217 protein-coding genes, 4 tRNA genes, 5 pseudogenes and 1 riboswitch (2 of these 227 cut by a window edge) are annotated in these 227348 nt (G+C 56.6%); of the genes and pseudogenes, 128 read left to right on the forward strand and 98 right to left on the reverse strand.

Annotated features, from left to right (window positions below; genetic code table 11):
* The 4 genes and pseudogenes from ACR0JB_RS02290 to ACR0JB_RS02305 form a co-directional block, all read left to right on the forward strand.
* Positions 1–787 carry the 3' portion of an ABC transporter ATP-binding protein gene (locus ACR0JB_RS02290; RefSeq protein ID WP_170350239.1) on the forward strand. It extends 254 nt beyond the left edge of the window, so only the last 787 of its 1041 coding nucleotides appear in the window; its start codon lies beyond the left edge, outside the window; the stop codon is at positions 785–787.
* Positions 788–799: 12 nt separating this feature from the next.
* The gene (locus ACR0JB_RS02295; RefSeq protein WP_170504821.1) at positions 800–2077 is read left to right on the forward strand and encodes an MGH1-like glycoside hydrolase domain-containing protein; all 1278 of its coding nucleotides are present in this window, start codon (positions 800–802) and stop codon (positions 2075–2077) included.
* A complete protein-coding gene (locus tag ACR0JB_RS02300; protein ID WP_170504824.1) occupies positions 2074–2760 on the forward strand; it encodes a D-lyxose/D-mannose family sugar isomerase in 687 nt (228 codons plus the stop codon). Before ACR0JB_RS02295 ends, ACR0JB_RS02300 begins: the two co-directional genes overlap by 4 nt.
* A gap of 87 nt (positions 2761–2847) precedes the next feature.
* Positions 2848–3162: pseudogene (locus tag ACR0JB_RS02305) on the forward strand (IS6 family transposase); the annotation flags it as partial.
* 7 nt (positions 3163–3169) lie between these two features.
* Here the strand turns inward: ACR0JB_RS02305 and ACR0JB_RS02310 are convergent.
* From ACR0JB_RS02310 to ACR0JB_RS02320, 3 genes are all read right to left on the reverse strand, one after another.
* Positions 3170–4048, reverse strand: a complete 879-nt coding sequence (locus tag ACR0JB_RS02310; protein ID WP_170577397.1) for an MBL fold metallo-hydrolase — start codon at positions 4046–4048, stop codon at positions 3170–3172.
* 18 nt (positions 4049–4066) lie between these two features.
* Positions 4067–4528 (reverse strand): cupin domain-containing protein, encoded by a 462-nt coding sequence (locus ACR0JB_RS02315; protein WP_480644984.1) that lies wholly within the window; start codon positions 4526–4528, stop codon positions 4067–4069.
* A 66-nt stretch (positions 4529–4594) separates the two neighbouring features.
* The gene (locus ACR0JB_RS02320) at positions 4595–5446 is read right to left on the reverse strand and encodes an MBL fold metallo-hydrolase (protein WP_170577401.1); all 852 of its coding nucleotides are present in this window, start codon (positions 5444–5446) and stop codon (positions 4595–4597) included.
* A 95-nt stretch (positions 5447–5541) separates the two neighbouring features.
* Between ACR0JB_RS02320 and ACR0JB_RS02325 the strand changes: the two genes are divergently transcribed.
* The 9 genes and pseudogenes from ACR0JB_RS02325 to ACR0JB_RS02365 all read left to right on the forward strand — a co-directional run bounded on the left by ACR0JB_RS02325 (position 5542) and on the right by ACR0JB_RS02365 (position 15074).
* Positions 5542–6441: a LysR family transcriptional regulator gene (locus tag ACR0JB_RS02325; protein WP_170504836.1), complete on the forward strand. Its 900-nt coding sequence runs from the start codon at positions 5542–5544 to the stop codon at positions 6439–6441.
* 297 nt (positions 6442–6738) lie between these two features.
* Positions 6739–7446: pseudogene (locus ACR0JB_RS02330) on the forward strand (IS6 family transposase).
* Between the two features lie 156 nt (positions 7447–7602).
* Positions 7603–8724, forward strand: coding sequence for an aromatic ring-hydroxylating oxygenase subunit alpha (locus tag ACR0JB_RS02335; protein WP_480789650.1), 1122 nt, complete (start codon positions 7603–7605; stop codon positions 8722–8724).
* Positions 8721–10256, forward strand: coding sequence for a choline-sulfatase (gene betC, locus ACR0JB_RS02340; RefSeq protein ID WP_170577407.1), 1536 nt, complete (start codon positions 8721–8723; stop codon positions 10254–10256). Before ACR0JB_RS02335 ends, betC begins: the two co-directional genes overlap by 4 nt.
* The gene (locus ACR0JB_RS02345; RefSeq protein WP_170352072.1) at positions 10253–11047 is read left to right on the forward strand and encodes an SDR family NAD(P)-dependent oxidoreductase; all 795 of its coding nucleotides are present in this window, start codon (positions 10253–10255) and stop codon (positions 11045–11047) included. Before betC ends, ACR0JB_RS02345 begins: the two co-directional genes overlap by 4 nt.
* Positions 11047–11979 carry a 3,5-dioxohexanoate:acetyl-CoA acetone transferase gene (gene kce, locus ACR0JB_RS02350; RefSeq protein WP_170504841.1) on the forward strand — a complete coding sequence of 311 codons (933 nt, stop codon included), beginning with the start codon at positions 11047–11049 and terminating at the stop codon, positions 11977–11979. The genes ACR0JB_RS02345 and kce overlap by 1 nt, the downstream gene beginning before the upstream one ends.
* A gap of 10 nt (positions 11980–11989) precedes the next feature.
* On the forward strand, positions 11990–13408 hold the full coding sequence (locus ACR0JB_RS02355; protein ID WP_480789651.1) for an aminobutyraldehyde dehydrogenase: 1419 nt from the start codon (positions 11990–11992) through the stop codon (positions 13406–13408).
* Positions 13408–14142 carry an SDR family NAD(P)-dependent oxidoreductase gene (locus ACR0JB_RS02360; protein WP_480644976.1) on the forward strand — a complete coding sequence of 245 codons (735 nt, stop codon included), beginning with the start codon at positions 13408–13410 and terminating at the stop codon, positions 14140–14142. Before ACR0JB_RS02355 ends, ACR0JB_RS02360 begins: the two co-directional genes overlap by 1 nt.
* A complete protein-coding gene (locus ACR0JB_RS02365; RefSeq protein WP_480644974.1) occupies positions 14142–15074 on the forward strand; it encodes a 3-hydroxyacyl-CoA dehydrogenase NAD-binding domain-containing protein in 933 nt (310 codons plus the stop codon). The genes ACR0JB_RS02360 and ACR0JB_RS02365 overlap by 1 nt, the downstream gene beginning before the upstream one ends.
* On the opposite strand, the gene ACR0JB_RS02370 is transcribed toward ACR0JB_RS02365, so the two are convergent.
* A complete protein-coding gene (locus ACR0JB_RS02370) occupies positions 15052–15900 on the reverse strand; it encodes a GlxA family transcriptional regulator (protein WP_480789652.1) in 849 nt (282 codons plus the stop codon). The genes ACR0JB_RS02365 and ACR0JB_RS02370 overlap by 23 nt on opposite strands.
* A 773-nt stretch (positions 15901–16673) precedes the next feature.
* Here ACR0JB_RS02370 and ACR0JB_RS02375 point away from each other — a divergent pair.
* Together ACR0JB_RS02375 and ACR0JB_RS02380 are read left to right on the forward strand one after the other, a co-directional pair.
* On the forward strand, positions 16674–17402 hold the full coding sequence (locus ACR0JB_RS02375; protein ID WP_170393435.1) for an IS6 family transposase: 729 nt from the start codon (positions 16674–16676) through the stop codon (positions 17400–17402).
* A 187-nt stretch (positions 17403–17589) separates the two neighbouring features.
* Positions 17590–20334 carry an AsmA family protein gene (locus ACR0JB_RS02380; RefSeq protein ID WP_170393437.1) on the forward strand — a complete coding sequence of 915 codons (2745 nt, stop codon included), beginning with the start codon at positions 17590–17592 and terminating at the stop codon, positions 20332–20334.
* Between the two features lie 11 nt (positions 20335–20345).
* Here ACR0JB_RS02380 and ACR0JB_RS02385 read toward each other — a convergent pair whose 3' ends face one another.
* The 3 genes from ACR0JB_RS02385 to ACR0JB_RS02395 form a co-directional block, all read right to left on the reverse strand.
* Entirely contained in the window at positions 20346–20846 is a 501-nt protein-coding gene (locus ACR0JB_RS02385) for a hypothetical protein (protein WP_170393439.1), read from the reverse strand.
* Between the two features lie 124 nt (positions 20847–20970).
* Complete coding sequence (locus ACR0JB_RS02390; protein ID WP_170393440.1) at positions 20971–22584, reverse strand: mechanosensitive ion channel family protein; 1614 nt, start codon at positions 22582–22584, stop codon at positions 20971–20973.
* Complete coding sequence (locus ACR0JB_RS02395; RefSeq protein ID WP_170393442.1) at positions 22584–23903, reverse strand: mechanosensitive ion channel family protein; 1320 nt, start codon at positions 23901–23903, stop codon at positions 22584–22586. The genes ACR0JB_RS02390 and ACR0JB_RS02395 overlap by 1 nt, the downstream gene beginning before the upstream one ends.
* Before the next feature lie 147 nt (positions 23904–24050).
* Between ACR0JB_RS02395 and ACR0JB_RS02400 the strand changes: the two are divergent.
* Positions 24051–24758: pseudogene (locus ACR0JB_RS02400) on the forward strand (IS6 family transposase).
* 166 nt (positions 24759–24924) lie between these two features.
* On the opposite strand, the gene ACR0JB_RS02405 reads toward ACR0JB_RS02400, so the two are convergent.
* The gene (locus ACR0JB_RS02405; RefSeq protein WP_170393444.1) at positions 24925–25530 is read right to left on the reverse strand and encodes a helix-turn-helix domain-containing protein; all 606 of its coding nucleotides are present in this window, start codon (positions 25528–25530) and stop codon (positions 24925–24927) included.
* Between the two features lie 114 nt (positions 25531–25644).
* Between ACR0JB_RS02405 and ACR0JB_RS02410 the strand changes: the two genes are divergently transcribed.
* The 10 genes from ACR0JB_RS02410 (at position 25645) to ACR0JB_RS02455 (ending at position 34995) form a co-directional block, all read left to right on the forward strand.
* Positions 25645–26835, forward strand: coding sequence for an LLM class flavin-dependent oxidoreductase (locus ACR0JB_RS02410; protein WP_170393446.1), 1191 nt, complete (start codon positions 25645–25647; stop codon positions 26833–26835).
* Positions 26828–27505, forward strand: a complete 678-nt coding sequence (locus ACR0JB_RS02415) for a glutathione S-transferase family protein (protein ID WP_170348206.1) — start codon at positions 26828–26830, stop codon at positions 27503–27505. The genes ACR0JB_RS02410 and ACR0JB_RS02415 overlap by 8 nt, the downstream gene beginning before the upstream one ends.
* A complete protein-coding gene (locus ACR0JB_RS02420) occupies positions 27502–27987 on the forward strand; it encodes a flavin reductase family protein (protein ID WP_480789653.1) in 486 nt (161 codons plus the stop codon). The genes ACR0JB_RS02415 and ACR0JB_RS02420 overlap by 4 nt, the downstream gene beginning before the upstream one ends.
* Positions 27984–28880 carry an alpha/beta hydrolase gene (locus ACR0JB_RS02425; RefSeq protein WP_170393450.1) on the forward strand — a complete coding sequence of 299 codons (897 nt, stop codon included), beginning with the start codon at positions 27984–27986 and terminating at the stop codon, positions 28878–28880. Before ACR0JB_RS02420 ends, ACR0JB_RS02425 begins: the two co-directional genes overlap by 4 nt.
* Positions 28877–29251: a nuclear transport factor 2 family protein gene (locus ACR0JB_RS02430; RefSeq protein WP_170393452.1), complete on the forward strand. Its 375-nt coding sequence runs from the start codon at positions 28877–28879 to the stop codon at positions 29249–29251. The genes ACR0JB_RS02425 and ACR0JB_RS02430 overlap by 4 nt, the downstream gene beginning before the upstream one ends.
* 512 nt (positions 29252–29763) lie before the next feature.
* Positions 29764–31110, forward strand: a complete 1347-nt coding sequence (locus ACR0JB_RS02435; RefSeq protein WP_170348210.1) for a substrate-binding protein — start codon at positions 29764–29766, stop codon at positions 31108–31110.
* Positions 31111–31222: 112 nt separating this feature from the next.
* Positions 31223–32254: a branched-chain amino acid ABC transporter permease gene (locus ACR0JB_RS02440; protein ID WP_170348211.1), complete on the forward strand. Its 1032-nt coding sequence runs from the start codon at positions 31223–31225 to the stop codon at positions 32252–32254.
* Between the two features lie 4 nt (positions 32255–32258).
* Positions 32259–33464: a branched-chain amino acid ABC transporter permease gene (locus tag ACR0JB_RS02445; RefSeq protein WP_170393454.1), complete on the forward strand. Its 1206-nt coding sequence runs from the start codon at positions 32259–32261 to the stop codon at positions 33462–33464.
* 10 nt (positions 33465–33474) lie between these two features.
* A complete protein-coding gene (locus tag ACR0JB_RS02450; protein WP_480789654.1) occupies positions 33475–34230 on the forward strand; it encodes an ABC transporter ATP-binding protein in 756 nt (251 codons plus the stop codon).
* 9 nt (positions 34231–34239) lie between these two features.
* Positions 34240–34995 (forward strand): ABC transporter ATP-binding protein, encoded by a 756-nt coding sequence (locus ACR0JB_RS02455; RefSeq protein WP_480789655.1) that lies wholly within the window; start codon positions 34240–34242, stop codon positions 34993–34995.
* A 110-nt stretch (positions 34996–35105) separates the two neighbouring features.
* Here the strand turns inward: ACR0JB_RS02455 and ACR0JB_RS02460 are convergent, their stop codons facing one another.
* Positions 35106–36074, reverse strand: coding sequence for a LysR family transcriptional regulator (locus ACR0JB_RS02460; RefSeq protein ID WP_170548132.1), 969 nt, complete (start codon positions 36072–36074; stop codon positions 35106–35108).
* A 127-nt stretch (positions 36075–36201) separates the two neighbouring features.
* On the opposite strand from ACR0JB_RS02460, the gene ACR0JB_RS02465 reads away from it, so the two are divergent.
* From ACR0JB_RS02465 to ACR0JB_RS02490, 6 genes are all read left to right on the forward strand, one after another.
* Positions 36202–37209: a TAXI family TRAP transporter solute-binding subunit gene (locus ACR0JB_RS02465; protein WP_170348216.1), complete on the forward strand. Its 1008-nt coding sequence runs from the start codon at positions 36202–36204 to the stop codon at positions 37207–37209.
* A gap of 81 nt (positions 37210–37290) precedes the next feature.
* Positions 37291–39504, forward strand: coding sequence for a TRAP transporter permease (locus ACR0JB_RS02470; protein WP_480644967.1), 2214 nt, complete (start codon positions 37291–37293; stop codon positions 39502–39504).
* Between the two features lie 4 nt (positions 39505–39508).
* On the forward strand, positions 39509–40747 hold the full coding sequence (locus ACR0JB_RS02475; RefSeq protein ID WP_480789656.1) for an NAD(P)/FAD-dependent oxidoreductase: 1239 nt from the start codon (positions 39509–39511) through the stop codon (positions 40745–40747).
* A 37-nt stretch (positions 40748–40784) separates the two neighbouring features.
* Positions 40785–41525, forward strand: a complete 741-nt coding sequence (locus ACR0JB_RS02480) for an aspartate/glutamate racemase family protein (RefSeq protein WP_170393459.1) — start codon at positions 40785–40787, stop codon at positions 41523–41525.
* Positions 41526–41636: 111 nt separating this feature from the next.
* Complete coding sequence (locus ACR0JB_RS02485) at positions 41637–42371, forward strand: TSUP family transporter (RefSeq protein WP_170374685.1); 735 nt, start codon at positions 41637–41639, stop codon at positions 42369–42371.
* Between the two features lie 7 nt (positions 42372–42378).
* The gene (locus ACR0JB_RS02490) at positions 42379–43398 is read left to right on the forward strand and encodes a D-cysteine desulfhydrase family protein (protein ID WP_480789657.1); all 1020 of its coding nucleotides are present in this window, start codon (positions 42379–42381) and stop codon (positions 43396–43398) included.
* A gap of 13 nt (positions 43399–43411) precedes the next feature.
* Here ACR0JB_RS02490 and ACR0JB_RS02495 read toward each other — a convergent pair whose 3' ends face one another.
* Positions 43412–44290 (reverse strand): LysR substrate-binding domain-containing protein, encoded by an 879-nt coding sequence (locus ACR0JB_RS02495; protein ID WP_170393461.1) that lies wholly within the window; start codon positions 44288–44290, stop codon positions 43412–43414.
* A gap of 247 nt (positions 44291–44537) precedes the next feature.
* On the opposite strand from ACR0JB_RS02495, the gene ACR0JB_RS02500 reads away from it, so the two are divergent.
* Together ACR0JB_RS02500 and ACR0JB_RS02505 are read left to right on the forward strand one after the other, a co-directional pair.
* A complete protein-coding gene (locus ACR0JB_RS02500; RefSeq protein WP_170393462.1) occupies positions 44538–45890 on the forward strand; it encodes an MmgE/PrpD family protein in 1353 nt (450 codons plus the stop codon).
* Complete coding sequence (locus ACR0JB_RS02505) at positions 45887–47422, forward strand: trimethylamine methyltransferase family protein (protein WP_170393464.1); 1536 nt, start codon at positions 45887–45889, stop codon at positions 47420–47422. The genes ACR0JB_RS02500 and ACR0JB_RS02505 overlap by 4 nt, the downstream gene beginning before the upstream one ends.
* Before the next feature lie 29 nt (positions 47423–47451).
* Here ACR0JB_RS02505 and ACR0JB_RS02510 read toward each other — a convergent pair whose 3' ends face one another.
* On the reverse strand, positions 47452–47916 hold the full coding sequence (locus tag ACR0JB_RS02510; RefSeq protein ID WP_170348224.1) for a putative molybdenum carrier protein: 465 nt from the start codon (positions 47914–47916) through the stop codon (positions 47452–47454).
* A gap of 311 nt (positions 47917–48227) precedes the next feature.
* Between ACR0JB_RS02510 and ACR0JB_RS02515 the strand changes: the two genes are divergently transcribed.
* Entirely contained in the window at positions 48228–49631 is a 1404-nt protein-coding gene (locus tag ACR0JB_RS02515; protein WP_254440474.1) for an MATE family efflux transporter, read from the forward strand.
* A gap of 5 nt (positions 49632–49636) precedes the next feature.
* Here the strand turns inward: ACR0JB_RS02515 and ACR0JB_RS02520 are convergent, their stop codons facing one another.
* From ACR0JB_RS02520 to ACR0JB_RS02555, 8 genes are all read right to left on the reverse strand, one after another.
* Positions 49637–50734, reverse strand: a complete 1098-nt coding sequence (locus ACR0JB_RS02520) for a M56 family metallopeptidase (RefSeq protein ID WP_170504869.1) — start codon at positions 50732–50734, stop codon at positions 49637–49639.
* Positions 50721–51116, reverse strand: a complete 396-nt coding sequence (locus ACR0JB_RS02525; protein ID WP_170348226.1) for a BlaI/MecI/CopY family transcriptional regulator — start codon at positions 51114–51116, stop codon at positions 50721–50723. The genes ACR0JB_RS02520 and ACR0JB_RS02525 overlap by 14 nt, the downstream gene beginning before the upstream one ends.
* Positions 51117–51182: 66 nt before the next feature.
* A complete protein-coding gene (locus ACR0JB_RS02530) occupies positions 51183–51587 on the reverse strand; it encodes a DUF2160 domain-containing protein (RefSeq protein WP_170348227.1) in 405 nt (134 codons plus the stop codon).
* Positions 51588–51595: 8 nt separating this feature from the next.
* Positions 51596–52393, reverse strand: coding sequence for a carbohydrate ABC transporter permease (locus ACR0JB_RS02535; protein ID WP_155139158.1), 798 nt, complete (start codon positions 52391–52393; stop codon positions 51596–51598).
* Positions 52390–53253, reverse strand: coding sequence for a carbohydrate ABC transporter permease (locus ACR0JB_RS02540; protein WP_170348228.1), 864 nt, complete (start codon positions 53251–53253; stop codon positions 52390–52392). Before ACR0JB_RS02540 ends, ACR0JB_RS02535 begins: the two co-directional genes overlap by 4 nt.
* Positions 53250–54326, reverse strand: coding sequence for an ABC transporter ATP-binding protein (locus ACR0JB_RS02545; RefSeq protein WP_170393468.1), 1077 nt, complete (start codon positions 54324–54326; stop codon positions 53250–53252). Before ACR0JB_RS02545 ends, ACR0JB_RS02540 begins: the two co-directional genes overlap by 4 nt.
* A gap of 1 nt (position 54327) precedes the next feature.
* Positions 54328–55377 (reverse strand): ABC transporter ATP-binding protein, encoded by a 1050-nt coding sequence (locus ACR0JB_RS02550; RefSeq protein WP_170357763.1) that lies wholly within the window; start codon positions 55375–55377, stop codon positions 54328–54330.
* Between the two features lie 83 nt (positions 55378–55460).
* Entirely contained in the window at positions 55461–57200 is a 1740-nt protein-coding gene (locus ACR0JB_RS02555) for an ABC transporter substrate-binding protein (protein WP_170348231.1), read from the reverse strand.
* A gap of 244 nt (positions 57201–57444) precedes the next feature.
* Between ACR0JB_RS02555 and ACR0JB_RS02560 the strand changes: the two genes are divergently transcribed.
* From ACR0JB_RS02560 to ACR0JB_RS02590, 7 genes are read left to right on the forward strand one after another with little or no spacing between them, the layout of a single operon-like run.
* Positions 57445–58806, forward strand: a complete 1362-nt coding sequence (locus ACR0JB_RS02560; protein ID WP_170357764.1) for a V-type ATP synthase subunit B — start codon at positions 57445–57447, stop codon at positions 58804–58806.
* A complete protein-coding gene (locus ACR0JB_RS02565) occupies positions 58784–59389 on the forward strand; it encodes a V-type ATP synthase subunit D (RefSeq protein WP_170393470.1) in 606 nt (201 codons plus the stop codon). The genes ACR0JB_RS02560 and ACR0JB_RS02565 overlap by 23 nt, the downstream gene beginning before the upstream one ends.
* Positions 59386–61182 carry a V-type ATP synthase subunit I gene (locus tag ACR0JB_RS02570; protein ID WP_170393472.1) on the forward strand — a complete coding sequence of 599 codons (1797 nt, stop codon included), beginning with the start codon at positions 59386–59388 and terminating at the stop codon, positions 61180–61182. The genes ACR0JB_RS02565 and ACR0JB_RS02570 overlap by 4 nt, the downstream gene beginning before the upstream one ends.
* Positions 61179–61622 carry an ATP synthase subunit C gene (locus ACR0JB_RS02575; protein WP_170348235.1) on the forward strand — a complete coding sequence of 148 codons (444 nt, stop codon included), beginning with the start codon at positions 61179–61181 and terminating at the stop codon, positions 61620–61622. Before ACR0JB_RS02570 ends, ACR0JB_RS02575 begins: the two co-directional genes overlap by 4 nt.
* The gene (locus ACR0JB_RS02580) at positions 61622–62299 is read left to right on the forward strand and encodes a hypothetical protein (RefSeq protein WP_170357769.1); all 678 of its coding nucleotides are present in this window, start codon (positions 61622–61624) and stop codon (positions 62297–62299) included. The genes ACR0JB_RS02575 and ACR0JB_RS02580 overlap by 1 nt, the downstream gene beginning before the upstream one ends.
* A gap of 1 nt (position 62300) precedes the next feature.
* Complete coding sequence (locus ACR0JB_RS02585; protein WP_170393474.1) at positions 62301–62993, forward strand: hypothetical protein; 693 nt, start codon at positions 62301–62303, stop codon at positions 62991–62993.
* Positions 62990–64831 carry a V-type ATP synthase subunit A gene (locus ACR0JB_RS02590; protein ID WP_170393476.1) on the forward strand — a complete coding sequence of 614 codons (1842 nt, stop codon included), beginning with the start codon at positions 62990–62992 and terminating at the stop codon, positions 64829–64831. The genes ACR0JB_RS02585 and ACR0JB_RS02590 overlap by 4 nt, the downstream gene beginning before the upstream one ends.
* A 9-nt stretch (positions 64832–64840) precedes the next feature.
* Here ACR0JB_RS02590 and ACR0JB_RS02595 read toward each other — a convergent pair.
* From ACR0JB_RS02595 to ACR0JB_RS02620, 6 genes are all read right to left on the reverse strand, one after another.
* Positions 64841–64915: transfer RNA gene (locus tag ACR0JB_RS02595), tRNA-Glu, on the reverse strand.
* Between the two features lie 23 nt (positions 64916–64938).
* A tRNA-Glu gene (locus ACR0JB_RS02600) sits at positions 64939–65013 on the reverse strand.
* Between the two features lie 98 nt (positions 65014–65111).
* Positions 65112–66854 carry a single-stranded-DNA-specific exonuclease RecJ gene (recJ, locus tag ACR0JB_RS02605; protein ID WP_170504900.1) on the reverse strand — a complete coding sequence of 581 codons (1743 nt, stop codon included), beginning with the start codon at positions 66852–66854 and terminating at the stop codon, positions 65112–65114.
* Between the two features lie 93 nt (positions 66855–66947).
* Positions 66948–67931: a class II fructose-bisphosphatase gene (glpX, locus tag ACR0JB_RS02610; RefSeq protein WP_170393480.1), complete on the reverse strand. Its 984-nt coding sequence runs from the start codon at positions 67929–67931 to the stop codon at positions 66948–66950.
* A 70-nt stretch (positions 67932–68001) separates the two neighbouring features.
* Entirely contained in the window at positions 68002–69288 is a 1287-nt protein-coding gene (locus ACR0JB_RS02615) for a homoserine dehydrogenase (RefSeq protein ID WP_170348241.1), read from the reverse strand.
* A gap of 127 nt (positions 69289–69415) precedes the next feature.
* Positions 69416–69664 (reverse strand): hypothetical protein, encoded by a 249-nt coding sequence (locus tag ACR0JB_RS02620; protein WP_170348242.1) that lies wholly within the window; start codon positions 69662–69664, stop codon positions 69416–69418.
* A 99-nt stretch (positions 69665–69763) separates the two neighbouring features.
* Between ACR0JB_RS02620 and ACR0JB_RS02625 the strand changes: the two genes are divergently transcribed.
* Positions 69764–70351: a TetR/AcrR family transcriptional regulator gene (locus ACR0JB_RS02625; RefSeq protein WP_170357779.1), complete on the forward strand. Its 588-nt coding sequence runs from the start codon at positions 69764–69766 to the stop codon at positions 70349–70351.
* Here ACR0JB_RS02625 and ACR0JB_RS02630 read toward each other — a convergent pair.
* On the reverse strand, positions 70348–71259 hold the full coding sequence (locus tag ACR0JB_RS02630) for a pirin family protein (protein WP_170504909.1): 912 nt from the start codon (positions 71257–71259) through the stop codon (positions 70348–70350). The two genes, ACR0JB_RS02625 and ACR0JB_RS02630, sit on opposite strands and share 4 nt — an antisense overlap.
* A gap of 147 nt (positions 71260–71406) precedes the next feature.
* Between ACR0JB_RS02630 and ACR0JB_RS02635 the strand changes: the two genes are divergently transcribed.
* Complete coding sequence (locus tag ACR0JB_RS02635; RefSeq protein WP_170393488.1) at positions 71407–71898, forward strand: hypothetical protein; 492 nt, start codon at positions 71407–71409, stop codon at positions 71896–71898.
* On the opposite strand, the gene ACR0JB_RS02640 is transcribed toward ACR0JB_RS02635, so the two are convergent.
* The 4 genes and pseudogenes from ACR0JB_RS02640 to ACR0JB_RS02655 all read right to left on the reverse strand — a co-directional run bounded on the left by ACR0JB_RS02640 (position 71861) and on the right by ACR0JB_RS02655 (position 74662).
* Positions 71861–72379, reverse strand: a complete 519-nt coding sequence (locus tag ACR0JB_RS02640) for a pilus assembly protein (RefSeq protein WP_170393490.1) — start codon at positions 72377–72379, stop codon at positions 71861–71863. The genes ACR0JB_RS02635 and ACR0JB_RS02640 overlap by 38 nt on opposite strands.
* 73 nt (positions 72380–72452) lie before the next feature.
* Positions 72453–72695 (reverse strand): hypothetical protein, encoded by a 243-nt coding sequence (locus tag ACR0JB_RS02645; RefSeq protein WP_226688819.1) that lies wholly within the window; start codon positions 72693–72695, stop codon positions 72453–72455.
* A gap of 120 nt (positions 72696–72815) precedes the next feature.
* Positions 72816–72983: pseudogene (locus ACR0JB_RS02650) on the reverse strand (TadE/TadG family type IV pilus assembly protein); the annotation flags it as partial.
* Complete coding sequence (locus ACR0JB_RS02655; RefSeq protein ID WP_170504912.1) at positions 72980–74662, reverse strand: TadE/TadG family type IV pilus assembly protein; 1683 nt, start codon at positions 74660–74662, stop codon at positions 72980–72982. The pseudogene ACR0JB_RS02650 and the gene ACR0JB_RS02655, both read right to left, overlap by 4 nt.
* A 327-nt stretch (positions 74663–74989) precedes the next feature.
* Between ACR0JB_RS02655 and ACR0JB_RS02660 the strand changes: the two genes are divergently transcribed.
* From ACR0JB_RS02660 to rpoD, 4 genes are all read left to right on the forward strand, one after another.
* Complete coding sequence (locus tag ACR0JB_RS02660; protein WP_170357789.1) at positions 74990–76420, forward strand: Glu/Leu/Phe/Val family dehydrogenase; 1431 nt, start codon at positions 74990–74992, stop codon at positions 76418–76420.
* A gap of 128 nt (positions 76421–76548) precedes the next feature.
* Positions 76549–76884: a hypothetical protein gene (locus tag ACR0JB_RS02665; protein WP_170393494.1), complete on the forward strand. Its 336-nt coding sequence runs from the start codon at positions 76549–76551 to the stop codon at positions 76882–76884.
* A 1-nt stretch (position 76885) separates the two neighbouring features.
* Entirely contained in the window at positions 76886–78835 is a 1950-nt protein-coding gene (dnaG, locus tag ACR0JB_RS02670; RefSeq protein ID WP_170393496.1) for a DNA primase, read from the forward strand.
* A gap of 114 nt (positions 78836–78949) precedes the next feature.
* Positions 78950–80938, forward strand: coding sequence for an RNA polymerase sigma factor RpoD (gene rpoD / locus ACR0JB_RS02675; protein ID WP_170348252.1), 1989 nt, complete (start codon positions 78950–78952; stop codon positions 80936–80938).
* Positions 80939–81139: 201 nt separating this feature from the next.
* On the opposite strand, the gene ACR0JB_RS02680 is transcribed toward rpoD, so the two are convergent.
* Complete coding sequence (locus tag ACR0JB_RS02680; protein ID WP_480789658.1) at positions 81140–82144, reverse strand: helix-turn-helix domain-containing protein; 1005 nt, start codon at positions 82142–82144, stop codon at positions 81140–81142.
* Positions 82145–82467: 323 nt separating this feature from the next.
* On the opposite strand from ACR0JB_RS02680, the gene ACR0JB_RS02685 reads away from it, so the two are divergent.
* From ACR0JB_RS02685 to ribD, 6 genes are all read left to right on the forward strand, one after another.
* Positions 82468–82905, forward strand: coding sequence for a thiol-disulfide oxidoreductase DCC family protein (locus ACR0JB_RS02685; protein ID WP_170374718.1), 438 nt, complete (start codon positions 82468–82470; stop codon positions 82903–82905).
* Entirely contained in the window at positions 82906–83454 is a 549-nt protein-coding gene (locus ACR0JB_RS02690) for a DUF4166 domain-containing protein (RefSeq protein ID WP_170393500.1), read from the forward strand. It abuts the gene before it with no gap.
* 78 nt (positions 83455–83532) lie between these two features.
* Positions 83533–83931, forward strand: coding sequence for a hypothetical protein (locus ACR0JB_RS02695; protein WP_170393502.1), 399 nt, complete (start codon positions 83533–83535; stop codon positions 83929–83931).
* Positions 83932–83949: 18 nt separating this feature from the next.
* Entirely contained in the window at positions 83950–84363 is a 414-nt protein-coding gene (locus ACR0JB_RS02700) for a secondary thiamine-phosphate synthase enzyme YjbQ (RefSeq protein ID WP_170393509.1), read from the forward strand.
* A 121-nt stretch (positions 84364–84484) separates the two neighbouring features.
* Positions 84485–84955 (forward strand): transcriptional regulator NrdR, encoded by a 471-nt coding sequence (nrdR, locus tag ACR0JB_RS02705; protein ID WP_005983889.1) that lies wholly within the window; start codon positions 84485–84487, stop codon positions 84953–84955.
* Complete coding sequence (ribD, locus tag ACR0JB_RS02710; RefSeq protein WP_170393511.1) at positions 84952–86052, forward strand: bifunctional diaminohydroxyphosphoribosylaminopyrimidine deaminase/5-amino-6-(5-phosphoribosylamino)uracil reductase RibD; 1101 nt, start codon at positions 84952–84954, stop codon at positions 86050–86052. Before nrdR ends, ribD begins: the two co-directional genes overlap by 4 nt.
* Here ribD and ACR0JB_RS02715 read toward each other — a convergent pair.
* From ACR0JB_RS02715 to ACR0JB_RS02725, 3 genes are all read right to left on the reverse strand, one after another.
* Positions 86049–88049 (reverse strand): capsular polysaccharide biosynthesis protein, encoded by a 2001-nt coding sequence (locus tag ACR0JB_RS02715; protein ID WP_480789659.1) that lies wholly within the window; start codon positions 88047–88049, stop codon positions 86049–86051. The two genes, ribD and ACR0JB_RS02715, sit on opposite strands and share 4 nt — an antisense overlap.
* Positions 88049–89179 (reverse strand): polysaccharide biosynthesis/export family protein, encoded by a 1131-nt coding sequence (locus ACR0JB_RS02720; RefSeq protein WP_480789660.1) that lies wholly within the window; start codon positions 89177–89179, stop codon positions 88049–88051. Before ACR0JB_RS02720 ends, ACR0JB_RS02715 begins: the two co-directional genes overlap by 1 nt.
* 92 nt (positions 89180–89271) lie before the next feature.
* Positions 89272–90570 carry a capsule biosynthesis protein gene (locus ACR0JB_RS02725; RefSeq protein WP_480789661.1) on the reverse strand — a complete coding sequence of 433 codons (1299 nt, stop codon included), beginning with the start codon at positions 90568–90570 and terminating at the stop codon, positions 89272–89274.
* Between the two features lie 138 nt (positions 90571–90708).
* Between ACR0JB_RS02725 and ACR0JB_RS02730 the strand changes: the two genes are divergently transcribed.
* The 5 genes from ACR0JB_RS02730 (at position 90709) to ACR0JB_RS02750 (ending at position 93918) form a co-directional block, all read left to right on the forward strand.
* Positions 90709–91296 carry a riboflavin synthase gene (locus ACR0JB_RS02730; RefSeq protein WP_170357806.1) on the forward strand — a complete coding sequence of 196 codons (588 nt, stop codon included), beginning with the start codon at positions 90709–90711 and terminating at the stop codon, positions 91294–91296.
* A 102-nt stretch (positions 91297–91398) separates the two neighbouring features.
* Positions 91399–92520, forward strand: a complete 1122-nt coding sequence (ribB, locus tag ACR0JB_RS02735) for a 3,4-dihydroxy-2-butanone-4-phosphate synthase (protein ID WP_170348263.1) — start codon at positions 91399–91401, stop codon at positions 92518–92520.
* 2 nt (positions 92521–92522) lie between these two features.
* Positions 92523–93074, forward strand: a complete 552-nt coding sequence (locus ACR0JB_RS02740; RefSeq protein ID WP_170357807.1) for a 6,7-dimethyl-8-ribityllumazine synthase — start codon at positions 92523–92525, stop codon at positions 93072–93074.
* Positions 93071–93553: a transcription antitermination factor NusB gene (gene nusB, locus ACR0JB_RS02745; protein WP_480789662.1), complete on the forward strand. Its 483-nt coding sequence runs from the start codon at positions 93071–93073 to the stop codon at positions 93551–93553. The genes ACR0JB_RS02740 and nusB overlap by 4 nt, the downstream gene beginning before the upstream one ends.
* Before the next feature lie 59 nt (positions 93554–93612).
* Positions 93613–93918 carry a hypothetical protein gene (locus ACR0JB_RS02750; protein ID WP_170348266.1) on the forward strand — a complete coding sequence of 102 codons (306 nt, stop codon included), beginning with the start codon at positions 93613–93615 and terminating at the stop codon, positions 93916–93918.
* Between the two features lie 217 nt (positions 93919–94135).
* Here the strand turns inward: ACR0JB_RS02750 and ACR0JB_RS02755 are convergent, their stop codons facing one another.
* Positions 94136–94561, reverse strand: coding sequence for an SRPBCC family protein (locus ACR0JB_RS02755; RefSeq protein ID WP_170348267.1), 426 nt, complete (start codon positions 94559–94561; stop codon positions 94136–94138).
* A complete protein-coding gene (locus ACR0JB_RS02760; protein ID WP_170348268.1) occupies positions 94558–94878 on the reverse strand; it encodes an ArsR/SmtB family transcription factor in 321 nt (106 codons plus the stop codon). Before ACR0JB_RS02760 ends, ACR0JB_RS02755 begins: the two co-directional genes overlap by 4 nt.
* A 115-nt stretch (positions 94879–94993) precedes the next feature.
* On the opposite strand from ACR0JB_RS02760, the gene ACR0JB_RS02765 reads away from it, so the two are divergent.
* Positions 94994–95425 carry an MmcB family DNA repair protein gene (locus ACR0JB_RS02765; protein ID WP_170348269.1) on the forward strand — a complete coding sequence of 144 codons (432 nt, stop codon included), beginning with the start codon at positions 94994–94996 and terminating at the stop codon, positions 95423–95425.
* Positions 95426–95429: 4 nt separating this feature from the next.
* Here the strand turns inward: ACR0JB_RS02765 and ACR0JB_RS02770 are convergent, their stop codons facing one another.
* A complete protein-coding gene (locus ACR0JB_RS02770; RefSeq protein ID WP_170348270.1) occupies positions 95430–95618 on the reverse strand; it encodes a DUF6324 family protein in 189 nt (62 codons plus the stop codon).
* 77 nt (positions 95619–95695) lie between these two features.
* Here ACR0JB_RS02770 and ACR0JB_RS02775 point away from each other — a divergent pair, with 77 nt between their 5' ends.
* Both ACR0JB_RS02775 and ACR0JB_RS02780 read left to right on the forward strand, forming a co-directional pair.
* On the forward strand, positions 95696–96178 hold the full coding sequence (locus tag ACR0JB_RS02775) for a GNAT family N-acetyltransferase (protein WP_170504929.1): 483 nt from the start codon (positions 95696–95698) through the stop codon (positions 96176–96178).
* A 47-nt stretch (positions 96179–96225) separates the two neighbouring features.
* Positions 96226–96302, forward strand: a tRNA-His gene (locus ACR0JB_RS02780).
* Positions 96303–96406: 104 nt separating this feature from the next.
* Here the strand turns inward: ACR0JB_RS02780 and ACR0JB_RS02785 are convergent.
* The 10 genes from ACR0JB_RS02785 to secG form a co-directional block, all read right to left on the reverse strand.
* Positions 96407–97213: an ABC transporter permease gene (locus ACR0JB_RS02785; protein WP_170504934.1), complete on the reverse strand. Its 807-nt coding sequence runs from the start codon at positions 97211–97213 to the stop codon at positions 96407–96409.
* Entirely contained in the window at positions 97210–98097 is an 888-nt protein-coding gene (locus ACR0JB_RS02790) for an ABC transporter permease (RefSeq protein WP_170349373.1), read from the reverse strand. Before ACR0JB_RS02790 ends, ACR0JB_RS02785 begins: the two co-directional genes overlap by 4 nt.
* Positions 98098–98169: 72 nt before the next feature.
* Entirely contained in the window at positions 98170–98883 is a 714-nt protein-coding gene (locus ACR0JB_RS02795) for a transporter substrate-binding domain-containing protein (RefSeq protein ID WP_170348273.1), read from the reverse strand.
* Between the two features lie 34 nt (positions 98884–98917).
* Complete coding sequence (locus ACR0JB_RS02800; protein ID WP_170357811.1) at positions 98918–99694, reverse strand: ABC transporter ATP-binding protein; 777 nt, start codon at positions 99692–99694, stop codon at positions 98918–98920.
* A 137-nt stretch (positions 99695–99831) separates the two neighbouring features.
* Complete coding sequence (locus tag ACR0JB_RS02805; RefSeq protein ID WP_174821530.1) at positions 99832–100563, reverse strand: phosphate/phosphite/phosphonate ABC transporter substrate-binding protein; 732 nt, start codon at positions 100561–100563, stop codon at positions 99832–99834.
* Between the two features lie 5 nt (positions 100564–100568).
* A complete protein-coding gene (locus ACR0JB_RS02810) occupies positions 100569–101006 on the reverse strand; it encodes a tellurite resistance TerB family protein (RefSeq protein WP_170348276.1) in 438 nt (145 codons plus the stop codon).
* 20 nt (positions 101007–101026) lie between these two features.
* Positions 101027–101476: a tellurite resistance TerB family protein gene (locus ACR0JB_RS02815; protein ID WP_170348277.1), complete on the reverse strand. Its 450-nt coding sequence runs from the start codon at positions 101474–101476 to the stop codon at positions 101027–101029.
* Positions 101477–101597: 121 nt separating this feature from the next.
* On the reverse strand, positions 101598–102371 hold the full coding sequence (locus tag ACR0JB_RS02820) for an isocitrate lyase/PEP mutase family protein (RefSeq protein ID WP_170393520.1): 774 nt from the start codon (positions 102369–102371) through the stop codon (positions 101598–101600).
* Positions 102372–102472: 101 nt separating this feature from the next.
* Positions 102473–104116, reverse strand: a complete 1644-nt coding sequence (locus ACR0JB_RS02825; protein ID WP_170348279.1) for a CTP synthase — start codon at positions 104114–104116, stop codon at positions 102473–102475.
* Positions 104117–104275: 159 nt separating this feature from the next.
* Positions 104276–104641, reverse strand: a complete 366-nt coding sequence (secG, locus tag ACR0JB_RS02830; RefSeq protein ID WP_058280875.1) for a preprotein translocase subunit SecG — start codon at positions 104639–104641, stop codon at positions 104276–104278.
* A 150-nt stretch (positions 104642–104791) separates the two neighbouring features.
* Here secG and nthA point away from each other — a divergent pair, with 150 nt between their 5' ends.
* From nthA to ACR0JB_RS02855, 5 genes are all read left to right on the forward strand, one after another.
* Entirely contained in the window at positions 104792–105406 is a 615-nt protein-coding gene (nthA, locus tag ACR0JB_RS02835) for a nitrile hydratase subunit alpha (protein WP_480789663.1), read from the forward strand.
* Positions 105403–106080 carry a nitrile hydratase subunit beta gene (gene nthB, locus ACR0JB_RS02840; RefSeq protein WP_170374745.1) on the forward strand — a complete coding sequence of 226 codons (678 nt, stop codon included), beginning with the start codon at positions 105403–105405 and terminating at the stop codon, positions 106078–106080. Before nthA ends, nthB begins: the two co-directional genes overlap by 4 nt.
* Positions 106077–106415 carry a nitrile hydratase accessory protein gene (locus tag ACR0JB_RS02845; RefSeq protein WP_170393527.1) on the forward strand — a complete coding sequence of 113 codons (339 nt, stop codon included), beginning with the start codon at positions 106077–106079 and terminating at the stop codon, positions 106413–106415. Before nthB ends, ACR0JB_RS02845 begins: the two co-directional genes overlap by 4 nt.
* Positions 106416–106629: 214 nt before the next feature.
* Positions 106630–107925 (forward strand): adenylosuccinate synthase, encoded by a 1296-nt coding sequence (locus ACR0JB_RS02850; protein ID WP_170393529.1) that lies wholly within the window; start codon positions 106630–106632, stop codon positions 107923–107925.
* A complete protein-coding gene (locus ACR0JB_RS02855; protein WP_170357820.1) occupies positions 107925–108167 on the forward strand; it encodes a DUF2842 domain-containing protein in 243 nt (80 codons plus the stop codon). The genes ACR0JB_RS02850 and ACR0JB_RS02855 overlap by 1 nt, the downstream gene beginning before the upstream one ends.
* A 78-nt stretch (positions 108168–108245) precedes the next feature.
* Here ACR0JB_RS02855 and ACR0JB_RS02860 read toward each other — a convergent pair whose 3' ends face one another.
* Entirely contained in the window at positions 108246–109862 is a 1617-nt protein-coding gene (locus tag ACR0JB_RS02860) for a hypothetical protein (RefSeq protein ID WP_170504945.1), read from the reverse strand.
* A gap of 121 nt (positions 109863–109983) precedes the next feature.
* Between ACR0JB_RS02860 and ACR0JB_RS02865 the strand changes: the two genes are divergently transcribed.
* Complete coding sequence (locus ACR0JB_RS02865) at positions 109984–110691, forward strand: thiamine diphosphokinase (RefSeq protein ID WP_170393533.1); 708 nt, start codon at positions 109984–109986, stop codon at positions 110689–110691.
* Here ACR0JB_RS02865 and ACR0JB_RS02870 read toward each other — a convergent pair.
* The 4 genes from ACR0JB_RS02870 to ACR0JB_RS02885 are packed head-to-tail and all read right to left on the reverse strand — an operon-like array spanning position 110636 to position 114099.
* Complete coding sequence (locus ACR0JB_RS02870; protein ID WP_170393535.1) at positions 110636–111550, reverse strand: DMT family transporter; 915 nt, start codon at positions 111548–111550, stop codon at positions 110636–110638. The two genes, ACR0JB_RS02865 and ACR0JB_RS02870, sit on opposite strands and share 56 nt — an antisense overlap.
* 40 nt (positions 111551–111590) lie before the next feature.
* Positions 111591–112001 (reverse strand): GFA family protein, encoded by a 411-nt coding sequence (locus ACR0JB_RS02875; RefSeq protein WP_170348289.1) that lies wholly within the window; start codon positions 111999–112001, stop codon positions 111591–111593.
* Between the two features lie 21 nt (positions 112002–112022).
* The gene (locus ACR0JB_RS02880) at positions 112023–113396 is read right to left on the reverse strand and encodes an L-serine ammonia-lyase (protein WP_480789664.1); all 1374 of its coding nucleotides are present in this window, start codon (positions 113394–113396) and stop codon (positions 112023–112025) included.
* Position 113397: 1 nt separating this feature from the next.
* Positions 113398–114099, reverse strand: coding sequence for a glutathione S-transferase family protein (locus ACR0JB_RS02885; protein ID WP_170393537.1), 702 nt, complete (start codon positions 114097–114099; stop codon positions 113398–113400).
* Between the two features lie 167 nt (positions 114100–114266).
* On the opposite strand from ACR0JB_RS02885, the gene rpiA reads away from it, so the two are divergent.
* From rpiA to ACR0JB_RS02915, 6 genes are all read left to right on the forward strand, one after another.
* Positions 114267–115052: a ribose-5-phosphate isomerase RpiA gene (rpiA, locus tag ACR0JB_RS02890; protein ID WP_170393539.1), complete on the forward strand. Its 786-nt coding sequence runs from the start codon at positions 114267–114269 to the stop codon at positions 115050–115052.
* Between the two features lie 270 nt (positions 115053–115322).
* On the forward strand, positions 115323–116681 hold the full coding sequence (gene gor, locus ACR0JB_RS02895; RefSeq protein ID WP_170348293.1) for a glutathione-disulfide reductase: 1359 nt from the start codon (positions 115323–115325) through the stop codon (positions 116679–116681).
* 72 nt (positions 116682–116753) lie between these two features.
* Positions 116754–117896: an FtsH protease activity modulator HflK gene (gene hflK / locus ACR0JB_RS02900; protein ID WP_170348294.1), complete on the forward strand. Its 1143-nt coding sequence runs from the start codon at positions 116754–116756 to the stop codon at positions 117894–117896.
* The gene (hflC, locus tag ACR0JB_RS02905) at positions 117896–118774 is read left to right on the forward strand and encodes a protease modulator HflC (protein WP_170348295.1); all 879 of its coding nucleotides are present in this window, start codon (positions 117896–117898) and stop codon (positions 118772–118774) included. The genes hflK and hflC overlap by 1 nt, the downstream gene beginning before the upstream one ends.
* Complete coding sequence (locus ACR0JB_RS02910; protein WP_170409346.1) at positions 118774–118968, forward strand: DUF2065 domain-containing protein; 195 nt, start codon at positions 118774–118776, stop codon at positions 118966–118968. Before hflC ends, ACR0JB_RS02910 begins: the two co-directional genes overlap by 1 nt.
* A gap of 185 nt (positions 118969–119153) precedes the next feature.
* Positions 119154–120590 (forward strand): DegQ family serine endoprotease, encoded by a 1437-nt coding sequence (locus ACR0JB_RS02915; protein ID WP_174821377.1) that lies wholly within the window; start codon positions 119154–119156, stop codon positions 120588–120590.
* A 219-nt stretch (positions 120591–120809) separates the two neighbouring features.
* Here the strand turns inward: ACR0JB_RS02915 and ACR0JB_RS02920 are convergent, their stop codons facing one another.
* The 5 genes from ACR0JB_RS02920 to ACR0JB_RS02940 form a co-directional block, all read right to left on the reverse strand.
* A complete protein-coding gene (locus tag ACR0JB_RS02920; RefSeq protein WP_170348298.1) occupies positions 120810–121478 on the reverse strand; it encodes a Crp/Fnr family transcriptional regulator in 669 nt (222 codons plus the stop codon).
* 140 nt (positions 121479–121618) lie between these two features.
* The gene (locus ACR0JB_RS02925; RefSeq protein WP_170357834.1) at positions 121619–122224 is read right to left on the reverse strand and encodes an inner membrane-spanning protein YciB; all 606 of its coding nucleotides are present in this window, start codon (positions 122222–122224) and stop codon (positions 121619–121621) included.
* Between the two features lie 16 nt (positions 122225–122240).
* Entirely contained in the window at positions 122241–123143 is a 903-nt protein-coding gene (locus ACR0JB_RS02930) for an EamA family transporter (protein ID WP_170348300.1), read from the reverse strand.
* Between the two features lie 85 nt (positions 123144–123228).
* Positions 123229–124392: a signal recognition particle-docking protein FtsY gene (gene ftsY / locus ACR0JB_RS02935; RefSeq protein ID WP_480789665.1), complete on the reverse strand. Its 1164-nt coding sequence runs from the start codon at positions 124390–124392 to the stop codon at positions 123229–123231.
* 58 nt (positions 124393–124450) lie between these two features.
* The gene (locus tag ACR0JB_RS02940) at positions 124451–125089 is read right to left on the reverse strand and encodes a lysoplasmalogenase (RefSeq protein WP_170374768.1); all 639 of its coding nucleotides are present in this window, start codon (positions 125087–125089) and stop codon (positions 124451–124453) included.
* Positions 125090–125213: 124 nt separating this feature from the next.
* Between ACR0JB_RS02940 and ACR0JB_RS02945 the strand changes: the two genes are divergently transcribed.
* Positions 125214–125609 (forward strand): hypothetical protein, encoded by a 396-nt coding sequence (locus ACR0JB_RS02945; RefSeq protein ID WP_170348303.1) that lies wholly within the window; start codon positions 125214–125216, stop codon positions 125607–125609.
* 7 nt (positions 125610–125616) lie between these two features.
* On the opposite strand, the gene xseA is transcribed toward ACR0JB_RS02945, so the two are convergent.
* A complete protein-coding gene (gene xseA / locus ACR0JB_RS02950; RefSeq protein WP_170393553.1) occupies positions 125617–127110 on the reverse strand; it encodes an exodeoxyribonuclease VII large subunit in 1494 nt (497 codons plus the stop codon).
* A gap of 75 nt (positions 127111–127185) precedes the next feature.
* On the opposite strand from xseA, the gene purD reads away from it, so the two are divergent.
* Positions 127186–128448 (forward strand): phosphoribosylamine--glycine ligase, encoded by a 1263-nt coding sequence (purD, locus tag ACR0JB_RS02955; RefSeq protein ID WP_480789666.1) that lies wholly within the window; start codon positions 127186–127188, stop codon positions 128446–128448.
* 92 nt (positions 128449–128540) lie between these two features.
* On the opposite strand, the gene ACR0JB_RS02960 is transcribed toward purD, so the two are convergent.
* Together ACR0JB_RS02960 and ACR0JB_RS02965 are read right to left on the reverse strand one after the other, a co-directional pair.
* Positions 128541–129329 (reverse strand): FG-GAP repeat domain-containing protein, encoded by a 789-nt coding sequence (locus ACR0JB_RS02960; protein ID WP_170393557.1) that lies wholly within the window; start codon positions 129327–129329, stop codon positions 128541–128543.
* A complete protein-coding gene (locus tag ACR0JB_RS02965) occupies positions 129329–129652 on the reverse strand; it encodes a 2Fe-2S iron-sulfur cluster-binding protein (protein WP_170348307.1) in 324 nt (107 codons plus the stop codon). The genes ACR0JB_RS02960 and ACR0JB_RS02965 overlap by 1 nt, the downstream gene beginning before the upstream one ends.
* 127 nt (positions 129653–129779) lie before the next feature.
* On the opposite strand from ACR0JB_RS02965, the gene ACR0JB_RS02970 reads away from it, so the two are divergent.
* Positions 129780–130151 carry an OB-fold nucleic acid binding domain-containing protein gene (locus ACR0JB_RS02970; RefSeq protein WP_170348308.1) on the forward strand — a complete coding sequence of 124 codons (372 nt, stop codon included), beginning with the start codon at positions 129780–129782 and terminating at the stop codon, positions 130149–130151.
* Between the two features lie 4 nt (positions 130152–130155).
* Here ACR0JB_RS02970 and ACR0JB_RS02975 read toward each other — a convergent pair whose 3' ends face one another.
* Entirely contained in the window at positions 130156–130890 is a 735-nt protein-coding gene (locus ACR0JB_RS02975) for an extensin-like domain-containing protein (RefSeq protein WP_254440475.1), read from the reverse strand.
* 413 nt (positions 130891–131303) lie between these two features.
* Here ACR0JB_RS02975 and ACR0JB_RS02980 point away from each other — a divergent pair, with 413 nt between their 5' ends.
* Entirely contained in the window at positions 131304–133211 is a 1908-nt protein-coding gene (locus ACR0JB_RS02980) for a DUF3604 domain-containing protein (RefSeq protein ID WP_254437316.1), read from the forward strand.
* A gap of 60 nt (positions 133212–133271) precedes the next feature.
* Here the strand turns inward: ACR0JB_RS02980 and ACR0JB_RS02985 are convergent, their stop codons facing one another.
* Positions 133272–133970, reverse strand: coding sequence for a glutathione S-transferase N-terminal domain-containing protein (locus tag ACR0JB_RS02985; RefSeq protein ID WP_480789667.1), 699 nt, complete (start codon positions 133968–133970; stop codon positions 133272–133274).
* Positions 133971–134092: 122 nt separating this feature from the next.
* Positions 134093–134170, forward strand: a riboswitch (SAM riboswitch).
* A gap of 65 nt (positions 134171–134235) precedes the next feature.
* Between ACR0JB_RS02985 and metZ the strand changes: the two genes are divergently transcribed.
* From metZ to ACR0JB_RS03010, 5 genes are all read left to right on the forward strand, one after another.
* A complete protein-coding gene (gene metZ, locus ACR0JB_RS02990) occupies positions 134236–135426 on the forward strand; it encodes an O-succinylhomoserine sulfhydrylase (protein ID WP_170374799.1) in 1191 nt (396 codons plus the stop codon).
* Positions 135427–135594: 168 nt separating this feature from the next.
* Positions 135595–136698 (forward strand): GTP cyclohydrolase FolE2, encoded by a 1104-nt coding sequence (folE2, locus tag ACR0JB_RS02995; protein WP_170374801.1) that lies wholly within the window; start codon positions 135595–135597, stop codon positions 136696–136698.
* A gap of 277 nt (positions 136699–136975) precedes the next feature.
* The gene (locus tag ACR0JB_RS03000) at positions 136976–137653 is read left to right on the forward strand and encodes a hypothetical protein (protein ID WP_170357856.1); all 678 of its coding nucleotides are present in this window, start codon (positions 136976–136978) and stop codon (positions 137651–137653) included.
* Between the two features lie 50 nt (positions 137654–137703).
* Complete coding sequence (locus tag ACR0JB_RS03005) at positions 137704–139152, forward strand: TrkH family potassium uptake protein (RefSeq protein ID WP_170348324.1); 1449 nt, start codon at positions 137704–137706, stop codon at positions 139150–139152.
* Positions 139152–140726, forward strand: a complete 1575-nt coding sequence (locus ACR0JB_RS03010; RefSeq protein ID WP_480789668.1) for a thiamine pyrophosphate-binding protein — start codon at positions 139152–139154, stop codon at positions 140724–140726. Before ACR0JB_RS03005 ends, ACR0JB_RS03010 begins: the two co-directional genes overlap by 1 nt.
* Before the next feature lie 49 nt (positions 140727–140775).
* On the opposite strand, the gene ACR0JB_RS03015 is transcribed toward ACR0JB_RS03010, so the two are convergent.
* Positions 140776–142515, reverse strand: coding sequence for a serine protease (locus ACR0JB_RS03015; protein WP_480789669.1), 1740 nt, complete (start codon positions 142513–142515; stop codon positions 140776–140778).
* A gap of 205 nt (positions 142516–142720) precedes the next feature.
* Here ACR0JB_RS03015 and ACR0JB_RS03020 point away from each other — a divergent pair, with 205 nt between their 5' ends.
* A complete protein-coding gene (locus ACR0JB_RS03020; protein ID WP_170348327.1) occupies positions 142721–143650 on the forward strand; it encodes a glycine--tRNA ligase subunit alpha in 930 nt (309 codons plus the stop codon).
* Between the two features lie 8 nt (positions 143651–143658).
* Here ACR0JB_RS03020 and ACR0JB_RS03025 read toward each other — a convergent pair whose 3' ends face one another.
* Positions 143659–144291: a MarC family protein gene (locus tag ACR0JB_RS03025; RefSeq protein WP_170577437.1), complete on the reverse strand. Its 633-nt coding sequence runs from the start codon at positions 144289–144291 to the stop codon at positions 143659–143661.
* A 91-nt stretch (positions 144292–144382) separates the two neighbouring features.
* Between ACR0JB_RS03025 and ACR0JB_RS03030 the strand changes: the two genes are divergently transcribed.
* From ACR0JB_RS03030 to glmM, 9 genes are all read left to right on the forward strand, one after another.
* Positions 144383–144904 (forward strand): DUF6446 family protein, encoded by a 522-nt coding sequence (locus ACR0JB_RS03030; RefSeq protein WP_170393575.1) that lies wholly within the window; start codon positions 144383–144385, stop codon positions 144902–144904.
* 1 nt (position 144905) lies between these two features.
* On the forward strand, positions 144906–146126 hold the full coding sequence (gene gltS, locus ACR0JB_RS03035) for a sodium/glutamate symporter (RefSeq protein WP_170393576.1): 1221 nt from the start codon (positions 144906–144908) through the stop codon (positions 146124–146126).
* 9 nt (positions 146127–146135) lie between these two features.
* A complete protein-coding gene (gene glyS, locus ACR0JB_RS03040; protein WP_480789670.1) occupies positions 146136–148397 on the forward strand; it encodes a glycine--tRNA ligase subunit beta in 2262 nt (753 codons plus the stop codon).
* A 43-nt stretch (positions 148398–148440) separates the two neighbouring features.
* Positions 148441–151002, forward strand: coding sequence for a putative PEP-binding protein (locus ACR0JB_RS03045; RefSeq protein WP_170393580.1), 2562 nt, complete (start codon positions 148441–148443; stop codon positions 151000–151002).
* Positions 151003–151188: 186 nt separating this feature from the next.
* A complete protein-coding gene (locus ACR0JB_RS03050) occupies positions 151189–151830 on the forward strand; it encodes a cell wall hydrolase (RefSeq protein ID WP_170393583.1) in 642 nt (213 codons plus the stop codon).
* A gap of 73 nt (positions 151831–151903) precedes the next feature.
* Positions 151904–153277 (forward strand): multicopper oxidase family protein, encoded by a 1374-nt coding sequence (locus tag ACR0JB_RS03055; protein ID WP_170393585.1) that lies wholly within the window; start codon positions 151904–151906, stop codon positions 153275–153277.
* Positions 153278–153379: 102 nt separating this feature from the next.
* A complete protein-coding gene (locus ACR0JB_RS03060) occupies positions 153380–154300 on the forward strand; it encodes a dihydroneopterin aldolase (RefSeq protein WP_170357874.1) in 921 nt (306 codons plus the stop codon).
* Positions 154297–155295: a dihydropteroate synthase gene (gene folP, locus ACR0JB_RS03065; RefSeq protein ID WP_170504971.1), complete on the forward strand. Its 999-nt coding sequence runs from the start codon at positions 154297–154299 to the stop codon at positions 155293–155295. The genes ACR0JB_RS03060 and folP overlap by 4 nt, the downstream gene beginning before the upstream one ends.
* 34 nt (positions 155296–155329) lie before the next feature.
* Entirely contained in the window at positions 155330–156673 is a 1344-nt protein-coding gene (glmM, locus tag ACR0JB_RS03070) for a phosphoglucosamine mutase (protein ID WP_480644928.1), read from the forward strand.
* Here glmM and ACR0JB_RS03075 read toward each other — a convergent pair.
* Positions 156670–157572, reverse strand: a complete 903-nt coding sequence (locus tag ACR0JB_RS03075) for a DMT family transporter (protein WP_170393589.1) — start codon at positions 157570–157572, stop codon at positions 156670–156672. The two genes, glmM and ACR0JB_RS03075, sit on opposite strands and share 4 nt — an antisense overlap.
* A 78-nt stretch (positions 157573–157650) precedes the next feature.
* The gene (gene ilvC, locus ACR0JB_RS03080; RefSeq protein WP_480789795.1) at positions 157651–158712 is read right to left on the reverse strand and encodes a ketol-acid reductoisomerase; all 1062 of its coding nucleotides are present in this window, start codon (positions 158710–158712) and stop codon (positions 157651–157653) included.
* Positions 158713–158804: 92 nt separating this feature from the next.
* On the opposite strand from ilvC, the gene ACR0JB_RS03085 reads away from it, so the two are divergent.
* Positions 158805–159260 (forward strand): Lrp/AsnC family transcriptional regulator, encoded by a 456-nt coding sequence (locus tag ACR0JB_RS03085; RefSeq protein ID WP_170348339.1) that lies wholly within the window; start codon positions 158805–158807, stop codon positions 159258–159260.
* A complete protein-coding gene (locus ACR0JB_RS03090) occupies positions 159257–159715 on the forward strand; it encodes an Lrp/AsnC family transcriptional regulator (RefSeq protein ID WP_170374819.1) in 459 nt (152 codons plus the stop codon). Before ACR0JB_RS03085 ends, ACR0JB_RS03090 begins: the two co-directional genes overlap by 4 nt.
* A 6-nt stretch (positions 159716–159721) precedes the next feature.
* Here the strand turns inward: ACR0JB_RS03090 and ACR0JB_RS03095 are convergent, their stop codons facing one another.
* On the reverse strand, positions 159722–160423 hold the full coding sequence (locus ACR0JB_RS03095) for a GntR family transcriptional regulator (RefSeq protein WP_480789671.1): 702 nt from the start codon (positions 160421–160423) through the stop codon (positions 159722–159724).
* Positions 160424–160656: 233 nt separating this feature from the next.
* On the opposite strand from ACR0JB_RS03095, the gene ACR0JB_RS03100 reads away from it, so the two are divergent.
* Complete coding sequence (locus ACR0JB_RS03100) at positions 160657–161784, forward strand: aminotransferase class V-fold PLP-dependent enzyme (protein ID WP_480789672.1); 1128 nt, start codon at positions 160657–160659, stop codon at positions 161782–161784.
* A gap of 10 nt (positions 161785–161794) precedes the next feature.
* Here the strand turns inward: ACR0JB_RS03100 and ACR0JB_RS03105 are convergent, their stop codons facing one another.
* The 3 genes from ACR0JB_RS03105 to ACR0JB_RS03115 all read right to left on the reverse strand — a co-directional run bounded on the left by ACR0JB_RS03105 (position 161795) and on the right by ACR0JB_RS03115 (position 164047).
* Positions 161795–162991, reverse strand: coding sequence for a UbiH/UbiF family hydroxylase (locus ACR0JB_RS03105; protein WP_170393597.1), 1197 nt, complete (start codon positions 162989–162991; stop codon positions 161795–161797).
* Between the two features lie 76 nt (positions 162992–163067).
* Complete coding sequence (locus ACR0JB_RS03110; protein WP_170348344.1) at positions 163068–163316, reverse strand: hypothetical protein; 249 nt, start codon at positions 163314–163316, stop codon at positions 163068–163070.
* An 86-nt stretch (positions 163317–163402) separates the two neighbouring features.
* A complete protein-coding gene (locus ACR0JB_RS03115; protein ID WP_170357894.1) occupies positions 163403–164047 on the reverse strand; it encodes a pyrimidine 5'-nucleotidase in 645 nt (214 codons plus the stop codon).
* A gap of 100 nt (positions 164048–164147) precedes the next feature.
* Between ACR0JB_RS03115 and ACR0JB_RS03120 the strand changes: the two genes are divergently transcribed.
* Positions 164148–164795, forward strand: a complete 648-nt coding sequence (locus tag ACR0JB_RS03120) for a GntR family transcriptional regulator (protein WP_170348346.1) — start codon at positions 164148–164150, stop codon at positions 164793–164795.
* Here the strand turns inward: ACR0JB_RS03120 and ACR0JB_RS03125 are convergent, their stop codons facing one another.
* Positions 164796–166673, reverse strand: a complete 1878-nt coding sequence (locus tag ACR0JB_RS03125; protein WP_170393599.1) for a glycosyltransferase — start codon at positions 166671–166673, stop codon at positions 164796–164798. It lies immediately after the preceding gene.
* Positions 166674–166757: 84 nt separating this feature from the next.
* Positions 166758–167924 (reverse strand): glutamine-hydrolyzing carbamoyl-phosphate synthase small subunit, encoded by a 1167-nt coding sequence (gene carA / locus ACR0JB_RS03130; protein ID WP_480789673.1) that lies wholly within the window; start codon positions 167922–167924, stop codon positions 166758–166760.
* Between the two features lie 183 nt (positions 167925–168107).
* On the opposite strand from carA, the gene ACR0JB_RS03135 reads away from it, so the two are divergent.
* The gene (locus ACR0JB_RS03135; RefSeq protein ID WP_170348349.1) at positions 168108–168593 is read left to right on the forward strand and encodes a GatB/YqeY domain-containing protein; all 486 of its coding nucleotides are present in this window, start codon (positions 168108–168110) and stop codon (positions 168591–168593) included.
* A gap of 25 nt (positions 168594–168618) precedes the next feature.
* Here ACR0JB_RS03135 and ACR0JB_RS03140 read toward each other — a convergent pair whose 3' ends face one another.
* The 5 genes and pseudogenes from ACR0JB_RS03140 to ctaD form a co-directional block, all read right to left on the reverse strand.
* Positions 168619–169110 carry a DUF2244 domain-containing protein gene (locus ACR0JB_RS03140; protein WP_170374822.1) on the reverse strand — a complete coding sequence of 164 codons (492 nt, stop codon included), beginning with the start codon at positions 169108–169110 and terminating at the stop codon, positions 168619–168621.
* Between the two features lie 44 nt (positions 169111–169154).
* Positions 169155–169754, reverse strand: a complete 600-nt coding sequence (locus ACR0JB_RS03145; RefSeq protein ID WP_170348351.1) for a 2-hydroxychromene-2-carboxylate isomerase — start codon at positions 169752–169754, stop codon at positions 169155–169157.
* A 105-nt stretch (positions 169755–169859) separates the two neighbouring features.
* On the reverse strand, positions 169860–170270 hold the full coding sequence (locus ACR0JB_RS03150) for a bestrophin family protein (RefSeq protein WP_170393601.1): 411 nt from the start codon (positions 170268–170270) through the stop codon (positions 169860–169862).
* A 25-nt stretch (positions 170271–170295) separates the two neighbouring features.
* Positions 170296–170943 (reverse strand): annotated as a pseudogene (locus ACR0JB_RS03155) (bestrophin family protein); the annotation flags it as partial.
* Positions 170944–171045: 102 nt separating this feature from the next.
* Positions 171046–172704, reverse strand: a complete 1659-nt coding sequence (gene ctaD / locus ACR0JB_RS03160; RefSeq protein ID WP_170348353.1) for a cytochrome c oxidase subunit I — start codon at positions 172702–172704, stop codon at positions 171046–171048.
* A 304-nt stretch (positions 172705–173008) separates the two neighbouring features.
* Here ctaD and ACR0JB_RS03165 point away from each other — a divergent pair, with 304 nt between their 5' ends.
* Positions 173009–173428, forward strand: a complete 420-nt coding sequence (locus ACR0JB_RS03165; protein WP_170393603.1) for an HIT family protein — start codon at positions 173009–173011, stop codon at positions 173426–173428.
* Here the strand turns inward: ACR0JB_RS03165 and ACR0JB_RS03170 are convergent, their stop codons facing one another.
* The gene (locus tag ACR0JB_RS03170; protein WP_170393605.1) at positions 173429–173854 is read right to left on the reverse strand and encodes a MerR family transcriptional regulator; all 426 of its coding nucleotides are present in this window, start codon (positions 173852–173854) and stop codon (positions 173429–173431) included.
* Between the two features lie 81 nt (positions 173855–173935).
* Between ACR0JB_RS03170 and ACR0JB_RS03175 the strand changes: the two genes are divergently transcribed.
* Positions 173936–174880, forward strand: coding sequence for a cation diffusion facilitator family transporter (locus ACR0JB_RS03175; RefSeq protein WP_170374825.1), 945 nt, complete (start codon positions 173936–173938; stop codon positions 174878–174880).
* A 289-nt stretch (positions 174881–175169) separates the two neighbouring features.
* On the opposite strand, the gene lipB is transcribed toward ACR0JB_RS03175, so the two are convergent.
* Both lipB and ACR0JB_RS03185 read right to left on the reverse strand, forming a co-directional pair.
* On the reverse strand, positions 175170–175826 hold the full coding sequence (lipB, locus tag ACR0JB_RS03180; protein ID WP_170374827.1) for a lipoyl(octanoyl) transferase LipB: 657 nt from the start codon (positions 175824–175826) through the stop codon (positions 175170–175172).
* 39 nt (positions 175827–175865) lie between these two features.
* Positions 175866–176525 (reverse strand): DsbA family oxidoreductase, encoded by a 660-nt coding sequence (locus ACR0JB_RS03185; protein ID WP_170393607.1) that lies wholly within the window; start codon positions 176523–176525, stop codon positions 175866–175868.
* A gap of 142 nt (positions 176526–176667) precedes the next feature.
* On the opposite strand from ACR0JB_RS03185, the gene ACR0JB_RS03190 reads away from it, so the two are divergent.
* Positions 176668–176754: transfer RNA gene (locus ACR0JB_RS03190), tRNA-Leu, on the forward strand.
* Between the two features lie 826 nt (positions 176755–177580).
* Here the strand turns inward: ACR0JB_RS03190 and ACR0JB_RS03195 are convergent.
* Positions 177581–179014 (reverse strand): sensor histidine kinase, encoded by a 1434-nt coding sequence (locus ACR0JB_RS03195; RefSeq protein WP_170393609.1) that lies wholly within the window; start codon positions 179012–179014, stop codon positions 177581–177583.
* A gap of 385 nt (positions 179015–179399) precedes the next feature.
* Here ACR0JB_RS03195 and ACR0JB_RS03200 point away from each other — a divergent pair, with 385 nt between their 5' ends.
* The gene (locus ACR0JB_RS03200; RefSeq protein ID WP_480789674.1) at positions 179400–180650 is read left to right on the forward strand and encodes a cytochrome P450; all 1251 of its coding nucleotides are present in this window, start codon (positions 179400–179402) and stop codon (positions 180648–180650) included.
* A 63-nt stretch (positions 180651–180713) separates the two neighbouring features.
* Here the strand turns inward: ACR0JB_RS03200 and ACR0JB_RS03205 are convergent, their stop codons facing one another.
* Together ACR0JB_RS03205 and ACR0JB_RS03210 are read right to left on the reverse strand one after the other, a co-directional pair.
* A complete protein-coding gene (locus tag ACR0JB_RS03205; protein WP_170393613.1) occupies positions 180714–181850 on the reverse strand; it encodes a response regulator in 1137 nt (378 codons plus the stop codon).
* Between the two features lie 403 nt (positions 181851–182253).
* Entirely contained in the window at positions 182254–182994 is a 741-nt protein-coding gene (locus ACR0JB_RS03210; RefSeq protein WP_254437318.1) for an acyl-homoserine-lactone synthase, read from the reverse strand.
* Positions 182995–183552: 558 nt separating this feature from the next.
* Between ACR0JB_RS03210 and ACR0JB_RS03215 the strand changes: the two genes are divergently transcribed.
* The 6 genes from ACR0JB_RS03215 to ACR0JB_RS03240 all read left to right on the forward strand — a co-directional run bounded on the left by ACR0JB_RS03215 (position 183553) and on the right by ACR0JB_RS03240 (position 191452).
* Positions 183553–184494 (forward strand): response regulator, encoded by a 942-nt coding sequence (locus ACR0JB_RS03215; protein ID WP_170393615.1) that lies wholly within the window; start codon positions 183553–183555, stop codon positions 184492–184494.
* A gap of 891 nt (positions 184495–185385) precedes the next feature.
* Positions 185386–186369: a glycosyltransferase family 2 protein gene (locus ACR0JB_RS03220; protein WP_480789675.1), complete on the forward strand. Its 984-nt coding sequence runs from the start codon at positions 185386–185388 to the stop codon at positions 186367–186369.
* A gap of 5 nt (positions 186370–186374) precedes the next feature.
* Positions 186375–187316 (forward strand): hypothetical protein, encoded by a 942-nt coding sequence (locus ACR0JB_RS03225; protein WP_480789676.1) that lies wholly within the window; start codon positions 186375–186377, stop codon positions 187314–187316.
* Positions 187313–189304, forward strand: coding sequence for a hypothetical protein (locus ACR0JB_RS03230; protein WP_170357926.1), 1992 nt, complete (start codon positions 187313–187315; stop codon positions 189302–189304). Before ACR0JB_RS03225 ends, ACR0JB_RS03230 begins: the two co-directional genes overlap by 4 nt.
* Before the next feature lie 134 nt (positions 189305–189438).
* The gene (locus ACR0JB_RS03235) at positions 189439–190437 is read left to right on the forward strand and encodes a glycosyltransferase family 2 protein (RefSeq protein ID WP_368039712.1); all 999 of its coding nucleotides are present in this window, start codon (positions 189439–189441) and stop codon (positions 190435–190437) included.
* Positions 190438–190468: 31 nt separating this feature from the next.
* Positions 190469–191452: a hypothetical protein gene (locus tag ACR0JB_RS03240; protein ID WP_170504997.1), complete on the forward strand. Its 984-nt coding sequence runs from the start codon at positions 190469–190471 to the stop codon at positions 191450–191452.
* Positions 191453–191455: 3 nt separating this feature from the next.
* Here ACR0JB_RS03240 and ACR0JB_RS03245 read toward each other — a convergent pair whose 3' ends face one another.
* Positions 191456–191761, reverse strand: coding sequence for a DUF6476 family protein (locus tag ACR0JB_RS03245; RefSeq protein ID WP_170374856.1), 306 nt, complete (start codon positions 191759–191761; stop codon positions 191456–191458).
* Between ACR0JB_RS03245 and ACR0JB_RS03250 the strand changes: the two genes are divergently transcribed.
* Positions 191760–192794: an RluA family pseudouridine synthase gene (locus ACR0JB_RS03250; protein ID WP_170374858.1), complete on the forward strand. Its 1035-nt coding sequence runs from the start codon at positions 191760–191762 to the stop codon at positions 192792–192794. The two genes, ACR0JB_RS03245 and ACR0JB_RS03250, sit on opposite strands and share 2 nt — an antisense overlap.
* A 146-nt stretch (positions 192795–192940) precedes the next feature.
* Positions 192941–193837, forward strand: a complete 897-nt coding sequence (gene rpoH / locus ACR0JB_RS03255; protein WP_170348370.1) for an RNA polymerase sigma factor RpoH — start codon at positions 192941–192943, stop codon at positions 193835–193837.
* A 48-nt stretch (positions 193838–193885) separates the two neighbouring features.
* Here rpoH and ACR0JB_RS03260 read toward each other — a convergent pair whose 3' ends face one another.
* Together ACR0JB_RS03260 and ACR0JB_RS03265 are read right to left on the reverse strand one after the other, a co-directional pair.
* On the reverse strand, positions 193886–194965 hold the full coding sequence (locus ACR0JB_RS03260; RefSeq protein WP_170505000.1) for a fasciclin domain-containing protein: 1080 nt from the start codon (positions 194963–194965) through the stop codon (positions 193886–193888).
* 207 nt (positions 194966–195172) lie between these two features.
* A complete protein-coding gene (locus tag ACR0JB_RS03265) occupies positions 195173–196351 on the reverse strand; it encodes a dipeptidase (protein ID WP_170505003.1) in 1179 nt (392 codons plus the stop codon).
* Between the two features lie 152 nt (positions 196352–196503).
* Between ACR0JB_RS03265 and ACR0JB_RS03270 the strand changes: the two genes are divergently transcribed.
* The 3 genes from ACR0JB_RS03270 to ACR0JB_RS03280 are packed head-to-tail and all read left to right on the forward strand — an operon-like array spanning position 196504 to position 198694.
* A complete protein-coding gene (locus ACR0JB_RS03270) occupies positions 196504–197478 on the forward strand; it encodes a Gfo/Idh/MocA family protein (protein ID WP_480789677.1) in 975 nt (324 codons plus the stop codon).
* 57 nt (positions 197479–197535) lie between these two features.
* Entirely contained in the window at positions 197536–197805 is a 270-nt protein-coding gene (locus tag ACR0JB_RS03275; protein WP_170348374.1) for a DksA/TraR family C4-type zinc finger protein, read from the forward strand.
* Between the two features lie 13 nt (positions 197806–197818).
* Entirely contained in the window at positions 197819–198694 is an 876-nt protein-coding gene (locus ACR0JB_RS03280) for a DMT family transporter (protein ID WP_170348375.1), read from the forward strand.
* Here the strand turns inward: ACR0JB_RS03280 and ACR0JB_RS03285 are convergent, their stop codons facing one another.
* The 3 genes from ACR0JB_RS03285 to ACR0JB_RS03295 all read right to left on the reverse strand — a co-directional run bounded on the left by ACR0JB_RS03285 (position 198695) and on the right by ACR0JB_RS03295 (position 201865).
* Positions 198695–200515 carry a M3 family oligoendopeptidase gene (locus ACR0JB_RS03285; RefSeq protein WP_170393632.1) on the reverse strand — a complete coding sequence of 607 codons (1821 nt, stop codon included), beginning with the start codon at positions 200513–200515 and terminating at the stop codon, positions 198695–198697. It lies immediately after the preceding gene.
* Positions 200516–200597: 82 nt separating this feature from the next.
* Entirely contained in the window at positions 200598–201575 is a 978-nt protein-coding gene (locus tag ACR0JB_RS03290) for an alpha/beta fold hydrolase (protein WP_170393634.1), read from the reverse strand.
* Positions 201575–201865 (reverse strand): SCP2 sterol-binding domain-containing protein, encoded by a 291-nt coding sequence (locus tag ACR0JB_RS03295; protein ID WP_058280950.1) that lies wholly within the window; start codon positions 201863–201865, stop codon positions 201575–201577. Before ACR0JB_RS03295 ends, ACR0JB_RS03290 begins: the two co-directional genes overlap by 1 nt.
* A gap of 30 nt (positions 201866–201895) precedes the next feature.
* Here ACR0JB_RS03295 and ACR0JB_RS03300 point away from each other — a divergent pair, with 30 nt between their 5' ends.
* The 6 genes from ACR0JB_RS03300 (at position 201896) to ACR0JB_RS03325 (ending at position 207794) form a co-directional block, all read left to right on the forward strand.
* Positions 201896–202504, forward strand: a complete 609-nt coding sequence (locus tag ACR0JB_RS03300; RefSeq protein WP_170505007.1) for a tetratricopeptide repeat protein — start codon at positions 201896–201898, stop codon at positions 202502–202504.
* A gap of 22 nt (positions 202505–202526) precedes the next feature.
* Positions 202527–205334, forward strand: a complete 2808-nt coding sequence (locus ACR0JB_RS03305) for a helicase-related protein (RefSeq protein ID WP_170393638.1) — start codon at positions 202527–202529, stop codon at positions 205332–205334.
* A gap of 6 nt (positions 205335–205340) precedes the next feature.
* On the forward strand, positions 205341–205706 hold the full coding sequence (locus ACR0JB_RS03310; protein ID WP_170348380.1) for an RNA-binding S4 domain-containing protein: 366 nt from the start codon (positions 205341–205343) through the stop codon (positions 205704–205706).
* 66 nt (positions 205707–205772) lie between these two features.
* The gene (fdxA, locus tag ACR0JB_RS03315; protein ID WP_170348381.1) at positions 205773–206111 is read left to right on the forward strand and encodes a ferredoxin FdxA; all 339 of its coding nucleotides are present in this window, start codon (positions 205773–205775) and stop codon (positions 206109–206111) included.
* A gap of 282 nt (positions 206112–206393) precedes the next feature.
* Positions 206394–206909: a CarD family transcriptional regulator gene (locus ACR0JB_RS03320; protein ID WP_170348382.1), complete on the forward strand. Its 516-nt coding sequence runs from the start codon at positions 206394–206396 to the stop codon at positions 206907–206909.
* Between the two features lie 114 nt (positions 206910–207023).
* A complete protein-coding gene (locus ACR0JB_RS03325) occupies positions 207024–207794 on the forward strand; it encodes a potassium channel family protein (protein WP_170393640.1) in 771 nt (256 codons plus the stop codon).
* Here the strand turns inward: ACR0JB_RS03325 and cobS are convergent.
* Positions 207791–208555 carry an adenosylcobinamide-GDP ribazoletransferase gene (cobS, locus tag ACR0JB_RS03330; RefSeq protein WP_170393642.1) on the reverse strand — a complete coding sequence of 255 codons (765 nt, stop codon included), beginning with the start codon at positions 208553–208555 and terminating at the stop codon, positions 207791–207793. The two genes, ACR0JB_RS03325 and cobS, sit on opposite strands and share 4 nt — an antisense overlap.
* 79 nt (positions 208556–208634) lie before the next feature.
* Between cobS and cobT the strand changes: the two genes are divergently transcribed.
* Positions 208635–209648, forward strand: a complete 1014-nt coding sequence (gene cobT / locus ACR0JB_RS03335) for a nicotinate-nucleotide--dimethylbenzimidazole phosphoribosyltransferase (RefSeq protein WP_170393644.1) — start codon at positions 208635–208637, stop codon at positions 209646–209648.
* 28 nt (positions 209649–209676) lie between these two features.
* Here the strand turns inward: cobT and ACR0JB_RS03340 are convergent, their stop codons facing one another.
* Positions 209677–211557, reverse strand: a complete 1881-nt coding sequence (locus tag ACR0JB_RS03340) for a monovalent cation:proton antiporter-2 (CPA2) family protein (protein WP_170348386.1) — start codon at positions 211555–211557, stop codon at positions 209677–209679.
* A gap of 19 nt (positions 211558–211576) precedes the next feature.
* Positions 211577–212032: an Lrp/AsnC family transcriptional regulator gene (locus tag ACR0JB_RS03345; protein WP_058281113.1), complete on the reverse strand. Its 456-nt coding sequence runs from the start codon at positions 212030–212032 to the stop codon at positions 211577–211579.
* A gap of 145 nt (positions 212033–212177) precedes the next feature.
* Here ACR0JB_RS03345 and hppD point away from each other — a divergent pair, with 145 nt between their 5' ends.
* The gene (gene hppD, locus ACR0JB_RS03350; RefSeq protein WP_170393646.1) at positions 212178–213275 is read left to right on the forward strand and encodes a 4-hydroxyphenylpyruvate dioxygenase; all 1098 of its coding nucleotides are present in this window, start codon (positions 212178–212180) and stop codon (positions 213273–213275) included.
* A gap of 40 nt (positions 213276–213315) precedes the next feature.
* On the opposite strand, the gene ACR0JB_RS03355 is transcribed toward hppD, so the two are convergent.
* Positions 213316–215166, reverse strand: a complete 1851-nt coding sequence (locus ACR0JB_RS03355) for a hypothetical protein (protein WP_367648243.1) — start codon at positions 215164–215166, stop codon at positions 213316–213318.
* A 209-nt stretch (positions 215167–215375) separates the two neighbouring features.
* Here ACR0JB_RS03355 and ACR0JB_RS03360 point away from each other — a divergent pair, with 209 nt between their 5' ends.
* Entirely contained in the window at positions 215376–216071 is a 696-nt protein-coding gene (locus tag ACR0JB_RS03360; RefSeq protein ID WP_170393650.1) for an SIMPL domain-containing protein, read from the forward strand.
* Here the strand turns inward: ACR0JB_RS03360 and ACR0JB_RS03365 are convergent.
* The 3 genes from ACR0JB_RS03365 to ACR0JB_RS03375 form a co-directional block, all read right to left on the reverse strand.
* Positions 216027–216785: a GNAT family N-acetyltransferase gene (locus tag ACR0JB_RS03365; protein WP_170393652.1), complete on the reverse strand. Its 759-nt coding sequence runs from the start codon at positions 216783–216785 to the stop codon at positions 216027–216029. The two genes, ACR0JB_RS03360 and ACR0JB_RS03365, sit on opposite strands and share 45 nt — an antisense overlap.
* Before the next feature lie 3 nt (positions 216786–216788).
* Positions 216789–218081 carry an O-acetylhomoserine aminocarboxypropyltransferase/cysteine synthase family protein gene (locus ACR0JB_RS03370; RefSeq protein ID WP_170357970.1) on the reverse strand — a complete coding sequence of 431 codons (1293 nt, stop codon included), beginning with the start codon at positions 218079–218081 and terminating at the stop codon, positions 216789–216791.
* A 72-nt stretch (positions 218082–218153) separates the two neighbouring features.
* Positions 218154–219149, reverse strand: coding sequence for a hypothetical protein (locus ACR0JB_RS03375; protein WP_170393654.1), 996 nt, complete (start codon positions 219147–219149; stop codon positions 218154–218156).
* A 312-nt stretch (positions 219150–219461) separates the two neighbouring features.
* Here ACR0JB_RS03375 and ACR0JB_RS03380 point away from each other — a divergent pair, with 312 nt between their 5' ends.
* The 3 genes from ACR0JB_RS03380 to preA are packed head-to-tail and all read left to right on the forward strand — an operon-like array spanning position 219462 to position 223002.
* A complete protein-coding gene (locus ACR0JB_RS03380; RefSeq protein WP_170348393.1) occupies positions 219462–220796 on the forward strand; it encodes an NAD(P)-dependent oxidoreductase in 1335 nt (444 codons plus the stop codon).
* Positions 220797–220842: 46 nt separating this feature from the next.
* Complete coding sequence (locus ACR0JB_RS03385) at positions 220843–221679, forward strand: methyltransferase domain-containing protein (RefSeq protein ID WP_170393656.1); 837 nt, start codon at positions 220843–220845, stop codon at positions 221677–221679.
* Between the two features lie 18 nt (positions 221680–221697).
* Entirely contained in the window at positions 221698–223002 is a 1305-nt protein-coding gene (gene preA / locus ACR0JB_RS03390; protein WP_170393658.1) for an NAD-dependent dihydropyrimidine dehydrogenase subunit PreA, read from the forward strand.
* A 212-nt stretch (positions 223003–223214) separates the two neighbouring features.
* On the opposite strand, the gene ACR0JB_RS03395 is transcribed toward preA, so the two are convergent.
* Together ACR0JB_RS03395 and ACR0JB_RS03400 are read right to left on the reverse strand one after the other, a co-directional pair.
* Positions 223215–223511 carry a putative quinol monooxygenase gene (locus ACR0JB_RS03395; RefSeq protein ID WP_170348396.1) on the reverse strand — a complete coding sequence of 99 codons (297 nt, stop codon included), beginning with the start codon at positions 223509–223511 and terminating at the stop codon, positions 223215–223217.
* Between the two features lie 108 nt (positions 223512–223619).
* Positions 223620–224228 (reverse strand): TetR family transcriptional regulator C-terminal domain-containing protein, encoded by a 609-nt coding sequence (locus ACR0JB_RS03400; protein WP_170393661.1) that lies wholly within the window; start codon positions 224226–224228, stop codon positions 223620–223622.
* 171 nt (positions 224229–224399) lie between these two features.
* Here ACR0JB_RS03400 and ACR0JB_RS03405 point away from each other — a divergent pair, with 171 nt between their 5' ends.
* The 3 genes from ACR0JB_RS03405 to ACR0JB_RS03415 all read left to right on the forward strand — a co-directional run.
* Positions 224400–225650, forward strand: a complete 1251-nt coding sequence (locus ACR0JB_RS03405; RefSeq protein ID WP_170374898.1) for a Zn-dependent hydrolase — start codon at positions 224400–224402, stop codon at positions 225648–225650.
* Positions 225651–225741: 91 nt separating this feature from the next.
* On the forward strand, positions 225742–227196 hold the full coding sequence (gene hydA, locus ACR0JB_RS03410; RefSeq protein WP_170357995.1) for a dihydropyrimidinase: 1455 nt from the start codon (positions 225742–225744) through the stop codon (positions 227194–227196).
* Positions 227197–227252: 56 nt separating this feature from the next.
* Positions 227253–227348: the 5' portion of an ABC transporter ATP-binding protein gene (locus tag ACR0JB_RS03415; protein WP_170348400.1), read on the forward strand. The gene runs 699 nt beyond the window's last position; 96 of the gene's 795 nt are visible here — the first part of the coding sequence; the start codon lies at positions 227253–227255; its stop codon lies beyond the right edge, outside the window.

Below are 227348 nucleotides of genomic sequence, written 5' to 3' on the forward strand. Positions count from 1 at the left end.
GGTGTTCCCACACCTGACTGTGTTCGAGAACATTGGCTTTGGTCTTCGGATGCAAAAGCTGCCCGATGATGAAGTCAAACGCCGGGTCGAGAGAACTGCTGGGCTGATGCATATCGAACAGCTTCTAAAGCGCTATTCGGGAGAATTGTCCGGCGGCCAACGTCAACGGGTCGCTGTTGCCCGTGCGTTGGCAATGGAGCCGGACGTGATCCTGATGGATGAGCCGCTGTCGAACCTTGACGCGCTCCTACGCATGGAGATGCGTGCCGAGTTGAAAGGCGTTCTGGCCGAAAGCAAAACCACCGCCATCTATGTGACACACGATCAGGTCGAAGCTATGTCCATGGCTGACCGGATCAGCGTTATGCATCAGGGCAAAATTGTTCAGGCGGCCTCACCCATCGAAGTGTACAGGGATCCAGCGGCCGAGTTTGTGGCCAGTTTCATCGGCAACCCTCCGATGAATTTCCTCCCCGCTGAAGCTGCGGGCTCTGGTCGCTGGACAGTGGCGGGACAGAGCTTTGACGGGCCGGCAAATGGAAAAGATCTTAAATGGGCCATCCGTCCAGAAGATCTGCGCATTGCGGATCAGGGTTTTGGAGCGCGAGCCAAAGTAGTGGAGCCTCTGGGCGCACATTTGCTCGTGACTTGTGAAGTGGACGGACACCAGTTCCGCGCCGTCCTGGACAGTGAGCTCAGCGTGAAACCTGGTGACGTACTTACGCTGGCGCCGCAAGAAGGCCGGGGTCGCTGGTTTGACCCCGAAACCACTTTGGCTGTCGCGTAAAGGAGAAGATATATGAGCCAAGCGCTGATTGATCAGGCTCGTGAAGTAATGGAAGGAAATGACCGGGGTAGCTATACAGTTCCCACCCATGGCCTCTATCCCTTTCAGTGGAATTGGGACAGCGCATTGTCCGCGCTTGGCTTCTCGCATTTTGACATGAATCGGGCATGGGTCGAGGTCGAGACCCTTATGGCTCATCAATGGGACGATGGTATGGTGCCCCATATCATCTTTCATGAACCCGATGACGGATATTTCCCAGGCCCTGAAGTCTGGAAAACCGGTCAAGTTATACCCACGACTGGCATCACCCAGCCGGCGGTCGCGGGCTTTGCTGTGCGAAAGCTCTACGATCGGTCCAACGACAAGGCTGTTGCGCGCGAACGGTTGGCTGAGCTCCTGCCAAAGGTTCATGCGTGGCACCAATGGTTCTATCGCGACCGCGATCCCGACGGTACGGGGTTGGTCGCAATCATTCACCCTTGGGAGTCTGGCCGAGACAACTCGGTGGATTGGGATGAAGCGCTGGAAGCCATGCCGATCGAGGGCGTCGCGCCATTTACGCGGCGCGATACAACACACGCCAACCCTGATCACCGCCCGTCGGACGAGCAATACAAGTGTTACATCTGGCTGCTTGAACATTTCCGAGGGCTTGGTTGGGACAATGCCAAGCTCCACGATGCCTCACCCTTCCGGCTGGTTGATCCGGGCTTCAACGGTATCCTGATACGGTCCTGCGACGATGTAGCGGATTTGGCCGAAGTCCTGGGCGATACCTCAATGGCTTCGGAGGCGCGAACAATGGCCGTGAAGGGTCGTGCGGCATTGGAAAGCCTTTGGAATCCGATACTTGGACAATATACGTGTTACAACCGCGCAGCTGGTCATCTGCAAAGCACTCCCACGGTAGCAGGGCTGCTCGCAGCAATTGCTGATGTCCCTCATGGCCGCGCTGAGGAGTTGGTTCGCAGGATCGCCTTGTTGGGCCAGCGATGCGGCTATCTGGTGCCCAGTCACGACCCGGCAGATGGCGCTTTTGACAGCCTGCGCTACTGGCGCGGGCCGACATGGTTAATCGTAAATTATTTGATTGCTGAAGGTCTAGGTCGGTCCGGGCAGGGGGAAATGGCACAACGCATCCTCGCCGACAGCCTAAAGCTTATTCAGAAAAGCGGCTTTGCAGAATATTATGACCCGATGAGTGGTGAACCTTGTGGCGGCGGTAGCTTTACGTGGACCGCAGCCATGGTAATCGAAATCCTCAAAACCAAAAGAGTGCCGGCATGAAGCGTTCGCGCATCAATGAAATCATGGCCCAAGCAGATGAGATGATCCGCGCTCACGGGTTCACGTTGCCGCCCTTTGCCTTTTGGACACCCAAGGAGTTTAAGGCCCGTGAAAGTGATGCCCGTCACGTGATTGATGCAAGGTGCGGTTGGGACATCACCGATTATGGTGACGGTGATTTTGACAAGATGGGCCTGTTCCTCTTTACCCTGCGCAACGGGTTACAGAGTGATTTGGCCAAGGGCGGCGGCATGTGCTACGCCGAAAAGCTATTGATTTCGAGGCAGGACCAGCTGTCGCCCATGCACACGCATGTTCTGAAAGCTGAGGATATCATCAACCGCGGTGGCGCAACTCTGATTGTTGAGCTTTTCGGCTCAGACGACGCGGGTGGTTTTGCAGAGGATCGCGGCGGTGTGGTCTGGCTGGACGGCATCCGACATCACTATCAACCGGGCGAGAAGCTGCGCCTGGCACCGGGTGAAAGCGTTACCCTGCGTCCTGGTGATTGGCACGCGTTCTGGGGCGAAGGCGGGGATGTGCTGATAGGCGAAGTCTCGACCGTCAATGACGACGAGACCGACAACATTTTTCGTGACCCAATTGGCCGATTTGCCGAGATTCAGGAGGATGTCGCTCCGACACATCTGTTGGTCAGCGACTATTCCAAATGGCTGGGTTGATCAATGAAAACAGTGGCGGATTCTCGGCAGGGCTTTGTCAGGTTAACTTTGCTTGAGTGGGGCAGGTCGGTTGCGTAGCGTTTGCGAATGACCAAACCTGCCTCCTTCAAGTACTTCAAAACCAGCCCGGAGATCATTCGTATGGCCGTAATGCTATATGTCCGGTTTCCAATATCGCTTCGAAGTGTGGAAGACCTTCTGCATGAGCGCGGGATTGAAGTAAGCCATGAAACTGTCCGCTACTGGTGGAACCGTTTCGGCCCGATGTTCGCGTCAGAAATTCGCAGAAAGCGGGTCCAGCAATTGCGGGCATTTTCAAAATCGAAATGGCACGTCGGCGAAGTGTTTGTGAAGATCAATGGCAAACGGCATTACCTGTGGCGCGTCGTTGACCATGGGGGGGGCTGTTTCAGCCTCCGTGAGTGATGGCGAAGCCCATTTTCCGGACGTGTTCCCCCAGATCCTTGTAGTTTTCCCAGCTCTCGTACTTCGGAAGCTTCACGGTCTCGCCCAGCTCGATAACCGCGGTCACAAGGCCTGCAGGGTTTTCCTGATAGACCTGTTCAATCGTCGGGTATACCGCATCGTAGAGGTCATTGTGGAACTCAGCCCCTTCGACCAGATGCTCAACCCCCATCTCACCCGAGTGGGTCGTGATCGCATAGTTTAAGTCCCAGGTTGCCAGTTCGTTCAGGATCTGACGGTTGCCCAGCACGTTGCTGTCAGTCAGGAATAGACCGCGTGTCAGCGCTTTGGGCGCATACATGTCCGAAGTCACAACGATGCCTTCCTCTGGCAGGTGCACCACCGCAATGGCAATCCCATCGGCTGGGCCGAAGTGGAGAAGATCCACTATGGTGGTGCCCATGTTGATGCTCAACGCATCCTTAAAGGTCACGTCCAACTGATCGGGAAGCATGCCCAACGGATCCTTGTCCATGAACATTTCGAAGTTTTCCTGTGCAACCACGTCCGCGTTGGGAAACACATCGGTGCCGCCCACATGGTCGTAGTGTTCGTGGGTCATCACGATCCTGCTGACCGGCAGGTCTGTCAACTTGGCGATTTCCTCTTTCAGCAGCCCCGCTCGGAACGGGTTTGCGGGGTCTGTGATCAGAACGCCATCTTCGCCAATCACAACAAGGCTGTTATAGTGCAGCGCGTCCATCGAATAGACGTTTTCTGCAAGCTTTTGGGTGGTCACTTCGGGGCCAGCCGCAAGGGCCGATCCGTTGATGCTGGTTGCGGCGAAGGCAGCCAGAACAGCGGTTTTAACATTCAGTTTCATTTGGATATTCCAGTTCGATTAGATGTAGACGACGCCGAAGCGCTCTTCGATCAGGTCGAAATCAATCTCGCCTGTCTCATTCTGGCGCGAGGTTTCAACCATGAACTCCTCGGCCCAATCGCCGGGGAATATGTAGCTGATCATCTTGGCCGTCGTTTCGCCCACGTTTTTCATGCAATGGGACACGCCGCGCGGACATTGGATGCTGGCACCCGGGCCCGCCCGGAACACCTTGTCGCCGATTTTGACTTCAAGTTCACCTTCGAGGATGTGGAAGGTCTGGTCTTCCCATTTGTGGTAGTGGTCGGGAATGAACCCGCCCGGGGCTATTTCACCTGAGCCAAAAACATATTCGGATTGAGTATCGTCTTTTCCAGCAACGACCGACGTGTATTCCTGATCGGCCATGAAATATTTGCGGCCTTCATGCCACCCGCTGACGATGGTTTTTTTGCTTGCCGCTTCAATTTTCTCAGACATGTTGAGTTCCAGTTTTGAATTCAATTTTGGGTAGCGACCGGGCTACCTTGCAACTCGGTCGGTGGTTTAGTGGCCATGCCAGATGGCGTAGGCCATCCGCTCAACATGCGCGGGCAGATTTTCTTTGTAGAACAGCCACTGGTCGAACTCGGGGAGCTTGACTGTCTCTTTCAACTCTTCAACTGTTTTGCCGTTTTGCAAACCCTCCCAGACGGCGGCATACAGGGCTTCGACAAAGGCCAGTTCTTCGGGCAAAAGCTCCGGCGCAGAATGCTCCAGATGGCCAGAGATCACCGTGTCATAGTCAAGCTCGGAGCTAACGCGGCGCAGCGTGTTCAGCGCTCCCACATAGTCATGTGTGTTTAGCCGTGCATTAGAAACCAAGAAGCGCGGAAGGTGCCAATCCACTCCCATCAAAACCTTGTCTTCGGGCATTTGAATAACGCTCTGGCATTGGCCGCCGCTTGATCCGAAGTACTTCAGGTCAATGATCTTATCGCCCAATTCGATGCGATGCTCATCCGCATAGGTCACGTCGGGCACCACCACCCGGTTTTCCTGATCGCGGCTCATCAATTCGACGCAGCCTTCCTGGGCGATGAACTCTGCGCCTTCATCCTTGAAAATCTGCCCGCCTCGCGAGTGGTCAAAATGATCGTGCGAGTAGACCACTTCCACCGGCTGATCGGTCAGCTTGGCAATCTCTGCGCGCATTGCTTCTGCGCGGAACTCGTGGTTCGGATCGACCACCAGCACACCTTGGTTGGTGATCGCAACCAGGCTGGAGTAATGCGCCATGTGGAACTGGTAGATACCGTCTTTCAGTTCGGTCATGACTGGATTCATTTCATCACCGGCCGCAAACGCTGCGTTGGCAAGTGTGGTGGCGGCAGCGATGGCCGTCAGAATGCTTTTCATGACAAGTGCCTCCTGTTTGTTGGAAGCAACATACTCTTGACTTGATGCGGGATAATTGGCGTCAATAGCAATTCATAAGATACAAAGGGTATCGAATGGATAAGCTGAAGAAAATGACCGTGTTTGCCCGTGTGGTCGAATTGGGAAGCTTTGCCGCAGCTGCAGAGGATCTGAATGTCAGCCCGGCCATTGTTGGGCGACACGTGGCCGATCTGGAAGAGATGCTTGATCTTCGCCTCATTAGCCGCACAACACGTTCGATGAATGTGACAGAAGCCGGGACCCGTTACTACCACGGATGCAAAGCAACATTGGAGCAGCTGGAAGCGCTTGAGCAAGATGTTGCAGCACTCGATGGTACGCAGTTGTCAGGGGTAATCCGCGTGGCTGCCCCAGAAGGGATCGGTGCGCCACTTTTGCTGGATGCGGTGCAAAGCTTTCAGGTGCTCCATTCCGAAGTGTTGTTTGACCTGGTCTTTGAAAACGAGCAGACCGATTTCATCAGCGCTGGGGTGGACCTGGCCATTCGCCTGGCGATCAAACTGGATGACAGTAGCCTGATAGTCAGCAAACTGGCTCAGACACGGCTCGCTCTGTTTGCCTCCCCCTCTTATCTTCGTTCGTATGGCGCGCCCGAGAGCGTGAATGATCTGGACCACCACCGCTGCCTTGTCTTTGGCGGTTCGCGTTTTGGTGAGAGCTGGCCTCTCGTGACGAAGAAGGGCCTGCAAAGGCTGCGTCAGCCCTGGAAGCTTGTCATGAACCAAACGCATATCTACCGCGAGGCATTGGTTCGCGGGATGGGGATTGGGTTGCTGCCAGAAATCATGGCAACGGACCTGGTGGAGGCGAGACAACTTCAGCCCATCGAATTGGCCGGGCACTTTCCAGATGTTGGAGTTTTCGCCGTCTTTCCTGACAAGGCTTTCCAACCCCGACGGGTTAGTCTGTTCCTCAGCCATCTTCGGCAACGGATCAAACAGGGTCCAGCCTGATTAAAAATACGCTCGCTACTGTCTCCAGGGTACAAAGCCGCCATTTGGGTGTTGGTTGGCGAAATTCGGTTTTGTACGCAGACTGTGAGTTCGACAGATTCAGGATTTTGCGCCCGCAGCTAATGGCAGGTTTGGTGAAGCCGCACTGCGGCGACAGTGGCTGCGATGAATGTCTTTCATGGGCCGTTTCCTAGCGAGGCGGTCCAAGACACAGGATGTGATGCGACACGCCCTCCGAGGGGTCTTGTCAGAAGAACTTTGCTTGAGCTGGGCAGGGCGGTTGCGTAGCTTTTGCCCATGACCAAACCTGCCTCCTTCAAGTACTTCAAGACTAGTCGTGAGATCATCCGTTTGGCGGTGATGCTGTACATCCGATTTCCGCTTTCATTGCGAAATGTCGAATATCTGCTGCATGAGCACGGGATCGGTATCAGCCACGAAACCGTCCGCTACTGGTGGAACAGGTTCGGTCCGATGTTTGCCTCTGAGATCCGAAGAAAAAGGGTTCAACAACTGCGCGCATTCTCCAAATGGAAGTAGCACGTGGACGAGGTTTTCGTGAAGGTGAATGGCAAGAGACACTACCTCTGACGGGCCGTCGATCATGAGGGCGAAGTGCTGGAAGCAATCGTTACCAAACGTCGTAACAAGAAAGCGGCATTGAAATTCCTCAGGAAATTGATGAAGCGACACGGTAAAGCGGAAAACGTCGTCACGGATCGCTTCGCCTCATACAGAGCTGCGCTCAGAGAGTTGGGCGCGCTCAAAACACAAAAGACGGGAAGGTGGCTCAACAACCGCGTCGAGAACTCGCACCTGCCGTTTCGACGACGCGAACGCGCGATGCAGCGCTTCAGGCGCATGCGAAGTTTGCAAAAATTCGCCTCCGTCCATTCCTCCGTATACAACCACTTCAACCAGGAAAGATCGCTCGCCAGCCGAGACACTTTCAAGCTGATACGCACCGCCGCTCTCGCAGAGTGGCGCGAACTTGGTGCGGCATAAAGGGCAGCTCTATTGGCCCAGCTGAGACTAGTTCGAATTTGTCTGACAGCACCATTTCGGCGGTCTGGCTCAATCCAAAAACATCAAAATTCTGACCAATTATGCATATCTCAGATTCGTAAATGGAATACTCTATGCCAACACTGGAGGAACCACATGACAGATTCTGATACGATTTCTCTTGGCTATGATCCCGATCCATCGCGTTCCAGTTCACTGCGAGCGGAGGCCTACACGGAAGAAAAGTGGTTTGACGCTGATCTCAAGGCCATCATCTCCAAGACCTGGCAGTGGGTCTGTCATGTGGAAAAAACCCGCGAGCCAGGGTCCTACGTTACAATCGAGATTGCAGGAAAGCCTATTGCCGTTGTGCGCGACAAGGAGGGCACGTTGCGCGCTTTCTACAACGTCTGCAAGCACCGCGCCCACGAACTGCTTTCTGGCGAAGGAAACACAACTCGGATCATGTGCCCTTACCATGCTTGGGTTTACAAGCTGGACGGGCAGTTGGCCCGCGCGCCCCACACCGAGAACCTTGAAGATTTTCGCACCGATGAGATTTGCCTCGACGCGGTGCAAGTCGAAGAGTTTTGCGGATTTGTATTCGTCAATCTGGACCCAAAGGCACCCTCTTTGGCGCAGCAGTCAGGCAATCTGGAAACTGAAGTGCGCCACTGGGCACCGGACGTGGATCAACTGACCTTCGGGCACCGATTGACCTATGACATCAAATCAAACTGGAAGAACGTCGTTGATAACTTTCTTGAGTGTTATCACTGCCCGACGGCCCATAAGGATTTCTGTGATCTTGTTGACATGGATACTTACAAGGTCACAACCTATAGCATCTATTCCAGCCACATGGCCGACGCGGGAAACAGCCCCAATGCCGCCTATGACGTTTCGAACGCGACGGTCAAAACCCATGCGGTTTGGTGGCTTTTTCCGACAACCTGCTTGATGCGGTATCCCGGCCGGTCCAGCATGATCGTGCTCAACATCATCCCTGTCGGGCCGGATCGGACATTGGAGACCTATGACTTTTTCCTTGAGACGCCCGAACCCGACGCGATGGAACTGGATGCAATTCGCTATCTGGATGAGGTGCTACAGGTCGAAGATATCAGTCTCGTTGAGTCTGTGCAGCGCGGAATGAACACGCCTGCGTTTACCCAAGGTCGGATCGTCAATGACCCGGATGGGTCGGGCAAATCCGAGCATGCGGTGCATCACTTTCATGGGCTGGTTCTGGATGCCTACGCCAGGGGTGCAACGTGACGCAGCCAGGTATCCTTGTGATCATGGCGGATCAGTTGGCCCCGCATTTCACGGGGGCCTACGGACATAAGGTTGCCAAGACCCCGCATCTTGATGCGCTCGCTGCGCGTGGGATGCGCTTTGATGCGGCCTATTGCAATTCCCCGCTCTGCGCCCCTTCGCGGTTCGCCTTTATGTCGGGCCAACATATCTCCCGGATTGCGGCCTATGATAATGCATCAGAATTCAAGGCGTCAGTTCCGACTTTTGCGCATTACCTAAAGTCGCTGGGCTATCGCACGTGCCTGTCAGGTAAGATGCACTTTGTCGGCCCTGATCAGATGCACGGGTTCGAAGACCGCGTGACGACCGATATTTACCCGTCGGACTTTGCATGGACGCCCGACTGGGAAGCCCCCGATGAGCGGATCGATAAGTGGTATCATAACATGCAGACCGTCAAGGAAAGCGGTCTGGCGCATGCGACGTTCCAGATTGATTACGATGATGAGGTTGGCTTTGCCGCCAAACGGTGGCTTTTCGATGCGGCACGTGACAAAGCGCTAGGGCATGATGCGCCCTTTGCGATGGTTGCCAGCTTCATACATCCGCATGATCCATATGTCGCCCGCCCCGAATGGTGGAACCTCTATTCAGACGACGACATCGACATGCCGGCCTTTACGCCTGCTTTGGATGATCAGGACCCGTTCTCGCGCCGCCTGATGGATGGGATCGAAGCGTCCTATGTGCCGCTGACAGAGGAAGAGGTGCGCCGCGCGCGCCGCGCATATCTGGCGAATGTCAGCTACTTTGACAGCAAGATCGGCGAACTGGTTAAAACGCTCGAAGAGATTGGAGAGCTGGACAATACAATCGTGATCGTCACGGCAGATCACGGCGACATGCTGGGCGAACGTGGGCTGTGGTACAAGATGAATTTCTTTGAACATTCGGCCCGCGTGCCGTTGGTCATGGCGGGACCTGGCGTGGCGGTTGGGACAGCGCGAAACGCTGTGTCGCTCGTGGATATGTTGCCGACGTTTATTGAGATCGCTGGCGGTAGTGAAAGCATGATCGGCGAACCTATAGATGGCCGAAGCCTTATGCCCTTGGCGCGGGGCGAGGACGACCCCGTTGATGAGGCAATCGGCGAGTATTGCGCTGAAATGACGGGCTTTCCCGTCATCATGATCCGGCGTGGTTCATTGAAATACATCCACTGCGATAGCGATCCACCACAGCTGTATGATCTGAGCGTTGATCCGTTGGAGACAAGAAATCTGGCCTCCGACCTCAGTTACAATGAGGCCGCTCAAGCCTTTGCTGATGAAGTAGCCGCGCGGTGGGATGGCAAGGCATTGCGTACAAAGATCATTGCAACCCAAAAATCCCGCCGTGCGCTGCATGCCGCGATGGAAGCAGGCGCAAGTGTGCCTTGGGACTACAACCCACCATCCGACGCGAGCAAGCAATATGTGCGTAACGATATGGATTGGACCATTGCGGCCAAGCGTTACCGTTATCCCCCTTTGAAGGACCAAGACCAATGATGCTGAACGGAAAAATTGCCCTCGTTACAGGGGCAAGGGGTGGAATCGGACGTGCGATTGTGGCGCGTTTCGTCAAAGAAGGTGCGACAGTTTACGCCGCAGACCTGACGCTCGAAGGGTCACTGGACAGGCATGACGATGACGGCAGCCACTTTGTAAAGCTCGACGTAACACAGGAGGCGGACGCAATCGCCGCAATGGATCAGGTCCGCAACGCTCATGGCAAGCTTGACGTCTTGGTGAACGCGGCAGGGATCGAGATTGAAAAGACGGTCGAAGACACCACGCTGGAGGAATGGAACCAAAGCTTTGCGGTGAATTCCACGGGTACTTTTCTAACCTCAAAATACGCCATTCCTTTGATGCGCGAAGCCGCGAAATCTGGCAACAGCGCTAGCTTGATCAACTTTGGGTCTTACGATGGGTTCATCGCTGACCCCGGCCTTGCCGCTTATTGTGCAACCAAGGGAGCGGTGCATGCGCTAACCCGTGCAATGGCCTGCGACCATGGCCCTGAGGGTATCCGCGTCAATGCGATCTGCCCCGGCTATATTGATACTCCGATGCTGCAGAGTTTCTTCAACGGTGACGGATCTGGCGGCGGGGGGGGCAACATCGAAACACTTCAAAAAGCTGTCCGGGACGTGCACCCGATGCGTACCTACGGAACGCCAACGGACATTGCCAATCTGGTCAATTGGCTGGCCAGCGACGAGGCGCGCTATGCCTCTGGTCAGCTTTGGGTTTTGGACGGGGGGCTGTCTGCGCAAGTGCAACAGATGAAATTGTAATGCCCAAGTCAGTCATCATCACCTGTGCGCCAACGGGCGGTATTCACACGCCGTCAATGTCGCCCCACCTGCCGATCACACCTGCCGAAATTGCAACAGCAAGCATTGAAGCGGCAGAGGCTGGCGCGTCTATCATCCATCTGCACGCGCGACATCCCGAGACCGGCAAGCCAGATCCCAGACCTGAATTGTTTCAGCAATTTCTGCCTGTGATCAAACAATCCACTGACGCGGTGGTGAATGTCTCAACCGGCGGCGGATTGGGCATGTCGATGGACGAACGTCTGCTGGCCGCGACTTCGACGAGCCCGGAAATGGCCTCGCTCAATATGGGCAGTATGAACTTTGGCATCTTCCCGATGCTTCAGAAATACACGGAATTTCAGCACGATTGGGAACGTCCATTCCTTGAGATGACGGAAGACTTCATTTTTCCCAACACGTTCAAAACCATTCGATATGCGATTGAGAAACTGGGGGGTGATCATGGCACCAAGTTTGAGTTTGAATGCTATGATCTGGGCCATCTCTACAACGTCAAATGGTTCGTGGATCAAGGGCTTATCAAACCGCCGTTCTTCATCCAGATGGTCTTTGGCATTTTAGGAGGCATTGGCGCTGACCCTGATCATCTGACTCATATGCACAATACGGCGGACAAACTTTTTGGCGCTGAAAACTATGAATGGTCCGTACTGGCAGCAGGCCGGCACCAAATGCCTTTCGCTACACAAAGCGCAATGCGCGGTGGCAATCTGCGTGTCGGGCTCGAAGACAGTCTCTTTATCGGCAAGGGAGAGCTTGCCACATCGAATGCCGAGCAAGTGAGCCGCATTCGCACAATAATCGAAAATCTGGGCCTTACAGTTGCGACGCCGGCAGAGGCGCGCGAACGCCTCGCACTAAAAGGCGGCGATCGGGTTGGGTTTTAGAGAGGACCACATGCAGACAAAGATGTTAATCAATGGCGAAATGGTTGAAGGGGGCGGCACGCCGATCTTTGTCGTGAACCCAGCCACGGGCGAAGAGATTTGCAAGATCAATTCCGCGACGTCCGAACAGGCAAGCGCTGCGGCCGCAGGGGCCCACGAAGCCTTTGAGACATTTGGCCAGACCAGCCCTGCAGAACGTTCTGAGCTTTTGACCAATATCGCAACTGTCTTGGAAGAGCATGTCGAGGAACTGGCAGAGCTGGAAAGCTTGGATGCCGGTAAACCCTGGCCTTCGGCTTTGGATGACGAAATGCCGTTGACGCTGGACACATTCAAGTTCTTTGCCGGTGCGGCGCGCACGATGTCTGCCGTTGCTGCGGGCGAATATGTGGCCGGTCATACCAGCATGATCCGCAAAGATCCGGTTGGCCCTGTAGCCGCGATTGCGCCATGGAACTATCCGCTGATGATGGCGGCCTGGAAACTGGCAGCGCCATTGGCATCTGGCTGCCCGGTCACGCTGAAGCCCTCGCAGCTGACGCCGCTTTCCACGCTGAAAGCCGCCGAGCTGATCGCAGGTGTTGCGCCCAAAGGGGTGGTAAACGTGCTGCACGGCCCCGGTCGTGAGATTGGCGAGCAGATGATCAACGATCCACGGACCGAGGCGATCTCAATCACGGGTTCCAACGCGACGGGTTCTGCCGCGATGGCTGCAGCCTCTCGTCAAATCCGCCATGTGCATCTGGAACTGGGCGGGAAAGCCCCGGTCATTGTTTTTGACGATGCTGATATCGAGGCGGTTGCCGAAACTGTGCGCTATGGTTCGTTCTTCAACGCCGGTCAGGACTGTGCACAGCCCTGCCGTTTGCTTGTCGCTGATGAGGTTTATGACAAGGTCGTTGCCGCCGTTGTTGATCAGGTCAGCCAGATCAAAGTTGGGGCTCAAAAGGCCGAAGGCACCGAAATGGGGCCGATCATCTCGGCCGCGCAACGCAACGCTGTAGCGGGGTTTGTCGACCGAGCGCGCGATGACTGCGAAGTTGTATTGGGAGGCAACATGATCAACGGACCAGGTTTCTTTTATGAACCCACCGTGCTGATCAATGTGGCGCATGATACCGAGGTATTCTGCAACGAGATCTTCGGTCCTGTCGTGACCATCTCGCGGTTTGGCGACGAAGAAGAGGCACTCATGGTGGCAAATGCAGGCCCGTTTGGTTTGGCCTCATCCGTTTGGACCAAAAATACCGGTCGCGCGATGCGGATGTCTTCGAAGTTGCGCTATGGCTTTACGTGGGTGAATACGCATGGTGTTGCCACGCCTGAAATGCCTTGGGCCGCGATGAAGAGCTCTGGCACTGGTTGTGATATGTCGGTCTACGCCTTGGACGCTTATACCGCCGTGCGCCATGTGATGGTCGCGCACTGATGCGGTTGGCTGACAAACGCGCTTTCGTTACAGGCGGCAGGCAGGGCATTGGGCGCGCTATCGTAGAGGCCTTCATAGCCGAGGGTGCGGACGTTATCACCTGTGGTCGGGGACCAAAGCCGGATGGTTTGAGTACTGATTGGATATCTTTGGATGTGTCAGATGCCGCCGCCGTTAGCGAAGCTGCGCAAGAGCTGGGTGTATTGGACGTCATCGTAAACAACGCCGGCGTCCAGGTTGAAAAGACTGTTGTGGACAGCACTGATGCCGATTGGGATTTGGTTATGGGAGCGAATGCAAAGGGCGTTTTCAATGTCTGCCGGGCACTCATTCCGCAAATGCAGGAGGGTGGCTCCATTATCAACATCGGGTCGATCTCGGGCAATGTCGCGGACCCGTCGATGGCACTCTATAATGCGTCAAAGTCTTTTGTGCACGGGCTCACCAGGTCCATTGCGGTGGATCACGGACCGGCAATTCGCTGCAATGCGATCTGTCCGGGCTGGATTGAAACCGGCATGCTAGATGCAGGGTTTGAGCTTGCCCAAGACCCTCAGAAAGCGAAGACCGACGCATTGGCAAGGCACGCGGTCAAACGCTTTGGCAAACCTGCTGACATAGCAGCAATGGCTTTGTGGTTGGCCTCTGACGATGCATCGTTTGCAACGGGCCAATTGTTTACTGTTGACGGTGGCATGACAGCGGCCTCTCCTCTTAATCCGGGGTTGTTCTGATGTCTCAGATTGAAAGAACCGCCATTCTTGGAGCCGGCGTGATCGGGGCAAGCTGGGCCGCTTTGTTCCTCGCCTCGGGCCGGAACGTAACTGTCTTTGATCCTGACGAAAACGCTGAGAACACCGTGCGATCCTACGTTGAAAACGCATGGCCTGCGCTGGAAGACCTAGGCCTAACTGAGCGCGCGACACCTGACGCCATCACCTTTGTGGCGACCGCTGCCGAGGCCGTCACAGAGGCGCAATTCGTTCAGGAAAACGCGCCTGAGCGGTTGCCCATCAAGCATGCAATCTATGCGGAGATTGAGGCCGCGCTGGCTGCTGACGCAATTGTCTCAAGCTCGACATCGGGTCTGACGCTCGAAGCGCTCCAAGAAGGGTGGCGCGATCCCGCGCCGCTTATTCTTGGCCACCCTTTCAACCCGCCGCATCTGATCCCGCTGGTGGAACTGACAGCGAACAAGGCCACCGGATCAGACATTCTGGACCGCACAGAAGCGTTCTACAATGACATCGGGAAAGTCACGATCCGCATCAAGAAAGGCATGCCGGGGCATGTAGCCAACCGGTTGCAGGCCGCAGTTTGGCGAGAGGCCGTTCATATGGCCGTTGAAGGTGTTGCCAGCGTCAAAGACATAGACAAAGCGATGTGGGCCGGACCGGGATTGCGTTGGGCCGCAATGGGGCCAACCACTCTTTTTCACTTGGGCGCGGGCGCAGGCGGTTTGCAGGCTTTTTGTGACCACTTCAAAGACACGTTCAACAGCTGGTGGGCCGATCTGGGTGATCCACGCTTAGACGATGATGTGATCAGAAAACTGGTCGATGAAATGACAGCGCATGCACACGGGCAAAGCACCGAGGAACTCTCAGCGCAGCGTGATGAGATGCTCACAGCTATGCAGAAGGCTACGAGACACCTTCGGACTTGATGTCAGGCTTGAACATTGGCCAGGCGCGAAACTCGAACGGCACACGACCTTCGATGCGATCAGCAGTGGGCGTCAGGCCGAACCGGTTGCGGTAAGCGCGGCTGAAATGCACTTGACCGTTGAACCCCGACGCCTCTGCAATCTCGCTGAATTTCAGCTCGGTTTGCGTGACGAGGCCACGCGCTCGATCAAGGCGGATATCTCGGTAGTATTCGACGGGTGACTTTTGGACATACTGCCGGAACAATCGGCCCAGTTGCCGCTGCGAAACGCCTAACTGTTGAGATATAGCGGGAATTGACAACGTGGTCTCCAAATGCGCTTCCATAAGGTCGATAGCATCTCGGACAACGCCAGATGTGACATACCCAAGCGGCTCCACATCCTCGGGGTTTTGTGACTGACCTTCCCCACGCACATCATGGTGAAACAGATACCGCGCTGAGGCGTTTGCGATGCTTTCGCCAGCGACGGAATGGACAAATCTCAAGCCAAGGTCGGTTGCCGCTGATCCTCCACAACATGTGAAGATCTTGCCATCTGTTACAAACATGTTCTCAGATACCGTCGTGTCCGGTGCAATTTCGGCGAAGGCATCGATGTGCTCATAATGGACCGTCGCAGTTTTGCCCTTTAGCAATCCAGCCTGCGCGAGCACAATTGCACCCGTATCCAACCCACCAACTATTGCACCGCCTGCATCCCATTTTTGAAGAGCCGCCTTGAACTGGCGTGTCCCGTGGCGTTCAGGCGTCCAGCTTGTACTTACGAGAACGAGCCAAGGCTTGCCCCTGACCACGTTTGCCAAAGGAGCAGTATCAACCACCAGGCCGCTGCTGGATTCGATGTGACCACCAACCTCCGAAACATAGGTCCAGGAAAACCGCACCAATCCTGACAGGTAATTCGCAGTTCTAAAAGGATCGATGAAAGATGTCGTTGCCGAAACGTTGAAATGCGGGCTCACCAAAACAACGATGCCTAACGTTTGATCAATTGATTTCGCCATGGCTGATTTTGTAAAGTATGGTCCAAAAATATCAAATCGATTTCTTTTCTTTCATTTGTTTGGTGTCTTTTGGAGTTCCAAAACCAACAGCTTGCCGGGGACAGAAAGCAGTCCTACGGTAGTTTAGAAGCACCACAAGCAGACCTTGGCGCAAATTTGACGAAGGCCCGCTCCGTCCGCGACTCGGACATTGCCTCGTTTGCTGCCACCGTCCGCTCCTGCGTGAAGCAGCCATTCGTGGTCGGGATTTCAAAATTTTTGCCTTCAACGTCGGCTAAACGCAGAAAAGCAGTCACCTGAGAAAAAGACTTGGATGACCGAGTCGAACCCGAAGCAGACTCCAGTTCACGACACCGGACCAACTCACGTTCAATAATTTGTCCGCGAGCCGAGATCGTCTGCAAGCTGATCAAAAACCAACCTGATCCTTTGCGCTGTTCATAACTCAGAGTGTGTGGCCAACCAGAAAGGAAATTTGAATGGCTCGCGTTCGGGCAGAACACACTCCACACCGGGTGTAAGGGCCGCCACAAGGTCTTGTCAGAATAACTTTGCTTGAGCGGGGCAGGGCAGTTGCATAGCATTTGGGAATGACAAAACCTGCCTCTTTCAAATACTTCAAAACCGGTCCCGAGATCATCCGTCTAGCGGTGATGTTGTACATCCGATTTCCGCTTTCTTTGCGAAATGTCGAAGATCTGCTGCATGAGCGAGGCATCGATGTCAGCCATGAAGCCATCCGCTACTGGTGGAACAGGTTCGGCCCGATGTTTGCCTCCGAGATCAGACGAAAGCGAGTCCAGCAGCTGCGCGCGTTCTCGAAATGGAAGTGGCACATGGACGAGGTTTTTGTGAAGGTGAATGGCAAACGTCACTACCTCTGGCGCGCCGTCGATCATGAGGGGGAAGTGCTGGAAGCCGTCGTTACGAAGCGCAGAAACAAAGCTGCATCACTGAAATTCCTCAAGAAATTGATGAAGCGGCACGGTAAAGCCGAAGAAGTAGTCACCGATCGCTTCGCTTCCTACAAGGCAGCGCTCAGAGAAATGGGCGCGCTTGAAAAACAAAGGACGGGTAGGTGGCTCAACAACCGCGTTGAGAATTCGCACCTGCCGTTCCGACGAAGAGAACGCGCCATGCAGCGTTTCAGGCGCATGCGAAGTTTGCAGAAATTCGCCGCTGTTCACTCCTCCGTCTACAACCACTTCAACCAGGAGAGATTTCTCACCAGCCGAGACACCTTCAAGCTGACACGCAGCGCCGCTCTTGCCGAGTGGCGCAAACTTGGCAAGGAGCAAAGGACAGCGTCACTGGCCTAACAGAGACTGGTTCGAATTTGTCTGACAGCACCCTCGGGGGAAAGGTCAGCAAAACGCAGAAAATAGGATGCAATCCTACGAACACAACCGCGCGACGTAGCAATCACTATATCCTTAGTTGCCAGAAAGATTGGAGATTTCCGATTTGCGGTTAAACTGAATTATGAAAGCGACTACAGGAAAGCAAATGAGAACCTGGCTGTTTAGGATAATTGGACTCATTGCGCTACTCGCTTTTGCAGCAATCGCTTTTGTTTGGTTGCTACTTGCTGCGCCGTTGTTCTCAGATATGCGACGCAACCTTGTGGAAAAGGCTCTTTCGGAACAAATTGGGCAGCCGCTTCTGGTCAACGACGATGTGAGCGTCGCACTTGGTCGCATTACCCACATCTATGTCGGTGGCGTTGTAATCCCCAGCGAGACACTGCCAGATACATCTCTTGCAGAATTAAAGCTCCTTGAAATGGAACTGGACGTTGCCGCCTTGGCCAACGGACGTCTGCACTTTGACAACCTTTTGGTGGACGGTCTCCAGGCAAACTTTCTTACAGCCTCTGATGGAACAACAAGCTGGCGAAAACGCCGACCAATGCCAACGTCTCAAACCAACGGATCGCTGGCAGAGGACAATCGGGATACTGAGGCCGAAATCGAGACGTCCGAAGTTGGTGGCAAAGAGAGCAGTGGGATTCTTACCTTTCTCAGCGACAAGAACGTCAGCTTCACATCCATCGGTTTGAACATTGACGACCAGGTTTCAGGTTTTTCGTTTGTGTTTGATCTTCAGTCACTCGCCCTCGAACAAGCAGCTGATGAACAAAGGACAAAGGTCTCGGGGACAGGCTCCGTCAACGGTCAAGGTTTCGAAATCGAGGGCGACTATCCCCATGACGCGCCGTTTACGACGCGGGCCCGCTTTGGAGAAATGACTGTCCGCTACGATGGCGAGCCATTCGCGGAAGACGAAGGTGGCGGTTACCGGGCTGTCCTGGAGATGGATACTGGTGAATTCGGCGACTTTCTCGATGTCATGGGGTTGGAACGAGTTCTGGAAGGTAATGGCCAGTTGCAAGCTGAACTTGTGTCTCAGGACGTCCTAACAATCGAAACATTTACAACAACCGTAAGCCTTGAAGATGGACAAAAACTCGAAGCTGAAGGTTCTGTTGATGATCTCTATACAGCTCAAGATGTCGATCTGCTTTTCAATGCGCGACTTCACCCAGAGGGACAACCGCCCCAAGCGGCAAAGAGTATTCAAGATCTCAAGTTTACAGGCTTTGAAATGCATATGGTTGGATCCCTGGCTTCCTTCGAGTTTGAGCAGCTGCTTTTTCAAACCAATGCATTCGAACAGGGGCTGGACGTAATCGGTCCAGCATCCATCGAAAGCATTCGCCGCATGCCAGATGGCCGACTCGCCATGCTGGGCATTGCTTTGCAAGCCGGTCCAATTGAAGAGCCTGTCCTGAAAGCTGAAGGTGAAATCCTCGATCTGCTTCAGCTTCAGGACGTAACATTCGATGGTGTGCTGAATGGGCCCGCCAAGTTGATTTTGCCGAACCTAGATGAGGGTTACGTTGATCAGTTCGGCGGCATCAAAGCCGATTTCAACATATCCAATGCGGGCGGTCCGGTTTCTTTCAATAGGTTTAACGCGGCCACCTACGGGACCGATCTCTGGGCGCTCGATCTCGCTCTATCTGTCAACGAGCTAAAAGGGCTAGCCGGTCTCGATTTCGACGTGAAATTGGACGTCGACGACAGCGCCGAGTTTCTAACCGCAGTGAGTCTGCAACCTGTCGAGATCGGAGCACTAGCTATCGATGCTGAAACCTCCAAACAGGGCGAGGACTTTGATGCCGCAATCCAGTTTGAAGCCGGGTCTTCGCATCTTCTTGCGGCTATAGACGCTGATTTCCCCGAGGGCGCTACTGTTGTTCGGGGCAACATCACGAGCGAAAGGCTCGATCTCAACGACCTGAAGAACCTGACTGCCGTGCTGGACCAACTGAAAAGCTTGGTAGGCGAGACCACAAAGGAACCTGAAGCCGAAGTTCAACCCTTGGTTTTACCGAAGGAGACAGACGTCCAGTCCTTGGTGTTGCCAAAGGAAAAAGGGAAACCTGTCGATCTTCTGGATGTGCAGCGCGTGCTGCGAGAAGCTGACGTCGAGGTACAGATCGAATTCAAAGAGATTGTAGGCCAGCAAGGCGTTACATCTGTTTCCAGCCAATTGTCTGCCAAAGAAGGAACCGTGGATTTCGGCCCGCTCCAGATGGTTTATGGTGGCGGAAACTTCAACCTGCGTGCGGTCATGGATCTGATTGACTCACCTGATTGGCTTTCATTGTCAGGATCGACCTCGGGATGGGAATTCGGCGAAATCTTGGATGAATTGGGAATTGGCATTGATGCCTATGGACGTTTGAGCGGTGAGTTCAACGTTTCTGGCAGTACCACCTCGGGCAAGGCCTTCGTCAACTCCATGCGCGGCAATGCGTCTTTGTCGATGTCCCAGGGCTACATCAGCACCAGCTTATTGGAGTTGGCGGGGCTGGGAATCTTCCCGTGGCTGTTTTCAGAAGAGTTCAGACAAGGTTACACCGATATCACTTGCGTGGTGGCTCCGGTTGAAATTCAGGCCGGGCGGGTCAGTTCAACCTCCACCGTCATTGAAACAGGGTCGGTTCAGTTGGTGGCCAGGGGACAAGTGGACTGGCTGAACGATAGCATTGCGATCAGGGCGGAGCCGCGGCGCGTTGGCAAACCCCTATCCCGAAGCGCTTGGCCTTTTGATGTGTCGGGCCAGCTTTCGTCGCCAAAGTTCAAGTTGGATGTGGGCGGATCCAGAAACAAGGCTCCAGAGGGCGCCGATGCTATGCCTGTCGACAGGCAACCCTGTGTGCCTGATATCAATCAATTGCAGTGATCTGACACGACCTAGTTCTTCAGCGGTTCTGGCTGTTCGGCCTGGCACTCCAAAACGGCCTCGATGGCTTTTGCAGACCCGCTGAGGTCTAGCTCCACTTCGGCCCCACTTTCGCCAATGATTGTAACGCTTTGGCGTTCTCCAAATTCCGTTACAAACGCCGGGTTGTCGAAAAAGGCGTAACCACCGGGCACGCCATTCTTGTAGACACCTACGGCCTCACCTTCGAACTGTGCATCACCAAAATCAAATCTTACTATGCCTGTCGCACCGTCCTCGACTTGAACCCAGGCCGGATTGTAGGCGGCAAAAAAGCCGCCAGCCTGGTTTGGTGCAGCGCCAATTTCTACTGTCATATCGTCTTCAAAGGCTCTCCACGCGAGACAACCGTTGCCTTTTTCTGGATCGATGAGAATTGCCCAGTCGCCGGACTCACCCCACTGTTCCATCCCGGCTGCGTGAACAAACCCAGGCAGAAGCACTACAGTTGCGGAAAGTACCCACTTGATCATCCTGAGCCTCGCTGAGTTCTGAAGATTTCTTGTTTGATTCTAATCATTGCTCAATGTCAATCAATCCAATCCGACGTCGGCGGTATCGCGTTTTTGAAGTTTCATAGATGAACCTGACGAGTTGTTAGTCAGTTATGTGAGCAAGCTCACCATCCCAATCAGCTGAAGGTATTTTGGGTTCCGGCGGATCAGCGATGTAAGACGGAGTCATTATTTGAGTTTTGTTTTCATTAAAAACATCGACAATGTTCTCGCGAAGATCCGACAAGATTTTTGGCAAACTCGATCCACGAGAAGTGTACGCGTTGATTTCATAGTTGATCGCGTAATCTGCCAACTGGGTCCAAAGCACAAATGGCTCCGGGCTCTTTCTCAGCCCTTGCGTTCGGTGTGCCGCCTCAATCAGCATCGCTTTGATTTTCTTGGGAGGTTCCTCGTAGCCAATCCCCACCGTCGTGTGCACCAATAGCCCCCGACCATCCACTTTGCGTGAGTAGTTCACAACTTCGGAATTGAGCAGCTGGGCATTTGGAATGCTGATCATCTCGTTCTTGATCGATTTGATGAGTGTTTCCATCAGTTTGATCTCTGTTACGTCGCCTATCTTGTCACCGACCTGAATTCGATCACCCACATTAGTGCTGCGTCTGTAGATGACAAACAGACCGGCCATCATATTTGAAACAACTGTGTTGGATCCCAGCGAAACCATGATGCCGGCAAGAATAGTCAAACCTTGGAAGGCGCGAGAGTCGGAACCGGGAATGTAAGGGTATGCAAACACCAACGCGATAACGATGAACAAAGCCCTGCACAGCATTTTTGTTGGTGCAATCCAATGATCCTCGAAGTCCTTTAGCTCAAAGGCTCCGCTCTCAATGTTTTCGAAGAAAAGATCGAGGCCTCGAATTCCCAGCCGAGTCACAGCGGCTATAATCGCAAGCATGATCAGATTGGGAATGTACCCGACAATGGCCAAAACCACAGTGACCAGCGGTTCACTGACATATTTCAACAGGATTTGGGCTATGCCCTGTGTTTCCGCGAAAGAAAGCAGAACTAAGGAAAGGTAGTAATAGAAGAAAAAGAGGAAGAAGACCCACATCAAAACGTGGAATGCGTAAACGATGATGGAGGCAATAGCCTTGCTTCTTAGAATCGATTTTGTGGCTTCCTCAAAACCTTCTGCTCTCTTTTCCAAGTTGCTTCTGATGTAGTCCAACAGCTTTCGTCGTTTGGCGAAGAACGCATATGAAACCAGAGCAAAAATGACTGTCCATGCAACGGCAGCAATTGCACTGTCGACTAGGCCCTCGTTGGATCGCGCTTCACGATATTGCAGGATCGCGGTTTCAATAGCCGCGGCTTGTAGTGCGGCCAAACTCTCGACGTCCATCTGTTCATATTCGGCATCCGCTTGGGTCGTCGTTGTAATCATCTGGCCATCGGCTCTAATGAGTTTCCCGAACTCAGAGTCCATGATTTCAACATTTATGCTCGAACTCTGAGAAGCGTCGCCAACCTCAGAAAGGCGCTCAGCAACCTTGTCGGCCCGCTCAGTTGCAGGAAGGGCACTCGAACCACGAACGACGAACAGTTCCTCCCCATCTACAATCACTGGAGCAACAAATTCAGAATCTTCTCTTTCTTCAGTCGGAACAAGCGGTTCTTCTGACTGGGCGAACGCGACACTGCTGGCAAACAAAACAGTCGTGAACCAAACTACAAAAGCTCTCATTAATTTGCTCCCTCTACGGGTATCAGGTGAACATCGCGCTGTGGGAAAGGTATCGAAATCCCCTCTACGTCAAACCGCTCCTTTGCTTGCCCCGTCAGGTCCCAATAGACGGTCCAGTAATCGTCAGATTTGGACCACGGGCGACAGAAGATATTGACAGAGTTGTCTCCCAACTCGCCGACGAAAACCTCGGGCTCGGGTGTCTTCAAACAGAGCTCGTGTTTTGAAACCAGTTCTTTAAGAACATCGATTGCTTGCGCCGCGTTGTCGGAATAAGCGATGCCAAAAACCAGATCGACCCGGCGTTCTTCCGAGGCACTTACGTTTGTAATCACGTCTCCCCAGATCTTACTGTTTGGAACGATAATAATCTGGTTGTCGAACGTACGAATTTTGGTTGAAACCACAGACATCTCATCCACAAAGCCGGATGATCCTCCGACTTGAATGTAATCGCCAGTATCAAACGGCTTCAAAACCATAATCATCAGACCACTTGCGAGATTGCCTAGGGTTTCCTGAAGCGCGAAGCCCAGGATGAACGACAAGCCACCAAGAACGGCAAAAAGCGGAGTGACGTTCACCCCGAACAAGGCCAAGACAACGAGTATCCCAAGAACAAACACAGCCCAGAAAACTGCTGTGGCGATGAATCTCTTCAGCATCCTCGAAATTGTCGGAATTTTTTCTAAACCGCGTTCGGTGACACGGCGCACCATTCGGGCGACAAACATCATGGCCCACACGGCGAGCAAAACACCCAAAATAGCCATCAAAAGACCCACGCCCCCTTCCCAGGAGAACAACCAGGCCCAAGCATTTTGAATTAGTGTCTGAAAGTCAGTTGTTTTGAGCGCCCCTGCCTTTAATGCAAGGATGTAGTCGGAATGGGGTTGCAGGTCTTCTGCCTTGGCCCCTTTCAGTGTCCACGCCTCAAGCACCAACCGATAGTTGTTCAAAAGCGCCGATCCTGAGTCACTTAGGGACGCCAATTGTGACCGGAGGTCGTCTTCTTGTTCCCCACTTGCTGTCCGAAGACCGAGATTAATCTGAGCGACCTCTTCGAGTTGCGAGCGCACAATACCTTGCCAAGTGCCTGCGACCTCGGAAAGCTCATCTGCTGTCAACGGAACAAGCAGGATCTCCAAATCTTCGCCCGAAATGGATGTATCAACGACCTCATCAAGAAGTTCGTCTTGCTCTACTTCGACAGCTTCCTTCGCATCCGCCGTTTCTTGCGCGTTGGCAGAAAAAGCGCCTGTGAGGGTCACTATGGAAAGGAATAGCCAAATTAGCCCGATATTGAGTAGTCGTCTCATTTATCCGTCCCCCTCTTTAGTCACCAAAAAGAGCATAAAGGGACGTCATGAATCCACTTATATATTCAAAAACGAATATTCTGTTGTGACGGCCTTGTCAGAAGAACTTTGCTTGAGCGGGGCAGGTTGGTTGCGTAGCTTTTGCCCATGACCAGACCCGCCACTTTCAAATACTTCAAAACCAGCCCCGAGATCATCCGCCTTGCTGTGATGCTGTTCATCCGTTTCCCTCTCTCGCTTCGAAATGTCGAAGATCTGCTGTACGAGCGAGGCATCGATGTGAGCCACGAAGCCGTTCGATATTGGTGGAACGGGTTTGGCCCGATGTTTGCTTCTGAAATCAGGCGGAAGCGGGTGCAGCAATTGAGAGCATACTCCAAATGAAAGTGGCACGTGGACGAGGTTTTCGTGAAGGTGAATGGCAATAGACATTATCTTTGGCGGGATGTTGATCACGAAGGTGAGGTGCTGGAAGCCGTTGTTACCAAACGCCGAAACAAGCAGGCGGCATTGAAATTCCTCAAGTAATTAATGAAGCGACACGGTTAAGCGGAAAACGTCGTCACGGATCGCTTCGCCTCATACAGAGCCGCGCTCAGAGAGCTTGGTGCTGCCGATAAACAACAGACGGGCAGGTGGCTCAACAACCGCGCCGAGAATTCGCACCTGCCGTTCCGACGACGCGAACGCGCGATGCAACGTTTCAGGCGTATGCGAAGTCTACAGAAATTCGCCTCCGTCCATTCCTCCGTATACAACCACTTTAACCAGGAAAGATCGCTAGCCAGCCGAGACACTTTCAAGCTGATACGCACCGCCGCTCTCGCAGAGTGGCGTCAACTTTGTTCCGGATAAGTTCGCGGATTTGACGGCAAACTGAGACTGTATCGAATTCGTCTGACAGCACCTCCATATAAAAGGCGAAATCGACCACCTTCTGACTGCCTTTTGAACCGTCCAGTGTGCCGACTTTTCACAATACAATTGAAAATTTCTGGTTTTGGTAACCTCCGGCCAACAGTCACCAAGTAATTCGTATCGGTGACATCGCCCAAACCATTGTTGCCTCTTTCTCCGTCTTGTTGCGAAAGCGATGCGCGATCATGGATGGGTAGGAAAAGCTGTCTCCTTCGCGCAATGAAATGATCTCGTCCCCGAGACGTAGCTCAACTTCACCGCTAAGAACTATGGCGTGTTGCTCACCTTCAAAAGAATAGCCTTCGAGTGGCTCGGGTGGTTCTCCTGCGCCGGGGCGGAACCGTGATAGGATCAAGTAACAATGGCCGGACAATGTGCTTGAAAGTAACTCGTCCTCAAAACCTAATTCATCAGTTGATCGCGTGTACATAGCGGACAGCGCCCTACGGTTTTCGCGTCGCACGACGTGCTTTCGCTCAAGAGGCCCGTTGCCTTCCTGTTTGGGAAAGAACCAATTGGGGTCAACTGCAAGCGCATCGCTGATTTCACCAAGCAGGTCGTCCGACACATTGGCCGCCCCAAGTTCAATTCGGCTGAGATAGGCTTTGGAGCACGACACCACCTCGGACAGGTGTTGTAGGGTCAATCCACGCGCTTTGCGCACTTCGCGAATTTCACTGCCGAGCCTTTGGGCGTCGGTCTGAGACACGTCACTTTTCATGACTTCAGAATAAATGATTTTAGTTGACTTTTCGAGCTAAAATCAACTTAGTTGAAAAGAAGGGGAAAAATCAACTGATTTTCCATCGGCTGGGAGAAAGTTATGCGCTTTGATTTGATTGCCAATTTTAGCCCCGGTGAGACGATTCCATGGACGCGCACGCTGGAGATGATCCTCGAACAGTGTTCGCTGGCCGAACAGGCAGGGTTCACGACCGCATGGTTCACCGAGCATCATTTTGCCCATAACGGTTACATGAATGCGCCGCCCAACCCGATCCAGATGGGGACCCACGTTGCCGCGCATTGCAAGACGCTGCGGGTTGGAACAGCGCCCATCATTTTGCCTGACTGGCATCCTTTGCGCGTGGCTGAAGATGCCGCGATGCTGGATAATATGACGCTGGGCCGTTTTGATTTCGGCGTCGCCAAGGGCATCAATGAACGCTCGACCCTCCAGTTCAATAAAGATGCCGACCGGCGCGATAATGCCAAGGTTATGCGGCTGTATCAGGAGAGCCTTGAGATTATCCTGAAAGCCTGGACCAACGAAGCGTTCACCCATCATGGTGAGTTCTATCGATTCCCTGTTCCCGGCTGGAAAGAGAGCAACCGGTTCTTTGACCCTCTGGATCCGCGTTATCACGATGAAGATGGCGAATACAAAGCGATGTATGTGCATCCGCGCCCCTATTCCAACCCTCACCCTCCGGTCTGGCTGATGTCAAATGCACCGCCCACATTCAAACTGGCCGGGGAACGCGGTTGGGGCGTGATCTCGATGGCGGCTGGCCCCAAGGCGACGCTGGCCTGTTGGGAGCCCTACCGCCAGGCCCTGTCGCAACGCGAAGGGCGCGAGGTAAGTCTTGGCGAGGGCGTTGGTGTCTGCACAGCGTTTTATGTCGGTGAAAGCATGGAAGAAGCGGTGAACACAATCCGTGGTCCGATCAATGCCTATTACGAATTTCTCGGCGGGTCGCGTCCCAAGGGGGAATGGACCAAACACGGCTATTTGGATGTCGGCGAAGAGATGACCCCCGAAGATGAGGACATGGACTGGTTCGATTTCCTCAACAAACGCGGGATCATTGTGGTGGGTGATGCCGAATATGTCGCGGATCGGTTTGCGGAACGGCAGGAAACCATCGGCCTCGATCACCTTATGCTGATGCAGCAATACACCGGTGTTCCTTACGAGAAAATCCTAGCCAGTTGGCATCGTCTGTTTGAGCATGTCGTTCCCAGGTTTGGCACGCAGTCCATCGCGCAAAAAAGGATGCTGGAACATGCTTGAGATTTGGGGGCGACCCTATTCGTCGAACGTCATTCCGGTGATCTGGACAGCGAATGAACTGGGGTTGGATTACGCGCTGCAACTTGCCGGGGGAAGCTTTGGCAAGCTCGACACCGAGATGTATGCGCAGATCAATCCCAACAAGATGATCCCGGCGATCCGCGACGGGGATTTTGCGTTGTGGGAAAGCCTTGCCATCGTACGATACCTCTGTGATCGATACGGGGCAGGAACGCTGAGCCCATCCGATATTCAGACCCGCGCGATTGCGGATCAATGGATGGAGTGGTCGGCAAGCCGCGCCTTTGGACCGGTGATCTATCTGTTCTTCGCAACGGTGCGCACGCAACCGGGCAAGCGTGACCCCGAAAAGATCGCCAAGCTGCGCGATGAGGCGCACGAGGCCCTGACCCTTCTGGACCGGCACCTTGCGGAGCGCACCTATGTCTGCGGCGACAGCTTCACCATGGCAGATATTCCCTTGGGATGTGTGGCCTATCGTTATTTTAACGTCGAGGTCGACCGCCCGTCCTTGCAGAATGTCGAGGCCTGGTATCAGCGGCTGGCGGAACGCCCCGCCTATCAGGATCACGTCATGCGTCCGTTCGGGACCAACCCCGATGAATGGGCTGCCTTGGAAAAAGCCTGTGCCAGCGAAGGGGTGCTATGATGGACGTTCGAGAATATCGCCGCGCACTTGGCGCCTCTCCGACGGGTGTTACCATTGTAGCCACCTATGACGCGGACAGAGAACCGTGGGGTCTGACCGCCAACTCATTCACTTCGGTCTCATTGCAGCCGCCGGTGATCTCGGTCTGTGTTGCAAAGTCAGGCCGGGTCTTCCCAACGCTGTCGCAATCGGATCATTTTGCGGTCAATATCCTGTCGGCCGAGCAGAAAGACCTTGCTATGCACTTTGCAAGCGATGTCGAAAACCGATTTACCGACACCGATTGGATTCCCGGAACCGCGACCCCCTTGATCCCCGGTGCCTCGACGCAATTGGAGTGTACGGTTCACAGCAGGGTCGACGCAGACGATCACGAGATCCTCTTGGGCCGCGTCATCAACTATGCCCACGCGCCCGCTCCGCCCCTTGTCTTTTGCCGCGGCGCGTTCTTCTCCGCGCCCCAACCCGAGGCTTCATCATGAGCGATCATCTGACCTTTCACACCAGCTTCGGCCCTGATGAATTCGACGCTCAATATAATCTAAGGGCAGGGCGACCGGACTATGAAGTGACCGTCATTCCCGGTTGGAGCAGCGATAGCGAGACAGCGCGCGCCACCTGCGATTGCAGCCTGGACCTCCGCTATGGGGAAGGCGAGAAGCAAAGGTTGGATGTCTTCCGCTGCTTGGACGCGGCTGCGCCGACATTGGTCTATTTCCACGGCGGCTATTGGCAGCGTGGTGACAAATCGATTTACAGTTTCATAGCGCCACCCTTTGTTGCCGCGGGGTTCAATGTTGTTGTCGTCGGCTACGATCTTTGCCCATTCGTGACCATTACGCGTATTTCAGAAGAAGCGCGTGAGGCCATGGCCTATATCTGGCGCAATGCGCGCGATCTGGGCATCAATCCAGACCGCATCACCGTGATGGGTCATTCCGCTGGCGGACATATCACCCAGATGATGATGGCGACTGATTGGCCTGCGTTTGGTGATGATCTTCCCGCGGACCTGATAAAATCCGGTATCCCGGTGTCACCGCTCAGCTATCTCGAACCGGTCCGTCTGACCGAAGAGCTGAATGCGGGCATCCGCATGGATCCAACAGAAGCTGAGGCTGAAAGCCCGATGACCAACCACCCCCCGGTCACCAATGCGCCTCAACTGGTTGTGGTCGGCGGTGCGGAAACCGAGGAATTCCACCGACAGGCACGCATGTATGTCGAGAAATACGAAACAGCAGATCGCAAGGTCGGTCTCTATTTCGTGCCGGGCGTGGATCACTTTGACGAACTGAATGTGCTTGTCGACCCGGCAAGCCCCTTCTTCAAACACACTTGCGACATGCTTCAAGGAAAAGGACTGCAATCATGACCGCTTTGACCCGTGACCTTGTCGACTCGGTCGGCGACGCTTTTAACGCGAACGACATTGACGCTGTGATGAAGCATTTTGCAGACGACGCGACATTTGACCATGCCGTTGGCCCCGAAGAACATGGCATACGTCTGGAAGGTGCCGAGGCCATTCGCAACGCCTTTTCATCCCTGTTTGAAAAGGTTGCGAACGTGCATTGGGAAACACTTGACTGCACCATTTCTGGAAACAAAGCCTGTTGTGAATATCGCCGCACGGCCACGCACAAGGATGGCACCAAGGAAGAGTTTCTAAGCGTCGACATCTTGACCTACCGCGATGGGCTGATCGTTCACAAAGACACGTATTATAAGCAACGCACAAGCTGATCCGACAGTCTCGGACGCAGCCAGACACACAGTCGTTGTACCGAACCTTTCCCAGTTTGGTGTCGCTGGGGTTGCTGGCCCGAGCGGCTGTGACTTCTAAAGCCAGGTTTCATTTCCGGATTGGGGCTAAGCGCTTCTGGCGTAGAAATTCAGGTGTTGAAATCCCGATCTTTGAACGTCATGTGTCCACTGGATGCAATCTTAGGGCGAGGCCGGTTTGGACGTTCAGCCGAGATGTATGATTGCGGATCTATCGGGTGGTGAAGGCCGAAAATTGTTGCCATTGAAATTCACACCTAAGCATATGAAAATCGGCAGTGCTAAATGGTGGCGCACCATATTATTTACAAAAAATATTATTATTCGTGAATTTTTTTACAAAATTATGTTTCAAAAATAGGAATTTATTGAGGAATTTTCATTCCGCTTTCCATTATTGAGATGCACAAAAGTGCGCTTTTGTCCGCTGGAAGAGGAGCCAGAGGGCGAAAGAACGAAAATGGGAGGAATGAATGACCAACAAATCTGTCACACGCCGCGGCGTGCTGAAGTCTGGTGCCGTTGCAGGTACCGGTCTGGCCCTGCCTACAATCTTTACGGCTTCGTCGGCTGCTGCTTTCACCAACGAGCCGACAGGGGCATCTGTCACTTTGGGTTTCAATGTTCCGCAAACCGGACCTTACGCCGAAGAAGGCAATGACGAACTGCTTGCTCAGCAACTGGCGGTCGAACATCTGAACGGCGAAGGGGACGGGGGTTGCCTTAATACCTTCACATCCAAGGCGCTTCAGGGGAACGGCATCCTTGGCAAGAAAGTCGAATTTGTTACGGGTGACACGCAGACCAAATCGGACGCCGCGCGTGCCTCTGCCAAATCGATGATTGAAAAAGACGGCGCGATCATGATCAACGGTGGCTCGTCTTCGGGCGTGGCTGTCGCGGTTCAGGGCCTGTGCCAAGAGGCCGGCGTGATCTTTATGGCGGGTCTGACCCACGCGAACGACACCACGGGCAAGGATAAAAAAGCCAACGGGTTCCGTCATTTCTTCAACGCCTACATGTCGGGTGCAGCGCTTGCACCGGTGTTGGCAGCTGAGATGGGCAAGGAACGTCGTGCCTATCATTTGACGGCCGACTATAACTGGGGTTGGACCCAGGAAGAGTCGATCGTTGCCTCGACCGAAGCCTTGGGATGGGAAACGGTCAACACGGTTAAGACACCACTCGCGTCAACGGACTTTTCGTCCTATATCGCCCCGGTTCTGAACTCGGGCGCGGATGTTCTGGTTCTGAACCATTACGGCGGGAACATGGTGAATTCGCTGACCAACGCAATTCAATTCGGCCTGCTGGACAAGGTCGCCAATGGCAAGGACTTCAAGATCGTCGTGCCGCTGTATTCTGAGTTGATGGCCGCTGGTGCGGGTGAAAACATCAAAGGCGTCTTGGGGTCGATGAACTGGAACTGGCAGCTGCAGGATGAGGGCACCAAAGCCTTCGTGAAATCCTTTGGCGAGAAGTACGGCAAGCCTCCGTCCAACTCGGCCCAGACCTGCTATGCGCAAGTTCTGCTTTATGCGGATGCGTGTGAGCGGGCAGGAACCTTCAATCCATGCGGTATTGTCGAAGCTCTGGAAGACTTTGAGTTCGACGGGCTGGGCAATGGTCCGACTTGGTATCGCGGCGCGGATCACCAGTGTTTCAAGGACGTGTTGGTCGTGCGGGGCAACGAGAACCCGACCAACGAGTACGACACGCTGGAAATCGTCGAGATCACGCCGCGTGCGCAGGTCGAATACGATCCGGAACACCCGATGTTCGCCGGTGGTGAACTGGGTAAGTGCAACCCGGGCGCTTAAGGCCTTTGGCTGATGTCTGACCGCCGGTCTCGGCGGCCAGACCCCTTGTGGCCGGGCGCTAAAACCCGATCACGACCACTCAATTATACTGACCAATCTTGAGGTGGGGCCGATGGACGCCATCCTACTGCAAATTCTCAACGGGCTGGACAAGGGCTCGGCCTATGCGCTGATCGCGCTGGGCCTGACGCTGATTTTCGGAACGCTGGGTGTTGTGAACTTTGCCCACGGGGCGCTGTTCATGATCGGAGCGTTCTGTGCGGTGACCTTACAGAAGCTTCTGAACCTGAGTTTCGAAACGGTTGACGAATCCCAGAAGGACTTTCTGGGCAACCCGCTGAAAGTTGAAACGCCTTATGTCGAGGCCTGGTTCGGCCCCGAGGTCGGAGCCACCATCATTGACTGGTCCGTTCCGCTGGCGATCCTTTTTGCGATCCCCATCATGTTGCTGGTTGGCTATGTGATGGAGCGTGGGCTGATCAAGCATTTCTACAAGCGCCCTCATGCGGATCAGATCCTTGTGACCTTTGGACTAGCTATCGTGCTGCAGGAAATCGTCAAGTATTTCTTCGGCGCTAATCCGATCCAGACCCCGCCGCCAGATGCGCTGAGCGGGTCGGTCGATTTGGGCATCATGGTTGGGTTCGACCCCAACGCGATCATCTATCCGATCTGGCGTTTGGTCTATTTCGGATTTGCGGTGGGCATCATCGGTGCGGTGTTCTCATTCCTGCAATTCACTACGTTTGGTATGGTCGTGCGTGCCGGGATGGCAGATCGCGAAACTGTCGGTCTGCTGGGTATCAACATCGACCGCCGGTTCACCATCATGTTCGGCATCGCCGCTGCCGTGGCCGGCCTTGCCGGGGTGATGTACGGCCCGCTTAATCCGCCAAATTACCATATGGGCATGGACTTTCTGGTTCTCAGCTTTGTTGTGGTCGTTGTGGGCGGCATGGGTTCATTGCCAGGCGCGGTGCTGGCCGGGTTCTTGCTGGGTATTTTGGAGAGCTTTGCCTCGACAACCTGGGCAACCACTACGATCCCGGGCATCAACCAAATCATAATCTACCTTGTCGCCATCATCGTGCTGCTGACACGTCCACGCGGTCTAATGGGCCGCAAGGGCGTGATGGAGGAATAAGCCCATGCTGGGACTAAACAAAAAAGACACCGGCCTGCTGATCATCGTTGCAATCCTGACATTGCTGGCCCCCTTCATCCTGAACCCATTCCCCGAAGGCAGCGCCATGGCGCAGTTCAATGCGGGTTACCCGGATCTGATGCAGAGGTTCGTGATCTTTGGCATCTTCGCCATCGGCTTCAACATCCTGTTCGGCTTGACGGGATACCTGTCTTTCGGTCACGCGGCCTTTCTGGGGGTGGGGTCTTATTCCGCCGTTTGGATGTTTAAGCTACTCAGCTACAACATTATTCCGGCCATTGCGCTAAGTGTGGTCGTCGCCGGATTGTTTTCGCTGCTGATCGGCTTTGTCAGCCTGCGCCGGTCAGGAATTTACTTTTCAATCCTGACACTGGCCTTCGCGCAGATGAGTTTTGCGCTGGCTTATTCGGTGCTATCGAACCCCAAGTTTAACCTGACGAACGGGGAAACCGGCCTGCAAGTCTATGCAGATGATCCGCAGATCCTGCAGGGCGCCAATGCGCCGGACCTGCCGCACCTGTTCGGCTTGCCGATGCGTGCGACCTACACAATGGACGTGGGCGCGTGGAGCTTTGATTTCAACGCGGGCTATTACCTGTGCGCGGTTGTTCTGATGGTGGTGTTCTACCTGTCTATCCGTATCTTCCGGTCGCCCTTTGGCATGATGTTGCGGGCGGTGAAATCCAACCAACAGCGGATGAATTACACGGGTTTGAACTCGAAGCCTTACACGCTGGCGGCCTTTGTAATCTCGGGCATGTACGCCGGTCTGGCCGGTGGTCTGATGGCCGCGATGGACCCGCTGGCTGGTGCTGAACGGATGCAATGGACAGCCTCGGGAGAGGTGGTCCTGATGACTATCCTTGGCGGCACCGGAACACTGATAGGTCCGGTTCTGGGTGCTGGATTTATCAAGTATTTTGAGAACATCTTCTCGAAGATCAACGATAACGTCCTGCACAGCTGGTTCGCATTCCTGCCTGATGGGCTGGAGGATGCGGTTGTCTTCGTGATCCATCCGTTCATCGGTAAAGGTTGGCATTTGACGCTGGGCATCCTGTTCATGCTGGTCGTCATCTATCTGCCAGGCGGTCTTGTCGAAGGTGGCCAACGATTGCTCAACCGCTTTAAGCGCAAGAAATCTAATACCGACGATGCAACGTCGGGCAAAACAGAACCGGCCGAGTAGGGGGCGAACCATGGCAATTCTAAGAGTCAAAGATGTCAGCAAGCGCTTCGGTGGTCTCAAGGCGCTGACGGATGTAAACCTCAATGTCGAAGAGAACTCGGTCCACGCCATCATCGGTCCCAACGGTGCAGGTAAGTCGACGCTGTTGAATTGTTTGGTGGGCAAACTGATGCCGGACACCGGGTCCGTTTTGTTCAACAACAATTCGGTACTTGGGTTGGAGCCGTTCCAGATTAACCAGATGGGCATCAGCCGCGTGTTTCAGACGCCCGAGATATTTGGCGAGCTGACGGTGATGGAAAACATGTTGATCCCGATCTTCGCAATGCGGGATGGGGCTTTTCGGATGCACGCCTATGAGACTATCGCCAATGAAAAGGCGGTTGTGGAACAGGCCGAGGCGATGCTGGAAGAGATGAACATGGCTGACAAACGCAAAATGCACGCCGCTTCGCTGTCTCGTGGTGACAAGCGGCGGCTAGAGATCGGCATGTGCCTCAGTCAGAACCCGCGCTTGCTGCTGTTGGACGAACCCACGGCGGGCATGGCGCGGGCTGATACCAACAATACCATTGATCTGCTGAAACAAATCAAAGACGAGCGCGACATCACCATCGCGATCATTGAACATGACATGCACGTGGTCTTCAGCCTGGCCGAACGCATCACGGTTTTGGCGCAAGGCACACCCCTGGTTGAAGACACGCCTGAAAACATTCGTGGCAACCCAAAGGTCCGAGAGGCCTATTTGGGCGAAGCAGCGTAAGGAAAAGCTATGAACGAGAAACCTGACTTTTCGAAAAACGCGAACAGGGCCAGTACCGCACCTGCGTTTCTTTCGGTGTGGGATATGCATTCATACTACGGAGAAAGTTACATAGTTCAGGGCGTCAGCTTCAATGTACACGAAGGTGAGATTCTAGCTCTTCTTGGGCGAAACGGCGCTGGCAAGACCTCGACGCTCCGTTCCATCGCAAGGGTCGGAGAGCCGGAAGTAAGGCATGGCGAAATCTGGCTGGATCACCAACCGCTGCACAATATGACAAGCTACGAAGCGGCTGCCGCGGGTCTTGGTCTTGTCCCGGAAGATAGGCGTATTATTCCGGGCCTAACTGTCGAAGAAAACCTGCAGCTTGCGCAAATCGCGCCGCCGGTTGGATGGTCGCTGGAAAGGTTATACGAGTTGTTCCCGCGCTTGGGCGAGCGCCGCAAACAAGAGGGAATTACGTTGTCCGGCGGCGAACAACAGATGCTGTCAATCGCCAGAGCGTTGGCCAGAGACATCAAGGTCTTGCTTTTGGATGAGCCTTATGAAGGTTTGGCCCCTGTCATCGTCGACGAGATCGAAAAAACGCTTATTCATGTCAAGCAACAGGGCATGACCACGATCATCGTCGAACAGAACGCCGTTCGTGCTTTGGAACTGGCGGACCGGGCGATTATTCTGGATACCGGGAGCATTGTGTTTGACGGGACTGCGAACGAGGTGCTGGAAGATACCAATCTTCGGGAAGAGTATCTGGCGATATAAGTATCCTGTTTAGCCGCATGAAAAGTCTAAAAATATTAGGCTTTTCAGGTGGTTGAAATTCGCTGATGTGGGCGGTTTCGGATAGACCATTGCCCGTCTTTCAAGGACAGTCAAACCTGCTGGCCACGCACGTCACCAACCCATTCTGTGTGGGGGTTGGCCTTCACTTCCTCGAGCATTTTCAAAACTTCTGCTTTCCATCCTGCCTTGATCTTTAAGGCCAACTGGGACGGAGGGCGATGAGCGGGCTCAAGGATCGCATATTCATACCTGAGCGGATTGCCCAAAGGCACGAACACAACCTTGCCGTTGGACAGGTTCATCTCACGTTCCGTTGCAACGGTCAGCGGATCAACTATCGTGCAGCACTGGCCCGAACTTACAAACGGAATGAGCGGTAGGAAATACTGACAGGTCACGGTCGGGTTATAGTTTGCTGACATGTCCTGAAACTCTCGCCGGACTTTACGCTGAAACGGATGGGTTGCGTATAGCCCGCCCATCGGCGTTCCGTCCAAATCGGAAATCGTAATGCTGTCCTGGGACGCAAGCGGATGATCGCAATCTATTGCGCAGAAACAGTCTGCCTGAATCAGTTCGACCGAATATTGTGCTTTTCGTCCGGCTGAATGCTCGAAATCAGCAAAGCCGAAATCGATATTCTGCGTTCCCGCAAGTTCCATAATTTGCGGAGAGCTCCGCGAGGACAACGTGATTTGAATGTCCGGGTTTTCACCCACCGACTGACTGATGAACCGCGGGAACAAAAAGGCCGAAGGGCCCGGCATCGTTGCGATATTCAGGCTGCCGGAATGCCCTTTGATCAAACCCTCCATGGTGTTTGAGATCGTTGACAGGCGATCCAGAATGCCTGCGGTCTCGGCCAGAAGGTAATGCGCCTCGGGGACTGGAACCAGGCGACGTCCTTTGCGTTCAAACAATGTCAGGCCTAAAGATTTTTCGAGGTTCTTGAGGGCAAGGCTGATCGCAGGCTGCGTCCGATGCAATTTCTTGGCAGTCTGAGAGATGGAGCCGGACTCCATCACCTCGCGAAAAACGGTGAGTTGGGTGAGGTTCATGCTCAATGTATAAGTTAAATTTTAATTTTGTGAAATATAACAAATTTGTATTTATGAGAATTGCCTTTACGCTTGCAGGATCGAAGTCGGGCGAACCGAATCCGACGTTCCAACTTGGGAGATGACAATGAAACTAGTGAAATGCTTGACTGGACTGGCTTTGGCTGGCGCGCTGGCCGCACCGGCGTTGGCGCAGGACCCGACCTTTTTCCGCATCGGCACCGGCGGTGCTGGCGGAACCTATTTCCCCATCGGCGGCACCATCGCAAACGGTATCTCGGCCCCTCCGGGTTCGCGCCCCTGTGAAGAAGGCGGCCAGTGCGGTGTTCCTGGTCTGATCGCGATTGCACAATCGACCACCGCGTCGGTGTTCAACAACGCGGCTGTTCAGAACGGTGAGTTGGAAGCTGGCCTTGCGGCGGCGGATGTCACCCGCTCGATGTATCTGGGTGAGGGCAAGTTCGAAGGCAAACCGCACCCCAAGCTGCGCATTGTCGCCAATCTGTTCCCCGAAGACCTGCACCTTGTGTTGCCAGCCGGATCGACGATCAACGATCTGGGTGATCTGGAAGGCAAGCGCGTCGGCATTGCTCAGGCAGGATCGGGCACGCAGGTTGCCGTGCTGCAGATGCTGGACGCCTGGGGTGTTAACCGCGACAACATGGACGAAGCCGAGCTGAACAACAGCCAAAGCGCCGAGCGTTTGGCCGATGGTCAGCTGGACGCCTACTTCTATGCCGCAGGCTGGCCGGTTGCCGCGATGGTACAGCTGTCCTCGACCAAGGGTATGAACCTGCATTCCTTCAGCGACGAAGATCTGGCCAAGATCAACGAGATCATTCCGGCCTATATCCCTTCGGCCATTCCGGGTGGTGTTTATGAAGGTATCGATGGCGAAACCAAGACCCCCGCGGTCAGCGCGATGCTGGTTGTCTCCTCGGACCTGTCGGATGATCTGGTCTATCAACTGACCAAGGCGATGTGGAACGACAACACACGCAAGCTGCTGGACAATGGCCATGCCAAAGGCAAGCAGATCACGCCGGATACCGCGCTGGACGGCGTCGAAGCGCTGGGCGTTCCGCTGCATCCGGGTGCCGAGAAGTTCTATAAAGAAGCTGGGCTTCTTCAGTAATCAAATCTCACCGTAACCTATCGTCCGGTGCCCCATTTCGGGGCACCGCACACTTGAATTATGCGAAATCAGGGGGCCATCATGACCGAGACCCAGAAACTTGATGACCACGAACTGACGGCCGAAGAACTTGCGGCCATCGAAGAACAGTTCGACGAAGGCGCCGCTGTTCGTCAGGTCACACCAACCACCGGTAAGGTCCTGCGCGTCGTTGCCCTGATCTTTGCTTTCTATGAATTCTTTACTGCCGGGTTCGGCCTGCCTGCCGACCACTGGCATATGGGCATCTATCTGGCCCTGCTGTTCATTCTGGTTTACGCGACCATTCCGATTATCGGGTCGCAAAGCCTGTATGCGCTCAAAGTCAGCCGGTTCCGCGTCGGCAACATCCCCCTTTACGATCTGGTCTTCATGGCGCTGGGTATCATTGCCGCGCTGTACGTCGGCTTCGCCTGGCGTGGCATTCCCTTTTTGGGGATCGAGGAGCAGACGTTCCGAATGGGCAACCCAAACGGCTATGACGTTTTCCTGGGCGTCGTCATCATTCTGCTGGTGCTGGACATCGCGCGCCGCACGCTGGGTTGGGTTCTGCCGCTGATCATCTGTGTATTCATTTCATACGCGCTGCTGGGGCCGTATTTCCCCGGTCTGCTGCAACATCCCGGTGTGAACTTCAAAACTTTCGTGTCGTCGATGTATTTCCCGCAAGAGGGTATTTATGGCGTCACTCTGTGGGTTGTCTCAACCATCGTGTTCCACTTTGTCCTGTTCGGCGTGATCGCACAGCGCACAGGTCTGGGACAGCTTTTCATCGACAACGCCACGATTTTGGCGGGCCGCTATACTGGCGGTCCGGCAAAAGTGTCGGTGGTATCCTCGGCCTTCTTCGGCACGATCTCGGGTTCTTCGGTGGCCAACACCGTATCAACCGGCGCGCTGACTATCCCAAACATGAAGCGCCTAGGATACCCCGGCCATTTTGCAGGCGGGGTTGAGGCCGCGTCTTCGGCTGGTGGTCAAATTACACCGCCGATCATGGGCGCTGCGGCGTTTATCATGGCCGAGTTCCTTGAGGTTCCGTACACCACCATCGTGATTGCGGCGATCTTCCCAGCGATCCTGCACTATGTCGGCGTCTTCGCCGTTGTGCATCTGATGGCGCGTAAACTGAACCTGCAGGGTCTGGCCAAAGAGCAGTTGCCGCAGCTCAAGGCTGTGTGGGCCGAAGGGTGGGCGAACATTGTGCCTCTGATCGGTCTGCTGGTGGTCCTGTTCACCGGTTACACGCCGTTCATGTCGGCCTTCTGTGGTATTTCGCTGGCAGTGATTGCGGGCATGTCGCGGATCAAGCAACCTCCGACGTTGATCTACGCAGCCGCCTTTCTGGCCTTTGTCCTTTGGAAATTCTCGGATGGCGGATTTGATCTGACCATGACGGCCATTCTGTGCGGCCTTTCGGTTGTCGCAACGCTCAACCCGCAAAAACGGATCGAAGTGCCCGAAATGCTGCAGGCGGTCGAGCTGGGCGTGAAATATTCGCTGGCCGTGGGTGCCGCTGCCGCAGCCGTGGGCATTGTGGTCGGAGTGATCAACACCACCGGCATCGGGTTCCGCATCGGGTTTATGGTGACGCAGGGCGCAGGCAATCTGGCGTCGGATCTGTACAACATGATCTCGTTCGGCAGCTTCCAACTGTTTGCCATGGAAGACCTGCAACTGTTCATTTCGCTGGTCTTCATCGCCATCGTCTGCATCCTGATGGGCGCGGGTATCCCCACCACGGCGCTGTACATCATGCTGGTGTCCGTCGCACAACCCGCGCTGGCGCAGCTTGGCGTCCCGCCGATCGCCAGCCACCTGTTTGTGCTGTACTATGGGGTGGTCTCGGAAATCACGCCGCCAGTCTGTACCTCGGCCTATGCGGCGGCGGCCATTGCGAACTCGAACCCGTTCCGTACCGGGCTATCTGCCTTTACGCTCGGGTTGGGCAAGGTGATTGCACCGATGGCTTTTGTCTATGCGCCGGTTCTTCTGTTTGTGTCTTCGACCGGGTTTGACCTGTGGGAATTCACCTACACGGCATCAAGCTGTATCGCCGGGGTTATCGCCCTGTCCGCAGCTGTCGTGGGATACTGGTTGAGCCCGTTGAACATGGTGTCGCGTATCCTGATGGCGGTCGCCGGGGTCATTTTCGTGGCGCCGACCCTGGCTGCCGATCTGGTCGCGCTGGCCGTGGCTTCGCCAGTCATCATCACGCAGTTGATCGCCCGCAATCGCAGTCATTCGGCGGCCTGATGAAATGACAGAACAAGTCACCATCATCGGTGCCGGCATCGTCGGCATCTGCTGCGCCTTGTCGCTGCAAGAGCGTGGCATTCCGGTCCGGCTTGTCGATAGGGGCGAGCCGGGTCAGGAAACCTCGTTCGGGAATGCGGGTGTGGTGTCGCCCTGGTCGATTATCCCGCAGGCGATGCCGGGGATCTGGAAGAAGCTTCCCCATATGCTTTTAGATCCGAAAAGCGCTCTTTCGGTCCGGCCTAATTTCTGGCCAAAGATGATCCCCTGGGGTTTACGTTTTCTGGGCAATTCCGGCGAAAAGACCGTTCGCGAAGTGTCGGATGCGATGGATCTTTTGTGTCGCCCGTCAATTGACCTGTACCGTCGGCATCTGCAAGGCACCGGCTGCGAAGATCTGATTACCGACAGCTACTATGTTCATGCATTCCGTCGTCCCGAACAGGCTGATTTGAAAGGTCTCGACTATCTTATTCGTCAGGAAAAGGGTGGTGATCTTGAGCGTGTTGACGGGCACGAACTGCGGCGTCTTGAACCTGCGCTGACGCCCGAGTTCAAAGCGGCGGTGCTGATCAAAGGTCAGGCCCGTTTAACCTCGCCGGGGCGCGTTGGCGCGGTTCTGGCGGAAAAAGCCCGCACGCAGGGGGCAGAGATCGTAAAGACCGAGGTCACTGGTCTGACCTTTGCCCAAGGTGGCGGATGGCATCTGTCCACACCGCAAGAAACGCTGCACGTGCGCAACATCATTCTGGCGGCTGGCGTATGGTCTGCTGAATTTTTGAAACCGCTGGGTCTAACCGTTCCGCTTGTCGCCGAGCGGGGATACCATGTTCAGTTTCAGAACCCTGCTGCAAGCCTGAACAATTCGGTCATGGATGTGGATGCAAAGGTCGTTGCCAGCTCGATGGTCGATGGGCTTAGGGTTGCCGGAACGGCCGAGTTTGCAAAGGTCGACGCACCGGCCGATCCGCGCAAAGAAAAAATTCTGACAGAGCAGGCCAAAGCGATGGTGCCGGATCTTAATACCAGCCAGGCACAGTTCTGGATGGGTCGGCGGCCTTCATTCCCAGACAGCCTTCCTGCGATTGGGCAACTTGACGGGCAGGCCGGGCTTTTTACGGCGTTCGGGCATTCCCATTATGGCCTGATGATGGCCCCTAAAACCGGCGAACTGGTTGCCGATCTTGTGTCGGGACGCAAGCCGAATGTCGATCTGGCGCCATTTTCACCAACCCGGTTTTGAACCTGCGGCACACTCACCTTGAAAGGATTTGAATACCATGCCGATTTATGAAGGCGGTCAGAATATCTGTGGGGCCTCAATAGGCGTTCTTTGTCTTGAGAGCTATTTCCCCAAACCTCCGGGGCATATCAAGAATCCGTCCAGCCTACCGTTTCCGGTCCTTTATGAAATGATCTACGGCGTTACTGTCCCGACCCTGCTGAACAACCCCACACCCGAGCTGCTTGACCCATTCATCAAAGGTGCGCAGCGGCTTGAGGCCGAGGGCGTGCGGGCCATCACGGGCAGCTGTGGTTTCCTGGCCCTGTTTCAAAAGGAATTGGCGGCTGCGGTTTCCGTCCCTGTATTTGCGTCCAGCCTGATCCAGGTGCCTCTGGCCTTTCACATGACCGGAGCCAAGGCGCCGGTGGGCGTGGTGACCGCAGATGCATCGGCACTGACGGACCGGCATTTCGAAGGCGTCGGAGCGGCTGGTATTCCCGTGGTCGTACAAGGGTTGGAGCACACCAGTGAATTCGCCGAAGTGATCCTGCGCAACACAAGAACCCGTATGGACACCGATCTGATCGAGGCCGAATTGATGGATGCAGTGCGCAACCTGAAACGGCAGTCGCCTGACATCCGGTCCATCGTTCTGGAATGCACCGATCTGCCGCCCTACGCCGCGCGGATTCAGCAAGAACTTCAGCTGCCAGTATTTGATCTGACGACATTGGCTCAGATGGCGCATTCCGTTGCCACGCGCAGCGCGTATTCCGGGATCATGCCCTGGACGTAAAAATCTGCAGGCCAGGTGCTTCGTGCCATATCGGAAAGGCATGGACCCCGGTCTGCAATTGCGGATATGCCAATCCTTGCAAGGGGTGACAATGACCAAGGGGGTGTGGAAGTGTCTGTCGAACTATCCATCCTGATGGTCGCCATCTGCTTAGGCGCAGTACTTCAGGTCGGGGTAGGGATCGGGTTCAGCATCATTGCAGGCCCGCCAATGATGATCATGTTGGGTACATCGACAGCCGTGCCCGTTCTATTGCTGTTGAACACCATTGTGTCCGTGGTCGCCACTGACCGGCGCATCCTTGCGATCGAACGAAAGACAACCCTCATCGGCATTGCCGGGTGCCTTGTCGGTGTGATCGCTGGCTTGGCAATCTACCCGTTTCTAAGCGAGGTGTTCGTTCTGACCCTGACGGCCTGCTTGCTACTGATCGGGTTGATTACAACCCTTATCCCGTTTCACCGCGCCATTGGTACGGCGGGTTTCTCAGCCGTGTCAGGGTTATCCGGGCTTGCAACCGTTTGGGCAGCGACGCCCGGGCCCCTGATGGTGTTCGGTCTGATTGCGAAAGGTCATCAGGCCAAGGAAGTCGCGAAGCTGGTCCAACCCATTGCTCTGGTCGCCTATGGCATCGCGTTCTTGCTGCATAGTTTGTCTTCGGTGCAGACAAACCCGTTCGGGCCGCAGTTGTGGGCGTTCGCTTCGGTTACTTTGGTCGGTAGCCTGATCGGCCGCGCCATCGGCCCGTACTTGCCGCAACCACTTATCACTGCAGCAATTCGGCTGGTTTCGCTGATTGCCTGCTGTGTTCTCTTTCAACGTGCCTATGCGATGGCTTATCTCTGAGGGGCAAATGATGACACGCACTGATATACTGGCCCAATTCCCACGCGCTAAGCTTATGTCCGGCCCAACGCCGCTGGAGCGACTGAACAAAATGTCCAACGAACTGGGCGTTGATCTGTGGCTGAAACGCGATGACCTGACGGGGCTTGGTTTTGGGGGAAACAAGATACGGCAGCTCGAGTTCTATTTCGGTGACGCCATACAGCAAGGCGCTGATACTGTTCTGATCACAGGTGCGGTCCAATCCAACTATGTGCGTTCCGCCGCCGCAGCAGCTGCACGGTTGGGCATGCAGTCGGTCCTGCAACTGGAAGAGCGTGTGCCAGACATGGCCCCCGACTATTACACCTCGGGGAATGTTCTGTTGGCCAAAATACTCGGCGCGGAACACATGAGCTATCCTCTGGGTGAGGACGAAGCCGGCGCAGATGCAGCCCTGCATGCGCGCGCGGATGAGTTAAAGGCACAGGGGCGCAAGCCTTACGTCATTCATCTGGGGCTACATCACCCTCCGTTGGGTGCATTGGGGTATGTCGCAGCGGGTCAGGAACTGTGCCAGCAGATGCGTGATTTTGATGCGGTTGTCGTGCCGTCGGGCAGTGGGGCGACACATGGTGGCTTGCTAACCGGCGTCGCGCTGTCAGAGGTGTCAGCGCCGGTCTTCGGTGTCTGCGTGCGTCGCGACAAAACCCAACAGCATGCGCGCATGGAAACTGTCCTGCAAAAGCTGGCAGATTTGCTGGGCATCGAAGCGGACCCTCTGAAAGACAGAATTGAGGTTATGGACGAGGCCTTGCCCCCGGGTTACGGCAAGTTGAGCGCCAAGACACAAGCCGCATTGCAAAAGATGGCCCGGACAGAAGGAATATTCCTTGATCCCGTTTATACCGCAAAGACCTTTGCGGGGTTGTTGCATTTGGTTGAAACAGGGAAAATCCAACAAGGACAAAAGGTTGTCATGCTGCATACCGGAGGATTGCCTGCGCTGTTTGGTTACCAAAGCGAGTTGTTGGGCAGCCTGCAGTAAGACGGCCTGCTGCTTATGGGGTGGCGTCTGCAAGCCAATCCATAATTTTCAAAGCAGCCGCATTGCTTTGCGCGCGCTCTGTCAGGCACACGAAGTACCCCCGTTCAGTATTTAGGCGCCGTGACGTCACCGGCGTCAATTGCCCAAGGTCAAAATGGTCCTGCAACAGTGTTTGCCATCCCAGGATTACACCATCCCCGTTCAAAGCAGCCTGCAGGTAGACCATGAAACTGGTAAATTTCCGCTCGGACACTGGCGGGGGCGGTGTAAGGCCAGTATCTGCGAAGAACGTATTCCAGTCTTCGGTGTGATTGCCCATTGTAAGATGGAGAAGCGGGCTTTGCGCCAGGGCCGCCGGGGTGTCAGGGATGGTGTTCGTGACTTCAGGATGCGCCACTGCAACCATGGTTTCCTGAAAAATCAGGCGGTGCCTGACCCCCGGCAACCTGTCCGGGTGGTCAAACGCAATGATGATGTCGGCATCAGGCCCATATGCGTTGTTTTGGTCCCGGGAAATCAACTCGACCGAGATTTCGGGATGCGCGGTACGAAAGGCAGGCAGGCGCTTCATCAAGTAACAGCTGGCGAAGCCGATGGTGGTGTTGACGGTGACAACATCTTTGTCCGGACGGCGGCAAATCTGTTCTGCCGCGCTGCTAACCTGTAGAATGCTGCTGGCAACGGCGCGGAACAGAACTTCGCCTTCGCGTGTTAATGAGACGTTGGGGCGGGTCCGATTTAACAGTCTGACGCCAAGTTCCGTTTCAAGCGCGGCAACGCGGCGGCTGATCGCCGGTTGCTGAACATTCAGTTCTTGCGCGGCACGCGTAAAGCTGCGGTGTCGTGCAGCTGCCTCAAAAGCAGTAAGTAGTTTCCAATTTGGCGCGGCCATATCATTCCTCAATGGAATGTCGAGTATAAGGTTTTTCGATCTTCCCGGAAAAAACAAGCAGAATTAGCATTCTTGAAGAATAACAGCATTCCAAGAATGAGGTGCGTCATGAAAGTGCAGATAGCAGTTCATAGTGATCCGCAATCACGGATGCAGGCCGAAGCATTGGATCCGCCGTGCCAGACGCCGGATGAAGGTTTTTCTGAATGAAAACCACGGGTGTCATCCTGTTAAACAAAGGTGTGCCATGACCCGACCCGCCCTTTGTCGGTTGGCCCGCTTTTTGGTCGACGATCCGCTTATGCCCGACCCGGATACCCTGGCCGTGCTGCGCGATGGGGTGATCGATACGCTGGGCTGCATTCTGGCAGGTGTAAGAACCGAAGTGGCCTGCAAAACACGCGCAGCGGTGCAAGCTATGTCAGTGGAAGGCAGAACTGAGGTGTTGGGTGCCAAAATGACAACCTCGCGCCCGCATGCCGCGTTTCTGAATGCAGTTGCGGGACACGCGCTGGACTTTGACGATTGGGAACTGCCCGGCAACACGCACCCGACCGTTGTTTTATTTCCCGCGATGCTTGCCGTCATGGGGTCCAGGGCAACGGGTCGTGATCTGGCGCAAGCCTATCTGGCGGGGTTCGAAGTCATCGCACGTCTGGGTGAGGCGTTGAATTTCGAACATTACGACGCTGGCTGGCATTCTACCGCGACTTTTGGGGCTCCGGCCGCTGCTGCAGCTTGCGCGCGATTGATGGGGCTGGACGCATCGGAAACGACCCATGCGATGTCTCTCTCAATCAGTGCGATTGGTGGATATACCTGTCAGTTCGGCTCTAATGCCAAGCCGGTTCAGGCGGGGTTCGCTGCACGAGCAGGGGTCGAGGCCGCCTGTTTGGCTCGCGCCGGTGTCACCGGTCAAGCACATGTGCTGGATCATGAGCGGGGGCAGGCGGTTTTGATGGGCGGGCTTGTGCCTGATCGGTTGCAGGCGGCGCTGGGCAAACTGGGAACGGGATACGCTCTGGCCGAATACGGGCTGGTTCTGAAACCCTGGCCAAGCTGCGGGTATACCCATCGGATCATGACCTGCGCACGTCGCGTTTATGGCCGGATTGATCCGACGAAGATCACCGCGATTGACCTTTATGTGCCCGATTTTCACGCCGCCGTGCTACCATTCGTGCAACCCAGGTCCATCCCAGAGGCTCTGTTCAGCCTGCCATTTGTAGCGGCTATGGGGTTGGTAAATGGTAATTTGACGCTTGCCGATCTCACGCAGCAGGCGTGGAAGAAACCGATGATTGAACGCCTGATTGGCAAGTCTCGCGTGCATGCTTTTGCGCCCAATCAGTCCGGTCAAAACTATTCGGCCAAGGACCCAGACCGGCTTGTGGTGACGTTCCAAGATGGGCAGATCATCGAGGAAAGCTGCAGCTTTCCCACAGGTGCGCCGCAGTCGCCGATGTCACAATCACAGCTTTGGGAGAAGTTTGCGGCCAATACCGGGCCAGTGCCCGAAAGCTGGGTCGAAAAGTTGCGGATCTGGCCCGAGCTACCTGCCGTGTCCTCGTTGTTCTGCCGTCAGGGAGAATACGCATGAGCCGCGTAAGATCAGGACGGGCCGCCCGCAAGGCTCAGCGAAAGGGTGGGGCGGGAACTGGCTTAACCACCGCGATCTGGCCGGGCATCGAAGGTGGGCGATATCGCCCAATCTCAACTGAGGGGATTGCGGCCATCCACAAAACCACACTTCGCATTCTGGCCGAGATTGGCATGGCCAACGCGACGCCCCGCTGTGTCGACACCGTCGTTGCTGCCGGGGGATTGGTTTCGGATGCTGGTCGGCTTTTGTTTCCGTCCAAGTTGGTGGAGCAAGTGTTAACAACGGTTGGCCGGGGTTTCACGTTGTACGGTCAACGGCCGGAATACGACCTTGATCCAAGCGGTACGCGCATCCACCTTGGTACCTCGGGCGCGGCGGTCCATATCGTCGACAGCGCGACAGGTGAGGTGCGCGACAGCACGCTGAAGGACCTGCACGACATGGCGCGGTTGGCCGAAGCGCTGCCCAACATTCACATGTTTCAGCGCACCGTGGTCGCCCGGGATATTCCTGACACGCATGCAATGGAGATGAGCACGGCCTTCGCCTGCGCAGCGGGTACCGCCAAGCCAATCGGAACGTCCTTCAGTTCTGCCGAAACAATGCGTGCGGCGATTGAGATGTTCCATATGATTGCGGGCGGCGAAGCGGCTTGGCGGGCAAGGCCGTTCTGCTGTGTTTCCACGTGTTTTATCGTGCCGCCCCTGACTTTTGCTGCCGAAGCACTGGGAATAATCGAATGCGCAGCCGAGACCGGGACACCGTTAAAACTGGTGTCGGCAGGGCAGGCGGGTGCGACAAGCCCCGCGCCTTTGGCGGGCGCCGTTGCTCAGCAAACAGCCGAAGTTCTGGCCGGGTTGGTCTATCTGAACCTGCTGAATCCCGGGCACCCGGCGTTATTTGGTGCCTTGCCCTTTGTCAGCGACCTACGCACCGGCGCGATGTCCGGTGGCAGTGCCGAGCAGGGCGTGCTGATGGCGGCCTGTGCGCAGATGGCGCAATATTATGGCATTCCCTGTGCGGTGAGCGCGGGGATGACGGACAGCAAGCTGCCAGACTTTCAGGCAGGGTATGAAAAGGGCATCACCGAATTGCTCAGCGCGTTGGCGGGGGCCAATCTGATTTACGAAGCCGCTGGCATGTACGGCTCGCTTCTGGCGGCGAGCAAGGAAAGTTTTGTCCTGGATAACGACCTGATTGGATCGGTGATGCGTGCGACACGCGGGTTTGAGATCACCGAGGATGCGCTCGCCTTCGATGTGATCCGCGACATGTGCCTGAACGGTCCGGGGCATTTTCTGGGCGCGAGTCAAACCCTGGGCCGCATGCAAAGCGACTATTACTATCCCGCACTTGCGGATCGGACGACACCACAGGCGTGGTCCGATGCAGGATCACCCAGTCTGATCGATTCTGCACGCGTCCGGACCGACGCGATTCTTGCCGGCGATCCAACGCCCGTGTTCGGCGTAAAAACAGCAACCGACATCGCGCAGCGGTTTCCCGAGATTGGCAGATATTTTCCATGAGAATGGGCGACGAAATCGAACCTTGGGTTTCACGGCGAGAGTTGTCGCAAAGTCCGATCCAGCACCGCCCGTACCTGCGCCCCGATTTGTGGTGCTTCCGAGGCACGGGGGCCGGCGATGTTCAGAACCGACACCGGGTTTGCCTGCAGCCACTCACTGACATGCGCGGCACTGGTCGCTATTCCTTTTCTGACATCGACGGTCAGATGTAACTTTCCAGTTTCTTCAGCGAAAACAATAGTTTGCTGCGTTCCGGGGCTGATTGAGCCATCCACAAAGATCAAGGTAGCATCGCTCGATAAGACATTGCAGCGGGTGCGTTCCACAACGTCTTCGGAGTGCGTTTCGGTCAGACCGTCGAATTGGGCCGGAATCCTTCCATCCTCGTTCATGCGCCCTTTGGGGACCCAGCCACCGTATGCAAAACCGTTTTGGCGTGCGAACTCCAAAGCAGCCATATCTACGCCAGTCTGTCCACCTGAGACAATTTTCATGACTCACGCCCCTATTTGTTGTGGTCTAGATTAGTCAGGTTGCCGGTGTACCGCAAACCGGCGAAATTCAAAGGGCTGGAGGTATTCACCCCTTGCACGAAACGGATTTTGAGCGGTTCATGGGATCGTCAAACTGTCACCTGAAGGTCGGTTTGTCGCCTTGGACGCAATTGCCGTACGGTCAGAGTGGTCCGAATTTGTCCTGTAGTTCCTGTACGGCTCTCAGGTAGTGCAAGAGGAACTGGGGGCTTACCGGGCAGTTCCCCCAACAGAACCAGAGAAGTGCCCGCATTCAAAAAGGCTAATAAGGCATGGCGACACAATCTGACAGCAAGGCGGTCTTTCTGACGGGCAGCCTGATGGGGCACGTGACCCGGATGTCCTTGACCACCAGTATTGGTCTTATGGCAATTTTCGCCGTTGATTTCGTCGACATGATTTTCATCTCGATGTTGGGAAACGATGCGCTGGCCGCAGCTGTTGGCTATGCCGGGACGCTTTTGTTCTTCACCAACTCGGTCAATGTTGGCCTTTCGATTGCGGCAGGGGCCCTGGTCGCTAGGGAACTTGGCGCCGGGCGGCACGAACAAGCCCGCCAATTCGGCACCAGTGTGGCTGTTCTGGGTGCCGTCGTCGGGTTGATCGTGTCTGTAATCGTCCTGTTCAATCTGACGTTCTTTCTGTCGCTTCTGGGCGCAGAAGGCGAGGTGCTGCGTTTGGCTGCCCGCTATACCTCGATCATTTTGCCAACCATGTGGGTGATGGCTGTGGCGATGACCGGTATGGCGGTTCTGCGCGCTTACGGAGATGCCCGGCGTTCGATGTTGGCCACGATTTATGGCGGTGTGGCAAACGCCGTGCTGGACCCGATTCTAATTTTTGCTGTCGGGCTGGGGCTGGATGGGGCGGCCATCGCATCAGTCATTGCGCGTATTTGCATGTTGATCGCAACGGTCAGACCGGCGGTGCGGGTACACCGCGGGTTTGGTCGGCCCTCTTTGCAGCAGCTTGGGGCGGATATTCGTCCGGTCAGCGCAATTGCCGTACCTGCCGTTCTGACCAATATCGCCACCCCCATCGGCAATGCCATCGTCATTCGTGAGATTGCACAGTTCGGAACGGACGCGGTGGCTGGCATGGCCGTGATCGGGCGGCTATTGCCCGTGGCATTTTCGGTCATTTTTGCCCTGTCCGGGGCCATTGGACCTATTGTCGGGCAGAATTTCGGGTCGGGGCAGTTCGACCGCGTAAAGCAGAGTTTTCTGGCCGGGGTCAAATTCACCGCTGTTTATGTCTGCCTGATGGCCGCCACCCTATTCTTATTGCGCGCGCCGATTGCTGATCTGTTTCAGGCGCAGGGGGAAACGCGCGCACTGATCTACCTGTTTTGCGGGCCGCTGGCCTTGGCGTCGTTCTTTAACGGTGTGATCTTTGTTGCGAATGCCAGTTTCAACAATCTGGGTCACCCTGTGTATTCGACTTGGGTGAACTGGGGGCGGCATACTTTGGGCACATGGCCCTTTGCTGTGGCCGGTGCCTATATCGCAGGGGCACCGGGGGTCCTGCTGGGGCAGGCTTTGGGCGGTGTAATCTTTGCGGGGGTCTGCTGGGTTCTGGTCCGCCGGGTCGTATCAAAACTGGCTACGCCGCAACCGATGGACCCGTTTGCCGGGCAGACCCGATTGCAGGCGCTGTTTGGGCGGCGAGGTTGGTAGATCAATCAGTTGCCCTGATTGCGCGCCTCTAGCCGTTCCAGGTTGACAACAGTCGACAGCATCAGCCGGTCGTGGCTCCAATCCTCGGTCTGTTGGATCGAAGCAGCACCGAGGCCTAGAACCAGTGCAAACAATATTGTCAGGCCTAGGAACATGAACGGCATAGATGAGTTAACCGAAGGCGCATCGGCCAGTGCGATTACGCGTTGCCGCAGAACCCGCTTAGCTTTGCCTCCCGTAACCAGAGCAACATTCAGCACACGCGGGCTGCCGCGCACAACTGTTCGGGCGCAATAGTCCAAAAGACAGCTGGTGTAGTCCTGCGTGTCGATGCCTTTGCGGGCAACGACCGATTGATCACAGGCCAACTCACGCAGGCGGTCGAACTGGTATTTCAAGACCAGATAGGCGGGGTTCCAGAACAGAAGGGGGCGCAGCAGTTCGAACCCCAGTTCCCACTCTACATCACCGGCGCGGATGTGTTGCAGCTCATGCGCAAGGGCAAAGCGCATTTCGTGCGGGGAATCCAGCAGATGGCTGGGCAGCACTACATGGCGTCGACGCAGGCCGCGCACAGCAAAGGGAACGGTGATGCGGTCGGACAGGCGGATGTCCACCTTGGCAGAGCGTCGCCACAGAAAGCTGGTGTTCACTGTCTCGCGGATCGACAGCCCGTCGCGGATGACGCGCAGGGTATAAATCAACGCTGCCAGCGCCAGCAGCGCAAGGATCACCAAAACAACGGGGTGATCCCCGCTGAACAACACATCGACCCAACGCTGGCGTGTGTTCAGTAAGGCTTCGAACTGGGTGGCTGGCATGGCAATATCACCACGCAGATAAGCCGCCACGGCGATGTCACCGATGGCTACAGTGCCTTTTGCCGGGGTGTGAGTGGCCAGCACGGACACACCCAATGCCAGAACGGGGCTGAGGACGACGCACAGGCAAAGCGCCTTGAGCGCGCGCAGTTGCGCCACAAATCCGTGGCTGAAGGATGTTCTGGACAGAATGCCTCGGGCTGCCAGCCACACAAGCGCGGCTAACCCAAGGACCAGATTCAATTCCAGATACGCGTCGAGAACCGGTTTAACCGCTGTCATTTTGCAGTCTCCTCTCTACCAGTGCTCGAATTTCCTCCAGATCGGCTTCGCTGAGCCCTGCGTCGTCAACCAAACGCGCGACCAGTGTGGCGGGCGTGTCGTCGAACAGGGTCCGCGACAGGTTTTGCAGCGACCGCGCCTGATATCTGTCCTTCTCCAGCAGCGGCGTATAGATCAGCGTCTTTCCATCCTTGCGGCTTTCGACAAATCCTTTTTCATCGAGAATACGCAGGATGGTGGCGCCAGATGTATAAGCCAGATTGCGTTCGGCTGGCAGGCGATCAAGCACGTCACGGACCGAGCCCTGACCCAGCGCCCAGAGCTCGTTCATGAACTCAAGTTCTACTTCGGTCAGCAGGTTTGTTGTTTTTTTCTTTCGCATCGGTCTTTCGTGTCGCATTTTTTAGTATGCCTGACAGACAAGCATCCTTTCGCTGTTTCGCAAAGCTTAAACTTTCCAGAAGACGAAGATGCCCCAGCCGACGGACAGAAAAAGTGGTGTCCAGACCGGCTGACCCACCAGACCAAGCCAGGCCAGAAAGATATAGGCTGATCCCAGCAGGGTGATGAATAGCCGGTCGCCCAGCGTGGTTGTCAGGCCTAAAACACCCCGTCGTTCGATGCCGTCGCGGTACTTGAAACCTTCGAGAACGCCGATCAGGGCAATGGCCGAAAAGATGCCTACGAATACGGCCAATGTGGCCGGGGTCCAGGCCATCCAGAAATCGGGCCACAGGGGTGCGGTCCAGGAAAAGCCCTTTTCCTCTTGCTGGCCGACATTGCCCCATCCGGCCTGAGCCTGTGCAAAAGCCGTCGAGGGCAGGAAGGGAAGGATGAGTAGCAATTTTCGCATTTCGAACCTCATACACGACCCATCGCGAAACCACGCGCGATGTAGTTGCGGACAAACCAGATGACGATGGCGCCGGGGATGATGGTGAGCGTTCCGGCGGCGGCCAGCAGGCCCAACTCATACCCCGCGCTGGACGCGGTGCGGGTCATCACGGCTGCGATAGGTTTGGCCTCGACCGCGGTCAGGGTTTTGGCCAGTAGCATCTCAACCCATGAGAACATGAAGCAAAAGAACGCCGCGACGCCCACGCCCGCTTTGATGTTGGGCAGGAAGATGGTCACGAAGAAACGCGGGAAGGAATAACCATCGACATAAGCCGTCTCATCCAGTTCCTTCGGGATGCCACGCATGAAGCCTTCCAAAATCCACACCGCAAGCGGTACGTTGAACAGCGTATGCGCCAACGCCACGGCCAGATACGTGTCGAACAGGTGGATCGACGAATAAAGCTGGAAAAACGGCAGGGCGAAGACCGCTGCTGGGGCCATACGGTTGGTCAGCAGCCAGAAGAACAGCTGTTTGTCACCCAGAAACCGATAGCGCGAGAACGCATAGGCGGCAGGCAAAGCTACGCAGACAGAAAGAACCGTGTTCAGAGTCACATAGGTGATCGAGTTGATGTAGCCCCAATACCATGTTGGATCAGTGAAGATGGTGATGTAATTTTCCAACGTAAAGGTCTGGGGAAACAGGGAAAAGCCCGACAGGATCTCATTCGTGGTCTTAAAGGACATCGCCACCAGCCAATAGATCGGCAGCATCAGGAACGCGATATAGAGGATCGGGATGATGGAACGCTTTTTCATTCTGCGTCATCCTTTGTCATCAGAGTGTAGAATAGCCACGACACAAGCAGCGTGATGGCGAAATAGATCAGGCTCATCGCGGCCGCAGGACCAAGGTCAAATTGCCCCAGCGCGATCTTCACAAGGTCGATCGAAAGCAAGGTGGTCGAGTTGCCGGGGCCGCCGCCGGTCAGAACGAATGGCTCGGTGTAGATGTTGAAGCTATCCATGAACCGCAACAAGACTGCGATGGTCAGAACCGTTTTCATCTTGGGCAACTGGATATAGCGGAACACCGACCACGGGGTGGCACCGTCGATCTTGGCCGCTTGGTAGTACGCATCAGGGATCGACACGAGCCCCGCATAGCACAGCAAGACTACCAGCGAGGTCCAGTGCCAGACATCCATGACGACGACAGTGATCCAAGCCGAGATTGGCTGTTGGGTCATGTCATAATTGATGCCCAAAACGTCATTCAGAAAGTAACCCAGCAGCCCGATCTGGGGCAGGGTGAAGATATTCCACATCGAGCCGACCACATTCCACGGGATCAGCATCGGTAGCGCCATAAGCACCAGACAAACCGGCACCCAGAACCCTTTGCGTGGCATCGACAGGGCCACGATGATACCTAGCGGGACCTCGATGATCAGGATCAGGAAGGTGAACAGAAACTGCCGCCCCAGTGCGGCCTGGAACCGGTCAGATCGCAGGATTTGTTCAAACCAACCAAGACCTTCCCAGAAGAACTGGTTGTTGCCGAAGGTTTCCTGCACCGAGTAGTTGACCACGGTCATCATCGGCACCAGCGCGTTGAACGCGACCAGCGCCAGAACGGGCAAGACAAAGAACCAGGCCTTTTGGTTTTCGGTTCTCATTGCACCCGCTCCTCGGTTGCGATCCAGCCGTCACGATAGACGCGGGATTGTTCAGGTTTGAATTGCAGAAAGACTTGTGATCCGGGCTCGGGTACACTGTGTTCGGTCACAGCCTTAAGGGCCGTGTTCCCGACCATCGCACTGACAACAAAGTGGCGGCCGATATCGGCCACTTTGGTCACATGCGCCGGGATGCCGGTGTCCCCAAAGCCCACATACTCAGGGCGGATTCCTAGGTGTGTACGGCCTCCGTCACCAAGGGTGGGACCTTCCAGCATCACCTCGTGGCCTTCGAACACGGCGCGGTCGCCTTTGGCCTCGCAGGGCAGGACATTCATGCCGGGTGAACCTATAAAGTGTCCGACAAATGTGTGCTGGGGGCGTTCAAACAGTTCGACTGGAGTGCCGATCTGAACCACTTCGCCTTCCTGCATTACGACGACTTCGTCCGCGAAAGTCAGCGCCTCGGTCTGGTCGTGGGTCACATAGATCATCGTGGCTTGCACGCGCTGGTGCAGTTCTTTCAGCTTTGACCGAAGTTTCCATTTCAGATGCGGGTCGATCACCGTCAGCGGTTCGTCAAACATCACCGCGTTTACATCATCGCGCACAAGACCGCGCCCCATCGAGATTTTCTGTTTGTTGTCAGGGCTCAGGCCCGATGCGCGGGTGTTGAGCATATCCGTGACGTCCAGCATTTCGGCAATCTCATCCACGCGACGTTTGATTGTCGCTGGGTCCACGCCGCGGTTTTTCAGCGGGAAGGCAAGATTTTCACCCACCGTCATCGTGTCGTAGATCACCGGGAACTGGAACACCTGCGCAATGTTGCGTTGATCGGGGGGCAGGGAGGTGACGTCGCGGTCATCGAACAGAATCTGCCCCTCGGACGGCGTCAACAGACCCGAGATGATGTTCAGCAGAGTGGACTTGCCGCAGCCCGACGGGCCGAGCAGCGCGTAGGCCCCACCATCGCGCCAGGTCACATCGATTTCCTTCAGCGCGTAATCTTCCGGGCCTTTTGGCGTTGGCATATAGCTGTGTCGCAGGTTTGAAAGCTTGATCTGTGCCATGTCAGGCCACCCTTTTGCCGTCTTGGCCGAAATACCGGCAATGCGCCGGGTTCATGTAAAAGCTGTGATCCTCACCGACCTGATAGGGATGCACACCGGCAGCCAGCGAGACCCACGCTTCATCCCCATGTTGGAAATGCGCGCTGGAATCGGAACCGGACAGTTCAGTGACGATCACACGACCGGTCAGTTCCACATCTGCGTCCGAGGTGCGGACCGGTGTCACGCGGTGCGGACGCACAGCAACCATGTATTCTCCATCAGCCATATCCGTAACGGTCCAGCCGCCCCCGCCCGCCAGTTGCGCCTGAGCGCCAGTGACCGAGACTCGAGCCACATTGATTGGCGGGTCCGAAAACACCCGCGCAGCGGCGATGTTTTCGGGATTGCGATAGATATCAGCGGTTGGGCCGAACTGAGTAACGTGGCCGTCTTCCATCAGAGCGGTGTACCCACCTAACAGCAGGGCCTCTTCTGGTTCCGAGGTGGCATAAACCACGACGGCACCGCGACCTGCAAACAGGTCTGGTAATTGTTCGCGCAGCTCTTCGCGCAATTTGTAGTCAAGGTTCGCCAACGGTTCATCCAGGAACACGGCGCGGCTTTCTTTCGCGATGGCACGGGCCAGCGCGGTACGTTGTTGTTGCCCGCCCGACAGCTCATGCGGGCGACGGTTAAGCATCGGGCGCAATTGCAGCAGATCGGCGGCCTCTTCCACGCGGCCCTCGATCTCGGATTGCGCCATACCAGCCACGCGCAGGGGCGAGGCGATATTGTCGAAAACACTCATATGCGGGTAGTTCACGAAGAACTGGTGTACCAAGCTGATCTGACGCTTTTGCGTGTTCAGCCGTGTCACATCCTGCCCATCCATCAGAACCTTGCCCGATGCGATCGGGTCCAACCCGGCCATCATCTTGATCAAAGAGGTCTTGCCCGAGCCCGTCGCGCCCAACAGCACGTTGAAATGGCCCGTTTGCAGCGTCAGGTTGGTGGGTTTGATATGGATGACGTTGCCAACCCGTTTGGTGGCATCTTGTAATTCGATCATGTCCGTGAGTTCCGGTCCTTCAGTGCATCGCACTGGTCTTTGGGGTGGGGATGCCTGAACCGGCACCCCCAGGTTTCAATAGTCTATTGAGCCTGCCAGCGCTGAACCAGTTCGTCATAGTTGACGGTCTGGCCTTGCGGTTTTTCGTTCTCAAGCTTGGCCTTTGGCGAACCCTCTTTTTCCAACCAGAAGGCAGGATCCTGCGGGTCGTTCAGGCGTGGACCACAACCACCGTAGACACCGGCGCTTTCGTCCGCGGCCTGCATACGGGCCATGGTGATGTCCATCTCTTCAGCCAGACGGTCCATCGCCTCTTGCGGGGTAAACGCACCCGAGTTCACGTCACCGATCTGCTGCCACCAGATCTGGGCCAGCTTCGGATAGTCCGGCACGTTGATGCCGGTGGGCGACCATGCCACACGGTCAGGCGAGCGATAGAACTCGACCAGACCACCCAGCTTGGGTGCGCGCTCGGTGAAGGACTCGTGATTGACCGAGCTGTCGCGGATGAAGGTCAGACCCACGTGGGACTTCTTCACATCGACAGTCTTGGAGGTCACGAACTGAGCATAGAGCCAAGCCGCCTGAGCACGATCCGCAGGGGTCGATTTCAGGAATGTCCAAGACCCCACGTCCTGATAACCAACCTTCTGGCCTTCTTCCCAGTAGGGGCCGTGCGGGCTGGGTGCCATCCGCCACAGCGGCGTGCCCTCGTCATCCACGGTGTTGTTACCTTCGGATTTCGGCTTCACCATGTCGGCAGTAAAGGCGGTGTACCAGAAGATCTGCTGGGCGACGTTGCCTTGGCTAAGCGCTGGTAGCGACTGGTAGAAGTCATAGGACGCCGCACCCGGAGGCGCATAGGCACGCAGCCACTCATCCCATTTGCGGATCGCATAGACCGCAGCGGGACCGTTTGCAGCGCCGCCGCGGGACACGGATGCACCAACAGGGTTACAGGTGCCCGCTTCCATGCGGATACCCCACTCATCAACCGGAATGCCGTTCGGCTCGCCAACGTCGCCGGCACCGGCCATTGACAGCCACGCATCGGTCATACGCCAACCAAGGTCAGGTGCGCGCTTGCCGTAGTCCATGTGGCCATAGATCGCCACTCCGTCGACTTCCTTCACGTCATTGGTGAAAAATTCGGCAATGTCTTCGTAAGCCGACCAGTTGACCGGAACACCCAGGTCATAGCCGTACTTTTCTTTGAACGCGGCTTTGTTGGCTTCGTCGTCGAACCAGTCCTTGCGGAACCAGTAAAGGTTCGCGAACTGCTGGTCAGGCAGCTGGTACAGCTTGCCGTCCGGACCGGTGGTGAACTGAATGCCCATGAAGTCATCCAGATCCAGCGTCGGTGAAGTTGTCGCCGCCCAATCGCCAGCCATCATGTCGGTCAGCGGATAGGCCAGTTGCAGGCGCGAGTGGGTGCCGATCAGATCGCTGTCATTGACATAGCCGTCATACAGATTCCGGCCGGTCTGCAGCTGGGTTTGAACCGCCTGAACCACTTCGCCTTCACCGAGGATCTGGTGGTTGACCTTGATGCCGGTGATTTCTTCGAACGCCTTGGTCAGGACCTCGGATTCGTAAGAATGTGTCGGGATGCCTTCGGACAGGACGTTGATTTCCATGCCAGCGTAAGGCTGTGCAGCTTCGATGAACCACTGCATTTCCGACATCTGTTCGTCTTTCGACAAGGTCGATGGCTGGAATTCGTCGTCGATCCAACGTTGTGCTGCGGCTTCGTCGGCCCAAACGGGACCGTGCCCCGCAATGACGGCAGCCGCCGCCACTGCGGAAAGTAGATGTCTCCGCATCTGTCTCCTCCCAAAAAATTATGGTTGTCCGGCGCTAACCGGATGACCGACAGCATCAGCGATTTTCTGCGCACCTGTCAAACTAAATTTTTAGTAAATGATAATTCCGCCGGTTTCGAAGGGTTGATTTATCCTCGGTTGCCAATTTCTGAATTCGTTGTAAGCTGTCCTTACAATTACAAAAAATGCCACTGACCACCGTGGCGAATTTACTGAAAATCTCTTTGACGCATGGGGGTAAGTGATGTCCCGAAGCCTGTTGAAGTACACGCGTGTTCTGGAAATTGTCGGTGACACGATCAAGGTTCGGGTGCCGATTGATGGCGCGCGCGACCCAGCCGTTCGCTTCAACGATCTGGCGGTGATCGAGACGGTGGATGGCCGCAAAACTCTGGCGCAGGCGATCTTAATCGACCGGGACGTGGTGACGTTGCAGGTGTTCTCGGGCACCAAGGGCATATCCACCGAGGCGACAGCGACCTTTCTTGGCCACCCGATGCAGACGCCCTATTCGGCTAACATTTTGGGGCGCGTGTTCGACGGGGCGGGGGTGGCGATCGACGGCGGACCCGACCTGACTGCCGAGCCGCGCATCGACATCGGTGGTCCCACCGTAAACCCGGCCGAGCGTGCGGTCCCCAACAAGATGATCCGCACGGATGTGCCGATGATCGACGTGTTCAACACGCTTGTCGAAAGCCAGAAAATCCCGATTTTCTCGGTCTCAGGTGAACCGTTCAACGCCTTTCTCAGCCGAATCGGTATTCAGGCGGATGCCGATATCGTGGTGTTCGGCGGGCTGGGATTGATCTTTGATGACTATTACACGTTCCGCACCTCCTTTGAGGATGCGGGCGTGTTCTCGCGCACCGTGATGTTCGTCAATCAGGCGATGGACCCTCTGGTCGAACGCTTATTGGTGCCGGATATGGCGTTGGCCGTGGCCGAGAAATTCGCGGTGGAAGAGGGCAAGCGCGTGCTGGTTCTGATGACTGACATGACCGCTTTCGCCGATGCGATGAAAGAAGTGGGGATCAGTCAAGAACGCGTTCCATCGCAGCGCGGATATATGGGTGACCTCTATTCGCAGTTGGCGCGCCGGTACGAAAAGGCGTGTGATTACGCCAAGGGCGGGTCGGTCACCGTGTTGACCGTGACGACAATGCCAGGCAATGACGTGACCCATCCGGTGCCGGACAACACGGGCTATATCACCGAAGGCCAAATTTACCTGCATTCGGGTGTGATCGACCCGTTCGGCAGCCTGTCGCGCCTCAAGCAGAACGTAGTTGGTAAGACGACCCGCGAAGACCACGGACAGATTATGAACACGATGATCCGGTTTTATTCGGAAAGCCGGGACGCCGCGCAGAAGCAGGCGATGGCCTTTGACCTGTCGGATTACGATCACCAACTGCTGAAGTTTGGCGCGCTGTTCCGTAAGCGTTTCATGGATATCAACGTCTCGATCCCGCTGGAGGATGCGCTTGATCTGGGCTGGAAAACCCTGGCAGAGTGTTTTGCCCCAGAACAATTGCTGATGAAGCAATCTCTGGTCGACAAATATTTCCCAAAGGATGCCGATGGCGCGGTTGCAGCTGAATAAATCGTCGCTCGCCCGCGAGCAGACGCAGCTGAAAAGCTATGAGCGGTTCCTGCCGTCACTGGACCTCAAGCGCCAGCAATTGATGGCGGAACGTGTGAAAGCCCGTGAGGAAGTGAGACAGCTAGAGGACGAGGTGCAAGAGCTGGCCCAGCAGGTGGGGGCAAAGCTGCCAATGCTGGCACAGCAAAGCATCGATCTGGACGGGCTGGTGGAACTGAAAGACTACAGGATCAAAGAGGTCAACGTGGTGGGCGTCAAGATGCCTGATCTGGACCGGATCGAGGTTGCTGTGCGCCCCTATTCGCTGTTGGCAAAACCCCATTGGGTGGATGCCGCGGCGCAGTTGCTGCATGACATGATCGAGGCGCGCCTGCGGGTCAAAGTAGCCGAGGAGAGGGTCAGGATTTTCGACAAGGCTGTTGCCACGATCACGCAGCGGGTGAACCTGTTCGAAAAGGTTCTGATCCCGCGCGCCAAGGCCAATATCAAGAAGATCCGCATCTATTTGAGTGATGAGCAGATGCAGGCCGTCGTCCGCTCGAAAATCTCCAAGCGCAAACATGCGCAAGAGGCGGCGTCATGAGTATCGCCCGCCTCAAAAAGCTCTCGCTGGTAGGACGAGCAGCGCAGAAAACAGCAACGCTTGAGGCGTTGCAGGAACTGGGGTGCATGCATGTATTGCCGCTGGCCCCGCCACCATCTGAGCCGGAAAAGATTAACGCGCGCGGTGCAAGAGATGCCTATAAGGCGTTGCGATTCCTGACAGATGTACCTGAGCCACGCCGCCAAATTCAGCGCGACACGGACTTTAATATGGATCAGTTCGTCAAGGATGTGCGGGACCTGATGCAGCGCAGTCGCGACATGACAGACAGGCGGGATTTTCTGGCCGATCGCATTGCGAAGGTGCGGCCGTGGGGCGATCTGGATTTTCCGCCCGATGACGTTCTGGCGGGCAACCGGCTATGGTTCTACCAACTGCCGTTAAAGCGTCGAGATGCTTTGAATGACCTGACGCTGCCTTGGGCGATTCTGGAGCAGGACCATAGGTTTATTTATGCCGTTCTGATCTCGTCGGATGAGCCCGCCGACGACATTCTGCCAGTACCGCGCACCCATACGGGGTCACTGCCCATTCATGAGCTTGAGGCCCAGTTGGAAGAGGCGGAAATTGCCATCGAAGCGCTTGAGGCCGAACGGGTCGCCCAGACCCGCTACTTGACGCTGATGCGGCGTAACCTCTCGGTGGCTGAGAGCGCGGCAGAGCTTGCCCATGCGACGCAGAAAGTGCGCGACGAAGAGGCGATGTTTGCCCTTCAGGGCTGGGTGCCAGAAGATCGCGTTGATGCCGTGTTGGACATGGCGAAGGGTAAGGACGCCGCGATTCTGATCGAGGACCCAGGCCCCGAAGACTCGCCACCCACGCTGTTGGAGCAGCCGGAAAAACGTAACGCTGCCGTAGATTTGGCGCTGTTTTATCAAGTGCCGGGTTATAAGGACTGGGACCCAAGCGTCATCGTCGCCGTGTCCTTCGCGTTCTTCTTTGCCATGATTGTGGCCGATGCGGGGTACGGCGTGGTCATTCTTTTGGGCCTGCTGCTGTTTTGGAAACGAATGGACGGAACTGCCGGGCAGAAATCATGGCGTCGGTACGGATTGATCATTTCGGGCGCGACGATTGTATATGGCGTTCTGGTGGGCAGTTATTTCGGTGTGTCACCGCCGGAAGGGTCGATCCTCGCCAAGGTGAAACTGCTCGATCTGAACAATTTTGGTGCCATGATGATGGTCTCGATCGTTGTGGGAGTTCTGCATCTGGTGCTGGCCAATGCACTGGCCGCCCACGCCGCCTGGGGGCAGCGCAAGGCGATTGCCAATCTGGGCTGGATCGCTGCACTGATTGGCGGATTTGTTTTGTGGCTCAGCTATATGAAGGGAAACTCTGCAACACCCGGTGCGGTGATCCTTAGCGCGGGTGTTCTGGCGATCCTTTGGTTTTCCAGCGATCGCCAGATCAACAAGCCAATCGATTGGTTGTGGCGTCTGATTGGCGGCATCCAAGCCCTGGCCGGAGCGATGGGGGCGTTTGGTGACGTCCTCAGTTATATGCGCCTGTTCGCGCTGGGCTTGGCTTCGGCCTCGCTGGCGATCACATTCAACGATCTGGCGGTGTCAGTGATGCACGCGCTGAAGGGGCCCGGCATCCTGTTCGCTCTGTTGATCCTGATCGTCGGTCACGCCTTGAACTTCGCCCTCGCGATGATGAGCGGCGTCGTCCACGGGCTGCGTCTTAATTACATCGAATTCTTTAAATGGGGTTTGCCGGATGAAGGCATCGTCTTTCGCCCGTTTGCCCGCAAGGAGGTTCAGGAATGAATGAGCTTGTTCTTACATTGGGTTGGCTGGGGATTTACGCACCGATGGCACTGGGGGCGGCGGCAAGCGCCATTGGCTGCTCCATTGCTGGTATGGCCAGCATCGGTGCCATGACCGAGACCGAGGGGGGCTATGGCCGGTTCGTCGGCGTTTCAGCCTTTCCGTCGACCATGGTGATCTATGGCATCGTCATCATGTTCACCCTGAACCGTGAGGTGACGCCTGAAAATGCGGGCGGGTTGTTCGGGATCGGCATCTTGTCGGGCATCGCCTTGATGTATTGCGGTATCTGGCAGGGCCGGGCCTGTGCAGCAGCGATCAATGCAACCAAAGAAAAGCCGGAAATCTTCGGGCTGTCGTTGGCACCGGCCGCGATTATCGAAGGCTTTGGCGTTTTCGCCTTCGTCTTTGCCTTGGTCATTAGCGCGGGGATAAGCTGATGGCGCAGGATGGCATGATCTCTCACGGTGTTGACGCGCTGATCGACAAGTTGCGCAACGATGGGGTGGCCGCTGGCCAGGCGGATGCAGATAAACTGCGCGCCGATGCCAAGGCCGAAGCGGCAAAGATTCTGGCCGACGCCAAACGCGAGGCGGACGCGTATCAAAAGAAAGCCCGCACGGATTCTGACAACTACCGCGCAGCGGGCGAAGAGGCGCTGAACACTGCCATGCGGGATGCGGTGCTGACCATGAAAGCCGGGCTGACGGACCGCTTCCGCGAAGATGTCGAACGTCTGGTCACCAAGGAAATGGCCGATCCAGACCTGCTGAAGCAGATGATACTCGAAGTTGTGGGCCGTGCGGCAGAAGGCGCCAATCTGGACGGAAAGGTCGAGGTCATTCTGCCCGCCAAGATCGCCACGCAAGAAGATATCAAACAGAATGCCGACGATATCCAATCTGGCAAGCTAACCAAATATGTACTGGGTCTGACCGCTGAAATGCTGCGCGAGCAGGTCGAACTGCACGCCTCGGATGATGCCGAGGGTGGCATACGGGTGCGGGCGGACGATCAAGGCGTGGCTTTGGATCTGACGGATAAAGCGGTGGCCTCGTTGCTGATGGAGCATCTACAGCCGCGTTTCCGGGCCGTTCTGGAGGGGGTGATCCGTTAGAATGCCAAACCCTGACGCCTATATCGCGCTGATCAGCAGCTTACCGGGGTCGGAGCGGTTGTTTGTCGCCAAACAGCCGCCCTTGTCGCGGTTGCGGCTGGATCGACGTTTAACGGCGCTGACACCCGAGGATGCGCGCGTTTTGAAGGTGTTGGAGCATGCTTTGAACTGGGGCGACTACGAAATCGGGGTAACCGACGCGCAGGCCATTGGGCGCTGCAACGAGGCGTTGCACGATATCTCGCAGCCCACCTTGCGCAAGATACTTATTGAGCGGATGGACTTGCGTACTGTAGTGGCCGCGCTGCGCCTGCGCAAACAGGGGGTCAGCCCACCTGCCGGATCGTTCGGTATGGGGCGTTGGGTCCGCCATATCCCTGCCAATTGGAACGATCCGAGCTTTCGATTGGAAGGTCCGATGCCTTGGATCAAGGAGGCCCAGCAACTATTGGACGCTGCAGATCCTTTGGGCTTGGAGCGGCTGCTCTTGTCGGTCAGCCACAAGCAACTGAAACGCCACGCTGCCCGCCATTATTTCGATTTCGAAGCGGTGGTGATCTACGTGCTGATCTGGAACATTTTCGACCGCTGGGCGCAAAGTAACGCGCAGGACGCGGCCATAAGATTTGAACACCTGGCGCAGCAGGCCATGGCCAATGTTGCCAAGATCGACTTTGAGGGAGCTAACACATGACTGCCCCAACCTCTGCCAAACAGACCGCCACCGCCCGTGTCGTCTCGGTGCAAGAGGGGTTAGTGCAGATACGGGCCAACCATGACGCCTCGGGGCAACCCGGGCAGTTGGTCAAGAACGAAGTGGTCTTTATTCTACCAACGCGCCCCGGGCCGGGTGGGCGGCAGGAACGCCTGAAGGCCGAGGTGCTGCGGGTACGTGGTAATACGGCGGATGTGCAGGTCTATGAAAGCACCGACGGGGTTGCCGTGGGCGACCCGGTCGAACAATCTGGCCAATTGCTGTCGGTCGAGCTGGGGCCGGGTTTGTTGGGGCAGGTGTTCGACGGGTTGCAATCGCCTTTGCCCAAAGTAGCGGCTGATTTTGGCACCTTCCTGCCCCGCGGGGCCGATGTCGCTCCGCTGGACGATCAGGCAAAATGGTCGTTCAGCCCTTCGATCAAGGTCGGGGATACGGTGACGGCCGGTGACAGCATCGGAACGGTCCCCGAGGGACATTTCACCCACAAGATCATGCTGCCGTTTAACTGGATGGGTGATTACAAGGTCATCTGGGTACAAAAAGGCGCGGCCACGATCCACGACATAGTGGCCCGTCTGGAAGATGAGCAAGGCGGCGAACACACGCTGACCTTATGCCAGAAATGGCCAGTGCGGCGGCCTTTATCGGAAAGCATTCTGAAACGCGCGCTGTCCGAGCGGTTGTATCCGAGCGAACCGGTCCTGACCTCTCAACGCCTGATCGACACGTTCTTTCCCATCGCACGCGGGGGGACGGCCTGTATTCCAGGGCCGTTTGGGGCGGGCAAGACCGTTCTGCAAAACCTGATCGCGCGCAATGCCAAGGTGGATATCGTCATCGTCGTAGCTTGTGGCGAACGGGCGGGTGAAGTGGTTGAGACGATCCACGAGTTTCCCAAGATGACCGACCCAACCACGGGTGGCAGTCTGATGGATCGTACGATCATCATCTGCAACACGTCGTCCATGCCGGTTGCCGCGCGCGAGGCCTCGATCTTCACCGGTATTACGCTGGGCGAATACTATCGACAGATGGGCTATGACGTGTTGCTGATTGCTGACAGTACCAGTCGCTGGGCGCAAGCGATGCGCGAAACATCCGGAAAACTTGAAGAAATCCCGGGCGAAGAGGGTTTTCCTGCCTATCTGGAAAGCTCGATCAAGGGACTGTATGAGCGTGCCGGAGCAATGAAAACCAATGACAGCGAATTGGGCAGTCTGACGCTTATCGGAACCGTCTCGCCCGCCGGCGGCAACTTTGACGAGCCGGTCACACAGTCTACCCTGTCCACAGTGAAATGTTTCCTCGGCCTGTCTTCGGAACGCGCGTACAAGCGGTTTTATCCTGCGGTCGATCCGATGCTTAGCTGGTCGCGCTATACGGATCAATTGTCCGACTGGTACGACAAAAACGCCGAACCGGGTTGGACCGGCAAGGTCCGCGATTTGCTGGCCCTGATCGAAAAAGGCGAACAGGTCGATCAGATGATGCAGGTGACGGGGGAAGAGGGCGTCACGATCCAAGATTTCGTAACCCAGCAAAAAGCGCTGTTTGTGGATATGGTTTATCTGCAGCAGGACGCGTTTGACAAAGTGGACGCGACGGTGCCGCTGGAACGTCAGAAAATGACCTTCAAGCTGGTCTACGACGTGACCCAATCAACTGCGGAGTTCGCTGACAAGGCCGAGGTTCGGCAGGTGTTTACGCAGGTCACAGGATTGATGAAGAACTTTCACTATGCGGCGGAAAACACACCGGAATTCAAGTCGACCTGGGGGCAGATACAAAATCTGTGCCGCGAGAAGTTTGGTGTCTAAATAGGGAAGTGGTAGCCCGTAGGGGAATCGAACCCCTCTTTCCAGGTTGAAAACCTGGCGTCCTAACCGATAGACGAACGGGCCATTTGGTATGGCGCAAGCACAAGTGGTAGCCCGTAGGGGAATCGAACCCCTCTTTCCAGGTTGAAAACCTGGCGTCCTAACCGATAGACGAACGGGCCACGCTGGCTTGTGGAGGGCCTTTTACGGTTTCGCCCGGACCCCCGCAAGCCGAAAAATGCAAGGACGTGAAAGTTTTTTCCAAGACCTGAAATCAGGCTTAAATGGCCTCTGCTGCGTCTTCCAGCCGAAGTTGCACACTTTGGCGTCCACCCCACGTGTTCACTTCCAGCCGTCCGGCGAAATGAAAGCGCGCGCCGCCGTGATTTGACAGCTTTTCGCCCATCGGACCGTCAAAGGCCCCAAAGGCAATTGCATCCAGACCGCCGCCAACACCGTCGGACAGGGACAGTTTCAGATGGGATTCACCAACGCGTTTGGCAAAACGCACCTGCAGGTCGGGCAGCGCATATCGCGGGGCTGGGGCGCTGGCCCCGAACGGACCTGCCTTTTCGATCTGTTCGATCAGATCAATAGTGGCTGCACCAGGCATCAGGGTGCCATCCAGTTTCAAATCGGCCGGACCGCCTTCACCCGCGCCTTGCTTGGCCAGCAATTCGCTGAGACGCGCCATGGCAGGTTCCAACTGGTCGCGCATCACGGTCAGCCCCGCCGCCATCTTGTGGCCGCCACCCTTCACCAATAACCCTTCGGCCGCTAGCCGCTGGATCGACGCACCCAGATCAACGCCCGAGATCGAACGGCCCGAGCCTTTGCCCTCATCCCCGTCGAAACCGATGACAATCGCGGGGCGGTTGGCGTTTTCCTTCAGGCGTGAGGCCACGATGCCGACTACACCGGGGTGCCAGCCTTCACCCGCAGCCCAAACCAGCGGCGCATCCAGACCACGTTCCTCGGCCTGCTCCGAGGCTGCGGCACGCACGGCGTTTTCGATGTCACGACGCTCGGTGTTCAATTCATCCAAGCGTTGCGAGAGCGCCTGCGCCTCATGCATCGATTCTGTGCTAAGCAACCGCGCGCCCAGGTCCGCCTGACCAATGCGCCCGCCCGCGTTCACGCGCGGACCCAGCAGAAACCCCAGGTGATAGCTGTTAGGCGCCGAGTCCATGCGCGCCACATCCGATAGCGCCACAAGACCGGGCCTTTGCCGTTGGGCCATAACCTTCAGGCCTTGTCGCACAAGCGCCCGGTTTGCCCCGATCAGCGGGGCCACATCAGCCACGGTCGCCAGCGCAACGAGATCCAGCAGACCAATCAAGTCAGGCCCCTTTACACCTGCCTCACGCAGTTGACGTCCGGCTTCGACCAGCATCAGAAACACGACACCGGCGGCGCAGAGAAAGCCCAGATCGCCGCTTTCATCCTGCCGGTTCGGGTTCACCACGGCAGCACAATCGGGTAGAGTTTCGCCGCCCAAGTGGTGATCCAAAACGATCACATCCGCGCCCTTGGCGGCTGCAATCGGTTCGTGACTCAGCGTGCCGCAATCGACGCAGATTATAAGGTCATGCGTGGCGGCCAGTTCCTGCATCGCGGGCACGTTGGGGCCATAGCCCTCGTCAATTCGGTCGGGTACGTACAAAGTAGCCTGCAGGCCCATCTGCCGCAGCCAAACCAGCAGCAAAGCCGCAGAACTGGCGCCATCTACGTCATAGTCCGCGAACACTGCGATCCGCTGATTGTTCGTGACCGCTAACAGGAATCGCGTTGCGGCTTTTTCCATATCCTTCATGTCGCGCGGGTCAGGCAGCAGTTCTTTCAGTTTGGGTTCCAGAAACCCGGACGCCTCCATAGCAGAGATGCCGCGTCGCGCCAGAACCTGACACACCGCGCGGGGCAGACCGGCCTGTTGGATCAGCATTTCCGCGGCCCGCTCAACGTCGGGCACTGGGCCGACCCAACGTCGCCCGGATAGTGACTGCTCAACCCCAAGATAACTCATGGTGTGCCTCTTATGCGCCAAGGCCGGACCCTCTCGGATCCGGCCTCTTCATCTTTTTCCAAATACTCTCGCCGAAGGCAATGGCGCAAGCCATCACGCTTTGTCGTGGGGCCACATCGGCGTGCGATACGACATGCGGCGGACCGAGCCGGTTTTCGACCGCATCAGCAGCGTGGTGGTTTCGACCCAGCCGGGTTCGCGCTTGATGCGCGGCAACAACGAACCGCCGGTGACACCGGTGGCAGCAAAAATCACGTCGGCGGTGACCATTTCGTCGCGGGAATAAACGCGGTCCAGATCGGTGATGCCTGCCTTAGCAGCGCGGCCGCGTTCGTCATCGTTGCGGAACAACAGGCGGCCAAAGATCTGCCCGCCCATGCATTTAAGCGCAGCTGCAGCCAGAACGCCTTCGGGCGCGCCACCCGAACCCATATACATGTCGATGCCGGTCTCTTCGCTTTCGGCACAGTGCATGACACCGGCCACGTCACCATCGGTGATCAGGCGGATCGAGGCGCCGGTTTCACGGACTTCAGCGATCATCGCTTCGTGACGGGGACGCTCCAGAATGCAGACGGTGATATCGGCAGGCTCACAACCCTTGGCCTTGGCCAGTGCTTCGACCCGTTCGCGGGGCGACATGTCCAGATTGACCACACCTTCGGGGAACCCCGGACCAATGGCCAGCTTGTCCATGTAAACGTCCGGTGCATGCAACATCGAGCCGCGCGGGCCCATGGCGATCACGGTCAGCGCATTTGGCATGTCCTTGGCGGTCAAGGTGGTGCCTTCCAGCGGGTCCAGCGCGATATCCACACCAGGTCCGTTTCCGGTGCCGACTTCTTCGCCGATATACAGCATCGGCGCTTCGTCGCGTTCACCTTCGCCGATAACAACCACACCCGCGATATCCAGCAGGTTCAGCTGTTCGCGCATGGCGTTTACTGCTGCCTGATCGGCGGCTTTTTCGTCGCCACGCCCAACCAGAGAGGCGGACGCCAGTGCGGCCTGTTCTGCGACCCGCGCAAGGCCCAGAGACAACAGTCGGTCGTTGAAATCAATCTTGGCAGCACTCATTTTTCACTATCCTCAGGTCAGTATCGGCGTTTTCTTCGGCATAGCCTGCGTCTTGGGCAGGCCGCAAGGGTCAAACCTCTTCGATGCGCAATGCAACTGGCTCATCCGCCACCACATCGGTGTCCCGTAGCCCGTTCAGGGCAACGTCCAGCGTGGCGCGCGTGGTTTTGTGGGTGACGATCAGAACCGGAGCGGTGCTTTCCGTATGCCCGTATTGGCGCATCCGGTCGATTGAAACACCTGCATCGCCCAGAATAGCCGCCACTTTGGCCAGCGCACCAGGTTTATCGAAGAGGGCAAGCCGCAGATAATAGGGGGCGGGCAGTCCGGTCACCGCAGGCTTGGCATCTTGCAACGAGGTTGCGGGGCGACCAAAGGTCGGGATTTGCAGCCCGCGTGCCAGATCGCAGACATCGCCCATCACTGCGCTTGCCGTAGGGCCTTCGCCAGCACCGGGGCCGCGCAGCACGACTTGCTCGACCGCGTCGCCCTCGATCACCACCATGTTTGTGCCGCCTTCCAACTGCCCCAAGGGTGAGCTGCTGGGCACAAGGCACGGCTGCATACGCTGTTCCAAACCACGAGCCGAGCGTTGCGCGACGCCCAGCAGTTTGATGCGATAGCCCATATCGGCGGCTTGATGAATGTCTTCCAGGGTGATCTGCTGAATGCCTTCGATCTGGATTCCATCGAAGTTCGGCTTGGTGCCAAAGGCGATCGAAGACAACAACGCCAGCTTATGCGCCGCGTCGATGCCGCCAACGTCCAGGTTCGGATCGGCCTCAAGGTACCCAAGCTGCGCGCATTCTTCGAACAGCGCGTTATAGCCCAGCTCCTGCGATTGCATGCGGGTCAGGATATAATTGCAGGTTCCGTTCATCACGCCCATGACACGGGTGATCTCATTTCCGGCCAGCCCTTCGGTCAGCGACTTGATCACCGGGATACCGCCTGCAACGGCGGCCTCGAACCGGATGACACGACCGGCTGCTTCGGCCTTTTCGGCTAGGTCCTGACCGTGGATCGCCAGCAGTGCCTTATTGGCGGTCACCACGTCCTTGCCAGTGGCCAGCGCCGCCTCGACCGAGGCTTTGGCCGGGCCGTTTTCGCCGCCGATCAGTTCGACAAACACATCGATGTCATTGCGCTTCGCCAACGCCACGGGATCGGTTTCCCAGGCGTAGTCCGACAGGTTCACACCGCGATCCTTATTCGCATCGCGCGCCGAAACGGCAACGATCTCGACAGATCGGCCCGTGCGTGCCTGCAGCAGGTCTGCGTGGCGGCGGATGATCTTTACGACACCCACGCCAACCGTTCCCAAGCCCGCAATTCCCAGCCGCAGCGCCTGTGTCATCCCGTGGGTTCCTTTCCGCTCGAAATTTCCGTGGTTTCGGGCCTTTTGCCCGTTCAGCGCTGCCTTAGCGGGTTCAGCGCTAGGGTGCAATGCGTACCGGTCCCGGATGGGGCTTAATCGTAGGGGCTTAGTTGATTTCCGCGTTCTGGAGTTCTTCTGACTTTTTCTCAAGTTCCTCACGCCGCGCAATCAAGTCTTCTTCGACCACGGCTGCCTCGTTCACCGGATCAACGGCGGGGCCCAGTTTTTCCTGCAGCGGGATAAGCTTAGGATAGCGTGCCGACTCCAGCTCCGGCAACTCGCGCCCTTCCAATTCTGGAATATCGGTGCATCCGGCACATGCGAGCATCAGTATCAGCAAAGGCAGGGGTTTCATGCAGAACTCTTTCAACATCAACTGAAACTGTGATGCACCTTTTAGTGACTTGGTTCAAGCGGGGTTCTATCTGAACAAACGTTCAGATACTGTGTGGGAATGGCACGTACGCAAGGTTCACATTCCGATATTACCGGCCCACGCATCCGCAAGGCGGCGCTGGGTTTGTTCGCCCGTCACGGCTATGCAGCCGTCTCGATGCGCCAGATCGCGTCCGAGGTCGGGGTGCAGGCAGGGGCTCTGTATAACTACACGCCGGATAAACAAAGCCTGCTATACCGTCTGATGCACGAACACATGCAAGAGCTGCTTTTGGCTTATGACGACCTTGACCATCCTGCCGATGCGTCCGAGGCGTTGCGCCAGTTCGTAGGGTTTCATATCCGCTTTCACCTGGAGCGCCCAGATGAGGTGTTCATTGCCTATATGGAATTGCGCAACCTGACACCGGAAAACTTCTCGGAAATCGAGGCCTTGCGCCGCAGCTATGAAAACGCGCTAGAGACCATCTTGCGCAGCGGGCAGCAGGGCGGGGTGTTCGATATCGCGGATACCAAGATCGCCACTCTCGCCGTCATTGCCATGCTGAACGGGGTGATGACTTGGTATCGCGCAGGTGGACGCTTGTCGCTGGACGAAGTCGAGCAGGTCTATTGGGACATGGTGCGTAGATCGGTCTCGATCTAGTGAGCCGGTCGAATGAACGTGCCATTACGCAATTCGCGAAAGGCCTGTTCCAATTCGGACCGTGTGTTCATGACAATCGGGCCGTGCCAAGCCACAGGTTCGGCAATCGGTGCCCCTGAGATCAAAAGGAATCGCACGCCTTCAGCCCCGGCCTGCACCGTGATCTCATCGCCGCTGCCAAAGCGCACAAGGGTTCGATCACCGGACATGTCCCGAATGTTAACTTCTTGCCCTGCAACCTCTTTTTCCAGCAGGACGCCAGTAGGATGCGACGCGTCGGCAAAGGCTGCCTGACCTTCAAACACATATGCGAAAGCACGGCGATAGGTATCAATCCGGAATGTTTTCTTGACCCCTGCGGGGATTTGAATGTCTAGGTATTGCGGGTCGGCTGCGATCCCATCGACCGGACCGGTCTTGCCCCAGAACTCTCCTACAATCACACGCACAGTTGTTCCGTCATCATCGGTGATTTCCGGGATGTCCCTGCTTTGCACGTCCTGATAGCGCGGCGCAGTCATTTTCTGTGCCGAGGGCAGGTTGCCCCACAACTGGAAACCATGCATTTGGCCAGCGGCGTTACCTGTCGGCATTTCCTGATGCAAAATCCCAGACCCGGCTGTCATCCATTGCACATCTCCGGCGCCCAATGTCCCGCTGTTGCCCAATGAGTCCGAGTGGTCAACCGTGCCAGCCAGAACATAGGTGATCGTTTCGATTCCACGATGAGGGTGCCATGGGAAACCCGCTTGATAATCCTGTGGGTTCTCATTGCGAAAGTCGTCAAACAGCAAGAAGGGGTCCAGTTCAGACGGATCCTGAAACCCGAATGCGCGGTGCAGTTTTACGCCCGCGCCCTCAAGCGTTGGTGTGGATTTACGGGTTTCCAAAACCGGTCGTAGGGACATTGTGACCTCCAATAGCTTTGGCTTGCATGTATGATTAGCGCGGGTCGGGTCAATCAGCAGAAAAGAACGGGTGCTGTGCGGAAATCTACCCCTCTGTCCTTCCCGGAACAAAACCGTTAAACCGTGACGAAAATATCGGGGAGTCACATGCATCAAGAGGTTTTGGCCACCATCAGGCCCTCAATCGCCAGACGTTGGCTGGGCACCGGAATGTTGGGCTGTGTCGGTGTGCTTGTTCTGTATGTCGCGTTGTCGCATCCATCCGAACCGATATGGCTGGTTTTCCTGCTTGTGGTGGGTGGTGCGTCTTTCTGGTTGGCCTACCGAATGTGGTTCGCGACCGATGATGCGATCGAGTTGACGCAAACCGAACTCAGAACCGGGGCAGGGCGGCTGATTGCCAAAGTCGAAGATATCGAGAGCATTGACCGGGGTGTTTTTGCGTTCAAACCCTCAAACGGGTTTCTTCTAAAGACACGGCAAAGTGCCGAAAATAGCTGGGCGCCTGGCCTGTGGTGGCGATTGGGACGTCGGGTGGGTGTCGGCGGGGTAACAACGGCCGCCGAAACCAAGTTTATGTGCGAAATACTGCAGGCTCTGGTTACGACTGGCAGCCCTGTTGAGAAACAACCCCAATAATCTGATTTTCGAAGCGCGGACGCGTGAAGATGTAGTTCTCGAATTGATAGTCGGTATCCAGCCAGGCGGGCTTGACTGTCCATTCATAATCGTTTGACGATTCCACGATAATCATCGGCTCTAGGTCGGCCATGGGTGGAAGTCGGTCGCGCAATCTGTCGATATTGCCGTTGTCCCATATCCCGGGAAATCCGCAGGTTGTTGACCATTCCACATCGTAGTAGTCGTCGCCACCGTTTTCGAAATACCGGATGAATGACACACGCAATCTCATCTCGGCGGTGCTGTTTACCATCCGTTGCATCAGAGTGTGCATGGACTCGATGTAAGTGTCAGTAACAGTGTCTTTTTCCCGCGAGAGCAGATCGCTTACCGTATACGCGGCTTTCACGTTCAAAGTGCTTTGGCGAAAGCCGTCAAAGAACGTGTAGGTCAGCGAGATCGTCATAACGAAGATCGGGAATAACAGCAGGGACTCCAAGGTGAGGCTCCCGCTCTCACGCCGTGCGGAGCTTCTCAGATACTGTCGGATTCTAGTAAGAAAACGCATTGTATCAAGGCTCCTGAACAAAAGCGGTCGTTGAAGTTAGAGAGATCACACCATCGTCACTGACCAAGGCGACTGCCATGTCTGATCCGGGGAAAACCGGATCAATCTGTGCGCAAGCGCGCAAGATCATCAGCTCATTTGCCGGACCATTCGTGAATTCCCGAACGGGTTTTGTCGGTTCCGCACGGTCCGTACAGTCCGGTGACACAGGCAGCGTGACGCCAGTGAAGGCGCTCTGACGGATCATTTCCAGCTGCAAGTTACTCGTGCAATCGTCAATTACGAGGGATCTTTCGCAAATTGCATCCTTGATTTGATCGTGCGTGGGCCCTGATCCGGTCCCAAGGCGAATATCACGGACAACCATATCGACAGCACGTTCCAGCATAACTTGTTTTACGGAAACCAGTGCATATTCCACAGCGCACAGTATGACGACGAGGTACAAGGGGAACAAGATGACGAACTCAACCGCCAACCCACCTTTCTCGGACCGTCTGAACCGTAGTATATTTTTCAGAAACCCACGGGTCATTGCGTCAACTTCAATTGTTTGATCGAAGCAGCGATGGATTCGAACACCTGTTTAAGGGTCAGATTGGCGCTGCCCAACGTCCCATCGCTGTTGACTGCATAAACTGTGCTGGGGCTGCTGGCGCAATCCTCGATGGTGGTCACGCCGACTGCAGGTGCTTCGAAAGCAATGCCGTAGACGATCACACCCTTATCCTTAGCGGCCGCACAAATATCCGAGGTGCGAATATTTTTAGTGGACGAACCGATAGAGTTATATGCACCGTAATACCAGTTGTTGATACGATTGCTGTCAAAGCGGTAGTTGTTTTCGGCATTCCAGCGCAGCGACGCACGGTTGAACAATTCAGGATAAGTCAGGCGAATGGCATCACCATCCTCTTGATCGCCATGACGGTGGTTACGGTATTCCTGCTGACGGGACCAATAATAAACAGGCGGTTCTACGCCAGGTTCCGTAATTCTGACGCTGTATTCACCTACTTTGCCGTCCCAATGCGTGTATCCAGCGTTGAACCAGACATCCGAATTCCCGTCACGCAGATCTTCTTCCAGCCTGTATTGTGAGGTATTTTCTCCATCGGTAAACACAATGAGAATTTTTTCTACATCGTCTTCATAGTTTTTCGGACGGTCACCGAAAGTAGCAGGAACAATTGTCTCGGTCGAAGACGAGCTGACTCTCTGTGCCGACAAGTCATTTATGATGTCCTGAAAATCGGGGTCCAGCAACGCCATGCCCCACTTTACGCCGATGTCGATCGAGGTGTTGCCCTGCGCCGTAAGATCGTCGATCCGGTCATGCAATTTTTCGATATCGTTTGTATGAGCGGTGATTTCACTACCATCCCGCGTTGGGCAAGTAAGATACCTGGGTTCTTCCCATTGCGTTCTGCTTGTCCGATAGCGATCAAAATGGGCGGTGCGGTCAAACGAGGCGGTTGGGTCCAAAGCAGCCTGCCGGAAATCTGATGAGCTAAAGTTCAGGCAATGCGAGTAATTGTGTTCATTTGTTACGTTTGTGAACTTGCCCAGAATATCCTCACCCGCGTTCACCTGCGTGGCGTAGGGGATGATCGAGATTGAAATCTTATCCGGATTTTCCTTTTCGTACATTGTGTCCACGAAACTTTTAGCCGCATCGCGCAGAACCGCAATTTTGGAACGGCCTTCCGTGGCTGATGCCCGAGTCATCGAACCGGACATGTCCAGAACCAAGGATATTTCAACTGACCCAACGGATTCTTCCGCGGTACTTGTCGCTGAGGCGGTCAAAGTGTCGATGTATACAAACCTCATAAAGTTCGTTGTGACGGTTTTATCTGCCGATGCGATCACTTTCCGAGATCCGATGCCTTCAATGACCTCGATGTCGTAGTTGACGTCACCCAACCCAGATTTCTTGATGTACTCTTCAGCCACCAGCTTGGGGTCTACATCAACTTGATCCAAATTGGCGGCAGCAAGAACAGCGCGATCCAAGGTCGCTTGCATCGTTGCTCTTTCGCGTTCGAACTTCATTATATCGACGCCCAGACCGGTTGTCGCAAACATCATCAGAAGGCCGATAAGCACAAAAAGCGTGAATACCGCACCACCTTCGTCTTTGGCGAAACGGCGGGCGACCGAAGCCTTAATTTCAGATCTCTTTGAGCCGCTTTGAAATACGCGCTTATTCATCTTGATGACCTCGCTGAGCAGACATCCAAACTGCTAAGGAAATATTAACCCTCAAAAATTAACGCCGAATCGTGGCGGGATTTAGGCGAAAAAGCTGCTGAGTTGACTGATTTACAAGCAAAAGCGGGATAATTCGCGGGCGATGGGCGCTTCTGTCTTCGGTTGGGCGACAATTTCGAAGTCGGGTGCCGAATTGGGCGACTCAGCGACCGTCACAGTATTTTTGATGCGTTTTTCGAGTTTTATTTCTGCTTAATTATTGATCGTTTACCCAATGGGTGCGACAAAACGTCAGAACGTAAACCGTTCGCTGGCACGGAGGATTAAATGACGGCCATTAAAGAACCCAGCTTTCGCGAGAGTGTGGACCTTATGTTCAACAGGGCAGCGTCCCTGATGGACCTGCCGCCGGGGTTGGAGGAGAAAATCCGGGTCTGCAATGCGACCTACACCGTGCGTTTCGGCGTTCGCCTGCGGGGTGAAATTCATACTTTCACCGGATATCGGTCGGTTCACTCTGAGCATATGGAGCCGGTCAAGGGCGGTATTCGCTATGCTCTGGCCGTGAACCAGGACGAAGTCGAAGCTCTGGCGGCACTCATGACTTACAAGTGTGCATTGGTTGAGACACCGTTTGGCGGCTCGAAAGGTGGCTTGTGCATTGATCCCCGGCAGTATGAAGAACATGAGTTGGAACAGATCACGCGGCGTTTTGCTTATGAATTGGCCAAGCGCGATCTGATCAACCCGTCTCAGAACGTGCCTGCGCCCGATATGGGCACGGGCGAGCGCGAGATGGCGTGGATTGCGGACCAGTTCGCACGAATGAACACAACCGATATCAATGCGCGTGCCTGTGTCACCGGCAAGCCGCTGAATGCCGGTGGTATCGCCGGACGTGTCGAAGCCACAGGGCGGGGCATTCAATACGCATTGCGTGAGTTCTTCCGCCACCCTGAGGACGTGCAGAAGGCAGGCCTGTCCGGCAAGCTGGACGGCAAACGCGTTGTCGTGCAGGGGTTGGGCAACGTGGGATATCACGCCGCAAAGTTCCTGAGTGAAGAGGACGGCTCTCGTATTGTCGGTATCGTTGAATGGGATGGTGCGCTCTATAATCCCGACGGGATTGACGTTGAATCGGTCCGGCAGTGGATCGTCAAGCATGGCGGTGTTAGCGACTATCCGGATGCAACGCATTCTGCCGAAGGTGCCGAGGTTCTGGAAGCAGATTGCGACATCCTCATTCCGGCGGCCCTTGAAGGTGTCATCAACCTATCCAACGCCGAACGGATCAAGGCACCCTTGATCATCGAGGCGGCGAATGGTCCTGTGACGGCGGGTGCGGATGAAATCCTGCGCAAAAAAGGCACCGTGATCATTCCGGACATGTACGCGAATGCCGGCGGTGTGACGGTGTCTTACTTTGAATGGGTGAAAAACCTCAGCCATATCCGCTTTGGCCGGATGCAGCGTCGTCAGGAAGAAGCGCGCCACGAGTTGATCGTCAGCGAGTTGGAGCGGCTGGATCGGTATCTGGGCGATGCGTGGTCGATGTCCCCGGACTTTAAGGCCAAATACCTCAAAGGTGCGGATGAGCTGGAATTGGTTCGTTCCGGCCTCGATGACACGATGCGCATTGCCTACCAATCCATGCGCGAGGTCTGGCACAGCCGTGATGATGTCGAAGATCTGCGGACGGCGGCTTATATCGTGGCCATTGATCGCGTCTCGAAAAGCTACCGCGCCAAGGGGCTATAACACTTTCGTCGGTGGGGTGTTTTGACGCCCCGCCGATCAAATATGGCTCCTTCGTCGAAAAGGGTGATAGCAGGTGTCGCTTCTGAGGGTTAGACTCTACGGAACTCAACTGATTCCGGAGCCGTACAATGTTTCGTCCCTTGCTCGCCTTTATCCTTTTGTCGACACCTGCACTGGCTCAGGAAACCAAGGAAGAAAGCTGTGGGTATCAAGCTGACGTCGTTCGAGCAATTCAACAGGCCCGGCTGGATCGGGTGAAAGAAGCTGACGTTGCTGAGACTATTGTGTCAAGCAATCCGTCATGGCCATCCAACTACAATTCCGCGATCCCCGGGCTAGCCCCATGGGTTTACGAGCTAAAAAAGCGAGAATTACGCAAGCAGGACCTTGGTGAAATCCTCTACCAACAATGTGTGGACAATTGGGATGAGATACAGGCCTTAAAAAACAACATCACCAACTAAGATGTCACTGCCCCCCGGATTTCTGGATGAACTGCGCACCCGGCTGAGCTTGTCTCAGGTCGTTGGGCGTAAGGTCATGTGGGATGCGCGCAAGTCCAATCAGGGCAAGGGTGACATGTGGGCACCGTGCCCGTTTCATCATGAAAAGACCGCCTCTTTCCACGTCGATGATCAAAAGGGGTTCTACTACTGCTTTGGTTGCCATGCCAAAGGCGATGCGATCAGCTTTGTGAAAGAAACCGAGAATGTATCGTTCATCGAAGCGGTTGAGATTCTGGCGCGCGAGGTCGGAATGCCGATGCCTGCGCGCGATCCCAAAGCACAGGAAAAGCAGGACCGCCGTTCGCAACTGGCCGAGGTGATGGAGCAGGCGGTGCAATTCTTCCGCCTGCAACTGAAGACCGGGGCGGGGGGTGCGGCTCGCGATTACTTGTCACGCCGAGGGTTGGATGCGCAGGCGTTGGAGCGGTGGGAAATCGGTTTTGCCCCTGACGGCTGGCAATCGCTCTGGGATCATCTGTGCGGAAAGAACGTGGCTGAGGATCTGATCCTTGGTGCAGGTTTGGCCAAACCGTCGAACAAGGGCAAAAAGCCTTATGATACGTTCCGCAATCGGATCATGTTCCCGATCCGCGACCCGCGCGGGCGTTGCATCGCCTTTGGCGGGCGGGCGATGGACCCGGCCGACAATGCCAAATACATGAACTCACCCGAGACTGAGTTGTTCGACAAGGGACGCAGCCTCTATAACCACGGGCCCGCACGGCAGTCTGCGGGCAAAGGGCTGCCCTTGGTCGTGGCCGAAGGGTACATGGACGTGATTGCTCTGGCAGAGGCTGGATTTGGTGCCTCGGTCGCGCCGCTAGGTACCGCGATTACCGAGCATCAGTTGCAATTGCTATGGCGTATCTCGGACGAGCCGATCATTGCACTGGATGGCGATACGGCGGGTCTGCGGGCCGCCATGCGGGCGGTTGATCTGGCTCTGCCGTTGCTGGAGGCCGGGAAATCCCTGCGCTTTGCCCTGATGCCCGAAGGCAAGGACCCCGACGATCTGTTGCGTGCCGAAGGGGCAGGGGCGGTGCAGGCTGTGCTGGATGGGGCCATTCCGATGGTCAAATTGCTGTGGCAGCGCGAAACCGAAGGCAAGGTCTTTGACAGCCCGGAACGTAAGGCAGCGTTGGATAAGGTGCTGAGGGACAAGATCAAACTGATCCGTGACCCTTCGATCCGCTCTCATTACGGGCAAGAGATTAAGGATCTGCGGTGGCAATTGTTCCGCCCGCAGCGGCAATCTGGGAACCGCCAATGGCAACCTCGGGGCAAGTGGCAACCGCAGAAACAGCCAGCAACGACTGACGCACGGGCATCGTTTTTGGCCTCGTCCGAAGGCGCCGAGATTCAACTGCGCGAAGCGGCTATTCTTGCAATTGCTGCGCTAAACCCCGAAGTCGTTGTGCAGTTTGAGCATCAATTGGAAGATATGGAGTGCCGCGATTCCGACCATGCAGCCCTGCGCCATGCGATCCTGCGTCACGCGATTGATGATCCTGACAACCTGAAAGACCACATTGCCGATACTTTGGGGCCCCAAGCCCTTGAAAACCTGCTGGCCCTTCGCCATGTCGCAGTAATCCCCTGTGTGTACAAACCAGGCGACGTTGAAAAGGCCGAGATGACTCTGGCCGAGGAACTCGCAAAGATCAAAGCGCTCCGGGGGTTGGATGCTGAGATTGCTGAAGCTGCAGAGGAACTGTCCGATCTGGCCGATGAGGCGTTGACGTACCGATTGGCGCAAGCCGCCGAAGAACGCAACCGCACAAGCCGTAGCCAGAACGAGGACAGGGCCGTTTTCGACATCGCCGACAATGGCGCGCGGATCAACCGCGACGAGAAAGATGCGTTCAAGGCAATCATGTCGGGCATCAATTTTGAACGGAAACGCCGGTGAAGTGGTGTTTTCGTAAGGCACTGGAAAAGAAAAACAGGTAAACGGGTGGCCGAATCACTTCTACGCGCTAATGATTCGGTTGAAACGAATCACCCATCCCTGCAGGAGCATTGAATGGCCGCCAAGGATACGAACGAAGACCGCAAATCCGACGAGCAGGAACAGGAAATCTCGTTGGACATGAGCCAGGCCAACGTCAAGAAGATGATCGCCGAGGCCCGCGAGAAAGGTTACATCACCTACGACCAGCTCAATCAGGTGCTGCCGCCTGATCAGGTCAGCTCGGAACAGATCGAAGACGTTATGTCGATGCTGTCCGAAATGGGCATCAACATCATCGAAGATGAAGAGGCCGAAGAGGAAGAGAACAAAGGCTCGACCGAACTGACCACCACGGAAAGCAACCGTGAGGTTGCGTTGTCCGGTGCTGCAACGGAAAAGCTGGACCGCACCGATGACCCCGTGCGCATGTATCTGCGCGAGATGGGCAGCGTCGAACTGCTGAGCCGTGAGGGCGAGATTGCGATCGCCAAGCGGATCGAGGCCGGTCGCAACACCATGATCGCCGGTCTGTGCGAAAGCCCGCTGACCTTCCAGGCGATTACCATCTGGCACGACGAATTGTTGTCCGAAGACATTCTGCTGCGTGACGTCATTGACTTGGAGGCCACATTTGGCAACCAGTTGGACGAAGACGGCGATGTCGAAGAACCGGTCGTCGACACGTCAGCCGTACAGGCGGCAAAGCCAGCCAAGGACAGCGGACCGGAACTGGACGCGGATGGCAATCCGATCGCCAATGATGACGATGATGACGAAGATGATCAGGCCAACATGTCTCTGGCCGCGATGGAAGCGGCGCTGAAAGATCAGGTGCTGACCACGCTGGAGCGAATCTCGACCGATTTCGCGATGCTTTCGGAAATGCAGGACAGCCGGATTTCGGCCACGCTGAACGAAGATGGCACGTTCAGCGCCAAGGACGAAGAGACCTATCAAAAGCTACGGGCCGAGATTGTTGAGCTGGTGAACGGTCTTCACCTGCACAACAACCGTATCGAAGCGCTGATCGACCAGCTTTACGGCATCAACCGCCGTATCATGTCGCTGGACAGCGCGATGGTGAAGCTGGCGGACCAAGCCCGTATCAATCGTCGCGAGTTTATCGACGCTTATCGTGGCCGTGAACTGGACCCGAACTGGCTGGCCGAGATGGCTGAAAAACCCGGTCGGGGTTGGCAGATGTTCATCGAACGCTCGACTGCCAAGGTCGAGGAATTGCGCAACGATATGGCTCAGGTCGGGCAATATGTCGGTTTGGATATCCCCGAATTCCGCCGCATCGTGCAGCAGGTTCAGAAGGGTGAAAAAGAGGCGCGGCAAGCCAAAAAGGAAATGGTGGAAGCCAACCTGCGCCTGGTGATTTCGATTGCCAAAAAGTACACGAACCGCGGCCTGCAATTCCTTGATCTTATTCAGGAAGGTAACATCGGCCTGATGAAGGCGGTGGACAAGTTCGAATACCGCCGCGGCTATAAGTTCTCGACCTATGCGACCTGGTGGATTCGTCAGGCGATCACGCGATCCATCGCGGATCAGGCCCGTACGATCCGTATTCCGGTCCACATGATCGAGACGATAAACAAGCTGGTTCGTACCGGTCGTCAGATGCTGCACGAGATCGGGCGCGAGCCGACGCCGGAAGAACTGGCTGAAAAGCTGCAGATGCCGCTGGAAAAGGTTCGCAAGGTGATGAAGATCGCCAAAGAGCCGATCAGCCTAGAGACGCCGATTGGCGACGAGGAAGACAGCCAGCTGGGCGATTTCATCGAGGACAAGAATGCCGTGCTGCCGCTGGACAGCGCCATTCAGGAAAACCTCAAGGAAACGACGACACGGGTTCTTGCCTCGCTCACCCCGCGCGAAGAGCGGGTGCTGCGGATGCGTTTTGGCATCGGCATGAACACCGACCATACGCTGGAAGAGGTCGGTCAACAGTTCAGTGTGACCCGCGAACGTATCCGTCAGATCGAAGCGAAAGCGTTGCGCAAGCTGAAACATCCCAGCCGGTCGCGAAAACTGCGGTCTTTCCTGGATCAATAAAACCAAGGCGCCCCGAGAGTGGCGCCTTTTTTCTTTCACCCCACGCGCTTTCACATTGTCCATTGGAAAGATCAAATTGGCGGGAAGTCACAAGGCAAGACCCCTGCACCTCTTTATATCCGCATTGTCCACTCATGGGACAGGCCGGGGTGAGGCTTTGCGGCTGATGACCCCCGGCCACTTGCCATATAGCGCATCCGATTAATCCAGACGACTGCGGAAAGTGCTGGGGGCCTGACCGGTCCAGCGTTTGAAAGCGGTCGAAAAGGCCGGTTGATCGGCGTAGCCCAGCGAATAGGCAATCTCGGACAGCGCCATGCCGTTGGTGATAAAGGTTTGCGCCAGATCGCACCTTAGGTCATCGACGATATCGCGATAGGTTGCCCCTTCTTCCTTGAGCCGCCGTGTGAAGGTGCGCGGACTCATCCCCAGATTTGCGGCGGCCTCATCGGCGTGAATGACAGTGCCGGGCAGCGAGCGGGTAATCAGCCCTTCGACCTGCGCGCGCAGTTTTTGCTTGGGCGAGCGTCGCTCTGCCAGGACACGTTCACCATATTCCAGAAGGTGCGCGCGCAGGTTTGAATCGTAGGTCGGAACCGGCAAATCCAACGAGGATACGGCAAAGACGATTTCCAGTCTCTCTGCACTGAAAACAACGGGAAACCCTGCAAGTTTTTTAAATTTATCTCTGTTTTTCCCAACCTCGTGCTGAAACCGTATCTCAATCGGACGGAAATTCGATTGCGTCAGGGTGCGCATGCGGGCCAATCCGGCGAACATGAGGAATTCGGTCCGGCGGTGATACCGGGCAAAACTGGCATCCTTCCATTCGGCCTCAATGGTGGCAAAGTTTCCGGCAAGGCGCAGTGCAAAGGCTATGGCCGGGTCGATGAACATATGAAAGCGCGAGGTATTCTCGATCACCTGCCTCAGGTCGCGTGAATACTTACTGATATACGCCGTCAGGCTAGAGGACGACGAAAACTGCAACCCGGTCTGCGCGGCAAATGTAATATCTCCGACGGTATCGCAGGCATAGCGTGCAAACAGGGCTTCTTGATGGGCGCTGCACGTTGTTGTCGGCGCTGCAATTCTATCCCGTGAGAGTTTACACTTTTCCAGTATACGGTCAGATGCTTCGGTGCCGTTTGTTCGTTGATCAAGCGCTTTGGTCAATAACTGAATGCGGGCGATATCAACTTCCATGGCTGTTCCACTGTGTTTTCAATCGGGTTTAATGCCGTTGTTGCGTATTGGGCGTTTGTCTATCCCATGTATTGCTTCAATGTCTGGAATTCGAATGGTTTTGGCCGGCAAACACAAGACCCAAGGTCGGACATTTTGTATTTCCCGTCCGTTGTCGGGTTAGCACCTTGTGGGGATGAGGTCAGAGCCCCGGATAAAAAACCACCAAAACCGGTGGCTCCCCGGCACATTCACGCGTTTGAAACAGACGGCCTCATGTCGCATTGCCCGGTCCGGACCATGGTGAAAGGGTGCGGGTAGGAAAGCTAACGGGCGCAACAGATATGCCAAACTTTGCCGTCTCAGAATTGGTGGATGCTCAGGATGCCATTGTTTTTGATGGGGAATGTGTTCTGTGTTCAGGTTTTTTTCAATTCATGACGATGAGGGATAAAGCGCAGCGTTTTAAATTCGCAACGGCGCAATCGCCGCTAGGGCAAAGGCTGTACCAAGAGCTTGGATTGCCCATGCAGGATTTTGAAACCAACCTGGTGATCGTGAACGGCAATGTACATCAACGTTTGGATGCCTTCGCCGCGGCGATGGGCGCGCTGCCGGGGATTTGGCCGATCTTGTCTTTTTGTAGGTTCCTGCCCAGCTGGATCAAAGACCCGCTTTATCATGCCATTGCACGTAACAGGTACAAGATATTCGGACGCAATCCGACTTGTATGATCCCGGATGCCGCACTGCGATCCCGTTTTTTGCCCGAGGGATTTTGAGTGGAACCTGATCCGTTTTTGCAATCCCTTCCTGCCGGGGTAGAAGTGCCCTTGGCCCTTCAGCAGTTGCATTCCAACACAGGTCACTACGCGGGACGGTGCGATATTGTCGAGGGACGAGGGTGGCTGATCAGGCTTGCTTTGCACCTCGGACGGTTTCCTCGAAGCGCCAACGACATACCGGTGCAAGTTCGGATAGACCGTGACGATGACACATGGCAGTGGGTACGTGATTTTGATGGCCACACGACTCGATCCCTCCTGACATTTGATCACGGCGCAGATTGCGTTCGTGAAAGGCTGGGCTGGCTGACGCTGTGGCTGGAGCCCGAGGTCGAAGCTGAACACCTGTTGATCCACATCCGGGGCCTGAGCATTTTGGGTCTTCGTTGCCCAGCATTTTTGCTGCCACGCTCATCAACCGTAGAATGGCAGAGCGAAACAGGGGATTTTTGCTTTGATGTCTCGGCCAAAATGCCGGGCCTTGGGGTATTCATCCGGTATCGCGGCTGGTTGAAACCTGTTCACGTACAGATGGACCCGGATTGAATTCATCGTGAACCGGCTTTGTTTGAATTCAGAGTACACTAGGTCAATACCTACCTCGAAACAGGAAAGAGTGTGATTATGAAAAAGGTTATGACTTACGCGGTATTCGCGGCGTTGGTGTTGACCACGCCGGCGTCGGCAACGTTCGCTCGGTTTGGCTATCAGACCGTAGCGCTTAGCAACACAGTCTTTGAGGTGATCCCGCGCGGACGGACCGATGTAGATGGGTATTGGTGCGCGGCCTCTGATTTTGCCCGCAGAACACTGGGCGCCAGTTGGCAACAGCGGATTTACGTCAAGCGTGGTTATGGTCCAAGCGAGGCCACGGGGCGCAGAACAGCCGTGCAGTTTTCGCTTACGGCACCCGAGGGTGTTCCGCAGCAAAGCAGTGGTTTTTCGACGGGGTTTCAGCCGGGTTTCAACATGTCCGTGTCGGCGGCCAATGGACGGTGTAGCACACGACCTTTCATTGACTGATGCGGGGCTGACGATCGCATGAAGACCGAGTTTGTAGTTTCTACACAAGGGCCGGGGCTGTACGAGTTCACAACGGATGTGCGTTACTGGCTCAACTCGGTCGAACGCGATGGGTTGCTGACGCTGTTTGTGCGGCATACTTCGTGTTCGCTGGTCATTCAGGAAAATGCCGACCCCGAAGTACAGACGGACTTGCGGGCTTTTTTCGACCGGTTGGTGCCGTCGTCGGACCACCCGTCGATGGCATATCTGCGGCACACCTATGAAGGTCCCGATGATATGCCAGCCCATATCAAAGCCGCGCTTTTGCCGGTTTCCCTGTCGATTCCTATAGTGTCTGGACAACCCGTTCTGGGCACTTGGCAGGGTATATATCTGTTTGAACATCGCACTGCGCCGCATCACCGAAAGGTTGCGGCACATTTCGCGTAGATTCATGATCTAGCGGTTAAAATTTCCGACTACCCAAATCCTAGCGGGTGCCCTATAGTTGTGGATAACTAAGCCACTGCGCTTACAATAAGAAGCGGAACAAGGGACGAGGAGAGGGCGAATGCGCTGCCCGTTTTGCGGTAATATCGACACTCAGGTCAAAGATTCACGCCCGGCAGAGGATCACGTCGCGATCCGCAGACGTCGGTTTTGTCCCGCTTGTGGGGGGCGTTTTACCACATATGAACGTGTACAATTGCGCGATCTGGTGGTGATCAAAACCAACGGAAAACGAGAGGATTTCGACCGGGATAAGCTGGAACGTTCGATCCGCATTTCGATGCAGAAACGCCCCATTGATCCTGACCGGATCGACCAGATGATTTCGGGCATTGTCCGCCGTCTGGAAAGCATGGGTGAAACCGATATCCCGTCCAGCAAGATCGGTGAGATCGTTATGGAAGCTCTGGCGCGGATCGACACCGTGGCTTATGTTCGCTTTGCGAGTGTATACAAGAATTTCCAGGCGGCCGATGACTTCGAGGAATTTGTCCACGAGCTGCGCCCGCCGCAGCCTTCGACGGACGAGTGAGCGAAACAGATAAGCGATATATGGCGCTGGCCTTGTCATTGGGGCAGCGCGGTCAGGGCACGTGTTGGCCCAACCCTGCGGTAGGGTGTGTTATCGTGCGCGACGGTCGGATCGTCGGGCGTGGCTGGACCCAACCCGGTGGTCGACCGCATGGTGAAACCCAGGCGCTGGCCCAAGCGGGCGAGGCCGCGCGAGGCGCAACTGCGTATGTCTCACTGGAACCTTGTTCTCATCACGGTCAAACACCGCCATGCGCCGAGGCGCTGATCAAGGCAGGTGTGTCGCGGGTGGTTTCCGCGATTGAGGATAGCGATCCGCGCGTCGCAGGGCAGGGGTTTGCCATGTTGCGCGAGGCCGGGATTGAGGTCACCACCGGTGTTTTGGCGGAACAAGCCGCACGTGATCACGCGGGGTTCTTCCTGAAGACGGAACAGGGGCGCCCGTTTGTGACGCTCAAACTGGCCAGCAGTTTTGACGGGCGCATTGCGACGTCGACCGGTCACAGCAAGTGGATTACGGGACCGAAAGCGCGGCGGGCGGTCCACGCGATGCGCGCGCGTCATGATGCGGTGATAGTCGGAGCAGGGACAGCGAGGGCTGATGATCCGTCTCTGACTGTTCGCGATCTGGGGGTCGAGGCGCAGCCGGTGCGAGTGGTAGTATCTCGCCACCTGGATATTCCGCTGATGGGGCAATTGGCACGTACGGCTGCTGAGATACCGGTTTGGTTATGCCACGGTCCGTCCCCGGATGCCGATCGGGCCCGCGCGTGGGAGGGGTTGGGCGCACGTCTGATACCCTGTGCGCTGCAGGAACATCACATAGATGCCGCTGACCTGTTGCAACAACTTGGCCAGGCCGGGTTGACGCGCGTTTTCTGCGAAGGCGGGTCAGCGCTTGCGGCGTCTTTGCTGGCCGATGATCTGGTGGATGAGCTGGTGGGCTTTAGCGCGGGGCTGACAATTGGTGCCGAAGGCTTGCCCGCCATTGGGTCAATGGGGCTGGACAAGTTGGACGCGGCCCCCCGGTTTGACCTGATCGAAACCCGCGCCATCGGGCCGGATGTTTTGCATCGCTGGGCGAGGGCGCTGCGTTAGCGGCGACGCCATAGGCGAGCGTGCGTGGCAAGCGCGCCTTGCAGTTTCGATAACAAGCGCAGAGATATACTGCTCTTTCGTTCATTGCCCTCTGTCAGGCGTTGCAACGCGACTTCGACAGGGCAGGGCAAACTGGTAAGCGGATCGAGGTATCTTGGATAATCGATCAACGCGGCATGAACCAAACCCAAGATGGACGGTCTTGCGCCACGTCGCGCCGGTACCGTTCCCAGATCGTTCGTCAACCCCCACCCAGCATAAAACGGGGCCCCAAGCGTGGTCACACGGACCCCGCGCAATAGGGCCTCGAACCCAAGCAAAGAGGTCATCGTCCAGACTTCTTGTGTTTGTGCAAGCAGCGCGGCTGGATCAGTGTCTGTGGCGATCACGTCGGCGAGACTTTCGGCGTCAATCGACCCTTCGCGCAGTCCGGCCTCGACATCAGGATGCGGCTTATAGATCAGGATCGCATTTGGGTTTGCCTCACGCGCGGCCCTCAGCAAGTCGGTGTTTGTGCGGACAGTCGTAGTGCCAAGCAGGATTGAGGCATCATCCTCGACCTGACCCGGAACCAGAATGCGATGCCCTTCGGGCAGTTCCGGGGGCGCTCCGCCGGTATTGTATTTGCTGAGTTGGCCCGAAACGATCCGCGCCACCAAGCGTTCGGCCCGCAATTCCTGATCCGGGCGCAGGGTTTCACGTGCGGTGATCAATTCCTCCAACCGGCTTGGATGTGTCGGGTCGTAGTAGATGCCCAGGTCGTCCGTTGCCAAAGACAGGGGCGGCACCAGATTGGCGCCAAGCCCGCGGGACCTCAGAAAACCGTCCTCGATCCTGATCGCGTCTTCCGCATCGCGGGCGTGGTTGGCCCAAACCATATGCGGACAGTCGGGTGTATCGGGCGGGGTCGGAGTGAAGCGAATCTTCTTTTCGCGACCGAACATCTCTTGCAGGTGTTTGCGCTTCCACAGCCGCATGCCGGAGGCTGTCCACCCCTTATGATCCTGACGCCACGCCCTCGTTTGCGCCTCAAGCGTGTCCAGCACAGTTTCCAACTCGCACAGCTGATCCCGGTATGGGTCGTACCATGTAGGATAGTGGATCATTGCTGCGGCAAATAACTGTGCCCGGGTCAGGTTGCGCTGGCGGCGAGGGAAATAGACCTCATCCTGTGTCAGCCCCCATCCGGCATAGAATGGCTGGCCAAAGACACGCGGCTTGTGGCCAGCCATTATAGCCTCAAAGCCCAACTGCGATGACAGGGTGTAGACGCCGACCGCACCCTCTAGCAGGGTCCATGGGCTGATGGGCTCGGTTACAAACGAAACCCGGTCGGTCATATCTTGATCCGAGTAATACCCGCTGCGGCGTCCGGCAACGGTTTCGGGATGTGTCTTGATCAGGACACGGGCACCGGGGTTTTCCTCTTGTGCCATGACCAGCATCTCGCGGAAGCGTGCGTCATCACCCGCGCTGGCCGTGACCGAGGCATCATCTCGCGCCTGATCGACCACTAGAACGTAACCCGGTTCAGGTGGGGGCAGGGTGGGATCGACGGCAGAATACTTGCTGAGGTGCAATTCGCGCATCCTTTCGGTCCCATACCGGGCCCGGTTCAGCAGGGCGGTATCGTCCAGCGGATGCGTGGCCAGAAGGGTTTCAAGATCCGAAGGCTGTGCAGGATCGAAATGAACGCCCGACCGATCAAGCAACAGACCCAGCGGCGGCTCACCCGTCCGCCCAGGATGTAACGAGCGCAAAAAGGCGTCTTCGACACGCAGAAGCGGTGCGTTGTGTCGGGTCGCGATGCTAAAGCCGCGATGCGCAGTTGGGCTGTTGCCCCAAACCCCCACTACGTCTCCGTCGCGGGGAAGACCCAGCCGGATGTCGTAACCCTTGAGATGTAGGATGCGCCGTATGCGGCGTTGGGTCAGGAAACCACCGTTATATACAAGCAACCGGGTCCGTTGTGCCCCGGCTGTTGAGTCAAGTTGCATCAGCCGCCCGTCAGCGTGGCGACGTTTGCAACCGGTGTCAGGCCACCGGCGATCAGAGAGATCGATTTGCTCCACTGTGCATACGGGGCTTCGGTCACATAGATCGTGTCGTCGTCACGGATGACGAAGTCCCGAGCGACGAACAATCCATTGGGCGCGGTCAGGTTCAGCAGATAGATCATGCGCTGATCCCCCTGCAAATCCTGACGTCCCATGACGCTGCGCGCGATGTCCTGCCGTTCCTTTCGCAGTACGAAAATACCGGTCGGGTCCGAGGACAGGGATTGCAAACCACCCACCTGCGCCAGAGCTTCCAACGCCGAAAGGTCTTGTGTGTCGAATGCCACACGCGATTGTCCGGTGGCCCCAAGCGCGATGTAGGATCGGCTGTCAGCTTCGACGAGAATGCGGTCTCCGCCGCGCAGCGCGACGTCCAACTGGGGATTACGCACCAGATCGTCATACCAGACCGTCCCGCGGTCATTTCCGCGGATCAGCGTCACCAGCGCGATGTCCGAACCTACGACAACGCCGCCGGCCCGCGACAGCATTCCGGACAGGGTACGGCTTGGCCGCTCGATTGGATAAATGCCCGCTGCCCCGATTTCCCCGCTAAGTGAAACGGTTGCGCCATCCCCTGCGACACGGCGGACCTCGACTTGTGGATCAGGTGTTTGTTCCTGCAGTTCGCTGGTGATCAGTTGGCGCAGTTGCTCGGGCGTGTTGCCCGAGGCCCGGATGCGTCCGGCATACGGCACAAAGATGAAACCGTCGCTGTCGACCTGTATCTGTTCTAGGATAGTGGAGGAGCTTATTTCACCGGACAACAGGCCGTCATCGACGTTTTCCCAAACCGTCAAGCCAAGGACGTCACCGGGGCGAACAGTGTCTGCCGCCAGGCGTTGCGCACTGCGAAAAGAGGATGAAAACCCGTATTGAGGGATGGCCGAAGTGGCCTTTGCGACGCGGTCATCAACTTCGACCACAAAAGCATTGCCGCCTTTTTCCGTGGAGCCCGCCAAAATTTCGGACTTGTTGGGCCCTGATTTCGGAAGTTGACACCCGGCCAACAGGCCAATTGCGGTCACAAGGGATAACCCCCGTATCCATCGGATTGGAAAGCGCTGCACTGCCGGTAATCCTCGGTCGTTTTTGTTATGGTCTTTTGTTGGGCGCAGGCTACCCGGTTCGCGCGATAACTTCTAGCGCCAACCGGCCAGTTTTACTCAACAAGCTTTAACTGTGGCGTCTGCGCCTCTTTGTGGGACAGGACGGATTGATAGGGGTCTGCGGCGTTCAGCATCATATCCGCCACGCCACGCAAAAGCTGCCTGCGGCCCCGGCGGGAATAGAATCCTCCGGGCACCTGACTGGTTTTCAACAAAAACCGGCGATAGGTCTGATAGGCATCCTGATCCGGGGGCATCGGGTCGGCAAAGAACGCCGCCAATGGTTGGCGCGATACGAATTCGGGTTTGTCATAGACCGATTTGCCAAAGATGCGCAGCGGGATGCCACGCCACAAAACCTGCTGCCCGGCAGTAGAATTGATCGTCACGGCAGAACTCGCACCATCCAGAAGCTTGGCGAGCTTGCCGCCGGGCACATAATGCACGCGATCCGCAATTCCATGCGCTTGAGCCAGCGCATACACACGGTGGCGTAGTGGTTCGCGGTGGTTTTCCAGCGGATGTTCTTTCACCACCAGCCGGTGATGCGCGGGCGCGCCGTTGGCAAAACCACGGATTACATCCGCAAGAAAGTCGGACATGCAGGAATAGTCCGAATGGGATTGAACCGAGCTGTCATGCCCCAGTTGCAGCAGCGCCAGATGGTAAGGATGACTGCTCCCCAGAACGCGCGCTGTGGCCCAGCGGCGCTGAAGCCGATGAAACGGCATCAACGCCAGCCGTTTGAAATACAAACCGAATTCCTTTGATACTGGCAGATCGCGATGCCGCCGGAAGTTTCGATAACGTCGGTTCCGAAACAATAAAAACCAATGATAGAGCGCCCCATAAAAGATGTGCTGCCGCATATCCCCCCAATGCGAAGGTGGCGGTGGTGTCTGCGCTGCCGACTGATTCAGTGCATGTCGCATCTGATCGACGCCCAAAGACATCAGGCGTGAGTTTCCGTTTGAGCCGAACCGCTCATACGTTACCCACCAGGGGCGTAGGTAACCTTCCTCAAACACGTGAACAGTGACGCCGTTGGCTTGGGCAATCGTAACGGCGCTGGCGTGAATTGGGCGCGTGTCGCCGTACAGGACAATATCCGTGATTTCGCGATCCGCGATCAACTCAGACAACCTGTCCGGCCAAAGCTCGGGCGTGTCGAGGAATGGGATGTACGAGGCCTTGTCAAACCAGAACGCCTGATCCCCGGCGTTGAACCCCGCGCGCCAAACCTCGGCCCCCGCAGATCGCAGCATACGCCCGAGCCCGTTGAAAAACGGGCCATGCGGTCCCTGCAAAAACAGGAAAACACGGCGGTTCAGGCCTTTGGTGTCGGGTGACATCACTACTGCTCTTGCCTTTTGTTCAGGAAATTATGCCTGTTTCGACCTTTCCCGGCAAGGTGGGGCTTGCCCGTCACGCCGCTTGCGCTTACCTCGGCTTGGAACACTGGATCAGGTTAAGAGCTGAGGGTTAGCAGAATGTTTACAGGGATCGTCACCGATATCGGCACCGTCACCGAGCTGGATCAGCAGGGCGATCTGCGGGCCCGGATCAAAACGGATTACGACACGGCGGGAATTGATATCGGCGCCTCGATCGCCAGTGATGGCGTTTGCCTGACCGTGATCGCGCTGGGCGATGATTGGTATGACGTGCAGATCAGCGCTGAGACGGTTTCGAAAACCAATCTGGACAGTTGGCAGGTCGGTAAGCGCGTCAATCTGGAGCGCGCCCTGAAAGTCGGGGATGAGCTGGGCGGTCATATCGTTTCAGGTCACGTGGACGGTGTGGCCGAGGTGGTCGCCGTGCAGGACGAAGGCGACAGCACGCGCGTCACCCTGCGTGCCCCCAAAGAACTGGCCCGGTTTATCGCGCCAAAAGGTTCGGTTGCATTGAACGGAACCTCGCTGACCGTCAACGATGTGGATGATTGTGATTTCGGCATCAATTTCATCCCCCACACCAAGGAAGTCACAACCTGGGGTGATGTAGGGGTTGGTGACAAGGTGAACCTTGAGATCGACACACTGGCCCGCTACGTCGCGCGCCTGGCCGAAATGTCCTGAAACTACGTCGCGCCGGGATTGCCTGGTGCCGCAAGTGCTCTGGCCTTTGACCGTCTGGTAGTCTATCCACCGGGTCAAACATGCTCTGTGAAAGGCTGCCTCATGAGCTTTGAAACCCCAGGACCCGTCGAAGCCCAGCTGCGCGACGCGATCAGCCCGATCGAAGACATCATCGACGAGGCGCGCAAGGGCCGGATGTATATTCTGGTCGACCACGAGGATCGTGAAAACGAAGGCGATCTGGTGATCCCTGCCGAGTTTGCCGATGCCGACGCGATCAACTTTATGGCCACACATGGGCGCGGGCTGATCTGCCTGCCGATGACGGCCGAACGGGTGGACGCCCTTGAACTGCCGATGATGGCGGTGAACAACTCATCCCGACACGAAACTGCATTCACCGTTTCGATTGAAGCGCGTGAGGGCGTGTCGACCGGCATTTCCGCCGCTGACAGGGCATTGACGGTCGCCACTGCGATTAACGAACAGAACACGATGGCGCATATCGCCACCCCCGGCCACATCTTTCCCCTGCGCGCCAAGCGCGGCGGGGTGCTGGTCCGTGCGGGCCACACCGAGGCCGCCGTGGATATCTCGCGTCTGGCTGGGCTGAACCCTTCGGGCGTGATCTGTGAGATCATGAAGGCTGACGGCACCATGGCGCGTCTGCCTGATCTGGTCGAATTCGCCAAAGAACATGACATGAAGATCGGCACGATCAGCGACCTGATTGCGTATCGGTCTCGCAATGACAATCTGGTGGTCGAAACATCGCGTGAGACTGTTACCTCGGAATATGGCGGAGAGTGGGAGCTGCGTATTTTCACCGATCAGACCCACGGCATCGAACATGTCGTCATGATCAAAGGTGACATCACCACACCCGACCCGGTGCTGACCCGCACACACGCCCTGCACGAAGCACCCGATATTCTGGGTCTGGGCCCGAAATCCTCTCGCGAACTACCGCGGGCAATGGAAAAGATCGCTGAAGAGGGCCGCGGCGTGGTGTGCCTGTTCCGTCAACCGCGCAACTCGCTTTACGCGGTCGAGGACGAAGGCCCGCGCACTATCAAGCAAACCGGCCTGGGCGCGCAGATCCTGTCCAAGATGGGTATCCAGGAGTTGGTACTTCTGACAGATTCGCCGGAAACCGTATATCTGGGGCTCGACGCTTTTGGCCTGTCCATCGTCGGCACCCGCTCAATCCTTAAGGATGACTGATCGTGGCTGAACAAGACAAACACGGCGTCCTGCCGACACCAACCTTCGACAAACCGGCGAAACTGCTGATTGTGGTCGCCCCGTTCTATCGCGCCGTCGCCGACAATCTGGTAGCCGGTGCAAAAGCCGAGATCGAAGCGGCTGGTGGTACTTGTGACGTGGTCGAAGTACCCGGCGCGTTGGAAATCCCGACCGCCATCGCTATGGCGGACCGTCAGTGCAATTTCGACGGTTACGTCGCGCTGGGCTGCGTCATTCGTGGCGAGACCACGCATTATGAAACGGTGTGCAATGACTCCAGTCGCGCCATCCAACTGATGGGTTTGCAAGGTCTGCTCATCGGCAATGGTATTCTGACGGTGGAAAATGACGATCAGGCCGAAGTCCGCGCAAATCCAGAAAAGATGAATAAAGGTGGCGGGGCTGCCGCTGCGGCCTTGCATCTGATCGCGCTCAGCCGTAAGTGGGGCGCCTCACAAAAGGGCGTTGGCTTCAAGCCCCCGTCCGAGTCCATCCTTGTGGCGGGCGACAGCAACGGACCCACGACAGCATGACCCAGACAGATGCGCCGAAACCGGCCAACCAGAAACGCCTGATGAAATCCGCCGCCCGGCTTTATGCCGTGCAGGCTCTGTTCCAGATGGAGCAGTCGGGTCAGACGACCGAACAGGTTGTGAATGAGTTTCTGGATCACCGATTCGGCGCTGTCTATGAGGGCGATGAGATGTTGGACGGCGATATCCGCGTGTTCCGCAAACTGGTCGAGGACGCCGTGAACTATCAGGCGCCCATTGACCAGATGACCGACCGCGCGTTGGTCGCCAAATGGCCCATTGCGCGCATCGACCCGACCTTGCGCGCCACGTTCCGTGCCGCCGGGGCGGAGCTCACTCAGGGCGACACTCCGCCCAAAGTCGTCATTACCGAGTTCGTGGATGTAGCCCGTGCCTTTTTCCCGGAAGGCAAAGAGCCAAAATTCGTCAACGCCGTGCTGGATCACATGGCGCGCGAGGCCCAGCCCGAGGCGTTCTGACGCCTTTACCATGGTCCGACACGCGCTACACTGACTGTACAAGCTCAATGAGGTCCGCCATGCCCAAACTGATCCGATTGTACATCACTCAGGTTATCTGGGGATTTGTCATCTCGGCCATCTTTGTCGGGGTGCTGTTGGCGCTTAACGTGGCCAATTTGCGCGGTTTGATCAGCGGATCGGATATCGGTCTGATCGCGCTGTTCATGATCTGGTTCATGAACGGCATTGTCTTCGCAGGTGTTCAATTTGCCTATTCCATCATGAGCTTGGCAGAGAAACCGGGTGGTCCGCGTCGTGGCTCACCCGTCGTACACAGCTTTGAACCTGTTGCAGTTCAACAGAACGCGCCTGCGCCGAAGTAATTTTGCTTCAGAAAAAATGTGGCGGGACCGCCAGTCAACCGTGCGGTGTGATTCCCGAGGACCTGTATGTACAGGTGGGCGCCAGGTAATCAGGCCAGGACCTGAACAGAGCCAGCCCCCTCGGAATTGCTTAAGGCCACCAGAATGCTACCTATCACAAGAAGGGCAGAACCCGCCACGCGCCTAAGTAGGGGTTGCGGCGGGTTTGCACAAGGGGTCAGGCATCGACTGTTTCGTGCAGGGCGGTGCGCATTTTGACGAAATGCTCATCCCAGCCGCTATCGAGCGACAGGATCAGACCAAAGGCTTCGGCACTCTGAGGCAGCCCTTCGTGTTGCAACGCAAGCCGTGTGCCGCCCGAAACGGGTTCGAGCGTCCATTTCACCACGCTGACGGCGTCCCCCATGGGTTTGACGGTGAATGTGTATTCCAGGTATTCCGGTGGGCGTGCAACGCGCACTTCTCCCCAGATCAACAGATCACCACTGGTTGTTCCGAACATCTCAAGCTTTTGTCCGGCGGCCAGCGGGCGTTCGGGTTTGTGAAACCATTCGGCCAGACGGTCGGGGTCCGTCAAATAGGCCCAGACGGTTGTGGGCTCGGCCCGTAGAAAGATCGTTTTTTGCAGAACGGTATGTGTCATGTGTCTTTCCTTTCAATGGCTTCTTTCAGTTTGTTCAGGCGGTCGTCCCAGAACTGGTCGAAATAGCTGAACCAGTCGAGAACAGGGGCCATCCCCATTGGTTCCAGTCGGTTGATACGTTCCCGCCCGCGTGTCTCGACCGAGATCAGACCGCCATCCGACAAGACAGTCAGATGCTTTTTGACGGCGGCGCGGGTCATGTCGAACCGTTCGGTCAATTGAGCGATTGTCATGTCCTGCGCGGCGAGCATCTGAACGATGTCCCTGCGGGTAGGGTCGGCCAGCGCACGAAATGCGTTTTGGGTTTGAGGCTGCATGTGCTTCACCATTCGTAATACCTTTTGGTATCACATTTAATGCAGTACCAAATGGTATTGTGTCAAGCCTGAAGTGGTTCTTGATTTTTGTTCACGAATTGTTCACATTTCTAAAATGACACTCGATCTGCAACCCGGACAAAAGCTGGCCCGCGGCGTGGCCCGCCATTTGTCGGCGCATGGTTTTGTTTCAGTTGAAGAATTCGTACCGATGCGTGGGCTGCGCGTCGATGTTATGGGGCTGGGCCCTAAGGGCGAGCTTTGGGTGATCGAATGTAAATCCAGTCGGGCGGATTATCAGTCCGATTCCAAATGGCAGGGCTATCTGGAGTGGTGTGATCGATTCTTCTGGGCCGTCGATATCGACTTTCCAACCGATCTGCTTCCTGCGGAAACCGGTCTGATCATCGCCGACGCTTATGACGCCGAGATTGTGCGCATGGCGCCGGAAGACAAGGTTGCACCGGCGCGGCGCAAGAAGATGATCCAGAAATTCGCAACCGACGCGGCGCGCAGGTTGCAAGCGCTACGTGATCCCAGGATTTAAGCGATTAGCTTTGGACAGCGCGGGCGGCCTGAGCAGCAGCGCGAATTTCATCCGCGATTTCCTCGGCCTCTTCGGGGTCGAAATCCATTGGGATTTCGATGTTGTCTGCCTCGATGAATAGCCGCACCATGCCGTGATCAGTGGGCCCGATCTGCAGGTTTGCCTGAATGTCGCGTTCGGTATTGATGCCCATGTTCGCCTCCGGGACTAGGCGTTCGTGCTAACGCGCAAAGGGTTGAGAATCAAGCTGCCTTTGCGGTCTGATGAAGTATGGAGAATATTCAGATCAGACCCTTTCGCGCCACTGATGCAGCCTGGCTAGTAGAGCAGCATGGCCGGTATTATGCGCGCGACGAGGGGTTTGATTCCTCGTTCGGCGCTTTGGTGCAGAGCATTCTGGAGGATTTTGTGGCCAGCCATGATCCGACGTGTGAACGCGGCTGGATAGCGGAAAGCGACGGCCAAAGACTTGGCAGCATATTCTGCGTCGCATTGGACAAACAAACTGCAAAACTACGGCTCTTTCTGTTGCTGCCCGAAGCACGGGGGAGGGGGTTGGGAAAGCGCATGCTGGACACATGCATGGGCTATGCGCGTAATGCAGGGTACGCGGAAATGCGGCTTTGGACCCACGAAAGCCACAGGGCGGCCTGTACGTTGTATCGTGCGAATGGATGGCAGTTGCTGGACAGTAAGCCAGTGCATTCCTTTGGTGTCGATCTTGTCGAACAAAGCTGGAAAATTCGGCTTTAATACCCTTGCATTCCTTGGACGCGTTCGGTACATCGCCCCTCACGAGTGCCGCCTTAGCTCAGTTGGTTAGAGCGCTGGATTGTGGATCCAGAGGTCCCCTGTTCAAGCCAGGGAGGCGGTACCATCTCCCTCAATATAGTCTGAAAAAACGTGCAAAAATGTGCTGCTTGGAGCAGTGACTGATTTTGCTGTATTTGGTGGCAGATTTGACGGCTGGCGCGCCTGTGATTAGCGCGCCAGGTTCAGTTTCAGCTTCATTTTGCTCCGCTTTTCTGCGGGCAAATGTCGGTTCAAGTGCTTATTCACGCGACCAAAGCTCCAGATGACCACGAGGGTCAGCAGGATAAAGTAGAAGGCCAGAATCGGGTAGGGGATGAACGGGTTGAATGTTTTGTCGGCAAAATAGCCCGCGTAGTACAGCGCATCGCCACGTTGCTGCCAGACCGGGAAGGCCGAGAAGAACACCAGCGTAGTGGCATGGAACAGGAAGATCGCCTCGTTCGTATAGGCAGGCCAGGCCAGCCGCAGCATGGTTGGCCACACGATGCGGCGGAACCGCACCCAGCCCGTCATGCCATAGGCATCAGCAGCCTCGATATCACCCTTGGGGATCGACCGCAGCGCGCCATAGAAGATCTCGCCGGAATAAGCGGCGGTGTTGAAGAACAGCACGATCAGTGCGCCAAGCCAGGCCGAGGTGAGCGCGTCGAGGAATGGATAGCTCTGCTTCAGCGACAGGAAGAAGAAATAGGCGAAGAAGAACTGGATAAACAGCGGTGAGCCTCGGAACAAGAAGATGAACCACTCTGCCGGCTTGCGCAGCCACTTATTCGTGGAAGCCTTGCCCATGGCAAGCGCGGTGGCCAGAAAGAACCCGGTCACCAGCGCCATGATCCCGAAATAGATGTTCCAGATCATGCCCGAGCCGATCAGGGTAAACTGTTCGCACAGGGTAAAATCGTTTCGTGGCAACAGACGTTCGCCAATCCCGATCGAGCGCAGGCCGTAATCCTGGATCGTTTGCAAGCAGCTCATGCGGTGGTCTCCTTGCGCAGCAGCTCTCCGCCCGAGGTCGCCTGACCGTGGGACAGGCGGCGCATCAGCCGTTCAAGACCGATTTCCGAGACTCGGGTCATGCCTAGGTAGAACACCAGAAGGGCTAGGAAGTACCACATGCGCCAGTCGCCATGCGGGTATTGGGTGAATTTCGGGTTCTTGTACCCACCCAGCTCGCGCGCCCAATAGACGATATCTTCGATGCCCAGAAGGAACAGCAGCGGTGTAGCCTTGATCAGTACCATCCATAGGTTTGACAGACCGGGCAGAGCGTACACCCACATTTGTGGCACCAGAATGCGCCAGAAAGTCTGGCGGCGGGTCATGCCATAGGCCTCGGCCGTTTCCAGCTGAGCACGTGGGACAGCGCGCATACCGCCAAATAGTACGTTGGCGGCAAAGGCGCCGAAAACGATTGAGAATGTGATGACGGCCAGAAAGAAGCCGTAAGTTTCGTGTACCCATTCGGGGGCAGTGCCAAGCGGCAGCTTGGCGGCCTGACAGACGATAAAGTCATTGCCTTGTCGGATCGGATCAGTCCATTCCGGGCACAATATTTGATGACGAGTCCATTCGAACGCCTGATCCAGTGCGATCACGAAGAACATGAAGAAGGCAATATCCGGCACACCGCGCACGACGGCGATATAACCTTTGCCCAGCAGGCTGAGCGGCAAGAAATGCGACCGAGCCGCCATAGCGCCCAAAAACCCAAAACCCAGCGCGACCGGCGCCGTAATGGCCAGCAACAGCAAGACCTTGAAGAAGGACAGGTAGAACACCCAATGCACACCGTTGGTCAGATAACACGAGAACCAGCGGAACGTGCCGAGTGTTTCGGGATCAGTGCAGAACGAGAAAATGGCGGGCCTCTTTGACTGGCAAGGGCGCATGGGCGGCGCGCCCAAAGATCAGGCGCGCCGCTGAATGTAAGATCAGAAGGTCGAGGACACTTCCCACTTGGTGATCAGCTCGTTCAAGCTGCCGTCGTCCTTCATGGACTGGATGGCTGTGTTGAACTTTTCTTTCAACTCACCGTCGGATTCACGGATACCCATGCCGACGCCACCGCCCAGCGGAACTTCGTCGCCAACAAAGACTAGACCCGAGCCATCTTCGGTGAAAGGCACCAGGAAGGATTTGTCTGCCAGAACTGCATCCGCTTCACCACCGCGTACGGCGGCAATGGTTTCTTCCGGGCTTGCGAACTCAACCAGAGTTGCGCCGGAATCAGCAACGTAACCGGCCTGAATGGTACCGGTCTGCGCCGCGATCACGCCGCCTGCCAGATCAACGCCATCGGACATGGCGATATAGGCCGACGGATCCGGCGGCGTGTAGTTGTGGGTGAAGTCGATGACTTCGTCACGCTCATCAGTGATCGACATACCCGCGATGATCGCATCGTAGTTGCCCGACACCAGGTTCGGAATGATCGAATCCCAATCGTTCTTGACCCATTCGCATTCCAGGTCGGCACGCTTGCACAGCTCATCGCCCAGCTCACGCTCGAACCCGTCGATCTCGCCCGCGTCATTGACGAAATTCCACGGTGCATAGGCACCCTCGGTGCCCAGGCGGATGGTGTCTGCCATGGCCATACCAGCGCCAAGCGCCAGTGCTGCAGTAGTCAGAATCAGTTTTTTCATTGGATACTCCCCAGTTTTGTTTTCTGTCCTGAAGTTAAGCCGCCTGAGTGGCGGATAGAAAGCCCCGAAGCCGTTCGGATTCGGGGGACGTAAAGATATCTTCTGGCAGGCCCTCTTCTTCGATCAGGCCCTGATGCAGGAACACGACGTGGCTTGAGATGTCGGCCGCCATTTTCATGTCGTGGGTCACGATGATCATGGTGCGCCCTTCGGCTGCCAAATCCTTGATCACCTTGATCACTTCCTGTTCCAGTTCCGGGTCCAGTGCCGAAGTGGGTTCGTCGAACAACAGCGCCTCGGGCTCCATGCAAAGGCCGCGGGCGATGGCCGCGCGCTGTTGCTGACCCCCCGAAAGCTGCGCCGGGTAGACGTCGCACTTATCGCCAATGCCGACCTTCGCCAAATATTTGCGGGCGCTATCCTCGACCTCTTTCGGGTCGCGGCCAAGAACGGTTACTGGGGCCTCCATCACGTTTTGCAGGATGGTCATATGGGCCCACAGGTTAAACTGTTGAAACACCATCGACAGGTTGGTGCGGATGCGCATCACCTGTTTTGGGTCGGCGGGGCGGCGATGGTGAAGGTCACCGGCCCAGCGTACGGGTTCACCCTTGAACAGAATCTCGCCCTGCTGGCTGTCTTCCAAAAGGTTACAGCAGCGTAACAGTGTGGATTTGCCTGACCCGGACGATCCGATAAGCGAAACCACATCCCCGCGTCTTGCCGTAATATCGACCCCTTTCAGCACCTCGAGATGGCCGAAACTTTTGTGGAGGTTTTTGATTTCGATAACGGGAGTGGAATCTGTCACGGGTGGCCCATGTGTTGTCGGTGTTGGTGCGGTAATAGGGCGCAAAAATCGGGGCAATGCAATGCGCAATTGACATCATCGGGTGCTGAAACCGTCAAATTGACCAAACGTACTGACCAAAATGATCACCGATTGGGTCAGATGGCATAATCCCGGACCGGATTGGGGACTGACAAATAGTTCTCGGCAGGGATGGTTATCAGGCCGCGAAGATGCAGCAGGTCGCGATCTTGTGGGTTCAGGTCGTCAATTGCTGCGCGAACAGCGCGGGCGATACCTGGTGCATCCTGCCCGATGGCCGTGATATAGGGTAGGGCGGGCGTCGGCGGCGTCGTTCCAACCTCGCGTAGGGACGCGTCAAGGTCGGAATGCGTCTTGAGCAATTCCCAGGTCAATGCATCCAACGCCGCGTAATCAGCCTGCCCATTGGCCACAGCGTCGGCAGAAAGCGCATGCCCACCAGTTTCAAGTATGGTTTTGGGGCACAGGTTGAGCGCCTCTAGATGAACCATTGGCGCAGCCCACCCCGATTGTGACAGGCCCTCGTTATAGGCAAACGTGCCGTTCGAAAGTCCGTGCAGATCGCGCGGGTCATTTTTTCGGGCCACAAAAACGGAGTGATAAAAACCGGGCGGGCACCCCTCAAGCCCATTGTCCGGGGTGCCGACCAGCTGTACGTTGCCATGTAGGCGGGTGCGGTAAGGCATGCCGCAGGTCTGCGCAAAGGTCAGGTCGGGGTGTTGCCAGACATCCCAGAAATCGGTGTCTCGCGTTAGCTGATCCGGGCCAAAGCCAAGGTGATCGCGAATCAACGCCCATAACCGATCATTCGCAGGCTGTAATGCGGGCATGTCATACATGCCCAGCATCGCGATCACGACTTGGCGGCCTTTTGACGTGCCAGGGCGGAATCTACGTCACTGACGCCCAGCAGGCTGACCACCAGCCGCAACAGCGAATCCTCTTCGCCCGAGCGCTGTCCGTCGGCCAAAGCGACGGACCACATCGCCTGCACCACGGCCAGACGGTCGTCATAGGCTACGGCCTCTTTGATCGCCCGGGTAAAACGGACCGTGTCGGGGGCCTCAGACTCTAGGTCTTCGGCCCGGGCGCGCAGGGCGGCGGCTTCGAACGGGGACAGGCCATAACGTTCGGCTGAAATCTTGTCGATTCGGGCCATCTCGGTATCGGCATAGTCGTTGTCGGACCTGGCGATGCGCACCAGCAGGGCCGTCAAGGCGAGACGGGCATCATCATCGGCAAGCGGGTCGGGGGCGGGCTGTGTCAGCCGGGACAGGAAATCACTAAACATGGGTTAGATATAGATGGGGCTTAATGCTCTTCCAAGCTTCTTTGAACACGCTCGCGGGCGGTCTGGCTGTCATTGAAGCTAAGGCCCATGGCGATGCGTGCCTCTTCCACGATCTTAATCTCACCTTCGTCTGTATCGCCATCGGCCAGAACGACCTCCCACAGGGCGTCCAACGCGGCAAGGCGTTCGTGAAGGTCGGTGGTTTCGCGGATCAGCTTGCCGAATGTGTCCGTCTCAGGTGCGGCGGCGTGCAGCTTTTCGCAGGTCGCGCGAACCTTGGCAGCTTCGATCGCATTGTGTTGATAGAGCCGCGCAAGGATGCGGTCGATCAGGCTGATTTCCTCAAGCTTATAGTCACGATCCGCCTGCGCCACACGCACCATAAGCGCACCCAGAGCCAGCTCGGCATCCGGGTCGGGCAGTTTATCGTGCTGCGGTGGGCGAAAAGCCTGAAAGAACTTCTTCAACATGCGCTCAGGTTATTCCATATTTTGTGGGCCGCCAAGCACAGACCACCCGTCATAGGCAGAATGGTCGCAAGACTGTCGGATTTGGCAGAAACACGCTGAGCGCGATCCACCTGCGGATGGATCAACCCGCCTGAAGCGCCTGTTTTGCCTGCTCTTGCAGCCAACCCAGCATCTGCCGATAGGGGACAGGGCCATAGCTGACCCGCGCCACGCCCAGCGACGCCAGAATGGTCGTATCGGGGGTGCCGGGAAGGGCAATAATGTTGACGGGCAACTCGGTCGATTCGCAGAGCCGAGCGATCAGCCCTTCGTCTTTGAGACCCGGCGCAAAGAACCCGCTGGCCCCGGCATCGGCATAGGCCTTGGCCCGTGCGATTGCATTGTCCAGCATAGAATTATCATGAGTGTCGGGCTTGGCTTTCAGGAAGATATCCGTGCGGGCATTGATGAAGGCCGGGATGCCGGCAGCATCGCAGCCTTCGCGCATTGCTTGGACGCGTGCTTCCTGCGTTTCGATGTCGTAGAGGTCGTTGGTGCCAACGATTTGGTCTTCAAAGTTAAAGCCGATGACACCGGTCTGCAGCGCAAGTTGAGCATTGGCGGCGACGCTTAGCACATCCTCAGCATAGGCGCCTTCGAAATCCAGCGTCACGGGAAGATCCACCGCGGCAACGATCCGGCGTGCATTGTCCAGGGCAGCATCCAGTGAGATCTTCTGTCCGTCCCCGAACCCCTGCGCCATCGCAACCGGCGCACTGCCGGTCGCAATTGCCTTGGCGCCCGCATCGCGGACAGCCCCGGCGCTGCCCGGATCCCAGATATTGTACAGGATGACCGGCTCGCCCTTTTTGTGTAGGGCGGCGAATTCTTCTGCTTGGGTAATCTGGTTGGTCATGCCGGTCTCCTGTCGCTGCTATGGCGGCAGTTAACCGTGCAAACAGTCGGCGCGTAAAGATGTTTCGCGCCGACCAACACAATACAGTGATCCGTCCGAGGTCAGACCAGACGCGAGCTGTCCTTGGCTGCGCGCACAAAGTCGCGGAACAAGGGGTGCGGGTCAAACGGTTTGGATTTCAGTTCGGGGTGATATTGAACGCCGATGAACCAAGGGTGATCTGACCATTCAACGATCTCGGGCAAACGTCCGTCCGGTGACATGCCCGAAAAGTTCAGGCCCGCCTTTTCCAGCTTTTCGCGGTACTTGATGTCCACTTCGTAACGGTGGCGGTGGCGTTCTTCGATATTGGTGCCACCGTACACCTCGGCCACTTTCGAGCCCTCGGCCAGTACCGCGTCATAGGCGCCCAAACGCATGGTGCCGCCTTTATCGTCGCCGACTTTACGTTCGACTTTGTGATTGCCCTGCACCCATTCTTTCAGGTGATAAACTACCGGCTCGAAACGCTTTTTCCCGGCCTCGTGGTCGAATTCCTCGGACCCGGCTTCGGTGATCCCCGCCGCATTTCGCGCAGCCTCGATCACGGCCATCTGCATGCCCAGACAGATGCCCAGATACGGCACTTTGTGTTCGCGCGCATATTGCGCCGCTTTGATTTTGCCTTCGGTGCCGCGTTCACCAAACCCACCCGGCACGAGGATCGCGTGGAAGCCTTCCAGATGGGGGGCGGCGTCTTCTGTATCGAAAACTTCGGCATCCACCCATTCGACCTTGACCTTGACCCGGTTGGCCATGCCGCCGTGGGTCAGCGCCTCGGCAATCGACTTATAGGCGTCTTCCAGCTGAGTGTATTTGCCCACGATGGCAACCTTAACTTCGCCCTCGGCGTTGTGGATGCGGTCGCTGACGTCTTCCCACTTGGTCAGATCGGGTTTAGGGGCCGGGCTGATCTGGAACGCGTCCAGTACGGCCTGATCCAAACCTTCGCGGTGATAAGCCAGCGGGGCGTCGTAAATGGTGGAAAGGTCCTGCGCCGCAATTACGCTGTCGGGGCGCACGTTGCAGAACAGTGCCAGCTTTTCGCGTTCCTTGGTCGGGATCGGACCCTCGGACCGGCAGACCAGAATATCAGGTGCCAAACCGATCGAGCGCAGCTCTTTGACCGAGTGTTGCGTCGGTTTGGTTTTCAACTCGCCAGACGCCTTGATGTAAGGCAGCAAGGTCAGGTGCATGAACAGGCACTGACCACGGGGTTTGTCTTGGCTGAACTGACGGATGGCTTCAAAAAAGGGCAAGCCCTCGATATCGCCCACCGTACCGCCGATTTCACAGAGCATGAAATCGACCTCATCCTCGCCAATGGCGATGAAATCCTTGATCTCGTTGGTGACGTGCGGGATCACCTGAATGGTCTTGCCAAGGTAGTCGCCGCGACGTTCTTTTTCCAGCACGTTGGAATAAATCCGGCCCGAGCTGACCGAGTCGGTTTTGCGGGCCGCCACGCCGGTGAAACGCTCATAATGGCCCAAGTCCAGATCAGTCTCAGCCCCGTCATCAGTGACGAATACTTCGCCATGTTCGAAAGGCGACATCGTGCCAGGGTCAACGTTCAGATAGGGGTCTAACTTGCGTAAACGCACCGAGTATCCCCGGGCCTGCAACAGGGCACCCAGAGCCGCCGAAGCCAGCCCTTTGCCCAAGGACGAAACCACACCACCAGTGATGAAAATAAAACGCGCCATGTTTTTCGGCTGCTCCCGTGAGACGTCAAAATCAGCTGCCCGACGGTTCCGAAAAACCGCTGCATCACGGGACTTCACGTATAAAGGATTCGCGCCAATAGCGCAAGAGAACCGCAAGATGCTGTTGCAGCTCTCTTTCAGATTTCTAGGTTTTGTGGATCAGTTGGCCTGAGGAATCAGAGGCGCGTTGTCGCCCTGCGCCGGGGGCAGCAGATCATCCGCCGACGGAACCGCCGGGGTGCTTTCTTCGGTTGCCGCAGGTGCCGGAACGCCCAAACGGTCGATAACCGAGCTGCCCGAAGACTTCTGAGCCGCCAGAATGGTCAGCGTGATCGAGGTCACGATAAAGCAGGCTGCCAGAATCCAGGTCACCTTGCCCAAAGCGGTCGCTGCCGCGCGACCTGTCATGGCGCCGCCGCCACCACCGCCCATACCAAGGCCACCGCCTTCGGACCGCTGCATCAGAACAACGGCAATCAGGCCCAGGGCCAAGAGGAGGTGGATGATGAGAACGACGTTTTCCATGGTGTTCCTGTACAGCGTGGCGTGTATCGCGTGGTACTTATGCAAGTTTGCCTTCGGGGGCAAGGGATGAGTTGGCATCACGAACGGTGATATTCCAGATCACAGCAAAGGGACTGGACAGGCGGATGATACGTAACGCAGGCTGCGGCCATGCCTCATGACGATCACGACCACCCGCACGCCCTGTTGCCGCCCGATCCCGCGCTTCGAGTTAAAGCGCTTGAGACGATTCTGACCCGTAAGGGTCTGATCGACCCGGCGGCGCTGGATGAGATTATCGACACGTATCAAAACAAGATCGGTCCACAGAACGGCGCGCGCGTTGTCGCCAAGGCGTGGGGTGATTCTGCGTTCAAGCAAGCCCTGCTTGCAGACGCGACGTCTGTTGTCGCTGATCTTGGGTTTTACGGGCGGCAGGGCGAACATATCGTAGTGGTCGAGAATACGCCGGAACAGCACAACATGGTCGTTTGTACCCTATGCAGCTGCTACCCGTGGCCTTTGCTGGGTATTCCACCGGGTTGGTACAAGTCCGACGCCTACCGCGCTCGAGCGGTACGTGAGCCGCGCAAAGTCTTGGCCGAATTCGGTGTCGAATTGACGCCAGAATCATCCGTGCGGGTATGGGATTCGACCGCAGAGATTCGCTACCTCGTGCTTCCCATGCGTCCGGAAGGCTCAGAAGGGCTAGGTGAAGAGGACCTTGCTGCGCTTGTTACCCGTGACAGCATGATTGGCACGGGCCTGCCTCAGGTGCCGTCATGACCCGTGTTCACGATATGGGTGGTCGGTTTGGGGACGGTCCGGTTACGCCCGAGGCCGAAAGCGCCCCGGTCTTTGCCGAGGACTGGCATGGTCGTGCCTTGGCCGTGACGCTGGCGGCCGGGTTTCTGGGGCAATGGAATATTGATGTCTCGCGCCACGCGCGCGAAAGGCTGTCGCCCAAGGACTACGCACGGTTCTCTTACTATGAAAAGTGGATATCCGGTCTGGCCGACCTGCTGGTCGAAAAGGGGGTGCTGACCTTGGATGATTTGTCGGGCGCAGGCACCGACGACCCACACCCGTTGGCAGCCCGTGTTCTGAAAGCCGGGACCGTCTCGGGAGCCTTGGCCAAAGGCGGGCCAGCAGATCGGGCTTCGGACGTGCCGATACAGTTTGAAGTCGGGCAGAATGTCCGAACTGTGGATCCGGCAGCCAATCGTCTGGTGAGTGGCGGCCATACGCGACTGCCAATCTATGCATCGGGTGCAAATGGCCGAATTTTGCGGCTGCACGGTACGCATGTTTTGCCAGATTCAAATGCACATGGTCTGGGCGAGGCGCCAGAACCCCTTTATGCGGTGGCATTTGCCGCGTCCGAGTTGTGGGCTGACCCGGAGCATCCCAAGGACGAGGTCGTTCTGGACTTGTGGCAAAGCTATCTGGAGCCCGTATGAGCACCTGTACCACCCATTCCGCACCAGAGCCGGTTTTTGCCGAACCCTGGCATGCGCAGGTCTTCGCCCTGACAGTTGCATTGAACGAAGCTGGACAATTCGAGTGGTCAGATTGGGCCGATCAATTTTCGCATACTTTGAAATTGCACGGGTTGGACAAGGAACTGGATGGCGGGAATGATTATTTTCACGCGTGGCTGGAGAACTTGGAGCAATTGTTGGTCGAACAAGGTTCGACGTTACCAGGTGACATTCAACGCATGAGAAATGCTTGGGAAGAGGCTTATTTGACGACGCCACACGGTCAACCGGTGCATTTGGCGGCAGGCGAATAGGAGGGGCGCTGCCCCCGCCGCCTGTTCTGGGCGACTCCTCCAAGATATTTGAGGCCGGATGAACAGGGGAGCCATACTTCATCTGGCCGAAACTATCCCCGCCGGAGGCACCGCACATTGCGCGGTTCTGAACTGCGGCGAATTACCGGTTTCCCTGCCGCTTTGACCCCGCTATATGAGCCGAGTTTGATAATTCAGCGCAAAAGGACCGGATATGGCCAATGTGGTTGTTGTCGGCGCCCAGTGGGGCGACGAAGGAAAAGGCAAGATCGTCGACTGGCTCAGCGAACGGGCAGACGTGATCGCGCGTTTTCAAGGCGGGCATAATGCCGGTCATACGCTGGTCATTGATGGTGAAGTTTATAAGTTGAACGCGCTTCCCTCGGGCGTTGTGCGCGGCGGTAAGCTGAGCGTCATTGGCAATGGTGTGGTTCTGGACCCGTGGCATCTGGTCAAGGAGATCGCGTCAATCCGCGAGCAAGGTGTCGAGATCACACCTGAAACGCTGATGATTGCCGAAAACACCCCTTTGATTCTGCCGATCCATGGTGAGTTGGACAGGGCGCGCGAAGAGGCCGCCAGCAAAGGTACCAAGATCGGCACAACCGGACGCGGTATTGGTCCGGCTTACGAAGACAAAGTTGGCCGCCGCTCGGTGCGTGTTGCTGATCTGGCGGATGAGGCAACACTTGAGGCGCGTGTAGACCGCGCGCTGCAACATCATGACCCGCTGCGCAAAGGTCTGGGAATCGAAGCCGTCGATCGGGACAAGCTGGTTGAACAGCTGAAAGAAATTGCTCCGCAAATCCTTCCGTTTGCCGCTCCGGTCTGGAAGGTGCTGAACGAAAAGCGCAAGGCGGGTAAGCGTATCCTGTTCGAAGGGGCGCAAGGCGCGCTGCTGGATATTGATTTCGGCACCTATCCTTTTGTGACCTCGTCCAACGTGATCGCGGGGCAGGCGGCGACCGGCGTGGGTATTGGGCCGGGATCGGTCGATTTTGTTCTGGGGATCGTCAAGGCATACACAACCCGCGTGGGTGAGGGGCCTTTCCCAACCGAACTGGATGATGACGACGGCCTGCGCCTGGGGACTCGCGGGCGTGAATTTGGCACCGTTACCGGGCGCAAGCGCCGTTGCGGTTGGTTCGATGCCTGCTTGGTGCGCCAAACCTGTGCGACAAGTGGTGTAAACGGTATCTCGCTGACCAAGCTGGACGTGCTGGACGGGTTTGAGACGCTGAAAATCTGCGTGGGATACGAGCTGGATGGCGAGCGTCTGGACTATCTGCCCACAGCAGCTGATCAACAAGCGCGCTGCAAACCCATCTACGAAGAAATGCCGGGGTGGAGTGAATCCACCGAAGGCGCACGCAGCTGGGCCGATCTGCCTGCCAACGCGATCAAATACGTACGTCGCGTTGAAGAGCTGATCGAGTGTCCCGTGGCCCTTCTGTCTACCAGTCCGGAGCGGGACGACACCATTCTGGTGACCGACCCGTTTGCCGACTGATGAGCGATCATGGTAAATCCGGTCTAAGCTACAAGGCCCGGCGGCGTTGGTCGCTGGTGCTGCTGTTGATTGGGCTTCCTATCTATATCGTGGCGGTTGTGACGGTGGTGAGCTGGCTCGACCGTCCGCCCATCTGGTTGGAACTGCTGGTCTATGTTGGTTTGGGCATCGTGTGGGCGCTGCCGTTCAAATTTGTCTTCAAAGGTGTTGGCAAAGAAGACCCAGAGCAAAACTCGGATTGATCACTGGTAATTCAGGTGATGAAGAGAAAAGGGCCAGAGTAATCTCTGGCCCTTTTTTTATTGTACTGGTTGGGGGAATTATCCCGCGGCGCGCTCGTCATCCGGGCGGAACCCGATCTGGGTCGAGGCCGCGAAACGCCCGCCGCCCGCTTTTTCAATCTTTCCATCGCGCAGCAACTGACCGAAGGACCGCAGGCTTTCTTCGCGGTTGAAGTCATTTTGCTTGAGCGAACGGATTTTGTTCATCAACTGCGGGCGCGAAAACTGCTCCTGACCTTCGATGAACGACAGGTACGCGGCGGCAGCCTCAAGCAAGTCAGGGAGGGACTGCGCGCCCTGTTCCTGCGCGAACAAAGCAAAGCCACCTTCCTCGGGTGTTTCGTCTTCGGTTTCAGTTTCGGATTTGACGCGGCGAGGGGTAACTGGTCCGGCGTCCACGGTTTGATTATCGATGCGCTGTTCAGCGACCAGCTTAAGCGGGGCTGCATCGTCACTGCTGGGGCGCATGCTGGTGACCTGAATTTCCGGGCGGCGAGGGCTGACGACCGAGGAAAGATCTCCACGATAGCCTTGCTCCTCACTGTCCTGTGCTGTGGCCTTACCGTCACCACGTTCAGCTTCGGTTGCGGCGACGGCAGCCCGCAGATGCGTGTAGGCCTCGCGCTGATCGCTGGTGTCCGGGTCGTTCAACTGTTCGCCGGCCTTATCCATCAGGCGCGATACGTCCCGATCCAGATCTGACGTTCCAGCGTCTGTATTGGCCGAGCGTTTTGCCAGTACAGCTTCCACGCTTGAAATCTCTTCCAGCAGGTCGACTTCATCCTCTTCCGTCAACACACCTTCGTCGGTGGCTTCGACGACGTATTCATCTGCACCGGCGTCGTCGAGAATGTTGGCTTCCTCTTCAGAACCGCTTTTGGCAATGTCTTCAAGGTCCGAGAACAGCACGTCGGATGTGTCTTCCTCTTCTGCTTCGGTCTGGTCTTCCGATGTCGCGTCCAACACCTCTGAATCCAGATCCTCGGCTTCGACTTCCAGTGCAGGGGCTTCGGGTCCTTCGATCTGAGGCATCTCAGCCTCGGCTTCTTCTGTTTCCGGTGCTTCGTCTTGCGTTTCGACGTGCGCGCTGGCCTCTTCAGTGTCGTCCAGATCAGCGGGGTCAAGCGAACCAGCTGCGAAGGCCGCGGCCACTGCATCAGACGGAGCGGCGCTTTTCATCAAGGTCGTGTCTTCGTCTTCCGTGTAGATGACCGAGTTTTCTTCGGAATGAGAGACAACGGCCCGGATGCGCTGCAACTTGGCGGCAATACTGTCAGCGGCAGGCGCCGGGGCATCTTCTACGGTTTCCGCGTCAGAAAAAACGGGCTGAGAAGAGGGCGGCGTGTCGATAACATTCAAACCCTGAGCGCTGGCGACCGGTTGGGGGGATGGAGCGTTTTCTTCGGTTGCGCGGATCAGCAGGCCAGAGTCGTTCTGACTGGCTTCGACCCTGCGGGATGCGTCACGCTGCGCGATCCGTGTCAGCATTTCGGTGTCAGGCTGTGGGGGTTCAGAACCAAAGTAGCGATCATCAGCCGCGAGATCGCGGAAGTATTCGGCAATCGCTTTCATCGTTTCAAAGGAATCATCAAAGCCTTCCAAAGTGCACGAGAAGGTTCCATAAGAAACGGTCAAAACCTTGTTATTCTGTACCATCAGACGCACGTCCTCTACAAACTACAAGAGCCACCCACCCAATAGAGGGCACACCTATGGCTCGAAACTCTCTGCATGAACCTACCATTTTGTGGTCTCAATGTGTCCAAATCCGGGAAAAATGATCAATCTTAAAAAAAATCAGTCGATTGTACGGTCTGAGGAGCCAATCGCAGTGGTCGGAGGCGGAGAAATCGGTCCAGATGACCTAAATTTGGCGCTGATTCGCGTCAATACCGTTGTTGCCGCAGATGGCGGAGCGATCCCGCTGATGGATTCGGGGCGGATGCCGGATGCGGTTATCGGTGACTTTGATTCGCTGAGCAGAGGCTATCGCGACCGGATTCCGGCAGAGCGATTGTTTCCGATCCGCGAGCAGGACAGCACGGATTTCGACAAGACCCTGCGCAGTGTCGAGGCGCCGCTAGTGCTAGGGGTTGGGTTTCTGGGCGGGCGGCTGGATCACCAATTGGCGGTGCTGAGCGCGTTGATCCGACTTCAGGATCGTCCGTGCATTTTGCTAGGGGAGCATGAAGTCGTATTCCACGCCCCACCGCGGATCGCTTTTGACCTTTCACCCGGCGATGTGGTTTCGCTGTTTCCGTTTCAGAGGGTAACGGGGCGCAGCCGTGGATTGGAATGGCCGATTGATGATCTGGTGTTAGAGCCGAGCGGTCGCGTCGGGACCTCCAATCGCGCGTTGGCTGATGTAGAACTGGAGGTGGACAGGCCCGGCCTTTTGGTCATGGTTCCGCGCAACGCCTTGGATCAGATCATGCAGGCGTTTCTGTCGGAGCAGACCGGGCGTTGGCCCGCTCGTGCAGAATAACGTAAAGGCCCGCGGCGATGGTGATGGCTATGCCGATGGCCGCAACCCCGTTGGGCAGGTCGTGAAAGACGAGCCAGCCGAATAGGGTGGCCATTGGAATTTCCAGATATTGCATCGGGGCAAGCGTAGCTGACGGCGCAAAGCGCAGCGACCATGTCATCAACAGATGCGCGACGGTTCCCAGCAGCCCGATTGCGATCAGCAAAAGGTGAATGTCCGGGTGAGGTAAGATCAGCGATACGGCCCAACTGCCACCGATTGTTCCGGCCAATAGAACCGGCAGCATTAGGATTATAGCCATCATGCCCGATGCCGCTTGTAGGGTGATTGGGTCTGTATCTTTGGCGATCTGGCGCGTCACCAGCATGAACAGGGAAAAGAGCAAAGCTACCACAAGCGGTAGCAGGGCTGCGGCCCCCACTTGTACAAAGCTGGGCTGAATGACCAGCAAGGTCCCAACAAAGCCAACGGCGCAGGCTATCAGGCGGCGTGGGCCAACGGTTTCCTTCAGTATGTATTTGCCCAGGATCAACATGATGAACGGCATGACAAAGACGATGGCGATCGCGTCGGCCAGCGGCAGGAAAAGCAATGAGCTGAACATGGCTGAAAGGGCGAGGATATGCAGAACCGTGCGAATAAATGTCAGCCACAGGATACGGCCACGCATGCGCAGGGATCGCCCGGTCAATACGGCCAGTGGGACCAGCACCAGCGCCTGAACGGCGAAGCGGACAAAGACAAGCATGCCGACAGGTGTGGTTTCGGCCAACAGCTTTGCCATCGCGTCGCCCATCGGCGCGATGATGCAAAAGCCAAGCATCAGGATGATGCCAAAGACCGGACGATCCTGTGTCATAAGGGCGACGCTACGGGGTTTGGGGTCCGGTGGGAAGCGTCTAGGGCAGGGGTTGAACCTTGGTATAGTCTGGACCGATGCAAGTGGGCAGGCCGTCACCCAGTTTCAGCCAGTTCAGCTTTTCCTCATGCGCCACGTGCAACGTTGGCTCCAACTGGTTCGGGTCTTCCAGTGTTGCCACGTACAGATGCAGCACGTCCGACATGGCTTGTGATCGGAATGATATCGGAGTGCCGCAATTGGGGCAGAAACTGCGGGTGACACCGGGCGACGAGGCAAAGGTTTTCGGCTCGTCCCCGGTCCAGCGCCACTGGCCGTCGCGCACGCCGAAATAGGTGGTCATCGGCGCGGCGCATTGCCGTCTGCAACTGTCGCAATGGCAGGTAACGCAGGACAGGACCGGAGGCGTAACTTCGTACCGGATTGTGCCGCACAGACAATGTCCCCGCATGATATCCCCCTTATTGCGGCATCAGCAGTTGGGTACGTTCACAGCCAGGCCGCCCAGTGACGTTTCCTTGTATTTCTCGTGCATATCATGGCCGGTCTGGCGCATGGTCTCGATCACGGAATCCAGCGGTACGAAGTGTTTCCCATCGCCACGCAACGCCAGCGATGCTGCGGAAACGGCTTTGATCGCCGCCAGTCCGTTGCGTTCGATACACGGAACCTGCACCAACCCGGCAACCGGGTCACAGGTCATGCCCAGATGATGTTCCAGCGCGATTTCAGCTGCGTTTTCAACCTGTTCCGGTGTTCCACCCATGACGGCACACAGACCTGCCGCAGCCATGGCTGATGCGCTTCCGACTTCGGCCTGACAGCCCGCTTCGGCGCCAGAGATCGAGGCGTTATATTTCACCAGCCCGCCAATGGCGGCAGCGGTCAGAAGGAAATCCTCGATATGGCTTTCCGAAGCGCCCGGCACGTGATCAAGGTAATAGCGCAGCACCGAAGGCATCGTGCCTGCCGCGCCATTGGTCGGGGCGGTCACGACTTGCCCACCAGCGGCGTTTTCCTCGTTCACCGCCATCGCATAGACACTCATCCAGTCATTGATGGTGTGCGGCGCGTTCAGGTTCATGCCCCGCTCGGCCAGCAGAGCATCGTGAATGCCTTTGGCGCGGCGTCGTACGTTCAGGCCACCGGGCAAAATGCCGTCAGTATTCAGGCCGCGCTCGATGCAATTGTTCATAACTTCCCACAGACGCGCAGTGCCCTTGGCAAAGCTGTCGGCACAGCCGCGCGCGATTTCATTATCGCGCTTCATCTGAGCGATGCTTTTGCCGCTGGTCTTTGCCATCTCAAGCATTTCGGCGGCGGATTTGAACGGGAAGGGGACCGGGTCGCCCTCGTCGGTTGCCTTGCCTTCGGCCAGTTCCTCTTCAGTCAGGACAAAGCCACCGCCGACCGAGTAGTAAACCTGCCGCAGGATCACATCGCCTTGTGCGTCGGTGGCCATCAGGATCATGCCATTGGCATGGCCGGGCAGGTTGTTGTCATAGTCAAAGGTCAGGTCGGTCTTTGGGTTGAACTGAAGCGTCGGCAACCCTTCGGGCGTCACCGAGTGCGTCTTGGAAATTTCGGCCAGCGCGGCCTCGGCCTTATCGTTGTCGTAGGTGTCGGGCACAAACCCGGCCAGCCCCAGAATGGTGGCACGGTCGGTGGCGTGTCCGACCCCAGTAAAAGCCAGCGAGCCGTGCAGCGATCCGCGCAGCCCCGCAAATTCGAACGGGGACGCGCGCATCATGTCCAGAAAACGCGCGGCGGCCACCATCGGCCCCATGGTATGAGACGATGACGGGCCGATGCCCACTTTGAACATATCGAAGACAGATAGAAACATATCAGGTAGCTGAGCCTTCTTCAGGTGTAGCGTAACGTGGTGAGGTGAACGGCGTAACCCCCAACCCCTCGGCCGCGATGGCGGCTTGGGTTGCGGGTCGGGAATCAAGCCGCGTCAGGATGTCCTGCAGATGGGGCGTGTCCCCGAGCTGAAACCAGCTGCGATCCGCGCTGGCGGGGTACAGCGCCATCCAACGCATTTGGCACGCCAGATAAAAGCTTAAAACCGATGGGGTGTCGGCCTGCAGCCAATCCGGCGCTTTCTGGGCTTCGGCATCCAGTACCCGCAAATGTTGGCGCAGGCGCGGGCGGATGCCTTCACGCAGGGTCTCGGCCTGCGCGGGGTCGATGTACTTTTCAGCATAGAAAAGAATGCGCAGATCGGCGTGCAGTGTGTTGGACGCAAAAAACAGCCATTTCAGAAACGCCGCCCGATCCGGGCTGTTGGGGGCAGGGGCCAGTTGCTTGTGCGTATCCGCCAGCCACAACAAAATGGCTGCCGTTTCAAAGATCGGTCCTCGCGGGGTGTCCAGCACCGGGATCAATCCATTCGGGTTCAAGGCCCGATAGGTCGCGCTGTCCTGTTCGTTTCGGCGGCGGTCTACCAGTACGGTCTCAAAAGGAAGGCCCATCTCTTCCAACACCAGTCTGATCACCAGCGAGGCGTTGTCGGGGGCATAATGAAGGCGATAGGGCGCGGTCATGGCCCCTATGTAACTTGCGGGGCGAATGCTGAAAGCCTCGATTGCGACGTTTCCCTTCGGAAACGCGTATTTTCCACGCATGTTTACGCGTGATGGCGGCGATTTGGCACTCGCGGTTGGTTGCCGCATTTCGTATAAGTCTGGCAGTAATAAAGGGAAACGCTGCCATGACCCGTGATCTGTCACCCATCGATAACGCCAAATATGTCGCCGCTCGTCGCGCTGCTGACATGGTGCAAGACGGAATGCGTGTTGGTCTGGGGACAGGGTCAACAGCCGCCTGGATGGTGCGTCGCATTGGTGAGCGGGTCAAAAACGAAGGGTTGAGGATCAAGGGTGTTCCGACGTCGATCCGCACCGCGCAACTGGCCTGCGAAGTCGGGATTGAAGTGGTCTCGTTGGATCAGGCGGGGTGGTTGGATCTGACCATTGATGGCGCGGATGAATTCGATGGCGAGCTGAACCTGATCAAAGGTGGCGGTGGCGCGCATCTGCAGGAGAAGATCGTCGCCACGGCCAGCGACCAGATGGTCGTCATCGCCGATGCCGGCAAAGAGGTCGAAACCCTGGGCGCCTTCCCTTTGCCGGTCGAGGTGATCCCCTTTGGCTGGCAAACCACCCGCACTTTGATCCAAGAGGTGCTGGACACGATGGATGTTCTAGGCACTTCGGCCATGCTTCGGATGGATGGTGAAGCACCTTTTGTGACAGATGAAGGCAACCACGTTTTGGATTTGCACCTGCAGCGCATCGGCAACGCGCGCCAGTTGGCGCTGGTGCTTAATCAGGTGCCAGGTGTGGTCGAGAACGGGTTGTTCATCGACATCTGTGACAAGGTCGTGATTGGCCACGGGGACGGCCGGGTCGAACTGCGCGACATCAACGCGGGTACCACCGAGCTGGACGAATTGGTGGACAGTGGTGAGAACCTGTTCTCGGATTTGGCTGACTGACGAATGTCAGAGCTTTCTGCATTACAATTCGGCGAAGTCAGTTTCCAAAAACCGGACGGCACATTCGAGAGCATGCCCCTCCAGTTGCAATCTATGGCGAAACCCATATCTGAGCGGTTCGTAAGGACGGTTGAGCATTACTGGCCGATTTTTTTGCGTCCTGGCAAGATCAACTGTCTCACCAGAACGGTCTGGACTGTGGTGAGCAATAAGATACACCCGTGGCGTCGCTTTGATGGCGCTTGCTGAAAACTGAAAGAGGCACGGTAAATGAGCTTTGATTATGATCTGTTCGTCATCGGAGGCGGCTCGGGCGGGGTTCGCGCAGCGCGTGTGGCTGCTGGTGAGAATGGTGCCAAGGTGGCGCTGGCCGAAGAGGATCGTTATGGCGGGACCTGTGTCATCCGAGGCTGTGTTCCGAAAAAGCTGATGGTCTTTGCCAGTGAGTTCTCAGGGACAATGCAGGACGCGCAAGCCTATGGTTGGGATGTTAAACCCGGCGGGCTTGATTGGAACACGTTCCACGACAAGCTGGTCGCGGAACTGGATCGGCTTGAAGGTGTTTATCGCAATATCCTGAAAAACAACGGTGTCGAAAGCTTTGATCAGCGTGCCCATGTGGTTGATGCGCATACGGTTGAGCTGGCCGATGGCACGCGTAAGACGGCCAAGCACATCCTGATCGCCACCGGCGGTCGTCCGGTCGTGCCCGAGTTTCCGGGCTCGGATCTGGCCATCACCTCAAACGAAATCTTCCATCTTGAGAAATTGCCTCAATCCATCTTGATCGTAGGTGGCGGCTACATCGCCAGCGAGTTCGCAGGGATCATGAACGGGATGGGTGTGAAGACCACTCAGTTCTACCGCGGCGCGCAAATTCTGCGCGGCTTTGATGAGGAAGCACGCGGCCTGATCTGCGAGGAAATGCGCCAGAACGGTATTGATGTACGTCTGGGCACCAATGTGTTGGAGATGACCAAGGAAGGTGACCAAATTCGCGTCAAAGCCACCGACGGCACCGAGGATCAATTCGATGTTGTCATGTACGCCACTGGTCGTGCGCCCAATGCCGACAACCTAGGGCTTGAGGCAGTCGGCGTTGAACGGGGTCGTAAGGGCGAGATCGTTGTGGACGAATACAGCCAGACGGGCGTGCCTTCGATCTTTGCAATTGGGGATGTGACAGATCGGGTGAATTTGACACCGGTTGCGATCCGCGAGGGCATGGCTTTTGTCGAAACAGTGTTCAAAGGCAACCCGACGCCGGTCGATCACGAGCTGATCCCGACCGCGATCTTCACCCAACCGGAGTTTGGTACCGTGGGATTGAGCGAGGAAGACGCTGCCGCGCAAGAACCGGTCGAGGTATATGCAACCTCGTTCAAGCCGATGCAAAAGGCGTTTGCGGGTGGAACGCAACGGGTGCTGATGAAGCTGATCGTCAGTCAGGCGACCCGCAAGGTGTTGGGTTGCCATATCGTGGCACCGGGCGCGGGCGAGATGATCCAGCTGGCAGGAATCGCCGTTAAAATGGGTGCAACCAAGGAAGATTTCGACCGCACGGTTGCCGTTCACCCGGTTATGGCCGAAGAACTGGTGACAATGCGGCAACCTGTTCGCACTGCTTGATTTGCAAGCGCGCGCACACAAGTTACAAGGGACACCGTGATCACACGGTCCAACACGAAGGAACAGATACATATGGCGGGCAACAGCGGTGGCCCCTGGGGGGGCGGAGGCTCTTCTGGAGGCGGAGGAAATCGGGGTAATAATGGGGACGGACGCAAGCCTCCCGAAGGCGACGGCCCGCAGATCCCCGAGATCGATGAGCTGATGAAAAAAGGCCAAGAGCAGCTGCGCGTTCTGATGGGCGGTCGCGGCGGCGGTGGCCGTGGCGGCGGTCAGGGAGCGGGCGGCGGTGGTCCGGTTTTCACCAAAGGCACGGTAGTGATTGGTTTGCTGGTTGCCGCGGGTCTGTGGGGAGCTGCAAGCTTCTACACGGTCAAACCGGAAGAACAGTCGGTTGAGTTGTTCTTGGGTGAATTTTCGGCCGTTGGGAATCCGGGTCTGAACTTTGCGCCTTGGCCGTTTGTGACCGCCGAGGTGATCCCGGTAACCCGTGAACAGAATGAAGACATGGGCGGTGCGCGCGGCAGTGACGATGGTCTGATGCTGACCGGCGACGAAAATGTGGTCGACATCGACTATCAGGTTGTCTGGAACATCAACGATCCGGCTAAATATCTGTTTAACCTGCGCGATCCGCGTCAGACGATTCGGGCCGTTTCTGAATCGGCGATGCGCGAGATCATCGCACAGAGCGAGTTGGCACCGATTCTGAACAGGGACCGGGGCATTATCGCAGACCGGTTGCAGGAATTGATTCAGCTGACAATGGACAGCTACGATTCTGGTGTGAACATCGTCCGCGTGAACTTTGACAAGGCTGACCCTCCACAGGACGTGATCGCAGCGTTCCGTGATGTTCAGGCTGCGGCGCAAGAACGTGACCGCCTGCAGAACGTTGCGGATGCCTATGCCAACCGCGTTTTGGCCGAGGCGCGTGGTGAAGCCGCACAGGTTCTGGAAGAGGCCGAAGCCTATCGCGCCCAGCAGATCAATGGCGCGCAGGGTGAGGCCAGCCGCTTTAGCGCGGTTCTGGAAGAGTACTCCAAGGCACCCGACGTGACGCGCAAGCGTCTGTATCTGGAGCGCATGGAGCAGGTTCTGGGCGACGTAGACAAAATCATCCTCGACGAGAACTCGACAGGGTCGGGGCAGGGCGTGGTGCCTTATCTTCCGCTCAATGAGCTGCGCCGCAATCAGACTGAGGAGAGCAACTGATGCGTAAGTCACCTATTATCCTCATTCTGGTTGTGATCCTGGGTGTAATCGGCCTGTCCTCGATTTTCATCGTGGACGAACGTGAACGTGCGCTGGTTCTGCAATTTGGCCGCGTCGTTGCCGTTAAGGAAGAACCCGGTTTGGCGTTCAAGATTCCGTTGATTCAGGAAGTTGTGCGCTATGACGACCGTATCCTGTCGATCGACGTGCAGCCGCTTGAAGTAACGCCACTGGATGACCGTCGTTTGGTTGTTGATGCGTTTGCACGTTATCGGATTTCCGATCTGAACCGCTTCCGTCAGGCCGTCGGTGTTGGCGGTATCCCGGTCGCCGAGGATCGTTTGGATCGCATCTTGCGCGCCGAAACCCGCGAAGTGCTGGGTTCGGTTTCGTCCCGCGATATCCTGAGTTCCGACCGTGCCGCCTTGATGCTGCGCATCCGCAACAGCGCGATCGCCGAAGCGCAGGCGCTGGGCGTTAACGTCATCGACGTGCGCTTGAAAGCAACCGACCTGCCGCAAGCCAACCTTGAGGCCACTTTTGACCGGATGAAGGCCGAGCGTGAACGCGAGGCGACCGATGAACGCGCCCGTGGTAACGAGGCGGCCCAGCGAGTGCGCGCCCAGGCGGATCGTACTGTGGTTGAACTGGTGTCGGATGCTCGCCGTGAGGCCGAGATAATCCGCGGTGAAGCAGATGCCGAACGTAACGCGATCTTTGCCGAAGCTTACGGCGCGGACCCTGAGTTCTTTGAATTCTACCGCTCTTTGTCGGCCTATGAAAATGCGTTGGGCGGCAGCAACAGTTCGATGGTTCTGAGCCCGGATTCCGAGTTCTTCAATTACCTGAAATCGCCCACCGGGCAGGCTGGTCGGTAATGGGCCTGATCCTTCTGGCCTTCGGGCTGGTACTGATTGTCGAGGGGCTGGCCTATGCGCTGGCCCCTTCGCTTATTGAACGTATGCTTGAGGCGCTTCGGTCACTGCCTGAACAGGCCCGTCGTCTGGTCGGTCTGCTATGTGTTGTCAGCGGTCTGGTGTTGTTGTGGGGTGCATTTCAACTCGGGTTTTGACACGTTGATTTCAATTGCCGGTGAATTCCCCGCGATCCCGAGTTGCGGGCTTGGGTAAACTGACTACATTGGTTTCCAAGAGGGGTTGCTATGCGGCACCCTTATGACGTTGTTCGACAAGGAGTTCCCAAGTGCAGGCACAAGCGCGCAGTATTTCCGTCCAAAGGGACGACAGTGTTGGTTTCATGCGGCTGATGTGGTTGGCCTTTGCGGGGATGTTGCTTGTTCTGGCCCAATCCGTCGCCGCGCAGGCGCGGAGCGAAAGCCTGGCGCCGCTGGCCGAAAAGATCAGCCCAGCAGTGGTGAACATCACCACATCGACCCTGATCGAAGGGCAAACTGGCCCGCAAGGGATCGTGCCCGAAGGCTCTCCGTTCGAGGATTTCTTTCGCGAGTTTCAGGACCGAGATGGTGAAGAGGGCGACCGCCCACGCCGCAGCAATGCGCTGGGATCGGGTTTTGTGATTTCCGAGGACGGTTATATCGTCACCAACAACCACGTTATTGCGGAAGCTGATGAAATCCTTGTGGAATTCTTTCCAGGCGACGGTCAGCCCAAGAAAGAGCTGCCCGCCAAGGTGATTGGCACAGATGAAAAAACAGACATCGCGCTGCTCAAGGTCGAAGCTTCGGGCCCGCTACAATATGTGCAATTCGGTGACAGCGACATTGCGCGTGTGGGGGATTGGGTGATTGCCATGGGTAACCCGCTGGGGCAGGGCTTTTCTGTTTCGGCTGGTATCGTTTCGGCCCGCAACCGGGCGCTGAGCGGTTCTTATGACGACTATATTCAGACGGACGCAGCCATTAACCGGGGGAACTCGGGCGGGCCGCTGTTTAATATGAACGGCGAGGTGATCGGCGTGAACACCGCGATCCTGTCGCCCAATGGCGGCTCCATCGGGATCGGGTTCTCGATGGCGTCCAACGTGGTCGTTAAGGTCGTCGACCAACTGCGCGAATTCGGTGAAACCCGCCGTGGCTGGCTGGGCGTGCGCATTCAAGACGTGACCGAGGACATGGCCGAGGCGATGGGGCTGGACAAACCCGGCGGCGCGCTGATCAGCGATGTACCGGACGGTCCGGCCAAAGATGCGGGCCTGCTTGCAGGTGATGTTATCCTCAGCTTTGACGGGGTCGAGGTCGAAGATACGCGCGGTCTGGTGCGTCAGGTGGGCGAGACTACGGTTGGCAAGTCGGTTCGTGTTGTGGTGCATCGCGACGGGGGCACTCAGACCGTTCTGGTCACGCTGGGCCGTCGTGAGGATGCGGAACGCGCGGATAGCGAGGAAGAGGACACACCAGATGCCGCGCCTGAGGAAAACGCCGATATTCTGGGCCTGACGATTTCACCCCTGACAGATACGTTGCGCACCGATCTTGATTTGGATGCGGAGGCAGAAGGGCTGGTCGTGACTGCGGTAGACGAAGCGTCCGAAGCTTATTCCAAGGGGCTGCGCGCCGGTGATCTGATTACCGAAGCCGGTCAGCAGAAGGTCAGCTCTATTGAAGATCTCGAGGCCCGCATGGAAGAAGCGCGTGAGGCAGGCCGCAAGTCGTTGTTGTTGCTGGTGCGCCGTGGCGGTGAACCGCGCTTTGTGGCGCTGAGCCTGGGCGAGTAACTGACACCAAAATAACCCAAAAGGCCGGGGTTATCGCTCCGGCTTTTTTGCGTTTTTGGGGGGTGGAAAAAAGGTGAGCCACACGCCGGGGAGGCGCATGGCTCTGATACAGGGAGAGGTCAGTGGACAGATATCGGGGATGATTCTCTGACCTCCTACGGTAACAACTAAGAGATTAGTCTTGATGTTGTAAAAGGTCTGTGAAGCAGGTCACAGGGATCAGATCAGGTCGGATTCTGCCAGTTCGCGCAGGGCTTGGAAATCCTGAATCATCAACCCGCCACGCGAAGCTTCGACCACGTTGTCGCGTTTCCAGGTCGAGATCGTCTTGGACACCGCCTCGCGCGTGGCGCCAACGAATTCGGCAAGTTCGCTTTGCGACAGGGTGATCCGGGTCGATGGGTCATCCTGAAGTCCGGACAGGTGTAACAGCTTGCGGGCCAACCGGATTGGCATCGGCAGGAACACCTGCTCATTCAGCTGCGACCCCATCCACCGCATGCGCAGACCGGCCAATCGGATCAAGTCAACCGCCAGATCGGGGTGCTGGCGAATTTGCTCCATCACATCCCCCTGCCGGACACGCAGAATGCGCGAGGATTCTGCCGCGGCGATGGTGGCTGTGCGAGGGCCGCTGTCGAACAGTGCAATCTCTCCGAACACCTCACCAGGGCGCATAAGGGTCAGCGACAGCTTGCGGCCGCTCATGGCCAGAAAGGACACCTCAAGCGTACCTTCGAGAATGGCGTACAATGCGTCACCCTCGTCACCCTGTTCAAACAGGACGTCACCACGTTCCAGTGCGATTTCAGTCGCCTGGGCGGAAAGCATGGCTTTCAACCCGTCGGATGCCTCGGACAGGAAGCCGCTGTCTGGGAAAGCCGTCATGAGTTCCAGATTCTCCGGCTGTGAGTGTTTTGGTGGTGACACAACTTTCCACAGGTTCGGCGTTAAGCCAAGGTTTTTGTCGGCATCGGCCGACAAACCATCGCAAACGTATGAGGCGAACGCCTTCCCAACCGGTTCATCTACTGGTGGTCGGGGTCATCCATATAGCTTTGCAGCAGATTGAATTGCAGCATCAGAAACACCATCAGCGCTATGGGAAAGCCGAATGTTTCGATCTTGACCCAAAGGTCGGTGGACATCGTCCGCCAGACAAATTCGTTGGCCACCGCCAGAACCGCGAAACAACCGCAGAGTCGCCGGGTCAGGATCATCCAACCCTCGTGGCGCATCGGCAGCATCTCGTCCAGGACATAGGCGAGGTAGGATTTGCCTTGCAGCAGACCGATGCCAAGCATGATTGAAAAGAAGCCGTAGACCAGCGTGGTTTTCATTTTGAAAAACCGCTCGTCATTGAACCAGGCGGTCAGGCCGCCAAAGAAGATGACCATGAATGCGGTGAAAATCTGTATCCGGCTGAGCTTACCGGTCAGGAACCAAAGAACCCCCATCGCGGCCAGCATCAGCGGCACGAAAAGGATGGTGGCAATGATAAAACCGGAATACTCGATGCCGCCGATCAGGAAGCTGTCGTCGCGCAGGCGTAGGTAGATGAAGAAAAAAGCCAGTGGAGGCCCAAGCTCCAGCACTTGTTTCAGAAACGGGTTGATCTCTTTTTTGCCTGACATAGTGGTTTCCTGCTGCTTACCCGCCCATTTCAACTATTACGGCGCCGAGTGCAATCAATGCCATCAGTGCAATCCGCCGTGGCCCCACGGTTTCCTTCAACACCAGCCATCCGATCAGGGCCGCAAAGACGGTTGAGGTTTCACGTAGGACTGCCGCTTCGCCGACCTTGTCGAGCCTTGTGGCCAGCATGATGGCTCCGAAAGACATTGGGGCGATAATGCCGCCTGCAAGGCCGCGCAGCATCAAAGGCCCAATGGTAGGCCGATTGATCATCGCGCGCCATCTCAGAAAGGCATAGATCGGCATGGTCGCACCGTCGATCATGAAGAACCAGGCCAGAAAGGTGAACGGATCGGCAGTGGCGCGGATGCCATAGGCGTCATAGGTGGTGTAAAGCGCCACGAACAAGCCGGTCGAAACGGCCAATACCAGCGCTATGCCCAGCGTGTCGCGGTTGGTTTCGAGAAACCGAAAGTTATAGGCGGCCAATCCAAAGATACCAGCCAGCAGGACAGCCACGCCGAACCACTGGGTACCGGTGAAGGTTTCTCCGAACAGCAGGTAGGCACCGATGACGGTGAACAGGGGGCCTGTGCCGCGGACAACCGGATAGACGACAGTGTAAGAGCCCTTGGTATAGGCCATCGCCTGCAGAACTTTGTAGGCGACATGGATCAGCCAGACGGTGGCAAAGATTGGCCACATGTAGGGTTCTGGCCACGGTACTACAAAAAAAGCGAACGGGGCGGCCATCAGGCAATAGCTAGCGTCGATCGCACCGCGTGATAGCCATGGATCGTGGCGGCCTTTTTGCAGGGCGCCGAACACTGCGTGCAGAAAGGCGGCCATCAAAGCAAGCCCCAGGGCGAGTTGATGGCCTGCTTCCGTGCCTTCGAGAGAGATCAGCCAGTCGCTCAAGTGTCAGATCATTTCACTAGGAGGGGGCGGGGATTTTCCATCCCCAGCCCCCCCGAGGGTATTTGAGGCCAGATAAAGCTGCGGTTCAGGACTGATCCAGACCAGTGAGCGCGGCGGCGAATTCTTCGGGGTCGAAAGCGGCGAGGTCATCAATCTGCTCTCCGACGCCGATGGCGTGAATGGGCAGGCCGAACTTGTCAGCCAGTGCGACCAGAACGCCGCCCTTGGCCGTGCCGTCCAGTTTGGTCATCACCAGGCCCGAGACATCGGCTAGATTGCGGAAAGTTTCCACCTGACTCAGCGCGTTCTGACCGGTCGTGGCGTCCAGCACCAGCAATGTGTTGTGCGGTGCGGTTTCGTCTTTCTTGCGGATAACACGGACGATCTTAGCCAGTTCTTCCATCAGGTCGGCGCGGTTTTGCAGCCGACCGGCGGTGTCGATCATCAGCAAGTCGGCACCGTCCTCTTGCGCCTTGGTCAGCGCGTCGAAGGCAAGGCTGGCCGGATCGGACCCTTCAGGGGCGGTCAGGACGGGCACGCCCGCGCGATCGCCCCAGACTTGCAGCTGTTCGACAGCGGCAGCGCGGAAGGTATCTCCTGCAGCGATCACGACCTTTTTGCCGGCAGCTTTGAACTGGCTGGCCAGTTTGCCGATCGTTGTGGTTTTACCTGAGCCGTTCACGCCGACGACCAGCACCACTTGCGGACGTTTGGCATAGATAGGTAGGGGTTTGGCGACTGGCTCCATTACGCGGGCCACTTCCTGCGCCAAAAGCTGTTTGATTTCCTGGGTCGAGAGTTTGCGGCCAAAGCGCCCTTCGGCCATGTTGGCGGTGACACGTAAGGCAGTATCTACGCCCATATCCGAGGCGATCAGCAGCTCTTCGAGCTGTTCCAGCATGTCGTCGTCCAGCGTACGGCGCACGGCGGTTTTGGCCTCGCTGCGACCGAACAATCGACCCAACACGCCTTTGGAAGGTGTCGCCTCGGGGGGCGGGGGGGCAGGTGTCGGATCAACAGGCGCGGGCTCGGGTACCTCAACCGGTTGCGGCGCTGGCGTAGGTTCGGGCACCTCTGGGACTGGTTGGGGAACTTCCGGTACGGGTTCCGGCTGCGGCTCGGGGTCCGGGATGATCGGGTCGGGTGCGACTGTTTCCTCGCCCCCATCTTCAACAATGGCCTCAAGCCCCTGTTCGAGGCGGGACGAGGATTTGAACAACTTGTCCTTGAGCTTTGAGAAAAACGCCATTTTTGGTCTCCGCAGGTGTTCCCCTCACCTAATGCGGATTTGCGGCAGTTGCAAAGGGTCAGAGGAACGCAATCAGCAGACCCGCCTGAGCACCCCAATAAAGTGGCCAGACCAGATAAGGCGTGATCTTCAGGGCGGGGTGGCCCTTGGGCAGCAGGAACTTTTCGGTTGCCAAGATAAGATCCGAGGCAATGAAGGCCAGAGCTGCAGGCAAGGCCCATCTCAGGGCGCCGGTTTCGGGCAGGGTCAGTACGGCGACGCCCATCCCCAGAATGATCGGAATATAGCCCAGAACAGGACCTTTGAGGTCCCCGGCCCGTGGGGCCAACAGGGTGGCGGCGACAATGCCCAGAATGATAAGGGACCAGAAATACCCAGGCTGGTCGAAAATCAGGGCAAGATTGCTTGAAGGATGAGTGAGAAACAGGGCGATATATGCAAGGTGACCTGCGGCAAAGGCCCCAATCCCGGCCATGAAAGTGCTGTCAGTTTCGCGCGACAACAGCGCGTCGCCAATGGCGCACAATAAGAGCGCGACCACCAGAAGAAGCGGACCTGCACCCAACAAGGCAGTCACGGCCAGCAGTGCGACGGATGCAGTTTTCAACACGGATCGCAATGTGCTGGCCGGACGCGGCGACAGCGGCAGGTAGGCCAAAGCACAAGCAGCCGCGAGCCAGAACAGTACAGTTGTCATAGATACCTCTCCGTTTTCAGCAGCTTGTGACGGGTTGTTGATTCACCTCAACCGTGACGTTGAGGCAGGGATCCTGCGGAAATGGTGATTGGCGCCGGACAATTGCTTCTGACACAATGTGGCTATGCTCAGATATCTTGTGATTCTTCTTCTGCTGCCCGCGTATTCAGCGACGGCTCAATCAGCCCTGTCGGGTGCGGATTTTGACGACTACACGCGGGGGAAAACCCTGTTCTACGGTTTTCAGGGGCAGGTATATGGCGTCGAACGGTACTTGCCCAATCGCCGCGTCATTTGGTCGTTTCTGGATGGCGATTGCAAGCATGGCGTCTGGTACGAAAAGGATGCCCAGATCTGTTTCATCTACGAAGACCGTCTGGACCCACAATGCTGGGTGTTCACCCGATCAGGGGGTGGTCTGATCGCGCAATTCGAAGGCGACCCGGAAGAAACCGAGCTTTATGAGGCCGAGGATGTCGACGAAGAGATGATTTGCTATGGGCCGGATGTTGGTGTCTGAGATCGGTTCAGAACAATGAACCCTGATCTGGCGCGTCTTTTTTGGGCGTTTTTTTCGTAGCTGACCGTGGGGCAGCAGTTTGACCGGTGGTCAGCACGCCATCGGCGAACTCTATCTCAAGTGAGCCATGCTTTGCAGCCTGAGCTTTTGTCGTGACAACCTGATCCTCGGCGCGGACCACGGCATAACCCCGTTGCAACGTTGCCTTGTAGCTGAGCGTTTCGCGTAGGCGGTCGGTGGCGTCCAGCTGTTGTCGCATCCGGTCCAGGCGCGTTGTTTGGGCGGCGTTCATACGCTCAGCCAATCGGGTGATGGATTGGCGCTGTATCTCGATCTCACGCTGAATGGGACGCAAGGACAAGCGTGACGACAGGTTGCGCACCGCTTCTTGTCGGCTTGAAACAAGGTTGCGCAGGGTCGAGGGGCGCAGGTGGGCGGAAAGTTTAACCACTTGTAGGCGGCGGTTCTGCACACCGCGCTCAAGCGCCGGGGTTAGGCGATCTGCAATCAAATCAAGCCGTTGGCGCGGGGTATTCAACAGGCTGTCCGGGCGCGGCAGGGCGCGGGACAGATCGCGCAGGCGCTGCGACCGACGTTGGACCGCATCGGTTGCGGCACGCGACAGACGTGCGCCTTGTTCGCCGGTCCAGGCCAGCAGCTCTATCCGTACAGGTACGGCCAGTTCGGCGGCGGCGGTCGGTGTGGGCGCGCGACGGTCTGAGACGTAGTCAATCAGCGTCGTGTCCGTCTCGTGCCCCACGGCCGAGATCAGCGGGATATCTGATCCCGCAGCGGCGCGCGCCGCGATTTCCTCATTAAATCCCCACAGATCTTCGATCGAACCTCCACCCCGGGCGACAATAATCAGGTCAGGGCGGGGCAGAGCGCCTCCGGGTGTTAATTTGTTGAACCCGTTGATCGCATTTGCAACTTCGGGGGCACAGTTCGACCCCTGCACGGCGACTGGCCAGATCAGAACCTTACGCGGGAACCGATCCCGCAGGCGGTGCAGTATGTCCCGGATCACCGCCCCTGAGGGAGAGGTCACAACACCGATGACCCGTGGCAGATAGGGCAGCGGTTTTTTACGCTCGGGGGCAAACAGCCCTTCGGCCTCAAGCTGTTTCTTGCGTTTCTCCAGCAACGCCATCAGCGCGCCTTGTCCGGCAACGGCGACCTCATCGACGTTCAAGTTGTATTTCGACTGCGCGCCAAATGCGGTCAGTCGACCGGTGACCACAACCTCCAACCCTTCTTCGGGGACAACGGACAAGCCCGAGATCTGGCCTTTCCATGTGGTGCAGGCCAGCACATTCCGGTCATCCTTGATGTCGTAATAGAGATGACCCGAGCGCGCCTTGAACACGCGCCCGACCTCGCCGCGCACACGGATTCGACCGAACGTGCCTTCTAGCGTGCGTTTCACCTCGCCCGAGATGTCCGAGACAGTGTATTCAGGGGTGTTTTGGCCGGGAATGGGGTCGTCAAGCAGGTCGGACATTTCAGCGCCTTGTGTCAAATGCCCGGCCAGCTTAGAACGCGCGCAAGGCGAGGCCAAGCAGATCGGAGAGCATTCATGAATATCCTCATTCTCGGCAGTGGTGGGCGGGAACACAGCCTGGCTTGGGCGGTGATGCAGAACCCCAAATGTGACCGTCTGATCGTGGCGCCGGGAAATGCCGGGATCGCGCAGATCGCGGATTGTGCCGCGCTGGATATTGAGAACGGTGGGGACGTCGTTAGTTTTGCTGAGGAAAACGCGATTGACTTCGTGATTGTAGGCCCCGAGGCACCCTTGGCTGCCGGCGTGGCGGATCGACTGCGCGAAGCAGGCGTGCTGGTTTTTGGGCCTTCTGCGGCGGCAGCCCAGTTGGAGGCGTCGAAAAGTTTTACCAAGGAAATCTGCGATGCGTCGGGCGCACCGACCGCAGCCTATGCGCGGTTTACCGAGGCTGAACCAGCCAAAGCCTATATTCGCGAACAGGGGGCTCCGATTGTCGTCAAGGCCGACGGATTAGCCGCAGGCAAGGGCGTGATCGTGGCGATGGATGACCAAACCGCTTTGGACGCCATCGACGACATGTTCGGCGGTGCTTTTGGCGGGGCAGGGGCCGAGGTTGTCATCGAAGAGTTCATGGATGGAGAAGAGGCGTCACTGTTCGTGCTGTGCGATGGCGAGAACATCCTGTCCGTCGGCACCGCACAAGACCACAAGCGTGTGGGGGAGGGCGATACGGGCCTGAACACCGGGGGCATGGGGGCTTATTCCCCGGCACCGGTTCTGAGCGCCGAGATTGAAGCCCGCGCGATGGAAGAGATCATCAAACCCACCGTAGCCGAGATGAAACGGCGCGGAATGCCGTTTCAGGGTGTTCTCTATGCCGGACTGATGATCAAGGACGGCCAGCCCCGTCTGGTGGAATACAATGTGCGGTTTGGCGATCCTGAATGCCAAGTTCTGATGATGCGTCTGGGCGCACAGGCGATGGACCTGATGCATGCCGCTGCCGAGGGCCGGTTGGGCGAGGCGCGGGTGAACTGGGCGGATGATCATGCCCTGACCGTGGTGATGGCGGCGAACGGATATCCGGGTGCGTACGAAAAGGGCAGTGTGATCAATGGTCTGGAGGGCCTTCCCGAGGATAGCGGGAATATGGTGTTCCACGCCGGAACCAAGGCTTCGGAGGGTCAGATCGTGGCCTCTGGCGGTCGCGTACTGAGTGTCACTGCCCGTGGAGGCACATTGCAAGAGGCACGGGACCGGGCCTATGGGGCGGTCGACGGGATTGACTGGCCTGATGGGTTCTACCGTCGCGACATCGGCTGGCGGGCGCTCTGATCCAAAACGCTCCCGCGTCCTGACGCTGCATCAAAGATGCACCGACAAAGGCCTTGGGCCGGGCAGCCCGCTGGCGCGGGCTGCGGTCGGTTCTATTTTGGACAGGCCAGTGCCCCTTTCATTGCAGATGGGGTAAAGGGCAGCAGTTCCCGTTTTTTCCAGCCATCATCGTAGTTGACGCTGACAATGCTGCTCCAGTCAGCGTTGACCACAATAATTTCACGGTTTCCTCCGCATTTGCGAATGCCACCGGTGATGAAGTCCTCTCCAATCTGGTGATTGGTCAGACCGGGTAGGGTTGCGATCTCGGTCAGTGCGCTGTTCTGAAATCGCCAAATGCGCAGGGTTTTGGCTAGATGCGGGCGGTCGATGTAAGCAATCTCGACTAGCCCGTCACCATCCAGATCTGCAGCGCCAATTGGAGCGAGCCAGCGAAAGCGGGTCCCAATGTGGGGCGTGGCTGCGATCTTTTCTCCGCGTGCATCATAGATTGCGAGTTGTGCGCCGGCATGGACGCTGGATTCCACGACGATCACTTCGTTTGATCCATCTAGATTGATATCGACCAGACGGGGACTGAGGTCTTCAAAGACGCGATCAAGTGGCAACTTGATGGTCAGAACCGAGCGTTTGTTTACCGGCTGGATGAAGAGCGTTTTAGTTGACGTATTCGAAACTTTGAGTTCAAGCGCGCCATATTCGATGTCGTCGCCCAGTACGCCGTGGGCATAGCGTGTCGTTGGCTCAGTGAAGCGGGCGCTTGTGATGGTGTCTGCAGCTGCTGGTCCCATCGCCGTCAGCCACACACTCAACGCCAGCACCGCGCCGCGTGCCCGATGTTGCCACAGACGGGCGGACAGACGCGGCGCTTTGGAAAGCATTAGATCTGCTTTTCGGGCATCTGTACCACCAGACCGTCCAACTCATCCGTGACCTTGATCTGGCAGGTCAGGCGCGAACGGGTCGGGTCGGGCTCATAGGCAAAATCCAGCATGTCTTCTTCCATGTCATCCTTGCCTGGGACTTTCTCGACCCAGTCGGGGTGGATGTAGACGTGGCAGGTCGAGCAGGCGCACGCGCCGCCGCAGTCGGCCTCGATGCCGGGGATGTTGTTGTCGCGGGCCCCTTCCATGACTGTCAGCCCGTTGGCGACCTCGACTGTGTGTTCGGTACCGCCATGCTCGACATAGGTGATCTTTGCCATTGCGTGCGTCTTCCTTTTTCGGTTGTCGAATTCTTCCTTAGTGAAGGCGTTTAGGTCTTTCCAGTACCATTTGCGACTCAACACGCCGTGTCTGGACTTTCCTGCAGTTTGTTCTATTTTTGTTCTCATGCTTGTTGCCCCTGTTCATCCTGCGGTTTCAAACCGGAACTGGCCGCGCCCGCCGACCTGTTTGCCAGCCAACCGGCTGGACGACCCGCCTGAAGGCGCGCGCGTGGCTGTCGCCGGGCTGGTGATTCTGCGGCAGAGACCGGGGACAGCCAAGGGGGTGATCTTTGTCACGCTTGAGGATGAGACCGGTATCGTGAACGTGGTCGTCTGGCGGAAAATCTACGAACAATTCCGCCGCGCGGTGATTTCCGGGCGCCTGTTGCGGGTCACGGGCCGGATGCAGCGGGCGCATTCGGTGACCCATGTGATCGCGGAAGAGATCGAGGATATCTCATCAATGCTGGATGTATTGGTACGGGGGGAGGGTTAGGCCTCTAGCGACAAACAGATCCGCTGCGGCGGCTCGCTGTGTCAAAATGGAAATGCCCTTTGTGATAGCGGTCGGCGTCCGGACCCAGAACTGTGCCGAACAGACCGCAAGCACCTGCATGAAGCTCACGCATGGCGTCGCTTGTATCTTCAGCTGTCCACCCGTCGCGTACCGTGATCACAGTGCCGTCCATGAGTACGAAAGATGAGATATCAATCGCGCGGCCACGGGCGTGTTCCGACATTCGCGCGCGCGGCTGATTGTTCTGTGTCTTGCACGCATAATGGCCGGCCAGACGAATTCCTTTCAAACCGCCACCCTGATCCGCAAAGGTCGGTTTGGCCGTGTTCTCCAGCCAAGTCTTGAGCGTGATGGCGGTTTCGCAATCCATCAGCGCCAATTGGCTGAGAAAGACATCAGACACCACGCGGATACGCACGGGATCGGCAATGCCGCATCCCCTGTACTTTCCTCTAAAGGGTTTTCGGCTCTCGCCGAGAATGGTCCAGTCGCCACACACCGCACCGCGATCGCGCATCCGTTCGCGGCCAACCTCGATCTGACGGAATTTGCAGGGCCGCAGCCGCGGTCTGAGGGATACAGTCAGTTCGCGCTTGGCGGGGGCTGCGACGGCGTCTTCCTCCAACAGAACGTCCAATTCGGCGGACGGGTCATAGGCCACCAGTTCATGCGGTTGAGCCTGCGCAGGCTCCTCGCAATCTGGCGCGGCGCTCGCCATTCCTGTGCATAAAATAAACAGAGGGGTTAAAACTCGCATAAAACAACTCGTTCATTTTCCGGCCCGACCGATGGTCGCCTGACCAGTCTCAAAGCAGGTGTCGAGGCGTGGACCAGTCTGGGCTTTGAAAAATCCTTTTCCTATTCAAAGCCAGAGTATAGCAGGGATTTCTCATCGCTTGAACAAATTGCTCTGTGCTGGCTTTCCCTTGTTGCCTCAGCGCATGTCGAAATGCTGTGCGCATTTGGTGCCCAATTTGAACGCAGAGATGTTGAGGATATCTCGCGGAGCTGGATGTGATGGTGCGGGCGGGGGGATAGGTCTGCAATGCGGACTTAGCAAACCTTCGAACTCAGTCGAAATAACTTCTCGAGCAGAGTTGTGCTATGGTGCCTTCAATTATGGAGGAAAAATTGTTTCGCTATGTTTTGCCAGCAGCTCTCATTTTGATGAGCCCAGTCTTAGCTCAGGATGCAATAAATCCGTCAGGCCTTTCAGGCCCTTCCGGTCGACCTTATTCACCTTACGCTGAACGCGCATATCCAACTCAAGTCTTTTTTGGCGACACTCACGTTCACACTGGTCTTTCCGGGGATGCTGGTGGGGGCGGTACGCGCCTCATGCCTCATGATGCCTATCGGTTTGCGCGTGGCGAAGAAGTTGTGTCGAACACGGGGCAACCTGTAAAGTTGTCGAGGCCTCTCGATTTCTTCATGATTACAGATCATTCGGATGCTATGGGTGCGATTACCGATATCATCGGAGGTGCTCCCAATATCTTGGCAGATGAGCAAGGCAGATATTTCCATGAAGAATTCAATAAGGGAGGAGAAGCCGCTCTAGCGGCTGCGCTTGAGCTTACAGCCGCGTTTGCGCAAGGACAGGTTTCCCCTGCGCTGAACTACCAACCAGGCAACCCTGCGTATGCCCGTGTTTGGGACGAAATTATCGATGCCGCGGAAGAGTACAATGATCCGGGTGTGTTCAGCACCTTTATCGCCTATGAATGGACATCTCTCGTCGCAGGGAACAATTTGCACCGAAATGTGATCTTTCGCGATGGCCCTGAGCTCACAAGACAGATACTGCCTTATACAACAACGCCACCTGTGGGCTCACCTAACCCTCGTGATCTTTGGAAGTGGTTGGAGAACTATGAACAAACGACAGGCGGGCGTGTTCTTGCTATTCCACATAATGGGAACTTGTCTAACGGCTGGATGTTCCCTTTAGTCGATGACTTCGCGGATGGTGTGCCGTTAGATCCCGCATACGCAGAAGCGCGAAACAAATGGGAAAGACTATACGAACCCACGCAGATTAAGGGAGATGGTGAGGCCCACCCGTTCCTATCACCTGACGATGAATTTGCTGACTTCGAAACATGGGATTACGGCAATCTGGATGCTTCGGTTCCGAAAGAGCCAGAAATGTTGCCCGGTGAATACGCTCGATCCGGGTTACTTCGAGGCTTATCTTTGGAAAAGGCTTTGGGAGTAAACCCTTTCAAGTTTGGCCTGGGTGGGGCCAGTGACACACACACAGGTTTAACGGCTCCAGATAACGACAATTTCTTCGGGAAGTTCACCGGTTACGAGCCCAGCGAAGAGCGCAGCCAACATGTCAGTAAGACCTATGCTGATGGGACTGTTGCGCTGCTTTCGTCGCAATACATTACTGGCGGTCTAACTGCAGTATGGGCGCAGAAGAATTCCAGAGAAGCCATTTGGGATGCGATGCATCGGCGTGAAACCTACGCAACAACAGGGCCCAGAATGCGCGTCCGTATGTTCGGAGGATATTCTTTTGCCGAAGAAGATGCGTTACGGCGCGACTTGGCGCTTGTGGGATACAGCAAAGGGGTACCGATGGGTGGTGATCTTGACCCTGGTGAAGGCACACCTTCCTTTCTAGTATATGCGCTTCGTGATCCGATGGGAGCAAACCTGGATCGAATCCAGATCATAAAGGGCTGGTTGGATGAAGATGGAGAGCAACGGGAAAAAGTCTACGACGTGGCCTGGTCTGGTTCCCGCGAACCAGATGCCGCTGGCAAGTTGCCGTCGGTAGGCACCACAGTGGACCTTTCTATCCCCTCGTGGACCAACACAATTGGAGCCTCTGAGCTGGGAACCGTGTGGGAAGACCCGGATTTCGATCCCTCGGAAAGCGCATTTTATTATGCCCGGGTTATGGAAATTCCGACCCCTCGCTGGACGGCGTATGATGCAGTGAAGTTCGGAATAGACATGCCAGATGGCGTCCCTATGACAGCACAGGAACGCGCCTATACTTCGCCTATTTGGTACTCTCCACAATAGTAGTTCGATTTACGGTGTCGGTCCGCTATGGGCTCACAGCTGACACTGGATCGATTTGATTTATCGCTTAAACAAGGTCTCTTGCGACTGCTTGTCACGATTATCTCCACGCAATTCGGCATGCAGTGCGCGACCGGATTGGACGCCGGGACGGGCACTGACCGTCTCCAGCCAGCGGGCAAAGTGCGGCTTGTCCTCTAACACCTGCTGCTGGCCTTCCCATAGGCTGGCCCAGCCCCAGATTGACATGTCGGCAATGGAATAGAAGTCGCCCGCGACATATTCGTTGTCGGCCAGCCGTCGATCCAGCACGCCGTACAAACGCCCGACCTCGGTGCGGTAGCGGTCTTTTGCATAGGGCAGGTCATGCGGTGGGTCCATGTAGGGTGCGTATTTCAGGAAGTGATGCGCCTGACCGGCCATCGGGCCAACGCCGCCCATCTGCCACATCAGCCATTCTTCGACCGCGATACGGTCACGCTCGGTATTGCCGTAAAACCGCCCGGTCTTGCGAGCCAGATACATCAGGATTGCCCCGCTTTCGAACACGGAAACAGGCGCGCCGTCGGGCCCGTCAGGGTCAAAGATTGCAGGCATTCGGTTGTTGGGCGAAATCTTCAGGAACTCGGGCTCGAACTGATCGCCCTTTCCGATGTTGATCAGATGCGTGGAATAGGGCAACTCCATCTCTTCTAACGCGATGGATACCTTCCACCCGTTGGGGGTAGGCCAAAAATACAGATCAATCGGGTCCGCCATGTGCCCTCCTTTTGTTGAAAGGATCATGCGGGTTTCTGACGGGGCGGCAAGAGCCGATTACGCAACCGTGACCGAGGGAACGCCGGGCTTGACGGCAAACCGCCCGAAGCGTATTGCCTCTCGCAGAGCTACGTGGCGATTTGTTACCGGATTGCGGGCCACGCTAAACAACACCGCTAAAAGGTCAGGATGAAAGGCCCCTTTCGCTTGACCGCGTCTGGGGTTTTTTTGATGCCTTTGCCGGGCAAAGGTCGAGAGGAATGACATGAGCGAAAGCTGGAACAAACGTACCCAAGCCGTCCATGGCGGCATCCGCCGCAGCCAATACAATGAGGTTAGCGAGGCGATCTTTCTGACCCAGGGGTTCGTCTATGAGAATGCCGAACAGGCCGAGGCCCGTTTTCTGGAATGTGGCCCGGATGAGTTCATCTATGCCCGCTATGGCAACCCTACCGTGTCGATGTTCGAGCAGCGTATCGCGGCGCTTGAGGGGGGCGAGGATGCTTTCGCCACAGCTTCGGGCATGGCGGCTGTCAATGGCGCGCTGACCTCGATGCTGAAGGCAGGCGACCACATCGTTTCGGCTAAGGCGCTGTTCGGCTCATGCTTGTATATTGTCGAGAATATCCTGACCCGGTTTGGTGTAGATGTAACTTTCGTAGACGGCACCAATCTAGACGAATGGAAAGCGGCGATCCGGCCCGACACAAAGGCTGTGTTCTTTGAATCCATGTCGAACCCGACGCTTGAGGTGATCGACATCTCGGCCGTAGCCGAACTGGCCCACGCAGTTGGTGCGATGGTGGTCGTGGACAATGTGTTCTCGACCCCAGTGTTTTCGCGTGCGATCGAGCAGGGCGCGGATGTTGTGATCTATTCGGCGACCAAACATATCGACGGGCAGGGGCGTGCGCTGGGCGGCGTAATCATCGGCACCAAGGACTTCATCCGCGGCACCGTTGAGCCTTATCTGAAGCACACCGGTGGGGCGCTGAGCCCGTTTAACGCCTGGATCATGTTGAAAGGTCTGGAAACGATGACCCTGCGTGTCAATGCTCAGGCTGAGACGGCCCAGATCGTGGCTGAGGCACTGGAGGGTCACGCCGCGTTGGAACGCACATTGTATCCGGGGCTAAAGACGCATCCGCAGAATGCGCTGGTTCAATCACAGTTGGGCGGTAAGGGCGGCACCGTTCTGTCGCTGGATATCAAGGGCGGAAAAGAGGCTGCGTTTGCGTTCCTCAACGCGATGACGATTCCGGTGATTTCGAACAACCTGGGCGACGCCAAGTCGATTGCGACCCATCCGGCGACCACGACCCACCAACGGCTGAGCGATGAGCAGAAAGACGAGTTGGGCATTACTCCCGGCCTGATCCGCCTGTCCATCGGTCTGGAGGATGCGGGCGACCTGCTTGCCGATATTAAGCGCGCTTTGGACGTTTCTCAGCGCTAACTACGCTCTATATCCTGTTATGCCTTGGGTGAAACTGCGTAAACGCGGCGTAACTCCCGCGATGTTTGCGGATTTTCATCCGGGCCGTACTTTGATGCGTATACGGTTAAACTGGAAAAAGCGTCGAACCTGTATATAGTCCGGCGACCAACCGAGGAACCCCGTTCGATGAATGTGTACCCCCGCACCATTGAAGACGCACCTGACAATGAAGACGCCGCCGCCGCGCTTAGAACGCTGCGCAAATGGGCCGAGTCCGCGAGTGAAGCTGAGATCAGCCAGCTTGATCCTGCAATTGCGCGCCTCGTGCCCGGGCTGGTTCCAGTGAATTATCCTTCGCTGTCGCGAGAATATGCCGAAGATTTCACAGTTGACGCGGCCTATCGGGCATCGTTGCCGGACCTTCAAAACGGACCGTCCAGCCTGATCCGCGGGGCCATGCAACAAATTCAGCATGTGGGCATTTCTAATTTCCGTTTGCCGATTCGATTCCACCGTAAACATGGTGAGGATCTCACGCTTGAAACCTCGGTCACCGGAACGGTCAGCCTTGATGCCGAAAAGAAGGGCATCAACATGTCCCGCATTATGCGCTCGTTCTACAAACATGCCGAGCGTACGTTCAGTTTTGAGGTTATGGAGGCTGCGCTGGACGATTATATGACCGATCTGGACAGTTTCGATGCGCGTATCCAGATGAGGTTTTCCTACCCGGACCGGGTGGAAAGCCTGCGATCGGGGCTGCAAGGGTATCAGTATTACGACATCGCGTTGGAATTGGTCGAACAAAACGGCGTACGTCAGAAGATCATCCATCTGGACTATGTCTATTCGTCCACCTGCCCATGTTCGCTTGAGCTGAGCGAACATGCGCGGTCCACACGGGGGCAACTGGCGACACCGCATTCCCAGCGTTCTGTTGCGCGGATTTCCGTTGTTGTTGATTGCAAAGCAGATTGCCTGTGGTTCGAAGATCTGATTGCCCTGTGCCGCCGCGCCGTACCGACCGAAACGCAAGTGATGGTCAAGCGCGAGGACGAACAGGCCTTTGCCGAGCTGAATGCCGCGAACCCAATCTTTGTCGAAGACGCCGCGCGCTTGTTTTGTGCCGAGCTTCTGGCCGATCATCATGTCGGTGATTTCCGTGTTGTGGCCAGCCATCAGGAAAGCCTGCACAGCCACGACGCAGTGTCGGTGCTGACCGAAGGGCCAACCTTTGTTTCCGCCAGTTTGGATCCACGCTTGTTCTCGACCCTGTTTCACATCGGGTAGCTCGAAAAGAGCATCCTGTTGTCTCATTTTGATCCAATTGGCGAAAAATTGCCGCACTGCAGCAATATTTCTGCACGCGCAGTGTGTTTCGCGTTAAACTATCCGTGAACGCAGCCATGGTGTGAGGGCGTGTCAGCCCACGGGCCACTCTGAAAAGGAAGCCGCGACGTGCGATGTCCGGGGATTTCAAGCCTTGGTCACTCGCCCCTAATACCGGGGTGGGGCAGAGCGGTTCTTTTCTTGGAAGGTTGCTTCGTTTTTACAGGAGAAATGACTAATGAATCCGATTACCCAACCGCTTGAGTTTCAGGCGGCGGCCATTCGACTGGCCGGTTATGCAGTCAGCAACCAACTGAAGATCATGCAGATTTTGGCGAATTCGGCCATGGAGCTGCCTTTCGTTCCAGTGCATGCTCTGCACGCGTCTTCGTCGGTTCCTGCACCTGCCAATAAGAAACCGGAATTCAAATCCAAGGCGGCAGCTGCCAAGCCTGTAGCCAAGGTCAAAACGACCGCCGCACCAAAGTCCAAACCGCGCGTTCGGGCCAAGACGGCAGCGACCCCAAAAGCCGAATCACCTAAACAGGTTGTGGCAAATGCGGCCTCCCAGCCAGCAGTGGCCAAGGTTGCAGCGCCTAAACCTGCGGCCGTCAAGCCCGAGGCAAAGCCCGCCGCACCCAAACCTGCCGCAAAACGCGTGGCTCCAAAGGCAGTAGCGAAACCTGCGGCACCCAAGGCCACAGCCAAGCCAGCCGCGCCCAAAGTGCAGGCGGCGAAATCGGTCACGGCAAAACCAACGGCTGCACCTGCCGCCAAGCCTGTGGCCCCCAAAGCCGAGGCGAAACCTGTGGCGCCCCTGGCGGATACAGCCAAGTCTGCTGCACCTCAGAACCGGACGCGCGCGCCTTCAAAACCGCCCGCAATGCCCACACCCGTCAGCAAAACCGACGAGTAAACGGGACATCCGCTTGACACAGTCGTGCAGGCGCGCCAACGCTGCGCCTCATGACGGATATGCGCCCGGTTGGATATGTGATTGGCCTGTTGGTCGCCATTCTTGGGGCGACCATGATGCTTCCCATGCTTGCGGATTTCATCGAAGGCCGGGGTGAATGGCCTGTTTTTCTGGGAAGCGGCGTCATCACCATGCTGACGGGCGTTATCCTGTCCATCAGTTGTTCGAACGGAGTGGGCGAAGGTCTGACGATCCGTCAGACCTTTTTGCTGACCACCGGCGTTTGGGTGGCGCTGCCCTTTTTCGGCGCAATCCCGTTTTTATTCGGCGAGACCGAGCTGCGCTTTGTCGATGCTTATTTTGAGGCAATGTCGGGGCTGACCACTACTGGTTCGACTGTCATTTCCGGGCTTGATAATCTGCCTCAGGGTTTGCTGTTGTGGCGCGGATTGCTGCAATGGCTGGGTGGCATTGGGATTATTGTAGTCGCCATGGTGTTCCTGCCCGAACTTCGCGTGGGAGGGATGCAGATTTTCCGCTCGGAAGGGTTTGAAACCATGGGGAAAATCCTACCGCGCGCGCAAGAGATCGCAGGGCAGATTTCCCTGATCTATGTCTTTTTGACCTTTGTCTGCGCGCTTGTCTACGCCGGTTTGGGGATGGGTTTTTTCGATGCCGTCGTGCATGCGATGACAACCATCGCGACCGGAGGGTTCTCGAACTACGACACGTCCTTCGGCAGTTTCTCGGGGCCGACCGAGTATGCGGCTGCGGTCTTTATGATCCTCGCGGCGCTGCCCTTCGTGCGCTATGTTCAATTCGCCAATGGCAACACGAACTCACTGTGGCAGGACAGCCAGATACAGACATTCCTGGCGACAATCCTGGTGCTGGTCGTGGTCATGGCGGTGTTCCTAACCGTAGTCTTTCCACATCATTGGGAACAAGCGTTCCGGGAATCGCTGTTCAACATCACCTCGATTATTTCGGGTACGGGTTATGCCAGCGTTGATTACATGACGTGGGGCAGTTTCCCGGTCATGCTGTTCTTTCTGATCGGTCTGATCGGCGGATGCGCGGGCTCGACCGCCTGTTCGATCAAGATTTTCCGGTATCAGCTGCTGTTTGCGTCGATCAAAACGCAAATTCGCCGTATCCGCTCACCGCATGGCGTTTTTGCCCCGCGATATGGCGGGCGCACGATCGGGACGGATGTCCTGACTTCGGTGATGAGTTTTTTCATGTTCTTCGTGCTGTCGCTGGGTGTGCTGGCCTGGGCGTTGGCGCTGACGGGGTTGGACTTCATCACTTCGGTTTCGGGGGCTGCGACCGCACTGGCCAATGTGGGGCCGGGACTGGGCAGCCAGATCGGTCCGGCAGGAAATTTCGCCGGGCTGAATGACACCGCTAAATGGTTGTTGTCCATCGGCATGTTGGTCGGGCGGCTGGAACTGCTGGCCGTCTACGCGTTGTTCACCGTCCAATTCTGGAGAAACTGATGAAAAGACCCTTGGGGGCCCAGATTTCGCATATGTTGAAAGATCGCGGCGTTGACGTGATTTTCGGCATCCCTGGTGTTCACAACCAGGAAATGTATCGCGGCATCGAAGAAGCTGGCATCACGCATGTGTTGGCCCGGCATGAACAGGGGGCTGGGTTCATGGCCGATGGCTATGCTCGCGCGACCGGCAAGCCGGGTGTGGCCTATGTGATCACCGGGCCGGGGCTGTGCAATATCATGACACCGATGGGGCAGGCCTATACGGATTCGGTGCCCCTGCTGGTGATGTCTTCTTGTCTTGATGAAACGCAGGCGGTGCATGGGCAATTGCATCAGATGAAGGATCAGCTTGGGGCGGCTGAAACCGTGACTGACTGGTCGCGGCAGGCCATTTCCGCACAGACCGCCTATGGTCTGGTCGAGCGTGCTTTTGAAGAGTTCGAACTGTCCCGACCGCGCCCCAAACATATTCAGGTGCCGATTGCCCAGCTTGAGGCCGATGCCGACCCCGCGCCATTTCCCAATCAGCCGGGGCTGCGCACCAAGGTTTTGCCACCCGATATTGCTCCGGTCATGTCTTTGTTGAATATCGCGCGCAGGCCGTTGTTCATTTTGGGCGGTGGCGCGCGGTCTAATCTGTGGCGGCAGATTTTGACGGAACTGGGAGCGGCCTGCTTCACAACTTTTGCTGGGCGTGGGATGGCCGGGCAGGGTTATGCGTTGGACTTTGGTGCCATGCTGACGCGCCCCGGCAGCGCCGAGATGATTGGGTCCGCTGACCTTGTAGTCGCCGTAGGTGCCGAACTGGGCGAGGTCGATCTGTGGCGCGACAACCTGGGGCACAGCGCTCATCTGGTGCGGGTCGATCTTGATCCCAGGGTTCTGTCCGATCACCATCGTGCGGGCGTCAAGCTGCAGGCTGATGGGGAAAGTTTTGCGCATGCCTTATGGGGTGCGATTGACAAGGTGAAACCTGCAACGGGTTGGACGCCGGAAGAAATCACAGAGGCGCGCAGACGCTGGCGCGCCGAGGTCGATGCCGAGCGGCCGGGGATCGTTCCGGTGCTTGATGCTCTGCGCGATGCCATGCCGGCGGATACGATGATCTATTCCGACATGACCCAAATCGCCTATGCCGGGAAAGAGGTCTGGGACATGGCCTATCCCTATCACTGGCATCACCCGACCGGCTTTGGCACGCTGGGATATGGCTTGCCCGCTGGTATTGGCGGTGCGGTTGCGCGTCGGGGCAAACCAACAGCCGTGATCGCCGGGGATTACGGGTTCCACTATACGATGATGGAACTTGGTGTAGCGGTCGAGCTGGGTCTTTCACTGCCCATTATCCTATGGGACAACGGCAAGCTGAAAGAGATCGAGGACAGTATGGTCCGAGGTCAGATCGCGCCGAACGCGGTGGTCGCCCACAACCCGGATTTCTGCAAACTGGCTGAGGCTTTTGGGGCCCTGTCTGCCGCGCCCACTAGTTTGGCGGAGATGCAGACTGCAGTGCGCGCGGCCTTCGACGCGCCGGTTCCAACCCTCATCCGCGTAACGCCTGATATCGTGTAAACAAAAAAACGCCGCCCAAAGGGGCGGCGTTCCACTTTTGGGGATCAAATTAATCCCAACAATGCACCAGAACAGTCATTCCGTTGGCTCTGCGGCTAAGTTCGTTGGGTGAGATCTCGGCAGTCGATTGACCCGGTTGGCCCGAGACGCCTGCCTGTTCAAGCGCCGCGTTCAACCGCTCAGCCGTGGCTGCCAGACTGACCGAGGCGGGCAAGGTGCGCCCATCGGACGGGGTGGGTAGCAACATGCCGACAACCTGACCGGCGTCATCGAAAACAGGTCCGCCAGCATCGCCCGGCTGGGCGGCCATCGCCAGACGTTTCACTCCGTCTTCTCCGTTCAGACCGCGCACGTCAGTAATCTGGCCATAGGTCAGCGTCGGCGCCCCCAATGCGCCCTGATACGAAAAGCCCGACACTGCGACCTCGGATTGGATGCGCGGTTGATCGGTGCCGAATTCCGCGACGCTGATCGGCGCAAGGTTGTTCCGGGGCCGCAGAACGGCCACGCCCAGATCAGCATCGGCCCAGGCGACCTGAACTTCCTGATCGTCGTTCAGGGTGATCCGGGTGCAGCTGTCGGTGGCCTCGGATACCGTCAGGATTGTACCGCTAGCATCGGTGAAAAAGCCGGACCGGGACAGGCGCGGCTTGCGGATTTGCAGGCCGGAAACAAGATCGATCCGTTGCTCGGCATTTGCACCGGCCCCTGCGTCTAGAACGGCGCTGTTTGTGGTGAAGCTGGCCTTGAGCGCGGCCAGAACCCGTGCCCGGCGGGCTTCATCCCCTTCGGGCCAGACCAGCGTGAAGCCTTTGATCTGGCCGTCCTTCAGCGCGGCCTGGGTGTACGAGACAACCCCGTTCCCGCGACCTTCCAGTGTAAAGCGATCACCGCGCAATTGACGGGGGCCGTCCAGTGGGACGATCTCTAGCGATTGCATGACCTCGTAGAGCGCGCGTAGGGTCGCCTTGTCGCCCTTCTGACTGATCAGCAGCGCTTTGGCATCAAGGTCGGTGGTGCCTTTGAAATGCGCAAATGGGGCCTCATAGCGGTCAAAGGCAAGAACATCCAACGGCAGGTCGAGATCAATACCGGCCTGCGGGTCCGAATATCGCGCCATGCCGACGCTGATCAGCGGCGCGTTATAGTTATCCATCAGCGACTTGCGCTGCGCTGTGGTCAGAACGCCGGTGGCTTCAAAACCGTTGAATCGTTGCCAGTCACCCATCGATCGGCGCGTGCCTTGACCAAACGCGCCGTCAATAGTGGCGTTGTAAAACCCTGCGGCCTGCAAGGCTGTCTGCAAATCCCGACGCTCTTGCGCAGTGAGCAGGCGTTCGGACTGTAGGGCTTGCGAGCGGGTTTCATCTGCGGGCTCAGCCGACAACCCCGAAACGGTCGCTTCCGGTTGTGGAGTGTTTTCGACGGGCGGTGTCACCACGCCCCGGTTCAGGATATTCGCACCGACTGGCCAGAACTGCTGACCCAGAGAGCTGGTGAAGGCTATGTAGCTGTCAGCCGGTATCTGCCCTTCGGCCCGGTAAACGTCCAGAACCTGTTCAGCGTCACTGCGCAAATAAGGCCCGATAACAATAGCATACCAGCCAGAATTCAGGCGAAACCCGTTTACGTCTGGCAAGAGGCTTGAATAAGCCTGCGCGCGCTCTTGTGCCTCGCGCAGCGAAGGGCGCGCCTCGACCTGGACCCAAACGCCGGCGTCTTGTTGCGCTGATACGGCACTTGCGCCGATTGAAAATAGAAACAGAATTGCAGTGAATATGCGTGTCATTGTCTGCCCGTGTTCGCAGTGTTTTAGCTTTGCGGCAGACTACGCGAATTGAACCGCAGAAAGCCATGCCTGGAATACGGGGAATTTCCAGTGTGGCGGTGCAGTGACAGCCCAACCCGATTGGCCCGTTGACGCCCCTTGGCCCCTTGCATAGGAAGGACAAAACCGACCGGAACCGGGCGCAGACGTGCCCAAAGGGAATGTCATGACCGAACCGTCCAGCGCACCACGTTCTTTTCAGGAAATTATCCTGCGACTTCAAACCTATTGGGCTTCGAAAGGCTGCGCGATCCTGCAGCCCTATGACATGGAGGTTGGCGCAGGTACGTTCCACCCGGCCACCACGCTGCGCGCTTTGGGGTCAAAACCGTGGGCGGCGGCCTATGTGCAACCCTCGCGCCGCCCAACCGATGGGCGATACGGTGAAAACCCCAACCGGTTGCAGCACTATTACCAGTATCAGGTGCTGATCAAACCCAGTCCGCCGGATCTGCAAGAGCTGTATCTGGGTAGCCTTCAGGCCATCGGTATCGACATGGACCTACATGACATTCGCTTTGTTGAAGATGACTGGGAAAGCCCCACACTGGGCGCCTGGGGTCTGGGTTGGGAGGTCTGGTGTGACGGCATGGAAGTCAGCCAGTTCACCTATTTTCAGCAAGTCGGCGGCCATGACTGCACACCCGTTTCGGGTGAACTGACCTATGGTCTGGAGCGTCTGGCAATGTATGTGCTGGGCATTGATCACGTGATGGACATGCCCTTTAATGATCCGCAATCACCCAGCCCGCTGACCTATGGCGACATCTTCAAACAGACCGAAGAGGAATACGCCCGCTGGAACTTTGACGTTGCCAATACCGAAGTTCTGCTGCGTCATTTTGAAGAGGCCGAGGCCGAATGCGCCGCCATTCTGGCGCAGGAGCATGACGACCCAAAAACCGGCAAGCGTATCATCATGGCGCACCCGGCCTATGATCAGTGCATCAAGGCCAGCCACATGTTCAACTTATTGGACGCACGGGGGGTGATCTCGGTCACGGAACGGCAGGCCTATATTGGTCGCGTGCGGGCGCTGGCCAAGCAATGTGCCGATGCGTTTGTACAGACCGGGGCAGCCGGGTTCGAGGCCTGATGGCGCGCTCAGGCCAATCCCGGCAACAGCACTTTCAGGCCATCCGCGATCATGCTGATCGCGATGGCCGACAGGATCATGCCCATGAAACGGCTCATGATTACGCGCGCGTTGTCGGACAGGCGTTTGGCCAGGGCCGAAGCGTTCCAGAAGGTGATGAACAACAAAAACAGAACCACCAGAAACACGCCCGCATAGATGATGGCGTCCATGGGTTTTGCAATATGGTGCGCGTACAAGATCAGTGTCGTGATCGTTCCGGGCCCAACCAGAATGGGAAAGGCCAGCGGGTAGAAGGCGACCGTCGCGGGCTCGGGGTAAGCCTGCTTTTCCCCCTTGGTTCCATGGTGCGAGGTACTTTCGTTGCCGTTCAGCATATTCAGACCAATCATGAGAACGACCAAACCGCCTGCAACACGCAGATCATCCACACTGATGCCGAACAGGCCAAGCGTCTGATTGCCAATGGCCGCAAACGCTCCGCCCAGGATCAGGCAGTACGTGGCGGTTTTCGCCGCGACCTTGTGCTGGTCAGCGGGCGTCAGGCCGTCGGTGACGCTCAGGAAAACGGGCAGGTTGGTGATCGGGTTCATAATCGCAAACAGCGCGCCGAAGAACCCAACGGCAAGGGTCATGTCCATTCGAATAGCCTCGTTCCGACCTGTATCAGTTTGGAAACTGGCCTATTTTCCGCCAAGTTGAAAGAGGCCGCGTGATCGGGATGTTGAGAAGATGACCGGAAAACTGCTTGCAATCATCCTTATTGTTTCTGCGGCTTTGGCCGGGGTGGGCATGTATTACCTTCAGGTGTACGGGTTCTACTATGACGTCGCGCCCCAGCCAGGGAAGGACGTGGAATTGCTTGTCGAGGGGGCAGAGGAACCCCAGCCGATCCCGTACACGGCGTTTCAGGCGATTGATGCGGACAGCTCTCCGATCCGATACCGGGCGTGTTTTGAGACCGAGATGACGAGCGATGAACTTGCGGCTTTTCAGCCGGTCGAAAACCCCGAACCGCTGACCGCGCCGGGCTGGTTCGACTGCTACAACGCGGTTGCCATTGCCGAGGCTCTGAAGTCTGGACAGGCGCAAGCTTTTATGGGGGCCAAGAACATACACTATGGCGTGGACCGCATTGTGGCCGTGACGGCAGATGGCAAAGGCTATGTCTGGCACGCGCTGAACAATTGCGGTGAAAAAGCCTATGACGGAACGGTTGTGGGCGAGGAATGCCCGCCACGGCCGGGGGACTGAGATGCCCGAAGTCGAGGAAATGCTTCACATTCCCAATTTTCTGACCGCCACGCTTGGCATTGCGGTCTATCTGATTGGGGCCGAGATCAACTCTCGGGTCGCTCCGCTGCGTCAATTTAATATCCCTGAGCCTGTCACCGGCGGGTTGCTGGCGTCTCTTGTATTGCTGATTCTGTATGTCGTGGCAGGGCTTGAGCTGACGTTCGACCTTGCCTCGCGGGATTTTCTGCTGATCGTGTTCTTTGCCGGAATTGGGTTGAATGCACGGCTTGCCGATTTGATTTCCGGCGGCAAGCCTTTGTTCCTGCTGCTCATTCTGACGTTGGTGACAATCGTTGCCCAGAATGCCGTCGGTGCCGCCGGAGCAGTTGCCTTTGGCTATCCGGCCCAAGCTGGGGTTCTCTTTGGCTCTGCGTCTCTGATTGGCGGGCATGGTACCGCCATCGCGTGGGCCCCCGAGGTTGGCGCAGTCACCGGGCTTGAGGGCGCGACTGAACTCGGCGTGGCCGTGGCGACGCTTGGCCTTGTGCTGGCTGCGCTGGTGGGCGGGCCGATTGCCCGTCTATTGGTCGAAGGTAAGAAATTGACCCCGGACCGCCCGGACGAAGAACACACAGTTGGGCTGCCGGATGATGCCACTGAGGCCGAGACCATGATCGACCACCTGACCATCATGCGCGTGTTGCTTTATCTGAATCTGGCGATCATCTTCGGCTATTTTTTGAGCGAGGCAATCGCGGCTACCGGGTTGAAACTGCCCTTGTTCGTGCCCTGCCTGATCATGGGGATCGTCATTGCCAATGTTCGCGCAGCTTTGGCCCCCAACGCGCCGCCGGTGTCCCGGACCCCCTCGCTGGCGCTGATATCCGAGTTTTCGCTGGGCGCGTTTCTGGCCATGTCGCTGATGAGCCTTCAGCTTTGGACCATTGCCGAACTGGGGTTGGCCATCGTCGTTATCATGGGTGCGCAGACCTTGTTTACTGTGGCGTTTGTGATTTGGGTGTTGTTCCCGGTGATGGGCGGCAACTATCGCGCCGCCGTACTGTCTGCGGGGTTTGGCGGTTTTGCACTGGGCGCGACCCCGACCGCTATTGCCAATATGACCGCAGTTACCAAGCGATATGGCCCGTCGCCTATTGCCTTTATCGTGCTGCCCCTTGTATCCGCCTTCTTTGTGGATATCGCCAATGCCATCGTCATTCAGACGATCGTTAATTTCTAAGGACCGAAAATGCCCGACCTGCTGATCGAACTGTTTTCCGAGGAAATCCCCGCCCGCATGCAGACCCGCGCCGGTGAGGACCTGAAAAAACGGATGACCGACGGTTTGGTTGAGGCCGGTCTGACCTATGCCGGGGCTGCCGCCCTGACCACGCCGCGTCGCCTGACGCTGGCGATCGAAGGTCTTCTGAATGAGAGCCCAACGATCCGCGAAGAGCGCAAAGGGCCGAAAGTCGGCGCACCGGACAAGGCCATCGAAGGCTTCCTGCGCGGTGCGGGCCTGACCCGCGATCAGTTGGAAGAACGCGATACACCCAAAGGCGCGGTCTATTTCGCGACTATCGAAAAAGCCGGACGCCCGGCGTCCGAGATCGTGGCCGAAGTGCTTGAGGCAACCATTCGCAACTTTCCTTGGCCCAAGTCGATGCGCTGGGGCGACGGTTCGCTGCGCTGGGTGCGTCCGCTACATTCGATCCTGTGCATTCTGTCCGATGAGGCTGGCGCGCAAGCCGTGCCGCTTGAGGTCGAAGGGATCAAAGCGGGCGACACCACTGCGGGTCACCGCTTTATGGCGCCAGATCGCTTTGCGGTCACGTCGTTCGATGACTACGCTGCCAAACTGAAGCGCGCCTTTGTGGTGCTGAACCCCTCTGACCGCGCTGAACATATCTGGAACGACGCCCAGAACATGGCCTTTGCCGCCGGTCTGGAAGTGGTCGATGACAAGGGCCTGCTGGCCGAGGTCGCTGGTCTGGTCGAATGGCCCGTGGTGCTGATGGGGCAGATTGACGAAGAGTTTTTGGAACTGCCTCCTGAGGTGCTACAGACCTCGATGAAAGAGCATCAGAAATTCTTCTCGGTCCGCAATCCAAAGACCGGTCGGATCGAGCGGTTCGTTACCGTCGCCAACCGCGAAACCGCCGACAATGGCGCGACCATTCTGGCTGGGAACCAAAAGGTGCTGTCGGCGCGTCTGGCGGATGCCAAGTTCTTCTGGGAAAACGACCTGCGCGTCGCCAAATCGGACATCGCCCAATGGACCTGCGCGCTGGAGAATGTGACCTTCCACAACAAGCTGGGTACACAGGTCGAGCGGATCGACCGCATCGCGGCATTGGCTCGCGAACTGTCCCCGGTGACGGGCGCGGATGCGGATCAGGCTGAGAAAGCCGCGCGTCTGGCCAAGGCCGATCTGAGCTCTGAGATGGTGTATGAATTCCCCGAACTTCAGGGGCTTATGGGGCGGTATTATATTGAAGCCGCAGGCGAAGACGCCACCGTGGCCGCCGTGGCGCAAGAGCATTACTCACCGCTTGGTCCGTCAGATGACGTGCCGACCGCGCCGCTGTCGGTGGCCGTGGCACTGGCCGACAAGCTGGACACGCTGACCGGGTTCTGGGCGATTGATGAGAAGCCGACCGGGTCGAAAGATCCGTTTGCCCTGCGCCGTGCGGCGTTGGGGGTTATTCGGTTGGTCTTGGAGAATGATCTGCGTTTGCCGATTAACGGTGTCGTAGACCGCCAATTGCTGTCATATGAACTTGAGGGTCTTCGGGTATCCGGCGATGAACAAGACCTATTCACACTTGAAAGTACGCTTCAGGAGATCGCTAAGTACGGGGTATTTCAGGCGGCGTTCAAATCAGTGATTGGGCAAATTCCTGAAAGCGCCGATAATCCATTTGAACCGGATGTGAGTGATGGTTCCATCCTTCAAGGAATCTCGAAGAAGATTAGCAACGCGTCGTCGTCCATCCTCTCCTTCTTTCACGACCGCCTCAAAGTCTTCCTGCGCGACGAGGGTATCCGTCACGACATCATCGACGCCTGTATCGCGATGGACGGCAATGATGACCTGAACCTGCTGGTCAAACGCGCCCGTGCGCTGAATGCGGTGATTGCGACCGAGGATGGCGAGAACCTTGTGCAGGGCTTCAAGCGCGCCAACAACATCCTGACGCAGGCTGAGGAAAAGGACGGCGTCGAATACTCTTATGGCGCGGATGTGAAATTCGCCGAGACGGACAGCGAAAGGGCCTTGTTCGCCGCCTTGGATCAGGCGCAGGGCAAGATCGAGACGGCGCTGAAGTCAGAGGATTTCCCCAAGGCGATGACGACAATGGCGGAGCTGCGTGGGCCGGTCGATGCGTTTTTTGACGAAGTTCAGGTCAATACTGACAACGACATTCTGCGCCGCAACCGTCTGAACCTGTTGAGCCAAATCCGTCAGGTCTGCTCCTCCGTGGCGGACCTCAGCAAGATCGAAGGTTAATCCAGAACGCCCTTGCGCCATTGGTGCAAGGGCTTATGCTGCGGTGAAACCAAAAGGTGCTGCAGTGCAGAATAATCCGCATACCACTCTGATAACGACCGAAGCGCCCGTGGCCGCCAATACACACGGCGGGCGAGCGAAATGTCTGCAACGTCTAGTCCGTTTGGACCTTCCGGTGCCGCGAACGGTGGCGCTGTCCTTTGACGCGGTACATCGGATTGCCGAAGGGCAGGTGCCGGATATCGCCGCAGTTCTGGAGCAGTTTGAACAGACGGCGTTGCTGTGCGTCCGGCCCAGCTCTGAAGACCCCGATTGGGGTGGCCCCGGTGCGATCTTGAATATCGGTATGAACGACGCGCGCTACGTGGACCTGTCGGATTCGATGGGCGCCGAGGCCGCCGCCGCGCTGTACCTGCGCTTTGTTCAAAGCTACGCAATTCATGTGGCCCGTTTGGACGCGGATGTTTTCGACGATATCAGCGCGGATGGCAGCGAAGGGCTGAGCCAATCCTTGCGCGCTTATGAGGATGAAACGGACGAGGCATTTCCCCAAGACCGGGGCGAGCAGCTGATTGCCGTCCTTCGGTCGATGGCACGGGCGTGGGATGGAACCTCGGCCCGGTTGCTGCGACAGGCCAAGGGGGCGCCGGCGGATGCCGGGTTGGGCTTGGTCATTCAGGAAATGATCCCCGGCGTGGGGCAGGGTGAGTGCGGCTCGGGTGTGTTGCAACTGATTGATCCTGCAACTGGGTTACCGCAAATCACCGGTCGTTATCTCAGTCAAAGCCAAGGCCGCGATGCGCTGGGTGCGGATGTGGCAGCGCTGTATCTGGAAAAGGACCCGCGCGGGAAATCACTGGAAGAGGTTGCACCCAAGGCATTTGCCGAACTCAAGGCCCACGCAGCCTTGATGCGCGCCAAGCTGCGCGAGGAAATGCAGGTCGAGTTCGTGATCGAGAATGGTCATGTGCATATTCTGGACGGTGTACGTGTACAGCGCAGCGCTCGGGCGGCGATGCGGATTGCCGTTCGCCTGGCCGAAGACGGCATCATACCGCCGCAAGAGGCGGTGATGCGAGTCGATCCGCATTCCCTGAACGAGATGTTGCACCGTCAGGTCCACCCCGAGGCAGAACGGGATGTACTGACCACCGGTATTGCCGCCAGCCCTGGGGCTGCAACGGGCAAGATCGTGTTCACCGCCGCCGAGGCGCAGGCCAGTGCCGCGCGCGGCGAGCCGTGTATTCTGATACGCCGTGAAACCTCGCCCGAAGATGTGCGCGGGATGCATGCGGCGGTCGCCGTACTGACCGAAAAGGGCGGTATGACGAGCCACGCCGCCGTGATTGGGCGCGGTTTGGGCTTGCCCTGTATCGTTGGTGCGTCCGAGATGCGGTTCCAGACCAAGAAAAGGCTGCTGTCTGCCCCCGATGGGCGGGTGTTCAAGACGGGCGACGTTTTAACGATCGACGGGTCCTCGGGGCAGGTTCTGGCCGGACAGCCCGCGATGCTTGAGGCGGCTTTGGACGATTGTTTTCAAACGCTTATGGGCTGGGCGGATGATGAACGCGACATCGCCATCCGCGCCAACGCGGATACACCGGCCGACGCACAGACTGCACGGAACTTTCTGGCGCAGGGGATCGGCCTGTGTCGGACCGAGCATATGTTCTTTGATCCCGGTCGCCTGATCGTGATGCGCGAGATGATCTTTGCGCAAACTTCATCGGGTCGCGCGGCGGTTTTGGAGCGTCTGCTGCCCATGCAGCGCGAGGATTTCGTTCAGCTGTTCCGTATCATGGAAGGTCAGCCCGTCTGTATCCGCCTGTTCGACCCGCCTTTGCACGAATTTTTGCCGACCACACGCAGTGGACAGCGCGAGCTGGCCGAGGCGCTGGATTTGCCTGTGTCGGATGTCGAACGGCGTGTTGCGGCGATGACTGAATATAACCCGATGCTGGGTCTTCGCGGCGTGCGTCTGGGTGTGACTGTGCCCGAAATCTACGACATGCAGGCCCGCGCCATTTTTGAGGCGACGCTTGAGGCCAGCAAGGACGGCGCGCCTGTCGTTCCCGAGGTGATGATCCCGTTGGTTTCGGCCAAGCGCGAAGTTGAGCTGGTCAAATCCCGCATCGATACGGTCGCGGCCTCGGTTGCAACCGAACAAGGGCAAGAGTTCGAATACCGCCTGGGTGTCATGGTAGAAACGCCTCGGGCTTGTCTGCGAGCGGATGAAATTGCACCTCAGACCGCGTTCTTGAGTTTTGGTACCAACGACCTGACACAAATGACCTATGGCCTGTCCCGCGACGATGCCGGCCGGTTCATGTCTGACTATGTTCGTCAGGGCGTTTTTGTCGAGGACCCGTTCCATGTGCTTGACCCCGACGGGGTCGGAGAATTGCTGAAACTCGGCGCGGAACGTGGACGTCAGGCCCAGCCGGATGTTACCCTTTCTGTATGCGGTGAGCATGGCGGCAACCCCGAATCAATAGCCATCTGCCGCGATCTGGGATTTGACTATGTGTCATGCTCTCCGTTCCGGGTGCCTGTCGCTCGGCTGGCTTCCGCTCAGCTGGCGATTTCGTCCAGACTTGGGGGTTGACATAGGCTGTTTGCCCTAGGATTAGTGCTTTTTAAGCAACCTTGTGGCAGAATTAATTTTCGCCACGGGCGATTTTCCACTTGCGTTTTCTTCTGATCTGGACGTCTGCGTCGGACTGCGCTAAATGCCTCGTCGCGCCCGCCGGGGGAGGGTACGGCGCGATATGTGCCTGTGCGAGGTTATCTGATGCTACGATACATACTGGCTGCTGCCACGTTGGCGGCAACCATGCTGCCAAGTGTGTCTTTCGCTGAAAAGAAAGCCACCGATACTGCCGAACGCGAACTTGTCACCCGGACCGAAGTGCCTGGGCAGAATTTTCGCGACTATCTGACTCTGTTCAAGCCCCGAAAAGAGCTTGAGCCTCAAAAAATGTCGTACTCGAAGGATTGGCTGGACCAACAGCCCAAGGCAACCGGGGACGAAAATTTTAAGTGTCTAGCTGAGGCGCTGTACTTTGAAGCACGTGGTGAAAGCGTGCGCGGACAGTTTGCCGTGGCCGAGGTTATCCTGAATCGCGTGGACAGTGGCCGGTTCCCGGACTCGCTGTGCGGCGTGATCAAGCAGGGAACCGGTAAGAAATACCAGTGCCAGTTCACTTACACCTGTGATGGCCAAAAGGAAGTGATCCGCGAAAAGAAGGCGTATGAGCGCGTAGCTAAAGTTGCGCGTGTGGCCATCGACGGTGTCACCAAAGAACTGACCGAAGGTGCCACACACTATCACACCACGGCGGTTCGTCCGTCCTGGTCGCGCGTGTATAAAGAAACCGCGCGGATCGGAGTTCATATTTTCTACAGGCATAATTATCGAACAGCGAGCAACTGATTGACGCACCCGCGCTGGAACCTTGCTGGCGCGGGGCGTTTTATAACCTATGTTGCGGGCCAGGAGGCCCGCAATGACGTTTACACGCAGACAATTTCTGCAATCAGCAGCCGCACTGGCGGTACTGCCAGACTCGGCCCGCGCATCAAGCTCTGATCTGATCGCACAGACCGCGATGCAGCAGATCGCCCCGAATGGTTTTCCCAAAACGCCTGTTTGGTCCTATGGCGGTGGTGTACCTGGTGCCGAAATCCGTTTGCCTCAGGGCGCGCGGGTTCAGCGCAGGTTGGTGAACGAGCTGCCTCAGCCAACAACAGTGCACTGGCATGGCATCCGGATCGACAACGCGATGGACGGTGTGCCGGGCCTGACGCAAGATGTGATCGCACCGGGCGAGGGGTTCGATTATGACTTTGTCGTCCCGGACGCGGGAACCTATTGGTATCACGCGCATAACCGCTCGGTCGAGCAGGTGGCGCGCGGCTTATACGGCCCGCTGATCGTTGAAGAGGCTACAGGGCCAGATGTCGACCAAGACCTGACACTGATGCTGGACGATTGGCGACTGGACCCAGACACCGGACATATCGTTGAGGATTTCGACAACGGTCATGATCAAAGCCATGCCGGGCGGTTGGGGAACTTGATCTCGGTCAACGGCCAGTTTGATCCTGTTTTTCCCGCGCGCCGCCACGAGCGTTTGCGCCTGCGGCTGATCAATGCCTCTAACGCGCGAATCTACGATCTGGCTCTGGATGGGGTGGCAGGATGGATCGTTGCGCTGGACGGAATGCCCCTTGAAAGCCCGTTAGAGGTTGAGGACGGTTTTCCACTCGCCCCGGCTCAACGCGCGGACTTGATTGTGGACGTAACAGCGGAATCTGACACCGTCGCCGGGCTGATCAGTCGCGAGCGGGACGGGGGCTTTGGTCTGGTGCGGTTCCCGGTTTCCGGTAATTCGGCAACGACTGCCCGGTCAGGCGTTGTGCCCTTGCCCCCGAATCCATTGGCACAGGTGGTGTTGGACGGCGCCCCGGTTCATCGGATGACGTTGCAGGGTGGTGCGATGCGGTGGCTGGAATCCGCGCAGCTTGGCGACACGCAGCTTTCTGGCCGCGAATTGGCGCAATTGGGCCGGTTCTGGGCTTTGAACGGGTATGCTGAACGCCCGTTGGACCCTTTTCTGGATGCGCCGCGCGGTAGTACCCACCGGATCGAGTTCGTCAACGAAACCGCTTTTCCGCATGCTATGCACCTACATGGGCACCATTTTCGGCTAATCCTGCCCGACGGCAGCCTTGGCCCATGGCGCGATACGGTGCTGGTGGAGCGCGGACAAACCCGTGAAATCGCCCTTGTGGCCGACAATCCGGGCGACTGGTTGCTGCATTGCCATATGCTGGGGCACGCCGCATCCGGGATGATGAGCTGGTTTCGCGTAACCTGACGCCGCAATCAACGACTAGAATGGCGTTTGTTGCGATGCTATATGCGCGCGCATCCTATAAATTTGGTAGACTAGTTTACCAAGCCCGAAAAGGTTCGCCGAATGAGCTCTGAAATCCGCCTTGCCTTTGCGCACCCGTCTGAACGGTCAGAAGCGACCGCGACGCGCGGCCCGCTGGATCGCATCTCGCTCAGGGATCATACCGTTGAAGTTGAGATCGGTGCCTTTCAGGCCGAACGTGGCACCACACAGCGTATCTGCTTCAACATTGTTGTAGAGGTTCGGCCGCTGACCGATCCGATTGACGATGATGTTGATCGCATTCTGTCATACGACCGAGTGACCGAGGCGATTGCCCATGAGCTGGCCGCTGAACGTCTGAACCTGCTTGAGACGTTGGCGGATCGCGTGGCAGAGCGCATTTTGCTTGAACCTCAGGCTGTAAGAGCTTTTGTTCGCATCGAAAAACTTGACCGAGGTCCGGGCGCGCTGGGTGTCGAAATCGTGCGCGGCAAGGACACGCTCCATCACGATGTGGTCGAAGAAGAACGCCCCCATCCGCGGTTGGTATTCCTGTCGAACGAGGCCATTTCATCCGCCAACCTGACGGGATGGATTGATCAGTTGGAGAACCGTCAGCGCCCGCTGATCCTGTGTGTTGGCGCATCGGAACTGACGCTGCCACAGACTGGTCACGCGATGACCCAACGCCGGATTGATCTGCTGGCTATCGAGCAAAACGCCTGGGTTCTGGCCGCACGGGATCATCGCTGTGTGGTGGTGTCGACGCGGACGGAATTGGATTGGGCAATGAAGAATGGGCAGATTTGTGTCTGGGCCCCATCAAAGATTGTGCTGGATGCGGTTGATGGCCCTTCGGCGGCGCCTTCGGACGCTGTTGCCCTGGCGGCCTGGTTTGCGGCCACTTTTGAAGCCAGCGAAATGATGGTGATCGGCGGTGCCTTGCCGAACGCTCCAAAGACGCCTCTGCGCGCTATTCCAGTGGATCAGGCGCAACTGTGACTGCGTATTTTCGACCGCTGGTGCAGCACGGGGCTGCACGCCCGGACGGGGCGGTTTCTCTTGCCGGGCAGGAATTGTGGTTCACACATGCAGAACGGCTGTCCCGCACGGATGCGCCGACGATTGTCACGGCGCGGGATATTCCAGCCGATGCACTGAACCGTCTGACGCGCCCACGCGCAGAGATTGCTGGTGTGGCGATTGATCGCCCACAGATCATGGGAATTCTCAACGCCACGCCCGATAGCTTCTCGGACGGCGGGGTGCACAACTCGGTTGAAACGGCAGTGTCCGCTGCTGAGCGGATGGTGGAGCATGGTGCCAGTATTCTGGATATCGGCGGTGAATCGACCCGACCGGGGGCTACCTATGTGCCAGAGGATGAGGAAATCGCCCGGACGCAACCCCTGATCGAAGCCATTCGCGCCAAGACGAGCGCCCTGATTTCCATCGATACCCGCAAGGCCAGCGTGGCGCGGGCTGCGTGGACGACGGGTGCGGGGCTGATCAATGACGTATCGGGCTTTACCTTTGATCCGCAGCTCGCGCCGTTCTGCGCCGAGGTTAACGCGCCTGTCTGTGTGATGCATATGCAGGGCGATCCAACTGTGATGCAGGACGATCCGCAATATGATGACGTGTCGCTGGACGTTTATGATTTCCTTGAAGGTCAGGTTGAAAAGCTGGAGCAGATTGGGCTGAGCCGCGATCAGATATTGGTCGATCCGGGTATCGGGTTCGGTAAAACCCAGACGCATAATTTGACATTGTTGAAAAATCTTAGCCTTTTCCATGGCTTGGGATGCCCGGTTCTGCTGGGCGTCTCGCGCAAGGGCTTTATCGGGCAAATCGGGCAAGAGCCGCGCAAGGATGCCCGCGCGCCGGGATCAATCGCTGTAGCACTGGCCGGATTGTCGCAAGGCATGCAGATCGTGCGTGTTCATGACGTGGCTCAAACCGCTCAGGCCTTGCGTCTGTGGGCCGCCGTCCGGTAATCCCGTCCTAGACGAGTAACTACGGAGTTAGACAATGCGCAAGCTGTTCGGAACCGATGGGGTGCGGGGCACCGCCAATACTCATCCGATTACGGCCGAAATGGCCTTGCGCATTGGGGCTGCCGTGGGGCGGTATTTCCGTCGCGATCGATCCGGTGCGCACCGGGTGGTGATCGGCAAGGATACGCGCTTGTCCGGGTATATGCTGGAAAACGCGCTGACTGCTGGGTTGACCTCGACAGGGATGAACGTGCTGCTGTTGGGTCCTGTACCGACACCGGCGGTAGGGTTGATGACCCGCTCGATGCGCGCGGATCTGGGGGTGATGATTTCGGCCAGTCACAACCCGGCTGAGGATAACGGTATCAAGTTCTTTGGCCCCGACGGGTACAAGCTGTCCGATCAGGCTGAGCTGGAGATTGAACGTCTGATCGAAGAGGGTGTCAAACCGGCGCAAGCACAGAACATTGGCCGTGCCCGGCGGGTGGATGATGCGCGGTTCCGATATGGTGAGCGGGTAAAATCCTCGCTGTCCCGCGATCTGCGTCTGGACGGGCTGAAAGTAGTGGTCGATTGCGCCAACGGCGCGGCCCACCGCACGGCGCCCGAGGTTTTGTGGGAGCTTGGGGCAGATGTCATTCCGGTCGGAATCGCGCCAAACGGTAAGAATATCAACCTGAATTGCGGCTCGACCAAACCTCAGCTGGCGGCCGAGACGGTTGTCGCGCACGGCGCGGATGTGGGTATCTGTCTGGACGGTGACGCCGACCGCGTGGTGATGGTTGACGAAAACGGGCAGGTGGCTGACGGAGATCAGCTAATGGCGTTGCTGGCGACCTGTTGGGCCAAGGCGGATCGTCTTGAAGGCGGCGCGCTGGTTGCGACGGTCATGTCGAATCTTGGGTTGGAACGGCACCTTGCCGCGCAAGGGCTGCGTCTGGAACGAACAGCCGTTGGTGACCGCTATGTCGTCGAAAGGATGCGCGAAGGCGGGTTCAACTTGGGCGGTGAGCAGTCAGGCCACATCGTCATGAGCGATTATGCCACCACCGGTGACGGCCTAATGGCCGGTCTGCATTTCCTGGCCGAGATGGTGCATTCAGGTCGCAAGGCGTCCGAGCTGTCGGTACAATTTGAAACCGTTCCACAACTGCTTAAAAACGTGCGTTACGGCGAGGGGCAAACCCCACTGGAAACCAGCGCCGTGAAAGCGGCCATTGCAGATGCCGAGGCGCGCCTGAACGGGCAAGGCCGGCTGCTGATCCGCAAGTCGGGGACGGAACCCCTGATCCGCGTGATGGCAGAATGCGAGGATGATGTCCTGTTGACACAAGTCGTCGACGGTATCGTGGCCGAGGTCGAGGCGGTCGCCGGTTAACGCCCGATCAGCATCTTTCGCAGGCTGAACCACTGACTGATGGCCAGCCCGGTCAAAATCATGGTCAGCGCGATGTAAAAGCGCAGGGGAAGGGCCTCGGACAATATCCAGGCACCGAAAACCATCGACCAGATTGGCACTTGATAGTTGACCAGCGTCAGAAAGACGGACCCGGCGCTGCGAATGATTGACACGCGCAGCAAGGTGGCAAAGGCGGTCGGTAACAAACCTAGCGCTACAATGGCTAGACCGGGGCGTGTTCCTTCCCAGCGTGGCAAGCCCTCGGTCACCAGCATGATCGGCAACAAAAGAACAGCGCCAACCACCAACGACAGCGCTGCCAGCACTACTGGGTCAATCGGCGGGCAGCGCCGTGTGAAGATAGACGCGCAGGAGTAACACAAAGCCGCGCCGATGCAGGCCAGCTGCGCCAACGGCTCAGCCCCTTGCCCGATCTGCGCCAAACCCGGCCCGATCAACACCAATGCACCGCAAAATCCCAGTGAGACTCCAAGGAACCTGCGGGCATTCAGCGGCTCGTCTGAAAAGAAATGGGCCAATGGCAGAACCATCAGCGGAATTGCCGCCATCGACAGCCCGGCAAAGGCCGAGGCCACATATTGCTGCCCCCAGCTGAGCAACATGAAGGGCAGGGCGGTAGACAGCAGACCGATAATGGCGATGAACCCCCACAAGTTCAGATCGCCCGTCGGCAGCTTGCGACCGGCCAACGCCATCATCCCAAGTAATGTCACGGCACCCAGCGTCGTGCGCGCCGAAGCGACTGTCACTGGCCCGTATCCCTCAAGCGCCATTGCGACGACCATGAACGTGCCGCCCCATATGAGGCCTAAAGCGATCACGCCGCTCCAATCGCGGGATGTGGGTTGATCAACCATGTTGCGCCTTGGGGTCAAAAGCGGTTGTGACGAAAAAGGGCGGCCGATTGGCCGCCCCTTCGATTAGAACATTCAGGATCAGTTCTTTTCCTGATCTACCAGCTTGCCAGCAGAAATCCACGGCATCATGTCGCGCAGTTTCTTGCCAACTTGCTCGATCTGATGCTCGTCATTGTGGCGGCGGGACGCTTTGATGGTTGGCTGACCAACTGCGTTTTCCAGCATGAAGTCACGCACAAACTTACCGGTTTGGATGTCCGACAGGGTCTCTTTCATCGCCTTCTTGGTCTGCTCATAGGGCAGAATGCGCGGGCCGGTGACGTACTGGCCATATTCCGCAGTGTTCGAGATCGAGTAATCCATGTTGGCGATGCCGCCTTCATAGATCAGATCAACGATCAGCTTGGTCTCGTGCAGACATTCGAAATAGGCCATTTCAGGCGCATAGCCCGCTTCGACCAGAGTCTCAAAACCGCAGCGGATCAGCTCAACGATACCGCCGCACAGAACGGCCTGCTCGCCGAACAGGTCGGTTTCGCACTCTTCGCGGAAGTTGGTCTCAATGATGCCCGAACGGCCGCCACCGATGGCGGAGCAATAGGACAGGCCGATTTCCAGCGCCTTGCCGGTTGCGTCGCTATCCACGGCCACCAGGCAGGGTACGCCGCCGCCTTTGACGTATTCGCCACGCACGGTGTGGCCGGGGCCTTTGGGGGCCATCATGATGACGTCGACACCTTCTTTCGGCTCGATCAGGCCAAAGTGGACGTTCAGGCCGTGGGCAAAGGCAATGGCCGAGCCCGGCTTGATGTTGTCATGCACGTATTTCTTGTAGGTTTCGGCCTGCAGTTCGTCGGGCATGGTGAACATGATGACGTCACACCAGGCCGCCGCTTCGGCGATGCCCATGACGGTCAGGCCTTCGGCTTCTGCTTTCTTGGCGGATGCCGACCCTTCGCGCAGAGCGACAACCAGGTTCTTGGCGCCCGAGTCGCGCAGGTTCAGCGCATGAGCGTGACCTTGCGAGCCATAGCCCAGGATCGCTACTTTTTTGTCTTTGATCAGGTTGATATCGCAATCGCGATCGTAATAGACGCGCATGTTTTCGGTCCTTTCATATGCGGTTGCTGCGGTTCTAATAGGGTCCAAAGCTATTGGCGAGCGCTTTACAATCGACTATTGAAGCGAAATGCGAAAATTTATGCGCGGTATCTGACTTAACCGGAAAAATCATGTTGGATGATATGGACAGGCGCATTCTGCGTCACTTACAGGCCGAACCGACCCTGACCATGGCCGAATTGGCCGAGCGTTGCGGGATCAGTCAGGGAGTGTGCTGGCGCCGGGTTGAAAAGATGCAGGCCTCGGGTGTCATTCTGGGGCAAGAGGTTGTCATTGATTGGCCGGCGATGGGATATGCGGTCGAGGTTTCACTGCGCGTGACGCTGGACAAAACCCAGCCGCGCGCGTTTGACGAATTCACTGTTGCCGCGCGGAGTGTTTCCGAAGTTATTGAAATTCAGACGTTTTTGGGGCGTGTGGACGTGAGGCTGTCGGTGATTGCACGCGACATGACGCACTATCAGCAAATCTATCGCGATCGTATTCTTACCCTGCCGCACATAGCCGATATCGAAGCGCTGATGCATATCGCGCGGGTCAAGCGGAACGAGGTGTTGCCGGTATGATCGAACTGGACGAAACCGACCGGACCATCCTGCGTGCGCTGGTACAGGATGCCACGCAAAGCGCCGGGGCGTTGGGGCGCAAGCTGGGGTTGTCCCAACCGGCAACCTGGCGGCGCATCCGCCGGCTGGAATCAGCAGGGGTCATCAAGGGCCGTCGCCTGCGTCTGAATGCCGAGGCATTGGGGTTCGGCGTGACCGTGTTTCTGGGCGTCAAACTGGCGCGCAAGGGACAAGTCAGCCTTGAAGACTTTGAGCGCGCCGTCAGCGCCATCCCCGAGGTGCAGACGGTCGAACATGTGTTGGGTCTTTACGACTATCGCCTGAGGGTAGTTGCACGTGATCTGTCCGATTTCGAACGGGTGCTGCGACGGCGGATCATGACCTTACCCGGCGCGGGTGAGGTCGAGGCAAACGTATTGCTGAGCGAAGAGCGCTTGCCCGGCCCAATCGGCTAAACCGGGTCAATATTTGGTACGGATGCAATAGCCGGGGTGATGCGTCATCCGGGCAAAGGTCATCGGAACACCATCTTTCCAAGTAGTGCGTTCCAATTGAATCATCGACGTTCCAGCAGTGGTGCCCATGAATTCTGCCAGTCTCCCGTCGGCGGAAATTGCGCAGAATGCAACCTCAGCCTCGGTAAAGGGGGCAACGTTCAGCAGCCACTCGTGGGGGCCCCGCGTGTTGAGATCCGCATGCTCAACGTCAGGTACTGTGTCGATGTTGATCCAGCGCTCCTCTAGCTGAAAGGGGCGGTTGTCCGCATAGTGCATGCAGATCACATGCAGCACCCGCGCGTCGGGCGAAACGCTGAGTTGCGAGGCCAGCCAACCGGGGCTGGATACGACATTCCGTTCAACAAGTGCATAGCGATAGATTGAGTTTTGATTCTCAACCGATTGACGGGCCAGAGAAAACTCCAGCTTGGCGTGTTTGCTGGGCTCCTTTTTTACCCGCGTGCCGCTTTTGCGTTTGCGTTCTACGAACCCTTGCTCGGAAAGCTCGCGCAGGGCGCGGTTTACCGTTGCACGCGCGCAATTGAATTCTTCAGCAAGCTGCGTTTCTGTCGGCAGCAGAGATCCTTGTGGCCAAATCCGGCTTTCAATTCGCCGCTTAACTTCGTCACGTACGACCTGAAAACTGATCCGCTTTTGAGCAGTCACGAGAAGCAATACCTTTCTTGTACAAAGTGTATGTATCTGTTCAGAAACACCTCTGGGTGTAAAGGGGTGGTGACACTATTTGGCGTCAACGAGTTGTTCAATTAGAGCTTTTCGTGGTTAATTTTTTGTTAGGATTTTGACTTCCGTTGCGTCAATTATCAGCACGAGACTGGGGCTGTACCATTCTCGAAAAAGGCCTCAAAATTCTGAAGGACAGTTTGAAAGGACACATCATGCCCGCGCTTTTGGAAAGTATCGACCCGAACGGGCTCGAAGAGTTTTCGGTTGTTTTTACGGATCGGTCGCTGAACCACATGTCAGCCCGGTTTCAGACTGTCATGCGCGATATTTCGTCCATCTTGTGTGATGTTTACAACGCTGATGGCGTTGCGGTGATCCCTGGTGGCGGTACTTATGGGATGGAAGCTGTGGCGCGCCAATTCGCGCGTAACGCCAATGTTCTGGTCGTGCGCAACGGGTGGTTTTCTTATCGTTGGAGCCAGATAATCGAATCTGCGGATTTGACGGCATCGGCGACCGTACTCAAGGCGCGGCAAACCGGCAACTCCAGCCCATCCCCATTTGCGCCGGCACCGATTGAAGAGGTGGTGTCAACAATTCGCGAGCAACGCCCCGATGTCGTATTTGCACCGCATGTGGAAACATCCGCAGGCCTCATATTGCCGAATGATTACGTGACAGCCATGGCGGAGGCCGCGCATGAGGTTGGCGCATTGATGGTGCTGGATTGCATCGCTTCGGGCTGTGCCTGGATTGATATGAAGGCCACCGGCGTGGATGTCCTGATTTCGGCCCCTCAGAAAGGGTGGAGCGCCTCGCCTTGCGCCGGTCTGGTCATGCTGTCCGAACGGGCCGAAGCGCGACTGGAGGAGACAACGTCTGACAGTTTCGCTGTGGATTTGAAGAAATGGCGGCAGATTATGCAGGCGTATGAGAACGGGGGGCACGCGTATCACGCGACCATGCCAACCGACGCGCTGCAAGCGTTCCGGGACACCATGGTCGAGACCCGTGATTACGGTTTTGAAAAGTTGCGGGACGCTCAGTGGGCCTTGGGCAACGGGGTGCGGGCGATGCTGAAAGACAAAGGGCTGATCTCGGTCGCGGCAGACGGGTTCGGCGCGCCGGGGGTTGTGGTCACTTACACGTCGGACCCCGAAGTTCAGAATGGCAAGAAATTTGCCGCTTTGGGTATGCAGATCGCGGCAGGTGTTCCGCTGCAATGTGATGAGCCCGAAGGGTTCAGCACGTTCCGGTTGGGTCTGTTCGGGTTGGACAAGCTTTATGACGTTGATGGCACAATCGCGCGGCTCAAGCGTGTGCTGGATCAGGTTCTTTGATTGCGGAGCCTCAGCGTACGCCGAGGCCCATCTGCATCAATGTCTTTCGTACGGGCGGTAGGGAATAGAGCGCGCTCAACCCCATCGCCCGTGCATCCCGCAGTGGACGCGCCTCGATCATCGAGGCGCGGTTCAGCAGGTCGATACCTTTGACGCGCATCTCGATTTCGGTGTGGCGGGCCTTGTGATAAGCGTCCAACATCTGAGCATCGCCCAGACCCTCGGGTCGTGCTTGTGCCAGATCCAGCAAGGTACGCAGATCACCCAGTGACATGTTCAATCCCTGCGCGCCGATGGGGGGCACCACATGGGCAGCCTCGGCCATTAGGGCAACCCTTTCGCCCGCCAGCCGTTCTGCCGACTGGCTGATGATCGGCCAGATCGTCCGGCGCGAGGCCAGTTTCAGCGGCCCGAACAACCCGCAAGAGCGTTCGGTCATCAGCGTCTCGAACGCCTCGGGGTCGGTGTTTAGCAATTCAACCACCCTTGGGCCGCGCTCCATCCACACAATCGCCGATGAGGGCTGTCCTTGCCAGTCGGGCAGGGGGACCAGAGTGAACGGCCCGCCGGAACGGTGAATCTCGGTCGAGACATTGTCGTGCGGAATCGGATGTGTGACCGCAAAGGCCAGTGCTTTTTGGCCATACCGGGTGGTGTGGACGCTGATTCCCGCGGCCTCGCGCATCGGGGAATTGCGCCCGTCTGCGGCGATCACCAGCTTGCAGCGTATACGGCTGCCATCGCTCAGCCCCACACGGGCTTCGGCGGTGCGCGTAAACAGGCTGACGGTACCGGTGCCGGGGCGGAAATCGACATTGGGAAGTTCGGCCAGGCGGGTCACCATCTCGCGCCGCAGCAACCAGTTGGGCAGGTTCCAACCAAAGGGTTGGTCCGAAATATCGGCAGCGTTGAAATCGCGCACTACGCGCGGTTCGGGAACGTCGCCTCCTGCATCCACGATTCGCATGATCTGAAGGGGTGCCGCGTATTCGTCCAGCCGTTGCCACAGCCCGCATTGCGCCAACAACCCATGCGCAGGTTGCAAAAAGGCGGTGGTCCGCAGGTCGGATCCGTCCACATCTCGTTCGGTAATCGGTGGCGCGGGGTCGACGCAAACCACGTCGAACCCGGCAGTTCCAAAGACCGCCGCAGCGGTCAGTCCGGCGATTCCTCCGCCAGAAATCAGGATATCACAGCTGTCAGTCATGGCCTTGGTCTCCGAGTCTTGGGCAGAACCTAGTTCGGTTCCAAGGCCGGTGCCAAGTGACATCCTGTCCCGTGTGTCAGCCGCGCGAGATCAGGATGAGCAAGATGAACATCATCGGCACCATCATGACGGCCGGGATGTATAGCCCTGGCAGACCGAAGAGCAGCGCCGAACATCCCCACATGCTGAAAATGGCGGCTGCCGTGTAATACCAATCCTCGGCCGTTCCGTTGGCGGCATCGCGGGCCAGCCAGCCGAAAACGGGGATTGCAAACAACAGGCGCTGCCAAATAGGCAGGCGCCGAGGCATCTCGATCGCGCTCATGGGGTCTCCGATTCTGTTCGTCGCTGAGGCGCATATAGGATCGATTTTGCACCTGCAGAATGTGCAGATCGTCGCAGTGTGACAGCCTATCGCAGGCGGGCCAGAAAGGCGGTCAAATCGTTTGTGTGATGGTGGATATGGTCCGCCTCGTGCGGCTCGGGCGCGACGTGGACGGTGCGCATTCCCATTGCATGCGGGGCGGCCAGATTGCGCGGGTCATCCTCGAACATGGCGGCCTGCGCAGCATCGATTCCGTCTTGCGCAAAGATCGCCTCAAACGCTGCCTGTTCGGGCTTGGGGCGATAACCGGCGTGTTCGACCCCGTAGATCGCATCGAACAGACCGTTGAGGCCGCGTGCCTCAAGTACACGTTCTGCATAGGGCGCGCTGCCGTTGGTATACACGATCCGACGACCGGGCAGGGATTGGATGTGATCGGCCAGTTCGGCATCGGGGTCCATGTGGCTCATGTCGACCTGATGGACGGCGTGCAGATAGGGATCGGGGTCCAGATCATGCTCGGCCATCAGCCCAGCCAGCGTGGTTCCGTATTGCCGCCAGTAATGTGAGCGCAGCCGATCCGCTTCGGCCCGGTCAACGCCGATAGCCTGTACCACGTAATCCGTCATCAACACCTCGATCTGATCGAACAGGCGCATATGCGGCGGGTAGAGCGTGTTGTCGAGGTCGAACACCCATTGGGTGACGTGAGCAAAAGCTGGTTTGACCATGGGGTTTGTTTAGGCCGCAAAGGCACGGTTTTCAATGCTGCTCTTGATCCACAGGGCAAGTGACGGATAGACATATCCGAACGAGGAGACAAACCACCATATGCCCCAGTCCAGACAGCCGTCCAAAGACGCCTATAGCCTAATTCTCGAAGCGATCGACGTAGGCGTTTACAAGCCTGGCGACCGTCTGGTCGAAAGCGAGCTTGCCGAACGGTTCGGTGTATCGCGCACACCTATTCGCGAAGCTCTGCAGCGACTTGAAACGCAATCCCTCTTGGAGCGGGACGGGCGGTCACTGATCGTGGCCTCGCTGAACCACAACCAGATGGCCGAGTTGTACGTCGTACGACGCGAGTTGGAAGGGTTAGCGGCCAAGCTGGCCGCAAAGCACGCCACCGAAGAAGAAATCAAAGTGCTGCAGGAAATGGTGACCGAGGATGACGCGCTGGTCGACGACCCTCAGGCTTTGTCTCGGGCGAACCGCCGGTTTCACGAGCAGATACATCTGGCCTCGCACAACCGCTATCTGGTGCAGCAGCTGGATCTTGTGCATCGCACCATGGCGCTGATGGCCACGACGTCGCTGGCGGTGCAAGGGCGCGGTGAGATTGCGCAGAGCGAACATAAGGGAATTGTCGAAGCCATCGCTGCGCGCGACGAAGAGGCCGCGGCACGCGCGCTCAAGGATCACATTTCTGTGGCGTTCATGACGCGGCTGAAACAGGACGCGGTTCTGCGCGAGAACTGATCACGCGGGCGGCAGGCTTTCTTCACTGGCCTGCCCATGTTGCGTTTTGTCCCAGAAGAACGGGTTCAGCACCAATTCCCATAAGGCTTTATAGGCCGCCAGAACACCCAATGGGAAATACAGCGGCATGGTCGGCACCCATGGCAATAGAAACCGTCTTTCACGCGCTGAAACGGCGATGGTGCCAACTGCAATATTGGTGATCTCGGCGCTTAGAAAAAGGCCGATCAGTGCTGCCAGAACGGCGTCAGAGAGAATAGGGTCTAATGGGCTGGCCAAACCAAAGCTTGTCAGCCAGAACAGCCACAGAACCGGTGCCAGCAGGAATTGCCCGACAGTTCCCAGGAAAAAGGCCTGCACGCCTAAAAACCGAAATAGCCCCAGATCTTGAAGCAGCCGCGTGGGGGCCCGCATGTGAACCAGGTAGGTCACCATGAACCCTTTTAGCCACCGTGATCTTTGTCGTACCCAGGGCCAGGCGCGGAAATTGGCCTCTTCATAGGTGGCGGTGTCCACCATTTCGGTGCGATAGCCCGCGCGCGAAAGGCGCACACCAAGATCGGCGTCCTCGGTGACGTTGTGGGCGTCCCAGCCGCCCAACTCCAACAGCTTGTCGCGGCGGAAAAAGAACGTGGTTCCGCCCAAGGGCACAACAAGCCCAAGCCGCGCGACGCCCTGAAGGACGACCCGAAACCAGCTGTTGTATTCAATGGTAAAACAGCGGGACCGCCAATTGGTGCGAGGGTTGTAGTAGTCCAATACGCCCTGCAAGCAGACAACATCTTCGTCCGCCTGCGCGAAATGGCGGACGACACGTTCGATCTGATCAGGCTGCGGCGCGTCCTCGGCATCCCAGACACCCAGAATATCGCCGCGGCAGAAATCCAGCGCATAGTTCATGGCGCGGGGTTTGGTGGTCAGACCGTTCAGCTCGGGCACTTCGACGGTTCTGATCCAACTGGGCAGAGCAACCTGGGCAAGAGTGGCGCGTGTTACCTCGTCGGCTTCCTCAAGCACCAGAATAATGTCCAGTAGCGCCTTGGGGTAAGTAAGCCGTTGCAACCGATGAATGAGCGCATCGGCGATTTCACGTTCCTTATAAAGCGGCACCATGATCGACACACAAGGCAACGCTTGTGGCGGGGCTGCTGGGTTTGCCTTGGGCCGGTGTTTTACCGAATGCCAGACAAAGGCCAGCAGCCCGGCAAGGCGCAGGCACAAAAACAGGACCAGGCTGATCACGGCGGCGGCGACCAGAACGGTCAGCCCTGTCATGGGGAAAGCAGCAAACAGCCCCGTAAGCCCTGTTAGGGCAAGGGCGGGTCCTATACGAGATTTCGGGGTCCATGATCGGCAGCTTTGATCCAGCTCCACGCGCGTCTCGGCCGATTGGGCAAGCGGAGAGGCGTAAATGCGCGCGATAGTGTTGTCGATCTGATCGGCAACGGCGAGTACCGGCATGACGGTGTAACCGGCATCCTCAAACCCGCTGCGCACGGCGGGGAACAGATCGGGTCGCGCAGTTGCCACAAGCAGGATTGGACCCAGGCGGCGCCAGGGAATGACGTTATGTTTCAGCCAGAATTCAACTGGTTTAAATTGACACAGTTCCAGGGGCGGGGGCGAACTGTTGAGATCGGCAATCTGTAGACCGGTTTGTTCGGACAGCGCGCAGAGAATATCCTGACGGGTGACCCAATCTTCGGCCACCAGAATTTCGCCCAGCGGTGCCTGTTGCCAGGATTGCAGAAACAACGCCTCGTCCAGTTGTAACCGGGTGATCAGACCTCGATCAATCAGACACGCCCCCAATGGCTTACGGTCTTGCGCAGGGATCGGTGCGGCACGCGCGAAATGCTGCAGGTTTAATTCGACCATAATGAAACAACCCTGACGCGGTTACCAGACGTCAGGGTTGCGCAATTTAGGTTAACACCAGGTTAACCATGATCGAACTGGCTATTATGCCTGTGCTTTCTGGGCTGCCATTGCCTCAGCAAAGCGTTCAAACAGATAATAACTGTCCTGTGGGCCGGGCGAGGCCTCGGGGTGGTGCTGTACCGAGTAAACCGGACGGTCGGTCATGCGGATACCGCAGTTTGACCCGTCAAACAGCGAGCGGTGCGTTTCCACCACGCCGTCGGGCAAGGATTGTGCATCAACCGCAAAGCCATGGTTCATCGAGGTGATCTCGACCTTGCCAGTGTCCATATCCTTGACCGGGTGGTTGGCGCCGTGGTGGCCGTGGTTCATCTTGACGGTCTGACCGCCAAGCGCCAGCGCCAGCATTTGGTGGCCAAGGCAGATGCCAAAGACCGGCAGTTCGGTGGTGTCCAGAACCTCTTTGATCATTGGTACGGCGTATTCGCCCGTTGCAGCAGGGTCGCCGGGGCCGTTGGACAGGAATACTCCGTCAGGATTGTGGGCCAGTACCTCGGCCGCTGTCGCGGTGGCGGGCAATACGGTTACATCGCATCCAGCCGACGCCAGGCAACGCAAGATGTTGCGCTTGGCACCGTAATCGATGGCGACAACCTTGTGCACGGGGGCTTCCTGACGGGTGTATCCGTCGGGCCAGGCCCAACGCATCTCATCCCAGCGATAGCTTTGGGCGCAGGTGACCTCTTTGGCCAAATCCATGCCTTCAAGCCCAGCAAAACCCCGCGCAGCGGCAATCAGCTCAGCGATGTCGAAATTGCCCTCGGGGTCATGGGCCAGCGCCACATGCGGCGCGCCTTGCTGCCGGATGGCGCGCGTCAGGCGGCGGGTGTCCACACCGCCGATAGCGATGCGGCCACGGCTGGCCAGCCAGGTCTTCAACTCTTCAGTTGCGCGCCAGTTGGACGCATCGGTCGGGTCCCATTTGACCACCATCCCGGCAGCAACTGGGTCTCCGGTTTCGTCATCCTCGGGGTTTACACCGACATTGCCGATATGGGGGAAAGTAAAGGTCACGATCTGACCGGCATAAGAGGGATCGGTCATGATCTCCTGATATCCGGTCATGGCAGTGTTAAAGCACAACTCGGCCACGGTTTGGCCGGTGGCACCGAAGCCCATCCCGTAGAACAATGTTCCGTCGGCCAAAGCCAGACATGCGGTGGGCTTGGACGGGGCGTTCTGGGCCATGGGGCGACTCTCCTGCTGGGTAAATCGGCGCATACCTAAGGGGGTTGTGGCGCTGGGTCAAGTCTGTTCAAAATTTGGGCTACTGTGGAAAATCAATTACTTAGCGATATTCACCCCCTGTTGTATCACGCTTTTTGTTTCGATATGGTCAGGGTTCCTTTTCCATGGGGATGGACAGAACATATGGATATGCGATCACGGGTGAACTCAGCCCTGAAGCAAGCAATGAAAGACAAGAATGCCGAGCGTCTGTCGACGCTGCGCTTGATCAATGCCGCAATCAAGGACCGCGATATTGCCTCGCGGGCTGCAGAAAACGAAGAGGCCAAGGGCTGCGGCGATACCGAGGTCCTTGAAATTCTTGGTAAAATGACCAAACAGCGCAAGGAAAGCGCGCGCGCCTATGAAGAAGGCGGAAGGCTGGATTTGGCCGAGCGCGAGTTGCGTGAGGTTGAAGTCATCGAGGAGTTTCTGCCCAAGCAATTGGACGATGACGAGGTTTCCAAGGCCATTCAAACGGCAATCACTGCGACAGGTGCGGGTTCGATCCGCGACATGGGCAAAGTGATGGGAGAACTTAAGACCCGGTACACCGGCCAGATGGATTTTGGCAAAGTCGGGCCGATGGTCAAAGATCAACTTTGCGCGGCAACAGGCGGCGGTTGCTGATCCTTCTTTCAGTCTGAAACGGCTTTTACTGCGCGACCGGTTCGCGCAGTTTTTGTATCAGGTCGTCGTATAGCGCGATGCGTTCTTCCTCGGACAGAAATGACCCGATTTCAACTTCGCGCCCATCTCCGGTCAGTGTCACGTAATTCGGGACAGGCCCACCGCGTTTATGCATTTCGGGGCGAGCCCAATAGCGGTTGCAGGTCCATTCTTGCTGACCGCTGCGCGGGTCATGGTGGACGAGGTGCGCCCGCGTGCCAGTCAGTGTCAGAATCTCGAACACGCTGCGCGCGCGATAGTTGGTCTGGATCGCAAGCCACAGTCCCAGAACGGTTATCAGCAGGAAAGGCAAAAGCCCCCAAAGGATGATCGACCCAAGCACTGCCAACAGCGGGATCAGTCCAAACAGAAACACGGACAGAATCACGATCATCGCCCCGCGTGGAGGCAGTGAATTATGCGGCCAGAGGCGCAATTCCTGTTCAGTTTCAGACGTTTTTGTCCATCGGTAGGGCATGGCTGAAATGTAGCGCAATGCTGTGGCGTTTCGAAGGGAAATGATTACGCAACGTGGCCAACACGCACCCAGGACAGCGCGTCGTCCAGTCGGTCATCTCCCCAGAAAACCTCGCCGCGGACGACAAGGCTGGGGGCGCCGAAAACACCCAGCTTGGCGGCCCGTTCGGTTTCCGCTTCAAGTGCGGCCACGGTATCAGGGCTGCGAGCGCGGGACAGTACCAGGCGCGGGTCCTGCTGGCATCTGTGCAGCGCTTCTGAGATCGCGGTTTCGCTACCGGCTTCGATGTTTTCTTCGAACCAAATGCGATACAGGGCCAACGTGAAATTCTTACCCCAGCCATCGCCCATACCCAGCAAGGCAACCTGATTGGCAAGCGCCAGGTCCGAGATCGGGTAGGGTACGGGCAGCTTGGCATGGATGTGATATTTTGCGGCCCGACGTTCGATATCGCGCCACATATATGCGGACTTCACAGGTTTACCTGCAAAGGGAATATTCTTCTGATCCGCCATGACCGTGCGTACGTTGAAGGGCCGCCAAGTTACGGCAACGTCATGTTCGTCGCACCAATCATCCAGCCGCATGATCGTTAGGAAGCTGTAGGTGCTGCCAATGGAATACCAAAAATCAATTTCGGGCATGTAATCACTCCGATCTCAGAGTTCCTTCACCTATCATACCCTAAAATGGTCGGAATTTCGAATTTTGCCTGAAACACGCGGTTCACCAGCGTGGTGGCACGTTGTTCAAAATAGGGCTTTTTCGACAGGTTGCGCGAGTTGGGGCGCAACACCGCAGCCCGTCGCCTGACGCATATCGATCTCGATTGTTCGGCACAGCGCCGAGATTGGCACGTCGGTGACATCCCTTTCGAACGGATCCTCCATCGAGGCACTGACGCGCTCGGTCACAAAGAAGATCCAGCAAACCAGCGCGCCGACAGGGGCAAAGGTCATCCAGTCGAACAGCACTGTTCTTATCATCGAAGCATCGGTGCCCACCATGATGGAACGTTCGTCGTTGAAGGCCAGAGGCAACAGGAAAATGAATATCCAGCTGAACAGGCGGCCGACCTCGGCAACCTGACGCGGGAATGGAGTGTTTTTGATCCGCTCGCACTGGCCTTGCGCCGTCGTAAACCGGGATAAGCGATCCATCAGCGACATGCCAGAAGGGGTCGATCTTTCCCTGTTGCGCCATGTCTGACAAACGACGGGCCTGCAGGTTGATAAGACAGGTCGCGCGGTTGGTCTTGTCCTCTAACAGCGGCAAATCCGCCTCAAGTTGACTGTTCCGCCAGCTTTCGGGATTTTGATGCAGGTCTTCGTGGCCTGATACGGGCTTGTGGCCGAACATCCATGGCCTGCGTTTGCGACCGGTAATTGCAGGTTGGCGCAGCTGATAGGCCAGCATGTTTATCCAGGCGATGTGCCGCTCGATCAGTTCATCGCGCAGGTCTTCTTCAATCACTGAGCCATTTGGTTGGACCAGGGTACTGATCGTATTGCCCCAGTCCCGGCTTGTATTGGCGATATCACCCCAAACCCCGCGGGCTTCGGTCCAGCGCCCATAGGTGGAAGTGTTCTTGAAGCCCAGAAAAAACGCCACTGCCAAACCCAACATCGCTACTGGTGGGCTGGGATTCGAAATCAGATCAATCGGCGTCAGTTCATCGACCACCTGAACCAGTAAAATCCAGGCCAGAACGATACCGATAAAACTGACCGAACCTTTGAGCAGTTTTCTGATCGAAATGCCATCATGAAGTATCATTGTTTGCGTGTATTCCGCCGGGGCGCCCGAATTCCTGTTTTTGAATACTATTCCCATGATGCTGGATGTGTCTATGCACGTGCCGGACAGGGTGCAGAGACCGGACACAAAAAAGCCCCGCTCAAGGCGGGGCTTTAATGGGTTTATCGGACTGCGGGATCAGTGCGCGTGGCCTTTGTCCCAGTCTTCCTGCTTTGGCAGCTGCTCGAACGTATGCTCAGGCGGCGGCGAGGGCAGGGTCCATTCCAGCGTGTCCGCGTATTCGTTCCAAGGGTTCGGACGGGTCTCTTTCGCGCCACGCAGCAGGGCATAGATCACGATGCCGAAAAACAGCAGGAACGAAGCGAAGGAAATGAACGCACCGATCGACGATACAAAGTTCCACTGGGCGAAAGCCTCAGGATAGTCGATGTAGCGGCGGGGCATGCCCTGACGGCCCAGGAAGTGCTGTGGGAAGAAGGTCAGGTTGGCGCCGATGAAGAACAGCCAGAAGTGAACCTTGCCCCAGAACTCTGAGTACTGACGACCAGTCATCTTTGAGAAGTAGAAGTAGACACCGGCAAAGATTGCAAAGACGGCACCCAAGCTCATCACGTAGTGGAAGTGCGCAACGACATAGTAAGTGTCGTGATAGGCACGGTCGATACCCGCCTGCGACAGTACAACGCCGGTCACACCACCAACGGTGAACAGGAACAGGAAGCCGAAGGCAAACAGCATCGGCGTCTTGAACTCGATGGAACCGCCCCACATTGTGGCAATCCACGAGAAGACCTTGACGCCTGTCGGCACCGCGATGACCATTGTGGCCAACATGAAGTACGCCTGCTGACGCAGCGACATGCCAACGGTGTACATGTGGTGCGCCCATACGACGAAGCCCAGAACGCCAATTGCGATAATCGCCCAGACCATTGGCAGGTAACCGAAGATCGGCTTGCGTGCGAAGGTCGCAATCACGTGGCTGATGATGCCGAAGCCGGGCAGGATCACGATGTACACTTCCGGGTGGCCAAAGAACCACAGGATGTGCTGATACAGGATCGGGTCACCGCCACCTGCCGGGTCAAAGAAGGTGAAGCCAAAGTTGCGGTCCATCAGCAACATGGTGATCGCGCCGGCCAGAACCGGCAGCGACAGAAGAATCAGCCACGAAGTGACGAAGATCGACCAACTGAATAGCGGTACCTTAAACAGCGTCATGCCAGGGGCACGCATGTTCAGGAAGGTGGTGATCATGTTGATCGCGCCGAGGATCGAGGAGGCGCCCGATACGTGTACGGCGAAGATCGCAAGGTCCATGGACATGCCGCCCTCGGTCGTGGACAGCGGCGGGTATAGAACCCATCCGACACCCGAACCAAGCTGGTCGTTCCCACCGGGGCTCAGCAACGAAGCCACGCCCAGCGAGGTACCGGCGACGTACAGCCAGAAGGACAGGTTGTTCATCCGCGGGAACGCCATATCCGGCGCACCGATCTGCAACGGCATGAAATAGTTTCCAAATCCGCCGAAAAGAGCCGGGATGACAACGAAGAACATCATCAGAACACCATGGTAGGTGATCATCACGTTCCACAGGTGTCCGTTCGGGGTACACGGGTCGGCCATGAAGCCTTCCAGGCACATGAACTGCACACCGGGGTGCATCAGCTCGAGCCGCATGTAAACGGTCATCAGAACCGAGATCAGACCGGCAAGTGCCGAGACGATCAGGTACAGAATCCCAATGTCCTTGTGGTTGGTCGACATGAACCAGCGGGTAAAGAATCCGCGATTATCTTCATGCTCGTGACCATGAATGGCTGCGTCTGCCATTTAGGTGCCTCCTGTTGCAACTGCACCGCGCAGCCAGACCTCTCTGGCGCGCGGGATTCCTGCTGGTTTTAGAGGGCGAAGGGGGCACCTTCAATGGCCGAGTTTGATCTGGATCAAGAATAATTGTCGCGGGCAGGAGGAAATCCCGCGAATTCTTGGTCTCAGTCAGGCCCTATCTGGCGATGGCTGTCAAAATTTCAAGGGTCCGCTTCTGCCCATTCGTGCGGCGTGGCAGAGTTCCGCCTTGACCCCCGGTTGTGTGGGTCGCAGTACTATCCCCAATTCCCGAAACCGGAGACAAGATATGGCCGCTTACGATCCCGACAACATCTTTGCCAAGATCCTGCGCGGGGAAATTCCCGCGACCCGCGTGTACGAGGATGACGAAACGCTGGCCTTTATGGATATCATGCCGCGGTCCGACGGGCATCTGTTGGTGATCCCCAAAACACCCTGCCGGAACCTGCTGGACGCATCACCTGCGCAACTGGCTGCCGTGACTGCAACCGTGCAGAAGCTGGCGAACGCTGTGGTCAAGGCGTTTGACGCAGACGGAGTCACCGTTCAGCAATTCAACGAGGCCGCAGGCGGACAAGAGGTGTTTCACCTGCATTTCCACATCCTGCCGCGTCAGGAAGGTGTTGCCATGCGGCCTCCGGGTAAGATGGGTGACTTCGACCTGATCACCCAGCATGCGGACAAGATCAAAGCAGCGCTGGTCTGATCATCCCTTGCCGTCGTGCGGCCCAAGGCACGCGCTGTGGTCGCCGAACGTGTGGAGCACAGCGCAAACATGGTCGTGCCCACCGTCACAAGCCGAGGCGATACGGGTCAGTTCCGCCTCAAGCCTGACCAATTGGGCGATACGCGCGCGTACATCCGCCAATTGACGTTCGGCGATTTCATGTGCCCGGTTCAAATCATCGCCATGCGCGCCTTCCAAGGATAACAGTGCCTCAATATCGCTCAAAGGCAGGCCAAGGTCTCGCCCGTGGCGAATGAACTGCAACCGATTTAATACGGCAGTGTCATACCGGCGCTGATTTCCAGCCGTTCTTTCCGGCTTTGGCAGCAACCCTTTGTCTTCGTAGAACCGGATTGTGGGCACTTTGACGCCGGTTCGCCGGGAAAGCTCTCCGATCGAGTACATTTTTCGGCTTTCCTCTCTTGAACCTCTAGTGACTAGAGGAATTACATGTGCTGTGCAGCCAAAACAAGGAACACCGGCACCATGGCACATCATCACGGCCACGAGGGACATAACCATCACCATATCGACCCGGACGCAGGCGATATGCGCGTCGCAGGGGCGATAGGGGTGAACATGCTGCTGACCCTGGCGCAAGTCATCGGCGGCATCCTTTCAGGGTCACTGGCACTGATTGCAGACGCATTGCACAATTTTTCGGACGCTATCGCGCTGATCATCGCTTTTTTCGCGCGCAAGATTGCCCGTCGCCCCGCCGATCCGCGTATGAGTTTTGGCTATGGCCGGGCTGAGGTGGTCGCAGCGCTGGTCAATTACACCACACTGATCGTGTTGTCGGTGTATCTGTTGTACGAAGGTGTCATGCGGTTTTTCCAGCCCGAGCCTGTCAACGGCTGGATGGTTGTCTGGATCGCCGCGCTTGCCTTGGTCGTCGACCTTATCACCGCTGCGCTGACCTATTCGATGTCGAAGGACAGCATGAACATCCGTGCGGCCTTTATCCACAATGTCGCTGACGCCCTTGGATCGGTTGCCGTCATTGTCGCAGGTGCGGCCGTCATACTGTTTGGCTGGACCTGGGTCGACCCTGCGGTGACGATCCTGATCTCGGTCTACATCCTGTGGCACGTGAAATCTGAGATCGGAGAAACGATCCGGGTGCTGATGCTGGGCGCGCCGCCCAATCTGTCGCCAGAGGATGTGGCCACCGCGATCGAAGCCACTGAAGGAGTGGCCGGTGTCCACCATATCCACCTTTGGAGCATGCAGGAGCAGGAACCAGCCCTGACCGCGCATCTTGAGATCGACGCCCAAAGCTGGACAGACGCGGAAACCATAAGACTGTTAGTGAAAGAAACCCTGAGGTCGCGGTTCGCAATCGGGCATGTCACATTGGAGTTAGAGCGCGCGGGCAAAACGCATGCAGCATTGCCCCGGTTTGGACATGACAATTTGCAAGGGTCCTGAAAAGGAATTGCCGTTCCGATTTTGGGGTCGGAACGGCAGACTCGTAAACAAACACTTTTTCCGACACCCAGGTTTTCCGGGATCACCGGTTTAACACACCACTCACTCTAGAACGGTAAAGTTAGACTACCCGTTAACGCGCAATTTGTATCGTTCTGAGTGAGCTTTCCGCCAAATAAACTCAAAATTAACGGGCTAAATGGCAGATTGCATACGGGTTCGGAAACAAAGGGAATTCTGAGGGGAAATTGTCAATTCGCCTTGCCGCGTTTGGCGATTCGAATTCAGGCTATGCGATGGCCGTTTCGAAACTATCCGCAAAGGTTTTTTGCAAGGCAGCGTCCACGTCGGCCATCGTTACAGGCAAGCCTAGATCGACCAGAGACGTCACACCATGCTCGCTGATTCCACAGGGGACGATGCCGGAAAAATGCTCAAGATCAGGTTCAACATTGATTGAGATACCGTGAAAGCTGACCCATTTGCGCAGGCGCAATCCAATGGCCGCGATCTTGTCTTCGGCTGGCTGGCCGGTCACCGTAAGCGGCTTGTCATCACGTTGCACCCACACGCCGACACGGCCGTCGCGAATTTCGCCTTTAACGTTGAACTCGGCCAAGGCTGCGATCACCCAAGTCTCAAGCTTTTTGACAAAGCCCCGCACATCCTTGCCGCGTTTGTTCAGGTCCAGCATGACATAAGCCACGCGCTGACCGGGGCCGTGATAAGTATACTCTCCACCACGCTTGGCTTCGTAGACGGGAAAGCGATCTGGATCCGTCAGATCCTCGGACCGGGCCGAGGTGCCTGCCGTATAGAGCGGCGGGTGTTCCAGCAGCCAGACACACTCGTCCGCCTCGCCCGCAGCGATGGCCGCGACGCGCGCCTCCATAAAAGCGACGGCTTCAGTGTAATCGGTTAACCCGTCGGTGATCTTCCATTCCATGGCGGTTCCATATCGCGCAGGTGCGGCAAGGGGAAGGGGTCAGGCGGCCTCGGCCAGGCACCTTTGCAGAATCTGGGCATAGGTGTCCGTGCCCTGCGCTCCGGTCACCAGATATTTGCCGCCGAACACCATTGACGGGACACCGGAAATACCTCGGCTGGTCCAGAACTCTTGCTTCTTACGTACTGCGGCGACATGCGCACCGGATTCCAGCGCAGATCGCGCCGCATCAACGGGCAGACCGGCCTCTGCAACTGCTTCAAGCAACACATCAATCTTCGACACATCCTTCTGGTCGGTGAAATACGCCTTGAACAGGGCAAGTTTCAGCGGATGCTGGCGGCCCTGAGCTTCGGCCCAGTCCAACAGTTGGTGGGCCGCAAAGGTGTTCACCATTCGGCTTTCTTCATTGAAATTGAACGCAAACCCCAGTTCGACTCCAAGCTGCGTCAGCCGATCTCGATTCTGTTGGCTTTGTTCTGCGGTCGAGCCGTATTTCTCCATGATATGCTCGCGTAGGTTCTGACCATCGGGCGGCATATTGGGGTTCAGTTCAAACGGATGCCATCTAAGGCGCGCCAGAACATTTTCCTGCTTCAGAGCCAGATCAAGCTGTTGAAATCCGACGATACACCAGGGGCAGACGACGTCTGAAATGATGTCGATCTGAAGCACGGGGCGGGGATCTGCGGCAGTCATGTTTAGACTCCTGAGCGGAAGATGAAGGATACGTTGACGATACAGATATGAATGCAGGCGAGGAATTCAAACTGGCGTGTTTTTGTCTCTTCACATCCTGATCATCTGCGTCTATATGCGCCTCTACCAAGTCACTGGCAGTGCGGTCGTGGCGGAATTGGTAGACGCGCAGCGTTGAGGTCGCTGTGGGGTAACACCCGTGGAAGTTCGAGTCTTCTCGACCGCACCATATAATTCATCTCGTTGTGTAATTTCAATTTATCATGTTGGCGTGAACGATCTTGGTCCACCTAAAGGCTTGTGATTTGGTCATCGGCGCAACGTAGTCGCTTTCGCTGCTTCTGCACGCGTGCGCTGATGCCTCCGATCGTCGAGTAGAGTGCCCGACAACCGATCAAGTACATAAATGGCTTCCACCAACTACTGTTTATCGAGGGTGAATCTCCACTGCTGGTTAAAAGGCTGTATGAGTGCGTCAACGTAATTAGCTGCCGCACATGTGAAGGCTGATTAGCTGCGAATATAGAGATAAACGTGCAATACGGGCTTAAGAACTGTGACGACCATACAATCAGAGTTGGGCGTCAAAACTTGAGTGAATTAGTTCAAATAGAGTGCGCCGAATCGATGAAGAAGCTGAATATTTTGACAGTCCGGCGGTCATTGGCTTCTTTGTTTCCGGTTTACATCAATTAGAACAACTGAAACGAACAAAACACGAGAAATTATCGGTGCTTGGACAGCTGATCCCTTATGATGTTCGTTGAAGTATCGCGGCCTGCAAGTAGTAGGCCTATTTGCCGAAAGTTGTGAATCTTCTGCATCTTCGGAAATGTACCTGGTAACGAGTTTGCTGTTCCGATCTCATGACCGGAACAGCATTTTCTTTTTTTGGAGTTGCATTGGCAATATGCAGGCTCCCTCATTTTACCGCAGGCGGTTTCAAGCTTGTCATGAGGTCATGTAGTTTTGGCGTTAACTTTACAGCGAAGAATCCGCTCTGAAACCATGGGATTCCTTCGAAAAAGCATGGTGACCTGCTTAGTGGGATTCGGCTAAAGTTGCTTGGATTGCACGGCGCAGGTTAGTGAGGTGTGCTCGGCTCCGGCGGAACCTACCTCGTGCCCGCTTATCGCGGGAAACATAACAAAGAACTCTGTGCCTTCACCAAGTTTGCTTCTGTAGTCTATTGTACCGCCAAAATGCTCAACAATTTCCTTTGAAATGTGCATCCCGAGTCCGGTACCGCCTGCGTGACGTTCATCGGAGGAGTCTATCTGGGAAAAGCAATCGAAAACTTTGTCATGGAACCCCTCAGGTATCCCGATGCCATGGTCTTTGACGAAGAGGCGAATATTCCCGCCGACTTTCTCGCATCCGACGGTTATCTCGCCTCCATCTAGGGAGAATTTAGCTGCGTTGGAGATAATGTTGGCCAACACCTGAAGAAGGCGGGAGGCATCACCTTTAATGTACAGATCATTGTTTCCCCTTAAGTCTTCTACAATTTCTACGTTGTGAGCACTGGTGTATCCCATGTTACATGCAATCGCTTCCTGAATCAGCGCATGTACATCAACAGTTCCTTCACGGTAGTTCATCTCGCCCGCTTCCATTTTTTGAATGTCCAGCACATCATTGATTAGGGATGCGAGCCGTTCGCAGTTTTTACCTGCTAAATGAATGAGGCTTTGCATTGATTCTGGAGCTTCACCCAATGCGCCTGTGTTGATTAGGTCAAGTGATCCCTTGATCGAAGTGAGAGGCGTACGCAGTTCATGGCTAACTGTCGATATGAACTGAGTTTTCGCAATGTAGGCCGCTTTTGTTCTTTCGTGCTCTGCTTTGAGCTTTTCGAGTTGTTCCAAATTCCTGCGGTAGAGCTTCAGAAACACCATCGAACAGTCAATCAGAAAGTACATTACAAAGATAACGGTGAAGAAGTGCAGCCAGAGTTCAGATGAAAGCTCGGGGCGTTCGGTCCAGATATCTTTGACGACAATCAACATGAACGATACGCCGTACATGGTCAGACGGACAATCATTGCCCACAGAAACTGATGGTTGTTCATTGCAGCAAACAACGCCGCAGCAAACAAGAAGAACATTGGAGTAAAGTGACCGCCGGCGGGTTGTGCGAAAGCAACTGAAACAGCATACAGGCAGATTGCAGTTGAGCTGAGGATCGTGTTCAACAGAATCCAAGCAACCATCATACCAATTGCTTTGTGCTGATCTGGCTTTAAGCGCGGTACGCGTTTGGCCAGCAATAAATCTTGCGCTTCGCATATGAGGATTGTCCCATAGAACAGCATGGCGTTAACGGGATCGAAGAAGAACGCAGTCAAAATGGTCGTGGCCAGATAAATAGCCTGCCGCTGCCACAGAAGCGCAAAGCTCATGGCAGTATAATCTATTATGTTTTGCAGAAGCCGGTTTTCCGTTTCACCAGAATCCCGGTCCGGCAGATTGGCGTCGATGGCTGTCATCTAGATGTCTTCGTTTTTCGCGCTTGGACAGTACCATTAGCGGCATAATGAGGACTTAGTTGGTCTGAATTGGGTTCACAGTTTGGCGCTAATCCCTTGAAGGCCACCGTGATTGTTGGCGTTTCACGCAAGATTCTGATGTGAGAGGTTGAAAAATTTTTGTTGCGCAAATGCAGTTTGGGGCGCCAAGAATTGACGATCTCGTTGCTAAGTGCAATTTTTTTTATCTTAATGTGCCATAAAGAAGGAGAAAATCTAAAAGGGTTGGGGTTTGGCTGCAGTTGAATTTACGAAGTTGGGGCAGGGCGCTGTCGCTCCTGTTTCGGCTAGGCTTGCAAAAAAGCCGGTGACACTGCTTCAGTTTGCAAGGTCCGCTGGTCGAAACATGTTTGAAGTCATCCCGGCCGAAACTCTGCGTGAAACTTATGTTCGTGGGCCTTTAAACATACACTATATCTGCGATCCTGAAATAATAACCGAGTTACTTGTCGGGCAGGGCCGTTCGTTTCCCAAAGCCAAGTTCACTAAAGACATTATTGGATCGGCTGTAGGCAACGGGTTGATACTCTCTGAAGGGGAAAAATGGCGTCAGCAGCGGCGTAGGTATTCTCCACTATTCGCCGCCAGGAACCTCCCGGTTCTGGCTCGGCATTTTGCAGAGACTGGTGTCGAGATTGCAGATTCATTGGCGGAACACGAAGGCCCCGTAGATGTTGCACAAATTGCGCCTGCATCAACGTTGACGAATATTTCCAGGGTGATTTTTTCGGGTAACAAGAAAGTCAGTTCAGAGCAAATACGCGTGGGGCTGATCAAGTATTTTGAGTACATTTCTGATTTGTCTCTTTTCGATTTAATGGGTTTGCCAAAGTGGGTGCCGCGCAAGAATTGGCTACGCAGCCTGGCCCCGGTGACTAATATGCGGAACCTTGCCAGACAGGTTATTGATCAGCGTCGCTCTGAATGCCGCAGCGAGCCACAGGATTTCCTCGATTTCATGATTGAGGCGTTGAAAACAGATTTCGAGGATGAAGCGACAACCGTTGACAACCTTTTAACCTTTGTCGTCGCTGGTCATGAAACTTCCGCCAACGCTCTGGCCTGGGGGTATTATCTGCTGGCGTTGCACCAAGAAATGCAAGCTAAGGTTAGACAAGAAATTCGGTCGGTTCGCCCCAAAGGTCCAATGGAGTTTTCTGACCTGGAGGCAATGCCACTCCTGCGCGCCCATGTAAAAGAGACGCTGCGGCTTTACCCTTCAGCTGCGTTCTTTGCTAGAGACGCAACTGCCGACCTTGAAATCAAAGGGGTAAAGATTGCAAATGGTGACGCGCTGTTCTTCCCAGTTTACTCTTTGCACAGAAACAAAAAACTATGGGATGCTCCTGACCACTATCGACCGGAACGGTTCTTGGGATCTACACTACCTCGAGGTCAGTACATTCCATTTGGAGATGGTCCCAGAATCTGCATTGGTGCTCAGTACGCTGAAACTGAAATCATGGTACTTATGGCTTCGGTGCTCCGTCGAATAAATTTTTCGATTACAGAGTCTGAATTGCCGGAGCCAGTTTTGACATTCACCATGCGTACCAGTGGCCCACTCATCCTCAATGCCGAACGGGTTCGCGAATAAAGTTGATATCTAAACTCCAGTGCCTGACCTTTGATCGACGTCAGGCCTGGCGATAGAATTAGCTTACTGCCGGCGAGTGAGGTAAGTGTTATCGCCGTACAGCTCACGCAAGACTACATCAAACAATCTATCGTTGATCATTTCTTTGCGATGCGGTGTGGGCTCTGAAAATGTGGAAGAGGTTGTAACCAGACCCTTTCTGAGATTGGCCTCACGATGATTCACTTTTTTGATAGCCATGTCCAAAGAGGCGAATGCTCCAACCTTCGTAAAAGAACGAAGCGATACCGGTGTACCTTTCACCACTTTAAGATGGACAGATGCGCAGCGGTTACTGAGAACAGTCCCTAGTTCTTGGTTTAGGAAAGCTTCGGTCGGAATATTCTGGGTGCGTTCCCGCCCATGTGTAACAACGAGAAATGCGCCACTCCCGCGATAGGAATAGATTCCTCCAGCAGCCTGTGTTGTTCTTTCAATGCAGAATCCAATGTCGGAAATAGATCGCCGAAAATTACCAAAATTCTTCAGATCAAAGTGATACTCGGCGTCACGAAATTTGATTGCGGTGACCCAGGTGTCAAATCGACGCCTCCGTGAAAGCTGCTCGACATAGTTATCGAATTCGACATACCCCAAGCATTGTTCCTGCTCGTCGATAGACAAAGGATCCTTGAAATTGAATTTCTGGTTGAAATCCAATTCACTGCGAAGATTTTCTATCGACGCCGATGAGGATTGGGTTTTCCTTCTTTCTATCATCAGAAGGTGAGCAGCGTTCATACGGCTGCGCAATTCAAAGAAGTCGAAGGGTTTAGTTACATAATCAAACGCGCCTTCTAAAAATGCCTTCTCGATGTTGTGCCTGTCATCCAGTGCAGTCAGCATTATGACAGGTGTTTCCAGGTTTTCCGGCAGGTTTCGGATTTGTGAAAGCAACTCTATCCCTGAGGTTCCAGGCATCTGAATGTCAACAAGCAGACAGTCGAACGGGGATTCTGCTGCTTCTATCATCCCAAGCGCTTCATCAGCTGAACTGGCTGCAGCCACATTGCAGTTTTCGAGTTCAGGAAGTGCTGACTGGAGCAATTTCAAAATGTCAGGATCATCATCAACCGCCAGTACAGTAAGTGCGGTCTTTCTTTGCGCTCGATGCTCTAATTTTCTTTGGAACCGATCACTGCCAAATGTGGAATGTCTCATAACTGGTGAACCGTCGATATCCTCATAACGGGATAAACTTATGAGGAGAGTGGGCCGAAACAGCGGCAAAAATGGAGAAAGTCTTCGTAGAAAGGGGCTTTTTCTTGACCTTTATTTGGCGCCAACGGCCTCAATAACGAATTGCCAGTTATTGTTGTGAACTAGCGTCGCTTTCTCTTAACGTTGTTTTTTCGGCAATCTGTTGGCGCTAAAGGGCAGTCTAGGATCGCAAAACTACGGAATTGAACAACGGTTGGAAGTCTAAGCATCGACTCTGGAAACCCCACGAAAATGCAATACAGTCGAGTTTTCCCAATAGTCTTAAAATCAACCTTAGTTGCAATGAAATATGCGTCGGGCGTCCAAGAGTAAATAAGACAATCTAGTGGGTGAGGTGTTCCATTTACTTGTGGATGTTGAATAAAACCGACTGACTGAAGGTGCCATCGATGGAAAACTTTGCGCCGACAGGCGAGGCATTGATGCCCAGTCGCCGTGACCACCGTGCCCAGACTGAGGGGACGATGCCCAGGATGCTGGTTGCACCACCTTCCATCGCGACAGTAGTCATCTGGTGAAACAACTCCTGTTGAACCGGAAGCCTGCGTGACGATGCAACATCCTTTGCCACGAAGAAACGGGATGCTTCCCAAACAGAGCGCTTTACCGGGGCGTCAATAAATAGAACGTCAGTTGGTATTCCTTTAAGGATACCTCTTTGCGCGTCGCGCAGCATATAACTGTATACCCCGCACTCTGCAGTCGTGGGCAGAAGTCGCACACCTCCTAAGACCTCACCGAATTCATGCAACACAACCCATCGACAGGCTGGCGTGTCGTATTGGTCAAATTCCATCCCGTCAGCTTCACCAACTTGCCACTTTAACTGGTCAATGAAAATTGATTTTCTGGTTTCAAGGTATTTTGCCAGAAGGTTGCCATGCTCGGAAATATTGCGAAAATTAAGTGTAGTCGCGCGAATATTGCCAATGTTGCCACGTGGCATTGGCGGACCGCTATTGGCAGCAAAAATTTCTAGTCGCGCCAAAGTATTTGGTGCGCCTGAAGTGCCGTTAGCAGGTGTCAGTTCCGGAAGCCCCTCCGGGACCGGGTATGTCTGCTTATACCTGAGTGGTCGGTCCATATTTTACTCATATTTCTGACACACTTATGGCAAGATTCAACTCAGCAAGTCCACAACCCTATGCGGTAGTTGCCCGAATAGATGGATAGGTGTGTCTAAATCTCCTCCCTTCCTTTGGTTACCTTCGCTAATTGACCAAAAACTTTAGAAAGTTCTTGGCTTCTATTTTCTCCCGCAGGTTCCACTTTTTTCCCCATGTCTGGCAACATTTTGAAAAAATACAGCTTCTCTTATGTATTCCTTTCAAATTCTCGCCCGGATCAGGCGCGGTTTCGCTATCCGATAGTATTTCGAGGCAGTCGTGACGGCCGATAGGAGCAAAGTTAAAATGGCATCAAGAATTGGAGGGATTTGCTATTCAGTATGCGCTCTCGCACGGGAAGAATTGCGCAAGTTAAAAAAAATGCACAGACATAAGGAAGCCCACCTTGTGTCACCGTTTTGCCGCCTTCGTAAGAGAGGATGAGAAAACCCTGAGTGTATCATGCGCGAGCCAACCGTTGCCTGAAGTCTGCAATGCCCAACGTTTGGTGAGGTGTAAAAGGTTGGTGAAAAGTTATGCGTATACTTGCTGTAGACGACGATCCTAGCATCCTGGAGTTGCTAGATAGAGTTCTAGACGCGTTCGGTTATAAAGACGTCGTCACCGCCAGAAGTGGGCCAGAGGCCATTGAAATACTGTCACGACCTAACGAAGCGTTCGACTGCTTGCTACTGGATGTGCAGATGCCGCAAATGAACGGCATAACTCTTTGCGAAGAAGTGCGAAAATTACCAGAGTACACTTACACGCCTATTATCATGGTGACCGCCATGGTGCAAAAAGAGTACATCGACGAAGCATTCGGAGTTGGGGCGACGGACTACGTTACAAAGCCTTTTGAGTTCTCTGATCTGAAGCAGAGGTTGTCTGACGCCTATAGAATGGCAGCGGAACGCAGAGCCGCAATCGAAGTGCTGGAAGCTGAAGCGGATTTTGAGTTGTGTTTTGGCAATAGTCCGGACGTTCGCTTAAGTGATCCGCAATGTTTCGGAGATTTGCCCGGTTTCATTGGGTTAGCTGAATTTGAGAACTACGTAATTCAGCTTTCAACGATGCACTCCATGGCTGCAAAGCTTGTGGCGGTGAAATGTATAGGCGCCGAACAAATCTATGAGACGAGCACGGTCAGTGAATTCCGTAGTGCCATGACTTTAGCTGGTACAGCGGTTCTGTCAGCTAGTGAGGAAGGGCGTAAAGTGGCGACCTATTGGGGAAATGGCGTGTTCTTGGTGATCTACGACAATCAAGTTAATTTGAGCGTGGACCAGTTGGGAGCTCCGCTTCCGGAGGCATTGAAAGAAATTTCCGGTGACACCACTTCAGGTCGGCCAATTGGCTTCCAAGTTAGCGAAGAAGTTATGCTTAAAGCCAAAACCAAGATGGAGGCGTTGTTCTTGATAGACAAGGCCGTCGAAATGGCTGAAATGTCGGAAGGTCGAGCGGCGAATATCGGTTGAAAAACTGCATATATGGATGGTGATTGAGACTAGGCTGTTGGTGTAAAAAATACATTGGAACGCCCTGAGTTTTTCATTTTGCTGATTTAAATCGATCCGCGCGCTCGTTCATCAGACGTTCAACCTTTGTGCTTTTGGCCTACTTTGTCCGTTCTCAGTGCCTACCTGGCGGCAACAACTCGGAGAAAGAACCCGTAAGCTTCTTCTCGAAATTTGATCTGATGCGAGATCTGGCGTATTCGCCTCTCTCTAATTTCCTGAAGGTTTCTTTCGCGACCACGGTCAAAGCGTGATCGGTCTAAGCAGCTTCCCGGCGTATCCGTTCTTGTTCTTTGATGGGGTCTTTGCCTTAACGGGCTACGGGTCGCCATTTCTCTACTTCTTGGCGTGAATCTTCAGAGCTATGGCTGACAGAGCACCCAACCCCATCCCTCTGCGAAGCCTGTGGACATGAACCCGAAGCACTACTTGCCAGCATCACCGTCGTTTTTGGCAGCCAGAGGTTCTCGCCATCCAAGCACTAGCCGGTTTGAGTGTTCTTCACTTGCAATGATGACAGCTTGTTGAGTGCTGGAATTTGGTCCACCCTATGGTCCACCTTTTAGTGTGAGGCACAGTGAACCACTCTGAGGCGAAATGAAACCATATTTTTATATTTTGCAGTAAGTTAGACGACTTCTTGAAGCAGCCATAAACGGTCAGAAATATGCGTGTTCAAGTCTTCAATGCATCTCGACCGCACCATTCTCTTCTTAATTCATGGCGATCAGCCCTTTGGATCGGGGTAGAGTTGCACCAGTTTGTGCCGGATTGCTGATTACTCCAATTCCTGTCTCGCCCGCGCCTTCTGGGTTGTGTATGACGAAGGTCAACGCAAGTCGGGAAGTATTAATGCCTCAGGCCATTACCGTATTCACCACGATGAAGAACGAAGGCCCCTATATGCTGGAATGGGTCGCGTTTCATAAAACATTGGGGGTCGATCATTTTGTGATCTTCACCAACGATTGCGACGATGGCACCGACGATATTGCCCGCCGACTGCAGGAGTTGGGGTTGGCCACCCATGTCTCGAACGAGGTGAAAGAGGGGGGCAATCCACAGCATCAGATGCTGCGTCGGGCGCGGCGTCAACCCAAGGTCAGGGAAGCGAACTGGCTGTTATGTCTGGATGTGGATGAGTTCTGGAACATCCGCCACGGCGACAACAGCTTTGACGCGTTGATCACCGAGGTCGAAAACCGTGCGGGGCAGCAGGTGGATGCGATTTCATTTGCTTGGAAACTGTTTGGCAGTTCCGGCAATATCAGTTTTGAAGACAGGCCCGTAACCGAAACCTTCGCGATGGGAGATCAGGAGTTTCCATACCATTCGGGCCGGGCGTTTGGACTTAAAACCCTGTTTCGCAACAATGGCAAATTCACCCGGTTTGGCCCGCATCGCCCAAAGGGTATGGAAGAAGGCAAGGAAAGTGAGATTGCCTGGTCTGACGCCGGGGGCAAGCTGTTTCCGGCCGAAAAGGTGGGTTGGCGCGCTTGGCGTGGGTTCGATCATTCACTTGGGCGCCTGCATCATTACTCGGTTCGATCGTTGGACGGATTTCTGATCAAGCGCGACCGGGGGAGGACCAACCATATCAAAGTGGATCAGGGGCAATCCTACTGGCAGGACATGAATGCCAACAAAGAAGCTGACCAATCCATTCAGCCCATCGCACGACGTGCGGCGCCATTGTTGGCAGAGCTGAAGGCAGACGAAACGTTGGGCGCGCTGCACGCAAAGGCCTGTGACTGGCACCGTGCCAAGGTCGCCGAGATAAAAATGCGGCCTGACTGGGTGGATTTTCGGGTTTGGCTGGCGGATAATCTTATCTGAAGATCATGGCAGACGACCTTTCGAAAGAGCAGTTGAAACCCGATCACCCCGACCGCAAGACGGGGTATGAACGTATTCTGACCGACCCTGCACCGCCGTGGTTTGTCGAACTCTATCCTGGTGGAGATGGGGCCGGTTTCCTGCAAAAGCTGGAACGCCATTCGGTGCTGTTTCATCAACGCTCTGCCTCGCAACTGGTTGTCAGTTTTGACAATATCGCCAATGCGAACGACCTGTCCTTTGCGCGTGAACCCTGGGGTTGGAAGTTCTTTCGTGATGAGGGCTGGTCGCATATGGGGATATTCGCGCGCACCAAGGCCTGGTATCGAGATCCAGAGATCATCACGTATTTCCAGAACCGCGCAGCCGAAGGGTTTTTCGATCAGTTCGACCAGGTCGTCTTTGCCGGGGCCTCGATGGGCGGCTTCGGGGCGCTGACCTTTTCTGAATTGGTCCCGGGCGCAAATGTGATCGCATTTAACCCTCAGACGTCACTGGATGAACGATTGGTCCCGTGGGAAACGCGGTATCGTTTCGGGCGGGTGCAGGATTGGGATCTGCCATATGGTGACGCCGCGCAGACGGTGAAGCAGGCGGATAAGGCCTATGTCTTCTATGACCCGTTTTTCGACCTTGACCGGCAGCAGGTCACTCGGCTGAAGGGTGAAAATGTCATGCTGCTTAAGACATGGTTTTCGAACCATTTTGCAGCCCCTATGTTGCGCAAGCTGGGTATCCTCAAGCCCGTCATGCAGAAGGCTATGGACGGATCGCTTGAGGCAGGTGATTTCTATCAGATGATGCGCGCACGGCGCCGGTTGCCGATGGTGATGCGCGCGATTGAGGCGCAGGCAGGCGAACGTCACCCAAAGTTGGTGGGTCAGGCGCGCCATAAATTCCGCATACTGCGTCGCGCCGCATTGGTTGAGGCAGAGAAGTCCCAATGACGCCTGCGAAAGGAGTGTTCATCGGCCAGCGCAAAGACCGCATGGGCGCGCGCCTGCTGATGATGCTGACCTGCATTCGTCTGGCCGAGGATTTTGACACCACTTACAAGGTCAATTGGTTTCCGAAAGGATCGGATGCACCCGAGCTGGATCATCCGCAGGAACTGTTTGCTCAGGATTGGATGGATGCGCAATTCCTCAGTGCAAAGGCGTTTGAAAAACTCAGCGACAAGGCTTTGCCAATCTGGACCTTTCAAGGGGATAAAACCCCAGACCGCCTGATCGCGCATCTCAATTCGGGCCGGTCGGTTGTGGTCGAGGAAGGGTTCGAAGTGCTGGCCTTTCCCTGGGAGGATATCGAAGCGATCCGCCCTCGGTATCGGGATTTCATCCATCAGATCGGCTTTACGGACGAAATCCGCGCCATCATGGACCGGACGGATGAAAAGCTGTCGGGGCAGGGGGTGACGGCCTATCACATCCGACGGGGCGACATTCTGAACGGTTCGCCGTGGAAACACACAACCTGGCCCGCCAAGATCGAACCCGAGGAACTGTACGAGGCGCATCTGGAGAAAACTGCTGGACAAACGTCCATTATGTTTTCCGACCAACCCGAACTGATTACCCGGTTTCAAAAACGGTTTCCGCAATTGCTGCAGATGTCCGACATTGCGGATGTGACAGGCATGCCCCGCGCGCAGCGCGACTTTCTCGAGTTGTATACGATGTCACGCGCTGAACAGGTGGTTGCGCCCTTTATCTCGGCGTTTTCGATGGCGGCGGCCCGCATCTCGGGACGGCAGCGTTTAGTGTTCAAGGATGTCTTGACAGAGGAAGAGATTTCGTCGGCAAGCCACCGCGTGATTGATCGGGTGGCCAAGGGGCCCGGTGCCTTTCTAAATGTCTCTGAGGCGGCTCATGTCTATGCCAAGGCGGCGCAGTATCTTTGTGCGCAGGACCGGATTGAACAAGCCTATGATCTGGCCAAGCCGATTCTGCAGGAAAAGGCGGACAATGCGTTCATGCCGCTTTTGCAGTCAATAAACTGTTTTTACCTTTCAAAGTGGAAGGAAAGCGAGCTACTGGCCAAAATTGGGTTAGAGAGTTCCGATCTTTGGCCCGAGGATTATGCTGTTCTTTTGGCCGTTCGGGCGGCTACTCTGGGCGCACAAAAGAAAAGGTGGTCCGCCAGCCGATATTTGGCCCGTGCGTTTTGGGCCAAACCCATGCGCCCTGACGTTGCGGTGCTTGGGTCGCGGATGTTGTACCGCGGTCAGGTGTCAGCACGGTTGTTTCCGCCAACAGACTGGCGGTTGCAGCGAGAGGTGCGGCGGCGGCGCTTCCCTCCCTTTAACAACCTGTATTTGGTTCAGCATAAAGTGCTGGCACGTCAGCCCTGCAATTTTGACTTTGTTCTGCTGGATTGGTCTGATCTTACCTTGGATCAAAAAGCTCGAAGGTTTTCGAACGATCCATTTCGTCAAGAGCGCCTGCGCGAGAGCTTGGATAATTTGGCAAATATCGAAGGTGACGATCCAGCCGTGTCCGCCGCCAAGGCCATGCTGAATTGGCATCAGGATGTTTTTTCTCTTTCGCAAACCGTGGATGAGATGCGCAAAACTGCGTCAGATTGGCCGGAAAACCCGCTGTACCATCTAAGGCTGGCCACGCTCTACGAGGCTGATCAGGATCAAACGCGCGCACGAATGACAATAGCAGAGGCTTTGGCCTGCGATCCGGGCAATCCGTTTCTGATCTATGCGATGGGGAAATTCCTGATAAGGAACAATGCCATGGAACAAGGGCAAAACCAGATTATTCAAGCTGCTGACCTTGATGAAACTACGCCCGTCATACAGGGGGAGGCCGGGCAAATCTTGTTGCGGCGCGGGAAGAAAAGTAAGGCAAGACCTTACTTGCAAAAAGCGCATGACCTTTTCCCGCCGTATAAACGTTTTGCAAATCAGTTGGCGCGTACTCGATGAGAATGGCACAGGCTTTCAGAACGTCGCCGGAATACTCTTGGCTGTCGCAGCCACTAAGCCTAGGCTGTGGCGAGAACGAAAACCGCAGAACTTCGAGCGCAAGTTCAATATGCAGTTAAACATGAGGCGAATAAGTGTCTGAAAAGGACCCGCGGTATATCAGCGTTACCCCGATGAAGAACGAGGGCCCTTTTGTGCTGGAATGGGTGGCCCATAACCGCGCGCTTGGCGTTGACCAGATGATTGTGATGACCAATGACTGCACCGATGGCACGGATGAATTGCTAAAGCGGTTGGATGAGCGTGGCATCCTGACCCACGTCGACAATAATTCTCGCCGCCAGACCAGCCCGCAAAAACGCGCCTACAGAAAATTCCTGAAGATGGAAGTTGCGCGCCCACAGGATTGGGTGATCGTGATTGACGCCGATGAACATATCAACGTCAAAACTGGTGATAACACTCTGCGCGCGCTGACCGATGCCGTTCCGGACGCCAAGATGATTTCGATGACATGGCGCCTGTTCGGAAACGCTGGTGTCGTTCGATATGAGGATCGATTCCTGTCGGACCAGTTTCGACGAGCGGCGCAAGAGCAGAAATACCGTCCACCGCAAGCCTGGGGTTTCAAAACGATGTTTCAGCGCGAACTTTGGAGTGCGCTGGGGGTTCATCGACCCAAACGCCCGACAGTTGAGACCATGGAAGATTGTCACTGGTACAATGGATCGGGACAATTGATGCCGGACCGGTATTTTAGCGCCAGTTGGCGCTCGGCGCGGGATTCTATTGGGTATGATCTGGTTCAGATCAATCACTATGCGCTGAAGTCCTGTGAAAGCTACCTGGTCAAGAAAATGCGCGGGCGGGCCCACCATCTGGGGGAAAGCCTTGGCATGGACTATTGGAACATGATGAACCAAAACGCGGAGGAAGATGGCTCGATCGATGTCATCCTGGATCGCAAGCGCGAACATTATTACGAGTTGCTGTCAGATCCTGAAACAGCCCGGCTGCATCATTTGTCCTGCGATCTGCACAGGCAGAAGATTTTCGACCTCCGCGCACTGCCTGAGATGCAGGACCTTATGCAGCAGATGACGGCCGACTTTGCCGCCAGTCACAGGGAATGAGCGGAATTCTCTTTGAAACAGGAGGCCTGTGATGCTTTGGCTGCATATAGGTATGCCCAAGACCGGCACGACTGCGTTGCAGGCATATGTGCGTCAGAACAAGGCCCCACTGGCTGATGTCGGCTTGCATTATCTTGAGGCGGGCCGTCGTCGGTTGGAAGGGAGCGGACGTCTGGCGATCAGCCACAACATCATCGCCTTTCGCATCAATCAGACCAATGAGTCGATGGACCCGTTCCGCGCGTTGATGGCAACCGAGTATGAGGCGCACAGCGATCAGACCTGCCTAGTGTCTTCAGAGATGTTCTATTCCTGTGACTTGAACAAGTTGGCACAGGTTTTCGCGGAAATCCCCTCTCGCGACTTAAGGATCACCTACTATTGCCGCCGCTACTCGGATTTCTTTGAAGCCGACTACAAGCAGCGCGCTAAGAATGGCCGTATGGGCACCAGCGCGTCGGAATATGTCCGGGACAGGCTAGCGAAAATCAAGAATGACCCTGGGACCTTCACCTTTTCGGCGAAACTGGACCAAATCCGGCAGGCTTTTCCAGGCGTTACGATTGTCCCGATGATGTATGATCGAGCGCAGATGGTCCAAGGCCATATCGTGGATGATTTCATGTCGCGCATAGGCGTGCCTTTGCCGGACGGCACGGCGGCTAAACGGCCCGCTAACCAATCTCAGTCGCGTGTGGCCAGCGAAGCTTTTGGCATTGTCTCACGTTCCATGGGGCGCAAGGAAAGTCGCCAGCTGCGTCGGCGCGTGGTCAGTGATCCGGTCATGATCCGGCGCTATGATGTGCTGGAGCCGGACGAACGGGCCTGGCTGGATGAGTATTTGACCAAGCAAGACGTCACATTCCAGCAAGAGTTCTTTCCCGACCGGCCAAGGCTGTTTGAGCCGGTTGAGCTAAACGAAGAAGACCAGAAATTCCGACGCGACACGCCCGAGGAATACGACGCCCTGCGCCGCGCGTCCGAGATCGTCTTTCGAATGGCGCTAGAGGATTGAACCCTACCGTTCGATGGTGATTTCCTGACGCTGGCGACCGGTTGTTTTGTCAAAGATCAAAATACGGTTGTCATCGGTCACTACCGCATACCAGTTGCTGCCGATTGTCACTGCCTGTGCTTTGGCGCCGTCTGGAAGCTCGATCTGATCGGGCAGGGTGGGGGTTCTGTCCGTTAGTCGGATGACAATCAGCGCGAATGTCACTAGAACCCCGCCAATCATCACCGCGGTCAACAACATGACCATTCTCCGCAGCAGGCGAAGCTGCGGTGTTTCCTGCGGTTCTTGGGGTTCGGAAGGGACAGTCATGGGCACCCGCCAGATTGAATTTCAGATTGCGGCCGATCCGCCGCCTCGTCTTGATAAGGCGCTTTCGCGGGATGTGCCAGCCGATGAAAACCTCTCGCGCACGCGGTTGGCCCGGCTGATTGATCAGGGCGCTGTTCTGATCGACGGCATCGAGGCGCGCGACCCAAAAGCCAAAGTGGCCGAGGGCGCATCCGTGGCGATTACCGTGAATGAGGCAGAGGACAGCCATATTGGTCCCGAAGATATCCCGTTGGAGATTGTCTTTGAGGACGCAGACCTGGTCGTTATCAACAAACCGGCGGGCATGGTTGTGCATCCTGCGCCGGGGTCTCCGAGCGGTACATTGGTCAATGCGTTGCTGCATCACTGCGGTGACGACCTGTCCGGGGTAGGCGGGGTCAAGCGTCCCGGAATCGTACATCGCATCGACAAGGAAACCAGCGGCCTGCTGGTGGTGGCGAAATCCGATGCGGCCCATCACGGTCTGGCTGCACAGTTCGAGGCGCACACGGTCGAGCGCTACTATCGCGCGATTTGCTACGGCGTGCCGGATGCGAATGACCCTCGTTTGCGCGGTGTCAAAGGCGTCAGCTTCGAGCCCGGAAACATCATGCGCCTGACCACGCAACTGGCACGGCACAAGACCGACCGGCAAAGGCAGGCGGTGCTGTTTCATGGCGGGCGTCATGCGGTGACGCGGGCACGTCTGGTCGAGGTTTTTGGATCACCAGCAGGGTTGGCTTTGATCGAATGCTGGTTGGAGACCGGGCGCACGCACCAGATCCGCGTACACATGGCCCATGCCGGGCACGGTTTGGTGGGCGATCCGGTTTACGGCGGCAAGCGAAAACTGGCCGCCAAGGCGTTCAGCGCGACCACAGCCGAGGCCGTGAGAGCCTTTCCGCGGCAGGCGCTCCACGCCGCTGTGTTGGGTTTTGAACACCCGGTAACTGGTGAAAACCTGCGGTTTGAGGCCGAATTGCCCGAAGATATGCAGAAACTGATTGAACAGCTTCGCGCACCGCTGACATAATGCGCAAAGTTACGTGATTAAGGCTTTCTTTGGTTTCCTTTATCTATCGTTAATTCCAAACTGTTAACGGTACCTCTTGAACGGATTGGGACGACCTCCCATATCCCATGTTAACGAATTAAACATTTGTCGGAGGGACATGAATCATGGCAAATTACGCAAATCTCCCCGCGCCGACGCCAGAAGGCGGCCTGAACCGCTATATGCAGGAAATTCGCAAATTTCCGCTGCTGGAGCCGGAAGAAGAGTACATGCTGGCGAAGCGTTGGGTCGAAGAGCAAGATACTGAAGCGGCTCATAAAATGGTCACATCGCATCTGCGATTGGCGGCCAAGATTGCCATGGGCTATCGCGGTTATGGTTTGCCGCAGGCCGAGGTGATTTCCGAGGCCAACGTGGGCCTGATGCAGGCTGTCAAAAAGTTCGACCCGGAAAAAGGTTTCCGGTTGGCGACTTATGCCATGTGGTGGATTCGCGCCTCGATCCAAGAGTACGTCCTGCGGTCGTGGTCCATGGTGAAACTGGGCACGACCAGCGCGCAGAAAAAGCTGTTCTTCAACCTGCGCAAAGCCAAGGCACGCATTGGTGCGCTGGAAGAAGGCGACCTGCGTCCCGAGAACGTCAAGCAGATCGCCAATGATCTGGGCGTGACCGAAGAAGAAGTCATCAGCATGAACCGCCGTATGTCCGGTGGCGACGCTTCGTTGAACGCGACTGTTGGGTCCGAAGGCGAAGGCACCATGCAGTGGCAGGATTGGCTTGAGGATGAGGATGCCGATCAGGCTGGCGATTACGAAGCCCGCGACGAGTTGGACGCCCGGCGCGAGCTTCTGGCGGCTGCTCTGGAAGTCCTGAATGATCGGGAAAAGGACATCCTGACTCAGCGCCGCTTGATGGATCAGCCCGTCACGCTGGAGGACCTGAGTACGCAGTACAATGTCAGCCGCGAGCGTATTCGTCAGATCGAGGTTCGTGCGTTTGAGAAGCTCCAAAAGAAAATGCGCGAATTGGCGCGTGAAAAAGGGATGCTGGGCAACGTCTGAGACGGACCCAAGCAAAAAAAGCCCGCCGTAGATGGCGGGCTTTTTTGTTTAAGCAAAGATAAAATCGCTTTCCGACAGTTGACCGTTTCCAACACCAAGTAGATCGATGCTGTCGCCATCTCCCAACTCGATTGTGGTGCGGAAGAACCCGCTTTCGATGTGGTCTTCGATATCCTCAAAGCTGTCGATACCGTCGTAGCCGCTGAGGTCGATCTTGTCCTTGCCGATCTCGAAGTCGAGGATGGTATCTTCTCCGTCGCCTTCTTCGAAGAAAAAGGTGTCACGCCCACGGCCGCCGACCAAAAAGTCATCGTCAGCGCCGCCATCGATCAGGTCTTTGCCGCGACCGCCAAAGATTTTGTCGTTCCCATCATCGCCTCGCAGAATGTCCATGCCACGACCGCCGAAAATGGTGTCATTGCCATCACCACCTAGAACAATATCCTTACCGCGACCGGCGCCGATGACGTCATTTCCGCCACCACCATGCACAAAATCCTTGCCACGACCGGTGAAGTGGAATTCGTCCGAGTCATCTCCCAGAATGAAATCTGTATTCTTCTGGCCAAGGATGCCGGTCACGGATACCGGCAGCAGAACCCCATCCAAAACGTGGATTATTCCGTTCGAAGCGGGAACGTCGAATCCGACAAGACCTGGATCGTCGATTCCCGGGTCCGCATCGCCCAGGCTGGGTGGCATGCTGGAAAGGTTCAGTTCCACTTCACCACCCTGCAGCGTTTCGATGGCCGCACCGTCACCCAAACTGACGACCTCTTGTTTCGTGAATGACCCATCGACGACGTGATAGGTTAGAATCTCGGTCAGCAGAGGAATCGGATCGCCTCCGCCTAAAAGGGTCAGAGCTTTCACGATGTGATTGATCGCTCCGGCTTCGTCCGAGCCTTCAAAGCCCAAAGCCTGAGCCAATCCGATGAATGCCGCATCTTTCGGCGCAAAAACGGTCAGATCGGCGTTGGGGTCGGCCAACGCTCCGTCCAGACCTGCTGCAAGAACAGCCTCGCGAAGGATGTCGAAATCATGAGCGTTATGGTCGAAGGATCCCGGGTCCCCGCTTAGTTCCAGGACTTTTCCGGTAATCGAAGGTAGTTCTGTATTAGCTGGCATATCGGTTTATCTCCCACCCGGTTGCGCGCCTTTGGTCGGGAGTAATGCTGACAAGTCAGGTTTCTCTCCCCGGCGATAAAGTTGTTACGGGGAGAGTTGGAAAACGGATCACGAAATTCGGATTTATCAATTGAGAGCCCGGATAAGATCCGGTTTGGCGGCACCGAATCACATTTAAATTTCAACAATTTGAATCACAAGGTGCGACTAGTTCAATTGTTGCTGGAAAACTCTCACCATATTCTCACCCATCACTTTCCGAACCTGAGCTTCGGTCAATCCCTGATCCAACAATGCCGAGGTCAGGGCCGCCAATTCCGATGTGTCAAATGCGGTTTCTACTGAGCCATCATAGTCTGACCCCAACGAGACATGGTCTTCACCAACGGTCTGGATGGCTGCCTTTATCATCTTGGCGATGCCTGTCGGGGTGATGTCCCCGCAGGTAACGTCCGCCCAATAACCCATGCCGATTACACCGCCGGTGGCGGCAATCTGTTGCATCAGATCGTCGGGATAATTGCGTTTGACCGGGCAGAATCCGTGCAAGCCGCTGTGGCTGACGATCAGGGGAACATCAGTCATATCGATCACGTCACGCGCGACCTGAGGGCTGGAATGGGCCAAATCGATCACTACGGGCCGTTGCGTCAGGTCTGCCACAAGCTGACGGCCGAACTCTGTCAGGCCAGCGTTGCCCACCCCATGCAATGATCCGCCCAGTTCGTTGTCAAAAAAGTGGTGCAGTCCAAACACTCGGTGGCCGGCGTCGAACAGAGCGACCAGATTGTTCAGATCGCCCTCTAGCGCATGCGCGCCTTCAATGCCCAGGATGCCTCCGACAACGGGTTGGCCTGCCGCACGGGCAGCCAGCACGGCGTCCAGGTCAGCCCTTGTCTTGACGACTTTCAGATGCCCGTCCGAGGCCGCTTCAAACTGATGTAGCTTTTCCGCCTGATAGACGGCGCGTTCCTTCAGGCTGTCCCACGTGCGCAATGGCCACAACTGTCCGATGGCCAAAAGGGTAATGTTATCAAAAGACTCAGCCGAGTTCGCCTCATAGTTCTGACCGGCAGGGGATTTGGTGACGGCAGTAAAGACCTGTAGCGCGACGTTCCCCTCGATCAGTCGTGGGATATCTACCTGCCCACGTGTACCGCGTTCGGTCAGATCACGGCTCCACAACAGGGGGTCCGCGTGTAGGTCGCCGACGATCAGGGTTTCGTGCAATGCGGCGGCATCGTCGGACACCGCATAGGGGGCATGGGCGATCACGTTGTTCCGATCAGCTTCAATGTAAGACGGAAGAAATCCGAAAAACACGACGGCACCCACCACAACCGCAAGCAACAGCAGACCGCCAATCCACTTGAGGACCCGTTTCATTCTCACTCCCTTTCAACCATTGGGGGCAGACTACGAAGGTTCCATGCAGATAAAAGCCTGACTTAACGTCGGATGGTTGCTAGAAGGTCAGGAAATGGGGTTGTTAGCGATAACGATTGGATCGCCCCTGATTACACATGTCGGAGGAAATTATGCATATACCAGTTCAATGGGGTGTTCTGGGTGCTGCCAAGTTCGCGCGGCAATTCATGGCACCGGCGATTCATGCGGCCCACGGCGCGCGTCTGGCCGGGCTGGCCACATCAGACGCTGCCAAGGCTGAACCGTTTCGGGCCTTTTGTTCTGACTTGGTGGTTTATGACAGTTATGACGCGTTGCTTGCGGACCCTCAGATTGAGGCTGTTTATATTCCTTTGCCCAACCACCTGCATGTGGAATGGAGTCTCAAAACATTGGATGCGGGCAAGCATGTCCTGTGCGAAAAGCCGATGGCCATGAACGGGGCCGAGTTCGACACTCTGATCCAAAAACGGGATAAGACCGGGCTGCTGGCGGCCGAGGCTTACATGATCGTCCATCATCCGCAGTGGCAATTGGTGCGAAAGTTGATTTCCGATGGGGCCATCGGCAAATTGGTGCATGTGACCGGTGCCTTCAGTTTCGACAATCGCGCGGATACCGGAAACATCCGCAATCGTGCCGAGACCGGCGGTGGCGGGCTGCGCGACATCGGTGTTTATGTGATCGGCGGCGCGCGGTTTGCGACAGGGCAGGAGCCGGTACGGGTGGAGTCGGCCATTCGTTGGCAGGACGGGATCGACACCTTCACGGAAATTCGCGCACAATTTCCGGAATTTACCTATTCCGCGTATGTCTCGATCCGCATGCATCCGCATCAAGAGATGGTGTTTCACGGCGAAGGTGGGGTTATTCGCCTGACTGCTCCGTTCAACGCACGCGTCTTTGGTGAGGCGCGCGTGGAATTGCACCGTCCGGGGCTTGAGGTTCAGGTCACGCGCTTTCCCGGGGATGACCATTACAAGCTGCAGGTCGAGGCGTTTTGCCGATCCGTGCGCGAAGGTGTCAAATACCCATGTCCGCTTGAATTCTCACGCGGGACGCAGGAGATGATTGATCGCGTGCTGGAAGGGGCGGTTTCCCTCTGACTTGCCACGTCGCGTCCGGCTCGGCTAATCTGGCGTGCACCTGATCAGGAGGACGCCATGGCAGGCGGTTGGGCGCGTGACGGCGCAGTGAGTGAACAGATCGAAGCATCCATTTCGGATGAGCTTGCCCGGATGCAAGCGCAAAAGCAGCCAGTGGGCGAAAGCCTGACCCATTGCGCCGAATGCGAGGAACCGATCCCCGAGAAACGGCGTTTGGCCTTGCCGGGCGTCAAATTGTGTCTGGATTGCCAGCAGGAACGGGATGGGGCTTTCAAAGCGCGTTCTGGGATCAATCGGCGTGGCTCTAAAGACAGTCAGTTGAAGTAAGCGGATCCGAGGGGTGCCCGACACCAAGCTTTTTCAAAATGGTCTGGTGCTTGGGTTTCTGGCCGCCTTCCTTTGGGGCACACACAGCGTCATCGTGCGCTATCTGACCAGCGATCTGGGCGGGCTGCAAATTGCGGTGACGCGCCTGTTCATTGCCGCAATGGCCATCTATTGCATGCTGCGCGTGATGCGGGTTGCCGTGTCGATCCGTCTGAGCGACTGGAACTTTCGGCTGGCGGTTCTGTCGACGGTCGTCAACTACATCCTGTTCCATATCGGCTTGGAATATACCGGTGCGGCCAATGCGATGGTGCTTGAAAATACTGCGCCATTCTTCGTGTTGGTGTTTTTGTACTTCTTTGCCGACACCCCCGTCACACGCACCGATGTTCTGGCCACAGCGTTGGCAATTCTGGGCGTTTTTCTAACAGTTTATCAGGATTTCCAAGGGGGCGGAGACCCCTTGTTCGGCGATCTGCTTGAAATCGGTGCGGGCCTCAGCTGGGCGGTATTTCTGATCTCAAGCAGCCGCGCGATGCGCAATTCGGAATCAACCGCAGAGCGTCTGAATTTCCTCTTCGGGATATTCCTATGTTCTGGCGTTTTGTTGCTGCCGCTGGCCGTGTTTTCGTTGCAAGTTCCGACGGCCAATGACGTGGTCTTTCTGCTCCTGTTGGGGGTACTTCCGACCGCGCTGGCCTATTACTTGTGGTACGAGGCCGCCGCGCGGGTGTCGACGCTGACAGCGACCTTGATGTTCGCCGCCTCGGTCGTGTTCACGTTCATCAACTCGGCGCTGTTTCTCGGGGCCGCAATCACGCCGATTGCAGCCCTTGGGGCGGTGTTGATCGTAGCCGCCGTGTTCCTGACGACCAAAAGTCAGAAGTGATCAGCTTTCCATCGCTTCCAATTCGTCGATGAAGCCCGAAATCATCGACAAGCCCTTGTCCCAGAATTTCGGATCGCTGGCGTCCAGCCCGAACGGGGCAAGCAGTTCTTTGTGGTGTTTGGACCCACCGGCGCGCAGCATTTCGAAATACTTGTCTTCGAACTCTTCGGACCCGCTTTCGTAAACGGAATAGAGCGCGTTCACCAAGCCATCCCCAAACGCATAGGCGTAGACATAGAAGGGTGAGTGGACGAAATGCGGGATATAGGCCCAGAAGGTTTCGTACCCGTCCATGAATTCGAATGCGGGGCCAAGGCTTTCGGCCTGAACACTCATCCACAGGGCGTTGATGTCATCCGGGGTCAGTTCGCCTTCACGCCGTGCCGCGTGCAGTTTGCATTCAAAATCATAAAAGGCGATCTGACGGACAACCGTGTTGATCATATCCTCTACCTTACCGGCCAACAGCACCTTGCGCTGCTCGGGCGTTTCGGCCTGATCCAGCATTTTGCGGAAAGTCAGCATCTCGCCGAATACGCTGGCGGTTTCGGCCAGGGTCAGCGGGGTGGATGACAGCATCTCACCCTGATCTGCGGCCAGAACCTGATGCACGCCATGGCCCAGTTCATGCGCAAGGGTCATCACGTCGCGCGGCTTGCCCAGATAGTTGAGCATGACATAGGGGTGGACTTCAGTGACGGTTGGGTGCGCAAACGCACCCGGTGCCTTACCGGGTTTCACGGCGGCATCGATCCAGCCCTTGCTGAAGAATGGCGCTGCAATCTCACCCATACGTGGATCAAACGCGTTATAGGCGTCCATCACCGTCTTTTCGGCTTCGTCCCATCCGACGATGCGGGTGTCTTCCATCGGAAGGGGCGCGTTGCGGTCCCAGACCTGCATCACATCTAGACCCAACCATTTGCGCTTTAGTTCATAGTAACGGTGGCTGAGCTTGGGGTATGCAGCCACAACAGCCTCGCGCAGGGCCTCGACCACCTCGGGTTCGACATCGTTTGAAAGGTGGCGACCGGTTTGTGCCGTAGGCATATTGCGCCAACGGTCGACGATTTCCTTTTCCTTGGCCTGCGTGTTGTGAACGCGGGCGAAGGTTTTGACGTTGTCCTGAAACACAGCGGCCAGTTCCCGTGCCGCCGCCTCACGCTTGGAGCGGTCCTGTTCAGTCAGCAGGTTCAGGGTGCCTTCGATGTTCAGTTCTTCACCATCAACGGTGAAGGTCAGTCCGGCGATGGTTTCATCGAACAGACGTTCCCAAGCGTCACCTACAACGCCCAGATCGTGCAGGAATTTTTCTAGCTCATCAGACAGCTGATAGGGCTTCATCGCGCGAATGCGGCGGAACACGGGCTCGTAACGGGCCAAATCGGCGTTTGCATCAAAACTTGTTTTCAGCGCGTCATCGTCGATGCGGTTGATCTCAAGCGTGAAGAACACCAGCGGCGTGGTGTAAATGGTGATTTTCTCCTGCATATCCGACAGGAATTTGGCGCGCTCAGCATCTGTGGTCAGTTGGTAATAGCGCAGACCGGCAAAGGACATGATGCGGCCCGCGATGGCGTTGATCTTTTCGTTGCGCTGCACGCTGTTCAGCAGGCTTTCGGCATCCAAATCGGCCAGCTTGCCTTCGTAGTCGGCGGCGAAGGACGCGCACTCACCCTCAAGCCATTCCAGATCGCGGTCCAGTTCCGGCGCTTCTTCCGAGCTGTAGAGGTCAGTCAGATCCCATTCCGGCAGGTTGCCAAGATCGCCGGCGCCACCGGCTGCGTTTGCGTCACGGACGGGAAAGGGAAGGTCGCGCATGGATCACCTCGGAATATCTGCTTTGGCAAACATCTAGGCGCGGGCGGCCCGGATCACAAGCCGCCTTTGCGTGAGGTTTTGTTTAGCTGGAAAGAGCAGCCGAGGTCGGTGTGTCCGAATGGGCGGCCAAAAAATGTGCCGTCAGTTGATCGAAGACGGGGCCGCGCACATCCGGTGCCTCCATCAGCACCTCATGTTCACCATCGGGAATTTCAACAAGTTTACCGCTGGGCCAGCTGGCCATCCGCGCCCGGATCGCTTTGCGGTCAACGATTTGCTCGTGACTGCCAAGGAAGGTCAGGGCGGGCGTCGCGGGAGCGGTTTGTTCCATCAGCCAGGCGCATTCGTCCAGCGCTTCGCGCAGCCAAATGGTCGAAGGCGCGCCAAGGGCCAGTTCCGGGTGCGCCTCAAGCTGGTCTTTCATCATTTGATACATCGCTGCATCGCGCGTCAGCATGTTGCCTTCAAAGGGTTGTGAGGCGACGTAACTTTCCAGCGACGTGGTCGGAGGCGTTTTCTCACCTAGCCCAATCCGGGGCCCCCAATAAGCCGTCAACCGGCTGAGCGGTTTCATGATCGGAGTGAAAAAGATCCCCCACATCGGGCCGGTAAAGGCGCAGGCTGCAAAAACGTCTCGCTCCAGCACCGCGCGCAGACCAATTGCGCCGCCCATCGAATGTCCGATCACGTACCACGGTTTGGGCAGATCAAGTTGGGCGGCAAGTTCCAAAGTTGCGTGTACGTCTTGTTGATAATCGGTGAACTGGTCGACATGGCCGACCCGGGGATCGTCCAGCAAACGGTCTGCCAACCCCTGACCGCGCCAGTCGACGGCCAGAAAGGCAAACCCACGGTCGATAAATTCAACCGCCGTGTTGCCGTATTTTTCGATATATTCCGTCCGGCCGGGGAACATCATCACCGTGCCGTTTGTTGCACCTTCGGGGTGCCAGTGACCCACACGGATACGCGTATCGTCCGCAGTCGTCACCCAATGTGCCGCACCACCGGCAGGTCCGCCGGCCACGTCTTCAAAGAAAGGGGCCGGCGAGAACTTCATCAGGCCAGCACCGAGGCGAGTTTCATGGCAATACCCATGTCTCCATCCACGCTCAGCTTGCCCGACATGAACGCACCTGTGGGGTTCAGGTCGCCGCTGAGGATTTGTTCGAACGTATCCGCATCTGCGCTCAGGGTGACATCTGCGTCGTCATCGCTGACACGTGCGCCGTCCGCGTCCAGTACGATAGCGCCCAGATCGGCGATGGCAAATTTGGCCGATGCGTCGAAATCGCCGCCGGACAGCTTTTCGTTCAGCGCGGCTGCGGCTTTTTCAAGAATGTCGCTCATGGTGTTCCTCATATTGTTTCTGCGCCGTGAATGGACATCCCCGGTCGCAACGCTACACTGAACATTGTTATGGGCATTGCAATCAACAATCTCAAACGTACCGTCACGGCACTTTTTGTCACGGTCATGTTTTCCACCAGTTTGGTGGCACAACAGGCGGATTCGCGGGACGAGGACGCCTTGCTACAGCAATTGGCGCTTTCCACGCCGGAACAGGCAATTGGTATCGACCGTCAGCTCAAGGCGTTGTGGTCGCAATCGGGTTCGGCCTCGGCGGATTTGCTGCTGGAACGCGGGCGCGAGGCGCTGGATGACGGGGATGTGTTGACCGCGGTTGAACACCTTACGGCCCTGACTGATCACGCGCCCGGCTTTGCTGAAGGGTGGCACCTGCGTGCTTCGGCGTTTTTTGGGATGGATCGCTTTGGCATGGCCGCGGCTGATCTGGAACATGCGCTGACGCTGAACCCGAATAACTACGAGGCTATTTTCGGGCTTGGCCTGATTTTTGAGATCATCGAACAGCCCGACAAGGCACTGGATGCGTATGAGCGCGCGCTGGCTATACATCCTCATCATGAAGAAGTAACCAATGCGGTGAATCGACTGAAGCCTCAGGTCGAGGGCTCGGCCCTCTAAAGAACCGGGGCAGGGGGCAAAGGTGAGCGGGTCATCCCGAATCGTGGCCGTACTTGGCCCGACAAACACAGGTAAAACCCATTACGCGATCGAGCGGATGCTGGGCTATCGGACCGGAGTAATCGGTCTGCCGCTGCGTCTGCTGGCGCGCGAGGTTTATGACAAGATCGTCGCCATTCGCGGCCCGTCTGTCGTGGCACTGGTCACGGGCGAGGAACGGATCGTGCCGCCCCGCGCCCAATATTGGGTCTGCACGGTCGAGGCGATGCCGGAAGGCATGGGCGCAAATTTCGTGGCCATCGACGAAATCCAGCTGTGCGCCGATCCAGAACGCGGTCACGTCTTCACCGACCGCCTGCTGCGCGCGCGCGGCACGAACGAGACGCTGTTTCTGGGTTCGGACACCATGCGCGGTTCCATAGCGGCTTTGGTACCAGAGGCACAGTTTGTCCGGCGCGAGCGGATGTCGCAGCTGGTCTATGCAGGATCCAAAAAAATCAGCCGCATGCCATCGCGCAGCGCAATTGTCGGGTTCTCGGTTGATAGTGTCTATGCGATTGCCGAGCTTTTGCGCCGCCAAAAGGGTGGTGCGGCCGTGGTCATGGGCGCCCTCAGCCCGCGCACACGGAACGCGCAGGTCGATCTGTATCAGAATGGCGAGGTCGACTATCTGGTCGCCACCGACGCCATCGGGATGGGGTTGAACCTGGATGTGAACCATGTGGCGTTCTCGTCCCTGAGCAAATTTGACGGACGCAGAATGCGCCCTCTAGCCCCGAACGAACTGGCGCAGATCGCAGGTCGGGCCGGGCGCGGCATGTCGGACGGCACTTTTGGCGTGACCGGTGAGGCCCCACCGCTGGAAGACGGCGTGGCGCAGGCGATCATGGACAGCCGCTTTACGCCGATGAAAAAGCTGAACTGGCGGAATGCTGCTTTGCGATTTGGCTCGATTGACGCACTGATCGACTCGCTTGAGGTCAGCCCGAATGACGAACACCTGGTCAAGGCGCGGCCTGCAGACGATCTGAATGTGCTGAAATCGCTCTCGCAAGTGACCGAGGTTGCCGCCCGCGCCAGTGATGGTCAATCGATCCGTTTGTTGTGGGATGTGTGCCGAATCCCCGATTTTCGCGGCATCAGCCACGCGGAACACGCCAGCCTGCTCGAAGTGATCTATGACCACTTGCATGAACGCGGTTCGATCCCAGATGATTTCATGGCGCGGCAAATCCGCCGGATCGACAGAACCGACGGAGATATCGATGCTTTGTCTAAAAGGTTGGCATATATTCGCACCTGGACATATGTTGCGCAGCGAAACGGTTGGGTGCATGACGAATCACATTGGCGTGACGAAACACGCACTGTAGAAGACAGGCTGTCAGACGCATTGCATGATCGTTTGACTCAAAGATTTGTGGACCGGCGCACGTCAGTGTTGCTGCGCCGGCTCAAACAGAAGGAGGCCCTTTTGGCCGAAGTAAATGACAAGGGTGAAGTGACCGTCGAAGGCGAATTCGTCGGTCGTCTGGAAGGGTTCCGGTTTATCCCGGACAAAAGCGCGCAAGGAACCGAGGCGAAAGCTTTGAAAACGGCCTCCCTGCAAGCACTCGCGCCGCAATTCCATCTGCGCGCCGATCGCTTCTACAATGCGCCCGATACCGAAATTGATTTTACCGATCAGGGCGGCCTGATGTGGGGCGAATATGCCGTTGGCAAACTGGTTGCCGGGGCTGAACCGCTCAAGCCGATGGTCGAGGTGTTTGTGGATGAGGCCGCAGGCCCAGAGGTTGAGCAGAAAGTGCAGCGCCGTCTGCAGCATTTCATCGACCGTAAAGTGGCCGCGTTGTTCGAACCGTTGCTGAACCTGTCGCGGGACGAGGAACTGTCCGGAGTGGCCAAAGGCTTCGCCTTCCGCATGGTAGAGGCACTGGGCGTGCTGCCGCGTGCAGGTGTGGCGCAAGAGGTCAAGGATCTGGATCAGGACGCCCGCGGCGCGCTACGCAAGCACGGCATCCGGTTCGGTCAGTTCACCATCTTTATGCCGCTGCTTCTGAAACCTGCGCCGACGCGTCTGCGTCTGGTTTTGTGGGCTCTGGCCAATGGGCTGCAGGAATTCCCCGAAGCACCGCCTCCGGGTCTTGTCACCGTACCGGTCGCGAAGGATGCACCCGAAGGGTACGACACCATGTGCGGCTACCGCGATGCGGGCGAGCGCTCGATCCGGATCGACATGCTGGAACGTCTGGCCGACATGTTGCGCGCCGAAGACAGCCGTGGCGGGTTTGAAGCCAAGCCCGATATGCTGTCGATCACCGGTATGACGCTGGAACAGTTCGCTGACCTTATGCAGGGGCTGGGCTATAAAGCCGAGCGTGGCGAGCGTGAAAAGGTGAAAGCGGTACCTGCCGAAACTCCTGAGACCAATGCGGTCGAGCAACCCGCTGTTGAAGAAACCCCGGCACCAGAAGCGGCAACCGAAGAGGTCGTCACCCCCGCCGAGGCGCCAGCCGAGGCCACCGACAGCACCGAGGCGGCAGCCGAGGCTCCGGCAACGGATGAACCCGAGGTCGAGGTGTTCTATACGTTCACTTGGGGTCGTCAGCGTCAGGCCAACCGTGGCCCGCGTCGTGAACAGAGGCAGGGGCAGGGCAAAGGCAAGCCGCGCGGTAAACCGCAGGATGGTCGCGGTAAACCGCAGGGCAAGAAGGGTGGCAAGCCGCAAGGGGCCAAGACCTTCTCCTCCCGACCGCCCAAGAAAGAAAAGGCGATCGACCCCGATAACCCGTTTGCAGCTGCGCTAATGGGTTTGAAAGACGGTAACTAAACGCCGATGGCTGAGGCCAAGCTGCGGATCGACAAATGGCTTTGGCAGGCGCGGTTCTTCAAGACCCGCAGCCTAGCCGCCAAACAGGTCAGCGGCGGCCATGTTCGGTTGAACGGAAACCGGGTTCTGAAACCGGCGCAAGCTGTAGGACCCGGTGATGTTCTGACCTTTCCGCAGGGGCGAATTGTCCGCGTCGTTCGAGTGGAAAAGCTGGGCGAACGCCGTGGCCCTGCACCCGAAGCGCAAACATTGTACTTCGATATGACCGAAAAGAAGGACGCGCCGCCCGGAAACCCCGGATTCGAAGGAAAAGGTCGTCCAACCAAGAAAGATCGGCGCGCGCTTGATCTTTCTCGTACCACTAGGGGCTGATCCGCCCTTGAAGACAGTATAATACTGGATTAGCTAAACGCCCAAACCGCAAACGGGATTCCCACTATGACCTATGTTGTCACCGAAAACTGCATTGGCTGCAAATACACCGACTGCGTCGAAGTATGCCCGGTGGATTGTTTCTACGAAGGTGAGAACACTTTGGTCATTCATCCCGATGAATGCATCGACTGCGGCGTGTGTGAGCCCGAGTGCCCCGCTGACGCCATTCGCCCTGACACTGAGCCGGGGATGGACCAGTGGGTGGAATTCAACCGGAAATACTCGGAACAATGGCCGGTGATCGTGACCAAGAAAGACCCGCTGCCCGAGGCCGAAGAGCGCGACGGCGAAGAGGGTAAAATGGAGAAGTATTTCTCGGAAGCGCCCGGCGAAGGCGGCTAAGCGATTCGCTCTCTGAACTTGTCGGTTCAGGTGTAGAAACAAGTTGCAACGCTTTGAAACTTATAAGGTTTCACGGCCATTTTTGGGCGTGCCCTTTCAGATGTCGTAATTTTGTGATATAATCGAAAGCTGAATGATGAATGAGATGGGGATGTACTCCGTAAGTATGTGTGCTTTGGAGTTCTGATTTTTTGACAAACAAGCCACCTGACGGGGCCGAAATGGCACCGGCTAGGCTGTTTTGTTGTTCGCATCTTACTCTATAACCAAGGATGAACCTGTATGTCTAAGTCGAAAAAGCTTGAGTTCCGCCCGAATGACTATGTTGTCTACCCTGCGCATGGCGTGGGTCAGATTATCTCGATCGAAGAGCAGGAAGTCGCGGGATATTCGCTTGAGCTGTTCGTCATCTCCTTTGAAAAAGACAAGATGACGCTGCGGGTGCCGACCAACAAAGTCACCGAGTCCGGCTTGCGGTCACTCAGCTCGCCCGATGTCATCAGCCAGGCGATGAAGACGCTCAAGGGCAAGGCCAAGGTGAAACGCGCCATGTGGTCGCGCCGGGCGCAGGAATATGAACAAAAAATCAACTCGGGCGATCTGATTTCGATTGCCGAAGTGGTGCGCGACTTGCACCGCACAGACGATCAGCGCGAGCAGAGCTATTCCGAGCGTCAGCTGTACGAAGCCGCGCTAGAGCGTCTGACCCGCGAAGTGGCCGCTGTGTCCGGCGCCGGTGAGGTTTCGGCCGCCAAGCAAGTCGATGAGGTGCTGACCTCGCGCGCTGCTGCCGCCTGATATCTGGCAATTCTGAAATTGGGGCCGCTCCTGAAAAGGGGGCGGCCTTTTTTGTGTCTTGTCTTGGTGAAATCCGCTTTTGCCGCTAATTTTCCTGTAGTCAGAGGCGGATACATGACCAGGATAAAGCAAACCGTTAAGTTTCTGTACATCGCGCATGACCCGATTTCGGTCTGGTTCCGCTATTGTCTGATCCTGTTTGATGCCGCGTCGATTGTGTTTTTCGTGTCCACGGCGAATGTGCCGCATGGGCCGGGGATCACGCTGGCCAGTCTGTGCGTCGGGTTTCTCATCCTGCTGGATTTCTTGGCCCGGTTATGGATTTCGAAAGACCGCTGGAAACTTCTGCGCAAGATTTACACACTGGCCGATATCGTCGTGATCGCCTCGCTGCTGCTTGAGCCGTTCTTGCCCGGAAACTTGGCCTTCGTGCGAATATTGCGCGCCCTGCGCCTGATCCATTCTTATCACTTGCTGCGGGATTTGCGGCGTGACAGTCAGTTTTTCCGAACGCATGAGGATGCCGTCATCGCGGCGATCAATCTGCTTGTATTCGTATTCGCGACCTCAACGGCGGTTCTGGTGTTCTTCATTCCTGATAGCAGCCCGCATGCCTATATTGATGCGCTTTATTTCACCATGGCGACGCTGACGACGACAGGGTTCGGCGACATCACCTTGGCGACACCGGCAGGCAAGTTGTTCTCAGTTTTCATAATGGTTGTGGGTGTGGCGCTGTTCGTACGTCTGGCGCAGGCTGTTTTCATGCCGCAGAAAGTGCGCCACAAGTGCCCCAGCTGTGGCCTTTATCGGCATGATCCTGACGCGGTACATTGCAAGCACTGCGGCGAAACGCTGCGGATCGAAACTGGCGGTACGGCCTAAAGTGTGGCTACGACCGCGGTCATGAATGTCAGTTCTGCCAATTGCTGCGAAGCCCCTAGGATATCACCGGTCTGACCACCGATTTTGGCCTTTGCGACCCCGGCGAGCACCGCAACAACCAGCGCAGCGACAAGAGTTGGCGGAATGGCCGCAGCGCCCATCAAAAGTACCGCGCCTAGCAAAGCCAATCCAAAACCTGCCGCAACCGTCGCACCTCGCGGCCCTCCGACCGAGTGGCTCAGACCACTATTGCGCGCATTTGGCAGGGCATTCATCAGAACCGGCATAACCGCGCGGGACAAGATGCAGGCCGCAAGGATTACTGCATATGCGCTTGCCGTTAACAGGGTTGCAATCAAAGCGATGCGTATCAACTGCGTGAAGATCAGAGCCAGAACACCATAGGCGCCAATATGGCTGTCCTTCATGATTTCTAATCGGCGCTCCGGGGTGAACCCTCCCCAAAGTCCGTCTACGGTATCGGCCAAACCATCTTCGTGCATCGCACCGGTGGTCATGATCAGAACCGCAACCAGGAAAACAGCGCTGACCATAGCGGGTAAATTCAAAGCCATCGTGGCCCAACCAACCGCGCAAGCCAGCAGCCCTATAGTCAAACCGACCACGGGAAACGCCCAGGCGGCGCTGGCCTGCCGTGCAAAGGTGTTTTCCGGCAGCCGCGGCAGCGGTAGGCGGGTCAGCAAGACCAGCGCCAGTGGTATATCCCACACGGAAAACAGCTTGGTGTCGTTTTTGTGCACTCCCGCGCCTTTCGGGGTCTTGTTGGATCGGACGCTTCGGTTAAACACACAGGACCACTCTGATGCAACGAGGCTTTGGATGCTGCCTGAACTTAATGACCTGAAAACACTCCGCGATGCCCTGAGTCAGGCGCCGGGTTCGAATGATGCCGCATTGCAGGGCGCGGCTGACCGGAACGGACAGCTGACCAAACCGCCCGGCGCGCTGGGGCGGCTTGAGGAATTGGCGATCTGGTATGCCGGTTGGCGTGGCGATGCCCGCCCGCAAATCTTGGCACCGCAGGTTATCGTGTTTGCAGGAAATCACGGGGTGACGGCGCAGGGTGTGTCGGCTTTTCCACCAGATGTGACCGTGCAGATGGTCATGAACTTTGAACATGGCGGTGCGGCAATCAACCAATTGGCCAAGGCCGCAGGGGCCACCATGGATGTGCATGCATTGGAATTGGACCGGCCAACGGCGGATTTCACCGCAGGCCCGGCGATGTCCGAGGAAGACCTGTTGTACGCCTTGCGCACCGGTTGGACAGCTGTTGACCCCAAGTCCGACCTGCTAGTCGTCGGAGAGATGGGGATTGGCAACACAACCCCGGCTGCTGCAATCGCGTGCGCTCTGTTCGGCGGAGAAGCCTCGGACTGGACCGGGCGTGGCACCGGTGTGGATGACGCCGGGTTGGCGAACAAAACCCGCGTGGTGGCCGAGGGCGTCGCCTTGCACGGTGCATCGGGTGACGGGCTGGAGATCCTACGCCGTCTGGGCGGGCGTGAGATTGCGGCCATGGCTGGAGCGATCGCAGCAGCCCGTGTTCTGTGTATTCCGGTCATCTTGGATGGCTTCATCTGCTCGGCTGCGGCGGCCTGTCTGGCCGATGTGTCTGCCGGGGCTTTGGATCACGCCGTAGCTGGCCACCAAAGTGCCGAGGGCGCACACGGTGCGGTATTGGAGAAGCTGGGCAAACAGCCACTGTTGAACCTTGGGCTGCGCCTGGGCGAAGGGTCGGGCGGTGCGCTGGCGATCAATATCCTCAAAAGCGCGGTTGCCTGTCATTCAGGCATGGCAACCTTTGCTGAAGCCGGCGTGTCCGGCGGCTGACCCGGACGGCCTGATCCGCCAAAAAGGATCAGGCCGATTTCTGAGCGTGTTTCTCAGCCAGTTCTAGCAGTTCGGTTTCCAGGTCTTTCTCGAATTGCTGGGCGCGCTCGATGTATTTCTTGTTTTCCGCCGTCGGCATGCCGGGAATCCAAAGCTCGGCCAGATCCCGGATCGAGGCTCGGTCGTGATGGTAAAAGGTCTGCTCGGCTTGTGCGGCCTCATATTCGCTGAGGCCGATATTCTCGAGCACATAGCGACCGGCGCGCAGTGAGCTGTCAAACATCTCGCGCACGATATCATTCGCGCCCGCCTGGTACAGTTCATACACATGGGTGCGGTCATGCGCGCGCGCGATGATGTGCAGATCCGGGCGCTGGCGACGTGCAAAGCTGACCAGACGGGTCACAGTCTTGCGGTCGTCCATTGCAGCAACCAGAACGGCGGCTTTATCAAGCCCCGCTGCACGCAACAACTCGGGCCGCGTCGGATCGCCCAAGAAGCCTTTGACGCCAAAGCGGCGCATAAGTTGAATGGTCTCGATATCATGATCCAGAACGATGGTCTTGAACCCACTGGCCCGCACCAACCGGTTCACGATCTGACCAAAACGTCCAATGCCGGCGATGATCACCGGGCCTTTCTCGTCGATCTCGTCAGGTTCGACCTGCGGGGTATTCTCCCTGATCCGACGGGACAGAAGGTCGTAGATGATGAACAACAGCGGAGTGATCAGCATGGTCAGGGCGATAATCATCAGCAGTTTCTGCGACAAATCAGGTGGGATTACGTTCTGCTGCGTGGAAAAGGCCAGCAGGACAAATCCGAACTCACCCGCCTGCGCCAGACCCAGCGTGAACAGCCAGTGATCGCGCCCGCGCAGCTTAAAGGCGCGCCCGACCAAATACAGGATGGCCCCCTTTGTCAGAATGACCAGCAGCGCCAGTCCGATCAGCTCAAGCGGGTCGTTGAAGAAATAGGCGACGTCAATTCCGGCACCAACGGTGATGAAGAACAGGCCTAGGAACAAACCCTTAAAGGGCTCAAGGTCGCTTTCCATTTCGTGCCGAAATTCCGAGCTGGCCAGAACAACGCCTGCCAGGAAAGCGCCCAGGGCGGGGGACAGACCAACAAGGGTCATCAGGAAGGATATCCCAACGACGATCATCAGGGCCAGCGCAGTATACATCTCGCGCAGACGGGTGGCGTGGATGAAACGGAACAGGGGGCGCGTCAGGTAGACGCCGGCCAGGATCACAAACGCGATGGCACCAAGGGTGACCAGCGTCACGGCCCAACCGGGCAGGCCCTCGACCAGAGATAAGCTGTGATGCGCCGTGTCGTGCAAGTCCTTCGCGCCGCGGTCGATCGATCCGTCGCTTTCGATATGTGGCATGGCTGGCAGCGCCAACAGCGGCAGCAAGGCCAGAATGGGGATCACTGCGATATCCTGCGTCAGCAGCACGGAAAACGTGGCACGGCCTCCGTTCGTCTGCATTAACCCTTTTTCGGACAGGGTCTGTAGCACAATCGCCGTCGAGGATAGCGACAGGGTCAGACCAACGGCCAATGCCACGGACCATGGGTGGTTCGCATAAATAGCAACAGCAGCAATGGCGGCAGTTGACAGACCGACCTGCAGGCCGCCCAGCCCCAAAAGCCTGTCGCGCATGTCCCAAAGCGCGCGCGGCTCAAGTTCCAGTCCGATCAGGAACAGCATCATAACTACGCCGAACTCGGCCACATGCTGCAGGCTTTCTGTTTCTGCACCAACCAGCCCAAATATGGGTCCGATGACGATCCCGGCGGCCAGATATCCCAACACCGACCCCAATCCCAGACGCGCCGATAACGGCACTGCGATCACGGCAGCTGCCAGATAGATCGAAGCCTGATAGAGGAAGTCGTCCATGTCGGTCCTTTCGGTCGGGTCAGGTGGGCAACGGGGCGTCGCGTTTGAGCTGGTCCATCACGATTTGGCTTTGAACCCGCGCCACGGCAGGATGCGGCAGGATCACCTGGTGAAGCAAGCGGTTGAGCGCGGCTAGATCGTCGCAATAGACATGCAGCAGGTAATCTGCCTCACCTGTCATCGTCCAGGCGCTGGTGATCTCAGGCCGCGTGTCCACCATGCGTGCAAAGCTTTGCGATTGTTCGGGGCCGTGGGTGCCCAGATGTACTTGAACGAATCCCTGAACATGCAGCCCAAGTTTCAGCGGGTCCAGTCGCGCCGCGTATCCGGTGATGTATCCTTCGGCCTCCAGCCGTTGCCGCCGCCGCCCGGCCTGACTGGGCGACAGGTTCAGCATCTCACCCAGTTGATGTGCAGTCAGATGGGCATCCACCTGCAAAGCGGATAACAGGCGCATATCGGTGGAATCCAACATATGCGGAAAATCTCCAAAATTTCGCGCAAACATGCGGAATTTGCGCACTCTTGCCTAGTTTACACGAAAACTATGCGCAGAAACAGCGCCAGTTAAGGCATATTTTGGAATCAGCAAAGAAATTCCTGTTTTAAGGAGACGCGCCATGGGTCCTTTCCCCCACAACGCCCCGAAATCTGTGATCAGCAAAGAAAATCCGGTCGGTACGGACGGGTTTGAATTTGTAGAGTTCGCCCACCCCGAACCGCAGGAGTTGCGCGACCTGTTTGCCAGAATGGGTTATGAAAAAGTTGGCCACCACAAGGACAAGCCCACGGTCGAGCTGTGGCAGCAGGGTGACGTGACCTATATCCTCAACGCTGACTCTAAGAGTTTTGCGGCCCGCTTTGCTGCAGAACATGGCCCCTGTGCTTCGGCGATGGGCTGGCGCGTTGTGGACGCGCAAAAAGCTTATGAACACGCTGTGGCCAAAGGCGCAGAACCCTATGATGCGGCGGACAAGGTCATGAATGTTCCGGCGATCAAGGGGATCGGTGGCTCGCTGATCTATTTCATCGATCAGTACTACGACACTTCGCCTTATAACCAAGAGTTCACCTGGACCACACAGTCCAAGCCGCGTGGCGACGGTTTCTATTACCTCGATCATCTGACGCACAACGTCTATCGCGGGAATATGGATAAGTGGTTCGAATTCTACGAAACTCTGTTCAACTTCCGCGAAATCCGATTTTTTGACATTCAGGGCAAATTTACCGGCCTATTCAGCCGCGCCCTGACGTCGCCTTGTGGACGCATTCGCATTCCGATCAACGAAGATCGGGGCGAAACCGGGCAGATCGTGTCCTATCTCAACAAGTACAAAGGTGAGGGGATCCAGCATATCGCAGTGGGCAGCGAAGATATCTATGCCTCGACCGACGCGATTGCCGAGAAGGGTTTGAAATTCATGCCTGGCCCGAACAAAGCCTATTACGAGATGTCAAAGGAACGGGTTGCCGACCATGACGAGCCGTTGGACCGTATGATGAAGCACGGCATTCTGATTGACGGCGAAGGTGTTCTGGATGGCGGCGAGACCAGAATCTTGCTGCAAATCTTCTCGAAAACCGTGATCGGCCCGATCTTTTTCGAGTTCATTCAGCGAAAGGGCGACGATGGCTTTGGCGAGGGAAACTTTCAGGCCCTATTCGAATCTATCGAACGCGAACAGATCGAAAGCGGCGAAATTTCAGCGGCTTGAGTTCGTGTATTAAAGCAAAATGCGGGCGTTCGCGTCCGCGTTAGCTGCGCGGCATCTTCAGCGTCAGGTTCCTGCCTTTTTTCTGATAGCGCAATTCGCTGTCACCAATTGCGATGACCTTGCCGCCGTCCACCCTGTCACCGACCTTCAGCTTCTTATAACGACCGCTAGGCAGCCGAACCAGCGCGCGGCGGTTGGCGGGTGTTCCATAAACCCCGATCAGGTTCAGTTTGCGCAGGTTCAGCGCGTTGTCGATTGTCGCCTGACGCGCGACCGAAGCGGCAGACGGAATTTTGGGAGCAACGGCTTTGGGTTGGAATGACCCGGCCTCGACCTGACCGATGGCCGCCGTTGACCCCAGATTGGCGGTTTGCGTCCCGGTAGGTGGTGCAAGACCTGCCGGGCGGGATTTTGGTCGCGGCACGCGCACCACCGCCAGCGCGGTTGGCGTATAGTCAATCTGCGGCTGTTGTTGCAGTGAGGCGGGGCGCAGTTTGGGGCGCCGTCCCGCCAGTTCTTCACGCGTTCGTCCGCCCAGCTGCTGACGTTCGAACTGTTCGATCAGATCGCTGGGGCGGGGCTTTGGGCGCAGCCCGGCCAACCTGTCAGGAGTTTCCTCAAGTGTGGGTTCCTTTTCGAACCGGACAGGTGGCTCGGGTGGTGTCTTCGAAGGACGCCCGAGATAGACGACAATACCGTCCGGGTTCAGCGTGCCCTCGGCACTGGGTGTGACCAGGCCGCGATCATCAAGCTCGAACTGGGCGCCGGCGGTGCTGGGCAGTGCAACCTGTTCAAAGGGTGTATCTGTGTCAAAGCTTTGTGCCGCGGGCAGGGCAACGGCGTCAGTCGACAGGTTGGAGTTGTCGACCGAAACCAGATACGGCTCATCCTGGGGGGGGAAAGCCGGGGGTAACAGGGGATCGGGCGCGATGATCTCAAGGCCGGGCTGGGCTGAGGTTGCTTGGATCATGGGGTCGCGTGCAACCTCTTCCACGATTGTCGGGGCGACGTTTAACGCCTCGAGAATGGCTGTGTCCGTGGGCGAAAGATCGGGTTGAATATTCTCGTTTTGGGCAGGTGCGTCCTGTTCAGAAAGGGTGGCGTCCGTATCAAGCTCAGCCGTTTCGGCAGGCGGCACTCCGGGCGTGGTCGGGTTCTCGGTTTCGACACTGGCCTGAGGGGTGGGTGCGGGCAGGGCGTCTTCTACCTGTGCCGTTTCCGGTTCGGCTGTTTGTGACTCGTCGTTTGATCCGATCAGCGCCCATGCGCCCAACACTGCCGCTATCCCCAGTGCGGCCGCGACTGGAACAACGTACTTTTTTGTAAATACCTCAGTGGGTATTTTGGTGGGGGCGGAGGCCGCCGGCGCAGATCGGAACATATCCGGGGCTGCTTCTGCGGCGATGGGATGTACATTTGGTTCTGCTGCGTCCGATTGAACCTCATCTTTGGCCTCGGTCGCAAAGGGTACAGTTTCTGAAGCCCCAAACAATGGCTCAGAAGGGAAAGAACTGGCGTCGGTATCTGTAGTGAAATGAACCGGTATGAAACCGTGTTCGGTTGCAAAGTCGCGTGCCTCATCCAGTGTTTGTTGCGTCACGGCGGCGACATAGGTGGTGGGGCCGACGGTCGTGGTGTCAAAAACTAAGTCTTCGACTGTATATGGCGTAGCCTCGGCCAGCTTTTCCTTTGCGTCTTCTCCAAAGGGTTGATTGTCAGTGTCCACCGACAAAAAACGCACCTGCTCGGTCGGGATTATGACCTTGCACCGTAGGTTGTTTTCCAAAGCAAATGCTTTTTCCCGCAGGGCGTGAAGTTGCGCATTCAGGTCCGGCGCGTCCAATGCAACCTTACCAATGCAAAACCAATCGTCATCGGATTGGTGGTGCACAGATATTCCGGTTGCAGAAAAAGACAGCGCAAAGGCGGGTTTCATATTCCCGAGGAACCATAATTGTCAGTATCGATGCAAACGACTTTTCGTCCGCAGGCTGACATTAAAGCAGGATCTCGCCGAGGGAAAGAAAAAGCCAGCGCTTCCCCTTGTCTGATAAACCCTGGCAGCCCCATCTTGGTACAGAAGATATTGGAGGGAAGACCTTGAAGAAAATCGCTTTTCTGGCCGCAATGCTGGCCGTGACAGCCGCAGGTATGGCCCATGCGGAAGAACGTCGCATCACCGTGGATGCAACCGGCACCGTTCAGGCTGCACCGGATATGGCAACCATCACATTGGGTGTCACCAACGAAGACCCGCAGGCGTCAAATGCGATGCAGGCGACATCTGATGCGGTGGCGCAGATTCTGAAACGGCTTGAGGATATGGGCGTCGAATCCCGCGACGTTCAAACCCGCGATCTGTCGTTGTCGCCGGTTTGGTCCGGGCGCAACAATCAAAGTGGTGAACGGCCCGAGATTTCCGGCTTTGTGGCATCGAACAATGTGCAGGTCCGTGTCCGTGACCTGACACAGTTGGGCACGATCATGGATGGGGTCATTCAGGACGGTGCGAATGATTTCGGTGGGCTCAGTTTTGGTGTGCAGGACCCCGCACCGCTGCAGGCGCAGGCACGAGCCAATGCTGTTGCCGAAGCAACTGCAAAGGCGGAACAACTGGCACAGGCGGCCAATGTAACTCTGGGTCAGGTTCAGCAGATCAGCGAGCGGGTCGGAGGAATCAACCCCGCACCGCAGATGCGTGCGATGGCCATGGCCGAAGGGGGCGGTGTGCCTGTCGCGGGGGGTGAGATTTCAGTCTCGGTCAACGTGTCGATGGAATTCGGGATGGCCGAGTGATCCTTTGCCTTGACTGCGGGCCTGCAGCGGTTGTCGCTGTTGGCCCGTGTGGTCAAAATTGTCAGGTGATAGCCAAGCCTCAAACGCGGCCTTGATCCGCGACCATTCACTGTCGAGGATCGAATACCAGGCCGTATCCCGGTTCCGACCTTTGTAATGGGTGGCCTGCCGAAAGATGCCTTCGAATGTAAAACCCAATCGTTCAGCCGAACGGCAGGAAGCAGCATTCAGGGCATCGCATTTCCACTCATAGCGGCGATAGCCCAACTCGTCGAAGACGCGGCGCATCATCAGATACATGGTCTCGGTCGATTTCGGGCTGCGCTGCAGCAGGGGTGAAAAGTGAATGTGGCCGACCTCGATCACACCTGCCGCGGGTTCGATCCGCAAAAATGAAGCCATGCCAATCGGCGTTTCGTCTTCGTCTAAGACCGTGTGGAACATCGGATCGGCATCCATGCATGTGGCGCGGGTCCAATCCTCGAAATCCTGCTCCCTGTCGAAGGGACCGTAGGGCAGATAGGTCCAGTTGTGCCCATCCGCGTCGTTGGCAAACGCCCGGTAAAGTCCGGGCGCATGCCGGTTCACGTCCAGCGGCACGACGGAACAATACTGACCTTCCATCGGTGTATAGGGCGGCGTGGGACGCGGGAATTCGCCCGAAACCGGCAGACCGATGGGTTGACCCAGTTCGTTGGTATCGTGGCCGCTCATGACTCAAGCCGTTGCCTTGGCCAGCGCCTGATCCAGATCGGCGATCAGGTCGTCTGCGTCTTCGATGCCGATGGAGACGCGGACTACGCCGGGGCCTGCACCTGCGGCCTCTTGCTGTTCAGGCGTCAACTGACGGTGGGTGGTCGAGGCTGAGTGAATGATCAGCGACCGCGCATCGCCAAGGTTGGCGACATGGCTGAAAATCTCAAGCGCGTTCACCAGTTTGACACAGGCGTCATAACCACCCTTGACCGCAAAGGTGAACAATGCGCCGGCACCCTTTTTATAGTGTGCTTTCACCCGGTCATGATAGGGCGAGGAGGGCAGACCCGCATAGGTCACATAGTCCACGCGGTCGTCTGCTTCGAGCCAGGCAGCGATCTTTTGGGCGTTTTCCACGTGGCGTTCCATCCGAAGGGATAGGGTTTCAACCCCCATCAGCGTGTAATGCGCGGCTTGCGGGTTCATGGTCATGCCCAGATCGCGCAGACCGATGGCGATACCGTGAAAGGTAAAAGCCAGCGGGCCAAAGGTCTCGTGGAACTTCAGTCCGTGATAGGCTTGTTCCGGTTCGCTGAGCGAAGGGAACTTGTCATTCGCCGACCAGTCGAACTTGCCCGAATCCACGATACAGCCGCCGGTGACCGTGCCATTGCCGGTCAGGTACTTGGTCGTCGAATGCACAACCAGCGTCGCGCCCTGTTCGATGGGGCGGCATAGGTACGGTGTGGCCGAGGTGTTGTCGACGATCAGGGGGATACCTGCTGCGTCAGCGATATCCGCCATGGCCTGAATGTCGGTCACATACCCACCCGGATTGGCAATTGATTCACAGAATATCGCCCGGGTGTTTTCGTCGATGGCATTTTTTACGGCGTCCAGATCATCGGTGTCGACAAACTTGGCCGACCAGCCAAAGCGTTTGATCGTCTGGCTGAATTGCGTGACCGTGCCGCCGTAAAGGCGCGTCGAGGACACCACGTTGCAGCCCGGTCCCATAAGCGGAAACAGCGCCATGATCTGTGCTGCATGACCAGAAGAACAGCAGACCGCACCCACTCCGCCTTCCAGTGTGGCGATACGTTCTTGCAATACGGCCACAGTAGGGTTGGTCAGGCGGGAATAGATGAAGCCAACTTCTTGCAAGTTGAACAGCGCCGCCGCGTGATCGGCATCGCGAAACACATAAGCTGTCGTTTGATAAATCGGAGTCTGACGCGCGCCCGTTGCCGGATCGGGCCGTGCGCCCGCGTGAATCTGAAGTGTGTCAAAACCGTAGGTAGGGCCGTCAGACATCGCTAAAATCTCCTGTTGGAATGTTTGTTGCTGAATCTCTAGGCGATTGAGCGCGCGCGCACAACAATCCTGTCAGCGCATCCACAGGCCCTTGTTCTTGATTGTATTGCGAATGACCTGTTCGCGCTGGGGCAGGTTATCACGGTCGAACAGGTCCCGGATCTTGTGGCCCTTACGCTGCAAAACCAGCTTTTTGATCGGGTCATATCCCTTGAGAACCTTCTTGACCCGGTTGGGGGCCACGACGGTTTCAAGCACCTCAATCACATGGTCGCTTTCGCGGGCATAGAGCAGGGGGAACAGACGATAGTGGCAGCTGACCGATCCATCCAGCAGGCCCGGGGGCAGGGTATCTCGCCCGCCACCGAAGGAATGGACAACCAACGGCAGCGCGGCCTGATCCAGCCATGGGTCAAGGTTCTGCCCGGCCAGTTCGGGGATATTCCCATCCCGGATCGTGCGGGCAAAGTCCAGATAGCGCGCGCCGAACTTGCGCGGGCAGGCATAATAGAAATAGCCCGCGTTGAAGTACAAATACCGCCGCCAGTAATTCTCGGGCTGGCTGGTATCCAATGAGCTTTCGAAGTCCAGTTCGAACCGGTGATAGAGGGCGCTCCAGATACCATCGAAACCAGGGCCATACAGGGTGGGTTTGGGCCACGTCCCTTCGACCTTTTGTGAGGCACCAGGTCGGTCAAAATCAAACGGTACCGAGGTCAGATCTCCGGTGATCAGCGTATCGCTGTCAAAGAACACAAAAGGCTCGCCTTCTGGCAGCGCCAGCAATGCCTCGATCTTGTTGCCGTGGGGGTAGCTGTTGCCGAAGACATGGTTGTCGAATGGCAGGATTTCCGCATCCAGTTGCCGCAACGCTTTCAGAACGTCCTCGTTCCGGATGCTTGGGTCTTGCGGCCAGCGCTGGCCGGGCTGCGGGACCGCCACAAACAGCCGACCTGCGAAATTCGGTGAGCTATGGCGCAGAGAGGCGGCAAACAACAGTGCCTCATACTGTAGCCGGTTGTTTTGCCCGATGATGACGATGTTGAACTTCGGGTGGGTGGCCTGCATCGAATGACTTTCAGGTATCTGGCCGTTGACCGGCGCTGCTCGGGTTGAGTTTGACCTACATTACGCAGCTGGCTCCGTCAAAACCAGATGCCGGAAAAACCGGAATTCGTGGCTGCAGTCTGCCCTGCGCAATCGGTCTTTGGGCACAACAGGAGTATCGAATGCCAATAAAACAGGCGATTTCCTCAGTAAAACGGGCGGAATTTTCCGGTTTTTTGATTTTTTGATGGTTTTCTAAATTTTACCAATTGATAAAAAATCAGATTGTGGCAAGCTGAGAACATAACGAACATATCTACAGGGAGTAGAGCGATGGCACAGGGCCAGATTGCCCCCGGCATTGTCTCCGGGCGGCTGTCCAGCGATGAGCTGACATCGAATTTCACGGACTTGCACCCGCCATTGGCCACGCACGAGGCCGCCGTGGCCGCAGATCGGTGCTATTTCTGTTATGACGCGCCATGTGTGACGGCCTGTCCGACGGATATCGATATTCCGTTGTTCATGCGTCAGATTCAGGCAGGGCAACCTGAGGCGGCGGGTGAAACCATTCTGGCGCAGAACATTCTGGGCGGCATGTGCGCCCGTGTCTGTCCGACCGAGACTTTGTGCGAAGAGGCCTGCGTACGTGAAACGGCCGAGGGTGCCCCGGTCGAGATTGGCCGCCTTCAGCGGTATGCGACGGACAGCGTGATGGTTTCCGGGGATCACCCGTTTGAACGCGCCGCGTCAACTGGCAAGACTGTTGCTGTGATCGGGGCAGGGCCTGCTGGTCTGGCCTGCGCGCACCGGTTGGCGATGTTTGGGCATGACGTGGTGATCCACGAGGGCAAACCCAAGCCGGGCGGTCTGAACGAATATGGCATCGCTGCTTATAAGTCGACAAATGACTTTGCACAGGCCGAGGTGGACTGGCTGCTAAAGATCGGCGGTATCACGATCGAGACCGGCTCGGTTCTGGGTGAGGGTATCTCGCTGGACGGTCTGGTCGAAAATTACGACGCTGTCTTTTTGTCCATCGGTTTGGCCGGCGTGAACGCCCTGCGCGCACAAGGGGCTGATCTGGATGGCGTGCGCTTTGCCGTCGATTTCATCTCGGATGTGCGCCAGGCTTCTGATCTGGCGCATTTGCCGGTTGGTCGAAACGTCGTGGTGATCGGTGGCGGAATGACGGCCGTTGACGCCGCAGTGAAATCAAAACTACTGGGGGCCGAGCATGTCACCATCGCTTATCGGCGTGGCCGCGATGCGATGGGGGCCAGCCGATATGAACAGGACCTCGCCTCATCCCACGGCGTCAAAATCATGACCAATGTGCAACCCGTTGCCGTTCATGGAAACGGGGCAGCGGCAGAGATCGAGCTGGAGTACACATCCAGCCATGACGGCCAGCTGTCGGGGACCGGAGAAATCATCCGCGTGCCCGCCGATCAGGTCCTCAAGGCGATTGGCCAGACGCTGGATGGCGCACCGGATGGATTGACGCTGGACGGCAACAAGATCGCCGTGACGGGTGCTGGGCGTACCTCGATGGATGGCGTCTGGGCCGGGGGCGATTGCGCAGCTGGTGGCGAAGACCTGACCGTAACCGCCGTGGCCGAGGGCCGCGATGCGGCGATGGACATCCACTCAACGCTTGTTTCGTGATAGGATGGGGCATTCACCCCATCCCATTCGCTGCTGAGGTATTCTCATGTCCCAGATCGAAAAAGCTGTTGCGCAACACTACACAACCGGTGCCCTCACGGAGCGTATGCGTGAGGCGCTTAAGGCAAGTGGCATTGACCCAAACGCGGCCACGGTTGCAGACCTCAAGGCTGGTGATGAGTTCCACACAGGCGGCGTTCTTGCAACGGACAACCTGTTTGCCCAGCTTTCGCCGACCCATGCGACCCGTGTGCTGGATGTCGGGAGCGGCATCGGCGGGACGTCGCGCTACATCGTTGATCGCTATGACTCGACAGTGACCGGGGTCGACCTGACGCCTGAATTTGTCGAAACGGCCACTGCTTTGAGTGAACTTGTCGGGCATTCCGACAAAACAAGTTTTCTAGTGGGTAGCGCACTGGATATGCCCGTGCCCGATGCGGGTTTTGATCTTGCCGTTATGATGCACGTTGGGATGAACATCGAAGACAAGGCGGGCCTTTTTGCAGAAGTGTCGCGTGCTCTGGCCTGGGATGGTTCCTTTGCCCTGTTTGATGTGATGGGAGGGGATGTGGACGAACCGCTGGCCTTTCCTCTGCCCTGGTCGACTGTTGCCGAGACCTCTTTTGTAGATTCACCAGAGGTTTACAAGAACGCGGCGGCCTCGGCGGGTCTTGAGCTGGTAGCCGAGACAGACCGGACCGAGTTCGCGCTTGCTTTTTTCGAAGAAGTTTTCGCGCGCATCGCCGAGAGCGGCCCGCCCCCATTGGGCATCCACCTTATGATGGGCGAGACGGCGCCCGAAAAGTTTCAAAACTACGTCATGAACCTCAAGGCTGGGCGCATTCGCCCGACCGAAATGATATTCAAGAAATCCGGCTGAGCCGGGAAGGGAGAAGCTATGGCCGATCTGACAACAAACTTTCTGGGTATTTCCAGCCCCAACCCTTACTGGTTGGCCTCGGCGCCACCGACGGATAAGGAATATAACGTCCGCCGTGCTTTTGAGGCCGGATGGGGCGGAGTTGTGTGGAAAACGCTCGGGGCCGAGGGACCTCCGGTCGTAAACGTTAACGGGCCGCGCTACGGCGCGATTTATGGCGCTGATCGTCGGCTGCTGGGCCTGAACAACATTGAGCTTATCACTGATCGCCCGCTTGAGGTGAACCTTGAAGAAATGGCGCGGGTCAAGTCGGATTACCCGGACCGAGCGCTGATCGCTTCGATCATGGTGCCGTGCGAAGAAGAGGCATGGAAAGCCATCTTGCCGCGTGTGGCAGAAACCGGCGCAGACGGGATCGAGTTGAACTTCGGTTGCCCGCATGGGATGAGCGAGCGCGGTATGGGCTCGGCCGTGGGGCAGGTGCCGGAATACATCGAAATGGTGACCCGCTGGTGTAAGCAGTACTACGACCGCCCGGTTATCGTAAAGTTGACGCCGAACATCACCGATATCCGCAAGCCAGCTGAGGCGGCTAGAAATGGCGGCGCGGACGCGGTGTCGTTGATCAACACGATCAACTCGATCACCAGCGTCAATCTGGACACATTCAGCCCCGAACCGTCGATTGATGGCAAGGGCAGCCACGGCGGGTATTGTGGCCCGGCGGTAAAGCCGATTGCCCTGTCGATGGTGTCCGAAATTGCCCGTGCCCAAGCCACGCAAGGCCTGCCGATATCCGGTATCGGTGGCGTGACCACGTGGCGCGATGCGGCTGAATTCATGGCGTTGGGATGTGGGACCGTGCAGGTGTGTACCGCCGCAATGACCTATGGGTTCAAGATTATCGACGAACTGACTGCCGGATTGTCCAAGTGGATGGATGAAAAGGGCTATACAGACGTATCGCAAGTCGTAGGTCTTGCTGTGCCGAATGTGACCGACTGGCAGTATCTGAACCTGAACTACGTTGCCAAGGCCAAGATCGACCAGGATCAGTGCATCAAATGCGGTCGCTGCTATGCCGCGTGTGAAGACACCAGCCATCAGGCGATTTCAATGTCCGAAGATCGGGTTTTTGAGGTCATGGATGACGAATGCGTCGCCTGTAATCTGTGCGTGGACGTCTGCCCGGTGGACGGGTGTATCTCGATGGAGCCGATGGCAGCCGGTGAGGTCGATCCGCGTACCAGAGATGAAGTGCAGCCTGGCTATGCCAACTGGACGACGCATCCTAATAACCCAATGGCGAAAGCGGCCGAGTAGATTGGTTAACTGAAACAAAGAAAAGGGGCTGGTATAGGCCAGCCCTTTTCAAATGGCTCAGAAAATTTGAGCGATCCTGCAGGTCTGGTCAATGTTCGTTCTCGATAGACTATCGGGATTCAAAAACGACCGAAGCCCCTCTGAAACGCGCCCGCTCTTAAAGCCAAAGCTGTCAATTGGGAATCGCGAACTAGATGGAAAATCGCCGTAAGCTAACTGTCGACAAGCTCATAATGTCTGATTGAGCGCGACTCGACCAATTCAGCTTCCATAGGATCAATATGAGGGCTGGAAATATCGTCACCTACAAAGGCCTTCAGAGACTCAAGGTCTTCCCACACCATAACAAAACTAAACTCTCTGGGTGTATCGGCACGCGGCGCCCCGGGTATGACCTGAACTATCCCTTTCGTTCCCTTCATGAGCGGGATCGCCGTCTCGTGAAAGAACTTCCCGAACTCTTCTTCTTTGCCGGGGCGTGTAACGACCTGAAATATGCGAATGATCATGCAATCACCTTCCTTTCGGTGTTGCTGCCGCATGAAAGTCACCTCAATTGACCCAGTATATCATGGCAAGATGGAATGGTCTGCCAAGGGTTCTGTGAGACTGTTTTTCTAGGGTGTTAGAAGTTTGCGATAAAGCGTATCAATAAACGGTTCAGCACCTGCGAACGGATCCTCGTTGCCCAGAATGGCACGGACCTGCACATCGAAATCGGCGTAGTGCTGCGTCAGAGCCCAGATTGAAAAGATCAGGTGATAGGGATGCAGGCGCGCAATTTTGCCCTCATCCATCCATTGCGTCAGGATCGTGGTTTTATCGTCCACCAGCGCCTTGAGGTCATTCGACAAAGCCTCGTGAATGCGCGGCGCGCCCTGAACAAGCTCGTTCGCGAACAGGCGGCTTTCACGCGGCAATTCACGGCTCATCTGCAATTTGCGGCGGATGTAGGACAGGATTTCCTCCATCGGGTCTCCGTCGGCATCCAACTCGTGTAAGGGGGCCAACCATGTGTCCAACAGCCCCGAAAGCAGGGCAGTATGAATCGCCTCTTTCGACGGGAAATAATACAGTAAATTCGGCTTGCTTAGCCCAGCTTCGGCAGCAATCTGATCAACAGTTGCGCCGCGAAATCCGTGGGCGGAAAACACGTTCAGCGCGGCCTCGAGAATCGCAGCGCGGTTCTTTCTCTGTATTCGGGTCGGGGCGCGATCCTTGGGCATGTTTCCAGCGTGTCTCTTTTTTTGCCATGCGGGGGCCAATTATGCCGAAAATTCCGGCGGCACCATGCAATTTCTTGACTGATCTCGAACCCGTGATAGCGTGAGTTTGACCAGATGGTCAAATCAAGACACCAAAAGCGAGCCAAATCGCAAGCAACAGGGAAGACACCAATGGCAGCTCCGGCGCAAAACCTCAGGATCAATGGCGACAGACTTTGGGATAGCCTGATGGAGATGGCAAAGATTGGCCCCGGTGTTGCAGGGGGCAACAACCGCCAGACCCTGACGGATGAAGATGCTGAAGGGCGCGCCTTGTTCCAGAAATGGTGTAAGGACGCGGGCTGTACAATGGGCCTGGATCAAATGGGCAATATGTTTGCTCGCCGAGAGGGGACTGACCCCGAGGCTCTGCCGGTTTATGTAGGTTCGCATCTGGATACGCAGCCGACCGGCGGGAAATATGACGGCGTGCTGGGCGTGCTGGGCGGGTTAGAGATAATACGGACGCTGAATGATCTGGACATCAAAACCAAACACCCCATCGTGGCGACCAACTGGACCAACGAAGAGGGCACACGTTACGCGCCGGCTATGTTGTCTTCGGGCGTTTTTGCTGGAATGCACACGCAGGATTGGGCCTATGACCGCGAGGATGCCGAAGGCAAAAAGTTTGGCGATGAATTGAATCGCATCGGCTGGCGGGGCGACGAAGAGGTCGGCGCACGCAAGATGCACGCTTTCTTTGAGCTGCATATTGAACAAGGGCCGATCCTTGAGGCCGAAGGTAAGGATATTGGCGTTGTCACACATGGGCAGGGCCTAAGCTGGACGCAAATCACCGTGACGGGCAAGGACTCCCATACTGGGTCGACCCCGATGCCAATGCGCAAGAATGCTGGCCTTGCGATGGCACGCATCCTTGAGAAAGTGGATGAAATCGCCTGGTCGCATGCGCCCCATGCGGTCGGTGCAGCAGGGCATATCGATGTCTATCCGAACTCTCGCAACGTGATCCCCGGCAAGGCTGTTTTCACGGTCGATTTCCGCTCACCCGAATTGGACGTGATCACCGACATGGTTAATCGCCTGCGTGTTGCTGCCGAAGATATCGTCGAAGAGATGGGCCTGCAGATCGAATTCGAGAAAGTTGGCGGCTTTGACCCTGTGACGTTCGACGAGGGGTGCGTAAAGGCGGTTCGCGATGCGGCCGAGAGGCTGGGGTATTCGCACACCGACATCATCTCGGGCGCAGGACATGATGCGTGCTGGATCAACCGAGTGGCACCAACCGCGATGGTGATGTGCCCGTGCGTTGATGGGCTGAGCCACAACGAGGCCGAAGAGATCAGTAAAGACTGGGCGGCCGCCGGGGCAGATGTTCTGTTTCATGCGGTCGTCGAAACCGCAGAGATTGTGGAGTAAGGGACGCTGCCCCTGTCGCCCAAAAAGCGACTCACCCGAGGTATTTTGGCCAGATGAAGCAAGCGGCGCAGACCGCGTCAGGGAGATTAAAATGAGCACTGTTATCAAAAACGGAACCGTCGTGACCGCCGATCTTTCCTATAAGGCGGATGTGCTGGTCGAAGGCGGTGTGATCACCGAGATCGGAATGGATCTTAAGGGCGACAAAGTGCTTGATGCGACGGGGTGTTACGTGATGCCCGGTGGGATTGACCCGCACACGCATCTTGAGATGCCGTTCATGGGAACCTATTCCAGCGATGATTTCGAAAGCGGGACGCGAGCGGCGCTGGCCGGGGGCACCACGATGGTGGTCGATTTCGCGCTGCCAAACCCCGGTGAGGGTCTGCTTGATGCCTTGAAGCGCTGGGATAATAAGTCGACCCGTGCAAACTGCGATTACTCCTTCCATATGGCGGTGACCTGGTGGGGCGAACAGGTGTTTGACGACATCAAAACGGTGATCGAGACGCGCGGCATCAATACGTTCAAGCACTTCATGGCCTACAAGGGCGCACTGATGGTGAATGACGATGAGTTGTTTGCCTCGTTCAAGCGATTGGCTGAGTTGGGTGGCATCGCGATGGTGCATGCTGAAAACGGCGATGTCGTGGCTGAGTTAAGCGCCAAGCTGCTGGCCGAAGGCAATACCGGCCCCGAAGCGCATGCCTATTCGCGTCCGCCGCAGGTGGAAGGTGAGGCCACCAACCGCGCCATCATGATCGCCGATATGGCGGGCGTGCCGCTTTACGTGGTGCATACATCCTGCGAAGAGGCGCATGAGGCCATTCGCCGGGCCAAGATGAATGGAAAGCGAGTGTGGGGAGAACCCTTGATCCAGCATCTGACGTTGGATGAAAGCGAATATTTCCACCAAGATTGGGATCACGCGGCGCGACGCGTCATGAGCCCCCCGTTCCGGAACAAACAGCATCAGGACAGTCTGTGGAACGGATTGCATTCCGGGACATTGAGCGTTGTGGCCACTGACCATTGCGCCTTTACCACCGACCAAAAGCGTTTTGGCGTCGGTGACTTTACGAAGATACCGAATGGGACCGGTGGGCTGGAGGATCGGATGCCGATGCTGTGGACCCATGGTGTGAATACGGGGCGTTTGACGATGAATGAGTTTGTGGCCGTGACTTCAACAAACATCGCCAAAATATTGAATTGCTATCCTAAAAAGGGTGCGATCCTTGTGGGGGCGGATGCCGATATCGTTGTATGGGACCCTGAGAAAGCCAAAACGATCAGCGCTGATACCCAGCAATCCTCGATCGATTACAACGTGTTCGAGGGTAAAGAGGTCAAAGGTCTGCCGCGCTTTACGCTGACCCGTGGACAGGTGGCCGTGCATGACGGTGAAATCCGCACGCAGGAAGGGCATGGAGAGTTTGTAGCGCGCGAGCCCAATGGTCACGTGAACAAGGCGCTGAGTACGTGGAAAGAGCTGACTGCGCCGCGCCCGGTTGAGCGGACGGGCATTCCGGCGACGGGTGTCTGATTGCGCAGGGATTGTCACCAAGGCACCCTAAAGCCAAACCTTTTCAAGGCAATGGAATGAATACTGAAAGCACTACCCAGCCCGTAATCGAGGCAAGGCAGTTGGACCTTACCTTCCAAACAAACGACGGGCCAATCCATGCGCTCAAGGAT

The sequence above is a fragment of the Ruegeria sp. BI7 genome, from assembly GCF_056537925.1.

Bases quoted from the DNA above. Each gene is read 5' to 3' on its own strand.
- rpoH (WP_170348370.1), top strand. From the start codon at position 192,941: ATGGCAAATTACGCAAATCTCCCCGCGCCGACGCCAGAAGGCGGCCTG.
- ACR0JB_RS02860 (WP_170504945.1), bottom strand. From the start codon at position 109,862: ATGGTACAGAATAACAAGGTTTTGACCGTTTCTTATGGAACCTTCTCG.
- ACR0JB_RS03075 (WP_170393589.1), bottom strand. From the start codon at position 157,572: ATGGTTGATCAACCCACATCCCGCGATTGGAGCGGCGTGATCGCTTTA.
- ACR0JB_RS02815 (WP_170348277.1), bottom strand. From the start codon at position 101,476: ATGTTGAAGAAGTTCTTTCAGGCTTTTCGCCCACCGCAGCACGATAAA.
- ACR0JB_RS02540 (WP_170348228.1), bottom strand. From the start codon at position 53,253: ATGAGAACCGAAAACCAAAAGGCCTGGTTCTTTGTCTTGCCCGTTCTG.
- ACR0JB_RS02435 (WP_170348210.1), top strand. From the start codon at position 29,764: ATGACCAACAAATCTGTCACACGCCGCGGCGTGCTGAAGTCTGGTGCC.
- ACR0JB_RS02865 (WP_170393533.1), top strand. From the start codon at position 109,984: ATGATCAATCTTAAAAAAAATCAGTCGATTGTACGGTCTGAGGAGCCA.
- ACR0JB_RS02420 (WP_480789653.1), top strand. From the start codon at position 27,502: ATGATGGACGTTCGAGAATATCGCCGCGCACTTGGCGCCTCTCCGACG.
- xseA (WP_170393553.1), bottom strand. From the start codon at position 127,110: ATGTCCGACCTGCTTGACGACCCCATTCCCGGCCAAAACACCCCTGAA.
- ACR0JB_RS03105 (WP_170393597.1), bottom strand. From the start codon at position 162,991: ATGACTGACAGCTGTGATATCCTGATTTCTGGCGGAGGAATCGCCGGA.
- nrdR (WP_005983889.1), top strand. From the start codon at position 84,485: ATGCGCTGCCCGTTTTGCGGTAATATCGACACTCAGGTCAAAGATTCA.
- ACR0JB_RS03270 (WP_480789677.1), top strand. From the start codon at position 196,504: ATGCATATACCAGTTCAATGGGGTGTTCTGGGTGCTGCCAAGTTCGCG.
- ACR0JB_RS03285 (WP_170393632.1), bottom strand. From the start codon at position 200,515: ATGCGCGACCTTCCCTTTCCCGTCCGTGACGCAAACGCAGCCGGTGGC.
- kce (WP_170504841.1), top strand. From the start codon at position 11,047: ATGCCCAAGTCAGTCATCATCACCTGTGCGCCAACGGGCGGTATTCAC.
- ACR0JB_RS02615 (WP_170348241.1), bottom strand. From the start codon at position 69,288: ATGACACAGGCGCTGCGGCTGGGAATTGCGGGCTTGGGAACGGTTGGC.
- ACR0JB_RS03395 (WP_170348396.1), bottom strand. From the start codon at position 223,511: ATGATCATTCGCATATTTCAGGTCGTTACACGCCCCGGCAAAGAAGAA.
- ACR0JB_RS02390 (WP_170393440.1), bottom strand. From the start codon at position 22,584: ATGAGAGCTTTTGTAGTTTGGTTCACGACTGTTTTGTTTGCCAGCAGT.
- ACR0JB_RS02355 (WP_480789651.1), top strand. From the start codon at position 11,990: ATGCAGACAAAGATGTTAATCAATGGCGAAATGGTTGAAGGGGGCGGC.
- ACR0JB_RS03055 (WP_170393585.1), top strand. From the start codon at position 151,904: ATGACGTTTACACGCAGACAATTTCTGCAATCAGCAGCCGCACTGGCG.
- ACR0JB_RS03250 (WP_170374858.1), top strand. From the start codon at position 191,760: ATGGGCACCCGCCAGATTGAATTTCAGATTGCGGCCGATCCGCCGCCT.
- ACR0JB_RS02525 (WP_170348226.1), bottom strand. From the start codon at position 51,116: ATGCGAAAGAAAAAAACAACAAACCTGCTGACCGAAGTAGAACTTGAG.
- ACR0JB_RS02665 (WP_170393494.1), top strand. From the start codon at position 76,549: ATGTTTCGTCCCTTGCTCGCCTTTATCCTTTTGTCGACACCTGCACTG.
- ACR0JB_RS02495 (WP_170393461.1), bottom strand. From the start codon at position 44,290: ATGGCCGCGCCAAATTGGAAACTACTTACTGCTTTTGAGGCAGCTGCA.
- ACR0JB_RS02885 (WP_170393537.1), bottom strand. From the start codon at position 114,099: ATGACCGCGCCCTATCGCCTTCATTATGCCCCCGACAACGCCTCGCTG.
- ACR0JB_RS02985 (WP_480789667.1), bottom strand. From the start codon at position 133,970: ATGGCGGACCCGATTGATCTGTATTTTTGGCCTACCCCCAACGGGTGG.
- ACR0JB_RS03195 (WP_170393609.1), bottom strand. From the start codon at position 179,014: ATGACAGCCATCGACGCCAATCTGCCGGACCGGGATTCTGGTGAAACG.
- fdxA (WP_170348381.1), top strand. From the start codon at position 205,773: ATGACCTATGTTGTCACCGAAAACTGCATTGGCTGCAAATACACCGAC.
- ACR0JB_RS03210 (WP_254437318.1), bottom strand. From the start codon at position 182,994: ATGGACCGACCACTCAGGTATAAGCAGACATACCCGGTCCCGGAGGGG.
- ACR0JB_RS03085 (WP_170348339.1), top strand. From the start codon at position 158,805: ATGTTGGATGATATGGACAGGCGCATTCTGCGTCACTTACAGGCCGAA.
- ACR0JB_RS02320 (WP_170577401.1), bottom strand. From the start codon at position 5,446: ATGAAAAGCATTCTGACGGCCATCGCTGCCGCCACCACACTTGCCAAC.
- ACR0JB_RS03385 (WP_170393656.1), top strand. From the start codon at position 220,843: ATGTCCCAGATCGAAAAAGCTGTTGCGCAACACTACACAACCGGTGCC.
- ACR0JB_RS02510 (WP_170348224.1), bottom strand. From the start codon at position 47,916: ATGAAAATTGTCTCAGGTGGACAGACTGGCGTAGATATGGCTGCTTTG.
- ACR0JB_RS03005 (WP_170348324.1), top strand. From the start codon at position 137,704: ATGACGGATATGCGCCCGGTTGGATATGTGATTGGCCTGTTGGTCGCC.
- ACR0JB_RS02360 (WP_480644976.1), top strand. From the start codon at position 13,408: ATGCGGTTGGCTGACAAACGCGCTTTCGTTACAGGCGGCAGGCAGGGC.
- ACR0JB_RS02555 (WP_170348231.1), bottom strand. From the start codon at position 57,200: ATGCGGAGACATCTACTTTCCGCAGTGGCGGCGGCTGCCGTCATTGCG.
- folE2 (WP_170374801.1), top strand. From the start codon at position 135,595: ATGAATGTGTACCCCCGCACCATTGAAGACGCACCTGACAATGAAGAC.
- ACR0JB_RS03125 (WP_170393599.1), bottom strand. From the start codon at position 166,673: ATGGTCGAATTAAACCTGCAGCATTTCGCGCGTGCCGCACCGATCCCT.
- ACR0JB_RS02300 (WP_170504824.1), top strand. From the start codon at position 2,074: ATGAAGCGTTCGCGCATCAATGAAATCATGGCCCAAGCAGATGAGATG.
- ACR0JB_RS03310 (WP_170348380.1), top strand. From the start codon at position 205,341: ATGGCTGAGGCCAAGCTGCGGATCGACAAATGGCTTTGGCAGGCGCGG.
- ACR0JB_RS02645 (WP_226688819.1), bottom strand. From the start codon at position 72,695: ATGATCCGTCAGAGCGCCTTCACTGGCGTCACGCTGCCTGTGTCACCG.
- ACR0JB_RS03145 (WP_170348351.1), bottom strand. From the start codon at position 169,754: ATGCCCGAAATTGATTTTTGGTATTCCATTGGCAGCACCTACAGCTTC.
- ACR0JB_RS02940 (WP_170374768.1), bottom strand. From the start codon at position 125,089: ATGACAACTGTACTGTTCTGGCTCGCGGCTGCTTGTGCTTTGGCCTAC.
- recJ (WP_170504900.1), bottom strand. From the start codon at position 66,854: ATGAGTTATCTTGGGGTTGAGCAGTCACTATCCGGGCGACGTTGGGTC.
- ACR0JB_RS03225 (WP_480789676.1), top strand. From the start codon at position 186,375: ATGGCAGACGACCTTTCGAAAGAGCAGTTGAAACCCGATCACCCCGAC.
- ACR0JB_RS03295 (WP_058280950.1), bottom strand. From the start codon at position 201,865: ATGAGCGACATTCTTGAAAAAGCCGCAGCCGCGCTGAACGAAAAGCTG.
- ACR0JB_RS03020 (WP_170348327.1), top strand. From the start codon at position 142,721: ATGACCGAACCGTCCAGCGCACCACGTTCTTTTCAGGAAATTATCCTG.
- ACR0JB_RS02545 (WP_170393468.1), bottom strand. From the start codon at position 54,326: ATGGCACAGATCAAGCTTTCAAACCTGCGACACAGCTATATGCCAACG.
- ACR0JB_RS02620 (WP_170348242.1), bottom strand. From the start codon at position 69,664: ATGAAACCCCTGCCTTTGCTGATACTGATGCTCGCATGTGCCGGATGC.
- ACR0JB_RS02715 (WP_480789659.1), bottom strand. From the start codon at position 88,049: ATGCAACTTGACTCAACAGCCGGGGCACAACGGACCCGGTTGCTTGTA.
- ACR0JB_RS03110 (WP_170348344.1), bottom strand. From the start codon at position 163,316: ATGAGCGCGATCGAGATGCCTCGGCGCCTGCCTATTTGGCAGCGCCTG.
- ACR0JB_RS03260 (WP_170505000.1), bottom strand. From the start codon at position 194,965: ATGCCAGCTAATACAGAACTACCTTCGATTACCGGAAAAGTCCTGGAA.
- ACR0JB_RS02775 (WP_170504929.1), top strand. From the start codon at position 95,696: ATGGAGAATATTCAGATCAGACCCTTTCGCGCCACTGATGCAGCCTGG.
- ACR0JB_RS02585 (WP_170393474.1), top strand. From the start codon at position 62,301: ATGCCAAACCCTGACGCCTATATCGCGCTGATCAGCAGCTTACCGGGG.
- ACR0JB_RS03380 (WP_170348393.1), top strand. From the start codon at position 219,462: ATGGCACAGGGCCAGATTGCCCCCGGCATTGTCTCCGGGCGGCTGTCC.
- ACR0JB_RS03325 (WP_170393640.1), top strand. From the start codon at position 207,024: ATGACCAGGATAAAGCAAACCGTTAAGTTTCTGTACATCGCGCATGAC.
- ACR0JB_RS03340 (WP_170348386.1), bottom strand. From the start codon at position 211,557: ATGGACGACTTCCTCTATCAGGCTTCGATCTATCTGGCAGCTGCCGTG.
- ACR0JB_RS02660 (WP_170357789.1), top strand. From the start codon at position 74,990: ATGACGGCCATTAAAGAACCCAGCTTTCGCGAGAGTGTGGACCTTATG.
- ACR0JB_RS03120 (WP_170348346.1), top strand. From the start codon at position 164,148: ATGCCCCAGTCCAGACAGCCGTCCAAAGACGCCTATAGCCTAATTCTC.
- ACR0JB_RS02760 (WP_170348268.1), bottom strand. From the start codon at position 94,878: ATGCAGCCTCAAACCCAAAACGCATTTCGTGCGCTGGCCGACCCTACC.
- hydA (WP_170357995.1), top strand. From the start codon at position 225,742: ATGAGCACTGTTATCAAAAACGGAACCGTCGTGACCGCCGATCTTTCC.
- ACR0JB_RS02810 (WP_170348276.1), bottom strand. From the start codon at position 101,006: ATGTTTAGTGATTTCCTGTCCCGGCTGACACAGCCCGCCCCCGACCCG.
- ACR0JB_RS02325 (WP_170504836.1), top strand. From the start codon at position 5,542: ATGGATAAGCTGAAGAAAATGACCGTGTTTGCCCGTGTGGTCGAATTG.
- ACR0JB_RS02455 (WP_480789655.1), top strand. From the start codon at position 34,240: ATGAACGAGAAACCTGACTTTTCGAAAAACGCGAACAGGGCCAGTACC.
- ACR0JB_RS03345 (WP_058281113.1), bottom strand. From the start codon at position 212,032: ATGTTGGATTCCACCGATATGCGCCTGTTATCCGCTTTGCAGGTGGAT.
- ACR0JB_RS02850 (WP_170393529.1), top strand. From the start codon at position 106,630: ATGGCCAATGTGGTTGTTGTCGGCGCCCAGTGGGGCGACGAAGGAAAA.
- ACR0JB_RS03170 (WP_170393605.1), bottom strand. From the start codon at position 173,854: ATGTACTCGATCGGAGAGCTTTCCCGGCGAACCGGCGTCAAAGTGCCC.
- ACR0JB_RS03400 (WP_170393661.1), bottom strand. From the start codon at position 224,228: ATGCCCAAGGATCGCGCCCCGACCCGAATACAGAGAAAGAACCGCGCT.
- ACR0JB_RS02825 (WP_170348279.1), bottom strand. From the start codon at position 104,116: ATGGCGCGTTTTATTTTCATCACTGGTGGTGTGGTTTCGTCCTTGGGC.
- ACR0JB_RS02440 (WP_170348211.1), top strand. From the start codon at position 31,223: ATGGACGCCATCCTACTGCAAATTCTCAACGGGCTGGACAAGGGCTCG.
- ACR0JB_RS03090 (WP_170374819.1), top strand. From the start codon at position 159,257: ATGATCGAACTGGACGAAACCGACCGGACCATCCTGCGTGCGCTGGTA.
- ftsY (WP_480789665.1), bottom strand. From the start codon at position 124,392: ATGGCGTTTTTCTCAAAGCTCAAGGACAAGTTGTTCAAATCCTCGTCC.
- ACR0JB_RS02365 (WP_480644974.1), top strand. From the start codon at position 14,142: ATGTCTCAGATTGAAAGAACCGCCATTCTTGGAGCCGGCGTGATCGGG.
- ACR0JB_RS02820 (WP_170393520.1), bottom strand. From the start codon at position 102,371: ATGACCAACCAGATTACCCAAGCAGAAGAATTCGCCGCCCTACACAAA.
- ACR0JB_RS03300 (WP_170505007.1), top strand. From the start codon at position 201,896: ATGGACATCCCCGGTCGCAACGCTACACTGAACATTGTTATGGGCATT.
- ACR0JB_RS02685 (WP_170374718.1), top strand. From the start codon at position 82,468: ATGCCAAACTTTGCCGTCTCAGAATTGGTGGATGCTCAGGATGCCATT.
- ACR0JB_RS02680 (WP_480789658.1), bottom strand. From the start codon at position 82,144: ATGGAAGTTGATATCGCCCGCATTCAGTTATTGACCAAAGCGCTTGAT.
- ACR0JB_RS02480 (WP_170393459.1), top strand. From the start codon at position 40,785: ATGCCGATTTATGAAGGCGGTCAGAATATCTGTGGGGCCTCAATAGGC.
- ACR0JB_RS02875 (WP_170348289.1), bottom strand. From the start codon at position 112,001: ATGCGGGGACATTGTCTGTGCGGCACAATCCGGTACGAAGTTACGCCT.
- ACR0JB_RS02925 (WP_170357834.1), bottom strand. From the start codon at position 122,224: ATGTCAGGCAAAAAAGAGATCAACCCGTTTCTGAAACAAGTGCTGGAG.
- dnaG (WP_170393496.1), top strand. From the start codon at position 76,886: ATGTCACTGCCCCCCGGATTTCTGGATGAACTGCGCACCCGGCTGAGC.
- ACR0JB_RS03215 (WP_170393615.1), top strand. From the start codon at position 183,553: ATGCGTATACTTGCTGTAGACGACGATCCTAGCATCCTGGAGTTGCTA.
- carA (WP_480789673.1), bottom strand. From the start codon at position 167,924: ATGGCCCAGAACGCCCCGTCCAAGCCCACCGCATGTCTGGCTTTGGCC.
- ACR0JB_RS03405 (WP_170374898.1), top strand. From the start codon at position 224,400: ATGGCAGCTCCGGCGCAAAACCTCAGGATCAATGGCGACAGACTTTGG.
- ACR0JB_RS02335 (WP_480789650.1), top strand. From the start codon at position 7,603: ATGACAGATTCTGATACGATTTCTCTTGGCTATGATCCCGATCCATCG.
- ACR0JB_RS02970 (WP_170348308.1), top strand. From the start codon at position 129,780: ATGCTTGTTGCCCCTGTTCATCCTGCGGTTTCAAACCGGAACTGGCCG.
- secG (WP_058280875.1), bottom strand. From the start codon at position 104,641: ATGGAAAACGTCGTTCTCATCATCCACCTCCTCTTGGCCCTGGGCCTG.
- preA (WP_170393658.1), top strand. From the start codon at position 221,698: ATGGCCGATCTGACAACAAACTTTCTGGGTATTTCCAGCCCCAACCCT.
- ACR0JB_RS02575 (WP_170348235.1), top strand. From the start codon at position 61,179: ATGAATGAGCTTGTTCTTACATTGGGTTGGCTGGGGATTTACGCACCG.
- ACR0JB_RS02635 (WP_170393488.1), top strand. From the start codon at position 71,407: ATGCATCAAGAGGTTTTGGCCACCATCAGGCCCTCAATCGCCAGACGT.
- ACR0JB_RS03240 (WP_170504997.1), top strand. From the start codon at position 190,469: ATGCTTTGGCTGCATATAGGTATGCCCAAGACCGGCACGACTGCGTTG.
- ACR0JB_RS03365 (WP_170393652.1), bottom strand. From the start codon at position 216,785: ATGAGCGGCCACGATACCAACGAACTGGGTCAACCCATCGGTCTGCCG.
- ACR0JB_RS02655 (WP_170504912.1), bottom strand. From the start codon at position 74,662: ATGAATAAGCGCGTATTTCAAAGCGGCTCAAAGAGATCTGAAATTAAG.
- ACR0JB_RS03100 (WP_480789672.1), top strand. From the start codon at position 160,657: ATGCCCGCGCTTTTGGAAAGTATCGACCCGAACGGGCTCGAAGAGTTT.
- ACR0JB_RS02770 (WP_170348270.1), bottom strand. From the start codon at position 95,618: ATGGGCATCAATACCGAACGCGACATTCAGGCAAACCTGCAGATCGGG.
- ACR0JB_RS03135 (WP_170348349.1), top strand. From the start codon at position 168,108: ATGGATATGCGATCACGGGTGAACTCAGCCCTGAAGCAAGCAATGAAA.
- ACR0JB_RS02565 (WP_170393470.1), top strand. From the start codon at position 58,784: ATGGCGCGGTTGCAGCTGAATAAATCGTCGCTCGCCCGCGAGCAGACG.
- ACR0JB_RS02855 (WP_170357820.1), top strand. From the start codon at position 107,925: ATGAGCGATCATGGTAAATCCGGTCTAAGCTACAAGGCCCGGCGGCGT.
- ACR0JB_RS03165 (WP_170393603.1), top strand. From the start codon at position 173,009: ATGGCCGCTTACGATCCCGACAACATCTTTGCCAAGATCCTGCGCGGG.
- purD (WP_480789666.1), top strand. From the start codon at position 127,186: ATGAATATCCTCATTCTCGGCAGTGGTGGGCGGGAACACAGCCTGGCT.
- ACR0JB_RS02845 (WP_170393527.1), top strand. From the start codon at position 106,077: ATGAGCACCTGTACCACCCATTCCGCACCAGAGCCGGTTTTTGCCGAA.
- ACR0JB_RS02490 (WP_480789657.1), top strand. From the start codon at position 42,379: ATGATGACACGCACTGATATACTGGCCCAATTCCCACGCGCTAAGCTT.
- ACR0JB_RS02470 (WP_480644967.1), top strand. From the start codon at position 37,291: ATGACCGAGACCCAGAAACTTGATGACCACGAACTGACGGCCGAAGAA.
- ACR0JB_RS02755 (WP_170348267.1), bottom strand. From the start codon at position 94,561: ATGACACATACCGTTCTGCAAAAAACGATCTTTCTACGGGCCGAGCCC.
- ACR0JB_RS02910 (WP_170409346.1), top strand. From the start codon at position 118,774: ATGGGCCTGATCCTTCTGGCCTTCGGGCTGGTACTGATTGTCGAGGGG.
- ACR0JB_RS02795 (WP_170348273.1), bottom strand. From the start codon at position 98,883: ATGAAAAAACTGATTCTGACTACTGCAGCACTGGCGCTTGGCGCTGGT.
- nthB (WP_170374745.1), top strand. From the start codon at position 105,403: ATGACCCGTGTTCACGATATGGGTGGTCGGTTTGGGGACGGTCCGGTT.
- ACR0JB_RS02475 (WP_480789656.1), top strand. From the start codon at position 39,509: ATGACAGAACAAGTCACCATCATCGGTGCCGGCATCGTCGGCATCTGC.
- ACR0JB_RS02590 (WP_170393476.1), top strand. From the start codon at position 62,990: ATGACTGCCCCAACCTCTGCCAAACAGACCGCCACCGCCCGTGTCGTC.
- ACR0JB_RS03015 (WP_480789669.1), bottom strand. From the start codon at position 142,515: ATGACACGCATATTCACTGCAATTCTGTTTCTATTTTCAATCGGCGCA.
- ACR0JB_RS03000 (WP_170357856.1), top strand. From the start codon at position 136,976: ATGAATCCGATTACCCAACCGCTTGAGTTTCAGGCGGCGGCCATTCGA.
- ACR0JB_RS02520 (WP_170504869.1), bottom strand. From the start codon at position 50,734: ATGACAGCGGTTAAACCGGTTCTCGACGCGTATCTGGAATTGAATCTG.
- cobT (WP_170393644.1), top strand. From the start codon at position 208,635: ATGCTGCCTGAACTTAATGACCTGAAAACACTCCGCGATGCCCTGAGT.
- ACR0JB_RS03290 (WP_170393634.1), bottom strand. From the start codon at position 201,575: ATGAAGTTCTCGCCGGCCCCTTTCTTTGAAGACGTGGCCGGCGGACCT.
- ACR0JB_RS02460 (WP_170548132.1), bottom strand. From the start codon at position 36,074: ATGAACCTCACCCAACTCACCGTTTTTCGCGAGGTGATGGAGTCCGGC.
- ACR0JB_RS03205 (WP_170393613.1), bottom strand. From the start codon at position 181,850: ATGAGACATTCCACATTTGGCAGTGATCGGTTCCAAAGAAAATTAGAG.
- ACR0JB_RS03200 (WP_480789674.1), top strand. From the start codon at position 179,400: ATGTTTGAAGTCATCCCGGCCGAAACTCTGCGTGAAACTTATGTTCGT.
- ACR0JB_RS02975 (WP_254440475.1), bottom strand. From the start codon at position 130,890: ATGGCGAGCGCCGCGCCAGATTGCGAGGAGCCTGCGCAGGCTCAACCG.
- ACR0JB_RS02920 (WP_170348298.1), bottom strand. From the start codon at position 121,478: ATGACGGCTTTCCCAGACAGCGGCTTCCTGTCCGAGGCATCCGACGGG.
- ACR0JB_RS02945 (WP_170348303.1), top strand. From the start codon at position 125,214: ATGCTCAGATATCTTGTGATTCTTCTTCTGCTGCCCGCGTATTCAGCG.
- ACR0JB_RS03275 (WP_170348374.1), top strand. From the start codon at position 197,536: ATGGCAGGCGGTTGGGCGCGTGACGGCGCAGTGAGTGAACAGATCGAA.
- rpiA (WP_170393539.1), top strand. From the start codon at position 114,267: ATGACCCGTGATCTGTCACCCATCGATAACGCCAAATATGTCGCCGCT.
- ACR0JB_RS03375 (WP_170393654.1), bottom strand. From the start codon at position 219,149: ATGCAGGCCACCCACCCGAAGTTCAACATCGTCATCATCGGGCAAAAC.
- ACR0JB_RS03230 (WP_170357926.1), top strand. From the start codon at position 187,313: ATGACGCCTGCGAAAGGAGTGTTCATCGGCCAGCGCAAAGACCGCATG.
- ACR0JB_RS02725 (WP_480789661.1), bottom strand. From the start codon at position 90,570: ATGTCACCCGACACCAAAGGCCTGAACCGCCGTGTTTTCCTGTTTTTG.
- ACR0JB_RS02465 (WP_170348216.1), top strand. From the start codon at position 36,202: ATGAAACTAGTGAAATGCTTGACTGGACTGGCTTTGGCTGGCGCGCTG.
- ACR0JB_RS02785 (WP_170504934.1), bottom strand. From the start codon at position 97,213: ATGAGCTGCTTGCAAACGATCCAGGATTACGGCCTGCGCTCGATCGGG.
- ACR0JB_RS02450 (WP_480789654.1), top strand. From the start codon at position 33,475: ATGGCAATTCTAAGAGTCAAAGATGTCAGCAAGCGCTTCGGTGGTCTC.
- ACR0JB_RS02500 (WP_170393462.1), top strand. From the start codon at position 44,538: ATGACCCGACCCGCCCTTTGTCGGTTGGCCCGCTTTTTGGTCGACGAT.
- ACR0JB_RS03150 (WP_170393601.1), bottom strand. From the start codon at position 170,270: ATGGATCGCTTATCCCGGTTTACGACGGCGCAAGGCCAGTGCGAGCGG.
- ACR0JB_RS02295 (WP_170504821.1), top strand. From the start codon at position 800: ATGAGCCAAGCGCTGATTGATCAGGCTCGTGAAGTAATGGAAGGAAAT.
- ACR0JB_RS02570 (WP_170393472.1), top strand. From the start codon at position 59,386: ATGAGTATCGCCCGCCTCAAAAAGCTCTCGCTGGTAGGACGAGCAGCG.
- ACR0JB_RS03320 (WP_170348382.1), top strand. From the start codon at position 206,394: ATGTCTAAGTCGAAAAAGCTTGAGTTCCGCCCGAATGACTATGTTGTC.
- ACR0JB_RS02385 (WP_170393439.1), bottom strand. From the start codon at position 20,846: ATGATCAAGTGGGTACTTTCCGCAACTGTAGTGCTTCTGCCTGGGTTT.
- ACR0JB_RS02960 (WP_170393557.1), bottom strand. From the start codon at position 129,329: ATGCTTTCCAAAGCGCCGCGTCTGTCCGCCCGTCTGTGGCAACATCGG.
- ACR0JB_RS02375 (WP_170393435.1), top strand. From the start codon at position 16,674: ATGACAAAACCTGCCTCTTTCAAATACTTCAAAACCGGTCCCGAGATC.
- ACR0JB_RS02535 (WP_155139158.1), bottom strand. From the start codon at position 52,393: ATGAAAAAGCGTTCCATCATCCCGATCCTCTATATCGCGTTCCTGATG.
- ACR0JB_RS03060 (WP_170357874.1), top strand. From the start codon at position 153,380: ATGAGCTCTGAAATCCGCCTTGCCTTTGCGCACCCGTCTGAACGGTCA.
- ACR0JB_RS03010 (WP_480789668.1), top strand. From the start codon at position 139,152: ATGAAAAGACCCTTGGGGGCCCAGATTTCGCATATGTTGAAAGATCGC.
- hflC (WP_170348295.1), top strand. From the start codon at position 117,896: ATGCGTAAGTCACCTATTATCCTCATTCTGGTTGTGATCCTGGGTGTA.
- ACR0JB_RS02625 (WP_170357779.1), top strand. From the start codon at position 69,764: ATGGCACGTACGCAAGGTTCACATTCCGATATTACCGGCCCACGCATC.
- ACR0JB_RS02750 (WP_170348266.1), top strand. From the start codon at position 93,613: ATGCCCAAACTGATCCGATTGTACATCACTCAGGTTATCTGGGGATTT.
- ACR0JB_RS02515 (WP_254440474.1), top strand. From the start codon at position 48,228: ATGGCGACACAATCTGACAGCAAGGCGGTCTTTCTGACGGGCAGCCTG.
- glmM (WP_480644928.1), top strand. From the start codon at position 155,330: ATGCGCAAGCTGTTCGGAACCGATGGGGTGCGGGGCACCGCCAATACT.
- ACR0JB_RS02445 (WP_170393454.1), top strand. From the start codon at position 32,259: ATGCTGGGACTAAACAAAAAAGACACCGGCCTGCTGATCATCGTTGCA.
- glpX (WP_170393480.1), bottom strand. From the start codon at position 67,931: ATGAGTGCTGCCAAGATTGATTTCAACGACCGACTGTTGTCTCTGGGC.
- ACR0JB_RS02505 (WP_170393464.1), top strand. From the start codon at position 45,887: ATGAGCCGCGTAAGATCAGGACGGGCCGCCCGCAAGGCTCAGCGAAAG.
- nthA (WP_480789663.1), top strand. From the start codon at position 104,792: ATGCCTCATGACGATCACGACCACCCGCACGCCCTGTTGCCGCCCGAT.
- ACR0JB_RS02965 (WP_170348307.1), bottom strand. From the start codon at position 129,652: ATGGCAAAGATCACCTATGTCGAGCATGGCGGTACCGAACACACAGTC.
- ctaD (WP_170348353.1), bottom strand. From the start codon at position 172,704: ATGGCAGACGCAGCCATTCATGGTCACGAGCATGAAGATAATCGCGGA.
- metZ (WP_170374799.1), top strand. From the start codon at position 134,236: ATGAGCGAAAGCTGGAACAAACGTACCCAAGCCGTCCATGGCGGCATC.
- ribB (WP_170348263.1), top strand. From the start codon at position 91,399: ATGAGCTTTGAAACCCCAGGACCCGTCGAAGCCCAGCTGCGCGACGCG.
- gltS (WP_170393576.1), top strand. From the start codon at position 144,906: ATGCCCGAAGTCGAGGAAATGCTTCACATTCCCAATTTTCTGACCGCC.
- ACR0JB_RS02560 (WP_170357764.1), top strand. From the start codon at position 57,445: ATGTCCCGAAGCCTGTTGAAGTACACGCGTGTTCTGGAAATTGTCGGT.
- ACR0JB_RS03265 (WP_170505003.1), bottom strand. From the start codon at position 196,351: ATGAAACGGGTCCTCAAGTGGATTGGCGGTCTGCTGTTGCTTGCGGTT.
- ACR0JB_RS03370 (WP_170357970.1), bottom strand. From the start codon at position 218,081: ATGTCTGACGGCCCTACCTACGGTTTTGACACACTTCAGATTCACGCG.
- rpoD (WP_170348252.1), top strand. From the start codon at position 78,950: ATGGCCGCCAAGGATACGAACGAAGACCGCAAATCCGACGAGCAGGAA.
- nusB (WP_480789662.1), top strand. From the start codon at position 93,071: ATGACCCAGACAGATGCGCCGAAACCGGCCAACCAGAAACGCCTGATG.
- ACR0JB_RS02395 (WP_170393442.1), bottom strand. From the start codon at position 23,903: ATGAGACGACTACTCAATATCGGGCTAATTTGGCTATTCCTTTCCATA.
- ACR0JB_RS02580 (WP_170357769.1), top strand. From the start codon at position 61,622: ATGGCGCAGGATGGCATGATCTCTCACGGTGTTGACGCGCTGATCGAC.
- ACR0JB_RS02550 (WP_170357763.1), bottom strand. From the start codon at position 55,377: ATGATCGAATTACAAGATGCCACCAAACGGGTTGGCAACGTCATCCAT.
- ACR0JB_RS02415 (WP_170348206.1), top strand. From the start codon at position 26,828: ATGCTTGAGATTTGGGGGCGACCCTATTCGTCGAACGTCATTCCGGTG.
- ACR0JB_RS02880 (WP_480789664.1), bottom strand. From the start codon at position 113,396: ATGTTTCTATCTGTCTTCGATATGTTCAAAGTGGGCATCGGCCCGTCA.
- ACR0JB_RS02425 (WP_170393450.1), top strand. From the start codon at position 27,984: ATGAGCGATCATCTGACCTTTCACACCAGCTTCGGCCCTGATGAATTC.
- ACR0JB_RS02430 (WP_170393452.1), top strand. From the start codon at position 28,877: ATGACCGCTTTGACCCGTGACCTTGTCGACTCGGTCGGCGACGCTTTT.
- ACR0JB_RS02345 (WP_170352072.1), top strand. From the start codon at position 10,253: ATGATGCTGAACGGAAAAATTGCCCTCGTTACAGGGGCAAGGGGTGGA.
- ACR0JB_RS02915 (WP_174821377.1), top strand. From the start codon at position 119,154: ATGCGGCTGATGTGGTTGGCCTTTGCGGGGATGTTGCTTGTTCTGGCC.
- lipB (WP_170374827.1), bottom strand. From the start codon at position 175,826: ATGGAATGGAAGATCACCGACGGGTTAACCGATTACACTGAAGCCGTC.
- gor (WP_170348293.1), top strand. From the start codon at position 115,323: ATGAGCTTTGATTATGATCTGTTCGTCATCGGAGGCGGCTCGGGCGGG.
- ACR0JB_RS02315 (WP_480644984.1), bottom strand. From the start codon at position 4,528: ATGTCTGAGAAAATTGAAGCGGCAAGCAAAAAAACCATCGTCAGCGGG.
- ACR0JB_RS03050 (WP_170393583.1), top strand. From the start codon at position 151,189: ATGCTACGATACATACTGGCTGCTGCCACGTTGGCGGCAACCATGCTG.
- ACR0JB_RS02410 (WP_170393446.1), top strand. From the start codon at position 25,645: ATGCGCTTTGATTTGATTGCCAATTTTAGCCCCGGTGAGACGATTCCA.
- ACR0JB_RS03175 (WP_170374825.1), top strand. From the start codon at position 173,936: ATGGCACATCATCACGGCCACGAGGGACATAACCATCACCATATCGAC.
- ACR0JB_RS02380 (WP_170393437.1), top strand. From the start codon at position 17,590: ATGAGAACCTGGCTGTTTAGGATAATTGGACTCATTGCGCTACTCGCT.
- ACR0JB_RS03220 (WP_480789675.1), top strand. From the start codon at position 185,386: ATGCCTCAGGCCATTACCGTATTCACCACGATGAAGAACGAAGGCCCC.
- ACR0JB_RS03025 (WP_170577437.1), bottom strand. From the start codon at position 144,291: ATGGACATGACCCTTGCCGTTGGGTTCTTCGGCGCGCTGTTTGCGATT.
- ACR0JB_RS02700 (WP_170393509.1), top strand. From the start codon at position 83,950: ATGAAGACCGAGTTTGTAGTTTCTACACAAGGGCCGGGGCTGTACGAG.
- ACR0JB_RS02805 (WP_174821530.1), bottom strand. From the start codon at position 100,563: ATGCTGGGCATGTATGACATGCCCGCATTACAGCCTGCGAATGATCGG.
- ACR0JB_RS02730 (WP_170357806.1), top strand. From the start codon at position 90,709: ATGTTTACAGGGATCGTCACCGATATCGGCACCGTCACCGAGCTGGAT.
- hflK (WP_170348294.1), top strand. From the start codon at position 116,754: ATGGCGGGCAACAGCGGTGGCCCCTGGGGGGGCGGAGGCTCTTCTGGA.
- ACR0JB_RS02630 (WP_170504909.1), bottom strand. From the start codon at position 71,259: ATGTCCCTACGACCGGTTTTGGAAACCCGTAAATCCACACCAACGCTT.
- ACR0JB_RS02695 (WP_170393502.1), top strand. From the start codon at position 83,533: ATGAAAAAGGTTATGACTTACGCGGTATTCGCGGCGTTGGTGTTGACC.
- ACR0JB_RS02870 (WP_170393535.1), bottom strand. From the start codon at position 111,550: ATGACACAGGATCGTCCGGTCTTTGGCATCATCCTGATGCTTGGCTTT.
- ACR0JB_RS02765 (WP_170348269.1), top strand. From the start codon at position 94,994: ATGACACTCGATCTGCAACCCGGACAAAAGCTGGCCCGCGGCGTGGCC.
- ACR0JB_RS03245 (WP_170374856.1), bottom strand. From the start codon at position 191,761: ATGACTGTCCCTTCCGAACCCCAAGAACCGCAGGAAACACCGCAGCTT.
- ACR0JB_RS03185 (WP_170393607.1), bottom strand. From the start codon at position 176,525: ATGACTGCCGCAGATCCCCGCCCCGTGCTTCAGATCGACATCATTTCA.
- hppD (WP_170393646.1), top strand. From the start codon at position 212,178: ATGGGTCCTTTCCCCCACAACGCCCCGAAATCTGTGATCAGCAAAGAA.
- ACR0JB_RS02530 (WP_170348227.1), bottom strand. From the start codon at position 51,587: ATGCGAAAATTGCTACTCATCCTTCCCTTCCTGCCCTCGACGGCTTTT.
- ACR0JB_RS03030 (WP_170393575.1), top strand. From the start codon at position 144,383: ATGACCGGAAAACTGCTTGCAATCATCCTTATTGTTTCTGCGGCTTTG.
- ACR0JB_RS03140 (WP_170374822.1), bottom strand. From the start codon at position 169,110: ATGCCCTACCGATGGACAAAAACGTCTGAAACTGAACAGGAATTGCGC.
- glyS (WP_480789670.1), top strand. From the start codon at position 146,136: ATGCCCGACCTGCTGATCGAACTGTTTTCCGAGGAAATCCCCGCCCGC.
- ACR0JB_RS03115 (WP_170357894.1), bottom strand. From the start codon at position 164,047: ATGGTCAAACCAGCTTTTGCTCACGTCACCCAATGGGTGTTCGACCTC.
- ACR0JB_RS02310 (WP_170577397.1), bottom strand. From the start codon at position 4,048: ATGAAACTGAATGTTAAAACCGCTGTTCTGGCTGCCTTCGCCGCAACC.